General features: G+C 65.6%; 204 protein-coding genes and 4 pseudogenes (1 of these 208 only partly in view). 94 read left to right on the top strand and 114 right to left on the bottom strand.

All coding sequences use genetic code 11. The features are described 5' to 3' along the window. Positions 1–173: the beginning of a helix-turn-helix domain-containing protein gene (locus OG716_RS04610; RefSeq protein WP_405136442.1), read on the bottom strand. Its footprint begins 1,444 nt before the window's first position; only the first 173 of its 1,617 coding nucleotides appear in the window; the start codon lies at positions 171–173; its stop codon lies off the left edge, out of view. A gap of 276 nt (positions 174–449) precedes the next feature. Here OG716_RS04610 and OG716_RS04605 point away from each other — a divergent pair, with 276 nt between their 5' ends. Both OG716_RS04605 and OG716_RS04600 read left to right on the top strand, forming a co-directional pair. Next, positions 450–878, top strand: coding sequence for a tautomerase family protein (locus tag OG716_RS04605; RefSeq protein WP_405136441.1), 429 nt, complete (start codon positions 450–452; stop codon positions 876–878). Between the two features lie 285 nt (positions 879–1,163). Further along, positions 1,164–1,340, top strand: a complete 177-nt coding sequence (locus tag OG716_RS04600; RefSeq protein WP_405136440.1) for an acyl-CoA carboxylase subunit epsilon — start codon at positions 1,164–1,166, stop codon at positions 1,338–1,340. Here the strand turns inward: OG716_RS04600 and OG716_RS04595 are convergent. From OG716_RS04595 to OG716_RS04585, 3 genes are all read right to left on the bottom strand, one after another. Beyond that, entirely contained in the window at positions 1,332–2,333 is a 1,002-nt protein-coding gene (locus tag OG716_RS04595) for an NADP-dependent oxidoreductase (protein WP_405136439.1), read from the bottom strand. The genes OG716_RS04600 and OG716_RS04595 overlap by 9 nt on opposite strands. Before the next feature lie 103 nt (positions 2,334–2,436). After that, a complete protein-coding gene (locus tag OG716_RS04590; RefSeq protein ID WP_405139527.1) occupies positions 2,437–2,724 on the bottom strand; it encodes a hypothetical protein in 288 nt (95 codons plus the stop codon). Between the two features lie 169 nt (positions 2,725–2,893). Continuing rightward, a complete protein-coding gene (locus OG716_RS04585; RefSeq protein WP_405136438.1) occupies positions 2,894–3,106 on the bottom strand; it encodes a hypothetical protein in 213 nt (70 codons plus the stop codon). 41 nt (positions 3,107–3,147) lie between these two features. Between OG716_RS04585 and OG716_RS04580 the strand changes: the two genes are divergently transcribed. Both OG716_RS04580 and OG716_RS04575 read left to right on the top strand, forming a co-directional pair. Then, on the top strand, positions 3,148–4,065 hold the full coding sequence (locus OG716_RS04580; protein WP_405136437.1) for an SDR family oxidoreductase: 918 nt from the start codon (positions 3,148–3,150) through the stop codon (positions 4,063–4,065). 243 nt (positions 4,066–4,308) lie between these two features. Then, complete coding sequence (locus OG716_RS04575; protein WP_405136436.1) at positions 4,309–4,770, top strand: MHYT domain-containing protein; 462 nt, start codon at positions 4,309–4,311, stop codon at positions 4,768–4,770. An 18-nt stretch (positions 4,771–4,788) separates the two neighbouring features. Here the strand turns inward: OG716_RS04575 and OG716_RS04570 are convergent, their stop codons facing one another. Continuing rightward, positions 4,789–5,469 carry a TetR/AcrR family transcriptional regulator gene (locus OG716_RS04570; protein WP_405136435.1) on the bottom strand — a complete coding sequence of 227 codons (681 nt, stop codon included), beginning with the start codon at positions 5,467–5,469 and terminating at the stop codon, positions 4,789–4,791. Positions 5,470–5,644: 175 nt separating this feature from the next. Between OG716_RS04570 and OG716_RS04565 the strand changes: the two genes are divergently transcribed. The 3 genes from OG716_RS04565 to OG716_RS04555 are packed head-to-tail and all read left to right on the top strand — an operon-like array spanning position 5,645 to position 9,113. Beyond that, positions 5,645–6,610 carry an enoyl-CoA hydratase/isomerase family protein gene (locus OG716_RS04565; RefSeq protein ID WP_405136434.1) on the top strand — a complete coding sequence of 322 codons (966 nt, stop codon included), beginning with the start codon at positions 5,645–5,647 and terminating at the stop codon, positions 6,608–6,610. Between the two features lie 8 nt (positions 6,611–6,618). Further along, positions 6,619–7,566, top strand: coding sequence for an alpha/beta hydrolase (locus OG716_RS04560; protein ID WP_405136433.1), 948 nt, complete (start codon positions 6,619–6,621; stop codon positions 7,564–7,566). An 11-nt stretch (positions 7,567–7,577) separates the two neighbouring features. After that, positions 7,578–9,113: a class I adenylate-forming enzyme family protein gene (locus OG716_RS04555; protein WP_405136432.1), complete on the top strand. Its 1,536-nt coding sequence runs from the start codon at positions 7,578–7,580 to the stop codon at positions 9,111–9,113. Between the two features lie 354 nt (positions 9,114–9,467). Here the strand turns inward: OG716_RS04555 and OG716_RS04550 are convergent, their stop codons facing one another. Together OG716_RS04550 and OG716_RS04545 are read right to left on the bottom strand one after the other, a co-directional pair. Further along, positions 9,468–10,001 carry a glutathione peroxidase gene (locus OG716_RS04550; RefSeq protein ID WP_405136431.1) on the bottom strand — a complete coding sequence of 178 codons (534 nt, stop codon included), beginning with the start codon at positions 9,999–10,001 and terminating at the stop codon, positions 9,468–9,470. Positions 10,002–10,057: 56 nt separating this feature from the next. After that, a complete protein-coding gene (locus OG716_RS04545) occupies positions 10,058–11,548 on the bottom strand; it encodes an MFS transporter (protein ID WP_405136430.1) in 1,491 nt (496 codons plus the stop codon). 105 nt (positions 11,549–11,653) lie between these two features. Between OG716_RS04545 and OG716_RS04540 the strand changes: the two genes are divergently transcribed. From OG716_RS04540 to OG716_RS04520, 5 genes are all read left to right on the top strand, one after another. Further along, positions 11,654–12,127, top strand: coding sequence for a MarR family winged helix-turn-helix transcriptional regulator (locus tag OG716_RS04540; RefSeq protein ID WP_405136429.1), 474 nt, complete (start codon positions 11,654–11,656; stop codon positions 12,125–12,127). Continuing rightward, entirely contained in the window at positions 12,120–12,944 is an 825-nt protein-coding gene (locus OG716_RS04535; protein WP_405136428.1) for a hypothetical protein, read from the top strand. Before OG716_RS04540 ends, OG716_RS04535 begins: the two co-directional genes overlap by 8 nt. Before the next feature lie 234 nt (positions 12,945–13,178). After that, positions 13,179–13,892, top strand: coding sequence for a hypothetical protein (locus OG716_RS04530; protein WP_405136427.1), 714 nt, complete (start codon positions 13,179–13,181; stop codon positions 13,890–13,892). 83 nt (positions 13,893–13,975) lie between these two features. Next, a complete protein-coding gene (locus OG716_RS04525; RefSeq protein WP_405136426.1) occupies positions 13,976–14,134 on the top strand; it encodes a hypothetical protein in 159 nt (52 codons plus the stop codon). Then, a complete protein-coding gene (locus OG716_RS04520) occupies positions 14,131–14,853 on the top strand; it encodes a hypothetical protein (RefSeq protein ID WP_405136425.1) in 723 nt (240 codons plus the stop codon). The genes OG716_RS04525 and OG716_RS04520 overlap by 4 nt, the downstream gene beginning before the upstream one ends. Before the next feature lie 140 nt (positions 14,854–14,993). Here the strand turns inward: OG716_RS04520 and OG716_RS04515 are convergent, their stop codons facing one another. Further along, on the bottom strand, positions 14,994–15,221 hold the full coding sequence (locus OG716_RS04515; RefSeq protein ID WP_405139525.1) for an AMP-binding enzyme: 228 nt from the start codon (positions 15,219–15,221) through the stop codon (positions 14,994–14,996). 220 nt (positions 15,222–15,441) lie between these two features. On the opposite strand from OG716_RS04515, the gene OG716_RS04510 reads away from it, so the two are divergent. Next, a complete protein-coding gene (locus tag OG716_RS04510; RefSeq protein WP_405136424.1) occupies positions 15,442–16,464 on the top strand; it encodes an IS630 family transposase in 1,023 nt (340 codons plus the stop codon). A 220-nt stretch (positions 16,465–16,684) separates the two neighbouring features. Here the strand turns inward: OG716_RS04510 and OG716_RS04505 are convergent, their stop codons facing one another. Next, positions 16,685–17,521 (bottom strand): SDR family NAD(P)-dependent oxidoreductase, encoded by an 837-nt coding sequence (locus OG716_RS04505; protein WP_405136423.1) that lies wholly within the window; start codon positions 17,519–17,521, stop codon positions 16,685–16,687. A 129-nt stretch (positions 17,522–17,650) separates the two neighbouring features. On the opposite strand from OG716_RS04505, the gene OG716_RS04500 reads away from it, so the two are divergent. The 4 genes from OG716_RS04500 (at position 17,651) to OG716_RS04485 (ending at position 22,939) form a co-directional block, all read left to right on the top strand. Then, positions 17,651–19,081, top strand: a complete 1,431-nt coding sequence (locus OG716_RS04500) for an SbcC/MukB-like Walker B domain-containing protein (protein WP_405136422.1) — start codon at positions 17,651–17,653, stop codon at positions 19,079–19,081. Further along, complete coding sequence (locus OG716_RS04495; protein WP_405136421.1) at positions 19,078–20,301, top strand: TIGR02679 family protein; 1,224 nt, start codon at positions 19,078–19,080, stop codon at positions 20,299–20,301. The genes OG716_RS04500 and OG716_RS04495 overlap by 4 nt, the downstream gene beginning before the upstream one ends. 90 nt (positions 20,302–20,391) lie before the next feature. Beyond that, on the top strand, positions 20,392–21,510 hold the full coding sequence (locus OG716_RS04490; RefSeq protein WP_405136420.1) for a Fic family protein: 1,119 nt from the start codon (positions 20,392–20,394) through the stop codon (positions 21,508–21,510). 649 nt (positions 21,511–22,159) lie between these two features. Beyond that, positions 22,160–22,939 (top strand): hypothetical protein, encoded by a 780-nt coding sequence (locus OG716_RS04485; RefSeq protein ID WP_405136419.1) that lies wholly within the window; start codon positions 22,160–22,162, stop codon positions 22,937–22,939. Positions 22,940–23,086: 147 nt separating this feature from the next. On the opposite strand, the gene OG716_RS04480 is transcribed toward OG716_RS04485, so the two are convergent. From OG716_RS04480 to OG716_RS04465, 4 genes are all read right to left on the bottom strand, one after another. Continuing rightward, positions 23,087–23,701, bottom strand: a complete 615-nt coding sequence (locus OG716_RS04480; protein WP_405139523.1) for a methyltransferase domain-containing protein — start codon at positions 23,699–23,701, stop codon at positions 23,087–23,089. Positions 23,702–23,864: 163 nt separating this feature from the next. Then, positions 23,865–24,386: a hypothetical protein gene (locus OG716_RS04475; RefSeq protein ID WP_405136418.1), complete on the bottom strand. Its 522-nt coding sequence runs from the start codon at positions 24,384–24,386 to the stop codon at positions 23,865–23,867. Between the two features lies 1 nt (position 24,387). Further along, positions 24,388–25,770 carry a molybdopterin-dependent oxidoreductase gene (locus OG716_RS04470; RefSeq protein WP_405136417.1) on the bottom strand — a complete coding sequence of 461 codons (1,383 nt, stop codon included), beginning with the start codon at positions 25,768–25,770 and terminating at the stop codon, positions 24,388–24,390. 114 nt (positions 25,771–25,884) lie between these two features. Further along, positions 25,885–26,553, bottom strand: a complete 669-nt coding sequence (locus OG716_RS04465; RefSeq protein WP_405136416.1) for a hypothetical protein — start codon at positions 26,551–26,553, stop codon at positions 25,885–25,887. 904 nt (positions 26,554–27,457) lie between these two features. Here OG716_RS04465 and OG716_RS04460 point away from each other — a divergent pair. Next, complete coding sequence (locus tag OG716_RS04460) at positions 27,458–30,691, top strand: hypothetical protein (protein ID WP_405136415.1); 3,234 nt, start codon at positions 27,458–27,460, stop codon at positions 30,689–30,691. After that, the gene (locus OG716_RS04455; protein WP_405136414.1) at positions 30,675–31,712 is read left to right on the top strand and encodes an SDR family NAD(P)-dependent oxidoreductase; all 1,038 of its coding nucleotides are present in this window, start codon (positions 30,675–30,677) and stop codon (positions 31,710–31,712) included. Before OG716_RS04460 ends, OG716_RS04455 begins: the two co-directional genes overlap by 17 nt. A gap of 44 nt (positions 31,713–31,756) precedes the next feature. Here the strand turns inward: OG716_RS04455 and OG716_RS04450 are convergent, their stop codons facing one another. The 4 genes from OG716_RS04450 to OG716_RS04435 all read right to left on the bottom strand — a co-directional run bounded on the left by OG716_RS04450 (position 31,757) and on the right by OG716_RS04435 (position 36,730). Continuing rightward, on the bottom strand, positions 31,757–32,776 hold the full coding sequence (locus OG716_RS04450; RefSeq protein ID WP_405136413.1) for a terpene synthase family protein: 1,020 nt from the start codon (positions 32,774–32,776) through the stop codon (positions 31,757–31,759). A 15-nt stretch (positions 32,777–32,791) separates the two neighbouring features. After that, complete coding sequence (locus OG716_RS04445; RefSeq protein WP_405136412.1) at positions 32,792–34,099, bottom strand: cytochrome P450; 1,308 nt, start codon at positions 34,097–34,099, stop codon at positions 32,792–32,794. Positions 34,100–34,236: 137 nt separating this feature from the next. Further along, a complete protein-coding gene (locus tag OG716_RS04440; RefSeq protein WP_405139521.1) occupies positions 34,237–35,268 on the bottom strand; it encodes a polyprenyl synthetase family protein in 1,032 nt (343 codons plus the stop codon). 853 nt (positions 35,269–36,121) lie between these two features. Then, entirely contained in the window at positions 36,122–36,730 is a 609-nt protein-coding gene (locus tag OG716_RS04435) for a TetR/AcrR family transcriptional regulator (protein WP_405136411.1), read from the bottom strand. A gap of 82 nt (positions 36,731–36,812) precedes the next feature. Here OG716_RS04435 and OG716_RS04430 point away from each other — a divergent pair, with 82 nt between their 5' ends. From OG716_RS04430 to OG716_RS04410, 5 genes are all read left to right on the top strand, one after another. Beyond that, positions 36,813–37,127, top strand: coding sequence for a hypothetical protein (locus tag OG716_RS04430; protein ID WP_405136410.1), 315 nt, complete (start codon positions 36,813–36,815; stop codon positions 37,125–37,127). A gap of 603 nt (positions 37,128–37,730) precedes the next feature. Then, positions 37,731–38,708 carry an L-histidine N(alpha)-methyltransferase gene (gene egtD, locus OG716_RS04425; RefSeq protein ID WP_405136409.1) on the top strand — a complete coding sequence of 326 codons (978 nt, stop codon included), beginning with the start codon at positions 37,731–37,733 and terminating at the stop codon, positions 38,706–38,708. A 101-nt stretch (positions 38,709–38,809) separates the two neighbouring features. Continuing rightward, positions 38,810–40,216 (top strand): MFS transporter, encoded by a 1,407-nt coding sequence (locus tag OG716_RS04420; protein WP_405139519.1) that lies wholly within the window; start codon positions 38,810–38,812, stop codon positions 40,214–40,216. Positions 40,217–40,394: 178 nt separating this feature from the next. Then, complete coding sequence (locus OG716_RS04415) at positions 40,395–40,694, top strand: antibiotic biosynthesis monooxygenase family protein (protein WP_405136408.1); 300 nt, start codon at positions 40,395–40,397, stop codon at positions 40,692–40,694. 985 nt (positions 40,695–41,679) lie between these two features. After that, positions 41,680–41,847, top strand: a complete 168-nt coding sequence (locus OG716_RS04410) for a GAP family protein (protein WP_405136407.1) — start codon at positions 41,680–41,682, stop codon at positions 41,845–41,847. Positions 41,848–41,953: 106 nt separating this feature from the next. Here OG716_RS04410 and OG716_RS04405 read toward each other — a convergent pair whose 3' ends face one another. The 3 genes from OG716_RS04405 to OG716_RS04395 form a co-directional block, all read right to left on the bottom strand. Continuing rightward, complete coding sequence (locus OG716_RS04405) at positions 41,954–42,571, bottom strand: class F sortase (protein WP_405136406.1); 618 nt, start codon at positions 42,569–42,571, stop codon at positions 41,954–41,956. 20 nt (positions 42,572–42,591) lie between these two features. Beyond that, positions 42,592–43,629, bottom strand: a complete 1,038-nt coding sequence (locus OG716_RS04400) for a hypothetical protein (RefSeq protein ID WP_405136405.1) — start codon at positions 43,627–43,629, stop codon at positions 42,592–42,594. A gap of 486 nt (positions 43,630–44,115) precedes the next feature. Continuing rightward, a complete protein-coding gene (locus tag OG716_RS04395; RefSeq protein ID WP_405136404.1) occupies positions 44,116–44,754 on the bottom strand; it encodes a carbonic anhydrase in 639 nt (212 codons plus the stop codon). Between the two features lie 365 nt (positions 44,755–45,119). Between OG716_RS04395 and OG716_RS04390 the strand changes: the two genes are divergently transcribed. Both OG716_RS04390 and OG716_RS04385 read left to right on the top strand, forming a co-directional pair. After that, on the top strand, positions 45,120–45,449 hold the full coding sequence (locus tag OG716_RS04390; RefSeq protein ID WP_405136403.1) for a plasmid stabilization protein: 330 nt from the start codon (positions 45,120–45,122) through the stop codon (positions 45,447–45,449). Between the two features lie 4 nt (positions 45,450–45,453). Continuing rightward, a complete protein-coding gene (locus OG716_RS04385; RefSeq protein ID WP_405136402.1) occupies positions 45,454–45,600 on the top strand; it encodes a hypothetical protein in 147 nt (48 codons plus the stop codon). A 176-nt stretch (positions 45,601–45,776) separates the two neighbouring features. Here the strand turns inward: OG716_RS04385 and OG716_RS04380 are convergent, their stop codons facing one another. The 3 genes from OG716_RS04380 to OG716_RS04370 all read right to left on the bottom strand — a co-directional run bounded on the left by OG716_RS04380 (position 45,777) and on the right by OG716_RS04370 (position 53,110). Further along, a complete protein-coding gene (locus OG716_RS04380; RefSeq protein ID WP_405136401.1) occupies positions 45,777–48,152 on the bottom strand; it encodes a SpoIIE family protein phosphatase in 2,376 nt (791 codons plus the stop codon). Next, the gene (locus OG716_RS04375; protein ID WP_405136400.1) at positions 48,152–52,678 is read right to left on the bottom strand and encodes a HAMP domain-containing protein; all 4,527 of its coding nucleotides are present in this window, start codon (positions 52,676–52,678) and stop codon (positions 48,152–48,154) included. Before OG716_RS04375 ends, OG716_RS04380 begins: the two co-directional genes overlap by 1 nt. A 69-nt stretch (positions 52,679–52,747) precedes the next feature. Beyond that, complete coding sequence (locus OG716_RS04370; RefSeq protein WP_405136399.1) at positions 52,748–53,110, bottom strand: ArsR/SmtB family transcription factor; 363 nt, start codon at positions 53,108–53,110, stop codon at positions 52,748–52,750. 93 nt (positions 53,111–53,203) lie between these two features. On the opposite strand from OG716_RS04370, the gene OG716_RS04365 reads away from it, so the two are divergent. From OG716_RS04365 to OG716_RS04355, 3 genes are all read left to right on the top strand, one after another. Then, a complete protein-coding gene (locus OG716_RS04365) occupies positions 53,204–55,192 on the top strand; it encodes a heavy metal translocating P-type ATPase (protein ID WP_405136398.1) in 1,989 nt (662 codons plus the stop codon). 42 nt (positions 55,193–55,234) lie between these two features. After that, positions 55,235–55,645: a DUF6153 family protein gene (locus OG716_RS04360; RefSeq protein WP_405136397.1), complete on the top strand. Its 411-nt coding sequence runs from the start codon at positions 55,235–55,237 to the stop codon at positions 55,643–55,645. 103 nt (positions 55,646–55,748) lie between these two features. After that, positions 55,749–56,042, top strand: coding sequence for a multicopper oxidase domain-containing protein (locus OG716_RS04355; protein WP_405136396.1), 294 nt, complete (start codon positions 55,749–55,751; stop codon positions 56,040–56,042). Positions 56,043–56,170: 128 nt separating this feature from the next. Here the strand turns inward: OG716_RS04355 and OG716_RS04350 are convergent, their stop codons facing one another. Then, the gene (locus OG716_RS04350) at positions 56,171–56,749 is read right to left on the bottom strand and encodes a TetR/AcrR family transcriptional regulator (protein ID WP_405136395.1); all 579 of its coding nucleotides are present in this window, start codon (positions 56,747–56,749) and stop codon (positions 56,171–56,173) included. Between the two features lie 119 nt (positions 56,750–56,868). Here OG716_RS04350 and OG716_RS04345 point away from each other — a divergent pair, with 119 nt between their 5' ends. From OG716_RS04345 to OG716_RS04335, 3 genes are all read left to right on the top strand, one after another. After that, a complete protein-coding gene (locus tag OG716_RS04345; RefSeq protein WP_405136394.1) occupies positions 56,869–57,489 on the top strand; it encodes a class I SAM-dependent methyltransferase in 621 nt (206 codons plus the stop codon). A gap of 5 nt (positions 57,490–57,494) precedes the next feature. After that, the gene (locus OG716_RS04340) at positions 57,495–57,881 is read left to right on the top strand and encodes a DUF2218 domain-containing protein (protein WP_405136393.1); all 387 of its coding nucleotides are present in this window, start codon (positions 57,495–57,497) and stop codon (positions 57,879–57,881) included. Positions 57,882–58,150: 269 nt separating this feature from the next. Beyond that, entirely contained in the window at positions 58,151–59,452 is a 1,302-nt protein-coding gene (locus OG716_RS04335; RefSeq protein WP_405139517.1) for a permease, read from the top strand. A gap of 40 nt (positions 59,453–59,492) precedes the next feature. On the opposite strand, the gene OG716_RS04330 is transcribed toward OG716_RS04335, so the two are convergent. From OG716_RS04330 to OG716_RS04305, 6 genes are all read right to left on the bottom strand, one after another. Further along, on the bottom strand, positions 59,493–60,038 hold the full coding sequence (locus OG716_RS04330) for a sigma factor (protein WP_405139515.1): 546 nt from the start codon (positions 60,036–60,038) through the stop codon (positions 59,493–59,495). Positions 60,039–60,318: 280 nt separating this feature from the next. After that, the gene (locus OG716_RS04325; protein WP_405136392.1) at positions 60,319–60,555 is read right to left on the bottom strand and encodes a ferredoxin; all 237 of its coding nucleotides are present in this window, start codon (positions 60,553–60,555) and stop codon (positions 60,319–60,321) included. After that, complete coding sequence (locus OG716_RS04320; protein ID WP_405136391.1) at positions 60,552–61,826, bottom strand: NADH-ubiquinone oxidoreductase-F iron-sulfur binding region domain-containing protein; 1,275 nt, start codon at positions 61,824–61,826, stop codon at positions 60,552–60,554. The genes OG716_RS04325 and OG716_RS04320 overlap by 4 nt, the downstream gene beginning before the upstream one ends. Beyond that, positions 61,823–62,377: a ferric reductase-like transmembrane domain-containing protein gene (locus OG716_RS04315; RefSeq protein ID WP_405136390.1), complete on the bottom strand. Its 555-nt coding sequence runs from the start codon at positions 62,375–62,377 to the stop codon at positions 61,823–61,825. The genes OG716_RS04320 and OG716_RS04315 overlap by 4 nt, the downstream gene beginning before the upstream one ends. Positions 62,378–62,392: 15 nt before the next feature. Continuing rightward, a complete protein-coding gene (locus OG716_RS04310; RefSeq protein WP_405136389.1) occupies positions 62,393–63,355 on the bottom strand; it encodes an FAD:protein FMN transferase in 963 nt (320 codons plus the stop codon). Continuing rightward, positions 63,355–63,618 carry a hypothetical protein gene (locus OG716_RS04305; protein ID WP_405136388.1) on the bottom strand — a complete coding sequence of 88 codons (264 nt, stop codon included), beginning with the start codon at positions 63,616–63,618 and terminating at the stop codon, positions 63,355–63,357. The genes OG716_RS04310 and OG716_RS04305 overlap by 1 nt, the downstream gene beginning before the upstream one ends. Before the next feature lie 125 nt (positions 63,619–63,743). Here OG716_RS04305 and OG716_RS04300 point away from each other — a divergent pair, with 125 nt between their 5' ends. From OG716_RS04300 to OG716_RS04290, 3 genes are all read left to right on the top strand, one after another. Further along, on the top strand, positions 63,744–64,421 hold the full coding sequence (locus tag OG716_RS04300) for a response regulator transcription factor (RefSeq protein WP_405136387.1): 678 nt from the start codon (positions 63,744–63,746) through the stop codon (positions 64,419–64,421). A gap of 41 nt (positions 64,422–64,462) precedes the next feature. Beyond that, the gene (locus tag OG716_RS04295; protein ID WP_405136386.1) at positions 64,463–65,644 is read left to right on the top strand and encodes a sensor histidine kinase; all 1,182 of its coding nucleotides are present in this window, start codon (positions 64,463–64,465) and stop codon (positions 65,642–65,644) included. A gap of 96 nt (positions 65,645–65,740) precedes the next feature. After that, positions 65,741–66,271: a DUF2231 domain-containing protein gene (locus OG716_RS04290; protein ID WP_405136385.1), complete on the top strand. Its 531-nt coding sequence runs from the start codon at positions 65,741–65,743 to the stop codon at positions 66,269–66,271. A 395-nt stretch (positions 66,272–66,666) separates the two neighbouring features. Here the strand turns inward: OG716_RS04290 and OG716_RS04285 are convergent, their stop codons facing one another. Both OG716_RS04285 and OG716_RS04280 read right to left on the bottom strand, forming a co-directional pair. Further along, positions 66,667–67,287, bottom strand: a complete 621-nt coding sequence (locus OG716_RS04285) for a disulfide bond formation protein DsbA (protein ID WP_405136384.1) — start codon at positions 67,285–67,287, stop codon at positions 66,667–66,669. 88 nt (positions 67,288–67,375) lie between these two features. Further along, positions 67,376–67,603, bottom strand: a complete 228-nt coding sequence (locus OG716_RS04280; protein ID WP_405136383.1) for a DUF2892 domain-containing protein — start codon at positions 67,601–67,603, stop codon at positions 67,376–67,378. A gap of 111 nt (positions 67,604–67,714) precedes the next feature. On the opposite strand from OG716_RS04280, the gene OG716_RS04275 reads away from it, so the two are divergent. The 4 genes from OG716_RS04275 (at position 67,715) to OG716_RS04260 (ending at position 70,941) form a co-directional block, all read left to right on the top strand. Next, positions 67,715–69,871 (top strand): MMPL family transporter, encoded by a 2,157-nt coding sequence (locus OG716_RS04275; RefSeq protein ID WP_405136382.1) that lies wholly within the window; start codon positions 67,715–67,717, stop codon positions 69,869–69,871. An 86-nt stretch (positions 69,872–69,957) separates the two neighbouring features. After that, positions 69,958–70,227 carry a metal-sensitive transcriptional regulator gene (locus OG716_RS04270; RefSeq protein ID WP_405136381.1) on the top strand — a complete coding sequence of 90 codons (270 nt, stop codon included), beginning with the start codon at positions 69,958–69,960 and terminating at the stop codon, positions 70,225–70,227. Positions 70,228–70,272: 45 nt separating this feature from the next. After that, positions 70,273–70,512: a DUF2892 domain-containing protein gene (locus OG716_RS04265; RefSeq protein WP_405136380.1), complete on the top strand. Its 240-nt coding sequence runs from the start codon at positions 70,273–70,275 to the stop codon at positions 70,510–70,512. 21 nt (positions 70,513–70,533) lie between these two features. After that, positions 70,534–70,941, top strand: a complete 408-nt coding sequence (locus tag OG716_RS04260; RefSeq protein ID WP_405136379.1) for a DUF302 domain-containing protein — start codon at positions 70,534–70,536, stop codon at positions 70,939–70,941. A 69-nt stretch (positions 70,942–71,010) separates the two neighbouring features. Here the strand turns inward: OG716_RS04260 and OG716_RS04255 are convergent, their stop codons facing one another. Together OG716_RS04255 and OG716_RS04250 are read right to left on the bottom strand one after the other, a co-directional pair. After that, positions 71,011–71,844, bottom strand: a complete 834-nt coding sequence (locus tag OG716_RS04255) for a hypothetical protein (protein WP_405136378.1) — start codon at positions 71,842–71,844, stop codon at positions 71,011–71,013. A gap of 248 nt (positions 71,845–72,092) precedes the next feature. After that, positions 72,093–73,484 (bottom strand): sensor histidine kinase, encoded by a 1,392-nt coding sequence (locus OG716_RS04250; protein ID WP_405136377.1) that lies wholly within the window; start codon positions 73,482–73,484, stop codon positions 72,093–72,095. 191 nt (positions 73,485–73,675) lie between these two features. Here OG716_RS04250 and OG716_RS04245 point away from each other — a divergent pair, with 191 nt between their 5' ends. Continuing rightward, positions 73,676–74,287 carry a DedA family protein gene (locus tag OG716_RS04245; protein WP_405136376.1) on the top strand — a complete coding sequence of 204 codons (612 nt, stop codon included), beginning with the start codon at positions 73,676–73,678 and terminating at the stop codon, positions 74,285–74,287. Positions 74,288–74,479: 192 nt separating this feature from the next. Here OG716_RS04245 and OG716_RS04240 read toward each other — a convergent pair whose 3' ends face one another. Together OG716_RS04240 and OG716_RS04235 are read right to left on the bottom strand one after the other, a co-directional pair. After that, the gene (locus OG716_RS04240) at positions 74,480–75,430 is read right to left on the bottom strand and encodes an undecaprenyl-diphosphate phosphatase (RefSeq protein WP_405136375.1); all 951 of its coding nucleotides are present in this window, start codon (positions 75,428–75,430) and stop codon (positions 74,480–74,482) included. Positions 75,431–75,585: 155 nt separating this feature from the next. Further along, positions 75,586–76,827, bottom strand: coding sequence for a hypothetical protein (locus OG716_RS04235; protein WP_405139513.1), 1,242 nt, complete (start codon positions 76,825–76,827; stop codon positions 75,586–75,588). A gap of 1,254 nt (positions 76,828–78,081) precedes the next feature. Between OG716_RS04235 and OG716_RS04230 the strand changes: the two genes are divergently transcribed. After that, positions 78,082–80,334 (top strand): hypothetical protein, encoded by a 2,253-nt coding sequence (locus tag OG716_RS04230; RefSeq protein WP_405136374.1) that lies wholly within the window; start codon positions 78,082–78,084, stop codon positions 80,332–80,334. 566 nt (positions 80,335–80,900) lie between these two features. On the opposite strand, the gene pstS is transcribed toward OG716_RS04230, so the two are convergent. From pstS to OG716_RS04215, 3 genes are all read right to left on the bottom strand, one after another. Next, a complete protein-coding gene (pstS, locus tag OG716_RS04225; RefSeq protein ID WP_405136373.1) occupies positions 80,901–82,019 on the bottom strand; it encodes a phosphate ABC transporter substrate-binding protein PstS in 1,119 nt (372 codons plus the stop codon). 219 nt (positions 82,020–82,238) lie between these two features. Next, complete coding sequence (locus tag OG716_RS04220; protein WP_405136372.1) at positions 82,239–83,561, bottom strand: sensor histidine kinase; 1,323 nt, start codon at positions 83,559–83,561, stop codon at positions 82,239–82,241. 49 nt (positions 83,562–83,610) lie between these two features. Then, on the bottom strand, positions 83,611–84,348 hold the full coding sequence (locus tag OG716_RS04215; RefSeq protein ID WP_405136371.1) for a response regulator: 738 nt from the start codon (positions 84,346–84,348) through the stop codon (positions 83,611–83,613). Positions 84,349–84,822: 474 nt separating this feature from the next. On the opposite strand from OG716_RS04215, the gene OG716_RS04210 reads away from it, so the two are divergent. After that, positions 84,823–85,512, top strand: a complete 690-nt coding sequence (locus OG716_RS04210; RefSeq protein ID WP_405136370.1) for a hypothetical protein — start codon at positions 84,823–84,825, stop codon at positions 85,510–85,512. 229 nt (positions 85,513–85,741) lie between these two features. Here the strand turns inward: OG716_RS04210 and OG716_RS04205 are convergent, their stop codons facing one another. Beyond that, positions 85,742–86,197, bottom strand: coding sequence for a VOC family protein (locus tag OG716_RS04205; protein ID WP_405136369.1), 456 nt, complete (start codon positions 86,195–86,197; stop codon positions 85,742–85,744). Between the two features lie 63 nt (positions 86,198–86,260). Next, on the bottom strand, positions 86,261–87,373 hold the full coding sequence (locus tag OG716_RS04200; protein WP_405136368.1) for a hypothetical protein: 1,113 nt from the start codon (positions 87,371–87,373) through the stop codon (positions 86,261–86,263). 184 nt (positions 87,374–87,557) lie between these two features. Between OG716_RS04200 and OG716_RS04195 the strand changes: the two genes are divergently transcribed. The 4 genes from OG716_RS04195 (at position 87,558) to OG716_RS04180 (ending at position 90,970) form a co-directional block, all read left to right on the top strand. Next, positions 87,558–88,193, top strand: a complete 636-nt coding sequence (locus tag OG716_RS04195) for a TetR/AcrR family transcriptional regulator (RefSeq protein ID WP_405136367.1) — start codon at positions 87,558–87,560, stop codon at positions 88,191–88,193. Between the two features lie 639 nt (positions 88,194–88,832). Further along, complete coding sequence (locus tag OG716_RS04190) at positions 88,833–89,711, top strand: class I SAM-dependent methyltransferase (RefSeq protein WP_405136366.1); 879 nt, start codon at positions 88,833–88,835, stop codon at positions 89,709–89,711. 84 nt (positions 89,712–89,795) lie between these two features. Then, complete coding sequence (locus tag OG716_RS04185) at positions 89,796–90,179, top strand: BlaI/MecI/CopY family transcriptional regulator (RefSeq protein ID WP_405136365.1); 384 nt, start codon at positions 89,796–89,798, stop codon at positions 90,177–90,179. Then, positions 90,179–90,970: a M56 family metallopeptidase gene (locus OG716_RS04180; RefSeq protein WP_405136364.1), complete on the top strand. Its 792-nt coding sequence runs from the start codon at positions 90,179–90,181 to the stop codon at positions 90,968–90,970. Before OG716_RS04185 ends, OG716_RS04180 begins: the two co-directional genes overlap by 1 nt. Positions 90,971–91,194: 224 nt before the next feature. On the opposite strand, the gene OG716_RS04175 is transcribed toward OG716_RS04180, so the two are convergent. Beyond that, the gene (locus OG716_RS04175) at positions 91,195–92,076 is read right to left on the bottom strand and encodes an oxaloacetate decarboxylase (RefSeq protein WP_405136363.1); all 882 of its coding nucleotides are present in this window, start codon (positions 92,074–92,076) and stop codon (positions 91,195–91,197) included. Positions 92,077–92,278: 202 nt separating this feature from the next. On the opposite strand from OG716_RS04175, the gene OG716_RS04170 reads away from it, so the two are divergent. Further along, positions 92,279–92,881 carry a phosphatase PAP2 family protein gene (locus OG716_RS04170; protein WP_405136362.1) on the top strand — a complete coding sequence of 201 codons (603 nt, stop codon included), beginning with the start codon at positions 92,279–92,281 and terminating at the stop codon, positions 92,879–92,881. Positions 92,882–92,937: 56 nt separating this feature from the next. Here the strand turns inward: OG716_RS04170 and OG716_RS04165 are convergent, their stop codons facing one another. The 7 genes from OG716_RS04165 to OG716_RS04135 all read right to left on the bottom strand — a co-directional run bounded on the left by OG716_RS04165 (position 92,938) and on the right by OG716_RS04135 (position 100,315). Beyond that, a complete protein-coding gene (locus tag OG716_RS04165; protein WP_405136361.1) occupies positions 92,938–94,857 on the bottom strand; it encodes an MFS transporter in 1,920 nt (639 codons plus the stop codon). 380 nt (positions 94,858–95,237) lie between these two features. Further along, entirely contained in the window at positions 95,238–96,101 is an 864-nt protein-coding gene (lgt, locus tag OG716_RS04160; RefSeq protein WP_405139511.1) for a prolipoprotein diacylglyceryl transferase, read from the bottom strand. A 147-nt stretch (positions 96,102–96,248) separates the two neighbouring features. After that, positions 96,249–97,427, bottom strand: a complete 1,179-nt coding sequence (locus OG716_RS04155; RefSeq protein ID WP_405136360.1) for an MFS transporter — start codon at positions 97,425–97,427, stop codon at positions 96,249–96,251. Beyond that, positions 97,424–98,035, bottom strand: a complete 612-nt coding sequence (locus OG716_RS04150; RefSeq protein ID WP_405136359.1) for a phosphatase PAP2 family protein — start codon at positions 98,033–98,035, stop codon at positions 97,424–97,426. Before OG716_RS04150 ends, OG716_RS04155 begins: the two co-directional genes overlap by 4 nt. A 12-nt stretch (positions 98,036–98,047) precedes the next feature. Continuing rightward, positions 98,048–98,599, bottom strand: a complete 552-nt coding sequence (locus tag OG716_RS04145; protein WP_405136358.1) for a Chromate resistance protein ChrB — start codon at positions 98,597–98,599, stop codon at positions 98,048–98,050. Positions 98,600–98,936: 337 nt separating this feature from the next. Beyond that, positions 98,937–99,920 carry a DMT family transporter gene (locus OG716_RS04140; RefSeq protein ID WP_405136357.1) on the bottom strand — a complete coding sequence of 328 codons (984 nt, stop codon included), beginning with the start codon at positions 99,918–99,920 and terminating at the stop codon, positions 98,937–98,939. A 257-nt stretch (positions 99,921–100,177) separates the two neighbouring features. Further along, positions 100,178–100,315 carry a hypothetical protein gene (locus tag OG716_RS04135; protein WP_405136356.1) on the bottom strand — a complete coding sequence of 46 codons (138 nt, stop codon included), beginning with the start codon at positions 100,313–100,315 and terminating at the stop codon, positions 100,178–100,180. 513 nt (positions 100,316–100,828) lie between these two features. Here OG716_RS04135 and OG716_RS04130 point away from each other — a divergent pair. Further along, on the top strand, positions 100,829–102,388 hold the full coding sequence (locus tag OG716_RS04130; protein WP_405136355.1) for a sensor histidine kinase: 1,560 nt from the start codon (positions 100,829–100,831) through the stop codon (positions 102,386–102,388). Between the two features lie 63 nt (positions 102,389–102,451). Here OG716_RS04130 and OG716_RS04125 read toward each other — a convergent pair whose 3' ends face one another. Continuing rightward, positions 102,452–103,285, bottom strand: coding sequence for a hypothetical protein (locus OG716_RS04125; protein ID WP_405136354.1), 834 nt, complete (start codon positions 103,283–103,285; stop codon positions 102,452–102,454). Positions 103,286–103,968: 683 nt separating this feature from the next. On the opposite strand from OG716_RS04125, the gene OG716_RS04120 reads away from it, so the two are divergent. After that, entirely contained in the window at positions 103,969–104,511 is a 543-nt protein-coding gene (locus OG716_RS04120; protein ID WP_405136353.1) for a DinB family protein, read from the top strand. 201 nt (positions 104,512–104,712) lie between these two features. On the opposite strand, the gene OG716_RS04115 is transcribed toward OG716_RS04120, so the two are convergent. Genes OG716_RS04115 through OG716_RS04105 form a run of 3 tightly spaced genes read right to left on the bottom strand, consistent with a single transcriptional unit; the run spans position 104,713 to position 107,585 of the window. Then, the gene (locus OG716_RS04115; RefSeq protein ID WP_405136352.1) at positions 104,713–105,975 is read right to left on the bottom strand and encodes an MFS transporter; all 1,263 of its coding nucleotides are present in this window, start codon (positions 105,973–105,975) and stop codon (positions 104,713–104,715) included. Between the two features lie 58 nt (positions 105,976–106,033). Next, entirely contained in the window at positions 106,034–107,209 is a 1,176-nt protein-coding gene (locus OG716_RS04110) for an NAD(P)/FAD-dependent oxidoreductase (protein WP_405136351.1), read from the bottom strand. Positions 107,210–107,237: 28 nt separating this feature from the next. After that, the gene (locus OG716_RS04105; protein ID WP_405136350.1) at positions 107,238–107,585 is read right to left on the bottom strand and encodes a DsrE/DsrF/TusD sulfur relay family protein; all 348 of its coding nucleotides are present in this window, start codon (positions 107,583–107,585) and stop codon (positions 107,238–107,240) included. Between the two features lie 128 nt (positions 107,586–107,713). Here OG716_RS04105 and OG716_RS04100 point away from each other — a divergent pair, with 128 nt between their 5' ends. Beyond that, positions 107,714–108,376: an ArsR/SmtB family transcription factor gene (locus tag OG716_RS04100; RefSeq protein WP_405136349.1), complete on the top strand. Its 663-nt coding sequence runs from the start codon at positions 107,714–107,716 to the stop codon at positions 108,374–108,376. Positions 108,377–108,442: 66 nt separating this feature from the next. Here the strand turns inward: OG716_RS04100 and OG716_RS04095 are convergent, their stop codons facing one another. Continuing rightward, positions 108,443–108,757: an ArsR/SmtB family transcription factor gene (locus OG716_RS04095; protein WP_405139509.1), complete on the bottom strand. Its 315-nt coding sequence runs from the start codon at positions 108,755–108,757 to the stop codon at positions 108,443–108,445. Between the two features lie 68 nt (positions 108,758–108,825). Further along, entirely contained in the window at positions 108,826–110,070 is a 1,245-nt protein-coding gene (locus tag OG716_RS04090; protein ID WP_405136348.1) for an MFS transporter, read from the bottom strand. A gap of 369 nt (positions 110,071–110,439) precedes the next feature. Here OG716_RS04090 and OG716_RS04085 point away from each other — a divergent pair, with 369 nt between their 5' ends. After that, positions 110,440–111,075: a class I SAM-dependent methyltransferase gene (locus tag OG716_RS04085; protein ID WP_405136347.1), complete on the top strand. Its 636-nt coding sequence runs from the start codon at positions 110,440–110,442 to the stop codon at positions 111,073–111,075. 30 nt (positions 111,076–111,105) lie between these two features. On the opposite strand, the gene OG716_RS04080 is transcribed toward OG716_RS04085, so the two are convergent. From OG716_RS04080 to OG716_RS04070, 3 genes are all read right to left on the bottom strand, one after another. Then, the gene (locus tag OG716_RS04080) at positions 111,106–111,804 is read right to left on the bottom strand and encodes a cation transporter (protein WP_405136346.1); all 699 of its coding nucleotides are present in this window, start codon (positions 111,802–111,804) and stop codon (positions 111,106–111,108) included. Continuing rightward, on the bottom strand, positions 111,804–112,133 hold the full coding sequence (locus OG716_RS04075; RefSeq protein WP_405136345.1) for an ArsR/SmtB family transcription factor: 330 nt from the start codon (positions 112,131–112,133) through the stop codon (positions 111,804–111,806). Before OG716_RS04075 ends, OG716_RS04080 begins: the two co-directional genes overlap by 1 nt. Positions 112,134–112,256: 123 nt before the next feature. Next, positions 112,257–112,439 (bottom strand): hypothetical protein, encoded by a 183-nt coding sequence (locus OG716_RS04070; protein WP_405136344.1) that lies wholly within the window; start codon positions 112,437–112,439, stop codon positions 112,257–112,259. Positions 112,440–112,537: 98 nt separating this feature from the next. Here OG716_RS04070 and OG716_RS04065 point away from each other — a divergent pair, with 98 nt between their 5' ends. Together OG716_RS04065 and OG716_RS04060 are read left to right on the top strand one after the other, a co-directional pair. Then, a complete protein-coding gene (locus OG716_RS04065) occupies positions 112,538–112,864 on the top strand; it encodes a hypothetical protein (RefSeq protein ID WP_405136343.1) in 327 nt (108 codons plus the stop codon). Further along, complete coding sequence (locus OG716_RS04060; protein ID WP_405136342.1) at positions 112,864–113,445, top strand: carboxymuconolactone decarboxylase family protein; 582 nt, start codon at positions 112,864–112,866, stop codon at positions 113,443–113,445. Before OG716_RS04065 ends, OG716_RS04060 begins: the two co-directional genes overlap by 1 nt. Positions 113,446–113,622: 177 nt before the next feature. On the opposite strand, the gene OG716_RS04055 is transcribed toward OG716_RS04060, so the two are convergent. Continuing rightward, positions 113,623–114,225: a TetR/AcrR family transcriptional regulator gene (locus OG716_RS04055; RefSeq protein WP_405136341.1), complete on the bottom strand. Its 603-nt coding sequence runs from the start codon at positions 114,223–114,225 to the stop codon at positions 113,623–113,625. A 69-nt stretch (positions 114,226–114,294) separates the two neighbouring features. Here OG716_RS04055 and OG716_RS04050 point away from each other — a divergent pair, with 69 nt between their 5' ends. The 4 genes from OG716_RS04050 (at position 114,295) to OG716_RS04035 (ending at position 117,478) form a co-directional block, all read left to right on the top strand. After that, a complete protein-coding gene (locus OG716_RS04050; RefSeq protein ID WP_405136340.1) occupies positions 114,295–114,717 on the top strand; it encodes a nuclear transport factor 2 family protein in 423 nt (140 codons plus the stop codon). A gap of 597 nt (positions 114,718–115,314) precedes the next feature. Beyond that, positions 115,315–115,806: a hypothetical protein gene (locus OG716_RS04045; protein WP_405136339.1), complete on the top strand. Its 492-nt coding sequence runs from the start codon at positions 115,315–115,317 to the stop codon at positions 115,804–115,806. Positions 115,807–115,811: 5 nt separating this feature from the next. After that, positions 115,812–116,036: a helix-turn-helix transcriptional regulator gene (locus OG716_RS04040; RefSeq protein ID WP_405136338.1), complete on the top strand. Its 225-nt coding sequence runs from the start codon at positions 115,812–115,814 to the stop codon at positions 116,034–116,036. Between the two features lie 1,088 nt (positions 116,037–117,124). After that, positions 117,125–117,478, top strand: a complete 354-nt coding sequence (locus OG716_RS04035; RefSeq protein ID WP_405136337.1) for a MerR family transcriptional regulator — start codon at positions 117,125–117,127, stop codon at positions 117,476–117,478. Between the two features lie 598 nt (positions 117,479–118,076). Here OG716_RS04035 and OG716_RS04030 read toward each other — a convergent pair. From OG716_RS04030 to OG716_RS04015, 4 genes are all read right to left on the bottom strand, one after another. After that, positions 118,077–118,445 carry a cold-shock protein gene (locus OG716_RS04030; protein WP_405136336.1) on the bottom strand — a complete coding sequence of 123 codons (369 nt, stop codon included), beginning with the start codon at positions 118,443–118,445 and terminating at the stop codon, positions 118,077–118,079. After that, a complete protein-coding gene (locus OG716_RS04025) occupies positions 118,417–118,560 on the bottom strand; it encodes a hypothetical protein (RefSeq protein ID WP_405136335.1) in 144 nt (47 codons plus the stop codon). The genes OG716_RS04030 and OG716_RS04025 overlap by 29 nt, the downstream gene beginning before the upstream one ends. A 263-nt stretch (positions 118,561–118,823) precedes the next feature. Continuing rightward, positions 118,824–119,141 carry a hypothetical protein gene (locus tag OG716_RS04020; RefSeq protein WP_405136334.1) on the bottom strand — a complete coding sequence of 106 codons (318 nt, stop codon included), beginning with the start codon at positions 119,139–119,141 and terminating at the stop codon, positions 118,824–118,826. A 37-nt stretch (positions 119,142–119,178) separates the two neighbouring features. Continuing rightward, entirely contained in the window at positions 119,179–119,622 is a 444-nt protein-coding gene (locus OG716_RS04015) for an Hsp20/alpha crystallin family protein (protein WP_405136333.1), read from the bottom strand. A 142-nt stretch (positions 119,623–119,764) separates the two neighbouring features. Between OG716_RS04015 and OG716_RS04010 the strand changes: the two are divergent. Next, positions 119,765–120,095, top strand: a pseudogene (locus OG716_RS04010) (MerR family transcriptional regulator). A 653-nt stretch (positions 120,096–120,748) separates the two neighbouring features. Here the strand turns inward: OG716_RS04010 and OG716_RS04005 are convergent. The 5 genes from OG716_RS04005 to OG716_RS03985 form a co-directional block, all read right to left on the bottom strand. Continuing rightward, a complete protein-coding gene (locus tag OG716_RS04005; RefSeq protein WP_405136332.1) occupies positions 120,749–121,282 on the bottom strand; it encodes a hypothetical protein in 534 nt (177 codons plus the stop codon). 299 nt (positions 121,283–121,581) lie between these two features. Then, the gene (locus tag OG716_RS04000) at positions 121,582–122,058 is read right to left on the bottom strand and encodes an SRPBCC domain-containing protein (protein ID WP_405136331.1); all 477 of its coding nucleotides are present in this window, start codon (positions 122,056–122,058) and stop codon (positions 121,582–121,584) included. 116 nt (positions 122,059–122,174) lie between these two features. Next, positions 122,175–122,948 carry a hypothetical protein gene (locus tag OG716_RS03995; RefSeq protein ID WP_405136330.1) on the bottom strand — a complete coding sequence of 258 codons (774 nt, stop codon included), beginning with the start codon at positions 122,946–122,948 and terminating at the stop codon, positions 122,175–122,177. Further along, complete coding sequence (locus tag OG716_RS03990; RefSeq protein WP_405136329.1) at positions 122,945–124,234, bottom strand: hypothetical protein; 1,290 nt, start codon at positions 124,232–124,234, stop codon at positions 122,945–122,947. Before OG716_RS03990 ends, OG716_RS03995 begins: the two co-directional genes overlap by 4 nt. A 42-nt stretch (positions 124,235–124,276) precedes the next feature. After that, positions 124,277–126,160 (bottom strand): hypothetical protein, encoded by a 1,884-nt coding sequence (locus tag OG716_RS03985; protein WP_405136328.1) that lies wholly within the window; start codon positions 126,158–126,160, stop codon positions 124,277–124,279. A 75-nt stretch (positions 126,161–126,235) separates the two neighbouring features. On the opposite strand from OG716_RS03985, the gene OG716_RS03980 reads away from it, so the two are divergent. Next, positions 126,236–126,850, top strand: a complete 615-nt coding sequence (locus OG716_RS03980) for a TetR/AcrR family transcriptional regulator (protein ID WP_405136327.1) — start codon at positions 126,236–126,238, stop codon at positions 126,848–126,850. 186 nt (positions 126,851–127,036) lie between these two features. Here the strand turns inward: OG716_RS03980 and OG716_RS03975 are convergent, their stop codons facing one another. Continuing rightward, the gene (locus tag OG716_RS03975; protein ID WP_405136326.1) at positions 127,037–127,738 is read right to left on the bottom strand and encodes an alpha/beta fold hydrolase; all 702 of its coding nucleotides are present in this window, start codon (positions 127,736–127,738) and stop codon (positions 127,037–127,039) included. 242 nt (positions 127,739–127,980) lie between these two features. On the opposite strand from OG716_RS03975, the gene OG716_RS03970 reads away from it, so the two are divergent. Further along, complete coding sequence (locus OG716_RS03970) at positions 127,981–128,202, top strand: hypothetical protein (protein ID WP_405136325.1); 222 nt, start codon at positions 127,981–127,983, stop codon at positions 128,200–128,202. Positions 128,203–128,532: 330 nt separating this feature from the next. Here the strand turns inward: OG716_RS03970 and OG716_RS03965 are convergent, their stop codons facing one another. Continuing rightward, the gene (locus OG716_RS03965) at positions 128,533–129,159 is read right to left on the bottom strand and encodes a helix-turn-helix domain-containing protein (RefSeq protein ID WP_405136324.1); all 627 of its coding nucleotides are present in this window, start codon (positions 129,157–129,159) and stop codon (positions 128,533–128,535) included. A 110-nt stretch (positions 129,160–129,269) separates the two neighbouring features. On the opposite strand from OG716_RS03965, the gene OG716_RS03960 reads away from it, so the two are divergent. The 8 genes from OG716_RS03960 to OG716_RS03925 all read left to right on the top strand — a co-directional run bounded on the left by OG716_RS03960 (position 129,270) and on the right by OG716_RS03925 (position 136,811). Beyond that, entirely contained in the window at positions 129,270–130,637 is a 1,368-nt protein-coding gene (locus tag OG716_RS03960) for an ABC1 kinase family protein (protein WP_405136323.1), read from the top strand. Between the two features lie 167 nt (positions 130,638–130,804). Beyond that, a complete protein-coding gene (locus OG716_RS03955; RefSeq protein WP_405136322.1) occupies positions 130,805–131,587 on the top strand; it encodes a nuclear transport factor 2 family protein in 783 nt (260 codons plus the stop codon). Beyond that, positions 131,584–133,062, top strand: coding sequence for a cytochrome P450 (locus OG716_RS03950; RefSeq protein ID WP_405136321.1), 1,479 nt, complete (start codon positions 131,584–131,586; stop codon positions 133,060–133,062). Before OG716_RS03955 ends, OG716_RS03950 begins: the two co-directional genes overlap by 4 nt. Further along, a complete protein-coding gene (locus OG716_RS03945) occupies positions 133,059–133,283 on the top strand; it encodes a ferredoxin (protein WP_405136320.1) in 225 nt (74 codons plus the stop codon). The genes OG716_RS03950 and OG716_RS03945 overlap by 4 nt, the downstream gene beginning before the upstream one ends. 150 nt (positions 133,284–133,433) lie before the next feature. Next, positions 133,434–134,126: a hypothetical protein gene (locus tag OG716_RS03940; protein WP_405136319.1), complete on the top strand. Its 693-nt coding sequence runs from the start codon at positions 133,434–133,436 to the stop codon at positions 134,124–134,126. 101 nt (positions 134,127–134,227) lie between these two features. Then, positions 134,228–134,458 carry a ferredoxin gene (locus tag OG716_RS03935; protein WP_405136318.1) on the top strand — a complete coding sequence of 77 codons (231 nt, stop codon included), beginning with the start codon at positions 134,228–134,230 and terminating at the stop codon, positions 134,456–134,458. 59 nt (positions 134,459–134,517) lie between these two features. Next, the gene (locus tag OG716_RS03930; protein WP_405136317.1) at positions 134,518–135,375 is read left to right on the top strand and encodes a hypothetical protein; all 858 of its coding nucleotides are present in this window, start codon (positions 134,518–134,520) and stop codon (positions 135,373–135,375) included. Next, positions 135,372–136,811, top strand: a complete 1,440-nt coding sequence (locus OG716_RS03925) for a cytochrome P450 (RefSeq protein WP_405136316.1) — start codon at positions 135,372–135,374, stop codon at positions 136,809–136,811. Before OG716_RS03930 ends, OG716_RS03925 begins: the two co-directional genes overlap by 4 nt. Positions 136,812–136,868: 57 nt before the next feature. Here the strand turns inward: OG716_RS03925 and OG716_RS03920 are convergent, their stop codons facing one another. From OG716_RS03920 to OG716_RS03875, 10 genes are read right to left on the bottom strand one after another with little or no spacing between them, the layout of a single operon-like run. Next, entirely contained in the window at positions 136,869–137,591 is a 723-nt protein-coding gene (locus OG716_RS03920) for a TetR/AcrR family transcriptional regulator (protein WP_405136315.1), read from the bottom strand. 15 nt (positions 137,592–137,606) lie between these two features. Continuing rightward, positions 137,607–138,563 (bottom strand): MlaD family protein, encoded by a 957-nt coding sequence (locus tag OG716_RS03915; RefSeq protein ID WP_405136314.1) that lies wholly within the window; start codon positions 138,561–138,563, stop codon positions 137,607–137,609. Continuing rightward, positions 138,560–139,558, bottom strand: a complete 999-nt coding sequence (locus OG716_RS03910) for an MlaD family protein (protein ID WP_405136313.1) — start codon at positions 139,556–139,558, stop codon at positions 138,560–138,562. The genes OG716_RS03915 and OG716_RS03910 overlap by 4 nt, the downstream gene beginning before the upstream one ends. Continuing rightward, entirely contained in the window at positions 139,555–140,589 is a 1,035-nt protein-coding gene (locus tag OG716_RS03905) for an MlaD family protein (RefSeq protein WP_405136312.1), read from the bottom strand. Before OG716_RS03905 ends, OG716_RS03910 begins: the two co-directional genes overlap by 4 nt. After that, positions 140,589–141,599 carry an MlaD family protein gene (locus OG716_RS03900; RefSeq protein WP_405136311.1) on the bottom strand — a complete coding sequence of 337 codons (1,011 nt, stop codon included), beginning with the start codon at positions 141,597–141,599 and terminating at the stop codon, positions 140,589–140,591. Before OG716_RS03900 ends, OG716_RS03905 begins: the two co-directional genes overlap by 1 nt. Then, a complete protein-coding gene (locus OG716_RS03895; RefSeq protein WP_405136310.1) occupies positions 141,596–142,603 on the bottom strand; it encodes an MlaD family protein in 1,008 nt (335 codons plus the stop codon). The genes OG716_RS03900 and OG716_RS03895 overlap by 4 nt, the downstream gene beginning before the upstream one ends. Position 142,604: 1 nt before the next feature. Continuing rightward, positions 142,605–143,615: an MlaD family protein gene (locus tag OG716_RS03890; protein WP_405136309.1), complete on the bottom strand. Its 1,011-nt coding sequence runs from the start codon at positions 143,613–143,615 to the stop codon at positions 142,605–142,607. A gap of 19 nt (positions 143,616–143,634) precedes the next feature. Next, a complete protein-coding gene (locus tag OG716_RS03885) occupies positions 143,635–144,507 on the bottom strand; it encodes an MlaE family ABC transporter permease (RefSeq protein WP_405136308.1) in 873 nt (290 codons plus the stop codon). Continuing rightward, entirely contained in the window at positions 144,504–145,358 is an 855-nt protein-coding gene (locus tag OG716_RS03880) for an MlaE family ABC transporter permease (protein ID WP_405136307.1), read from the bottom strand. The genes OG716_RS03885 and OG716_RS03880 overlap by 4 nt, the downstream gene beginning before the upstream one ends. A 29-nt stretch (positions 145,359–145,387) precedes the next feature. Next, positions 145,388–146,020 carry a hypothetical protein gene (locus OG716_RS03875; RefSeq protein WP_405136306.1) on the bottom strand — a complete coding sequence of 211 codons (633 nt, stop codon included), beginning with the start codon at positions 146,018–146,020 and terminating at the stop codon, positions 145,388–145,390. Positions 146,021–146,260: 240 nt separating this feature from the next. Between OG716_RS03875 and OG716_RS03870 the strand changes: the two genes are divergently transcribed. The 4 genes from OG716_RS03870 (at position 146,261) to OG716_RS03855 (ending at position 149,138) form a co-directional block, all read left to right on the top strand. Next, on the top strand, positions 146,261–146,473 hold the full coding sequence (locus OG716_RS03870; protein ID WP_405136305.1) for a hypothetical protein: 213 nt from the start codon (positions 146,261–146,263) through the stop codon (positions 146,471–146,473). A gap of 11 nt (positions 146,474–146,484) precedes the next feature. Continuing rightward, positions 146,485–147,351 (top strand): hypothetical protein, encoded by an 867-nt coding sequence (locus OG716_RS03865; RefSeq protein WP_405136304.1) that lies wholly within the window; start codon positions 146,485–146,487, stop codon positions 147,349–147,351. Then, entirely contained in the window at positions 147,348–148,142 is a 795-nt protein-coding gene (locus OG716_RS03860; RefSeq protein ID WP_405136303.1) for an acetoacetate decarboxylase family protein, read from the top strand. The genes OG716_RS03865 and OG716_RS03860 overlap by 4 nt, the downstream gene beginning before the upstream one ends. 564 nt (positions 148,143–148,706) lie before the next feature. Beyond that, on the top strand, positions 148,707–149,138 hold the full coding sequence (locus OG716_RS03855) for a hypothetical protein (protein WP_405136302.1): 432 nt from the start codon (positions 148,707–148,709) through the stop codon (positions 149,136–149,138). A 148-nt stretch (positions 149,139–149,286) separates the two neighbouring features. Here OG716_RS03855 and merB read toward each other — a convergent pair whose 3' ends face one another. From merB to OG716_RS03835, 4 genes are all read right to left on the bottom strand, one after another. Next, positions 149,287–150,285, bottom strand: coding sequence for an organomercurial lyase (gene merB / locus OG716_RS03850; protein WP_405136301.1), 999 nt, complete (start codon positions 150,283–150,285; stop codon positions 149,287–149,289). After that, positions 150,282–150,683 carry a MerR family DNA-binding protein gene (locus OG716_RS03845; RefSeq protein WP_405136300.1) on the bottom strand — a complete coding sequence of 134 codons (402 nt, stop codon included), beginning with the start codon at positions 150,681–150,683 and terminating at the stop codon, positions 150,282–150,284. Before OG716_RS03845 ends, merB begins: the two co-directional genes overlap by 4 nt. Positions 150,684–151,774: 1,091 nt before the next feature. After that, complete coding sequence (locus OG716_RS03840) at positions 151,775–152,389, bottom strand: TetR/AcrR family transcriptional regulator (protein WP_405136299.1); 615 nt, start codon at positions 152,387–152,389, stop codon at positions 151,775–151,777. Between the two features lie 29 nt (positions 152,390–152,418). Beyond that, positions 152,419–153,054, bottom strand: coding sequence for a TetR/AcrR family transcriptional regulator (locus OG716_RS03835; RefSeq protein WP_405136298.1), 636 nt, complete (start codon positions 153,052–153,054; stop codon positions 152,419–152,421). A 190-nt stretch (positions 153,055–153,244) separates the two neighbouring features. Between OG716_RS03835 and OG716_RS03830 the strand changes: the two genes are divergently transcribed. Both OG716_RS03830 and OG716_RS03825 read left to right on the top strand, forming a co-directional pair. Continuing rightward, entirely contained in the window at positions 153,245–154,045 is an 801-nt protein-coding gene (locus tag OG716_RS03830) for an SDR family NAD(P)-dependent oxidoreductase (RefSeq protein WP_405136297.1), read from the top strand. Between the two features lie 2 nt (positions 154,046–154,047). After that, the gene (locus tag OG716_RS03825) at positions 154,048–155,529 is read left to right on the top strand and encodes a flavin-containing monooxygenase (protein ID WP_405136296.1); all 1,482 of its coding nucleotides are present in this window, start codon (positions 154,048–154,050) and stop codon (positions 155,527–155,529) included. Between the two features lie 86 nt (positions 155,530–155,615). Here the strand turns inward: OG716_RS03825 and OG716_RS03820 are convergent, their stop codons facing one another. Continuing rightward, complete coding sequence (locus OG716_RS03820; protein ID WP_405136295.1) at positions 155,616–155,924, bottom strand: hypothetical protein; 309 nt, start codon at positions 155,922–155,924, stop codon at positions 155,616–155,618. Between the two features lie 327 nt (positions 155,925–156,251). On the opposite strand from OG716_RS03820, the gene OG716_RS03815 reads away from it, so the two are divergent. Further along, positions 156,252–156,395 (top strand): hypothetical protein, encoded by a 144-nt coding sequence (locus OG716_RS03815; RefSeq protein ID WP_405136294.1) that lies wholly within the window; start codon positions 156,252–156,254, stop codon positions 156,393–156,395. Positions 156,396–156,495: 100 nt separating this feature from the next. On the opposite strand, the gene OG716_RS03810 is transcribed toward OG716_RS03815, so the two are convergent. After that, positions 156,496–157,098, bottom strand: coding sequence for a TetR/AcrR family transcriptional regulator (locus tag OG716_RS03810; protein ID WP_405136293.1), 603 nt, complete (start codon positions 157,096–157,098; stop codon positions 156,496–156,498). 236 nt (positions 157,099–157,334) lie between these two features. On the opposite strand from OG716_RS03810, the gene OG716_RS03805 reads away from it, so the two are divergent. From OG716_RS03805 to OG716_RS03790, 4 genes are all read left to right on the top strand, one after another. Beyond that, positions 157,335–158,711: an ABC1 kinase family protein gene (locus OG716_RS03805; protein ID WP_405136292.1), complete on the top strand. Its 1,377-nt coding sequence runs from the start codon at positions 157,335–157,337 to the stop codon at positions 158,709–158,711. 16 nt (positions 158,712–158,727) lie between these two features. Beyond that, positions 158,728–159,213 (top strand): SRPBCC family protein, encoded by a 486-nt coding sequence (locus tag OG716_RS03800; protein ID WP_405136291.1) that lies wholly within the window; start codon positions 158,728–158,730, stop codon positions 159,211–159,213. A gap of 16 nt (positions 159,214–159,229) precedes the next feature. Next, positions 159,230–159,481 (top strand): hypothetical protein, encoded by a 252-nt coding sequence (locus tag OG716_RS03795; protein WP_405136290.1) that lies wholly within the window; start codon positions 159,230–159,232, stop codon positions 159,479–159,481. A gap of 66 nt (positions 159,482–159,547) precedes the next feature. Then, entirely contained in the window at positions 159,548–160,438 is an 891-nt protein-coding gene (locus OG716_RS03790) for a hypothetical protein (RefSeq protein WP_405136289.1), read from the top strand. Positions 160,439–160,699: 261 nt separating this feature from the next. Here the strand turns inward: OG716_RS03790 and OG716_RS03785 are convergent. After that, a pseudogene (locus OG716_RS03785) lies at positions 160,700–160,957 on the bottom strand (long-chain fatty acid--CoA ligase); the annotation flags it as partial. A 31-nt stretch (positions 160,958–160,988) separates the two neighbouring features. Between OG716_RS03785 and OG716_RS03780 the strand changes: the two are divergent. Next, the gene (locus OG716_RS03780) at positions 160,989–161,690 is read left to right on the top strand and encodes a nuclear transport factor 2 family protein (protein ID WP_405136288.1); all 702 of its coding nucleotides are present in this window, start codon (positions 160,989–160,991) and stop codon (positions 161,688–161,690) included. Between the two features lie 96 nt (positions 161,691–161,786). Here OG716_RS03780 and OG716_RS03775 read toward each other — a convergent pair whose 3' ends face one another. Continuing rightward, on the bottom strand, positions 161,787–162,818 hold the full coding sequence (locus OG716_RS03775) for an acyl-CoA dehydrogenase family protein (RefSeq protein WP_405136287.1): 1,032 nt from the start codon (positions 162,816–162,818) through the stop codon (positions 161,787–161,789). 10 nt (positions 162,819–162,828) lie between these two features. Then, positions 162,829–163,965 carry an acyl-CoA dehydrogenase family protein gene (locus OG716_RS03770; RefSeq protein WP_405136286.1) on the bottom strand — a complete coding sequence of 379 codons (1,137 nt, stop codon included), beginning with the start codon at positions 163,963–163,965 and terminating at the stop codon, positions 162,829–162,831. A 102-nt stretch (positions 163,966–164,067) separates the two neighbouring features. Between OG716_RS03770 and OG716_RS03765 the strand changes: the two genes are divergently transcribed. Both OG716_RS03765 and OG716_RS03760 read left to right on the top strand, forming a co-directional pair. After that, on the top strand, positions 164,068–164,946 hold the full coding sequence (locus tag OG716_RS03765) for an SDR family NAD(P)-dependent oxidoreductase (RefSeq protein ID WP_405136285.1): 879 nt from the start codon (positions 164,068–164,070) through the stop codon (positions 164,944–164,946). Positions 164,947–164,974: 28 nt separating this feature from the next. Next, on the top strand, positions 164,975–165,112 hold the full coding sequence (locus tag OG716_RS03760) for a hypothetical protein (RefSeq protein WP_405136284.1): 138 nt from the start codon (positions 164,975–164,977) through the stop codon (positions 165,110–165,112). Between the two features lie 69 nt (positions 165,113–165,181). On the opposite strand, the gene OG716_RS03755 is transcribed toward OG716_RS03760, so the two are convergent. From OG716_RS03755 to OG716_RS03710, 10 genes are all read right to left on the bottom strand, one after another. After that, on the bottom strand, positions 165,182–165,799 hold the full coding sequence (locus OG716_RS03755; RefSeq protein ID WP_405136283.1) for a hypothetical protein: 618 nt from the start codon (positions 165,797–165,799) through the stop codon (positions 165,182–165,184). A 46-nt stretch (positions 165,800–165,845) separates the two neighbouring features. Continuing rightward, on the bottom strand, positions 165,846–166,802 hold the full coding sequence (locus OG716_RS03750) for an MlaD family protein (RefSeq protein WP_405136282.1): 957 nt from the start codon (positions 166,800–166,802) through the stop codon (positions 165,846–165,848). Continuing rightward, a complete protein-coding gene (locus OG716_RS03745; protein WP_405136281.1) occupies positions 166,799–167,872 on the bottom strand; it encodes an MlaD family protein in 1,074 nt (357 codons plus the stop codon). Before OG716_RS03745 ends, OG716_RS03750 begins: the two co-directional genes overlap by 4 nt. Then, the gene (locus OG716_RS03740) at positions 167,869–168,969 is read right to left on the bottom strand and encodes an MlaD family protein (protein ID WP_405136280.1); all 1,101 of its coding nucleotides are present in this window, start codon (positions 168,967–168,969) and stop codon (positions 167,869–167,871) included. Before OG716_RS03740 ends, OG716_RS03745 begins: the two co-directional genes overlap by 4 nt. Next, positions 168,969–169,961, bottom strand: a complete 993-nt coding sequence (locus tag OG716_RS03735) for an MlaD family protein (protein ID WP_405136279.1) — start codon at positions 169,959–169,961, stop codon at positions 168,969–168,971. The genes OG716_RS03740 and OG716_RS03735 overlap by 1 nt, the downstream gene beginning before the upstream one ends. 8 nt (positions 169,962–169,969) lie before the next feature. Beyond that, positions 169,970–170,971 carry an MlaD family protein gene (locus tag OG716_RS03730; RefSeq protein WP_405136278.1) on the bottom strand — a complete coding sequence of 334 codons (1,002 nt, stop codon included), beginning with the start codon at positions 170,969–170,971 and terminating at the stop codon, positions 169,970–169,972. Continuing rightward, the gene (locus tag OG716_RS03725; RefSeq protein WP_405136277.1) at positions 170,968–171,990 is read right to left on the bottom strand and encodes an MlaD family protein; all 1,023 of its coding nucleotides are present in this window, start codon (positions 171,988–171,990) and stop codon (positions 170,968–170,970) included. Before OG716_RS03725 ends, OG716_RS03730 begins: the two co-directional genes overlap by 4 nt. A gap of 4 nt (positions 171,991–171,994) precedes the next feature. After that, on the bottom strand, positions 171,995–172,852 hold the full coding sequence (locus OG716_RS03720) for an ABC transporter permease (RefSeq protein ID WP_405136276.1): 858 nt from the start codon (positions 172,850–172,852) through the stop codon (positions 171,995–171,997). Continuing rightward, positions 172,852–173,688 carry an ABC transporter permease gene (locus tag OG716_RS03715; protein WP_405136275.1) on the bottom strand — a complete coding sequence of 279 codons (837 nt, stop codon included), beginning with the start codon at positions 173,686–173,688 and terminating at the stop codon, positions 172,852–172,854. The genes OG716_RS03720 and OG716_RS03715 overlap by 1 nt, the downstream gene beginning before the upstream one ends. A gap of 97 nt (positions 173,689–173,785) precedes the next feature. Then, entirely contained in the window at positions 173,786–175,402 is a 1,617-nt protein-coding gene (locus OG716_RS03710; RefSeq protein ID WP_405136274.1) for an AMP-binding protein, read from the bottom strand. Between the two features lie 233 nt (positions 175,403–175,635). Here OG716_RS03710 and OG716_RS03705 point away from each other — a divergent pair, with 233 nt between their 5' ends. Together OG716_RS03705 and OG716_RS03700 are read left to right on the top strand one after the other, a co-directional pair. Continuing rightward, positions 175,636–176,694, top strand: coding sequence for an SMP-30/gluconolactonase/LRE family protein (locus OG716_RS03705; RefSeq protein WP_405136273.1), 1,059 nt, complete (start codon positions 175,636–175,638; stop codon positions 176,692–176,694). Positions 176,695–176,708: 14 nt separating this feature from the next. Continuing rightward, positions 176,709–177,983, top strand: coding sequence for a hypothetical protein (locus OG716_RS03700; RefSeq protein ID WP_405136272.1), 1,275 nt, complete (start codon positions 176,709–176,711; stop codon positions 177,981–177,983). Positions 177,984–178,042: 59 nt separating this feature from the next. On the opposite strand, the gene OG716_RS03695 is transcribed toward OG716_RS03700, so the two are convergent. Continuing rightward, complete coding sequence (locus OG716_RS03695) at positions 178,043–179,506, bottom strand: flavin-containing monooxygenase (RefSeq protein WP_405139507.1); 1,464 nt, start codon at positions 179,504–179,506, stop codon at positions 178,043–178,045. Positions 179,507–179,593: 87 nt separating this feature from the next. Continuing rightward, positions 179,594–180,469 (bottom strand): annotated as a pseudogene (locus OG716_RS03690) (alpha/beta hydrolase); the annotation flags it as partial. 191 nt (positions 180,470–180,660) lie between these two features. Between OG716_RS03690 and OG716_RS03685 the strand changes: the two are divergent. Further along, positions 180,661–181,314 (top strand): TetR/AcrR family transcriptional regulator, encoded by a 654-nt coding sequence (locus OG716_RS03685; RefSeq protein ID WP_405136271.1) that lies wholly within the window; start codon positions 180,661–180,663, stop codon positions 181,312–181,314. 8 nt (positions 181,315–181,322) lie between these two features. Here the strand turns inward: OG716_RS03685 and OG716_RS03680 are convergent, their stop codons facing one another. The 3 genes from OG716_RS03680 to OG716_RS03670 are packed head-to-tail and all read right to left on the bottom strand — an operon-like array spanning position 181,323 to position 185,315. Next, positions 181,323–182,876 carry an acyl-CoA synthetase gene (locus OG716_RS03680; RefSeq protein WP_405136270.1) on the bottom strand — a complete coding sequence of 518 codons (1,554 nt, stop codon included), beginning with the start codon at positions 182,874–182,876 and terminating at the stop codon, positions 181,323–181,325. Positions 182,877–182,907: 31 nt separating this feature from the next. Then, a complete protein-coding gene (locus tag OG716_RS03675; protein ID WP_405136269.1) occupies positions 182,908–184,341 on the bottom strand; it encodes an aldehyde dehydrogenase in 1,434 nt (477 codons plus the stop codon). A gap of 23 nt (positions 184,342–184,364) precedes the next feature. Next, a complete protein-coding gene (locus OG716_RS03670) occupies positions 184,365–185,315 on the bottom strand; it encodes an oxygenase MpaB family protein (RefSeq protein ID WP_405136268.1) in 951 nt (316 codons plus the stop codon). A gap of 201 nt (positions 185,316–185,516) precedes the next feature. Between OG716_RS03670 and OG716_RS03665 the strand changes: the two genes are divergently transcribed. Next, positions 185,517–186,170 carry a TetR/AcrR family transcriptional regulator gene (locus OG716_RS03665; RefSeq protein WP_405136267.1) on the top strand — a complete coding sequence of 218 codons (654 nt, stop codon included), beginning with the start codon at positions 185,517–185,519 and terminating at the stop codon, positions 186,168–186,170. A gap of 15 nt (positions 186,171–186,185) precedes the next feature. Here the strand turns inward: OG716_RS03665 and OG716_RS03660 are convergent, their stop codons facing one another. After that, entirely contained in the window at positions 186,186–186,542 is a 357-nt protein-coding gene (locus OG716_RS03660; RefSeq protein ID WP_405136266.1) for a hypothetical protein, read from the bottom strand. A 114-nt stretch (positions 186,543–186,656) separates the two neighbouring features. On the opposite strand from OG716_RS03660, the gene OG716_RS03655 reads away from it, so the two are divergent. The 3 genes from OG716_RS03655 to OG716_RS03645 all read left to right on the top strand — a co-directional run bounded on the left by OG716_RS03655 (position 186,657) and on the right by OG716_RS03645 (position 190,288). Further along, positions 186,657–188,135, top strand: a complete 1,479-nt coding sequence (locus tag OG716_RS03655; protein WP_405136265.1) for a flavin-containing monooxygenase — start codon at positions 186,657–186,659, stop codon at positions 188,133–188,135. Between the two features lie 10 nt (positions 188,136–188,145). Further along, positions 188,146–188,919 (top strand): alpha/beta fold hydrolase, encoded by a 774-nt coding sequence (locus tag OG716_RS03650; RefSeq protein ID WP_405136264.1) that lies wholly within the window; start codon positions 188,146–188,148, stop codon positions 188,917–188,919. Between the two features lie 940 nt (positions 188,920–189,859). Beyond that, on the top strand, positions 189,860–190,288 hold the full coding sequence (locus tag OG716_RS03645; protein WP_405136263.1) for a DUF4189 domain-containing protein: 429 nt from the start codon (positions 189,860–189,862) through the stop codon (positions 190,286–190,288). 510 nt (positions 190,289–190,798) lie between these two features. Here the strand turns inward: OG716_RS03645 and OG716_RS03640 are convergent. The 6 genes and pseudogenes from OG716_RS03640 to OG716_RS03615 form a co-directional block, all read right to left on the bottom strand. Further along, positions 190,799–191,449 (bottom strand): YdcF family protein, encoded by a 651-nt coding sequence (locus OG716_RS03640; RefSeq protein WP_405136262.1) that lies wholly within the window; start codon positions 191,447–191,449, stop codon positions 190,799–190,801. Positions 191,450–191,714: 265 nt separating this feature from the next. Beyond that, the gene (locus OG716_RS03635; RefSeq protein WP_405139505.1) at positions 191,715–192,182 is read right to left on the bottom strand and encodes a nicotinamide riboside transporter PnuC; all 468 of its coding nucleotides are present in this window, start codon (positions 192,180–192,182) and stop codon (positions 191,715–191,717) included. Positions 192,183–192,416: 234 nt separating this feature from the next. Then, positions 192,417–194,768: a glycoside hydrolase family 65 protein gene (locus tag OG716_RS03630; protein WP_405136261.1), complete on the bottom strand. Its 2,352-nt coding sequence runs from the start codon at positions 194,766–194,768 to the stop codon at positions 192,417–192,419. After that, positions 194,765–195,538 carry a beta-phosphoglucomutase family hydrolase gene (locus tag OG716_RS03625; RefSeq protein WP_405136260.1) on the bottom strand — a complete coding sequence of 258 codons (774 nt, stop codon included), beginning with the start codon at positions 195,536–195,538 and terminating at the stop codon, positions 194,765–194,767. Before OG716_RS03625 ends, OG716_RS03630 begins: the two co-directional genes overlap by 4 nt. Before the next feature lie 52 nt (positions 195,539–195,590). Beyond that, positions 195,591–196,007 (bottom strand): hypothetical protein, encoded by a 417-nt coding sequence (locus OG716_RS03620; RefSeq protein ID WP_405139503.1) that lies wholly within the window; start codon positions 196,005–196,007, stop codon positions 195,591–195,593. Positions 196,008–196,017: 10 nt separating this feature from the next. Continuing rightward, positions 196,018–196,188 (bottom strand): annotated as a pseudogene (locus tag OG716_RS03615) (glucose-6-phosphate dehydrogenase); the annotation flags it as partial. Positions 196,189–196,974: 786 nt separating this feature from the next. Here OG716_RS03615 and OG716_RS03610 point away from each other — a divergent pair. From OG716_RS03610 to OG716_RS03600, 3 genes are read left to right on the top strand one after another with little or no spacing between them, the layout of a single operon-like run. Beyond that, positions 196,975–198,669 carry a fatty acyl-AMP ligase gene (locus OG716_RS03610; protein ID WP_405136259.1) on the top strand — a complete coding sequence of 565 codons (1,695 nt, stop codon included), beginning with the start codon at positions 196,975–196,977 and terminating at the stop codon, positions 198,667–198,669. After that, complete coding sequence (locus OG716_RS03605; RefSeq protein WP_405136258.1) at positions 198,666–200,012, top strand: MupA/Atu3671 family FMN-dependent luciferase-like monooxygenase; 1,347 nt, start codon at positions 198,666–198,668, stop codon at positions 200,010–200,012. The genes OG716_RS03610 and OG716_RS03605 overlap by 4 nt, the downstream gene beginning before the upstream one ends. Positions 200,013–200,035: 23 nt before the next feature. Further along, positions 200,036–225,901, top strand: a complete 25,866-nt coding sequence (locus OG716_RS03600) for a non-ribosomal peptide synthase/polyketide synthase (protein ID WP_405136257.1) — start codon at positions 200,036–200,038, stop codon at positions 225,899–225,901. Positions 225,902–226,203: 302 nt separating this feature from the next. Here the strand turns inward: OG716_RS03600 and OG716_RS03595 are convergent, their stop codons facing one another. Next, a complete protein-coding gene (locus OG716_RS03595) occupies positions 226,204–227,040 on the bottom strand; it encodes an SAM-dependent methyltransferase (protein WP_405136256.1) in 837 nt (278 codons plus the stop codon). A 948-nt stretch (positions 227,041–227,988) separates the two neighbouring features. Between OG716_RS03595 and OG716_RS03590 the strand changes: the two genes are divergently transcribed. Both OG716_RS03590 and OG716_RS03585 read left to right on the top strand, forming a co-directional pair. Beyond that, positions 227,989–228,954 (top strand): helix-turn-helix domain-containing protein, encoded by a 966-nt coding sequence (locus tag OG716_RS03590; RefSeq protein WP_405136255.1) that lies wholly within the window; start codon positions 227,989–227,991, stop codon positions 228,952–228,954. Continuing rightward, a complete protein-coding gene (locus tag OG716_RS03585) occupies positions 228,951–229,142 on the top strand; it encodes a DUF397 domain-containing protein (protein ID WP_405136254.1) in 192 nt (63 codons plus the stop codon). The genes OG716_RS03590 and OG716_RS03585 overlap by 4 nt, the downstream gene beginning before the upstream one ends. Before the next feature lie 181 nt (positions 229,143–229,323). On the opposite strand, the gene OG716_RS03580 is transcribed toward OG716_RS03585, so the two are convergent. Continuing rightward, positions 229,324–229,728, bottom strand: a complete 405-nt coding sequence (locus OG716_RS03580) for a hypothetical protein (RefSeq protein ID WP_405136253.1) — start codon at positions 229,726–229,728, stop codon at positions 229,324–229,326. Positions 229,729–229,770: 42 nt separating this feature from the next. Further along, positions 229,771–230,577 (bottom strand): HEAT repeat domain-containing protein, encoded by an 807-nt coding sequence (locus OG716_RS03575; protein ID WP_405136252.1) that lies wholly within the window; start codon positions 230,575–230,577, stop codon positions 229,771–229,773. Positions 230,578–230,686: the final 109 nt, after the last annotated feature.

The raw sequence follows: 230,686 nt of genomic DNA, 5'->3' as shown, positions 1-230,686 counted from the left end.
CGCGACGACGAGCGGGCGGGGGCGTGCCACACGAATACCACCTTGGCGCCGCAATCACGAAGATAATAGGCCACCTCGCGTTCCTTGAGTAGCGGGTTCATCGGCACCACGACCGCGCCCGCGCGCAGAATGCCGAAGTAGAGGGCGGCGAAATGTGGCACGTTCGGCAGCATTATCGCGACCCGGCCACCCGCTTCCACCTCGTACCGGCCAACAGTCCGGCGACCCGCCGACTGAGGGCCTCCAGTTGCGCATAGGAAATATGTCCACCTCGCCCAGCCGGATCGCGACATTGTCGGAATGGCCGTTTGCGGTGGCCACGAGGTTTTCGGCGCGATTCATAGCCTCTTGCTTTCGTCGGTTGTCGAGGTGCGGCGCAAGACCCTTGCCTCGCAACTATAACGAGGTTATCTTCTATTCGTACTCCACGTAGGCCGAAAGGGAAACCGATGCCGCTCTACCAGTGCTTGACCCCAGCCGGATCGCTCGATGCCGATCGCCGCGCCGACCTCGCGGAAGCAATCACGGCCATCCACTCCTCGGCCACGGGCACACCCCGAGGATTCGTCAACGTCGTCTTCACCGAATACGAGCCCTCGGCCTTCTTCACCGCCGGCCGGCCCAACACCGTGTCGGTGATCGGTGGAACCATCCGGGCCGGTAGGGATCGCGCGACTCGCGCCGAACTACTGACCCGGCTGTCCGAAGCGTGGACCGCGATCACCGGTAAGGACGCCCGCAGCCTGTTGGTCGGACTCGACGAGGTCGATCCGACATCCATCATGGAAGCCGGGTTGATCATGCCCGCCCCGGGTGAGGAAGCAGCGTGGCTCGAGCGTCATAGGCACGAACTCGGGGATTTGCAGTCGAGTACGTAAGACCCGCAACGCAATTCATCCAGGTCGGCGTGCGCGCTTCTCGTACTCGCCGCGGGCATTACATCGGCCGGCGGCGTCGACGCCTTCCAGAATCGCGACCATTTCCGGCAATCGGCACAACGCCCGGCGGTTGCGACCTGCGCCGTGATCGGAGTCCCCGACGATCGTTGGGGAACTGCGAGCCACCCCAGACCTGGAGATGCCGGAGGCGATACATCGCCTTCGAGGGACCGATACCACCGCAGCGCAAGGGCGCCGGTGTTCGGCTACCGAAGTTCGTTGAACATGGTAGCTGTCATCAGGATCATCAAGGGCGCTCCCTCGGACCAGGAGATCGCCGCTTTAGCGGGCACGCTAGCCGTTCTGGCCGAAACGTCCACGGCAACAACGCAACTCGACGTATTGGACACGTGGGCTGCTCGACACTCATGTACGCTCCGGCATTTCGGCACGTCAGTCTAGCGTGACGACGACCTTCCCCGCCTTGACTTTGCCGCTCTCGACGTAGGCGAGCGCTTCGAGAGTCTGATCGAACGCGAAGGTCGAGTCGAGGACCGGGCGGAGGTGACCCGCATCGTAAAGGGCGCCGAGCTCGCGCAGCTGCGCACCACTGGCCCGCATGAAGAAGAACGAGTAACGCACACCGAGCTTCTTCGCGGCCCCGCGGACCTTACGACTCAGGAACGACATCACAAGCTCGAAGGGTTTGGGGGCACCGAGCTGTTTGGGGAATCCGGCGTCGGGCGGGCCGGCGACGCCGATCGCCAGGCCTCCGGGCTTGAGCACGGTGAGCGACTTCATGAGATTCTCACCGCCCAGCGAGTCGAGCACGAGGTCGTACCCGGAGAGGACCTCGGAGAAGTCCTGCTTGGTGAAGTCAATGACCGCGTCGGCGCCGAGATCGCGGACGAGTCCCTCGCTGGCGCCGGTGGCGGTGGTCGCCACATACGCCCCCAGATACTTGGCGAGCTGGATCACGGTGGACCCGAGCCCTCCGGCGCCCGCGTGGACGAGAACCTTCTGCCCGGGCTTGACTTGGGCCTTCTCGACCAGGATCTGCCAGGCGGCCAGCGCGACCAAGGGGACGGCGGCGGCCTCGTGCAGAGTGAGCGAGGCGGGCTTGGGTGCGACGTCGTTCTGGTCGATCGCTATGTACTCCGCGAAGGTCCCGATGCGCAGGTCGCGGGGGCGCGCGTACACCTCGTCGCCGACCTTGAAGCCGCGGACGCCCGCACCGACCTGGGTCACCACACCGGCGACGTCGTGGCCGAGCACGAAGGGGGTCTTGTACTTCAGGAGCTGCTTGAACTCACCGTTGCGGACCATCTTGTCCAATGGATTGATGCTGGCCGCACTCACCCGGACCAGGACGTCACCGTTGCCGATCTTCGGCTCGGCCACCTCGGCGGCACGGAGGCCGTCCTTGCCGTACTTCGCGACGACGAATGCCTTCATGTCTGTCCACTTCCTCGGAGCTCGGCTGGAGGCACCGGAGGTGACCCGGCCATGAAGCGCCGTCCCGGGTGCCGACTCGATAGATAATAACTTCGTTATTAGGCTAGCACAACACGGCCCCCGGCCCACGGCACCACGCCGAGGCCGCCGGCCCCTTCACTGCGGCGCCGCGGCGGAGAAGGGCTTGCCTTCCAAGATCGCTACCAACGCCCGGTGCGAACCGACGAGCCGAGGCAGGCGCTGCGTGCCACCACCGCCAGGGGGCAAAGCCGAGCAGCACCTCCGGATGCCCGATGAAGTAGTCACCCTCGGCCAGCAATCGCAGGTCACAGGCCCACGAGATCTCAGCGCCCATACCGAGTACCGACCCGTTTAGGGCCGCCACGAACATCGTGGAGCTGGTGGTCATCCGGAGCAATGTCTGGTGCGTACGGTCGAGCCGGACAGCACCCCGCCAACGGCGTCCTGCCTACCAGCCACCATCGCGGTCGGCGCGCTCGACGAGTTCGATTCGTCGAATCCGCGTGCGGAGCTGCGTCCACGGATTCATCACGCTGGAATCAGGTGAGCATTTCGCGCAAATGTCCGATCCCGTCCATCAGATCCTGCAACCGATGACGGTGAACCTGCTCGTCGGCATGGGCGACATCACAGAGTTGGCCGATGCCTCCGAAACCGCTGCGGCGCAACGGAAAATCGCTGACCCACTGTAGGTAGTCAGCCACAAGAATCGTGGCGTCCCCGGACAACGACGGGGTATCGCCGTAAATCACACCCGCTTGCCAGCAAGCTATAACGAAGTTATTCTCGACACATGCAACGAAGCTTGGCGGGTCGACGACTGGTAGTTACCGGAGCAGCACGTGGTATCGGGGAGCAAGTGGCACGACTCGCCGTCGCCCGAGGGGCACGCGTGGCCCTCATCGGACTCGAGCCCGACCGGTTGCGCGCCATCGCCGCCGACCTGGGCCCGACCACATCCTGGCGGGAAGCCGATGTGCGCGACGGCGCCGCATTGCGGTCGGCGATGGATGACTGCGCAGAGATTATGGGTGGCATCGACCTCGTCGTCGCCAATGCCGGAGTCGCAGCCTACGGAACGGTGCGGCAAATGGACGAGGCATCGTTCGATCGGGTCGTGGCCATCAACCTGAACGGCGTTTTCCGCACCCTCAAGTACGCGACACCTCATCTGGAGCGCACTCGCGGCCACGTGATGGTGGTCGCGTCGGCGCTGTCGTTCCTGCCGTTGGCCGGCATGGCCTCCTACGGCGCGAGCAAAGCCGGTGTCGAAATGCTCACCCTCGCTTACCGTCAGGAGGTGGCCCACCTCGGCGTCACCGTCGGCGTCGTCCATCCCTCATGGATCGACACCGACCTGGTCCGGGGTGCCGACGCCGATCTCCCTTCGTTCATGGAGATGCGCAGCCGCCTGCCCTATCCCGGCAACGTCACCACCAGCGTCGACCAGGCCGCCGCCGCGATCGTCGACGCACTCGCGCGCCGCAGCAGCCGCGTATACGTCCCGCAAGCCGTCGTCATAACCAACTTCGCGAAGGGCCTCCTGAATTCGCCCCTGACGTGGCGGTGGGCCAAACGCTTCGCGGCAAGAACGGTTCCCACCCTGGAGCGGGAAATCGATGCGCTGGGGCGGCAGGACCAGCTCACCCCCGGAGCGGAAGGCCCGTCGAACGCCACCTCGGAAATCAAGATCAGGGAGGGGAAACGATGAAAGCATTTGTTCTCACTCGGTACGTCGTGCAGGTCCGATGAACAGCCGGCGAAAATTGCAATGGACACTGGCCGTGCTGGCAGCGATACCAATGGCCAGCGCCGCGGGCGAGATCGTTCGCGGTCCGCAGGGAGTGCCGGGTGGTTCGCCGGATGTATCACCGACGGTGGACAGTTCTCTCCGATATGCCAACGTATTCAAGTTCGCGGTAGGTCCGGTCATCTGGTCTACGACCCCACGGCGGTGGCACTGTCAATCGTGATCGCGGTGGTCGCCGCCACTGCGGCGCTCTGGTTCATCCTGCATGTGCGCGGCTTACCCGCGACCTTCGGTGCGGCCCTGATCATGGGCGTCGCGGTCTGCGGAATGCATTACACCGGAATGGCTTCCATGCACGCTCACGATGTGCCCGCAGCCGATCTCACCGGTGTTCAGCCCCTGGAACTGCTCATGCCGCTCATCGTCACCGTCACCTTGGTCACCACGACGCTCATATTGCTCGTCGGCCTCGCCGAGATAGACCCACCGAAGCCACACGAATCCGACTATCCGGCAACCCCTTCCATTCCCCGTTGGCCGACGCTCCCACCGAACCGCGACGCCGAGCAAGGTCCACACACCGCACCTGCCGGGTTTCTCTCAGCGAGCACCCAAAGGGGTGCTGCACGCGTGCGACAGGTTGATGAACTGCGGAGATCTCATTGAGGAGGCACCCGCTGCGGATCAAATCGAGCCGTAAGAGCGCAGTACCGCTTCATGCGAGGTGCGGGCACGTGCCCGCTCGTCACCCAGACCGACCGTGAAATTCACGCCCATCGGCAGCATCACCTGCGTCACCGCATCGTCGAAGTCGGCGAAGTGGTCGGCCAGCTCGAGAGTGATGTAGCCGTGCACGAAACTCCACAATTGAGCAGCGACAACCTCCGGTTCCTGGGGCTGGATCCGACCCGACCCCACCAGCCGTCCACATGCCTCGGTTATGTAGGCGTGGACATCCCGAAACGCTGCCGAACGACCACTGAAACGCAGGCCGGAATCCCCCACCGGCCGGTACGTCGCGCGGGTGGACAGCCCGAACATCAGGTCGTAAAGATGGGGGTTCCGGCGGGCGACCTCACGACATACCAACGCCATCGTGAAGAGATCCGCGACCGGGTCCTCCGTCGCCACAACCCGCGAAAACGCGCCGCCCAGTTCGATGAACCCCTGATCCACGACCGCACGAACAAGCTCCGGAACCCCACCGAAGTGGCTGTAGACGACCATCGTCGACAGCCCGGTCGCCGACGCCACCGTCCGAGCCTTGATCGCGGCGGGTCCCTGCTCGGCCAGCAGCCCGATGGTCGCTTTGACCAGCCGCTCCGGCACGGTTTCCGTCGTCGTATCCGCTGATATCTGCTTCATATTTCCACCCATTCCACAACCACCCCGGCCCAGCGGCCGAGGCCCGTCCGCGTGGCCCTTGCCACGCATCGAGTAACTTCGTTATATTAGTCTGTAACTTCGTTATTGGCAGCGTGGCCAGGCACCCGCTCGGCTCGCCGATCCCCTATCAACATTCACCACGGAGGCAGAGTCGATGAGACAACACACCAAGGGGCACCTCGATATCGAGGACCGTGGCTCCGTTTTGGTCGCGCGCGTCGACGGCGGCCCGCACGGGTTGTTCGGCCTCGAGATCGCCAACCAGCTCGAGGCGCTGGTAGACCGCGTCGACCGCGACCCGAATGTGCACGCCGTGGTATTCACCGGGGCGCATCCCGAACGGTTCGTCAGCCATGCCGATGTCCGCTGGCTACAAGAGGGCGGCGCGGCAGTGCCCTCCGTCAACCGACTCGGTGCCGCCGTCCTCGCGCATACCGCCAAGAATGTGGACCGGGCCCGCCTGGGCCCCTTGGTGAACCGCACCCCGATGGGCCCCGCGGTCGAGCTCGAGCGCCTGCACACGACGTTCCTGCGGATGAACCGCAGCGGTGTCATCTTCATCGCCGCTCTCAACGGTTCGGCCCTCGGTCTCGGGGCGGAGTTCGCCTGGGCGAACGACCTTCGGGTGATGGCCGACGGCGACTATTTCATCGGCCAACCAGAGGTACTCCTGGGCATTATGCCGGGCGGCGGCGGCAGCCAGCGCCTCACTCGTCTGATCGGCACCCACAAGTCCTTGGTCGCGATCCTCGAAGGCAAGCCGTTCACGCCCGCGCAGGCGCTCGCCAACGGGGCCGTCGACGACGTGGTTCCCCAAGACCAGGTTGTCTCGAGAGCAGTCGAACTCGCGGCACACTTCGGGTCACGGACCAAGGGATCGGTCGAGGCGATCAAGAGGGCGGTGTATTTCGGCGGCTCGATGTCGCTGACGGACGGCCTGCACGTCGAGCGCACAGAGTTCCTCGGCACCGCGCTGTCGAAAGACGGTCAGGAACTGATGCTCGACTACATGGAGAGCACTGAAGCCAACGGTGAACTCCCCCTCTACAACCCGGACACCTACAAGCAAGCGCTCGAATTGGGCATCGTGCCCGGACGACGCTCGAAGAACGGGCGGTGAATCCAACCATGGCCACGAAAGAGCCCTTCTCCCGCCGCGATGTCTACTTCACCTCCGGCGACACCAACTGCGCCGGATGGCTATATCTCCCGACCGGCGTGGTCTCGCCACCGGTCGTCGTGCTCGGACACGGTCTCGGCGCGACCCGCGAAATGCGCCTGGACGCCTTCGCCGAGCGTTTCGCCAAGGCCGGCATCGCCTGTCTGGCCTTCACCTACCGGCACTTCGGCGACAGTGGCGGCGAACCCCGCCAGCTTCTCTCGATCAAGAAACAGCTTGCCGACTGGGATGCTGCGATCGACTATGTGCGAGCCCGTCGCGATGTCGACGGTGACCGAGTCGCGGTGTGGGGCAGCTCATTCGGCGGTGGCCATGCCATCACGGTCGCATCGCGCCATCCCGAACTGCGGGCGGCCGTAGCCCAATGCCCGTTCACCGACGGTCTGGCCTCCGCCGTCGCACTCGGCCCAGTCGCCTCACTCAAGCTGGCCCCGGTACTCACCCGGGACCTGGCGGCCATGCTGCTCGGCCGCGCGCCGGTGACGATTCCTCTTGCCGCCGCCCCCGGCTCGCTGGCCTTGATGCACGCGCCGGACGCCCTTCCCGGCTATCAGGCGCTTATTCCCGCAGGCATGACGTTCGTGAACGAGGCTGCGGCACGGGTCATTCCGACCATCGCCGCCTATCGACCCGGACGCGCGGCGAAGAAGATCACCATCCCCATCCTCTTCTGTATCAGTAACACCGATTCCGTTACGCCCCCCGCCCAGACCCTTCGATACACGAGTACCGCACCCCGGGGCGAGATCAAGACTTACGACGCCGGCCACTTCGACTTCTACCTCGGCGATCCCTTCGAGGCATTGGTCGAGGATCAGGTCGACTTCCTGACACGCCACCTCAGCCCGACGCTGACCAGTTCGACTCGTAATCCGAATCGCGCCACATCAAGGTAGGTAAGCTCGCGATGAATTTTGCTTCGCTACCCGACCGCCGCGCCGAACTGGACCCCCAGGGTCCCGCAGTCGCCGACAGGTCGCAGTCGCTCACCAATATCCAGCTGCTGGACCGCGTCCGAGCGGCCGCACAGCACCTGGCACAGCTCGGGATCGGCCCCGGCGATGTCGTGGCCCTCCGGTTGCAGAATCGCGCCGAGTTCGTGGTGCTGCTGTTCGCCGCCTGGCGGCTCGGCGCCACCATCACACCGGTGAATCCGAGCCTGACCGACATCGAGGTCGTTCGCCAGCTCGACGACTCCGGCGCCCGCCTACTGGTGGTCGAGAATGACGTGCCCGCCGTGGGCAATGCCGTGACTCTCACCGTGGGCGACGTTTCCACCGATGTGGTGAGGTGGGCGTTCGCAGAACGACCGCCGTCGTCATCCGCATTGGACCGGCTCTACGACGCACTCGTCGAGTGGGAACAAACGCCGCAGGTGGATTCGTCCGCGCTGGCCCTGCTCATCTACACCAGCGGCACGACCGGCGTACCGAAGGGCGTGATGCTCGACCACGCCAACATCGACGCCATGACAGCAATGGGGATTCAGGGACTGCAGATCGGGCCGGACGATCGGGGCCTGCTGATACTGCCGCTCTTCCACGTGAATGGCATCGTCGTCAGCATCCTCACGCCGCTACTCGCCGGCGCGAGTGTCGTCATCGCCGGCCGGTTCGATCCGCGGTCCTTTTTCGCCCTCGTCGAGCGTGAGCGCCCCACTTTCTTCAGCGGGGTCCCGACGATCTACAGCATGCTCGCCGCGCTCCCAGCGGATGTCCGGCCCGACACCTCGTCGTTGCGGTTCGCAATCTGCGGTGCCGCACCGGCCTCGGCGGAGTTGCTGACCCGCTTCGAGGATCGGTTCTCATTCCCCCTCATCGAAGGCTACGGTCTGTCCGAAGGGACCTGCGGCACGACCATCAACCCCGTCGCGGGCCTTCGACGCGCCGGCACCGTAGGGCTCCCCTTCCCCGGCCAGGAGATTCGGATCGTCGATGACTCCGGCGCCGAAGTAGAGACGGGAGTCGACGGTGAGCTCGTCGTGCGGGGTCCCAATGTCATGCGCGGGTATCTCGGCCGCCCCGAAGAGACTGCCCGCGTCATCGTCGACGGGTGGCTGCACACAGGGGACGTCGGCCATGTCGACACAGACGGCTACCTGACACTGGTCGGACGATCGAAAGACATGATCATCCGCGGCGGTGAGAACATCTACCCCAAAGAAATCGAGGACGTACTCGTCGGCGACTCATCCGTCCTCGAGGCCGCGGTGATCGGCGTACCCGACGAGAAGTGGGGCGAGATCGTCGTCGCCTACGTACAACCGCGACCCGGCTCGAGAATCGATCCCACCGAGCTGAAGGCCACGTGCGCCCGGCAGCTCACCCCGTACAAGCGCCCGACCTCGATCGTCGTCGTGGACGCTATTCCCAAGAATGCGGTCGGCAAGATCGACAAGGTCTCACTGCGGGCATCCCACGTCCGGACTCCTGCCCGATCCTGACAACGCGACCGCTACTACCAGCGGTTCCGGAGATTTTACGATGAACGACGTTGCGTTCCACACTCGCCGACTTCCGCGTTGCCGTGTGAAGTGGGGATCCAGACTGCCCGATCGACAGCGATGTTTCGGCTGCCGTCGACGATGCCCTGGCAGTACTGAAGGCAGCACCATCGAGTTCGCGGCCCTACTGGGCCGGGAACTCGATGGGTACGTCCGAGTGGTTGGCTCGCGCCGATATCGAGGTGACGGAGCTCGGCACAGCTGACCTATGTGGCCCTGTCCCGGCCAGAGCCTTGCGCAGGGTTGAGCAGCTGCGGCGCGGGGTCCCGATCCCCGGAGACCTTGGCGCCGAAATCAGCCGAGGAGGGTGTCCACGTCTGCGCGGATCTGGTCTGGAGTCGCGGTGGGTTCATAGCGCCGGATGACGGTGCCGTTGCGGTCGACCAGGAATTTTGTGAAATTCCATTTCACTTCGTCGGTACCGAGAGCTTCCGGGCGGGTGGCTTCGACGTGCTTGTACAACGGAGACGACGAGTCGAAGTCACCCGGCGCTTCGGACCGCAGGTAGACGTACAGCGGGGCCGCGTCGGGGCCGTTGACATCGATCTTGCCGAATATGGGAAAAGTGACATCGAAGTTCACCGAACAAAAGTCCTGGATTTCCGCTTCGGTGCCAGGCTCCTGCCCGCCGAACTGGTTGCAGGGAAATCCGAGGATTTGCAAGCCGCGCTCGTTATGTTCGCGGTACAGCTTTTCCAATCCTTCGTACTGGGGCGTCAAGCCGCACTTGCTGGCGACGTTCACAATGAGGAGAAGCTGGCCGGAGTAGTCACCCAACGACTGTTCGGAGCCTTCGGACGTGCGGACTGTGAATTGGTGAACTGTCATTTTACGGTCCTTTTCAACGGTCGTGGTTGTTGTCGGTCAAGTTATGCGCGGGCGAGTCACTGCCGAGTCAACACTGGGGTATCAGCCGTGTTTTCAGCGTCGGCGGATGAATCCGCGAGAATGCTGCCAGGGCGAAATCCCGGGATCGCAGCCGCGACCAGAAACGCGACAATGCAGGCGCCACAGCAGATCAGGAATGTTGTGCGGAATCCGGCCAGACTCGGTACGGCGACCGCGCCGAACTGAGTTGTCATGTGTGCCAGCACCATCCCGATCACAGCGCTCGACGATGAGGTGCCGACCGACCGCATCAGGGTGTTGAGGCCATTGGCCGCCGCGGTCTCGGAGGTGGGCACAGCCTGAATGATCAGGGTGGGCATCGCGGCATAGGCCAACCCGGTGCCGCAACCGACCATTGCGCAGAGCAGGGCGAGCTGCCACGGCCCGTGTAAAAGACCCAGGCCGAACACATAGGCAAGGCCGAGCACGACGATGCCGGTCATCAGCGCTGTCTTCGGTCCTCGCTTCCGGATGAGGCGTGCACCGAATGGGGATACCGCCATCATCATCACGCCGGCGGGGGCGACGCACAGGCCGGCCACGACCATCGATTGTCCGAGGCCGTATCCGGTGGACTTGGGCAGTTGCAGCAACTGGATTGGTACGAGTTGGTTTGCGTACAGGGCGAAGCCGACCAGGATCGACGCCAGATTAGTGAGCAGGACCGGAAGACGGGCGCTGGTGCGGAGGTCGACCAATGGCTCGGCAGTGCGCAGTTCCATCACCCCCCACAACACCAGGATCACCAAGGCGCCGATAAAACAACCGAGGGTACGGCCGGTGCCCCAGCCCCAGTCGCCGCCTTTGGAGATCCCGAGTAGCAAGGCGATCAGGCCGGCGGACAGTCCGATCGCGCCGGGGAAGTCGAACCTGCCCGGCGTGCGGACGGCGGACTCCGGCACGAAGACGACGACGAGTGCAATGGCCAGCGCGCCGAGGGCGGCTGCGCCGAAGAACAGGATATGCCAATTGAAGTGCTCGGCCACCAATGCGGAGGCCGGGAGCCCGAGGGCTCCGCCGATGCCGAGTGATGAGCTCATGAGACCCATTGCGGAGCCGAGCTTTTCGGGTGGGAGTTCATCGCGCATGATGCTGATGCCCAGTGGGATCGCGCCAATGGCGAAGCCCTGCAGCGCTCGTCCGATCAACATGGGCACCAAGGCCGACTCCGCGCCGCAGATCAGCGATCCAACGACCAGGAATGACAGCGCGATCAGCAGCATCCGCCGTTTACCGACCATATCGCCCAGCCGACCCAACACCGGAGTCGCCACCGCGCCGGCCAGCAGCGTCACGGTGATCACCCAGGCCGCGTTGGAGCTCGACGTGTTCAACAGCGTCGGCAAGTGCGCGAGTAATGGAACCATCAGGGTCTGAGTCACCGAAACGGCAATACCTGCAAATGCGAGTGTCGGGGTCACCGCAGTGCCGCCCCGTGTGCGGGCACCTGACTTGGGCGCGGTGAGTGCGCACCTCGATGAGGACATGGTCAGCTACCTCTCCAGTTAAGTTGTGTGGGAAGCGTAACTGGTTGTGTTGGTAGCATACATATGATGTGCATCATACAACTCTCAAGGTAGAGAGGTAGGACAGTGCTCGAGCGGTTGGAACTGGAACTGATGTTGATGGCCCGATACCAGGTGCTGACACAGCGACGGCCCGGGCAACAGCTGGAACGGTCGGCCTACGTGCTGTTGAGCCGTCTCGAGCTGGAAGGGCCGCTGTCGGTCCGGCAACTGACCGAGGCGTTCGGCTTGGACACTTCGACAGTGAACCGCCAGACGGGTGCGCTGCTGCGCGCGGGTCTGGTGGAACGGATCCCGGATGTCGGCGGCGGGCTTGCCCGCAAGCTGAGGATCACCTCTGCGGCGAAGACGAGCCTGGCTGCCGACCGGGAACTCTATCAAAGCCGAATCGGTCTCACTGTGGCTGATTGGAGCCAGGATGAGATCGAGGAGCTGGTCCGGTCGCTGGCCCACTTCAATCGTTCGGTTGAAATGCGTGAGGGCCTCAGCTGGCCGCCTTCGCCCGTGGAGGTGACCGAGCAGCCGGTCCGCGATGAGTAACAGTGTGCCTTCGGCCGCACCCCGCGACCGTAGGCTGGACCTCTACCTTCGCGGCCGGGGTCTACGACTGCGAACCCGCCCCGCGTCGCGCCCACGATGTGATCAGCCTCCGAACGCAAGCTCCCGGACGCACCCGCCGTCCGGGCCCGACGGCGGAACGCACCTGGCTCACCGCCTCGGTCACGGAACCGCCAGGACGGTCATCGCCGCCGCGTTCGACCACGCCCACGCGCGTGACCCGTTCGCCGAGCGCACCTGGGTCGTGCTCGTCGACGGCGATCTGAACGAGATCCAGGCCATCAGCGACGAGCCTCGCCGCCGGAGCCGCACGATCCACATCGTTATCGACAAGATCCACGTCCTGGAATACCTCTGGGCCGCCGCCTGGACTCTGCATGCGGCAAACGACCCCGCAGCCGAGGACTGGGTCGCGGCCCGCGGCCTCGAGATCCTCACCGGCAGAGCCGAACTCACCGCTGCCACCATCGCCACCGCCACACAGGGCCTACCAGCGGGAAAACGTGAGGGCGCCGAGACCGCGGTCCGCTACCTGCGCAACCACCTCGACCACCTGCACTACGACGAAGCCCTCGCGCGAGGCTGGCCCATCGCTACCGGCGTGATCGAGGGAGCCGCCCGCCACCTTATCGGTGACCGCCTCGAAATCAGCGGCGCCCGCTGGGGACTGACCGGCGCCGAAGCGATCCTCACCCTGCGCACCGTGATCAAGAACGGCGACTTCGAACCCTACTGGAAGTTCCACATCGCCCAGGAACACGCACGCCTCCACCCCGAAAACTACGGACTCGCAGCCTGATCAACAGTCCCTACGAAAGAGCTACACCCATCTGAGATTGTCGCGCTGGCAACGGTTCTGGCGCCTGGATGTGCCCAGCGGCATGTTCCCGCTGGTGTGGAACGCGATGGCCGGCATTGTGCTGATGGCGCGAATCCTGTGGTAGCGCACGCTGATTCTGCCCGCGATCTTCCCCAGTTATGTCACCGGCGCGATCACCGCCGCCGGCGGTGCCTGGAACGCCGTCATTGTGCCGTGGTCGTGAAGTTCGGTGACACCACTTCGACCGCGACCGGCCTGGGCGCCTATATCGCCGAGGCCACCACCGTCGGTGACGGCCCGCGCATTCCGGTGGGCGTGCTCATTATGAGCGCCTACGTGACCGGCCTCAATCGGCTATACCACGGCACGCATGCTGAATCGCTCTGGCCCCGCCGCGACAAGCTCGTCGTAAGCCGCCTCGAGTACAACGGCATCGACGCGGTCGTTCCGTGGCCGCCCGGGCCGGGGTCGTTGCCGGCTCATCGAACCAGCATGAGGGGCTTGACATGTCGCGTGTGCAAGGTCACGATAATAATATTCCAGGCCGGTATGGTATTTGAAAGTGAGCCAATGGCGTCTAGCACTCCACCGCCCGCCGATACGATCGACGAGCCATCGGCGAAGCGGGCACGGACCCGGCTTCGGGCTGCCAAAACATTGTTCGCGATGTCCATCTCATTCATCGCGTCGCAGATAGTCATCCAGCTGATCGAATGCTCGCTCAACGGCCGCGGTCTAGGCATCAGCGATGCGGCCACCGACGGCCGCTCCCAAGAGTTGGTTCCGGTGGCCGCCGGGTTCTTTCACACTGCAAGCAATCTGCACACCGTCACGGGGAATGTCGTGGCCTTCTTCGCATGGGTCGGCGTCTGTTCGGCAGTCAGTTACGGGTACTACGCGCTACTGGACCGGCTCGGCTCGTTCTAGAAAGGAATTTGAAGATCGTGTCAGCTGCACATCAGGAACAGCCTGTGCTTTCCGAAACCGTAACGCACTCAACAGGATCAGGCATGGCCATCCTCCATGACGAGCGGCTCACCTCGGATCCGTCATCGGTCCGCTTCCTGCGGTTTCTCACCGCACTGGCAATCGTTGCGATGTTTGGCGTCGTCTCCGGCGGCACGCTTTACCTCATCATCGCCATTGTGAAATACGGCATCCAGCGGTGAGTGCACTACAGCCAAGCCCCGGAGTGGTGACGGTCCCGGACGAGCTATCGAAGAAGATCAAACGTGCCGAAAGACTGCTGCTCGTTGGGGCGCTACTTGTCGGCTCCCAGGTCTCGGGGCCCATCGGCGTCGCGGTCTTGGCTTACGGATTCATCCTTACTCGGAAGGTGGAAAAGCTCGGTTTCCCGATACGGCCGTGGCCCGTCACCATCATGGGCGTTTTCTGTCTCGTCGATGCCGGCATCAACATGTTCGGTTGGGCACTCGCCACACTCCCCCATGACGCGATCTTCAGCAGGACCTGGTGGTACTTCTACGGACGCGATGTCGATGCCGCGTACTTCTACGGATTCAACTCGCACGCCGTGACCGGCGGAGTGGCAGTCACCAGTGAGGCCGTGCTGATGTATGCCTCGGTGTTCCTCCTTTTTCCGATGCGAATCGCCGGCGCGTGGGCCTTCCTGAAGCTCAAGCGATGGGGATTCCAGGTCATGATCGTCACCGGTTGGATGTATGCGTTTCTGTGGGTGGCATACACCCTTCAATTCACTTTCCAGCCGGGGCGTTATCAGACGACGTACGGGGTGTTCGCTTGGTGGTTCATAAACTGCTGGTACATCACGCCGTTCATCATGCTGCCCTGGCTCTACATCGTTAATCGCAAACTGTGGCGTGACGACGATGTCAACCAGGGCCAGGCCGTGGCCAGCACCGTTTGACGGAGATCCGATGCTGGTCGTCCGGTAACGGCACGGCCAGCATCGGTCCTGACATGCACGCCGACATGATCAAATCCAATGTAATTCAGTGTGATTCGCCTCAACGATCAATTGCCGCACTCCAGGCCCAACGTCCCCTTCTAGTGCCACTCACGGACCAGGTGCTTGCGCACCTTCCCTGTGCTCGTCCGTGGCAACTGGTCGACCACGACCCATTCAGTCGGCCGCTTGTAGAAACTGAGCCGCTGCTCGGCAAGGGCCGACAGCTCGCTCACATCCAACACGACGTCGGCCACGGGTATCACTGCGGCGATCACACGCTCACCGAGCCTGACGTCCGAAACACCGACGACTGCGACCTCCGAGATCGACGGGGAGCTCTAGTGCGGTGACCGGCAATGTTCGCCGGGGTGGGTGATCAAGTGTTGATTTCGCTGCGGGGTCGCTGCCGCAGGTGCAGGCTCGCAGGTGGATATCGATTCGCGATCGAGGTGAACCACCATGTCAGAGCCGGTTCGAGCGCGTCGGCTGACCGACGCCGAAGGCCAACGGCTGCAACAAATCGTACGACGCGGCAAAGGAAACACGGTGCGATGGCGTCGAGCATTGATCATCATGGCCTCGGCGTCGGGGAACACGGTGCCGGCCATCGCGCGCCTGGTGGCCGCGGACGAGGACACCGTGCGCGCGGTGATCCACACCTTCAACCAGAAGGGGCTGGCGGCGCTGGACCCTCGGTGGGCGGGCGGCCGTCCCCGCCGGATCACCGATGACGACATCGACTACCTCATCGAGACGGCCACTACCCGCCCGGAAACCCTCGGGCGGCCCTTCACCCACTGGAGCCTGCGCAAGCTCGCCGCCTACCTGGCCGAGAACACTGTTCGGGTGGTGCGGATCGGCCGCGAACGACTGCGAGTGTTGTTGCACGAGAACGGAATTACCTTTCAGCGCACCCGTACCTGGAAGGAATCGAGGGACCCGGACAAGGACGCGAAACTCGACCGTATCGACGAGGTCCTGACCCGTCACCTGGACCGATGTTTCGCGTTCGACCAGTTCGGGCCGCTCTCGATCCGGCCCGCCCACGGGGTGTCGTGGGCACGGAAAGGGAAACCTGATCGGCTGCCGGGCACCTACCACCGCATCCGCTACTTCCACGGCTGCTACAGCCTGAGCGAGGACCGGTTGTGGGGCATCACCCGCCGCCGCAAGGGTGGCGACCACTCGCTCGCGGCCTACCGATCGATCCGGGCGACCCGTCCCGACGGTGACCCGATCTACCTGATCTGCGACAACCTTTCGGCCAACAAGACACCCCGAATCCGTTCCTGGGCAACACAAAACAATGTCGAGTTGTGTCTTACCCCGACCAACGCGTCGTGGGCCAATCCGATCGAGGCCCAGTTCGGGCCGCTACGCACCTTCGTGCTCGGCGACTCGAACCACCCCAACCACACCATTCTGGCCGAGAAGCTGCAGGCCTACCTGCGCTGGCGCAACGCCAACGCCCGCCATCCCGACGTCCTGACCGCTCAACGCCGCGAACGCGCCCGCGTCCGCAGCGAACGCCAGCAACGCTGGGGCAGAGGACGAACCCACGCCGCTTGACCCGTATGAGTTCGTGGTCACCGCACTAGACTGCTTGTTCCACCTCGACAGGATAAACATTCAGACCTCCCCGGATGACAACCTCACGAATACGACCCCTGAACGTGACGTCCCCACCAGGGTCCATCGCGCAGAGATCGCCGGTGCCACGCCATCCTTCGTCGTCGACCGCAGAATCGAGTTCCCTGCGGCTTCCTCCCGGGAAGTTCGGCAACGACGACTAACGGTTCTCGAGTTGCGCGAGGGCTTGCCGCACGGCGGCATCGCGCGCGAGTTTCGCGTCGACGATCGGCCCGGCTATTCCGCGAAGGGCGGCGATAGGCCGCCAGCGCCCGGGGACGGCGATGGAGCGGCGCCGACGTTCCAGCCCGTCGGCGATCGCGGTGGCTGCGGTTTTCGGCTGAATGCGTTTGAGGACGAACTTGGGCATCGCGGCAAGCAGGGCGGTCACATGGGGATCCGCGTCCACGCCCTGACGGATCATGTCGGTCTCGATGAGTGAGAAGTAGGCCGTCATGGCGGACGCGCCGTGGCTCGCCAGCTCGACGCCGAGGCCCCGGCCGAGTTGTTCGACAGCGGCTTTACTCATCGCGTAAGGGATGGCGCCGGATCCATTGAGGTAGGCGAATACTGAACTCACCACCACGATCTGTCCGCGGCTGCGGATCACCGAATCCAGGGTGGCCGACACCGTGTTGACGGCTCCGTTCACGTTGACCGCCAGCACACCGGCCACCTGATCGGGGTGCAGCACGCGCATGGTACCGCCACGCCCGAGCACACCGGCGTTGGCGATCACGACATCGATACGCCCGAACTCCTCGTGCGCTCGGCGCACAACTTCCTGGACTGAATCCAGTTGTGTGACATCACATTTCAGCGCCAAGGCTCGACCGATCGGCAATGTGGCCACAACTTGCTCTGCCGCGGGCAGATCGATATCCGCCAGCACCACCCGCGCACCGCGCTGAGCCAGGACGGCGGCGGTGGCCGCACCCAACCCGCGACCGGAACCGGTGATCAGGACGACCTTGTCGGAAAGTGAATAGCGCGTCATACCACCACTCCTCCGCGGATTGCGGGCAAGGGGAGGGCCCGAACGCCCGGCGATGGGTGATGGCACGTCAAAGTCTGATACATGTGATGCACGCTACAGCTAACTATACGAACTGTATAGTGCTCATCGGTGGTCGAGCACCGCGATGCCGTACAGCGTCAACAGGCCGCGCGCCCTACCACGCTCCACCACACCTCACTGATTCCGGCGGTGGCCGACGAGTCGTCGAGGCCCGTTGTGCCACGCACGGCTCGCCTCGTCGAGTCGTCCGGCGCCGTCGAGGAACTCAACAGGGAACTCGAGGAAAGCACCGCAGCCCTCAAACGAGAGCGGACGCGTCTCGAAGAGATTCGCAAAGACCTGCGCACGCTGGATATCGACGTCACGAAGGCCGAAGGCAATCGCGACACCGCGGGCGCCGATGTCGATAAGCGAACTGCTGATTTGCGTACGGCGAGCGCTGTCTTCAATGCAAGATTGCGGCTGCCCGGGCCGGTGGCAGCGGCTACCGAGACCGAGCTCGCCACCATCGCACACGATGCGGACCCAGACCACGCGCGGCAGCTCGCTCGGGCCGCGCTGACAACGCTCGGCTCGCACAAGCCGTTCACCGTCAACCAGTTGTTCAATGCACTCACCCGTTTCGGCGCGGACACCACCGGGCAACTCGATGTAACCCAGCGGGTCGACCACGACGTACACCTGGTGCATATCGAGGGCGCGGAGAACCACCACGATTGCGCGGGGGTGCTGTCCTATCTGGAACGCCAGGTCGAACAGGGTCGTCAGGCCCTCACCCATCGGGAGCGAGAGGTATTCACGGAGTTCATCCTCGGCACTGTCACCGATGAGTTGCGTCGCCGTATCCAGCAGGCAGAGGTGTTGGTGCAAGCCATGAACGACAGCTTGGCGGGAGCCCGGACCAGCTATGGCATCGGGGTCAGCATCGCTTGGGTCCTGGACCGGCAGGACCTCGATTTGCAGCGGCTACTGGAACTGGTGCGGATCGCCGACCCGGTGCGATCCGAGCAGGACAACGACGAACTGATCACCCTGGTGCGTGATCGGGTCGAGCTGCTGCACGCCGCCGACGCATCGGCCGGCTACGCCGCACACCTGCGCACCGCACTGGACTATCGGTCCTGGCACGGCATCGAGGTGACCATCCTCGGACCCGAGCCGAACCAGCGCCGGCAAATCTCTCGGCGCGCCAAGATATCCCAGGGCGAGACGCGGTTCGTCTCATATGTGACGCTGTTCGCCGCGGCCGATGGCTACCTGTCGGGACTGCCCGAGGCAGACATAGCTCTGCGCCTGGTGTTGCTCGACGATGCGTTCGCGAAGGTCGACGAACGCGCGGTTGGCGAACTGATGGGTCAGCTGGTACGCCTCGACATAGATTTCGTCATGACCGGACATGCGTTGTGGGGCACCGTGCCAGAGGTTCCCGCACTCGATATCTACGAGATCCGCCGTATCGGTGGCAGTGCTGTGATCCCGACCTGGATCCATTGGGACGGCCGGAACCGCACCTACATGCATGCGGTCGGATCGACATGACCCTCCCCCGCGAGCTGCGCGCCTACCTTGGCGATCCGAACCTGACCGAGCTCTGGAGCAGACTGCGAAATCGCCTCGAAGGCAATGGTCATACGATCGAGGGATCGATCCGAATCGAGCTGAGCGATATTGCGGCGCAATATCTCTCGGGACTGCTGGGGGATCGCATACGACCGGGTCGCCGATCCGTCTCGCTTCCGGAGATCGACGCGGCCCTGTTACGCAGCGCCGCCGGGCGCGGACTTGTGACCGTGGTTGCCGAACTCACCGGTTCCCCGCTACGAGACCTCCCCTCCGAACGTCTCGCCCGGCAGTCGACTGTCACCGAGTTATGGTCGAACGTAGAACGCTCCCTGGAGAACGGATTCGCCGACGCGGCTTGGGCCCGAGCGCTGGTGCGTTGGCTGCACACTTCCGGGCTGCTGGTTCGAGCGGGCGAACGAGCGAACAATGAGTTCGACACTGCCATGCGAGCTTTGGCTGCCGTGCTGGGTCCGGACTCGCGGCCCTGCATGCTCGCAGAGCTCGCGGCCACTCTCACAGGGGACGCCCATGCGCTCGACAATGACCGCCTCGCGGGCCGACTTGCCCTGCGCGGCCTCGGATCAGCCCTCGAGCTTCCTGAACCACTCACTCCACGCGACCGGATAGCAGCGTGGGAACACGTATACGTCTCTGCAGATACAGTTTCGGGCACCGTCCTGACTTGGAACCTACGCCCGCCCGACAGCGATCCCCGGTCGACGATGATGAGGGCCCGCGCCGACCTCGGCTTGGTCACCCACCTCACTCTGGCGGAATTGAACGATACCGCAGCACCTTTGGCACAATCAGGAACCACAATCTCTGCCTGCGAAAACCCCCAGGTACTGCAACGTGCCGCCGAAACGGGTGTGCGGCAACCGCTAGCGTGTTTCAGCGGCAATCCGTCATCCGCGGGAATGCTGCTCGCGGAGCGCATTTCCATCCGATATCACGGCGATTTCGACTGGCCCGGCATCGCCATCGCGGCCCGACTATTCGCCGCCGGAGCCCAACCCTGGCGAATGGACGCATCGCATTACGTAGCAGCCGTAGGTTCCGGCATACCCCGCATTCCTCTCACGGGACGCCCGATCGAGACACCATGGGATACCCGGCTCCAGTCCGAGATGATGCATTACGAGCTGGCCGTACACGAGGAATCAATACTCGACTACCTGCTCGCCGATCTGGATTGAACGTCCGCGAGACAGTCCGTCCCACGATCGCCATCGCTTGACGCGATGACTATGTCACCATATTGTTATGTCATGCTATTTCCCACGCCTGTGCTGACCGCTGCCGATGGCCGCGTCCTGGCCGAGGTGGACCGGATGCGCGACGAACTACGCCATGAGCTTCAGGCCAAGCGTGGCAAATGGGCAGGCGGCCTGCGTAAGTTCCTCACCGCGGACGCTGTAGCCGCGTCGAACTCCATCGAGGGGTTCAAGGTCTCCACCGTCGATGTGGAGGATCTGATCGCAGGCGAGCGCGATGTCGAGGTCTCCGAGGAGAACAGGGCCGAGACGCTCGCCTACGAGCGGATGATGACGTATATCCAGACGCTGCACGATGTCGACGATTTCACGTACAGCAAAGGCTTCCTCAATGCACTGCATTGGATGCTGCAGGGGCACCGGCACACCGAACGGCGCCCGGCCGGGCAATGGCGACCCGGCCCCGTCTACGTGACCGACGCCCGCGACCCGAGCATCGCCGCTTACACCGCCCCCGACGCCGACCACGTGCCGGCATTGACAGAAGAACTAATCGACTGGCTCAACACCGACGACGGCACACATCCGCTCGTGCGCGCGGCCATGGCACACCTGCACCTTGTATCCATCCACCCCTGGGCCGACGGCAACGGACGCCTGTCCCGATCACTGCAAACATTGATGATCGCGCGGGAAGGTGTTCTCGCACCTGAGTTTTCGTCGATCGAGGCCTGGCTCGGCAGGCCCGGTAACACATGGGAGTACTACCAGGTCCTAGGCCGCCGCGGCCACACCTACCGACCGGATCAGGATGTGTCCGAATGGATTCGGTTCAACCTGACCGCCTACCACCAGCAAGCCCAAACGGTGCACGCCCGCTGGGTTCGGTCCGGCACGGTCTGGGCAGAGCTCGAAGAGTACGTCGCGGGCATCCGCCTCGACGAACGCGTCATCAGCGCACTGCACGATGTCGCGATGTCCGGCAGGGTCCGGCGAACCCGTTACGAACAATCCGAAGGGCTCAGCCTGCAACAAGCGCAACGCGATCTACGCGACCTCGTCGCACTCCGCGTCCTCGAACCGGTCGGCAAGACCCGAGCCCGCTTTTACACCGCCGGACCGGCATACCCGCCGGCAGCATTGGAAATCGCCGGTACCCCAACCACTCTCGAAAGCCCTTACGAGCGGTAACGACGATGGTAGACCCACCATTCTGCGGCCATCCAGCGATATCGAGCCACACCGGGAATCCGAGAATCTATGGACCAATCGTGGACCAACCGTTCCGCGAGAAGCCTTGTTGTGGACCGATTGTGGACCACCCGATCTGCGCGCAGCACCCGTGAGCAGCCGGTATGCTCGATATGCGCGCGGGAACAACGAGCTTTCCGTGCGTGAAATGTCCTTATCGGGTACGTACATTTGACTGGGGGGGTCAAGTGGTCGCAGGTTCAAATCCTGTCAGCCCGACAGGTTCGCAGGTCGGAGCGGGTTTCCCGCTCCGACCTGCTGCTGTTTGCGGGGCCAGATCCTGGGCATTTGACCGCTAGCCGAACCAACACAAATCGCGCTGACCAGGCATTTCTTCCCACGTAGCGCACTTGACCCGCTGTCAAGTGCGCTGACGACGAAACGCTTTCTGCTACTTCAGCTTTCGCGTCTTATGGGTTGTCGTGGTGCCGTTCGAGTTCACGGCGATATGGCGTCAAATCGAGCATTCCACCAGGTGGGGTCGCTATTCTCCACCGAGCGGTCACCACTGTTTTGTGGACCGATCGTGGACCAGCGCTGGTCCACGATCGGTCCATAGGCGTTTTGAGCGGACGCGGGCGTCAATCCGATGGGGCGAGCCACCGGGCTCATCCGGGTGCGTTATCGGGCAAATAAACGTGCTTTAAAGACACAATGTTCACCATTTATCGGTATCCCTGATGTGATGTTCCAACCGAAATTCACGATCAGCCCTGCCGCCGCGATCTCGCTCATGGCTATCGAGGCCGACCGCCAGGCGATCATGGAACTACCGATCAACGTCGACGTACTCGCCGGCCTCCGAGAGACCGCACGGCTGGCGGCGACGCATTACTCCACCCAGATCGAGGGAAACCGGCTCACCCAGGCACAGGTCGCGGAAGCCCTTGCCGGAGCCCATTTCCCAGGTAGAGAGCGCGACGAGGCCGAGGTCCGCAACTACTACCGCGCCCTCGAACACATCGAATTCCTGGCCGTCGAAGGCGGCTCGATCAACGAGCTCGAACTCCGGCGGGTCCTCGGATTCGTCGGCTTCCTGAACTTCTTCTGCGACAGCATGGCCCAGACACTCGGCTCGGTACGCGCCCGAGCCACCGACGTCGCTCAAACACCGGGTAACCGCCATGCCGACGACGCCGCGGCGCTACGACAGCTCGACCCTCGCCAACGACGGGCCCTGGAACTGTTCCGCGACAGCGCAGTAGTCACCAGCTCCGACATCGCCGCCCACCTCGGCATCAGTCCACGCACCGCAAACACCTTGATACGCAGCTGGATAGATGACGATTTCCTCGAAGTCGACGACCCATCCAAAAAGAAGCGCACCTACCGCCTGCGCCCGCAATACGAGCGACTGGTCAGCCCCTAGCTGGCCACACCACAGCCTTGGAACGCGGGAAGCACGATGGTGCAGAACATCTTGAAGAGCAAAGATGCAGCCGTGTCCGGACGCCTAGTCAAATGACCGCACCGGCGCGGGCAGTCGGCCTGCGATGAGGGGGCATCACGCCCAGACTCAGACCGCACACATCGCAACTACGAAACGCCCGCTCACTGTTATAGATTCGATCAAACGAAGGCCCGCGACCTCGGCGAGCCCGCCGATCATGTTGGCGCCCACGCGGGCCCATAGATGCCACGCGCTCACCATGCGATCGCTCTCCCACCGCACGGACTCCGCACCGATCTCCCTCTGCGGGGAATCAACTTCCGCGATAACGAGTCCGCCGGGAGCGAGCAGTTCTCTGGCTCGGCGCAGCATACGCACCGGGTCACCGCCGATGCCTATGTTTCCGTCAGCTAGCAGCACTCGTCCCCATCCGCCCTCGGCCGGCAACGGTGCGAATACGTCACCGCGAAGCGCGATTCCGCCGCGGCGAGTAGTCATCTCGACTGCGGCCGCGGACAGATCGACACCGAGAGCGGGAACCCGGCGCGTAGCCAGTTCTGCCGTGAACCGGCCTGGACCGCATCCCAGATCCAAGGTCGGCTCGGTGCAGCCTCGCAGTATTGTCGCGTCGGCAATACGGTCGGCCGGCGTCGATACCTCGCCGCCGAGCCATCGCCCAGCGGGAATCAGTCGACGGTGGCCGCGGGAATCGACGATCCAGCAGCGCCGTCCCGACGACATGTGCCCGTAGAGTTCGTCGATGGCAACCTCACGTTTCGTGTGAGTTCCCGCGGCGGCCAAGCATCCGTGTCCTATGCCGAGTGACGATTCTGGATGCGTGTCACGCAAGGGCACCGATCTCACTCGAACCCCTCCGCCCGTGCCGTATGAGACGGCTGAATCGTCATTCATGCTGCTCCTGATGATGGTTGGCGAAAATGCTCAGACGTACTGCGTACGACACCGCGCTGAGGCCGAACATCACGGCGGTCAGCAGCAGCCATCGGTCGAGAAAGGGCTGCTGGTTCTGACCGGTCGCGGCGAGATAGGTCACATGACCCTGCTCGATGATTCCGGGAAAGAAGAGCAGCAACAGCAGCCCGCAACCCAGGACGGGCACGCGAATGTAGTTGAGGGGTGACACTTTTGGCCGCCCGACGGGCATACGACCGCCCACTGCGCGGAGTCCGGCACTCAACGATCGGTCGGCGAGCGCGTAAAGCGGGAACAGCAGCAGGTCGTGGGCGATGATCGCGCCGAGGAACCACACGAGGATCGATTGCCACCATATGTCCGGATTCCACAAGGACTTCGGCCCGATAACGGAGAGGATGTAGCCGACGAGCGCGAAACAGGCCAGCAGCGCGAGCAAGTGCAGCGGATGCGCACCGTAGAAGCGCTTCACACCGGTCACGATGGCGGACATATCAACTCCGGAACTCGATCGAGCGGACCCATTTCGTGTTGTGCACGCCGGGCAGAGCCGGAACGATGATGCGGGCCGGGTACCCGTGATCAGGCGACAGATCCACGCCGCCGACTCGCAGGGCAAGCAGCGAGTCGGGGTGCAGGACCTGACTGCGCTGCAGTGTCGCGGCGCCGAAGGGGCCGTTCCTCTCGAGCGAGATCACGTGTGCCGAGCCAGGATTGGGCACAGCTGCCAGTGCGGCCAGATCGCGTAGTCGCACGCCGCTCCACGTCTGCGTTGTCGACCACCCCTCGACGCACGCGATCGGCAGCCACGCGCTGTGCTGGTCCATGCCCGCCAGGGTGGCGCGATCGAGAGAGACGGGCCGCGGTCCGCCGGTGAGCATCAGCCGCCAGGCCTCGCCGGTCGCCGCCGGGTCGATGCCCGCGGCCCTCGCGGTCCGGTTCACTTGAAAACCATTGGGGCCTGGCGCTATCGAACGACCGCGCGGTATCAGCAGCGCCGCCTGGCGGGTGATCCCGCCGACCGTTTGACCGGCGGTGAGCACCGCGATCAGCAATGACCCGCCGCCGACCAGCGAGAGGGCGCCCCGGCGGCTCATCGTTGCCGGCGCGGGATGCTCGGCGGCCAGACCATCCACGACGAACGGTTCCGGACAGGTGTCGGCGCGGGAGGTCCGCAATTCACGACGCAGCGAACGAGACCGCAGATTGCGGACCATGCGGGGCAGTTTGACGGCGACATGCATGAGGAATCCGGCGATGAACACCCACGCCCCGTAGTAGTGGGCGGTATAGAAGCTGAACCCGAAAATGTAGTCGTACTGGATATTCAGGACCCCGGTGGCGATCTCGAACACGATCCCGCCAACCAGAAGCAGCAGCGAAAGTCGTTCCAGCACCTGCGCGGCCGAGCGTGCGGGCGGCCAGGTGAACAGGCGCGGCATCACCGACCACAGCTTCGCCAACACCACCGGAACGATGATCAGCCCGACCCCGACGTGCAGGCCCTCGGTGAGCCGGAACAGCCAGGCCGGTCGGGTCGGCCAGTCGAAGTACGGCAGATGCAGCCACCCCACGTCGCCGGGGATCGCCTGACCGAATTGTGGCCCGTAGGCGATGTAGTCGAGCAGTCCGGTGACGATGACGACCGGAAGGGCCAGCAGCAGCACCGCACCGAAAACCGATGTCAACCATGGTCCCCGCAGGGGGCTTCGCCAGGTCCGTGGCCCGGGGAGCCCGCGCGGCCGGTGGCGCTCGACCGCCTTCCACAGCCCTGCCGGGAAACCATAGGGCGGCACCACCTTCGAGGCGTCCGAATCCCGATCGGGAGGGTCCCGATCAGGGCTGGACACTTCCGTGTTCGAACGGTTCACAGTCATGAATATCCTGTTTGATCTGGACTACATCACCAGTGAATTGCCTTGCGCCTCAACGTGCTCCGGGATACTCGGCTCGATCGAAGCCAACCGATGCCCGTCGGACCGGCAGGGTCTCTACTTGGTGTTGAGCGTGATCGTGGCGATGCCGACGAGCAGGCCTGCCTTGACGGCGTCGGTGTTGAACGTCTTGTCCAGCAGCGCGGCCGCATCCTTGGACACCAGTACCCGGGTGCCCTGCAGGATGGCGGTGTTGTCCGCGCCGTTCTGCAGCGGCTTCAACGTGCTGCCGTCGAGGTTGAACAGCAGTGCGTGCGTCGCGGCCGACGCGCCGTTGACGCTCACGTCGCCATAGAGCACCGAGGTGCCCGGGTCGATATCGAAGTTGGTCAGTTGCACGGTTGTCGGTCCCGCAGCTAGCGATAAACCGCTGTTCGCGTGGTTGATATCGCCTTGCACATACGGATTGACGGTGCCGGGGGTGTAGTACCGCACGTGACCGCCGGTGATGGGGAAGCTGACAGATCCGTTCTCGAGAGTGGCTGTGCCGAGCACGCCGGGGGTTAGGCCGAGGGTGGTGAGTGCGTCGGTGAAGCCCTTGTCGAGTGCTACCGCTGTGCTCTTGCCGGTCAGAGCATCGATTTGCGCGACAGGCTGAGGCGCTGCCGTCGTGGCGGAGGACGCGCTGCTGGACGTGCCCGAATTATCGCTGGAGCACGCAGCCACTGGAACGATCGCCAATGCGGCGATCGCGGCTATCACGGTGGTTTTACGGAAGTTGACCATGTGGTCTCAACCCCTTGATGGTTGTCGGAGTGATGCACAGAGTGGTTCGCCACGAACAACTTCACGGACTGGACATAAAAGCAGAAACCGTACAAATTTCCCGCCGCCGAAGGAACGGATTCGATATTTCGAAACTCATAGGATGCGGCCTGTTTGAGTCCTCGACCACCGGGTAAGTCCCCATGCGCCGAGTGTCATCGATGGCTGCAGCAAGATTGGCTCGACGCGAATAACCGAAGCCTGACCAATACCGACCGAGAGGCCGGAAGATGCTCCACAGTGCCGAGGCAGGCCGGGCAACCGCACCACTGTTCAGGTGCCGACACAATTCCCCGAGATCGGTGATCTCTAGATGCACATCCGGATACGCCCCGTGTGCACCCATGTTGTCAGGAATCTGAACGAGCACGAACTGGACGGTATCGGCGCGCAGTACGACCCACCCGTCTGCAGCTACGCGTACTTCACAGCCGAGGGCTAGATAGAAATCAAGGGCCGAGCTGACATCCCGCGCCGGTACACACAGCAATCCGGAAGGCCAGGGACCAGCGGCGGTCGATCCGATCCTGCTGCCCGCCCACTTATGGTGAGTTGCTCGACATCAGCCAGACGATGCAACGGACCACGCCGAAACGGCGAATCATCGCGGACCGCCTCGGTCTCATAGAGCCCGATCGTGTTCTCGGCCAACGCATTATCGGCAGTCACCCTGGGCACCCCCAGCGCCATGAGCCCAATCAGAGTTGGGAAGGCGGGCGGAGTGGCGCACTGCATAATATGACGACGAAACACGACCAGGGAGTCGACGGGAAGTCTGGAGGTGGTAGCTGCCGTGACCGACGATCTGCGAATCGGCCGCACAGACGCCACAACGGTTGCGGCACTGGATCATGTGGGCTGAGCTGTGCCGGGGCCGGTCGGGGACCTGAACGAGACCGTCTTCGCACTGGCCGATGAACTCGTCCGATCGATGGCTGCGGTTGGGGGCCGGCGCAGCGTCGAAATCGATTCGGTAGCAGGGCAATTGCGGTCCGAGGTGCCGCGATGGCACGAGGTCGACGGCGCCCTATGGCATCTCGAGGTGCCGGTCCGGTCGCTCGGCCGCATGGCAGACGACCACGCCTGGGGGACGTTGCGAGAACTCGGCATCCCGACCTGGACCCGGCCGGCCGAGGTCGCGGAGCACGACGCCACAGGATTACTCGGCGCGAGATCCGCAGAGCCGGAACCTGTGCTCGCATCGCCGCCCGCGACGGCGGGGAATATCCCCGAGTCGGATATGGGCTCGGTCGCGTTGGCGGAGTCTGTGCTCGATCCGCTGCCGGCGGGTGCGGGGAGCATTCCCGAGTCGGATATCGGCTCGGTCGCGTTGGCGGAGTCTGTGCTCGATCCACTGCCGGCGGGTGCGGGGAGCATTCCCGAGTCGGATATCGGCTCGGTCGCGTTGGCGGAGTCTGTGCTCGATCCACTGCCGGCGGGTGCCGGGAGCATTCCCGAGTCGGATATCGGCTGGGTCCGATCGGCGGGACCCGAATCTTTCGGTACGGAACCGACCGCCGAACTGCCGCCGAGCACGGGTATCGACGCACCGGTTCGGGCGGGTACCGGTGGTGCGGCAGTCCACGATGCTCCTGCAACACCGGGGACGAGCAGTGCGGCGCGCGTAGGCGGTATCGCTCTCGCATCGGCCGCCGACGGTGCGGCGATATCGGGTGCGATCGGCCGGGCCGGCGCCGGGGTGCCGCCCCCGGATTTCGTGCCGCCGCCGCCCGCCACGATCCAGCCGCCCGCTCCCGCGCAGGTAGTTCGAGTAACCGCGCCGGACGTCCGGTGGCCGCGAGACGGAGCGCAGGTCGTTGTGCCCGGCGGAGACCGAATCGTGCAACCCGGTCCGGCGGGCGAGCCAGGGCCGACCACACCGGGCCGGCCCGTGATCGAACGCCTGCCGGCGACGAAGCCACCGGCCCCGGATCTGCCGCAATACCAGCGCCCGTCCGTGCCGTCCCCCGGCTCTCCCTGGGTGGCACCCGGGTCCGGGCCCGAGCCCCGCCCCGGCCCGGACCCGCAGACCACGGACCTGCCGGTCACCACCCGGTACCCGGCAGCTCCGCCAACACACCTGACGGCCGATCCGATCCGGGAGGCGGACTATCGGTTCCCTCCGCACCAGGACCCGGTGCCGGTCGGCTCGCCGCCCGCTCCGAGTGTGCCGCCCGAGTTCGCCGCGGACATGCCGCCCGCGGACAGTCGGACGGCGGATATCGGCGCGTCACCAGCTCCGGACCGGCTACCGGTCACGGATTGGGCGCCGAAGCCGAGTGCGATCGATTCGCCCGGCGGCATGGTGTGGCCCGAGGCCGGCGGTGTGCCGGGCCGGTGGCGCCGCCGGGCGGAGAAACCGCCTGCCGGGCTGCAGATAGGTGCGTCGGGTGCGGCCGCCACACCGGCGCCCGGCACCCCGGCGGAGCCAGGCCCGGCGGCCGGGGTCAGCCCATGGAGCGGCCCGGTGCCGGGACACATACCCCTACCACCTCGAATCTCGTTGGTGCCGAAGGGTGACGCCGCTGCGGGCTGGGCGATCGTCCCGGCACCGAAATCGGCCGCACCAGAGGTACTTCCGGCACGCGCGCCACGTAAACCCTGGTGGACCCCCCGCTCTCGTGCCGGAACGGAAGCCCCCGCGCCGGTCGCGAAACCACGGCCGGCCGGATCACGATCACCGGAATCGGCCGCGCCAGAGGTACTTCCGGCACGCGCGCCACGTAAACCGTGGTGGACCCCCCGCTCTCGTGCCGGAACGAAGGCCCCCGCGCCGGTCGCGAAACCACGGCCGACCGGATCACGATCACCGGAATCCGCACTGGTACATCGAATTGCGGCGTCGATGGCCATTTCCACCGGGTTCGGCCAGATGCAGTCGACCTGGGATCCGCTTCTTTTGTTCCACGACACCGGATCTCCGCAGATGATGGCCTGGGCGATCGCCGGCGGGAAGGTGATGGAACTCGCCACCATCCCTGCGGCCGGGTGGCTGACCGACCGGTTCGATCCGTATCAGGTGATGCTTGCCGGTTCCGCGGGCGGGGTGTTCCTGTCCGGGACGGTCGGCGGACTGATTGCCGCGAACGCGCCGGGTACGGTCGGCTACCTCATCGGGGCTCAACTGGGACAGGCGGTAGTAGACCGAATCCTGGCGTCGAGCGGGGGACAATACCTGAGGTCGTCAGCAGCGCCCGGCGAAGAGAAGCAGGCCTCAGGTCTGTTCGCCGGTGCGACTCTGATCCCCGGCCTGGCGGGCGGATCGTTGGCACCGATGCTAGGCAATCTGCTCGATGCGGCTCCATACCTGCTGAACGGGGCCAGCTACCTGGCCTATTGGGGTTTGCGGGGCCGACCGCACTCGGTGGTGGCAACGCGCAGCGGGCAGTCCGCCCCGTACGGCGAGGCGCTGGCCGCGCTGAGAGCCGACCCCTACGTGTTCCGGGCCGCGCTCAGTATGCTGCCGTGGACGATCGGGAGCGCATTGGCCCGTCTCGGGCTGATCGATCTCCTCACACACTCCGAGCTGTCGTTGATCGAACAGGGACTGTTGCTCAGCGCCAGCGGGATCGGTTCAGCGGCCGCGTGGACGACGCAGCAGCGATGGATGGATCGGATCGATCTGCGCAGGGTGTATCCGGTGTCGATGAGTCTGTGGGCGGTGCTGGCCGCCGAGCTGCTCATCACCTCCGACCCGCTGGTTCTCGGATCGACCTACGTGATCCAGGGAGCCGCAAACTTTGCCTTGAATGTCCGCCAGAATTACGAGATCACCCAGGGGGTACCCATCGGCGTCCGGGGGCGAGTGGCGGCGATCACCTCGCTGCTGGCCGCGGGCGGCGCTATGGCCGGGAACACCGCCGGTGGGCTGTTGCTCGGTATGGGACGCGGCGAGGTCGCCGGAACGGCTGCGGGGGTCCTGGCAGCCAACGCTCTGCTGACCTACCTGTACGGGCGCCGCTATCCCGGTGCGGGCAAACCGGAAGCGGGCGGTGGTTCGGCCGCCGAACCACCGCCCGTGAGTCCGCCGCCGGGGTTCGTCCCGCCGACTTTCCTGCCTGCGGTTCCGCCGGCTCCTGACGATGATGCCGAGCGGTGAACGTCGCCGGCAGGCGGCGCGACGATCGACCGAAACTCGGCGTGGCCGTGGTTCTCCCGGGCTGCGGCGGCAGATTTGGCGCGAATTCGCCGGTCGTCACGTGGTGATAGCCGAGAGCGGCGACGGCCGGGGCGGACAGCTGCTGGACACGCTGCCGCACGGCGGAGGTGCGGGCTGGAACATTGTTGGGGTCGCCGTCACTGAGGAAGTAGGTTCGGCAAGGATGGACTCGATGCAGGAGCACAACACGAAAAGGGACCCGGATCGGGCGTCGAGGATCGGCCAGGTCGCTGTTGTGACCGGAGGATCGGCCGGCCTGGGCTACGCGATAGCCGCCGGACTGGCGAAGGCAGGCTCGACTGTTGTCGTGGCAAGTCGGTCTGCGGAGCGGTGTCAAAAGGCGGCTGGGCAGCTTCGAGCCGATGCTGGTGGCGAGGTGCGCGGAATGGGATGCGACGTCACCGCCGAGGATTCGGTAGACGGTCTCTTCGACAGAGTCCGCGACGAGTACGGCCGGCTGGACGTAGTCGTCACCAGTGCGGGTGTCCAAGCCCGCGGCACCCTTGACCAGTTGGACGTGTCCACGCTGCGGACCTGCTTGGAGGTCAACGTGGTAGGTACCTGGTTGACGTGCCGAGCAGCGGCGCGTCACATGCGCGGCACCGGCCAGGGCCGAATCCTCACACTGGCGAGTGCGCTCGGCCTGGTCGGCGCTGCGGGCCGGTCGGGCTATGCGGCCAGCAAGGGCGCGGTCGTCCAGCTCACCCGGAGCCTCGCCGTCGAACTCGCGGAGACCGGAATCACCGTCAACGCGCTGGCCCCCGGCCCGTTTCGCACTCCCCTCAACGCGGGTATCGAGGACGACTTCCAGGTGCGGCAATTCCTCGCCGCGGAAGTTCCCTTGCATCGTTGGGCTGAGCCGTCCGAGATTGTCGCGGCAGCGATGATGCTGACGAGTCGCGATGCCGGCTACATCACCGGCACGGTTCTGCCGGTGGATGGGGGCTGGACCGCGCACTGAGCAGCTGTTGAGCACCGGACACCACGTCAACCGGACCCATATGCCTAACCCGCGAGGATCTCGGTGATCTCCGGGTGCATGATGACGATCCCTGAGGTGAGCCCGTTCCACTGGTAGCCCGCACCGTGGTAGCGGGAGGACAGGTACGACCAGTCGAGGCTGCCGGACACCAGATGCTCGATCGCGAGCAGGTAGGCGCAAACGACCGGGTCGGAGCCCAGTTCGCCGGTGCGGATTCGGTCGCGTGCGGCCAGGAAGTCTTGTTCGGCCACGGCGATCAGCTCACAGGTCCGGTCGACCGCGTCCTGCCGACCGACGCCTTCCTGACGCAGGACGGCGACAATGTTCATGTGGTGGTCGCCGTAGTACTCCTGCCGGTACGAGAGAAGATCGTTCACCAAGTAGAGGTGGCGGATCGCGGGGTCCTCCGCCGCGGTCACTTCGGGATGCGTGACGAACAGCCGGCCGAGCTCGATGTCGAGTGTGTACTCGTACAGCAGCAACCAGAACTTGATCATCACGTCGATCGGACGCATCCGCAGGTACGTGGCCATGTCGTAGGCACGCTCGTTCGACAGGGCGCCGATCTTCTCAGCCCACACGTCGAAGATGCGGCGGAGCGCCCCGCCGAGGCGGTCGCGCAGGTCGGGCGATGCCTGGGCCGAGACGCGCCGCCAGATGTCGGCGAACGCGACCGCGTAGGGCGCTGCCGGGTCGGGCTCGGGGTCGTCGAACACGGCACTGATCCCGGCGAAAACCGCTCTGGCCCTTTGCTGGTCGGTCTGCAGCGGACCGACGCCGTCGCAGTCGTCATCGAGGGCGGCGAACAGGTAGGTGATGTCGCAGACATCGCGCACCCGCTCGGCGGCGCCGGCGGTGTACACCATGCCCGTCCACAGCGGGAGCTGCTGTTCGAGCAGCCGGGCCACCTCGCCACCGCCGAGGAACGCCAGGTTCTTCCGCGCCCAGGCGTCGGATTCCTCGATGAGAAGTGCGGTCAGCGGGTGACGGGCCGCGGTCAGCGCGCCGCGCAGTTCGGGCAGTCGGAAGGTCGGGGTGGTCATGCTGGTCCTCCTGGGTCACGCGGCCAGGCGCGGGGTGGGGATCATCGGCAGTCTGTTCGGGACGACCACACCGGTCACCACCGGGCGCACAGTGTGGTCGGGGGCGGGGCGCAGGCTCCAGCGGGCGACGACCGTAGCGACGACGATCACCATCTCCATCAGGGCGAACTCGTTGCCGATGCACTGCCGAGCGCCGCCACCGAACGGGATGAACGCCCGGCGGTCAGTCGGCGACTCGCGGTCCGGGTCGAACCGGTCGGGCTCTGGGTACGTCACCGGGTCGTGGTGCAGTGCGTACGGGCTGAAGAGCAGTTCGGCACCGGCTGGGAGCCATCGGCCGCCGAGGTTCACCGGCACAGTCGGCCGACGCATCAGAGCCGGCAGCCCGTAGTGGCGCAGGGCCTCGTCGACGACCCTGCGGGTGTAGGTCAGCGCGGGCAGGTCAGCCACGGCGGGCCGGGACCGGCAGTCGAGGACGGCATCGACCTCCTCGCGCAGGCGGGCCTCGATCTCGGGGTTGTGAGCGATCTCGTGGAAGATCCATGCGAGGGCGGAGCTCGCCGTCTCGGTACCGGCGACCAGCAGGGTCACCAGCTCGTCGTTGATCTGCTTGTCGGTCATCCCCGACCCGTCGTTGCGCGCTGCGAGCAGCATGGCCAGCACGTCGTGGTTCTCGCCCCCAGTCGCACGGGCGGTCTCGACGGTCCGGATCAACGCGCCGCGCATGCCGGCGACGGCGGCGTCGAACCGCCGGTTCGCCGGGATGGGGATCTTCGCCAGGAATGGCGCCGGCGAGTACGTTCGCCAGGCGACCCCGGCCAGGAAAACCGGTAGGGACTCCAGGAGTTCACTTTCCAGCCGCCGGTCACTGTCGGTGGAAACCATTGTGCGTACGACGATTCCCAGGGTCAGATTGCGCATTACCTCGGCCACCTCGATCGCCTGCCCGGGCTTCCAAGAGTCGGCCATGGCGCTGGCGGCGGCGCTCATCACCTCGGCATACTCGGCGACCACTGTGCGGTGGAAGGCGGGCTGGATCATCCTCCGGTGCCTGCGGTGCACTGCGCCTGCCGAGGTGATGATGCCGTTGCCGATGACTCCGCGGGCGTTGTCGAAGAGTCGGCCTTTGTCGTACTTGCCGGCTTCGCCGACGAGCACGCGATGCACGAGGCCGGGCGTGGTCAACACGTAGACCGGCAGCGGTCCGAGGTGGATCCGGACGACGTCGCCGTGGGAGCGGAGCGACCGCAAGAAGCCGAGCGGATCACGGCGGAACTCGAGGGCGTGACCCAACACTGCCTTGCGGCCCGGCGCGGTGGGCATGGTGTCCAATGGATGCTGCTTTCTAGTGTGCGATATGTGCGCGAAGGGGGGCGAGCCGATCCAGATCCGCGCGCATTCGCGTCCTTGTATTTCGAGGCTCGGTGGGGCGCGTTATTACGATCGCCGGTGCACGGATATCAGACGCGCCTGTTGATCGCGGCGTCGGTCAACGCCAAGAGGTCCGCGGTGTCCAACCGGTCCGGCAGGGCTGCCAGTGCAGCCGAGACCCGTTCGCCGACAAGCCATTCGGTTCGAAGTCGGCCGCCCATGTCTTCTACCAGCACCGTCGCCCGGGCAATATCTGCCGCAGTCATTCGGCTTTTCGCTCGATAGAGTTCGGCCAGTTCACCCGCACGGTCGTCCTCGGATTCCAAAGCGGCGACCACCGGCAGCGAGCGTTTGCGGCGAGCCAGGTCTCGGCCCGCAGGCTTGCCGGTCACTCGTGGATCCCCCCAGATGCCGAGGAGGTCATCGACGAACTGGAATGCCGATCCGAGCTCGCGCCCGAACCGGTCCATCGCCTCGACCTCGACCGATCCCATTCCTGCGCACAGCGTTCCGAGCGCGCACGCCAGGCCCATCAACGTTCCGGTCTTGGCCATCGCCATCTCGAGGTATTCCTGCATATCAACTCGTGAGCGTTCCTCGAAAGCGCAATCCAGTTGCTGGCCCCTGCACAGTTCGATCGATGTGGATACCAATCTGTTGATGGCCCCCACCGCCATCGGACCCGGCAGGCGCGCCGCCAACAGTCCAGTAGCCATTGATTGCATCGTATCGCCGAGTAGGATGGCGTCGGCTGTGCCCCATACATGCCAGATCGTCGCCCGGCCGAATCGAAACCGGTCACGATCCATAACATCGTCATGTATTAGCGTGAAATTGTGGAGCAATTCAACGGCTGCCGCCGCAGGCGCTGCCGCGGCAAGCGATCCACCATACGCTTCGACCGCTGACAACAATAGCGCTGGGCGTAACCTTTTTCCGGATCGAGCCGCCGCCTCCCCACTATCGATATCCCACCATCCGAAGTGATATCCCGCCATTCGGCGCAATGGCTCCGGAAGCGATTCAACGGCCTCCCGAAGGAGTGGATCGCAAATCTGCCGAGCGCGTGCCAGTAAATCGGCAACCCTGAGGTTGTCCACCTCTGCTATATGCGTCGGGATAGGTGCATAATTCACTCACCACTCCTGCCATCACCTGCTGTATCGCAACGACGATATGGCACTGCCGCGCATTGCTCTTCCCATTTCTGGGAATCTTCTGGTGCTGCACGGGCAATCTCCTGCCATGGGTTGGCGGGAAGCCGGTGCGGCAGCGTCACAGCCAGTGTCGAGCCGATTGCCCCCTACTCCGAAGACCGATCGGAGGGCGAACCGGGCGATCGTGATCGGGCCCTACTTGCGTCAGCAGGGTCAACCTCGAATATCCGTACGCACTTTCACCCCGACCGGGTCCTGATGACTCAACGCCGTCGAATGCTGGGTTCGGGTTCCGCACCGACCAACACGCCGTTAACTCATACAACAACATCGTCCGTGCATGCGGATGACCGGTGTGAGCCCGCGCGGGGACCAGGTGCGGGTGGTCGGCGGCATCATCGAGAATCCGGAGTCGTCTTGGCAAGACGAGCCAGGCACCGAGCGCCGCCGCGGTTGTTTTACCTGCGGCCACGCGTCTTTCACCCAGACCGCGACGGCGGTGTCGTCGCGTCCGATCGCGCGCCGGGCCCGGGCCGGGCCGGGAACGACTCGACGCTCTGTCACAGGCCGACCGATCCACGTTCGAGAATCTGCTGGCGAACGCCGAGTCTCCGCAAGAAACGGCGTATCCATGGAAAGCCCTGGCGGCCGGCGAAGCGCCGTCCGATGTCACAAAGTTCGACCAGGGGATCCATCCGCACGGCAACGACTTGCGCTGGCTACATATCCCCGCCCCGCAGCGGCCGGAGTCGCTCCCCCACTCGGAGTGGACGGCTGCGCCCCGCCCCGGGCGCTCCACCGAGAGGGACGGTGTGTCTCACTCCGGCGGGTCGCTCGACCGAAACGAGGCCTCCGGACTCGGGACGGGCGGCTCGTGCACGACGTCGTGAAAGGCGGGGCGCAGTAGCGCGCAGATGCGTTCGGGATCGGCGTCGCGCAAACCCTCGAGTTGCAGGAGGTGCCGTCCGATGACTGCGCCGAGGGTGATCGCACCGATCAGGCCGGCCCGCAACTCGGCATCGGGATCACCCATATGGCCTGCGGTCTGGCGCTGCTGGGCGAGCATGGCCGACCTGACGTCCGTGGCCGCCTCCGGGTGCACGAACATGGCGCGGATCGCGACCAGCGCGTCGATCGGCTGCTCGGCGAGCTTGTGCTGCAGAGCGGCGAGCAATTGCTCAGCGGCCTCCTCCGGCAATCCCGTCACCTCCCGATCGGGGTCGATCCCCGCGACCTGAGCGAAAAGTTCACTCTTGGAACCGAAGTAGCGCATGACCAGTCCCGGGTCGGCGCCGGCTTCGGCAGCGATCGCCCGAATGGTGGCGGCCTCGTAGCCCAGCTCGGCGAACTGCCTGCGGGCCGCGCGCAGGATGCGCGTTTGCGTTTGCCGGCGCTGCTCGGCGCGGCTCACCGACGGTGAATTCACCCAGTCAGTCTACAACGTTGACCTAATAGGCCCGTCCTGCTACCTTCAGTCAACACCGTTGACCCAAAAGGAGCATTCCCTCATGTGGCTCACAATTCTGCTGTCCATCACCACCGGCCTGATGGCCGTGAACGCGGCCCCTCACTTTATCAAAGGCATTGCAGGGGAACAGTTTCCCAACATCTGGGGCAATTCATCATTACGCAATGCGATTGCCGGAACTCTCGGTCTGGCCCTGGCGGTCCTGCTCGGCCTCTGGGCCGACATGCCGGCCCATCTCGCTCCGGCCCTCGCCGCAGCGACCGCCGGGGCCCTGCTCATGGCGGTCTTCCACGGACTCCGCGGGGCCTATCGACTCAATACCGCACTGGGACTGCCGAATCCACCACAGGAATGACAACCGATCGATCCCAACCCGGAAAGCGCGGAACTCGAACATCTGCGCAAAGGTGCAGAGACTGGGGCACATACCAAACCCCGAGCTACTTCTGGGGCCTCGTCCAGAAGGGTCGCGGATCAACCTAGCGGGACGAGGCATTGGCCGTGTCGTAATCCTGTTCTCCCGCAACCATTCTGGTGCATCAGAACTCCCGAAACCGCCGGACCTGCACAGAAGGCCCCGGTCAGTCGAATGAAATAGTTGCGTGCGATTCCAGAACTTGGCGCGATGGTAGGCGAGTGGATATTCACAGGTAGCTCTTGGGCTACGGTGTAGTACGCGTCGCAACCAACTAATCAGCAATGAGATGTTCCTGACGCGTTCACTCCACCATGTAATGAGCTGCGTAGTCGAATCCGCCGCACACCATTCAAACTGGTGGCAGCCCAGTCGTTCGCCGGCGTGTCGAATTCTCGTTGCTTCCCACGGCTGGAGGGTCCTGCCCGCTCGGCGACATGTGAAAATGTGCTGGCCCGAGGCGATTCCGATAGTTTCGGCTCGGGTGTCGAGCATTACCCCCAGAGCCCATCTCCGCTCCGGGGACTGCAGGAAGGGCACAGCGTGACGACAGCGCCGACAATAGATGTCCAGATTTCCGAGGACGACATCCAGGGATCGTTGCGATCCGATGTCATCCGGGGCTTGACCGCAACGCGAAAGTGGTTGCCATCCAAATGGTTCTATGACGCTCGGGGCAGCAAGCTGTTCGATTCGATAACTGAGCTGCCCGAGTACTACCCGACGCGCACCGAGCGAGCCCTGCTGCGCTGCCACGCCGGAGATATCGCCGATTCGGTCTCCGAGACCGAGGAGCTGGTGGAACTCGGTTCGGGGTCCTCGGAGAAGACTCGCTTGTTGTTGCGGGCCTTGGACAACCGTGGATCGCTGCGCGGCTATTTACCGCAGGACATCTCCGGATCCGCGCTCCGCGAGGCGATGTCGTTGATCGCCCATGAATTCCCGACTCTCGAAACCCATGGTGTCGTCAGCGATTTCACATCGATGCTGCACGCACTACCACAGGCCGGACATCGGACCGTCGCAATGCTGGGTGGCACTCTGGGCAATTTGGCGCCGGAGCAGCGCGCCGAATTCTACCGCCGTGTTCACGACGTGCTGAATCCCGGGGAATATCTGTTGCTCGGGGTGGGGTTGATGACCGATCCAGAGATCATGGTCCCCGCGTACGACGATACAGCCGGCGTGACCGCAGAGTTCAACCGGAATGTCCTGCATGTGTTGAACTCTCGATTGGGAGCTGATTTCGAGCCTGATTGTTTCGATCACGTCGCGGTCTGGGACGCCGAGAACGAATGGATCGAGATGCGGCTCGAAGCGAGCGCGAACATGACCGTCACCTTTGCCGACCTGGGCCTCGTCGTACACTTCGCGGTCGGCGAACAGATACGGACCGAGATATCGGCGAAGTTCCGATTACCGGCATTTCACGCAGAGTTGAGGGTCGCCGGATTCCCGGTGCAGCAGTCGTGGACCGACCCCGATGACCGGTTCGCCCTGGTGCTCGGCCGCCGTCGGTGACGAATGTCCTTGCCGGAGGCGGTGAATCGCTTCACACGCCACCGCGGTTGCGCTCGGCAACCGGGAGGTGGGTGATCGCCGCAGCGTCGCTGGGTTGGGCGATGGTGTCCCTGGACAGCACCCTGGTGAACATCGCCCTGCCGAGTATCGGCCGAGCGCTCGGCGCCGATGTGTTCGCTGCACAGTGGGTCGTGAGTGGTTACACACTGGCCCTGGCCGCACTGATACTACCTGCGGGCGAGCTCGGCGACCGGTTCGGGCGCCGGCGTGTATTCATCTGCGGCAGCGTCGGATTCGCTCTGGCCTGTGGACTATGCAGCATTGCGTCGAACCTCGAGATGCTGGTTGCGGCCAGGGTCGTGGAAGGCATCGCGGCGGCCGTGGTGCTGCCCTCGGGGCTCGCGCTCATCTCGACCTCGATCGATCGCCGAGACCACGGCGCGGCCATAGGCGCATGGGCGGGGCTGGGCGGGCTGGCAGGGATCGCCGGACCGATCGCGGGCGGCGGGCTGGTCGAGGTTGCAGGCTGGCGCGCGGCGTTTCTGATCAATGCTCCTCTAGCCCTCATCGCAGCGGTGATTCTGCTGAAATATGTTCCGGAGTACCGGGATTCGGACCGAAACGTGCCGATGGACCTCCCTGGCGTGCTCGCCGCGGTGGCGGGCCTGTGCGGACTGGCCTTCGGACTCATCAGCGGGCTTGTCTGGGTGGACCTCTGCGGGGTGGCGATCTTGGTTCTGTTCGTCGCGATACAGGTTCGATCGGATCACCCTTTGGTCCCGCCGGTGTTGTTCACTTCGCGTGTCTTTCCCACGGCGAATCTGGTGACGTTGCTGGTGGACGCCGCAGTGAGTTGTGGGCTGTTCCTGCTGGTGCTCCAGTTGCAGGTGGTCGCGCGGTATACACCACTGGAAGCGGGAGCGGCAACGGTTCCGGTGACTTTCATTCTGCTGGTGGCCTCCAAAAGGATGGGCCACTGGGCACAGCGACATGGCGCACGGGTCCCCATGATTGCCGGTCCGGCGCTCGCCGCCCTCGGACTGATCTTGTTGACCCGTATCGGTGTGGCGGCGCCATTCTGTAGTGCGGTGCTGCCGGGGACGATACTGCTCGGTGCGGGGTGGGCCGTGTACGCCGCTCCACTCACGAGCGCCATGCTCGACTCGGTACACCCGAGCGAGATCGGGATCGCTTCGGGCGTGAACTACACGGTTTCGCGGACAGGTCAGCTCCTGGCGGTCGCGGCGCTGCCGGGTCTCGCAGGTATGTCGGGTCACTCCCTCACGGATGCAGTGGCATTCGGCGTCTGCTTCCGGGCCGTCCTATTGATCTGTGCGGGACTGATGGTGGCGGGCGCCATCTGTTCCGCAGTCCTTATGCCGAGTCACCGGAAATACTGTCACCAGATCTCCGATAGCCGTGCATGGAGATGCGGATCGGCTTCGGGTTCAAACAGAACCGAAAGTCCTTGCGTCAGATCACGGATCGATTCCCAGGAATGGGAATAAGAGGGGGAACCGGCAGGTGGTTACATGACTACAGCGCCCATTGAAGTTTCTATCCGGGCACCACGTCCTCCCGGTGGTTCCAATAGGGGAATTGGCCTGTCGCACTGCAGTCAAAACGGTCGCGCCACCCTCGTTGAACTGGCGTGACCCGCTACCCCCACCCGAAAGGAGCCCAGAAATGATCATCCTCATCAACCGCTTCACCGTCACCGGGCCAGCCGACCAATTCGAGCAGGTCTTTGTCGGCACATCTGAGTTTTTCCGGCGCGCGCCTGGTCATCTCCGTAACCGCCTACTCAAGGTCTCCGACGCGCCCACCGCCTACGTCAATATCGCGGAATGGTCCGACATGGAATCCTTGCAGAAAGCGATACGCCAGCCCGAGTTCGACCCTCATGCGCAGCAACTGCGCGCTCTCGCCACCGCCGAGCCGACCGTGTGCGAAGTCGTTGGTGAATGGTTCGGGGAGCAAGCTTAAACGGAAGGCTAGCGAGGCCGGCGGGCAGCCGCCGACTTACCTCTTCGGCCACGGTGCCCCCGACGGCCAGGTCGTCATTCGTACTCGATCCGACGACGGGACAACGGCAGACGTGCTCGTAGATGGCCAAGCTTTCGGCCTCGTACTCTCCGCCGACAACCATTATCGGCAGGCCATCGAGAAGAACAGCCGGACAACCGTATCCGCACTCTGTTACGGCGACGCCTCGGCAGAGGGAATGACGGAGAGGCTGTGGAACGCCGGAATCGACACTGACGTCTATTCATTCAAGATAGGTACGATCGATTGGTCTCCCGCGCCGTCACCAACCGAAGAAACGGTGTCGACGCTGACAGCATCTGCGGATACGCCCGCCGAAGAGAAACACCTTGCGAATCCGATAACCCACCGTGTGCCTCCTGGCCGGCAAACCAGCGACAGCCCATGAGCGGCACCGGGCACCGCTGGGACTGCTCGCACAGCTGGTTGGCCGAGGTCCCAGCCTTGTAGGTGGCAACCAGAGCGGCGATTGTGACAGCGGAGAGCCGTCGATCCAGCCGACGTACCTGCACTGAGCTGCGTGTCTTCGCCGGCCGTCGCGGTGCGGTTCCAGCCGCCAGCTTGATGACCTTCTGCAACTGCTCAGCCTGTCGATGTTTCGAGTACCGTCCCGGTAGGCCGACAGGTCCGAGCGGGTTTCCCGCTCCGACCTGCTTCTTCACGAGGCCGGATTCTGCGCATTTCCGGAGCGCCTGAGCCAAACGGAGACGGCCTGACCATGCATTTCGCAGTCGGTTTGAGCACTTGACCCGCTGTCAAGTGCGCTGACAACGAAACGCATTCTGCTACTTAAGCTTTCGTGCCTGATGGGTTGTCGTGGCGGCGTTCGGGTTCACGGCGACGCGGCATCGACTGGGCGCGCACAAACGGTCCCAACCGAAGCGCCCACCCCCGGAACTGTCCGCCGACCGCGGTGCTCGCAGCGGTGACAGTGCTGGTTCCGGCCATCGGTTACCGAGTCGCCGCCGATCGGGTGCGCGGCAGCCTGGAATCGCTGAAGAACTGGTTGCAGGCCAACAATCACATGGTGATGGCCATAGTGCTGCTCGTCATGGGCTCGGCAGTTCTCGGTAAGGGCATCGGCGGCCTCTGAGAAATGGGAGCGACCGAATAGGACCTCTCCGCTCGGAGAGATGCGGGTGCAGGCCGAGCGATCGGGTCGGCCCGCACACACTTTCCGCGGGGCGCCGCCACTGCGGCTAGGTAACCGAGTCGAGGGAGGAGAAGACGACCACGTTGGAGAGGTAGCTCTTGGCGGATTGGTCGAAATCGCCGCCACAGGTGACCACCTGCAAGGTCGCGCCGCCGCGCGGGCCGAAGACGAGTTGGTCGGGGAATTGGGATTTGAGGTACATCCGAACGTCGGTGACCTTGAAATGCGCGGTCTTTCCATCCGCGCGGGCTACATCGATCATGTCGCCCGGCTTGACCTTCTTGAGCGAGAAGAAGATACCGGTGCCCTTGTAGGAGTCGACGTGCCCCAGGATGACCGCCGAGCCCTGCTCGCCGGGGGCGGGCCCCTGCTGATACCAGCCCGCCTGCTGGTAGTCCGCGGGAACCTGAACCGAGCCATCGGTGTTGCGGCCCAACGAGATCAGCGAACCGGACGCCTTGATCGAGGCGATGTCGAACGACACCGGGGTGGATCGGCTGATCGATGCCGCCGTCTGCACACCGGTGGCCGGTACCGCCGCAGTCGTGGTCGATGGCGAGGAGGTGTCGGCCGAGGATCCGCAGCCCGCGACGAGGGCCGCGATGACCGCGACCGCGGCGACGAGGGCAGCGCCCGGTGTCCGGCGAATTCCCCACGTGCTCATGGTGTTTGCGCGCGCGGTGATCACTGTGCGCTCACGGCACGGGCCATACCACCCGCACCGGTTTCCGGCGCACCCTTGGGAACGACGTATCCGCCCGCCGGAACCTGGTCGGTGACCGCAACACCGCCGGTGATGCCGGTGGTCGCGGCCGGCGGGATTTCCATGCCGTACACCGTGTCCGCTCCGGCCGCGCCGGCTCCCGCGGCCACCAGGTCGATGCCACCCAGACCGCCCGCCTGGACACCGCCCCCGGTCTGCACGCCACCACCAGCGTTCCCGCCGACCTGCACACCACCGCCGGTCTGCACCCCACCACCAGCGTTCCCGCCGACCTGAACGCCACCGCCGGTCTGCACCCCACCACCAGCGTTCCCGCCGACCTGAACGCCACCGCCGGTCTGCACCCCACCACCAGCGTCCCCACCAACCTGAACGCCACCGCCGGTCTGCACCCCACCACCAGCGTCCCCACCAACCTGCACACCACCGCCGGTCTGCACCCCACCACCAGCGTCCCCACCAACCTGCACACCACCGCCGGTCTGCACCCCACCACCAGCGTCCCCACCAACCTGCACACCACCGCCGGTCTGCACCCCACCACCAGCGTCCCCACCGACCTGCACGCCACCGCCGGCGTCGCCACCGGTTTGCCCGCCTGCCCCCAGATCCCCGTTGCCACCGGCCTGGACACCGCCGCCGGCGTTCCCGCCGACCTGAACACCGCCACCGGTGTTACCACCAGCAGTCACGCCGGGGTTCACGCTGATACTCGGCTGCACGGACACGCCGGCGTTGCCGCCGCCCTGCACGCCGATACCCAACCCGGCCCCCGCACCTCCGGGAGACCCGTTACCCCCGCCGGGTGCCGCGGTCACGGCGCCGCCGCCCGCCGCGTTCGCCCCGCCGTTGCCACCGATACCGACGTCGACACCGAGCCCGAGACCTGCGCCCGGGGCGGGTGTCGTGGTCGTCGCAGGGTCCGCGACGGCAGATGATGCGCTGAGCGCAACCGCGGCCACAGCGACCACCACGGCTGTGAATGTTCTTGCCGACATCGTAAATCACTCCCAGACTTTGTTATTCGATACCTCTCATTCGAATGTGTCAGGCCGTGTGTTACCCGAATTCGAAAAGCTATGGTTATCTGGGAGCAATTCAGACTGGACGCACGCTCAATTCCCCCCGGGCGGTCTATAGAACTCGGCGCTCGGTAGTTGGCGTTCCGGAAACGTTGCCTGGCCGACTGTCTTGTCCATCAACACTGCCCGGAACCACCGCGCCTGTCGGTGAGCAGCAGGCGGTGACCCGACAACCGGGCCCCGCCCGAATCGACACACCGACCGTACTGTCGGGTCTTCCGGCGCGATATCAAACCGGAGCCGCGAAGCATTCCCGAACATCCGCGAATATGCGAAACACCCTGCCGGAGGCCATTTCCCAGCCTGGGAACAGCACCTACTACTGCGATCTACGCCGTGTGGTCGAGTTGGGTGGCTGAAGCTGCGGTCACCGCGAAATGGAGAGAAGCAAACCGGATATGGTCATTCTTGGAGGTCGGCGGTTACCTCGCCGATATCGCCGATGACCCCGCGCAAATGCGCGCGGCCGTCCGTCAGGGTATAGGTGACTCCGGCTATGGCCAGCTCTCCGGCCGCTACCCGCCCCGCGATGATCGTCGAGCGTTGCATCAGCAGACGACTGGTCTCCACGACGTGCCGGGCTTCAAGTTCGTCGACGCTGGTCAGGCCTTCGCTGCGGCCGATCAGGATGGAGGGGGTCACTCGTTCGACGAGACTACGGATGAACCCTCCGGGCACGCGGCCGCCGTCGAGCGCATCGATGGTGGCCCGGACCGCGCCGCAGCTGTCGTGGCCCAGCACCACGATAAGTGGCACACCGAGAACCTGTACGCCGTATTCGATCGAGCCCAATACCGACGCGTCCAGGACGTGGCCGGCGATACGAACGACGAACATGTCGCCCAACCCCTGATCGAATACGATCTCTGCGGCCACTCGGGAATCTCCGCAGCCGAACAGGATCGCCGATGGTTGCTGCCCGCCGACGAGCTCGGCCCGAGCCGAGGCTCCCTGCCCAGGGTGCTGCAGGGCACCGGCAACGAAACGGTCGTTGCCCTCCCGCAACGACTTCCAGGCACTGATCGGTGAGGTACGAGGCATATGTCTGATTTACCACAAGCCGTCCGGTGCTCGCGAACCGGACTGGTGGAAGGATTCTCGAGACAGTAGTCGAACAGCTGACCATCCTGCTGCCCCACCATCTCTGCGCGCACACCGCCGAAGAGCGAACAGGGATCCCACCACCCAATGGCTGGTAGTACCACCCGTAGGCGACCGGGGCTCGCGTACACGTCCTGGATTGAATTACCAGCGGTACCAACGGCTACCGGGATCTTCCCGCTGCGTGGCGGCGATACCCAGCCGGATCAAGATCAAACCGGATGCTCGTAGGATCCCGAGCCACGGAATGCGAAGCCCATGGTCCGAGTCGGCCCCTGCAGACCACCACACCCGAGGAGGTTGCCATGCCGAAGGAATGGACAGATAAGCAGGAACGCCAGTACGAGCACATCAAAGACTCCGCCGAGGACCGCGGTGCGGGCCCCAGGCGCGCCGAAGAGATCGGGGCTCGCATCGTGAACAAGAATCGCGCGCGAGCAGGGCAGACGAAAACCGCCAGCCGCACCTCCCTGACAGGGAAATCACCTCAACAGCGGGGCGGGCAGCGCTCCGGGCGAGGCGGCCCCAAAGGACTGACCCGCGATCAGCTCTACAACGAGGCCAAACAGCGAAATATCAAGGGCCGCTCCAAGATGACCAAGTCCCAACTGGCCGCAGCACTCGGAAAGGACTGAGATCATGACCTCCCAGCCTGCTGAGGATCGTCTCGAAGACAACGACACCCGCCCCGATGACGACAAGCACACGGACGCGGAACAGGACGCGCCGGCGACGACCGAGGATCAAGCCGCGAACATGGACTACGAGGGCGATATCCCGAAATGAACGCGGGCGGATGATGCCCATAGCAGCGAGAACTCACCGCGCCAGACGGTCATCAAGCCCGTCGATATCGGACGGCCCGAACTGCGCACACGAACCGGGGTGCGCCGATGAGACTTCGTATTCGCCTCTGATGCAACGCGTTTCGAATGTCAACACAAGGATTTCGGTGTGATAGATCAGGAAGAGACGGTGGTCGGTCCGACGTGGATACCGACCACGCAGGTGTCGTCGTCGGTGTCGGCATCGCTGGTGGCGAGCAGATGGTCCAGCCGGTCGTCCAGACTCCCGGTGAATTGGGCAGAGATCGTGAGCAACCGCTCCACACAGTCATCCAGCTGCCGGTCACGGCGTTCGATCAGGCCGTCGGTGTAGAGCAGGAGGGTATCGTCCTGCTCCAGCTGAAGTTCGCCCTCTTGATAGGTCGACTCCGCCGATGCGCCGAGAATCATGCCCTTGAGCGCGGGCAGGCTGGATGCTCGACCCGCGCGGATCAGCACCGGCGGCGGATGACCCGCACGGGCCCAGCGCAGTACTCGCGTCTGCGGGTTGTACAGGCCGCAGACCGTCGTGGCGAAGATTCTGTCGGTGAGGAAATAGGCCACCAGGTTCAGCCATGTCAGCATCTGACCCGGCCCCGCGCCGGTGGCGGCGAGGCCGCGTAAGGCGTTGCGTAGCACGACCATTCCGGTCGCCGCCGTGATGCCGTGGCCGGCGATGTCGCCGACAGACACCAGGATCTCCTTGGTGGGCAGCACGATGGTGTCGTACCAGTCGCCGCCGACCAGGTGATCCTGCGAGGTCGGCTGATAGCGCACCGCGATGCGCAATCCGAACGCGTCGGTGGCCGGCTGTGCGTCGGGCATGATCGCCTGTTGCAGCTGGCGGGCCAGGCGACTTTGCTCAGCGGCGTGCTCTTCGGAATGTGTGAGCCGGTCCCGGGTGGCCGACAGCGCGATCTCGGTCCAGTGCTGCGCCGAAACATCTTGGTACGCACCACGAATGGCGAGCAGGTGCCCTGCCGTGTCGAGCACCGGTTCGGCGATGATTCGGGTATGCCGCGTAACACCGCCGGGACGGATCAAGCGGAATGCGGTGGAGGCTGGACGGCGGTAGCGCAACAGGGTTCGCAGAAACTGCCGCACCGTGTCCGAGTCGGCGTCGTGCACGTGGCTCGGGAGCTGCGCGAGCGGGATGGGGTCTGCGGCCGGCGCCAGCCCGTAGAGGGTGAAAAGCTGTTCGCTCCAGGTGATCTCGCTGTTGGCCGCATTCTCCTCGAACGCCCCGACCCGGCCCAGACGCTGGGCGTGCTGCAACAGCGTCGCGAGCCGCGCCGCATCGTGCTCTACCCGCCACACCACGAGCACGGTGTCACCGTGGCGGCTGATGCTCAGCGCGACCGAGACGGTCAGCGGTACCTGGTCGACCAGTTCTGTCAGCGTCATCCGGTCGGTGCGATAGGTCTCGCCGGTGGCGAAGACGTGCTCGATCCGCTCGAACAGCCGGCCCTCGGACGCGGCCATCGGGTACGCCTCGAGCAGCAACGCCCCGCTGATCAGACCACGCGATCGACCGGCCGGATCAACGAAGCAGGCATTGACATGGTGGATACGGAAATCAGCGAGGGCGCCGTCGCGATCGAGATGGGGCAGCAGCACCAGTGCCGGATCGAACAGCCCCTCGGCAAGTCGGACGAGGTCGGCAACGTCGGATCGGTGTGGCGTGGACGCGACGGCGAGGTCCGACTCCAAGGTGTGCGCGCACAGCTCTGCCAGCGCCTCGAACTGCCGGAGCACCTGCGGCGGTTGCGGTTCGATCGCGTGTGGCCAGCACACCTCCAGCACGCCGAGTAGTTTGCCGCCCGTGCCCACCGGGATCGCCGCCCTGCCACCACGGTCGCCGATCGAGGGCAGCCCGGACGCGCCGAGGCTCTCGATCCACAAGGCGTTGCGCTCCGCCAGCGCCTGGCGCGCCGGGGTAGCCACCCCCGGCGGCACGTAGCGCCACCGCTCGGCTTCGTGCGGCGCTATCCCGGCAAAACCGATCAGGGTCAGCGACCCATCGGTGCCGGCGGACCAAACCGCGACGGCCGTGGCGCCCAGCGGCGCAACGGCATGTTCGAGCACCGACTCCGCCACGCGCTGCGTGTCACTGGCCGCGAGCATCCCGCTCTCGGCGGTCCGCAACCAGACGGCCGCCCTCGCTTCGCCCGCCGTGGCGGTCCGCCGCAGGAACTGGCCTGCTGCCACGCTGACCCTGTCCTGCGCGGCCTGGTTGACCAGATCGGCGGCCAGCTCGAGCTGCGTGATGCCCGCTTGCGCGGACAGGATGTCCAGCTGCCGTGCCGCCTGCGCTGGTCCACACCGAAGTCGTTCTACCAGTACACCTTTGGCCATCTCGATCAGCGCACGCCCATCGGCCGTGGCCTGCGCCCGCAGGACCTCTCTGCGCAGGCGCTCCACCGTCGCCGCGAGGCGTGTGTGGACAGGCTGTGCGACCTGTCCACCGTGGGTGATCATTCCGTCCCCGGGGTCGCGGGTGTTGGAATCGACCATCAAGCGCCCAGCCAGTGCTGGATACACGCCAGCAGCGCATCCGCGTCGACCGGCTTGGTGACATAGTCGTTGGCGCCCGAGGCGAGGCTCTTGTCCCGATCCCCCAGCATGGCCTTGGCGGTCACGGCGATGATCGGCAGCTCCGCGTACCGCGGCATCTCACGAATCGTCGCAGTCGCGGTATATCCGTCCATCTCGGGCATCATCACGTCCATCAGAACCAGGTCGGTCTCCTGGTGGGCGAGAAGCTTGTCGATGCCCTCGCGCCCGTTCTCCGCGTGCAGCACGCTGATGCCGTGCAATTCGAGAATACTGCTGAGCGCGAACAGGTTACGGGCATCGTCATCCACAATGAGTACTGTGCGCCCGGCGAGCTCGCCGACCGGCTGCTGCGGTGCCACGGCCGCTGCTTCCTCACGCCGCACCAGGGGCAGCACGTCGCCCGGCGCCTCGGCAGTGATGTGCAATGCGATTCGCTCCCGCAGCTCGTCGAGACTGGACAGCAGCTCCAACGGCTGGCGAACGATGCGCTCTCGTAGCCGGCGCTCCTGCTCGGCGTCGAGGCGGCGGTTGTGCGCGAGCACCGGAACGGTACGCAATGCGGCGTTCCCGTCCATCCGCTCCAAAAACTGCAACGCGGCATTGTCCGGCATATCCAGTTCCAGCACCACGCAGTGGAATGTCTGGGCGGCCATCGCGGCCGCCGTCTCCTCGATTCCCGTCGCGCTGACGACCTGGACCGGACCTCGCGGGTCGTTGCTGTCGGCAAGGTCGGCCACCGCGCTCTGCGCGACCAGCGACAACAGGCCCTCCGGGCGTTCCTCCACCACGAGCAATCGGCGTTGCCGCGGCGGTGTCGCCGGGCCGGGCAGGGCCGGGCGGCTGTCGGGTTGCGCAACCTCGCGCTCCGGGTAAGGCACCTCCTGGAAGTCCGGTCGCGCGATCGGAAGGAAGAGCGTGAACGTACTGCCTTGGCCCGGAGCACTTTCCGCGGTGATGACCCCGCCGAGCAGATACGCGATCTCCCGGCTGATCGACAGGCCCAGCCCGGTGCCGCCGTACTTGCGGCTGGTCGTGCCGTCTGCCTGCTGGAACGCGCCGAAGATCGACTCGAGCTGATGCTCGGCAATGCCGATGCCGGTGTCGACCACACGGAAGGCGATGGCCGGGCCGTGCCGGCGCACAGCGGTGGGCAGCTCACTCGCCACGGGGGGCTCGATGCGCAGTTCGACCGATCCGGTCTCGGTGAATTTCACCGCATTGGACAGCAGGTTGCCCAGCACCTGCCGTAGCCGGGAATCATCGGTGAGCAGCTCGACGGGCAGATCGGGACCGCTGGTGATCTGGAATCCGAGGCTCTTCTGCGTGGTCATCGGCCGGAAGGTGGCCTCGACGTAGTCCAGCAGCTTGCGCAGCGGCACCTGTTCGGGCGTGATATCCATTTTGCCCGCCTCGACCTTGGACAAATCGAGGATGTCGTTGATCAGCTGCAGCAGATCCGACCCGGCCGAGTGGATGATGCCCGCATATTCGACCTGCTTCGGCGTGAGGTTACGGGTCGGGTTCTGGGCCAGCAGCTGGGCGAGAATCAGCAGACTGTTGAGCGGTGTGCGCAGCTCATGGCTCATATTGGCCAGGAATTCGGACTTGTACTTCGAGGCGAGCGCGAGCTCCCGGGCACGGGTCTCGAGCTCCTGTCTAGCCTGCTCGATCTCCAGGTTCTTGGCTTCGATGTCGCGGTTCTGCATGGCCAGCAGTGCCGCCTTCTCCTCCATCTCGGCGTTGGACTGCTGCAATTCTTCCTGCCGCACCTGCAATTCCTTCGACCGGGCCTGCAGCTCGGTGGTCAGCCGCTGCGATTCGACCAGCAGTTCGTCGGTGCGGGCGTTGGCGATAATGGTGTTGACGTTGACGCCCACCGTCTCCATCAGCTGGTCGAGGAAATCTCGATGTGTATGGGTGAAGCGGTGCAGTGAGGCCAGCTCGATCACACCGAGCACCTGATCCTCGACCCCGATCGGCAGCACCAGCAGATTGACCGGCGCGGTCTGCCCCAGCCCGGAGGAAATCGTGACGTAGTCGCCGGGCACATCGTCGACGGCGATGGTGCGACGACTGCGCGCGGCCTGACCGACAAGGGACTGGCCGAACGCGAATCGTGTTGCGGCGCCGGGTTCTTCGGAGCTACCGTACGAGCTGATCAATCCCAGTTCCGGCTGTTCGGCCGTATCGTCGGCCAGGTAGAACGCGCCGAATTGCGCGGACACCAGCGGCGCCAGTTCGTCCATGATCAGCTCGGCCACCACGTTCAAGTCACGCTGGCCCTGCATGAGACCGGAGATCCGGGCCAGGTTCGTCTTCAACCAGTCCTGGTCCTGATTGGCCTTGGTGGTCTCGCGCAGTGATCCCACCATCGAGTTGATGTTGTCCTTCAACTCTGCGACTTCACCGGACGCCTCGACGGTGATGGACCGCGTCAGGTCACCCTCGGCAACGGCGCTGGTGACCTCGGCGATGGCGCGCACCTGCCGAGTCAGGTTGCCCGCGAGCTCATTCACGTTCTCGGTCAATCGTTTCCACGTTCCCGAAACGCCCTCGACCTCCGCCTGCCCGCCGAGCCGGCCTTGCGATCCGACCTCACGGGCAACACGGGTCACCTCGGCGGCGAACGCGGAAAGCTGATCGACCATCGTATTGATCGTGGTCTTGAGCTCGAGGATCTCCCCGCGCGCGTCCACGTCGATCTTTCGAGTCAGATCACCCTGGGCGACCGCGGTGGTCACCTGGGCGATATTGCGCACCTGATTGGTCAGGTTGTTGGCCATGGAATTGACGTTGTCGGTCAAGTCTTTCCAGGTGCCCGCCACATTCGACACACGGGCCTGGCCGCCGAGCATGCCCTCGGTGCCGACCTCCCGGGCGACACGGGTGACCTCGTCCGCGAAGGCCGACAGCGTGTCGACCATCGTATTGATGACCCCGGCCAGCGCCGCGACCTCGCCCTTCGCCTCCACGGTGATCTTCTGGCTCAGATCCCCGCGTGCCACCGCGGTGGCGACCTGCGCGATGGAACGCACCTGACTGGTCAGGTTCGAGGCCATGACATTGACGTTGTCGGTCAAATCCTTCCAGGTGCCCGAGGCGCCGCGCACGGTCGCCTGGCCGCCGAGATTGCCCTCGGTGCCGACCTCCCGGGCGACGCGGGTGACCTCGTCGGCGAAGGAGGACAGCTGATCGACCATCGTATTGATGGTCTCCTTGAGCTCCAGAATCTCACCGCGCGCATCCACCCGGATCTTCTGCGTCAGATCGCCACCGGCCACCGCGGTCGTGACCTGCGCGATCGAGCGCACCTGCGCGGTGATGTTGTCCGCCATGCCATTAACCGATTCGGTGAGGTCTTTCCAGGTTCCCGACACGCCCTTGACGTCGGCCTGCCCACCCAGCCTGCCCTCGGTGCCCACTTCCCGGGCGACCCGGGTGACCTCATCGGCGAAGGCCGAGAGCTGATCGACCATCGTATTGATGGTGTTCTTCAGCTCCAGAATCTCACCGCGCGCATCCACCCGGATCTTCTGCGTCAGATCGCCACCGGCCACCGCGGTGGCCACCTGGGCGATCGAGCGCACCTGCGCAGTCAGATTGCCGGCCATGAAGTTCACCGAGTCGGTCAAGTCACGCCAGGTGCCGGAGACACCCTTGACGTCCGCCTGACCGCCGAGGATCCCTTCCGTACCCACCTCGCGGGATACGCGGGTGACCTCGTCCGCGAACGAGGACAGCTGATCGACCATCGTATTGATGGTGTTCTTCAGCTCCAGAATCTCCCCGCGGGCGCTGACGGTGATCTTCTGGCTCAGGTCCCCGCCCGCGACCGCGGTGGTCACCTGGGCGATATTGCGCACCTGGGCAGTCAGGTTGCCGGCCATGAAATTCACCGAGTCGGTCAGGTCGCGCCACACACCGCCGACACCGGGTACCTCGGCCTGCCCGCCCAGCTGACCTTCCGAGCCGACCTCGCGGGCCACTCGGGTGACCTCGTCGGCGAAGGACGACAGCTGATCGACCATCGTATTGACCGTGTTCTTCAGCTCCAGGATCTCCCCGCGAGCGTCCACATCGATCTTCTGCGACAGATCGCCCTGGGCGACCGCGGTGGCGACCTGAGCGATGTCACGCACCTGGCTGGTCAGGTTGCCCGCCATCGCGTTCACCGAGTCGGTGAGGTCCTTCCAGGTACCGGACACGCCCGGCACCTCGGCCTGACCACCCAGCCGCCCGTCCGTGCCGACCTCGCGCGCGACACGAGTGACCTCGGAAGTGAACAGCGAAAGCTGATCCACCATGCCGTTGAAGACAGTCGCGATCTCACCGAGTAGCCCGTCGGCGTCGGTGGGCAGCCGGGTACCGAAATCTCCGTCACGCACCGCCGTCAAACCTGCCAGGAGCCGGCGTAACTCAACCTGGTCCGTGGCCGCGGCGGCCTGCTTCGGCTCAGTGCGGGGCCGCCCTGCCGTATCCGTCATGTCCATCCTCGCTGTGGTCGACCGATCCCGGCCAGGCGCGCCCGATCAGGCCGAGTGGGAGCCTGCCTGTCAGCTTGCGGTATCGGGTCGATCCGCAAGCCCGAGGCGGAGATGTTCGCTGTGGTAGACGGCTTCGTCGAGCAACTGGGCGACGTGGTTGTCGTAGAGGCTGTACACGATGCTGCGGCCGGCGCGGGTGCCGGTGACCAGGCCGAGGTTGCGCAGAAGCCGCAGTTGATGGGACACCGCCGACTGTTCCATGCCGACGGCCTCGGCGAGCTCGGTGACCGCTCGCGGACTCTGGCGCAGTTCGGCAAGGATGAGCAGCCGACTCGGGGTGGCCAGAGCCTGCAGCGTGGTCGCGACGTGCGCGGCGGAATCGGCGTCCAGCCGGGTGACCGGCCGGTCGCGGCCCTCTACACCGTGTCCCATATCGCGCAGTGTAGCTCACAGGCATTGGTGAAGACTTGTTCATATGTTCTGTTATTCTCGGGTGGTTCATTACCCCATCACCGGAGGTGACCCGTGGCCTCGTCCACCGCCACGCCCACACGCCCCACCTCTGCGCCCGCGGTCATCCCGGTTCACCGAACCAGGTTGTTCGCGCTACCCGAGATGCGCTGGGCAGCAGCGGCATTGGCGCTGTTCCTGGTGGGCCTGACAGCTCAGGCATCGGGGGCGCCATCGTTGTTGTGGTGGGGGTTGTATCTGGCCTGCTACGTCACCGGCGGCTGGGAACCAGGGTTGGCGGGACTGCAGGCGCTGCGGGAGAAGACCCTCGATGTCGATCTGCTGATGGTCGTCGCGGCGATCGGAGCGGCGTCGATCGGGCAGGTGATGGACGGCGGGCTACTCATCGTCATCTTCGCCACCTCCGGTGCGCTGGAAGCCTTGGCCACCGCGCGCACCGAGGACTCGGTCCGCGGGCTGCTGGATCTGACCCCCGACACCGCCACCCGACTCGCCCCAGACGGTGGCGAAGACACCGTCGCGGCAACAGAATTAGAGGTCGGCGACGTGATCCTGGTTCGCCCGGGGGATCGGATCGCCGCTGATGGATCGGTCGTCGGTGGTGCGAGTGAGGTAGATCAGGCCACGATCACCGGTGAACCCCTGCCTGTCGACAAGGCTCTCGGGGACGAGGTATACGCCGGAACCCTCAACGGCACCGGTTCGCTGCGAGTGCGAGTCGACCGGCGTGCCGAAGATTCCGTGGTCGCCCGGATTGCCGGTCTGGTCGAGGAAGCAAGCCGAACCAAGGCCAGGACGCAGCTGTTCATCGAGAAGGTCGAGCAGCGTTATTCGCTCGGCATGGTCGCGGCCACACTCGCGGTGTTCATCGTTCCCCTGCTGTTCGGCGACGCTTTGCGCGACTCGTTGCTGCGGGCGATGACGTTCATGATCGTCGCCTCCCCCTGTGCCGTTGTTCTCGCCACGATGCCGCCGCTGCTGGCAGCCATCGCCAACGCCGGGCGCCACGGTGTGCTCGTGAAATCGGCTGTGGTGATGGAACAACTGGGGAGCACCACCCGGGTCGCGTTCGACAAGACCGGCACCTTGACCCGCGGCACCCCCGAACTCGCGGACATCAGTCCGCTCCCGGGCGCACCGTTCACCGAAGAGCAGATCCTGCGACTGGCCGCGGCTGTCGAACACCCCAGCGAGCACCCCCTGGCTGCCGCGATCGTGCGCGCCGCCCGCCAGCGTGGTTTCGAACTGCCTGCCGCCGACAAATTCACTTCTCAACCCGGCCGAGGTGTCTCAGCCCTGGTCGACGGCCACTTCATTCAGGTCGGCTCCCCCACCAGATTGCTGGAATCGGTCACCACGACCGCACACCACGCGGCGGCCGCAGCCGCAGTCGAAGCGATGCAGGCACGGGGGCGAACGGCTGTTGTCGTGCTGTGTGAACGCGATCCGATCGCGGTTCTGGGCATCACCGACCAAATCCGCGCCGAAGCCGCTGCCACCATCGCCGCGGTCACCGAATTGACCGGCGCCGCACCGGTTCTGCTTACCGGCGACAACCTCGCGACCGCCACCCAGCTCGCGCGGCAGGTCGGGATCACCGATGTACGCGCCGGGCTGCTGCCCGAGGACAAGGTGACCGCCGTGCGTGATCTCGAGTCCGGTGGCGGGCGGGTGACCGTGGTCGGCGACGGCATCAACGACGCTCCCGCCCTGGCCGCCGCACATGTCGGGATCGCAATGGGCGGTGCGGGATCCGACCTCGCCCTGCAGACCGCCGACGCTGTGGTCATACGTGATGATCTGACGACGATCCCCGCGGTGATCGCGCTATCGCGGCGTGCTCGGCGCGTCGTGGTCGCGAACCTGGTCATTGCCGCCACGTTCATCACCGTCCTGGTTATCTGGGATCTCGTCGGGCACCTCCCGTTGCCGTTGGGTGTGGCGGGCCACGAGGGCTCCACCGTGATCGTCGGCCTCAACGGTCTACGCCTGCTGCGTGTGGCCGCCTGGAACCGTGCACGCGGCGCATCAGCGCAGAGGTAATACCCCTACGGGGTTAGGGCTCCATCCCGCTATGATGGCGGTGTGATCGAACAGCGATTGCCGCGCCGATTTTCCGGTCTGTCCCGGATACTCGGGGTGTTCGTGTTGCTTTTTGCCATCGCGGCCATGCATGCGGGCGTGTTTGCCATCGGGCCCGGTACTCAGCCTTCAGTGCATGAACACGGCAGCGTCGCGGCAATGCACACCCATAGTCACTCGAATACGGCTGCGGCGGGCCACAAACACCCGCCGGGGCACGGGGCTATGCACGAGTGTGTATTCATCCTGTCGGCAGTGACCTTCGCGCTCGCCCTCGTGCTGCTGTACAAGCTGGGGTACATCGCCCCGCCTGACGGTCGTCGACTCCAGTCCCTGAGCTGGCAGGCCCGACTCGAGCGACCACCACCCTGGACCATGCCGTGCCTAGCCGAATTGTCGATTCTGCGGATCTGACTGTCTCACCGCTTCCGCGGCCCTTCGCCGACCGGATGCGGTCCTGACCGCCACCGATTCCTTCGCAATTCACTGGTACGACCATGACCTTCAGGGAGAACACATGTCCCCCGAGCAATCCCCGCTCGCGGCACCAATTGCCCGGCGCGGCTTCCTGGCCCTCGGCGGTAGCCTCGCAGCGGCCGCCGCGCCGGCCGCGTGTTCGAGCGGTTCTCAGAATTCGCGCACCCTCATCGGGCCGGACTCCGGCGCGGTCCGCGCCGCCGAGGCTCAGCGCCGAACGGCGAACGCGGCGGCCCGTGAGGTAGCACTGCGCCCCGAACAGTGGATGATGCACTGCCACAATACTTATCACGCTGACGCCGGGATGATGAGCGTCCTGTCGTACGTCCGCTGATTCCTGCGGGCACCGAGCCTGACAGACACCGCCGGGCACCGATGTGCCCGGCGGGCCATGGTTGTCCGCCGCGGCGTCGCGCCGGGCCCAGGGGGACACGCAGCGAATTCCGTAGCGCCCCTGCATATTCAGGACTGCGGCGGACGCAATCCCGCCGCGGTGAGGGCGACGAGGCGCGCTATCGCTTCCGCGGTGGTGAGCTCGGCGGCGCCGGACAGGGCGTGCAGGCAGTAGTTGGCCAGTTCGGCAGGATCGACATCGTCGCGGAGTTCGCCCGCGGTCGCGCCCTCTTCGATCAGCTGGCGGACTATTTCCCGAAGCTGGTTCTGCGCGTTGACGATCCGCTCGTCGGGATGCAGGAACTTCACCAGTTCCCGGTCATGACTGCCGGTTTGGTGCGCGATGTGGGCATAGCTGGCCAGGACGGCGTCGAGCCGTTCACCTGGACTGCCCGCGCCGGCGCGTACCTGCGTGAGTTCGCTGATGTGGCTGTCGATCTGGCGGGCGTGCCAGGTGCGCAGGATCGTTTCGACGTCCGGGAAATACTTGTACAGGGTCGCCCGGCCGATCCCGGCATGCTCGGCGATCTGCGACATCGTGACCGCTCGCAGACCCTGCTCGAATACCAGGGTCGACGTGACATTCACGATCGCCTCACGCACTTGTTCACGGTGCGCGTCGATCGTCTCGTTCCACAGCTTCGGCACCCTGTGACTATACGTGACGACTTCAGTAAATACATCAAGCATTGACTCGAGACACTATGTATCGATAAAGTCGGATCAGCCCCACTCGGGGTACGAACCAGCGTCCACAGGAGACGGCAATGTCCACTCCCCAGCACGAACTCCATCCCGATTTCCGTCGTCCGACCGGCCCCGACGACCTCTACACCACCAGACCGCCATGGGATATCGACCGGCCCCAGACCGCTTTCACAGCTCTCGCGCAGGCCGGCGAGTTCCACGGGCGGGTACTCGATATCGGCTGCGGCACAGGTGAACACGCTCTACTCGCCGCCGGTCTCGGCCACGACACGGTCGGCATCGACCAATCGGCGCAGGCGATCGAACGCGCCCAGCGCAAGGCCCGAGATCGCGGACTCGACGCGACGTTCCTCCGCCACGACGCTCTGGAACCGGCCGGACTCACGCAAACATTCGATACCGTGCTCGATTGCGGGCTGTTCCACATCTTCTCCCCCGACGCGCGCAGCACCTACGTCGAAAGCCTCGCCGCCGTACTACGTCCGGGCGGGCGCTACTTCATGCTCGGCTTCAGCGACCGCCAACCCGGCATCTGGGGCCCACATCGACTCAGCCGCAACGACATCGAATCCGCCTTCACCGACGGCTGGCGCATCGACTCCCTCCGGGAGTCGTTCATCGAGATTCTTCCCGACCCGACCCGCAGCCACGCGTGGCTGGCCACAGTCACAAGGTCGTGACAACCATGCCAACCATCGAAGCCCGCATCGCCACCGATCAATCGGGCAGGTATCTGCGCCGATTCGGCAAGCACGCCAGCGCGATGGCCTCACCGCGCGCACACCGGATGCGCATGCACGGCAGCAATCCGATCGCCCGCGGCGAGGTCCGGCTGCGCATCGAGTCGACCGGCGCACTCACCACCATCCACTTCGACCCGTGGGGTCGATGCGCTCTACGCGCCGAAACAGACGCGCTCGTCGCGCGCATCGATGCCTCCGATGATCGAGCAATGCAACAGATCCGGGACACCATCACCCGCGATCTCGAGCGCTTCGGTCCTGGAGAACTTGCCGTGGACTGGCACGAAGTCGACGGCTCCGCCGCGACCGACGCCGAGGTCTCGCCATGATCTCGGAGCACTTGCAGGTATTTGGCCGGCGGGGGCACGTGTCCCTATCGGTCGCGGTGGTCGTGACGATGACGGTCGTGATCCACCTCGGTGTGGCCGGATATGCAGTAACGAACTGGCACTGGTCTTTTGCGGTCGTCGCCGCTGTGACCGCCCTGCTGACCGGGAAGGTCCTGCTGATCGTGAGATCGCGAACTGTGTGGAGTCGCAGGCATCGGCCAGCGGCTCGCAGTGGGACCGACAGCGCTTGACCTATACCCTTACCGGGTATAGCTTCTCGCAGTGAAGAGGCCGCGACGGCGGTACCGGCACGCAGCGAGACGGGGGCAATTGTGAACGCGATCGGACACGCGCTGGCGTTGACGGGGTCGATGACCTGGGAGATCCTGTGGGCGTTGATCCTCGGATTCGCACTATCGGCCGTCGTACAGGCGATCGTACGTAAATCGACGATCCTGCGCCTCCTGGGCGATGACCGTCCGCGCACCCTCGCAGTCGCCGCCGTACTGGGCGCCGCGTCGTCGTCATGCTCGTATGCCGCTGTCGCACTGGCACGTTCACTGTTCCGCAAGGGCGCGAACTTCACCGCGGCGATGGCCTTCGAGATCGGCTCCACCAACCTCGTCGTCGAACTCGGCGTCATCCTGGCCCTGTTGATGGGGTGGCAGTTCACCGCCGCCGAGTTCGTCGGCGGGCCGATCATGATCGTACTGCTGGCGGTGCTGTTCCGCCTTTTCGTGCGGTCCAAGCTCGTCGACGAAGCCCGCCGCCAAGCCGATCGGGGCATGGCCGGATCCATGGAAGGCCATGCGGCCATGGACATGTCGGTACCCACCGAGGGTTCGTTCCTGCATCGGCTCGTATCCGGAAAGGGCCTGACGGCCGTCTCACATGTGTTCGTCATGGAGTGGGCCGCGATCCTGCGCGACCTCGTGATCGGGCTGCTCATCGCCGGTGCGATCGGCGCGTGGGTGCCGGGAACTTTCTGGCAGACGTTCTTCCTCACCGATCACCCACTGCTGGCGGCGATTTGGGGACCGATCATCGGACCGCTGGTCGCGATCCTTTCCTTCGTCTGCTCGATCGGCAATGTGCCCTTGGCGGCGGTGCTGTGGAACGGCGGCATCAGTTTCGGTGGCGTGATCGCGTTCATCTACGCCGACCTGCTGATCCTGCCGATCCTCAATATCTACCGCAAGTACTACGGCGCCCGCATGATGCTCACCCTGCTGGGCACCTTCTACGCCGCCATGGTCGTCGCCGGCTACCTCGTCGAACTCCTCTTCGGCGCAACAAGTCTGATCCCCGCCGACCGCAACACCATGGTGATGAAGGAAGGCATCAGCTGGAACTACACCACCTGGCTCAACATCGCGTTTCTCCTCCTCGCGGCACTGCTGGTCACGTTGTTCGTGCGCACCGGCGGCATCCCGATGCTGCGCATGATGGGCGGCGCACCCGACGCCGAACACGATCATTCCGGGCATGAGCACGCCGGACACCACGGCATGATCGATGAGCACCCGGCTCATGATCACACTGCGCATGATCTGGACGGGCACCAACACTGAGTGTCGGCATCGCCCGCAGGCCCGTCGAGCACGGGCCGGTTCAGGCGTCGATTGTCACGCCCTGTGCGGTGCATTCGGCTCGGAGTGCGCGCATCGCGTAGTGCAGACGCGATTTGACCGTGCCCGGTGGGACAGCGAGTTCGTCGGCGATGAATTGTGTACTGGCGCCTCCGTAATACGCGTACAGGACAACAACTCGATGATCGTGGCTGAGCGTTGCCAAAGCACTCTGTACGACCAAGGAGACGGCCACGCCCGCGCACGGATCAGCTATGCCAGGGTCGGGCAGCCCGTCCGCGCCGGCGACGAATTCGTGTCGCCGCCGGCCGCACCGCAGTTCGTCATAGGCGAGGTTGCGTGTCACAGTAAAAAGCCACGAACGCAGCGTCCCCGTCGGCGCGCCGAGCAACTGCGGATGCTCCCACAGCCTGACCAAAGCTTCCTGCGCTATGTCCTCGGCGCGACTCGAATCTCCGACGAGGCGATCAGCGAAGCGCGACAACACCTGACGGTAGCGGCGGTCGGCCTCGCCCAGACGATCGGATCGATAGCGATGCTCAGTGCCGCCGATTTTCGCCTGATTCATCACACCGTTCACTCCTCATCCATCAGGTCCCCGGGCGGTCCCGGCAAGGCCACGAATGACCGGCGCGGCATCGGCCGAAACATTCGACCGCACAACACTTTCGAGATTGTCGAGGATGTGCGCGAGAACTGGGCCGACGGGTCGAGGAATGAGGTACCCCCTTCATTCCTGAGCCCCGGCAACGGAGGTCATGGACCGGCAAACAGTTACCGGCCGCTCGAAGGCTGAATTTGCGAATCAACTGAAGCGATACCCAACCGAACACCTCGACTTCGCCGAGTCAGCCGTTGTCGAGAGGAATCAGGGCGAGAGCCAGACGCGGGCAGAGCGCGACCGCATCGCGGGCGGCCGCACCATATCGGGGGCCGATAAGCAGGGTATCGACGGCAAGGGGATAACCCCAGTCGTCGCGGTCGAGGATTTCCGGGAGCAGTTCGTGGCACAATCCGCGACCATCACATCGGGTCCAGTCGATGTGGAGTCGCTGTGCTGGTTCGCCGGATCCGGTGTGGGTCATCGCGGGCTCCGGTATCCGGCTGCGGCGAGGGTTGCCTGACAGGTGCCTCGCCGGTGGAGCCGTACATCGTCGGCGAACGCGATGAGCGCGGAGCGGACCATACGGGCGGTGCCGTCCGGGTGATGGCAGGACCCGCGACCGTCGACGAGGTGGGCCAGTCGCGCGATCTCCGCGGGATCGCCACCACCGCGACCGTAGGCCAGTTCGGTGAGATCGGCGGCGAGTTGCGGTAGTCCGTTCCGGCACGGCCCACACTGGCCGGCGCTCTGTTCGGCGAGGTAGGTGGCGATGTCGGCGCTCGCGCGCAGACCACATTCGGACAGCGGGAGCACGCGGACCAGTCCGGCGCCGGGCGTGGCGCGCAGTGGGCGCAGCGCGGCTGCCGACAGGGCGGCTTGCCGCAAGGTTGTGCCTGCAATCCAGGTGCCGTGATATCCCCCGATCAGCACGGCCCGCACAGTGGCGGGATCGGTGCGTCCGCTGCGTCCGATCAGGTCGAGCACAGAGGAGCCGATGGGCACCTCGACCACCCCGGTCACCGTGGTGCGACTGAGGGTGACGAGCATGGTGCCGGGTTCGTCGGCGGTACCGAGGGCACGAAACCAGTGTGGCCCGTAGCGGGCGATCAAGGCTACGTGCGCCAGGGTCTCCACATTGTGCACCAGCGTCGGCCGGCCACGTAATCCCTTGCGTGACAGACTCATCCGCTGATCACCTGGCAATGCCGGCCGTCCGGCGATGCCGTTGACGACGGCGGACTTCTCACCGGAGAGGAATGTCTCCGGGGCAGCGGTGAGCTCGACGCGCGGACCGCGGTATCCGGCGGCGAGACGTTCGGACAGCGCCCGGCGGACCGGCTGGAGCGCCGATTCGGTGGCATAGAGATGGCACTCGTGCGCACCGATGGCCGCTGCGGCAGCGGTGAGGCCGTCGAGCACCAGGTGCGGAGCACGCGCGAGCAGCACCGCGTCCTTACGGCTCTCCGGTTCCCCCTCGGCGCCGTTGGCGATGACGATCGGCCTGCGTTCCGCACCCGCGGCCGCCATCTTGCGCGCCGTGGGGAAACCGGCGCCGCCGCGTCCGCGCAATCCGGCAGCGGCAATGCTGTCGATGAGGAACTGCGGATTCGTCGCCGCGGCGAGCGGACCGTGACATACGATGTGCGCGGCCAACTCCGGTCCGGTAGCTGCCAGCAGGCGGCGAGCGCCGACAGGCGGGGCAGACCGGAGGATGGTCGGCTCGGCGAGGATCAGGTCGTGGTGGTCGTTCATCGGATGCTCCGCTCGCGCGTTTTCCCGAATTCTGCGAAATCGCCGCTGATCCGCCAGGCCAGAGCGGCGGCCACGGCGAGCGTGCACGCCGCCGCGAGGGCGAGCATCCACGGACGCCCGGCATCTGTCCCCGCCCCGAGCGCATGGATCAGTGCAATCGGCCAGAAAGCATAAGCGGCCCAATGGATCACGCGAAACGCATTCGGACCGATACGATGGCGCAGCAGCGCGGAGACCACAATCGCGGCGAGCAGATCGACGGCGACGGTCCCCAGCCCGACCCAGAGCGGACGGTAGTTCCCCGCGAAGGGCACGAGGGCATCGAGCAGCCGCAGCTGGGAATACGGATCCGCAAGCAGACTGAGCACATGGATGCCGATCAACGCGGTCGCGATCAACGCTGCGCCACGGTGCAATTCGGCAAGACCCAAGCGCGGCAGCAGCAGCGTGCGCCCGGAACGGGAGCCGATCCCGGTGATCACGGCGACCGTCAGCATGGCGAGGGCGGTGATTCCACTTCCCCGGCCGAACGCCCAGAGCGCCTGATCCAAACTTGTCTGCATCGCCTACGCCTCGTCCCGCTCGACAGGCCAATTGCCCAGCGTGCTGATTCGGCCGTCACGATCGACAAGCCGGGCGGGTAACCCGGATCGGCGCAGACCACCGAAAGCGTCTTTGCCGCGAACGATGCTTGCGGTGCTTGCCGCATTGGCCGCCAAACACGATCCGGCGGCCACGGAAACGGTGCGCCACACCGGCTCTGCCGCTACCCCGGTCCGCGGATCGACGATGTGGTGCACAAGCCGACCGCCGCGGAACCACTGTCGGCGCAGCGTGCTGGAGGTCGCTACAGCCGCGCCGCCGGGCAGCCGGATCTGGCAGCGCGGTTCGGCAAGACCGTCCCGCACCTCGATCTGCCACCCTTCCGCAGGTGCGGGCCCGGCAGTGGCGATATCGCCGCCGAGACCGACCAGGACTCCGCAACCGAGTTCGTGCGCGACCAGATGCGCGCACCGGTCGGCGGCGAAAGCCTTTGCCGTAGCGCCGAGGTCGAGCAGCACACCATCGGGCACCGTCACACTGCGATCCACGAGGGTGACGGCCGACCAGTCGGCGCGCCGGGTAACCGTAACGTGCATGGGCACAGTTGATTCCGTGATATCGATGCCGGCGATCAGCATGTAGTCGCGGTTATAGCCCAGCCCGACCAGCTGGGCCCCGACGGTCGGGTCGACGTCACCGCCGGTCGCCTTCGCCACCTCGAGTGCGGCGCGCAGATAGTCTGCGAACAGTGAACTGATCTCAACGGGTCGGCCGCCACTGACGGCGAGCCGGCTGATCTCGGAGTCGCTGCGAAACCGGCTGCACGCCTGATCGACTGCGTCCAAATGGGTACAAACCAGGTCGAAGGCCGAGTCCAGGGCATCTGGATCGGTGACAACGAGGCGGGCCGTGGTGCTCCACAGTGGCCAGTCCACGGCTGCGACCGGTCGCTGCCAGCCGGTGTGAACCGCGAGGCGGCCGGGCATCACGATCCGCTCGACCGCGCGTGTGACCCGCCCGTCCCCGATTGGATCTGTGGAACGGTGCCGCCGGAGGTTCCGCTGTCGGCGCCAGGTGAATCCGATTGCCCTGCCCGCGAACCGGTGCCGACGGCGGGCGTCGAGGCGTGCGAGGCGTCGGTATCGGAGTACGCGGTCGCCGAGGCGCCGATCGTGCCCGCCACCCCCAGCGCCAGCAGTGCCCGGGTGGCGGTGCGCCCGGCCCGGCGCCCGGGTTGCGATACCGCCATGACTTACCTCGTATTCGTCGATGTTGAACACCATCGTGCGCACCTACTCTGGGAACGCTCTGAGAATTCGCCGCGCGAACGCTCCGAGCGAACCGTTGCAGGAAATTCGGTGGCAGGCTGACACCATGCTCGCTACCTCCGGACCTCGGGTGTTGCTCATCGAAGACGACCGCCAACTCGCCGAGATGCTGTCGATGCTGCTGATCGAAGAGGGTTATCGGGTGGAGACGGCCCGGGATGGCCAAAGTGGGTTGCATCAGGGTTTGACCGGGGAGTTCGAGGTGATGATCATCGACCGGGGCCTGCCGGTGCTGGAGGGTCTGGACCTGCTGCGTGTCCTGCGCGAGCGAGCGGTCATCACCCCCGCGCTGGTTCTCACAGCTCGCGGGGCGCTGGTGGATCGGGTCGAGGGTCTCGATGCCGGTGCCGAGGACTACCTGGTCAAACCGTTCGAGATCCCGGAGTTGCTCGCGCGGATACGGGCCCTGCACCGCCGGCACCTCGCTGCTTCGACGTCCCTCCCGCTCGGCGTGCGGCTACTGGTTCTGGAAAACCGCACAGTTGTCGACCCGCGCAGCACCGACGACGCGGTGGCATTGTCCGAACGCGAGTGCGGGTTGCTCGCGGTGCTGGCCCGATCTCCCCGGCAGGTGTTCACCCGGCCGCAGCTGCTGGAACTGGTCTTCGATCGGGCCGACACCATCGGAACCGTCGATACCTATGTGCATTATCTGCGCCGCAAACTCGGCCGCGAGGTCATCGCCACCGTGCGCGGGCTGGGCTATCAGCTCGGCCGCCCGTGAAGCGCCGCCGCTTCAGTGGTCAGGCCGCGATACCGACCGAAATGACCGTGCTGCGGCGCACTGCGCGTGCTACGGCTGCGCAGGCCGCGCTCACGCTCGCCGCGGCGTTGGTCTTGGTCGGTGTAGTGCTCTACATCGCCGATGCGAGCATCCAAAGCCGTCAGATCGACGATCAACTCTCGCAGGTGGCCGCGACTGTCGACGATGCCAACGATCCGCCGCCGGGAATGGCGATCGCCATCAGTGCGAACAACGGCCGGATCTCTCTCAGCCCCAACGCACCCGCGCCGACCGCCACCGCGGTGACCGGACCGACGGGCTACCGCACTATGCACGCCGGCGACGTGGATTACCGGGCTCTGGTCGTCGACCAATCCGGTTTGAAGGTCGCGGTGCTACTGGACCTGACGCCCTGGCAGCAGGGCCGCCAGCGGCTGCTGGTTGCCTTGCTGGCGGCCGAGCTCGCCGGTCTGGCCGCCGCCGCCGGTGTGGCCGTGGCGCTTTCACGCCGCGCGATCCGTCCCCTGGCCGACGCTCTCGCGCTGCAACGGCGCTTCGTCGCCGACGCCTCGCATGAACTGCGCGCACCGCTGACGGTACTGCACACGCGTACCCAGTTACTGGCTCGCCGCACCGGCCTCGACGAGGGATTGAGCATGCAGTTGCACGGGCTGGTCGCGGACACACGTGCCCTCGGCGATGTTGTAGACGACCTGCTGCTGGCTGCGTCCGCGCGGCACGAACCCGGCCGCAGCGAGCGCGTCGATTTGGCCCAGCTGTGCCACGAGGTCCGCGAAAGCGTTGCCGCAGAGGCGAATTCTCGCGGGATCTCAATCGATGTCAGTACGGGTCCGGCCGCCGGGAAGCCGATCGTCGACGGCGTCCGCCCGGCGCTGCGGCGCGCGGTCTTCGCGCTCGTCGACAACGCGGTCAACCACGAAACAACCGGGGGCACCATCACTTTGAGCGTCGACCGGGCTGGCGCCGAGGTGAGCGTTACCGTCTCCGACACCGGCGCGGGACTCGAACCCCGCAACGCCGAACAGCTGTTCCGCCGATTCGCGCACGGTGACGGGCACAGTGCGGGCGTCAGAGCCCACGGGATCGGGCTGGCGCTGGTCCGCGAAGTCGTCGAGGCGCACGACGGCTACATCACCGTCGGCGGCGCGCTCGGCCACGGCGCGACCTTCACCATGCACCTGCCGGCCGCAGCGACCCATTGAACCCCGGTTGCCGTGCTTCCCAGAATCTTCGAAGAACCGGCCAATACGCTGCGCCCGACCGACTGCCACATATCGTGACCGAGGAGTTGAGCCGTCTTGGGGCCCACCATGATCAACGGGCTGCCCGCCCACGTCCTGTTCGTTCACATTGTCGTGGTGATGGTGCCGCTGACCGCGCTACTGCTGATCCTGTCGGTCCTGTGGCCCGCCGCGCGGCGGCGACTCGGTGTCATCACTCCCATTGCGGCATTCGCCACGCTCGTCGCGGTGCCTTTGACCTCGCACTCCGGAGAGTGGCTCGAACACAACAGTGGTCGCACCACGCTCATCCGCACCCACGCCCACCTCGGTGACCAGATGCTGCTCTGGTCGGCGGGGGTGGTCCTGCTGTCGGCCGTGTGGTGGGCGATACACGACGAGCGGATCCGCGCCCGACTGAAATGGCCTGCCGAACAGTCGAAAACAACCATCGCGAACAGAACCGTCGTCATCGCGGTGGCGGTCGTGGCGCTCGCGGTATCGATCGGCTCGGCGATCACCGTCTACCGCATCGGCGACAGCGGCGCCAAAGCCGTCTGGCAGGACCGAGCCGATTCCGCAGGATCGGCGGACGGCGACGGCGAGTGAAGAAGCGCGGGCCGCACCCTCGCCCCTGTGACATTTGCTTCGCCCAGCAATTTGCACGCTTCGGGTCACTACAGGTCCGTAGCCGCCACGGCAACCGGCACCACAATTGATTCCTGACTCGGGTTACCAAACTCGCAATCGACTGAACCGCAGGTTATTACGCTCCACCCACCGGCCACTGCGGGTACCCGACGCACCGTAAAGGCCCGCCAGGGGCCGAGGGGCTGGAACCGTTTATCTCCTTCGGGAACGCCACCATGGTGTGGTCTGGCCAGGCGCCTCATGACCTGGGCACCATTGGTCGGGCGCGACGGTGGCGCGGACCCGGTCGATGTGAGCGCCGCAGCCGGACCAGGTGGTCTTGCCACAGGTGCGGCATCGGATCGGTGAACACATCAGTGGGCCGCCTCCGTCCTGTGATCGATCCTCGGGGGGCCTTGGTAGGGGCGTTGCAGGGCGGCGAATCCGGGCGTGGTCGCGGCGGTGACGATCGCGGCCAGCAGCGCCGGACCTTGCTGTGCGGCAGGGGTTTCGGTCAGAACGGGGCCGGTGAAACCCTGCCCGTCGATGACGATGATCGGGCTTCCGCCGCGACCCCCGAGAGCGTCCTGACTGACGCGGTGCGCTGCCGTGACCGTGATATCGAGGCCGGCATCGTTCAGGCTGCGTAACAGTGCCGGATCCAGGCCGGCTTCGGCGAGCGCTTCGGCGAGCGCGGGGGTGCCGATGTCGCCGCCATTGACGTGCAGTCGCGTCCCGACACTGTTGTACAGGCGTGTGAAGGCGTCGGATCCGGCGGTCTCGGTGGCCGCGGCGAAAACCCTGCCGAGCCGCCGTGACCGGTCGATCATCGGCCGGTGGTCGGCGTCGACGTCGTGACCCTCGTTGAGGACGGCCAGGCTCATCTGCCATAGCCGCACTGTGTGCGGACTGTCGTCGGCAGCGGCCAGCAGCCATCGGGAGGTCACCCACGCGAATGGGCACACCGGATCGAGATACAGGTCTATTTCGGCCATCATCGACTTCCTCGAGAAGTGGCGCGGCGATGCGGGTGCAACAGCGAACCGCCGCGTGAGAGTGGTTCTTTCGCGATCGATCGCGGGGTCAGTGGCTGCCGTGTGGGCGAGGCTGCCCGTGCAGATCAACACCGAAGACCGGCCCGAGCGGGCAGAAGTTGAACACGCCCGCGGCGACAGGAACCAGTCCGATGACGGCGACGATGACCCCCGCCGGTCCGCCGAGGGCGGCCAGTCCGATCACAATCAACGCGATTCCGGCGACGATGCGGATCAGTCGCCCGGCGGTGCTGCGCATGAACTCGACGATGCCCATGAAGCTGAACTCCTTTACCTCGATGAATCGGGGGGTGTCCTCGACAATACCCCCTGGGGTATTGTCGGCCCGACATTCAACATACCCCTAGGGGTATCCAAGGAGGGCCGAATGGCGGAGACGACGCTCATTCACTCCGGGCCGGGTTCGCAGAATCCGGGCCGGCGATCAGGTGCGCTGGGCAGATGGGGTGCGTTCATGGCCGGGCACGCCCGGGCGGTGATCGGGGTATGGCTGCTGGTGCTGATCGCGCTCGGGGCCGCCGCCCCGAGTGTGTTCACCTCGCTGGCCGGGGCGGGGTGGCAGGCCAACGGCTCGGAATCGGTCCGGGTCCGTGAGCTGGCTCAGCAGCACTTCGGCGGCAATTCCTCCGCCGCGGTGCAGGTGGTCATCCACTCCGACACCGCCGCGATCGAGGATCCCGTGATGCAACATCTCATCGGGCAGGTCGGCGCGGTGTTCGCCGGTGACGATCGGTTCGCGGCGGTGATCGCCCCGCAGCCCGGGTTCACGATCAGTCCCGACAAGCACACCGGCATCGTGATCGCCGGCGCGAACGCCTCGACCGATGCCATGGTCAAAGCCGTCGACGCGCACAAAGCGGCGTTGACCGCGTTGTCCGGTGACGGGATCGAGGTGTATCCGACCGGGGCTTCGGCATTGTGGAGCGATTTCAACAAGGCCAATCACGACGCCATGATCAAGGCCGAATTGTTTTCTTGGCCAGTGACTTTGGCGATCATGGTGCTGGCTTTCGGGTCCCTGGTCGCCGCGGGGCTGCCGCTACTGCTGACCATCGCCGGTCTGGTTGCGTCGGCCGGAGGTTTGGTGTTGTTGAACCAGGTCACGCCGATCTCGGTGTGGGCGATGAACTTCGCGATGATGTTCGCCCTCGCGCTCGGCATCGACTACGCACTGTTCCTGGTGGCACGGTTCCGTGACGCGCTCACCCGCGCCGATTCCCGCGCCGCCGTTGCCGAAACCATGGACACCGCCGGCAAGGCGGTCCTGCTGTCGGGGTTGACAGTGCTGGTGAGCCTGTCGGCGGTGCTGATCGTGCCCGCGCCCGCGGTCCGCACCATGGCGGTGGGGATCATGCTCGCGGTGGTGTTCGTGCTGGCCGCGACCCTGACGCTGCTGCCGGCCGCGCTCGGTGCGCTCGGTGGCAAGGTCAACGCAGCCTCACTGCCGTTCGCGCGGCGCCAGCAGCACCGTTCACCGTGGTTCGCGCGGTGGGGGCAGCTGCTGCACAGCCATCCGTGGCCATTCGCCGTCGCGGCGCTGGCCATCCTGATCGGGCTGGCCGCACCGGTGTTCGGACTCAAGACCGCCATGCCCTCGATCCAGGTCGTGCCCGCTGACGCGCCGGTCCGCCAAGGCTACGAGCTGATCCAAAAACAGATGGGGCCCGGTGCGCCCGGGATGCTGTCGATCATCACCCCCGCCGCCGACGCGCAGGCCACCGCTGACGCTGCCCGCTCCAGCACGGGGGTCGTCATGCTCACCCCGCCCCAACCGGCCGCCGACAACAGCGGATTGGTGATGATGCGGGCGCTGCCGGCGGTGGATCCGTCCTCGCCGGAGATGGCGGGGATCCTGGACCGGCTACGCAGCGATCTTCCCGCCGACGCCCTCGTGGGCGGTGCGGCCGCGGAGAACCTCGATCTGCAACAGACCCTGGATGACTACCTGCCGATCGTGGTGTCGATCATCCTGGCATTGGGATTCTTGCTGCTGCTGATCGCGTTGCAGGCACCGGTGATCGCGGCCCTGGGCACGGTGGTGAGCCTGTTGTCGACCGCTGCGGCGTTCGGCGTGGCGAAACTCGTGTTCCAGGACGGGCACGGCTCCGGATTGCTCGGGTTCACCCCGCAAGGGTTTCTCGACGGGTGGGGGCCGGTGTTCTTCTTCGCGATGATCTTCGCGATCGCGATGGACTACACGGTGTTCCTGCTGGCCACCGCCAAGGAACACCACGAACGCACCGGCGACCCGCGCGTCGCCCTCGTCGACGGCCTGGCGCATTCGGGGCGGGTCATCTTCGCGGCCGCGGCGGTGATGGTGGCGGTGTTCTTCACTTTCGCCCTCGCCGACCCGCTGCCGCCCAAGGAGATGGGCATCATCCTCGGCGTCGCGGTCCTGCTGGACGCGATCCTGGTGCGCCTGGTGCTGCTGCCGGTCATCTTGCGCCTGACCGGCCGGGCCGCGTGGTGGGCACCGGCGTGGTTGCGCCGGGTGCTGCCGGCCATCAGTTTCGCCCACCACTGACCAGTGGCCCGACTCTCGAAACGAACACCCGCCTCGAATACCCCTCCGGGTATATTGGGGCGGGGATTCGAGAAAGGGAAATATCGATGATCGGCAACGACGACGCTATCGCTCAGGTACTCAACAGGCTGCGCCGCGCGCAAGGCCAACTCGCCGGAGTCATCTCCATGATCGAGGACGGCCGCGACTGCAAGGACGTCGTCACCCAACTCGCGGCGGTCTCCAAAGCCCTCGACCGCGCCGGATTCAAAATCGTCGCCACCGGACTGCGCGAATGCCTCACCGCCACACCGGAAGGCGGTAGCGCACCCATGACCATCGACGAACTGGAAAAGCTCTTCCTCGCCCTGGCCTGACCCCAACAACACCGGGACCGGGCGGACCCGGAAAGGACTCCCCCGATGGCACTGCCACCCCGTCCGTACGGATGGACCATCACCCGGCTGGTTCCGGCCCTGGCCGGCGCACTCATCCTGCTCAGCGCCTTGCTGGCAGCGACCCTGTCACCGTGGTGGCTGGTGCTCACCGCCCTCGTCGGTGCGAATCTGATGCTCTACGGCGCCGTGGGCTGGTGCCCAGCCACCCTGGCGATGCGCCGACTCGGCATCACCGACCAGCCCTGCCCCACGCCCACCGCCTGAACTCCCGAATCGGAGCACATCATGGATCTGGCCCTCTCGACCACGCTGCGCACCACCTTCGACGACGCGATCGAGCGCACCCGCGCCGCGTTGGCCGACCAAGGATTCGGCATCCTCACCGATATCGACATGCGCGCCACCCTCAAAGCCAAACTCGGCCACGATATGGAGGACTACCGCATTCTCGGCGCCTGCAATCCGCCCCTGGCCCATCGCGCCGTCGACATCGATCGTCAGATCGGCCTGCTGCTGCCCTGTAACGTCGTGGTTCGTCGCGACTCCACCGATCCCGACACCATCATCGTCGAAGCCATGAACCCCGAACTCATGGTCCAGGTGACCGGCGAACCTGCCCTGGAACCGGTCGCCGCCGACGCCACCATCCGCTTGCGTGCCGCGCTGGCCAGTCTGGACTCGACCCGAAACTGACAGCCCGCATGCCGGCATCAGTCGATAGCTGAACCCGCCGGCTCCGCCGGTTCGGCATTCGGCGGCTGATCACCGACGCAGCGCTGGGTCCTCGGGGCGTGCGGCCGCGGTTCGGAGGGGCTGCTGCACATCGGTTTTGGTGACGGCGAGGTAGGTGACCAGGCCGAGAATGAGCAGGCCGATCGCGGCGACGACCGGTCCGTCGCCGAGCCCGAGACCGCTGACGTCCCGCGCCTTACCGAGCCAGTCGGCGATCGAGGCGCCCAGCGGGCGGGTGATGACGTAGGCGGTCCAGAAGCTGAAGATGGGGTTCCAGCCCAGCCATCGGTAGCCGGCAGCGGGAATCACGATCAGAACAGCGAAGACCGCTGCCGAGGCCGCATAGCCCAGATGCAGTGTGTACGCGGTGAAGTCGCCGAGTGCGGTGCCCATGGCGAAGGTCGCCGCGACCGCGGCCCAATAGAACAGTTCTCGGCGGGTGGTGTCGATGCTGTGAATCGACAGGGTGCGCTCGGTGCGGTGCCAGAGGACGAACACCGCGGCCAGGGCGACGGCGTAGAACGCGGTCGAGACGGGATACGGGACACCTAGCGCGACGTGCATCACGTCGGCGGCCATGGTGCCGAACACCCCGACCGCGACGACCGCGAGCCAGTAGGTCCAGGCGATGTAACGGCCGACCCGCAGCTGTAGGACCAGGGCTGCCACGAAAGCCAGAAAGCCGAGGGCGACGGCGATCACCGGGTCGATGGTGGTGACGAGATAGTCGGAACTGGATTCGCCCATGGCAGTGGACAATCCCTTCACGACCCAGAATGCGGCGGTGATCTCGGGGACTCGCAGCGCACCGATGCGAGTCAGCGCGGACGATGACGAACTCTGTCTACCGGATGTGGAACTCAACGAGACACCTTTGGGAGTGGGGAGCAGGACACAGAGTTCGACACCGTCCGGATTCCGGGACGGTGTCGAGAGCTTGCGACAGACAGGCCTTTTCGGGCCCGATACCAGTGGCGGGCGGTCAAAGTTTCGAGGTCGGCGGCCGCATCGCCGTCGCCCCGGAAGCCTGCCCGATCGGCGCTGAGAGCACGCTGAGAAATCGAACACGCGGTTCGTCCGAGGGCTCGACGGGGCGATCTGGTCGCGGGTTGTCAGATGGCCGTGGGTGATTCGCTCTGCGGAGGGCGCAGTGGCACGACCACCTCCAGGCTCGCTCCCCCCGATGGCGACCGGCCGATATGGACCGTGCCGTGGTGGGCTGCGGCGATTTCGGCGACGATGGCCAGTCCTAGTCCGGTACCACCACTGGTGCGGGCGCGGTCGTCCTGTAGTCGGACGAACCGATCGAACACCCGGACATGATCGGCGTCCGGGATTCCGGGCCCGTCATCGTCGATGACCACCTGAGCCGTGGTGTCGGTGCGCGCCACTGTGACGGTGACAGCCGAGCGGGCATGCGTGACAGCGTTGTCGACGAGATTGCGCACGACACGCGTCAGCGCCTGCGGGTCGCCGATCATCCGGACCGGTTGCAGCCGAACGGTGATCTGCGCCGAGCACGTGCTGCGCACCAGGGCCACGACGGTCGCGGCGATATCGTCGAGATCGACGTCGGTGGGGTGCAGTACGAGGCCGTGTTCGTCGGCCGCGGCGAGGGTGAGCAGGTCTTCGATGAGTTTCTGCATGCGGACGGCTTCGGGCAGCAGCGTCGATCCGAGCAAAGCGTCGTCGGCGGCGTCGGGGTGTTCATGTGCCAGTTCGAGCCCGGCCACCAGTGTCGCGAGGGGACTGCGCAACTCGTGGGACGCGTCGGCGAGGAAGCGGCGCTGGGCGGAGTGGCCGGCTTCGACGCGGGCCAGCATATCGTTCATCGTGGTGGCCAGCCGGGCGATCTCGTCGCGGGCGGCCGGAACCGGAACCCGTTGTGAGAGTGCGAGTGTGCCGATGTCGGCCACTCGGGCCCGAATCGCTTCCACCGAGGACAGCGACCGTCCCACCAACGCGTAGGTCGCCGCGGCGGCGGCCAGGACGACGATCGGTCCGCTCAGGGCCAGTCCGAGAGAAACATCTTTGAGCGCATCCTCGACCGGTTCGGCGCTGACCGACGCCAACACGGTGAACGTCCCGGACCGACCGCGGACCGTACGCGCCGAAACGCGCAGATCCGAATTGCCCTGGACGGACAACCCGGTCACACCACCGGACACCGGCACAGCGACGAGCGGGCGCGAGGGCGCGCCGGCCGAGCCTCGCACCAGAACGCCGTCGGAATCGAAGACCTGCACTGTCTCGATATGAGAAGTGGCCGTCAGCAGCACCGGATCCAGCTCGTCGGGTGCGAAAGTGCCCAACTGCCCGGTGATCTCGGTGATGCGCGCCAGTGCGGGAGAATCGACCGAGCCGTACAGGGATCGGTACAGCAGCGACAGCATCACCACCGCGCCGAGCAGCACCACCACCGCTACGACCGCCGCCGAGGTCAGCGCCGACCGGACCCGCACACCCCACAGGGATGGGCTCCAGACGATCTCGAGGTCGCGCATGCCACTCATCCTCGATCACCCCGGGCAATCCACGTACTCGGTCTCAGCGCGTTCTCAGCGCCACCTTGACAGAGTGGCCGAGTGATACCGGGATTCTCTGTGGCCGGCGAACGACTATGCGGCACGGGCCGCGAAATGATTCCGGGCCGCGGCGCGCGCCACGGTATCGCGGCGCCGAAGGAGACAACGCTGTGCAACATCTGATCCTCACCTACGGTCTGACCGCGATCCTGCTGCTCATGGCCGCGGAATCGGCGTGCATACCCATTCCGTCGGAAGTGACGATGCTGCTGGGCGGTGCGCTGGCGGCTGGAGCGGTGAGTGGGCCGCACCCGAATCTGGTCGCAGTCATCGCGGCCGGGACCATCGGCAATGTGCTCGGCAGCTATCTGGCGTGGCTGGCTGGACGTTACGGGGGCCGCCCGGCGCTGCACCGTTGGGGCCGTTATATTTTCCTGCGCGAGGACGATATCGATCGCGCCCAGAATTGGTTCGCCCGCCGCGGCGCGGCCTCGGTGTTCTGGGCGCGCCTGCTGCCCGGCATTCGCACGTTCATTTCGCTGCCCGCAGGCATCGCCGGCATGCCGCCGGTCCGGTTCGGTGTGTACACGGTGGCGGGGTGCCTGCCCTGGACTGCGGCTTTGGCCGTCGCAGGCTACGGCGTCGGTGCGAACTGGAGCCATCTGGAAGACACGCTCCGCGGCCCCACCTATCTCATCGCCGCGGTAGCGGTCGTAGCGATCGCCGTCGCGGTGATCGTCGTATGGAGGCGCCGACGCCGTGCCGCCTCCGATTTCGACTGATCGACGAGACGGCGCGGGCCGCCGGCGCGGCCGAGTTCAACCCGTCGTCCGCACTGAAACATGAAGCGGGACAACACGCGGACTGTCCCGCGCACGCGTGGCTGATGGGTTTCCGGGATCAACCGCGCACGGTCATGAAGCGGGACAACACGCGGACTGTCCCGCGCACGCGTGGCTGATGGGTTTCCGGGATCAACCGCGCACGGTGAGGAACGCGAGGCTGCCGAGTCCCGCCACGAGGCAGTAGATGGCGAAGGGCGTCAGGGTCCTGGTCTCGAAGTATCTGACAAGGAACTTGACCGAGATATAGGCGAGCACCCCGGCCGCAACGCTGCCCGCCAGCGCTGGCCCGAGGACGGCGTGGTTCTGCGGCTTCAACAGCTCCGGGGTCTTGAGCGCCCCCGCGGCCAAGATGACCGGGGTGGCCAGGAGGAAGGCGAACCGGGCGGCGTCTTCGTGGCGCATGCCCTTGAACAGGCCCGCGACCATGGTGCTGCCGGAGCGGCTGACACCCGGGAAAAGTGCTGCGATCTGAGCGGATCCGATGATCAGCGCATCCTTGATACCGATCCGCGAGAGCCTGAGATCCGAGGCTCGAGCCGGATCGGCGACGGGCAGCACCGCTGTGTCCTGCGCAGCGGGGTCGACAGCGCGGCCGGTCGGAGTGAGGACGGGTTCGCGATTTCCGGCGCGGCTGCGGAGCAGTTCTGACCCCAGCAGCACGAACCCGTTGAGCGCCAAGAAGATCGAGGTGGGGATCGGCGTGCCGAGGTAGTTGCGGACCACCTTCTCCAGCGCCAGTCCTGCCAAGCCGACGGGAATAGTGGCCAGCACCAGCAGCACGCCCAGTTGTGCCTCGGGTGTGCGGATCCGCCTGGTACGCGCCACATCCCACAGTCCGCCGAGGATGCGCATCCAGTCGCGCCGGAAGAAGACCACCAGGGCGAGCGCGGTGGCGACGTGCATGGCCACCAGGATCGCCAGGTAGGGCGAATCCTTGGCGGACATATCGAGATCAGTGGCCCATTGGCCGCCGATCAAAGCCGGCAGCAGGATGCTGTGGCCGAGGCTGGAAACGGGAAAGAGCTCGCTCACCCCCTGCAGTGCCCCGACGACGATCGATTCCAGATAGGTGATTGCCATGCGTCTTCCTGTCGAAGGCCGGAACTGCTTGGCTCAGCAGACTTTCCGGGATGGATACGGGCTCAACAGTGATTCGGTGGCCGAGCACGGCACGGTCAACCGACGACCTGTACCGCACCGGCGCATAGGGGGGAGAAACGTCGCGACAGGCCGGATTACTCCAGCGCGGCAAGCAGATTCGTGAGCGCTCCAGTTTCGGTCGCCGCGTCCGGTGTACCGGCCCGCACCGCCTTCAACACGCTGTCGATCTTTCCGTCGAGCACACCCCACCCGGCTTTGTCCATGGGCTGCAAAGTGTCCTGGTCCCTGTCCCATGCCGTTTCCAGGTCCTTGATCCGCGCCTTGGCCTCGTTCTGCTGACCGGCCTGCACCTTGGACAGGGTGTCCTGCGTGATGGTGCGGAATGTGGCGACCTCGCTCGCCGGGAAGTGCGCCGCCGCCTCCCCGGGCGCCATGGCCGTGCTGACAGGTCCAGCTTCCTCGTCGCTCGCGGCGACAGCGTGCGGCTGCGCGGACGCCCATACCAGCAGCGCACCGGCCAGCGCTGCGACAACCACGTAGTAGCCGAGCATGATTCGCTCACGCGCAGGGTTGGCGGTCGTCACCGTCGGTACCCGGCTCTGCTGGGCATCGTCGATGACGTCGCGGCGAGAACGCGTGAGGTACACGACCACGGCCAGGATCGCGGCCAAGAAGATCACGCTGGTCAGCGCGGTTCCCACACCGAGCCCGTGATCAGCGGCCGGGGAGGCGAACCAATCGCCCAGATTCGCCCCCAGCGGGCGGGTCAGGATATAGGCGAGCCAGAACGACAACACGGCATTCGCGCCCAGCCGCCAGCCCACGACGACCGCGAGGATCAGACCCACCGGCAACAGCACCGACGTTCCCGGACCCCATCCGGTCAAAGTCAATGTCCAGTCGCCCGCCGCGGTACCCAGCGCGAAGGTGACCAGAACGGCGAGCCAGTAGAACAACTCGCGCGGCAACGTGAAAATCGAGTGGATCGACAGGGTCCGCTCACGGGCAAACCAGATTCCGAACACGACCGCCAGGGCCACGGCGAACACGCTGGTGCTCACGGCAAGCGGAACCGAAAGTTTGTCGGTCAGGATGTCGGTGTAGAGCGTGCCGGTCACGCTGACCACCACGACGGTCAGCCAATAGACGAACGGCACATAGCGTTTCGAGCGCAGTTGCCATATCAGCACCGCGGCCAACACCACCGTGAACAGCAGCGCGGTGACGAACAGCCCGAAACCCAGCGAATTGTTGATCCAGTCGGCGAAGGTCTCGCCCACGGTGGTGCACAGGATCTTGATGATCCAGAACCACACCGTGACCTCGGGAACCTTGCTCAGCAGGCTCCGGGTCGCACCGACCTCGGCCTTCGTCATCTCAGTCACAAGGCGCGACGGTAGTGATCACTCGCTGTGGTCACGCTGAGAACCCGTTGACCGCCTGTGAACGACCGCTGGCGCTGGGTTGAGGACTATTCGAACGAGGCCGGTGCAGTGCGCGCAATCGCCGCAGGTTGTGCACCGAGGTGCCGGACCCTGATCGCAGAGCCCGGCACTTCCGGCCCGTGCTGCTGCGGGACCGGCGGATGACTCAATCAGATCCAGCGGACGCGCCGCGCGGGCCACTCACTCTGTGCCAGAGCATCGCCGTTGCGGCGGACAGTCCGTAATAATCACCCGTCGCCGTGGTCGCGGTCGGCCCCGGACATGTGAGTGTGTTCGGCCCGGTCGCCACGATCGGCACCGTTCGATTCATCGCGGCCCTGACGATGGTCGCCCTGATGCGGGCCGGGCGCGTGATGACTCCCGCCCACCGCGCAATATTCGCAATGCCCTTCCAGCCTGACCGAGGAACCCGGTGCCGCCGCACCCGCGGTGCTCACCACACTCATCGAGATCGCGGTGGCCCCAACGACAACCGCAAACAATCGGCCGATTCGCGTCATGACAGATGATCTCCATTCCGTTCTCGAACCAAGCACCGCGTGGACGCGGCCGACGCCACCGTGCGCCTGCTTCGTTGAGAAAACGCTGTGACGATCCGCGCATGATCTCGCTGCACCCGACACTCCCGTCGCCGATGCCGTATTTTGCCGGAACCATTGTTCTCCTTCCTTCCGAGCACGAACGCGTTCCGCGCGAACGAACTCCGGATTTCCGAAGCAGTCAGAGGCTGCTGCGCAGCAGATTTCGTCGTCCCGTCGTCCACTGAGATGAGGCTGAGAATCCGGCACACCTATTTCCCCCGATGCCCGTGTCGTGGTTTGGTATCTCGCGGTGGTCGGTCGGCAACCGACCGGTTCGCACGAACTGGCGTCCTGCGCGGTCGATGAGGAGGAATTGCCTATGGTGCTGGAGTAATTGCCCGGCCCAAGGGGTCTGGCATATCGGACCATCCCCCGCTGCGCGCGTTCGCCTTTTGCCCCTCGGCCGGGATCATGGTCGCGATCGGGGTGACCCGGCGGTGCTGGGCCGCACGCGGGCACAACACCGAGGATGCCGGTATAGGGGATCCGAATTGATGGATGTAAATCGTTGCGCTCCTGGAGATTAGGGTCGTTCACCGGCAGTTCATGTCGTGCGGCCACGATCCTCCGCCGAGGGCTGTCGCGGTCGGCGACTGTGGGATAGATGCTGGAGCTCGTGGTGAGTACGACAATCGAATCTTGGAAACGCGTGCGCACCTGGGCGGTGCTCACCATCGCCGGTGTCGTTGCCGGGTATGGGGCTGTCCTGCTTGCCAATCCACGGCATTTCTATACCGACGACACCGAGGCCCAGTACGGCGCGCTGTGGGTGATGTTGGGCCGTCACCTGCGCGAGGGCCGCTTCCCGGCATTGGTTCCGTGGGAGTGGATGTCCGGCAACTATTCGATGGAAGAGGCCGGACTCTACAATCCGCCGCAGTTGCTGGTCGATTGGTTCGCGCCGTCGGTGGACAATCTCGCGCTGTATGTGACGGTGGTGAAGCTGGTGTTCTCCGCTGTCGCCGCGCTCGGAGTTTTCCGGGTCTGCCTGGCCTACGGTGCTCGCCCCTGGTGGGCGACGGTCGCGGGGGTGGCCTTTCCGCTCAGTGGCTGGTTCCTGTTCTTCGACGAGGCCAGTTGGGCGACCTCACTCACCGGCACCGCGTGGATGATCCACGCCTGGGCGTCGGGGGTGCGCTATACCCGCGGGCGCAGTGGACCGCTGTCGACATTCGTCTTCCTGTATCTGGCGATCTCGGTCCAATATGTTTTCCCCGCAGTCGAATCCGCGTTGATGATCGCCGCGGTAGCAGCCGGTGAGGTGATCTACCAACGCCGGTGGAAACCATCCCTGCGACTGCTGGCCGTCGCCGCGTGCGCGGGACTGGCGGGATTGGAGACGTATCTGCCGGGAATGCTCTCGTCGGCGGTGACCTGGCGCGGCAACGAGCGAATCATCAACAACCAGTTCCTGACCGTGCCGTGGTCGGAATCGCTCAATGCCAGCCTGCCCACCACCCTGCCGGCCTTCAAAGCGTGGTGGGGGTACGTCCAGCCGCTTCCGATGGTCTACATCGCGTGGTTCCTGATCCCGGCGCTGGCGTTCATCGACTGGCGGGCGGCGCGGCGGTCATGGCGGGAGCTCAGCGGCGTGGCGATATTCGCGGCGGGCATGCTGATGTGGTGCGCCGGACCCGGTTCCGTGGGCCCGCTGCGCTGGCCCGCCCGGGTGTTGCCGATGGTCGCACTCGGTTTGCTGGTGCTGGTGTGCGTATTGCTCAGCCGCTACGGCACTTTCGCACGGTGGCGGAAACGCGGCATCGCCGCCGGCGTCTTGATCGGCGTATTGTTCGTGCGGTCGTTCTGCGCGGACCCGCACGACGTGCTGCTGCACGCACTGGCCGCGGTGGGCGTCTGCGCGCTCGGCGCGGTGGTCGTACGGCTCGCGCGGACCCGGGGGGTGGCCGTCGCGTGTGTGCTGACGATCGTCGCCATGGTCCCGATCGCCTACTTTCAGGTGGCCGGGGCACGGTCCACACCGATGTCCTACGGTTTCCCGGAACGCCGCTCGGAGATGAAGGACGCGTTCCCGCACTTCACCGGTGTCACACTGCAATTGGCCGACCGCGCGCTGGTGCCGCCGGCCGAGCAGAGCGTTACCGGCGCGTGGGGGTCACTGTCCTTCGGCAACTACGCCAAGAACCTGCACCTGGATTACGTCAACGCCTACACCCCGATCGGATACGCGGCCTTCAGCAAGCTGCTGTGCATGGGCTGGGACGGCAGCACCTGCCCCGCCGCCTTCGGCGCGGCCTTCTCGATCGAGCCCTCCACCGGCAGAACGATCATCGACCTGATGAAGGTCGACCGTGTCGTACTGCAGCGCGCCCAATATCCGGACGCCGGTGACCATCCCGCACCGGCGGGCTGGAAGTGGGTCGACTACCCGGGCCACGAACGCTACATCTGGGTGCTCGAGCGCATCGACGGCCCGATCTCCACGCGCCACGGGTTGATCTCCGACGCACGGGGAGTAACCCTTACCTCGGCTACGCGGGACAGCGTCACCAGCCACTTGCATGTCAGCTCGATCGACGGCGGCCGCATCGTGTTCGCTCGCCTGGCCTGGCCCGGCTACCGCGTCACTCTGAACGGTCGCGATATCTCGTTCACCACCGTGGCGAACAGCTTTGTCGCCGTGAACATCCCACCCGATACCCACGACGCCGACCTCATCGTCACCTGGCGTCCGCCCGGCTGGAAGATCGGCATCGCCACCGCACTCGCGGGACTACTCGGCCTCGCACTCCTGCAATGGGCCTACACCCGAAATCGACTGCCCGAAATCGCCTCAGCCGAGGCCGAAATCCCGGACGAACCGACTGCCGTTGAACGAGAGCCTCAGGCCGTCGGCTAAAGCGGTCGTCGAGACTGCTCTGTTGCGCAACGCGCGGCGGGGTTGTCGCCCGCTGCTGTGAATCGGAGCTGTCGACGGTGACGACAGTGCGCACGGCCGGCGCCCGTGACGGCGACTTCGGCAAGGGAATCCGCGACGTATCGACCGCTGAAGGAGTTCGCTGATCGGTTTGCGAGGCAACAGGATACGGCGGGCATGAGGGAGGGATCGGATTGAACCGGAACACGGCGAGTACGGCACTGTCGGCCCGTGCGTTCATGGCGGTGACCGCCGACTGCTCCGCGAATGGACGCGGAACACTGACGGTGACACCGAGTCCGGTGGCAATGAACCTCACCGGCTGGCGCTGTCCCTGAGCCAGCATGACCATAAGCATCACCGGTCACCAGCCGACGATCAACCCACAACCCCGGTTACCGCCCAACCGTCCTGCACGCGGCGTTGGCAACCGAATCGAATGCCGATGCTGAACACGAACATTCCCCTGATCGACATCGAGAGCGACCGCCGCCCTGCATGATTCAGCAGGACCACGATCGCTCTCGATGTCGATCAGCAGGCGCGGATCAGGAGATGGCGTTGATGGCGGTAGTCAGCTTGGCTTTGAAGGCATCCGGGATCGGGATGTAGCCGGACTGGTCGAGACCGTTCTGGCCGTTGGTGATCGCCGAGGTCAGGAACGCCTTGACGGCCTTGGCGGTGTTGGCGTCGCTGTACTTCGAGCAGACCAGTTCGTAGGTGGCCAGCATGATCGGGTAGGCGCCCTGGGCGGTGGGCTTGTAGAACGAGCTGGTGTCCAGCACCAGGTCGTTGCCCTGACCCTTGACCTGCACGCCGGCGACGGCCTTCTGCGCCGAATCGACGGTCAGCGCGACCGGGGCCGGGCCGGCCGAGGTGACGATCTTGGCCATGTTCAGGTTCTGCGCCTTGGCGAAGGACCACTCGTTGTAGGTGATCGAACCCTTGGTCTTGTCGATCGCCGCGGAGGTGCCCTCGTTGCCCTTGGCGCCCTCACCGACACCGCCGGCGAACGACTTGCCCGCACCCTTGCCCCACGCGCCGTTCGAGGCGGCGTCGAGGTAGAGCTGGAAGTTGTCGGAGGTGCCCGACTCGTCACTGCGGTAGATCACGTGCACGGCATCCGAGGGCAGGTTCACGCCCGGGTTGAGCGCCTTGATCGCCGGGTCGTCCCAGTGGGTGATGCCACCGTTGAAGATCTTCGCCGCCGTCGGGCCGTCGAGCACCAGATCCTTGATGTCACCGAGGTTGAAGGTGATCGCGATCGGTCCGAACACGGTCGGCAGGTCCCACGCGGGCGCACCGCAGTGTGCAGCCGCCTTGTCGGGTTCGCCCTTCTTCGCGTCCAGCGGCGAGTCGGAGCCACCGAAATTGGTTTGGCCGCCGATGAATTCGTTCACACCGGCGCCGGAGCCGCTCGAGGTGTAGTCGAGGCTGTAACCGTCGCAGTTCTGTTCGTAGGCGGCGATGAATCGGTCCATGGCGTTTTTCTGCGCCGAGGATCCACTGGCCTTCAACGCCTTCTGCCCGCCACAGCCCACATCTGCCTTCGCGGCACTGCCGCCCGCCGGAGTAGTGGTGTTGTTGTCGCTGCCACACGCGGTCAGGGTCAGCACGCTCGCGGTGACGACGGCACCGAGCAGCATGCTGCTGCGCTTGAAATTCATCGATCCTCCAGAAATTGTTCTCGCCGAGCAAAACTAGAGCAACTCGGTTGCCATAATCACTCACTCGAATGACGCGATGGTGAACAATTCGGTCGCAACACGCCTGGCGAAATTATTACAATTATGACGATTCTTGCAATTATGTGAAGAGACTTCGAACGGCATGCCTCCTCTGAACCGGTCCACGAGGCAATTCATCCGAATGCTCGTACACATGTATCACGCCACAGGCTCTGCGAGGCACGGCAGGCGAATCGCAAAACGCGCTCCACCACCCGGTCGTTCCTGACATTCGACTCCGCCGCCATGTGCGGCAACCGTTTCGGCGACCAATGCCAGCCCGATGCCGCTGCCGGTGCCCGAACCACGACCCGCCGGCGCTGTCGCGAACCGTTCGAAGATGCGGCCCCTTTCCATGACCTGCACGCCGGGACCGGCGTCATCAACCGTGATCAGCACTTCCGATCCGGCACGCGCAACGTGTACCGCAGTCACCCCGCCGCCGTGCCGATCCGCGTTGTCGAGCAGATTTCCCACCGCCCGTTGCAGCTCGAGCTTGCGTCCGCTGATGTTCGCGTCGGCCGATATCGCCAGCAGTCCCGGCGCATATTTGCGCTCGGCCAGGGTGTGCGTCATCAGTTCGCCCACCGAGAGCGGCTCGGTGTCGCCTCGATGCACGCCGGCTTCCAGCCTCGCCAGCTCCAGCATGTCATCGAGCAACCGGCGCAGATGCTCGAGTTCGGCGCTGAGGTAGCCGAGCGCCCGGCGCGGGCGCGGCGGCAGCTCCTCCGGATGCTGGTTCATCACCTCGACACTGGTGATCAATGTGGTCATAGGCGTCCGCAATTCATGGCTGATATCGCCGACGAAGCGCCGCTCGCGTTCGATGCGCGTCTGCAGGGAGTCGACCATGATGTTGAACGCGTCGACAGTGGTGTCGAGGTCGGGATCGTGTGTGCGCGTCAACCGCAGCCCGAGGTCGCCCGCCGCGATCCGTGCGGCGGTTCCCGAGACATGTTGCAGCGGGCTCAGAACGCGGCGACTGGCCCACACACCCAATCCCGCGCCGAACATCGTCGCTGTCAGCGCACTGACGATCAGGAGATTGCGCAGCATCCGCAGCCTGGAGTCGAGTTCCACGATCGGGCTGAACTCGTACATCATGTCGCCGTCCCGGCCCATGTGCAGGCCGACCCGGAAGTAGGGCCGGCCATCGACAGACACTCGCTGGGTCCCCGGTGTGGGCTCGCCGATCAGGCCCGGAGGCAGCAATCGGCCGATGTCAGGCGCCGAATCGGTGACATACCAATCGGTTCCGTGTCGCACCAGCAGAATGGTGCCGTCAGGCGGTTCTATCGATGCCAGCGCACCCTCGGCGCCGGAACGCGCAACCAGCGGACGAAGCATGTCGCTGTAGGCGCTTGCCACACGATCGGCCGAGCGCATTCGCTGGTTCTCCATGTAACGGTGTCCGATGGAATAGACCGAGACCACCAGCAGCAGCGCTACCAGGCCCGAGCTCAGTGCGAACGCGACAATCACTCTGGCCCGCAGGCTTCGCGGCCACCGGCGTGGAACAGCGTCGGGCATCTCAGCGCTGCGCATCGAGCCGGTATCCGAGGCTGCGCACCGTCACGACGATGCGCGGGTTGGCCGGATCCCGCTCGATCTTGGTGCGCAGACGGCGCACATGAACGTCGACGATGCGCTCATCACCGAAAAAGCCTCGGTCCCAAACCCGTTCGAGCAGCATCCCTCGACTCAGCACTCGTCCCGGATCCGCGGCGAGTTCGCACAGCAGACGGAATTCGGTGATCGTGAGATGCACCCGTTCCCGACCGCGCCGCACCGCACCGCGCTCCGGAGACAGAATCAACGGTGCGCGCGGATCGGCGTCCAGCAGCACCTCATCAGCGGCAACAGGAGCATCGTCGCGGCTGGTGTCCTCACGCATCGCGGCCAAACCAGCGCGACGCCGCAGCGCCCGCATGCGGGCGGTGATCTCCTTGACCTGGAACGGTTTGGTCACGTAGTCGTCAGCGCCCACCTCCAGAGCCGCCACTACATCGTGTGTGTCGTCGCGCGCGCTCACCACGATGATCGGCACATCGTGATCACGGCGAACCTCACGGATACAGGTGAATCCGTCCATGCCGCCGAGCATCAAGTCGACGATCATGACATCGGGCGCACCGTGGTCTCGGAGGTACTCGAGTGCTTGTTCGGCCCCGCCGGCCTCGATCACTTCGTAACCCTCGCCCTCCATGGCGAGCCGTAATACGCCACGGACGCGGTCGTCGTCCTCGACGATCATCAGGCTCGCGCCCATAGCCATCCTTCGTCTACTCGGATACGTGGTCACCCATCCGCCGCGGTCCGACGGCCGCGCTCGGTCTGTGCAAGCTCGTCACAGTATCGGCACTCACCGCGGAGCCCGCCCGGCAAGCACAAGGATATGGTCCACCACCTCGCAGCTATCACGGTCCTGGCTTTCCCCACAATTGGTTCCGGACAAACACGGCCCGCTGCGTAGTCAAAACAGCGTGCGTCACCTTCCCTCTGCCGGACTCCCTTCTACTCGCCGGACCCGCGAGAAACCACCGGTTAACCAACTGACGCAACATATTTCGACCTATTCGTAACACGATCTCAAAGAATGCCATGTTGGCGCAAAGAACTGGACTGTTGCGCACTGTCAGTCATTCATCCGGCGGTTTGTCCGCAAAAACTCTACGTTTGCCGGACTCGGTTTCGATCTATTCGATCCACTCTGCGGAAATATCTGATGAGGAAACCGAGCCAAATGCAGACCAAGAAGTTCACCGTGACCGCGGCGATGCTGATCGCCGCCCTCGGCATGACCGCGGGCAACGCCAACGCAGCGCCCGCCGCCGACACGAATGCGATCGACTACACCTTCACCAACTCCGCGAAGGACGTGGTCATCAACACCGATGCCGGTTCGCTGGTGGTGGAAGACGGCGCTTTCAAGATCAAAGCTGCCAACGGCGCCGTCGTCGCGGGCACCCCGCTCAACTTCCGTGTCGACGACTTCGTCTTCCCGATCACCGCGGAGATCAAGGACCGCACCGCCACGCTGACTCCGCAGTTCGACGAGGCCCACGCCGTCTACCAGCCGGTCGCGCTCCCCTACGAGGACCAGGCTCCGTTCAAGAGCGACTACGACCGTGAGCAGGCCGCCTGGAATCGCATGACCAGCACCATCTCCACCGGCGCCACCATCGGGACCCTGGTCGGCGGCCTCGGCGGCGCGGCCGTCGGCTGTGTCGTCGGTATGGCCGTCGGAGCGACCCTGACCGCACCGCTCGCGCTCATGTTCGGGGCGGGCCCCATCGGCGGGTGCATCGCCGGAGCAGCAGCGGTCGGCTTCCTGGGCACCGTCGCCGGGCAACTTTTCGTGACGGCCCCGGTCGCCATTCTGGCTGCGGCACAGTACTTCACGACGGTCAATTCCCCCCTCCCGGGGAAATGATCCGACCTGCGGAAATTCGGTCAAACTAGCCGCTGAACCGTCGGTTCGCAGGTGATGTGATTGCGATCGGATCCAGCCCCGGCGTTGGTGCTCCACCGCACTCCGGGGCTGGATTCATGACTGTCGCACCGGTTCTGGAAATTGAGGGGCCGCTGACGGGCAACCGGCAGTCTCCGGTGATGCGACTTCGGTTGCGGCCGGCCCCCGGCGAGGTACCGCACCCATTGGCTCAGTGCGCTCCTCCGCCGAGGTAGTAGGTCAAAGCCGGTGCACCGCGGTATATTTCGACGAGTTCGAGCAATAGTCCGTCTGAGGTCCGGTGGTAGCAGACCCCGGGTTCGGCGTCCCCGGCGAGCACCACCGCAGCCGCTTGCAGCGGATACCCGGCGTCAGCGAGGCGTGCGGATTCACCCTTGACGTCAGCGGCCCAGAAGCCGACGTGGTGCAAGCCGGGTACGTCCCAGATAGTTCCCGGAGTCTGTTCGAGTAATTCGAAGTATGGGGGACCCTGTTTGGAGAAGGTGATCATCGGACCCACCTGCTGAGCCTCGGCATCGGTGACCTGATGCCCGCTGCGGACGGGCTCCAGCCATTCCACGCCGAGGAGTCGATTCAATTCGGTCATTGCTCTGTCGAGATCGGCTACCACTACACCGAAGTGATATCCGGGAACGAGAACTGGCATACCGGACTCCTGATCTTCGAGGGGATTCGTGATCCGGGCTGTTGATTTCGCGGGCGCCGCCCGTCAGGGCAGCGGCGGCGTCAGCGCCGCACCTGCCGCGGCTCCGAGCGCGGCGCCGGCCGCGGCTCCCAGTACGCCACCACCGATGGCGCCCGCCGCGATGCCCAGCGGTTCGCCGGCGACCGCACCGGCGACGATTCCGCCCGGCCCGCCCAACGCGACCGATATGCCGCCGGTCGCCAAACCGACTTCGACGCCAAGGGTTTCACCGACGACAGCACCGGCGACCGCACCGATAACAGGTCCGGCGACCGCCCCGGCCACCGCCCCGGCCGGCACGCCGATCGCTGCGCCGACACCGGCGCCGATTGCGGCACCGGCGATCTCGGCGGGTGAGAACGCCGAGGGATCCGGCACCGGCACATTCAGCGGCGGCACATCAATCGCGGGCACCTCGTCCGGCACAGCCAACTCGGTCGCGGGCAGGTCGATGGCGGGAGTGTCGAACTCGGGCAGCGTGATCGCCGGGACCTCGATCGCTGGAAGCAATCGGCTCAACGGCTGACCATCCGCTGCCGGCCCGAGACGATTCGGCGCGATCACAAATGGCTCATCGCCCAACGGGTGCAGCGATTGCGGTCGGTCGCCTCCGGCAAACGGAACGGGTGCCGACTCACCGCTGTCCGCTCGATCACCGCCGGACTGGCTGCCGGGTGCTTGTGCTGCCGGAGGCGCCAGGAGTCCGGACTCACGGCCGGATTGCTCGGCCGGGGGCGCCACGGGGCCGGGCTGCCCGCCCGTAGCGTGATCCTCGGACGGCGCGGGAATCACAGCCTGCTGGCCCGCGGAAAGCGCGGGGTCCGACCGGGTCCGGCCCCCTTGCTGATTCGACGGAGCCGCAGGCAGGTAGGGCGACGCCGGTACATCGATCGGAGGCAACTCGAGACCGGGCAGCGTCAGCGCGGGCAGTAGCTCCACGGGCGGAACGCACAGCGGCGGAATCTCGAGGGGAGCGATGGGCGGCAGTTCGAACGGTGGTGTCAGACCGATTGCGGGCAAAGAGATTTCGAGCGCCTGCGCCTGCGGTGTATTGAGCACCGTGGCAACGGGGATCGCGAACGTCAGTAAGGCGACGCGCAGCAGCGCTAGTCGTCCTCGTCCATGTCGACTCTTCATTGTTTCTCCTGGCAGCGAGCAATAACTCCTTGATCGCGGCACGTCGCGCCCCTTCGGGCGCAGACAATGCCACAGGCCGGTTCCGGGACCGAGGGCCTCGGACGAATGCGGTGGTGTCACTCTCTGAGCCGATGACTCTAACAATAAGTCCGACCGGTCGGATAGTTGGTGTTAGATTGTTCACGTGACCACAGCCGACGGCAGGAGACTGCGCGGGAACCGCACCAGGGAATCCGTGCTCGACGCAGCGCTCGACACGGCCTCGATCGACGGATTGAACGGCTTGACACTGGGCCGCCTCGCCACCGGCCTGGGCATCAGCAAATCGGCGCTGTTCACCCATTGGCCCGACAAACAGTCACTCCAACTCGCCGTCATCGAGCACGCGGCACAGCAATGGGAGCACCGGGTGGTGCGCCCCGCGCTGGTGGACCGCACCGGCCTGGCCGCACTCTGGGCTCTCCAGGAATCCCGGCTGCGGTTCTACATCGACGCGGTACTGCCGGGCCGGTGCTTCTTCGTCACCGTCCACGCCGAGTTCGACGACCACCCAGGCTCGGTCCAGGACCGGCTTCGCACCCTCCTGGTCGAATGGGAAGCCTTGCAGATCAACCTGATTCACGCCGCGATCGCCGCAGGTGAACTCCAACCCGACACCCCCGCCGCCGAACTGGCCTTCGAACTCGACGCCCTCGGCCAGGCCGTCGTCACCCGCGCACGCCTTCTCGACGGTGAAGCGACCTTTGCCCACGCCCGCCACGCCCTACTCGCCCACCTCCGTCATAACGCCCTCGAACCGGACATCCTGCCCGCGATTTAGACCCACGAGCGGGGTTTCGCCGCCTACTTGCCAGCGATGCACTCGGCACGGCGTGCGGCTCATACGGTCACGCGGCCCGAACTCATCGTGACCGAGACGCTGAACGAGCGAACGCTGCTACCCGGACATCCGGTTCAGCTCGCCGCGCCGCAGAGGTTTCTCGACTCGACGCCGAGCACGGTCGGGGCCTCCATCGTGCGGTCCTTCGCGGGGGAGGTCGTCGCACTACCTCGAACACGAAGACACGGCCATGATGTCGAGCGTGATCACCGTCCGCTAGGCCCCACTGCGGATCCCCCGCAGCACCTTCAGCTCAACAGCGGATCCATGTGGGCCGGAATCGAGGTCACCCTCCTGGGGAACCTGTCCGAGATCGAAACCGCACCGGCGGCGGATCCACCGCATACACAGACCCGCGCTCACTGGCGCGGCTCCGACTTCCGCACTCGCCGTGTTCACCCAATTACCCTCTCCTGATTGGCTTTCCGGCGTCGAGCATCCGCAAAGTGACCTATGAGTTGGAGAGCGGGGTGGTGGATAGCCCCCGTTCACGCGGTCCTTGTCGATCATGTCACGGTGACCTACCATCGCCTTGTAGTAACTACTACTGTCAGATAGTAGTTCACGAAAGGATCAGGGATGGAAGCGAATCCGATATCTTCTCCGACCTCGCCGAGCGTGGCCAACCGGTTTTCCCCGGAAGGCTGGGCTGGTACGGAGGGCTTGCACTGGCTCGATCAACGTGAGCGCTACACCCGCATGCATCAGGGGCTTACCGCCCGTATCGTAGAGGCGGCGGCGATTGAGACGGGTGCGGCGGTCCTGGATATCGGTTGCGGTGCAGGGGACACGACCTACGCCGCGGTCGCGGCCGGAGCCGGACAGGTGGTCGGCATCGATGTTTCCGCCCCGCTGCTGTCCGAAGCCGAACGGCGATGGACGAGGCGGGAGACGGGTGAGGTGGCGTTCATCCAAGCCGACGCGCAGACGCATGAATTCACCGCCGGTACTTTCGACGTGGCGATCAGTCGTTTCGGGTTGATGTTCTTCACCGATCCACGGATTGCCTTCGCGAATATTGCCGCAGCCCTGCGCCCCGGCGGCCGACTGGTCTTCACCAGCTGGCAGGCTCCACAGCACAACGAGTACTTCACGCTGCCGTTGAGCGTGTTGGCGGCCCGGATGCCGCTACCGGATCAGAACACCGATGGGCCGGGCGGATTCTCCCTCGCCGATCCCGATCGCATTCGAAACCTGCTGACCGACGCAGGATTCAATCAGATCACCATCACCTCGGTGGAGGACAACCCGTGGATCGCCCGTGACGTCGACGACGCCGTGGGCTACCTGCGCTCGACGACGCTCGCACGTTCGCTGCTGGCCACGCTCGACTCCGAGACCGATCGTGCGATCGACAACGAACTGCGGACGGCTCTGGCACCCAAACAAACCGACGACGGATTACGGCTGGGTACCGCGACCTGGCTGGTAACGGCCCGCTACCGCGCCGTCCAGTAGAACGGCGGTCGATCCGGTCCGAGCCCGGTGGTCCCGGACCACCAGGCTCTACTATCGACCAGGCAGTAACGGGAATGAGGTGGAATGACCGACGCACTCGATCGAGCGATCGCAGCACTGGGACCGCTCGAGGGGCGAATCATGCGGCTGGTCTGGACCAGCTGTGTCGCAAACGAATTCGTGGTGCGCGATATCGCCGCATTGGTCCCGGAGCTGGCCTATACGACGGTTATGACCACACTGCGACGGCTCGCCGACAAGGGCCTGCTGCACGCGGAAGCACGAATCGGCCGGCGAGCACACAGCTACCGCGCGGCGGGCAAGCCCGCCGATTATCTGGCAGCCGCCAGCCGACGCGAAGCCTCCGAAGTAGTGGCACGCTACGGGGACGCCGCATTGGCGGCCTTCGCGACCCAGCTCGGCGAACTGACCGAGGAACAGCGACGCCGCTTGGGCGAGTTGGGCTGATGATCCGTCAGCGCCTCAACTGGCCGATCCAGCTCACGGTCCTTGCCGTGTTCGGCGGGATTCGGTTCACGTGGCAGCGCCCGATGTCGGTATGCATGGGAATGACGCTGTCCGAATGCCTCGGTCTCGCCGCCGCGATCGTCGTACTCGCGGGGCTGACTTTGGCCCTCGCCCGAGGGATCTGGCTGGTTGGAGGAAGCCGCCGCGCGGTTCGTTCCCTTGTACTCGTCCCGATCCCGCCGGCGTTGCGAGCGGCCATCGATCGCACCGGCGTGGACTCGGCGCTGTGCCTGTCGGATCCCGAAGCGTCGGCCTTTTGCGCCGGCCTCCTGTGGCCCCGAATACGGGTCACCACCGGGCTGGTCGATCGATTGTCACCCACCGAGCTCGATGCGGTCCTCCTACACGAGGCCGAACACGCGCGTCGCCGCGACCCGCTGCGCCGCATCGTGTTCCGATCGCTCGCCGACGCTGGATTCCTGATTCCGCTGTTCGCGTGGTGGGCTGCACGTGAACATGAACTGTCCGAACTCCGGGCCGACCGGGCCGCTATCGATGCGGTCGGAGCCCGACCCGTCGCCGCCGCGCTACTCGCGCTGGACTCCCCGTCATCCACCGTCGGTAGAGCCGGTTTCGGAGGCGTGGCCACCGCACGGGTGGCGCAACTACTGGGCGACGGCCACATCGCGCGACCGCCATCGCTGCCGATATGCGTGCTGTCCCTGACCAATATCACGATCCTGGTGAGCCTGGCCATGTGCATCGGACAGGGAGCCATCACACTGCTTTGATATGCCGCTGATCATGTTGACCGAACGGGACGCGGAGTCGCACATACAGACCGGCAGAGGTGAACCGCCTAGCCGGTCCCCACATCGACGCCTGCTTCGCAGCCGCCCCATTCGATTTGCCAGTCGCCCGCGCGGGTCGCGATCCGCGTGCCCCTTGCCAGGGGAAGTACCCGGCAAGGGAACGACGATGACAATGCCCAGCATCAAAAACGGTCCGCTGAGAGTCAGGCGTAGCTGTCGACCGAGGCGATCGAGGCCAATTGCGGCTCCTGATGGTGTCGGGAGATATTGCGCTGCAACAATTCTGTCGAGGCCGCCACTCCTATTCCGCCCGCTGTGACTGTGGCGAGCAGACCGTCGTTTGCACGGAGTTCCGCCAGAGTTGTCGAGATCGCGGCATGTGCGGCGAACAAGCACGGCGTCGAGTAGATGACCATGTCCACGCCCAGCGCCTCGAGCTCGGACAACGACAAACGGGGCGAGAGACCGCCCGCGATCTGATTGAATACCAACGGTTTATCGCCCGCCGCAGCGCGCACCTTACGGATCTGCTCCACACTGCGCACGCCGTCCACCAGGATGACATCGGCTTCGGTGGCGGCCAGCGCGGCCGCGCGGCGCAGCATCTCCGGCTCGTCCACGGCATCGGTGCGTGCCACCACCACGAGGTCGGATCGGGTGTCCAGCACCAGGTTCAGCTTCTCCAGGTACTCCTCGAGAGGCAGGATCTGTTTGCCGGCGGCGTGACCGCACCGGCGTGGGCGCTTCTGGTCTTCCAGGATCACCCCCGAAGCCCCGATCCGTTCCAGCTGCTCGATCACATGACCGACCACCTCGAGATCGACGTAACCGTCGTCGATATCCACCAGCAGATGCTGCCGCGGGAACGCCATCCGCAATCGCTGGACGAACCCGACCATGTCCGGCCAGGCGATGAATCCGATATCGGGCAATCCGTAATAGGAGGCCGCGAAACCGAAGCCCGATACGAACAGTCCATCGAACTGCTGCGCCGCCAGGGACGCGGAGTACATGTCGTACACCCCGACCAGGGGCGTGATATCCGAGGCGAGAACCGTTGCGCGCAAAGCCGTTCCATACTTCATGTGCCACCCCTTTGTTCGGCGGGCGATCACGCCCGACTTCCGACAAGCATGGTGTTCGAGGCAAGTGTGCCGAACGGTCGCTGTGAATTCGCTGAAAGTCCCGGCCGGACATCGGTTCCAGCCTGCCGCGGAGCCTCGATCGTGCCATCCTGGTCGACATGCTCGTCAGTACACCGCTCGCCGTCGCCGGAGCCATTCGGCCATGACACTCGACACGCGAATCTTTCTCCGTATCAACGAGTTCGCCCGCGAAACCCCGTGGCTGCACCCGATCGTTTCGGACTACATCGGTATCGCTGCTGCCGTATCCGCCGGATTGATCGTGGCCGGATGGTGGATCGCACGCGGTCGCCGAGACGCGACAGCCATGGCCGCCGCCGTGTGGACGCCCATTGCGGTGATAGTCGCGTTCCGGATCAATCAACCACTCGCCGCGATGGCGGGCAAAGCCCGCCCGTACGTGACACATTCGAGCATCCTGGTGCTCTCCCATCACAGCGGACCGAGCTTCCCGAGCCACCGCGCGGTGGAGGCGGGAGCGGTCACCGCCGGACTGCTGCTGGTGCACCGCTCTCTCGCCATCGTCGCCGCCTGCGCGGCGCTTGCCCTCGCTTTCGCCGATGTTTATATCGGCGCGCACTACCCGCAAGATGAGGTGGCCGGGCTGGTTTTCGGTATCGCGGCCTGTCTGATCGGCTTCGATCTGACTCGCCATCCGCTGCGGTGGGCTGCGACGCGGCTCCGCCGAACCCGCCTCTGGCCGCTGGTCAGCGATGCACCTACGACCGCTGCAGCGGACCGATGAGCCCAGTCTTCAATGACACCAATGCATTTGACATCGCGCCGTTGAGTCGAGCGAACTCAGGACAGCCCGGGAGCGCTGGTCTGCAGGGCTGGGTCGGTACGGGTGTCGATGGCCCGGGTGAGCTCATCGAGCGCGGGCATCGCGGCACTGAGCAGGTGCTGCCAGCCGGGATGCAAATCGGCCAGGGCGGCGCGCAGAATATCGGTGTTCGTGGCCTGCCAGGATCCGACCGCTTCCTGCCCGCTGCCGGTGAGGGTCAAGGTGACCGCGCGACGATCGTCGCCGGGGGCGCGAGTGATCATGTGCTGCGCCGCCAAACCGTTGACCAGCGTGGTGACCGAGTTCGGCGCCAGCCGCAGCAATCGGGCCAGCTGCCCGGGGCGTATCCCGGGATGCTCCGAAACGCATGACAGCAGCTCCAATTGGGCGACCGAGAGCGCATTGGCCGGATCAGCAGCACGAGCGGCCCGGCGCATAGCGCGGCGCAGGCAGGCGATCACCTCGGCCAGCGCGGTCTCGTCGGGTCGGGCACCCAGCGCGGGTACCGGCTCGGCGGCGGATACGGTCATCGACGACTCCTCCTGCTCGGATGGTCCCTCGAATACTGCCCTACTACTGCGCATGGTGGTCGCCGCGGCGAGCACGGCGAAGGCCAGCAGCCCGATCACCGCGATTCTCGGTGCGGTGGAGACGCTTTCGGCGCGGCCGGCGTAGTGCAAGGCCAGGGTGACCACAGCGACACCACCGGCGGTGCCCAGCCCACGGCTCATATTCACCAGGCCGCCGCTGGTCCCGGACTTCCCTCGCGGCAGGGCGCTCATAATGCCGGCGTTATTGCTCGGAATGAATATCCCCAGACCGAGGCCGAGCGCTCCGAGACAGCCGAAGGACCACGAGGGCGTCATCGGCGAGAGAGCAAGCGCGGCAAGCGCGATCGCGGCGACGGCCGACCCGACACGTTCGCGCCGACGCCCGTCCCAGTGTTCCGGCAGCAGTCGCGCACCGCCGATCGCGGCAACCGCGAAGCCCACCGGGAGCGCGGTGAGCACCAGGCCGGTCGCCGCCAGCGTCGCACCGTGCATTTGCGGGAACAGGGCCAGTGGACCGAACAGCACCAAATAGGCCGCGAAGGCTCCGACCAGACCAGCCGATACCGCCGGTGGTCGTAGCGAGCTCAGATCGATCAGGGGATCTCGGACGCGCGGCGACCACCACAGCACGCCCGCGACGCACAGCATCGACAGGATCGCCGACGCGATGGCGAACCACGCCGGCACCGGCAGGCCCGATACCGCGGAGATGGCCACCAGCGCACCGGTGGTGGCGCCGACGAGCAAAAGCAGCCCGCGCCAATCGAATCCGTTCAGCACGCTGCGCTGGCGGGTCCGTGGCAGGAGATAACGCCCCGCGATCAACGCGATACACCCGACCGGGACGTTCACCCCGTACACCCAGCGCCAGCCGATCGACGCGACGAGCACACCACCGATAGCCGGTCCCAGCGCCAGCCCCAGCGCCTGCGCTCCGGCCTGAACGCCGAGCGCGGCCCGCATGCGCCGCGGCGGCACGCTGGTGACCACCAGCGCAACACTGTTGGCCTGCAGCATCGCCGCACCGACCGCCTGCACGACCCGGAACCCGATCAGCCAGCCGAGCCCGGGTGCGAGCGCGCACGCTACGGAGGCCACGGTGAACACCACGAAGCCCTGCAGATAGACGAACTTGCGCCCGATCGCGTCGGCCACGCGACCGGCCGCCACGACCAGCCCGACCAGTGTCAGCAGATACGCCAGCGACACCCACTGCACGGCGGCCAGCGGCGCGCCGAACTCCCGTTGCAGGGAGGGGAAAGTCAAAGTCACGATGCTGGCGTCGAGCTGACCCATGAACGCGCCCAGGCACACCGCCCCCACCGCGAGCCATCCAGCGTTGGGGTGCTCGCGAACGAGCCGAGGACGAGCCGACTCTGCGAACACCTCATACCTCCGAACGTCTTCTCTCAAGTTATTCTAGAACAGAACATTCGGAAGGTGAAGTCCGGGGCAACGGCGCAGTCCAGCAGTGGACATTCTCGCTAGATCGCCCACGTATACCAACAATTACGAGCCAAGTGACTCCTCGCGTAAGAGTTGCGATCGCGTCTCAGCTTGCAATCTGTTCTCTAACAGAAGTTCTTTTGCAGTTTCCCCGGGGGACATCAGAGGCAGGCAAGGCGCGGTGACGGCACATACCTTCTCGATCCGCACAGCACCCGAGCCGACCTGACTGTCATGTCCAGCGCAGGCGTCGACACAGCTGTGCCGTGTCGATCACAGAATCCGGCGCGAGCCGACGAGCGGTGCGGCGCGCGCGGTCCTCAGCTCTTCTCCCCCGGACCGGACGCCGCCTCGGTCACCGAGGTGTCCTCGGCGGTACGGGTTCCGGAGGGCCGCAGCAGAAAAGCCAGGGCGACGAGGAACACGATCAGCGAGGTCCAGTCGTTGAGCCGCAGTCCCAGAAAATGATTGGCGTGGTCGACCCGCAACGCTTCGACACCGGCACGGCCGACGGTGTAGACGGCGACATAGATCGCACACAACCGCCCACGAGAGAGGTTGCGGCGCTTATCGATCCACAGCAGCAGCACCGCTAGGCCGATGTCCCACAGTGATTCGTACAGGAACGTCGGGTGATACAGCGCCACCGATGCGGTGTCGGCCGGTCGGTGCGCCTCATCGATCCGCAGCGCCCACGGCAACCCGGTAGGACCTCCGAACAACTCCTGGTTGAAGTAATTGCCCCACCGGCCGATCGCTTGCGCCACCGCGAGCCCCGGCGCGATGGCGTCGCCCAGATCCCACACATTGATGCCCCGCCGCCGGCAGCAGAGCCAGGCGCCGATGCCACCGAGAATCACCGCACCCCAGATCCCCAGGCCTCCGTCCCAGATATAGAGCGCGCGAACAGGATCGCGGCCGGGCCCGAAATACAGTTCGGGGTCGGTGATCACGTGATACAGCCGCCCTCCCACCACACCGAACGGAACGACCCACAGGGCGATGTCGAGAATGTCTTCCGGATCGCCACCGCGCGCGGCCCAGCGACGGCGCGTCAGCCAGATCGCCGCGACGATCCCGGCAATGATGCACAACGCGTATGCGCGGATCGGGAAGGGACCGAGCCACCACACCCCTTGCGAGGGACTCGGAAGATACGCCAGAACCACCAGATCATTCCCCACGGTCAACTGTCTCCTACACGCTCATCGGCCGAAGGCTGGGCCGCGCCGTCCGCCACAGTACTGCGACAGCGCTGCTGGCCGGCCGTCACAGCGACGTGAATTCCGCCCACCGCGGGGCGTGACGCCCTGCGACAGAACCGATGGTCTTTACCGGGCAATCGTGGATGTGGTCGCGATCAGAACTCCGAGGGCTGCCAGCAGGACAGCGAGGCCGGTCATGCCGAGGGCGAGGGTTCCGGCCACGGCGATGGCACCGACGAGCAGCGGACCGCCGGCGTCGCCGAGTTCGCGCCCGACCTCCGCGGCCCCCATCGTTTGCCCGAGACGCTCGGGCGGAGTGGTCGCGGCCAAGTGCGCGAACGCGATCGGAGTCACCAGCCCGGCACCGGCGCCGATTGCGACCGCGGCCACCGCGATGCCGATGACACCGGGCAGTGCGGCAGCCGACATCCCGACGGCCGCCGAGACCAGTCCTGCGGCCATCGCGCCCTCGTCACGGATGCGCCCGGCATCGCGGGCGCGACCGGCCCACGGCTGCACGAGAGCGGTCGTCGCGGCGAGTAATGACACGAACGCTCCGGTGGCCAATGGCCCGAGCCCGTGGTGCGCTCCGGCGACGGGCAGGAATCCGACACCGACCGCAAGGGCGGCGGTGGCGCCGGCCAGTGCGAGGGTCGGGCGCAGGAAGCTGCCGCCGGTCAATCGCCGGGCCAGGTCGAGCACGGTCTGCCGCCGGCGCGGTAGTGCCGCGACGGTCGGGACGGCGACCGCGGCCCAGATCGCGACAACCAGTGCGAGGACGGCGAGTGCGGCGAAGAGCAGGTTGTAGCCGCCGAGCGTGATCAGAATGCCGCCGAGTAGCGGGCCCGAGGTGTATCCCAATCCCTTCCACGCCCCATAACTGCCGAACGCGCGGCCGTGCCGGGTGCCCGGGGTCAAGCGGGCCACCAGCGCGCCGGCCGCGGGCGAAAAGGCCGCAGCCGCAGCGCCTTGCCCCAAACGGGCAATGCCGACGAGGGCAGGATTTCCCGCGAGCACGAATGCGGCCGAGGCGAGCGCGAAGGCAACGAGTCCGGCGAGCAGGACCGGACGCGGCCCGATCCGATCGGCCAGCGACCCGAAAACCGGTTTGAGCAACACCTCTGCCCCGTCGTACACCGCCAGCAGCAATCCCAAAGTCAGCAAGCTCGCGTGGCCGGATGCGGTGTAGCCGCCGAGACTGGCGGCGATGCTGTGCGCGCCGAACGCGGTCACGAATCCGGCCGCGTACAACGGCGGCAGTTGCGCTCGCGTCGCCGTGCTGTGGGTCGCTGGTTCGGTGTTCATCGTGTGACAGGCCCGGACGGGATTGCCGAGTCGGCGGTGAGCAGTGGTCGTAGGCGCGTGCTCTCGAGAAGGCTCACCAGCCGGACCAAAGCGTGACGGGCCAAGAAGAATCCGCCCACGCTGACTGCCGCACCGAGTAGTAGGCCCGCCAGCACATCTTGCGGAAAGTGGGCTGCGATGTACACACGTGCGAACGCCATTACCAGTGCCGCCGCTGCGGCAGCCAGACCGAGGCCGCGGTGAACGAGGAAGAGCGCGGCGGCGACCGCGCCGGAGGCGACCGCGTGATCGCTGGGAAACGAGGGATCCGTGCTGCGGTGCGCGAGCACCAGAATGCCGGAAAGTGCTGTGTAGGGCCGTGATTCACCGACCATCGCGGCGATCGGCTGGTTGATCGCGAGGGCGATCAGCATCCCGATCGGCGCCCACAGTGCGGCGGCCATGATCGCCGAGTCCGCCCGCTGCCGTGCGACCCACCAACCGGCGAGCATCAGTACGGCGAACAGCGCGATTCCGTATCCGGCATAGGCCGACATGATCGGTTGCAGCCACGGGGTGTCGCGCGCGAAGTGGTTGATATCCAGGAAGATTCGGGTGTCGAAGTTCATTGAGCAGCTCCTCTACATCTGGTGCAGGGCCTGGAAGACCCGCTCGGTGTAGTCGGCCAGCCGGTCGGCGCAGTGCCCGAGTTGCCGGTCGGCATCGGCGGCGGCCGGTGCGCCGAACACGTCGCGCGCCTTGATATCTCGGTGCCAGCGGCGCAACCGTTCCAGACTCTGCTCTTCCTCCTCGAGCTCGGCGAGCGTGAACTTGCCCTTGCCGATCTCCTTGTCGATCTCCGCATCGAACTTGCCGCATTCGGCGAGGAACTCGGTCCACTCCTCGATCCGCTCGGCGGTGAACAACGCCTCGAGCCGAGCCGCGTCCTTCTCCGCCCGGCCGGCGGCGTCGAGCACGAGCACCTCCCCCGCACCGCGCTCGGCCAACTCGATGACCCGGCTCACCCCATCGGTGAACACAGGCACGTCGGGCACCACCCACGCACCCTGGCCCAGCGGCAACCCACCGACTCGCCGCAGTTCCCGCCACACCGCCACCCGATGCCGCGACGGCTCGGACGGTACGCGCACCACCAACACCAGCCACCGGACCTGCTCACTTTGCTGAGTCACACACGACAATGTAACAGCAGTTACATCAGCCCGTGTGCGCACACTCCTTGTATTCTCGGCGTACCAGTTCAGGTTCTCGAGCGCTTCGTGAGCGAAGCCGCCGAGGTAGGCGTCATCGACAGCCCGGAGCGCTGACACTTCGCCGACGCAACTCCCACACGGCTCGAGGTGGAGACATGCAAGGGCGACTACGGCACTTACGACGACGTTCGGACATAGTCGCGCACAGCGGTGTCCGCACCGCTCACGAAGCGATCGGTGCGCAGGTCATCATGCGCTGGGCGGCAGGCAAAGGCGGAACGGAGCATCCATTCGAGTCCACCAACATTCGACTCGGCTAGGTGGTTGCCCGAAATACGTGTGGCTCACCATTATTCGTGCGTGACATCGCGGAATCCGTTGGCAGCTTCGGTTCCGTGGAGCTTTGCACGCGGACGGGTGATGCGCGCTTATTGCGGCGTTGCATTGCGAGCCCGACAGAACCGAGGATGATCGCCGCTCCGACCAACAGCCGCGCGGTCAAGGGCTCGCCGAGGACCGCGATGCCTGCGGCCACGCCGACAATCGGGATCAAGTAGGCGGTGAGCGCAGCGGTCGTGGGACCCAGACGAGCGATATTGCGGTAGTTCATCAATTCGGCGCCCGCTGTGCTGATCAGGCCCAGCGCAAGCAGGCTCGCGATGCGCGTCGGCGTCAGTTCCACGCGGCTCGTGTCCGTGGTGACCACCGCCAGCGGCAACAGGACCAGGATCGCACCACTTTGGATGGCGGCCGCGATAAACAGCGGCTTCCGATGAGATAGGTTGCGGCGCATATAAGTCCACCCGAACCCGTAGCATCCGGACGCCGCGAGGACTGCCAGGCACCCGCATCTCGAGGAGGCGGTGAGATCCTGTGAACCAAGTCCCGCCAGCACCGCGACGCCGAGCAGCCCGACCGCGACCGCTCCGATCTGTCTCTTACCTGGCCGGTGTCCGAGCATGATCACTGCGAATCCGGTGGTCCACAGTGGAACCGTCGCATGCAGTACTGCCGATAGAGAAGCGTCGACGTGCTGCTGCGCCCACGCGGTCAGGCAGAACGGCAGCGCTACGGTCGTGACGGCCAGCACCGCAAGATGCATCCGCTCGCGCCCACCTGGCGCCGCCACATCAACGGATCCCGGTCCACGCGAGCGAACCCACGCGGCCGGCATCAGGACCAGCCCGGACAGCAGCACACGGATGAACGCGATTCCGAATGGCGGAACACCCGGAAGCGCCACCTTCATCAAAACCGAGGACAAACCCCACATAGTCGACGCGAGCACCACACCGAGCACAGTTCCTCCGGAGTCATCGACGAAGCGGCTCTACCGGTCGGATTGATACTTGAGATGGAAGATTCGACGGCGCCGGAGATTCGAGCAGTCACAGCGGGAATCCCCTGCGCCGTCTGGGTAAATCGAATCGGTCGTGAACTGGTGCATGCCGATGGCTTTCGGCATGCACCAGAACCAGCGCGCGCATCATGCGAACGGGCGGCTTTGTGCCCCCATAACATTGGAGCTTTCAGGTCACAACCGCCGCACGCAATCGATCAGCCGAACGGGTACCCACTGGCACCGGTGCCGGCGCCGGCCATGCCGGTGATGTCGCTGAGCATCGACACCACCCCTTGCCCGATCGACAGCGCGTCGTATCCGATCGTTCCGAGGTTGACCGCGAAGTTCTGCATTTCACACCTCTTCTGTCGGGCCGTTCCGATGTCGCACGGCTGTGCACGGACCGTGCCGATCGCTGTGATGCAGCGATCGCTGTGAAATCAAACAAAGAAGGCGCCTTGTAATAACTAGAGAGTTGCACTTGACAAGGTAGCCCCCATTCACACGCAGCAACAAGCTCGGCGTGGCGCGGGATCACACTTCGGTTTCGATCGAAATAGGCAGTCTTCCAATAACTTTGGCACGGTAACGCATCGTTCGGTGAGAAGAATGCACTGATCTCGGCCACTACCCGCAGCATATCCACAGCTATCTTCACAGGAAGTTCGAAGAATTCCGCCGGAGCGTCGGCGGCCGATTGAAGGCCACCGTGCTCACAGGAAATACCCAGCGTATTCGGAGGATACGTACGGGCGCCCAGGGCAGCATGTCCGGATGAGCAACCGAGCTCCCGGAGCGCGACTGCCCGTCATCGATGAGGAGCCCACGATCGTCACAGCATCACACGAACTGCCGCCGAGCCGCTGGTGAACGTGCGTAAGGTGCTGACCCAGCGGGCATCAGCCGTACCACTGCGCGTCGGGCTCGTCATCGCTCTGGTGGCATTGGCCGGGCTGGTTTTGCTGGCCTGCGGCGTCGCGGTGACCTCAGTGCTCAGCCATTCCCTGGCACAACGGACCGACGAACAGCTCTACGATGCTGCCCGCACCTGGGCCCAGCCGCGGCCGATGAAACAGGCAATCACCAATGACGGCCGGACGCAATGGATCCCGGCCAATATGGCCGCTCCGCCCGCCCAGCCCAATCCCTCGCGAGAACAGCCCCGAAAGTTCTTCGAGCAGCGCAAGGGTCCCGACGGAACGCTCTACCTCGAGTTCACCGGCGGCGACAATTCCTCGGGCACACCGGATCTCGGCGCGCAGAGCAACGCCGGCCCGACCACCGTCGATTCGACGACCGGCGCTGACGTGCACTGGCGAGTACTGACCACCGCCAACGAGTTCGGTTCGACCACGATCGGGCTGCCGCTGACCGATAACGAACATATCGTGTCGCGATTGATCTACTTCGAAATCCTCACCGCCGCATGCGCATTGCTGGCGCTCGCCAGCGGCGGGTATGTTGTCGTGCGGCGCAGCCTGCGACCCTTGCGCAAAGTCGAGGAGACCGCTGCGGCGATCGCGGACGGCGACTTGCATCGGCGAGTGCCGGTGCGGGGAGTCAATACCGAGGTCGACCGGCTCGCGCAATCGTTGAACGTCATGCTCACCCAGATCCAGCAGGGTGTCGCTGCGACCGAGGCATCCGAAGAGGACGCGCGCCGCTCGGAAACACGGATGCGGCAGTTCATCGCCGACGCCAGCCACGAGTTGCGCACTCCACTGACCACGATCCGCGGATTCGCGGAACTGTATCGGCAGGGAGCCAGCACCGACGCCACGGCGATACTCGCCCGCATCGAGACCGAGGCCGGGCGTATGGGCCTGCTCGTCGAGGACCTGCTGATGCTCGCGCGCGTCGATGCCAAACGCCCGTTCGAACGCCATCCCGTCGACCTACTCGGGCTGGCAGGCGATGCGATTCACAATGCTCGAGCCGCAGCCGCCCGGCAGCAAAAGGACCCAGCCGCACCACGCCGCCGAATCGACCTGGAGGTAATTGCGGGTGAAGGCACGATGGAGGTCACCGGCGATGCGACCCGGCTGCGTCAGGTGCTGACCAACTTGCTCGGCAACGCGCTCAACCACACGCCGGTCGACGCGCCGATCACTGTGCGGCTCACACCCTCTGCCGACGATGTCCGCATCGACGTGATCGATACCGGGCCCGGCCTCTCCCCCGAGGCCGCCACCCGAGTATTCGAACGGTTCTATCGCACCGACAGCTCCCGCACTCGTGCCAGCGGAGGGTCCGGGCTCGGCCTGTCTATCGTTCAAGCACTCGTCACCGCGCACGGCGGTCGAGTCAGCGTGCAGAGCGAACCCGGTCACGGCGCAACCTTCACGGTCACCCTCCCCCGCGAGAACCTCATCGCTCCACAACAGAATTCGAGCACAGGCGCGGCCGAACTGACAAAATACCGGTAACGATGTCCACGGTGACCAAGCAGCCGAATCCAGGGCCGTTGCAGTTCGCCGGTCAGTTGATCGTCACGTCGGCGGCAACCACCCCGGCGAGGGAGGCCGCGTAACCGGTGGAGTAATCGGCGTCCGCGCGTAGGCGCTGGTGACGATCGGCGGAGCGGCGTGGGGATTCGATCGGGTCCATTGGGTGCAACTGTCGACGTCCGCAGTATCGCCGTCGCGGCGCGGCGACGGACCCCACGCGCCGGTAACGGTCCAGCCGTCGAACACATCGAAGCGCGGCGCGCGATGCGCCGGTCCACTTGCGTCGGTCGCCGGAAACCTTGTTCGTGCATCGCCGTCGGGTGTGACGTTCAGCCAGATGACCCAGCCCCCTGCCGATTCACCGTCCTCGCTGGTGCTCCGCCAGTGATACGTCGTACCCCCGTCGTCGGACTCGGCGACGTTACCGAAGTCGACGCAGTACGCGGCGGTAAATCCGTGATCTCCCGATTCGATCCGCAGGATTCGAGCAAGAAACGTTCCGCCCCAGCGCAACTGCCAGTCGCCTTCTCGCGCGTCGGCGGGATAGGAACCTCCGTCAGGTATACGCAGCCAGTCCACCTGGGACACCGCCTGCGAGTAGCCGGGGTAGGCGAGCCGATCTCCCACCGAAACCGACAGGCGCCTACTTTCAGCCAAGGCGCGCACGACCGTCGATTCCGGGCTCGTCAGGTCGATGTCGTCAGCGGCGCTCCACTGGAATGTGTAGTCACCGGCCCACGCGAACGGGAAGGTATATTCCGCCGCGGGTACCGCGGCGAGACGGACCAGGTCCGATGATGATGTCGCGGAATGAACGTCGGCCGAGCATGAAGTCGCCAGCAATAGCGCAGCCGCTGCGCTGCCGAGCTTGATCAACCGGCCGAGCGAATCCATCACCCAATCCTTTCAGCGCGGCAAGGCTCAGACGACTACCCGACGTGCTGGTCCAACCGCATCAGACTACAGATCGGCAATAAGAACCGCAGCTCGAGCCTTCGCCACGCACACGGTTCCCGAGATGCCCTCGCTCCCGGTCCCGCTCGGCGCCCGACCTGGGTACCAAAGCGTTCGACGCGGAACCGGCCCCGGCTCACGATGATTCGGCGCCACGCCCAAGCGACCTCCGGCGCGGTGCGTCGCAACCCCAAAGATCACCGAGTCCAACGACTTTCCCACTCAACTCGGCAAGCGGCACCGAGGGTGGCGTGTGCCTGCGTCAGGGCACCTGTGCCACGTCGGTGCGGGAACACGGCCCGCTGCTCGATGCGTACGATGCGCTTCGAGCGCCACCCACACCGGATGCGTGCGCATACTCGAGAAAACCGCGAATTGCCATGTCCCCACCCTCGTTTCAGTGCTCGGGAACCTCCGTCCCGCATCTGAGGGCAAATACTGACACGGGATACCGACAGAATCCCGCATCCAACCACGAAACGCTGGTTCAGGCGCGTCGGTGACCACACCGAGTGCCTCTTGACTATCGACCTGGTCGAGCGATGATCGATACAGGCGGACCAGGTCACGATCCGGGGTCCTGCACGCCGAATCGAGGTGCGGTGATGTCACAGCCACAGATGGGTCGGGCGGCATTGGATGCGGACCTGGAACGGGTTCGGCGAGATTTTCACCGACTGCTGGCGACCACTCGTGAGGATGAGTGGGCCGCGCCGTCGGACGGTACGCGGTGGACGAACGAGGAACTGTTGTTCCACATGGTGTTCGGGTACATGATCGCCCAGAAACTGCTCGTTCTCGTGCGCCTGTTCGGGCGACTGCCCGCTGGGCCGAGTCGCGCGTACGCCGGGCTGCTGAACGCCACCACGCGGCCGTTCGACGTCATCAACTTCTACGGCTCGCGGGTTGCCGCGAAGGTCTACAACCGGCGCAGGATGGGACCCGAACTCGATCGGATGATCGCGTCGATGCAGCGATCCTTGCGGCGGGCAACCGATGCGGACTTCGCCCGCGGTATGCACTACCCGAATCGATGGGACCCGTACTTCAGTGAGTACATGACCCTCGCGGACATCTACCGGTATCCGGGGCAGCATTACGACCATCACCGAAACCAGCTGACAGTCAACGGAATTCGCCAGTCGTAACAACGGTGATAGCGACGGCCAATCGATTCGGGTCCGGATTCAGCGGCTGCCGGTGCGCCGCGCGCTATGCGGGCAGTATCTGGGTGACACGCCACGACCGGCGCGGCAGATCACCTGGATCGCCATGCGCGTAATGCCTCCCTACGTCTGTGGCCCGCGCCAAGACAATACGGAGGTTGGATCTGCTTTCAGGGAACCTGGTCAGGGGTTTCGTGGTCGCGAGGTGAGTGCGGCGATCGGCACGATCGCCAGTGCCAGCACACCACCGGCGAGGGCGAGAGTCGGGTAGCTGGTGGCGGCGACCATCAGCCCCGAACCCATCCCTCCGGTCGCTCCGGCAATGGCGATGGAAACATCCACCGTGCCTTGGGTTTTCGCCCGGGTCATCAGCGGCACGGTATCGGTGATGATCGCTGTGCCCGCGACCAGTCCGAGGTTCCAGCCCACCCCGAGCAATGCCAGCGCGAGCGCGAGCACCACAACCGAGTCGCCGGGCGCGGCGGCGGCGAGCACCCCGGCGGCCGACAGGGTGACCCCGGAAGCGACGGCAACGGGAAGGCGACCGCAGCGGTCGACGAGCCACCCGGTCAGTGGCGAAGGCAGATACATGGCACCGACATGCACGGCGATCACCAATCCAGCGGCGGCGGTGCCGTGACCATGGTCGTGCAGGTGGACCGGCGTCATTGTCATGACCGCCACCATGACCAACTGCGTCAGAGCCATCACCAGCCCACCGACCATGACTCCTTTGCCCGGGTCGTCGGTGGATGCGATCTCTGCGGCAGGGGTGGCGGCGGGTTCGGTGCCGCGTTCGAGTGTTCGGGCCAGCAGCAGCGGGTCGGGGCGTAGCCACACCGCCAGCACGAGGGCCGCCAGGGCGTAGGCGAGCGCGGCGAGCAGGAACGGCCCGGCCAGGTACGGGATTCCGAGAGTGTGGGCGAGCGCGCCGGTCGGGGCGGCGAGGTTGGGGCCGACGATGCCACCGAGGGTGGTGGCGACCAGCACCGTGGACACCGCGCGTCCACGGTGCGACGCGGTGGCGAGATCGGCTCCGGCATAACGGGCTTGCAGGTTGGTGGCCGTGCCCGCGCCGTAGACGAACAGTGCGATGAACAGCAGGATCGGATTGTCCAGCACCGCGGCGGCGATGACACCGAGACTGCCGATCGCGCCGGTGAGGTACCCGGCGGCGAGACCGGGGCGACGACCACTCGCCTGGGAAATGCGGCCGACCGCGACAGCGGCGAGCGCGGAGCCTGCGGTGAACAATCCGCTGGGCAGCCCCGCCAGACTGGTCGAGCCGAGCATCTCCTGTGCCAGGAGTGCGCCGACAGTGATACCGGCGGCGAGCCCTGCGCCGCTGAGGATCTGGGCGGTGACCAGCACGGTCAGGATGCGGTGTTGCGCCTGCGCGATGTCGGTTTGGTCGGAATCGGCGGTCGTGGCGGCGGTACGGGGCACGAGAGATTTCCTTCGCGGGGCGGCGGGGCGATTCGGTGATCCCCCCCGGGCTGGTGGTTCAGGAACGAATGTTCCAGCGGGCCAGCCAGTCTCGTTCCTGCTGTGCCTTCTCCTCGTGATATGCCGAGGAGGGTTCGCGCAGTGTCACCCGCGGTGCCGGTAGCGCCAGGAAGTCGCCTTCTCCCTTGGCTGCGAGTCCGCCGCCGATTTCCACGAAGCACGCACCCTGGCCGGTGAAGCGGGTATCGGGGGCGTCGTAGGCCAGGTAGCGGGCCACCTGGTGCGCGGCGACCTCACCCTCGGCTTCGGCGAAAATCGCAGCTTTCGGCAACGGTTTGCCGTTGGGCAAGAGCAACGCGGTACTGTCGCCGACCGCGAACACCCCCGGTGCTCTGGTAGCCATCGTGGCGGGATCGACCGGGATCCAGCCATTCGGGCCGAGTCCGCTCGAGCGCACTGCCGCGACCGGAGCATGTGGTGGCACGACGGCGAGTAGATCGAAGGATTCGGTTGTGCCGTCGGCGAATTCGACCGTGCACGCGTGCGGATCAATGGCCGTTGCGGATCGTCCGCCGTGGAAACCGATGCCCTTCGTGTCCATCATGCCCACCAATGCATTGCCCACCGCGGGTCCGGCGACCGGCATCGGTAAGGCGTCCGGCGCGAAGGCATCCACCCGCACCGCGCCGCCGGCGAATTTCTCGCCGAGTTGGTCGGCGATGAGGAATGCGGCTTCGAACGGTGCGGCCGGGCATTTGAACGGTACCGCCGCCACCAGCACCATGACCCGCCCCGCTGCCATCGCCTCGATCTTGGTGTGCAGATCAGCGGCCCCCTCGAGGGTGTAGAACTGGCCCGCCACCCCGGTCTCGAGAGCCTGTGGCAGCCCCGGCAATGCCGCCGTGTCCAGCCCTGCTCCGAGCGCGATCACCAGCGCGTCGTACCCGATCGATCCGGCCGGGCCACAGTGCACGGTCCGCGCGTCGATGTCGATGCGCTCGATCTCGGCGGTCACCATCTCCACCCCGGGCAGCGCTGCGGCGGTCGGGCGGGCGGTGACCTGCTCGGCAGTGCGCCAGCCGCGTAGCACCCACAGCAACGACAGCCCCGGACCACCGCCGAAAGCGCGGTCCACCAACACAATCCGATCTTCGGCAGGCAGGACTTTCCGCAGATCAGCGGCGGCAGTCAACCCACCTGCGCCAGCGCCGAGAACGACGACGGTCTTGTTCATGAGTTTGTTTCCTTTGTGCTGTTCGGGATCAGACGTTGATGACTTGGTCGGCCCAGGCGGTCCAGTCGGCCAGCTCCGCCATCGATGAGCGGTGCGCGCCGTCGACCAACTGGTCCTCGCTCATGCCACGCGCGTCCATGCACGCCCCGCAGTTGCCGATCAGGCCGCCGTTCTTGGTGAGGGCGCTCGTCATCTTGGCCAAGTTGTAGAAGCCGCTGGGGACTTTCTGCCCAGCGGTCACAGAGATGACCGCGTCGGCGAAATTGAACACCCGCACCTCGTTTCCTGCGTCGAGCATCTGGCGTGCCCAGCGGATTCCGTTGTAGGTGCGCTCGGTCCCGTAGGGCGGGTCGTGCAGGACGAAGAGGTAGTTCACGATGTTCTCCCTGGTAGAAGCTGGCGTCGCGCACACGGGCAAGTCGGGTGCGAATACAATCGCTATGTTCGACGTTGTTCCAAAGAACTATGGAATACGTTATTCCAAAGAGTATTGGAGAAGCAAGCGTGAGTGAGTTGTCCGACCGCAAGGCCGCCCTCTACGACGAGATCGCCCGCGTCGGCAAGGCCCTCGGCAACGGTCGCCGACTGCAGATCCTCGACCTGCTCGCACAAGGCGAACGCACCGTCGAATCGATCGCCACCGCGACCGGAATGAACCTGACCACCGCATCGGCGAACCTGCAGGCCCTCAAGGCCGGCGGACTGGTCGAAGCACGGCGCGAGCGCACCAGCCAGCACTACAGCCTCGCCGGAAACGACGTCGCCCGCTTGTTCGCGCTCGTGCAAACCGTCGCTGAGGCGCATCTGGCCGATGTCGCCCTCGCCGCGGCCGCAGTGCTCGGCGACCCCGAGGACGCCGTCACCCGTGACGAGCTCATCCGCCGTCGCGACGCCGGGGAGATCACCCTGCTCGACGTGCGCCCGCACGACGAATACGAGGCCGGGCACATCCCGGGTGCGATCAATATCCCGCTCGCCGAACTGGCCGAGCGACTCGCGGAACTGCCCGGCGACCACGACATCGTCGCCTACTGCCGAGGCGCGTACTGCGTCATGGCACCCGAGGCGATCCGAGTCGCGAATCAGGCGGGCCGCGCGGTCAAACGCCTCGACGAAGGCATGCTCGAATGGCGACTGGCCGGGTTGCCAGTCGATACCGAGATCTGATCACACTCTCCATGCAGGGCCCGTTCAGTCCTATCCAGGGCCCGTTCAGTCCTATCCAGGGCCGGTTCAGTCGTGGGCAGGTTCGCCCGTGACGGCGTGGTCGGCGTGGTTCATGCCTTCGCGGACGAGTCGGGCGAGGTGTCCGTCACGGATGCGGTAGATGACCCGCCGACCGTCTTTACGGGTGTCGACGAGTCCGGTGAAGCGGAGTTTGGCCAGGTGCTGGCTGACGGCGGTGCGTGAGGTGCCGCAGGCTTCGGTGAGGGCGCCGACGTCGGCCTCGGTGTCGGCGAGGACCCACAGGATGTGCAGCCGGGTCGGGTCGGACAGCATGCGGAACGTGTTGGTCGCGGCATCCAGGCGCGCCCGGTCCGGGACCATGTGGTGGCTCAGGCTTGCCGCGGGAACTGCTTTCGCGGCGTTCGAGCCCGCCTCGTCCACCACTGCGCCTACCGCCCTCCCGCCATCGCCATGTCGATACCTGCCCGGGCGGATGCGGGCCAGACCCGGGAGGCCGCTGCTGCTGCGAGTGTAGCGACCGCGGTCAGCACCGCTGCGGCGGTGAACTGGCTGGTGGCGGCGCCAACCCAGCCTGCGATGGGGTAGGTCAGCAGGAAGCAGGCGTGTGAGAGGGAGAACTGTGCGGTGAACAACGATGCGCGGGTCTGTTCGCTGGATTCGGCGCGTAGCAGACGCGCCGAGGGGGTGTTGATCATCGAAGTTCCGGCGCCCAGCACGATCCAGATCACCGCGAGCAGCGCCCAGCCCAGGCCTGCCGGTGGAGCGATCGCGAGCATCGAGGTGACGGCCGCCAGTCCGATCGGGATGATCAGGCAGCCGGTCAGCATGAGCGTCCGGTCCGGGACGGTCGTGAGCAGTCGTGGCACGAGCAGCGCCACCGCCATCGATCCCCCGCCATAGCAGCCCAGGGCGAGCGCGACGCCGGTGTTGGACCCGCTCAACAGGTCTCGTACATAGACGACCGTGTTGACCACGACGAGCCCTGTCGCCGCGGCGACCACCAGGTTCATCGCCAGCAGACCGCGCAGCACCGGCCGCGCCATCATGATTCGCGCGCCGGCGGTGATCCGCTGAAGCAGCGGGACCGACCGATCTGCCGCGACCAGCCGCGGTAGCCGGGTCCCGACGACCATCGTGGCCGACACCACGAAACCGGCCACCGTACCGAGGAACAGCAGGTTGTAGCTGATCAGTGTCAGCAGCGCTGCCGCGAGGATCGGGCTCAGCAACGATTCGAGGTCGTAGGCCAGCCGCGACAGCGACAGACCGTGGGTGTAATCGTCCTCGTTCTCCAGCACCGACGGGATCACCGACTGAAAGGCCGGAGTGAACGTGGCAGAGGCCGCCTGCAGCACGAAGATCAGCACATAGATCTGCCATGTCTGGTCGATGAACGGCAGCAGCACAGCGATCACCGCGCGCACGGCGTCCGCGAAGACGAGCAGCACCTTGCGCGGGACCCGGTCGGTCACAGCCGAAATCACCGGTGCGACAGCAACATACGCGACCATCTTGATCGCCAAGGCTGTTCCCAGCACCGCGCCGGCGTCACGCCCCGCGATGTCGTAGGCCAAAAGGCCCAACGCGACGGTGAGCAGACCGGTACCGACCAGCGCCACGACTTGAGCGGTGAACAGCCGACGGAACTGCGCATGACGCAATACAGCCAACAACGCGAGACCTCCGGGATTGCGCAGATACTTTCCAACACGCCCACCATATCTCATATAGGTGCGCACCTGCGCACCTATATGAGATATGTCAGACGACGAGCCACATCGGCCGGCCGGCGTCTGCCTACTGACGCAATCCCGCTCTGCGGGTGGCTGCTCGACAACCGATGCGCTGTAATCAGCCGTACCACTTCAGAAGTCGGTGCGCACGTGGGTTTTCGACGGCCGGTCGATGTGTGAACGGGGTGTCTCGGTCGACCGCCGCGGACTACCATCGGCTGTGAACCACGTCGCCGTCGCCTACCACGCCCGGATAGGGCGGCGACCTGACCGAGCAGCGTTCACGGCTGCCGAAGAGGTGAGCGGCCGATGACTTCGACCAGCGACCGAGTGATCCGGTGGCAACGCTACTGGGACAAGAAATCCCGTAATCATGACAAAGAGATGCAGTTCTGGGATAGACGGCTGTTCGGCAATTCCCGCACGTGGGCTTGCTCGCGAGCTCGGGGAAACACATTGGAGGTTGCCGTCGGAACAGCCCTGAACCTCCCGTTCTATCCGGACGACGTCGCTGTGACCGGCATCGATATCAGCGAGCACATGCTCGCCATCGGCCGCGATCGCGCCGCCCGCCTCGGACACCCCGCGACGCTGCAACTGGGCGATGCCCACGCATTGAAGTTCGAGGACGATTCGTTCGACACGGTCGTGTGCACGTTCGGGCTGTGCGCGATCCCCGACAGCGACACCGCTATCGCCGAAATGCGGCGAGTCCTGCGCCCGGCAGGGCAATTGATTCTCGTCGACCACGTCGCCAGTACCTCTCGGCTCGCACGAGGGGTCCAGCGCGCCTTGGAAATCTTCACCGTGCCGACAGCGGGGGAACACTTTCTGCGTCGCCCGTTCGACACCGTGATAGCCAGCGGATTCGAGATCGAAACGGTGGAACGATTCAAGGTCGGACTCGTCGAACGACTGGTCGCCAAGAAGACCACCCCAACCTGACGAGGCACTCGGCCCCGACCGGGGGTCGTGTCAGTCGCAGCACTCGCAATCGTGGGCTTCCGCCTGCGGGGCAGATCCGACAGCCGTTGTCGCGCAGCAGGTATCGCCCTTCCAGGCATTGATGCCCTCCTTGACCGCGATGACCGCGATGACGAACGCCGCGACGGGATCGGCCCACGACCACCCCAACAGACTGTTGAGCAGCAGTCCTACCAGCAACACCGCCGACAGGTAGGTGCACAGCAGGGTCTGCTTGGAATCGGCGACCGCCGACAACGATCCGAGTTCACGCCCGGCCCGGCGTTGCGCCCACGACAGTACCGGCATCACAGCCAAACTGACTGCGGCCAAACCGATTCCGATCGGTGAGTGCCGGGCCTCGCCCACCCCGAGCAGCGACCGGATCGCATCGGCGGTGACAAAGGCGGCGAGGCCGAAGAAAGAGAACGCGATGATCCGCAGCGCGACCTTCTCCCGTGCTTCGGGATCGCGGCCGGCGAACTGCCACGCCACCGCTGCCGCCGAGGACACTTCGATCACCGAGTCCAACCCGAACCCCAACAACGCGGCCGAGGACGCCCGAGCCCCCTCGGACAGCGCGATGATCGCCTCGATCACGTTGTAGCTGATGGTCGCCGCCACGAACCAGCGGATTCGCCGCGACAGCACCGCTCGCCGGTCCGGGCTCGGACCCAGCCGCACCGACGGGGTTCCCAGGTTCGCCGACATCAGCAGCACTGCTCGGTCGCCGAGGCCGGGCAGCACGCCGGATCGACTGCCAGCACCAACCCGACCAGGTCGTCGAGGGCTCTACCGATCCTCGGGTCGGCCAGTTCGTATCTGCTGCGCCGGCCTTCCGGCACCGCGACAACCAGGCCGCAACCACGCAGGCAGGCCAGGTGATTGGACAGGATCTGGCGCGAAACCCCGATCTTGTCCGCCAGTTCCGACGGGTACCCGGGTGCGGTGCGCAAACTCAGCAGAATCTGGGTACGGGTCGAGTCCGACAACGCGTACCCGAATCGGGAGAGCGCGTCACTGTGCGTCACGATGTCCACACCCGGACTGTACAGATATTTCTGTATTAAGAGCAAGATGTATCAATGGCCGACCCGCAGGCGGGCAGTGAACGGCAGGCCGCCGGACTGCGAGGCTTCGATGCCACCGGCGAGCGGACGGAGTCAGCCGCAGCCGAGTCCATTCATCATCGGACCGCCATAGGCGACCACCGAGACGAACAGCGCGATGAGACCGGAGACGAGCGCCGTCGTCAGCACCGGAGTCCGTGTCATGCTGTGCCAGAACGGTTCTCGATCCGGCGCCGGTGGCGACAGCGCGGGCAGGCCGGTGAGGAGCGCGGCCACGACAGCACCCGAAACGGGACGGCCGCGCACTCCCGAATCAACCTATAGTTGTGCAGGTAGGGGCAAACCACAGACCCGCAGGCGAGGTGGAGGCTGCTGTGCCATCCGAGGACAAGAAGAAGTCAGCGCACCGTGCCCTGGTGGAGCGTGTCCTGAGCGGAAAGGGCAGCGCCTCTCCGGAAGAGCGTGCCCGCGCCTTCCATAACGCCGGTGTCCCACTGTCTTTGCATGCGCTGATCAACAAGGTCGCCGCGAATCCGACACAGGTCACCGACGCAGATTTCGCCGCTGCCACGGCAGCGGGCTTCAGCGAGGACCAGTTGTTCGAGTTGGTGATATCGGCTGCGGTCGGCCGATCCGCCCGGCTGTACGACACGGGACTGGCGGCTCTGACCGAGGCAATCGGCCTCGAGGAGACCGAATAATGCGACTCGACATCCTCAACCACGGTTACAAGCCCGGTACCAAGGCGCTGTTCGCACTCATTCGGCTGTTTTCCGGGCAGTCGTTACCGGACGCGGCGAAGCTGGTCTTCTATCGGCCCGACTTCTACGGCGCCTTCTCGAAGAAGTTCACCCACGAGGCGATGCGCGGACCATCGGCCTGGTCGGTCGCCGACCGAGAGCTGATGGCGGCGTTCGTATCCAAGGCCAACGACTGCGCATTCTGCATCAGCGCGCACACCGCGACCGCGACCCAGGCCTACGCGGACGAGGCGAAGGTTCGCGCCGTGCTCGCCGACGTGGACTCGGCCCCGATCGAGGACGGGCTGCGCGCAACATTGCGGATGCTCGGCACGCTGACCCGGACAGGAACTGTGGGCGTCGAGGACATGCGGGAAGTGCTCGCCGCGGGCGTGACACCCGAGCAGATCGAGGACGCGCTGGCGGTCTGCGCCGCTTTCGATACGACCAACCGGCTCGCCGACGCCTTCGGCTTCCAGCAGCTCAGCCCCGCGGGCTTCGCCGCGGGAGCCGAATACCTGCTCAAACGAGGTTACCGATAGCGGATGGCCGCCCGGGCCCGACCGTTGATCGCGCTGCTCGGCCTGGCCACACGCCACACCCGAAGATGAACGGGCAGAGCATATCTCGGCCTCGTCACCGCACTGAGATATCGAGTTCAGGGTGGTGACCAGGTGAGGGGTCGCACCCCGCGAGCGAATACCGATCGTGCGCCCGTGTCATCGGTCGGGCTGTCGGACCGAGTGCACCGTGATCAGCTTTCGGGCGCTGTATTGAAACGAGGCGATTGCTACCTCTGCTGTCATGCGGCCCGATGACACCTCGGAACCAGCCGCGTGGCCGAGCACCATGACCGCCGTCAACAACCATTCCGGTGCGCAGTGGCGATCGAATTCACCGGTGGCCTGACCACGGCGGATCAACTGATCGAGCGGCCCCAGTATCGGTGCGTGGGCATCGTGGTCCTCGGCCGGATCGGCCGGGGGCAGGTGCAGCAGCATCGGATACCGCTGCATGATGTGCCAGCACAGGTCGAGGAACCGTTGCAGGGCTGCCGTTGCCGAGTCTTCGTCGAGGCGGGCCGCGTCGATGGCGGCGGCGACTTCGGTTGTGATGCGGGCGACCGCGGCCTGGATCAGCACATCGCGGGTCGGGAAGTGGGCGTAGAGGGTTTGCCGGCTGACACCCGCGGCGGCGGCCACGTACTCGAGGCTGGCATCGGGTCGCTCCCCGAGTGTCTGGATGGCGGCCTCGAGCACCGACTCGGCACTGCGGAGGGCGTCACTTCTACGGCGCCGGGGCGCACCAGTTTTCTCTGACATCCTTGTCAACCTTAGCGGATGCGAATAAACTTGACAGTGTTGTACGAGTTATCTGAAAGGTGTACGGACATGGCTACTTCCATCGCCCTCCCCGGAGACGACCTCACGGCATATCTCACCGCATACGTGGCGGAAATGGCCTTCGGCACCGAAGAACCCGAAGTCGTCGTGGACCGCTATCACACCCCCGACATCCTCTGGCTCAGCGACGGACACCCGATGGACCGGAACCGGCTGGTGGCGCACGCGAAACCGAGCCGCAAGAACGTGACCCAGTGCACGGTCGACGTGATGAGCACCCTCGCCTCGGGTGAGCGTGTCGCCGCCCGCTACACGGTCACCGCCACCATGCGCACCGGCCGGACGATCGCCACCGAGATATACATGTTCGGCAACCTCGCCCCGGACGGACGACTGCACCGGGTCGATGCCATCACCCGCGACCTACCTCAGCCGAAAGAAGCAGCACCGGAAGATGTTTCCGGCCACTGAAGACAACGCATCGAGATCTGCCACCGCCAAATGTGGTCATCGGCCAAACCGTCACCTATATCAGGGCTAGCCTCCAGGAAGTTGCCGACGCACTCGTGGCCATGACCGGGGACCCCCACCTACCGGCTGCCTGACGTTGGCATCGACCAGCGCGTGTGCCCGCGGCAGCGTCCGAGAGCATGCCGCCCTCCAACTGGTCGGCACCCGCGCGGCGAGCGGGGTGCGATAGCGGAAGCTGTCGCGCGGCAGACCGCTGCCGTCCGAGCGACTGTGGATCGCCCGCTCGGCGGCACTACCGCTCACTGAAGTTGGCTGATGCCAGACTGTCTGGACTCACTGGGGTGTGTCACCGACGCCCAGTGACGAGATACACCGCCGAGCATCCATAATGCGCCCCCCTTTCCCGCTGGTCTCCGGACCCGGTCCTTCTCGCGGTCGTACACGCCTGGGAACTCGAAAAGTCGCGTGCGCCCAGCATGTCAGCCCTTTATCGGTTGTTGGACGTGAGCGACGATGACAAAGCGACTTGACATCGCGAGACAAGTCAGCTTGACTTCAACTAGTGCGCCGCAGGGTGCCGAGTCGGAGGAGGACGACATGACCACACCAACACAGCGCTGGAGCTTCAGCTCTGCCGTGCTCGGCACGGGCGACCCGAGGTGGGGCGATGAGCGTGAACGCAATGTCCAGCTGGAGGCCTACGCCTTCGCGCAGAGTCTCACCGTCTACGCGGCGCTGTTGTTCGGGGCGGTTGTTGCCTGGCTCGGGTCGTTTTGGGTCACCCTGGGGCTCTTGCTGCTGGTGGTGGTGTTCCCCTCGATCGCTTTTCGTCGATACTGCCGCGCCCGCAACGTTGACGTGCGGGCGCTGATCTACGGCCGGGCCGGCCGGATGCGCATCGCGGTGACATTCGCGATCACCATCGGCGCGCTGGTGTGCATGATGTTCGGTGTGGCACATCGGGAAGGGCTCGCCACCGGGCTCGGCGGCATCCTCGGCGCGCTGGCCGGCGGCACCGCCAGCATTATCGGCGGTGTTGTGTACGCACGAAAGGTGCAGGCCGCCACCGAGACTCACGACGACGAGTAACTGGGATGCCCGCCACCGAAATACCCGCCACCGATGCACCGCACCCGGTCCGCGCCGCCCGATCGGCCTGTGGCATGCGCCAGATCGACCTGGCCAACGCCGTGGGGGTCAGCCGTCAGACGATCGTGTCCCTCGAGAAAGGCGACTACGCACCGTCAGTCGTCCTCGCGCTCCGAATCGCTCGAGTGCTGGGACGCACCGTGGAAGAGCTCTTCGCGCTTCCGGATTGAGGGTACGGTCTCGCCGAGAGCGGCAACCGCCGGGCTCGCGTACATGGACGCACTCAAACGGATGTCCCCGGCCGCGCAGATCCAATACCCGATATTCGGCAATAGCGCGGGCTTTAGTCCGGTAGAGCCAGGACAGGACGATCGAGCAGCTACCGATCGACTAGCGGGAATCGGATGGCTGCCAATGGTTCTCACCTTGCTTCTTCGCCCCCTCCGGCGGCGGTCCGGGGAGCACCGGCTTCTCGTCTGCACCGGAGGGGACGGTCGAACCTCATGTTCCGGGCAGTTCCTCTGCCCGGCCACTGGATCTCTCCATCGCAACGGCAGCGAATATATGCCAAAACCAGAGGCATGTCTACAACCGCCACAACAGTTTTTCGCTACCCGCGAAATGGGATTCAATCCTTTCGGATGGCGACACAGGCTGCGCTGTCGGAGCTGCTCACGTGCCAGTCCCGTACGTCACCGACCGACACCTGACGCCGAAGAACCGCGTGGCCGTTGCAAACCGCGCGCGCCGTCTCGTCACGGGACATCCAGTGCCAGTGGACAAGTAACGATCCCGCGAAATTCACCACCGGCATGCTCACCACCATGACCGAAGGCAGAGCGCGCGAACAGCACGTTTCCGTGCGACGAAAAAATCTGCATTCATGGGTGTAGACAACCGATGCGGCCAGTTGTACTGTCTCTCTTGTTCGACAAGCAGTAAGTCAAGGGCCCGGGAAAATGAACTGCCCCGGAGAAGTCCATTTTGGCCGTCCCCTGCCGGCGGGTGAGGTATTCGATCTTGGTTGGGCCGCAGGAGGGGACGAAGAACGCCGCGAAAGCGCCGGGAGTCCTGCGAGGACTTCCGCAGCGGGACCGTGCCAGCAGCATTCGGGTGCGGGGGTGCGCAACCTACGAGTCGGGAGGTGGTCCACGAGCACATACGTACGCATTACGCGTCCCTGTCGACACGTTCGGACGCGGTGTCAGACACCGGCCTCACCGGCCGGTAATCGAAATTGAGTCAACCCCTACGTAACGACCCCAGGCCCCGGCGCACTGCGCCGGGGCCTGAAGGCATGAAATTCCCGAGAGGTGTAGTGGAAGATCCACACGCGAGCCCGACCGACAACACTCCCGCCGACCGACTCGACGATGACGACTATCCCGCCTACAGCATGGGCCGGGCCGCGGAAATCGTCGGAGTCACCCAAGCATTCCTGCGCGCCCTGGATGCCGCGAAACTTCTTACCCCGCAACGCTCCGAGGGCGGGCACCGCCGCTACTCCCGCTACCAATTGCGTATCGCCGCGCGAGTCCGCCAACTTGTCGACGATGGTAACCCGCTCGAGGCCGCCTGCCGGATCGTCATCCTCGAAGACCAGCTCACCGAAGCGCAACGCATCAACAGCGAATTACAACAACACCTCAGAGACGGTCACGGCGGTGACTGACCGCAGGCGGTCATCGCAACACTTCATCGAGTGGCTGAGCAGGGGAACTGCCTGGTATGAGGTACATCCGCTCCCTCCGGCGTAGGCGAGAATCCGGCAGCAGCACCCCCCGGAGCCGGACCGCCGCCGGAGGGAGGCCGGGGCGTAAACCGGCCCCTGGGCCGGTGAATGATCTCTTTCCGGCATTCCATGCCCCGGCGCACCTCACGCCGGGGTCTGCGCATTGTTCCACTCTTCGTGAGGTGTTGTGCGGCAACCGGATACGACGTTCGGGTCGTACCGCGGCGCCGAGCTGCGCGAACGCCTCCTACGACCGAGGTAGGGGTCAGCGGGGTCTGCTCACACCGACGGGTCTGCGCCGGCGCACGTGCGGGTTCCGCGCACGAGGATGACACGGGGCAGGGGACCGCTGGGCGGCGAGCGGGGCGGGCATCGCCGGGCCCATGACGGTGTCCCACCACGGGCGTAGCGGGCTGGGATCAGGCCAGCGCACCACCAGCGGATCCCGGTCCGGGTCGGGGCGAGTGGGCGTGCGGTCGGTATCGGGAGAGGTCCTCGTGCTCACGAATCTGTCCGATCAGGCAGGGTGTTCGGGTGTTCAGGCCACACGGGCGCGGCAGCGGTGTCGGGCGCTGCGGTGACCGCGGACCCGAGGCACCGGCGCCGAGACGGCTACGGTGCCGGTATCGGTGTGCAAGAAGGGCACGACGCGGATAGCCTCGGGCCCGCGAGGGGTGTCGGTGGCGGTGTAGATGACCTGCTGACCGGCGGTGAGAGTTCTGTAGCCGGGGACATCGATCACCCGGTAATCCAGGAACACCGCGGGCCCGGTACCGGGGGTCAGGAACCCGAACCCCTTCTCGGCGTCGAACCAGGCCACCCGTGCGTGCTGCCAACGAGCAAGGGCGCGGTCACGGGTATGCGGGTCGGGGGTGCGGTCAGTAAGCGAGGCAGTAGAAGTCGTCATCGGCATGGGGGTGATCGATACGGTCGGCCAGGTCGTCGGTGTCGGTGGTTTCCGGCGGGACGGGGTGGTGCGTGTGGGTCAGGTCGAGCTCGCCGGCGGTCGCGATGGTGGTCATCTGCGATTGCTCCTCTCACGTACCAAGGGGGACGAGGGGTGGGCCCGGCCGGAACCGGCCGGCCGGGCCCACCGCGTGGAACGAGTGGATCGACATGATGCTGCGTTGAACCAGTGAGGGCTGGAACGGTCACCGGACTCGTTGTGCCACCTGGTGGCCGTGCGCGCGGACCGCGAGGGTGTCCGTTTGTGCGCGATGGGTGGGTGATCAAAACCGGTGGCGTCGCACCCTCGGTGGTGTGCGTGTGATGTTCGGGACGGGCATCACCTTGCTTTCGCGACTCGGGCGCAATCGATGATGTGCGGTCGGGTTGTGCTGCCGGGCGGGCCGCGCCCGGTGCCGGGCATCGCCGGGGGCCGCCGTCCGCGAGCTCTCGGCGGATCGAACTCGCGGACGGTGCTTTCGTGCCGGTGCCCGGACCCCGGAATCGGAGTGTGCGGCAACTGGTTACGGGGTGCGCGGGCCTGGCACAGGATGTCCTCGACTTCGGCGAACAGTTCGGCCACGTCAGGGTCCAGGCCCAGCAAGCACTCATCCGAATACCAGAGCTCGAACTCTCGGGTGGTGCTGATGTTCCTCACCGGACCTCCTGCGAGGTGAAGAGCCGGCAGGCCCGGCTCAGGCGTTGATGACCTGGCGTTCGGGTTCGCGTTCGGGGCGAGCGATGTCGATCTTTCTGGGTTTGGCCTTCTCCGCCACCGGAATTGACAGCCGTAGCACGCCGTCGCGGTAATCGGCGCGGATCTGCTCGGTGTCCAGACTCTCCCCCAGCACCAGCTGGCGGCTGAACACCCCGCGCGGGCGCTCGGCGGCGAGCATCGAGCGGCCGGGGTCGATTTCCGGACGCGAAGCGCGCACGGTCACCACATTGCGTTCCACATCCAGGTCCAGGGAATCGGGATCGATGCCCGGCAGGTCGAACTCGACCAGGAACTGATCGTTCTCACGCCAGGCATCCATCGGCATCGCCGCGGGTCGGGCCGCGGTGCCGAACACCTGCTGCGTCAAACGATCCAGATCACGGAAGGGATCACTGCGCATCAGCATGGTCGCCACCTCCAACTCACTCCATTCTCGGTAGTAGATTCACCAGATAACCTCTGCCATCTGGCATAGATATTATTTAGCACTCCGGCAAGGAGAGTGCAAGCCTCGACAAGAGGTAATCTTCTGACAAGCAGTAGAACCTAAAGGGAGCGCGTCCATGCGTTCAGAGCCCGAGGGCACCCACCTGCCTCGCTCCGGACAGGGCGTGTACGCGATCTCCGTCACCGCGGAACTGACCGGGATCGGGGTGCGGACCATGCGCCTGTACGGGCAGCACGGCTTGATCACCCCCCCACCGCAGCGCGGGCGGTACCCGCCGCTACAGCGGCGACGATCTCGCGCGCCTGCGGCGTATCACCGCCGTGGCCGAGCAGGGAGTCAACCTCGCCGGCATCGGGCGCATCCTGGACCTGGAAGACGCCGACACCGCGCTGACCGATGAACGCGACCAGCTGCGCGCCGGCCCCGGCAGCACACTCACTCTCTGACGGCCGATTCACCCGCACAAAAAATCTCTATTGATGGGTATAGACAATCCTCGCGTGCCGTTGTACTGTCTCTCTCGTTCGGAAGTTAAGAAATGGCAAGGCCCCGTAGCAGGAAGCCGAACACGCTGCGGTGGGAAGTCAGTTGTCAGCCCGGTTCCCTCCGGCAAAGAAAAGAACATGGCAATAGGTAGTACTGCTGGAGGGAACCGGAAACACCGCACCACGCGCCGGAAGTCGCCCACAGTGACCCGCCGGCGAAACCACCCCGAAAGTTGGGGGCGGGCAGCGAACCTACGTGCCGGGAGGTGTTCCACGAGTACCCACCCACGCATGACGCGTCCGTGTCGACACGAGCGGACACCGGCCTCACCGGCTGGAAATCGACAACAACATTGAATCCGATACCTTTCGCAATCGACGTCAGGCCCCAGCGCACACCGCGCCGGGGCCTGACGTCGTGACATCACACCGAGGTGCCGGGCCCGCCTCACCGGCAAAATATGCCGCCCCAGTGCGATCTTTGACCGCTCAGGCCGATTCTCCAGCCAACCCCATGTGGCCCACAGCCATTCGACCAGTTGCCGAAGGTGATCTCGGTCGTAGCCTTCCCGAGAAGCCAAGTGGCCGAACTCAACAGCGCGGGTCGCGGCAGATCAGTGCGTTCGGGCGTTGCCGAGATCTGCCAGAGTCAGGGCCGCAATGGGAGTGACCCCGGCCGGGCGCAGTGTGTCGGAAAGGGTTGGATTCCAGCTCAATCCCACTGCCGCGTGAGTAACCAGTGCATTGTTGCTGCGCAGGGTGGAGGTGGCAGGAATGAGGGTGCTGCCGCCACGAACGGCATCTTTGATCAGGACGCAGTTCCGTCCGTCTACCGAGGTTCCGGCAATGGTCGAGGTGATACCGGCTCGCGGCGAACGCCGCAACAGCGCCCAAGGCAGGCCGGTGTGCAGTGAGACCGCGGTGGCCAGCGGAACGCCGCCGAGTTCCATGCCGACGAGAACTTCGGTGTCGGAAGGTAGCGCGTCGGCGACGAGGGTTGCCAGATCGCGCAGCAATCGCGGATCGGCCTGCAACCGGAACTTATCGACGTTCGACTCGCTGCCGTTCATCCCGGCAGGCAGGTTGAGATCGCGGACCACTCGAGATGCCAGGTCTTGACGCAGGTTGCTGATCTTGTCGGCACTCACATCGCGACGGTAGCGCACAACGGCCGACGTGGCCGTGAGATGTTTTGCAGCACAACACACCAAACTCGGCAATATGGTGTATGCGGCCGACGCCAGATCAGCTCGGCCCGTTGACCTTCGCCCCGCCCGAGGTGGCCGGTTCGGTCAGCGCGCCACACGGCAGAATAGTAGGTTCGTCAGGACGAATACCTGGTAGGCGGCCGGGACCACTCGAGTGCTCGCCGAAAGTGCAGCTGTCGCAGGCCAGCGGCCGCGGCTGATGAACTCGCGGCTCACCGGCCCGGCGGGCCGACCGCCGGTCACCACGGATCGGGCAGGCCCTCGCCCGTGGTGATCAGGCTGTGCAGGCTGCCGTTGATGTAGTGCAGCCATGCCGCGGAGCACGCACCGTAGCATTCGACGTCCGGTACCAAGCCGACGTGGGTGAATCGCAGCTCAGCGCCGTCGGCCGCGGGCGCGATGTCGAACACGATTTCGCTGCCGGTCCACTCACCCGGCTCCGAAACGAACTCCAGATGGCTGTCGGTGACCCGCCAAACCACCCTGCGACCCGGCTCGAGCTCGACGACGCACTGGCGGCTGTAGTGCTGAGGGGGATGCCGGTAGGTGAACTCGGCGTCCAGCGCGTCGGCACGCCCCTCGACCTGGCCGGTCCACCAGGCGCCGACATCCAGAATGGCGGCGAAGACCTCCCCCGGCGCTTGCTCGACCGTGTATGACGTCGAGTAGCCACGCCCGGTGTGCACCGTGCTTGTCGCGCCCGATTCCTGCTTCATATCAATGTCCAATCTCGCAACCTTAGGTTGCACAAGAGTAGGTCACCGCCAGCAATCGCGCAACCATAGGTTGCGTTATGGGCGGACTCAGCACGCCTCGTCTCGGATGCACTGGCCTATCGCCGCAGCCGCTCGTCCGGTGCCAGGTGAGTGATGGCCAGATCGCGCAACGCGATACCGGGCTCGCTCGCACAGGTCGGGCGCAGTGCCTTCAGCAGTTCCACGGCGGTCAGATGTTCTGCCGGGTGGATGCCCGCGGTCGGATGGAAATCGACTGTGGCCGTGCTGGTTCCGGCGGCGGCCGTGGTGACCAGACGGTAGCGCAAGGGGACCGTGCCGACACCTGGGTTGCGGATCGACCGATAGCTGATCCGGTCGCCCCGGGTATATACCGCACCGGACTCTTCGCTGACGGCGCCCGTGGCTTCGGCCCGCATGCCCGTGCGGGCAGCCTCCTCCAGAACACGAAGGCCGGCGAAATAGTAACCGGGTAGCGCGGCGGCGGGCACGGTGTTCCACGGGTATATGCCGTCGTCGGGCAGGTCGATTTCCTCGATCAGTTCGATACGGGTGATGTCGGGTGTCACCACGGCGAGCGATCGGGTGATCCGGGCCGCCACCGCCGACTGAAAGCCGCCGGTGGCGCGCAGGGTGGATGATCCGGTGTAGCAGGCGGTCCGAATCTCATCCAGCGGCAGAGCCTCGAGCGGGAGCGCGGTGACTACGTTGCGGCCGGCAGCGAGCTGGTCGGTGATCATACCGATGTCGGCGGTCAGGTGGACCACCACGGCAGCCGAGGAGGGTTGCGCGACAACGATATCCGGATGTGTGGCGATGCGGGTGGCCAGCGGGCCGGTGCCGAGCACCGCGATCGGGAGGAAAGAGCTCATCGCGTCTCCAGCGTGAATCGGGTGCCCAGATCGGGTGTGGCGACCCCGGGGGGCGCCGCGCACAGCGCCGGGATGACATCGAGTATGGCCTTGACCGAGATATCGGTGACCGCCGACCAGTCGCCGTCGTACGACTCGTCGTCCAATTCGTTGCGCATCTCGATCCGGGACGGGCTGCCGTCCAGCGTGATCACGTGCCCGCCGGCCGTGCTGCGCGGATGGTCCGGGCCCAGATGCGCGTTACCCGCGCCGACGTGCCAGCACTCGGAGTTGGTCATGAACAGCCGCTCGCCGATATAGCCGCGATAGCTCATATGTATCGCGCCGACCGATCCCGGCTCGATCACTGTGCCACCCGCCTGCACCCGGGTCCGCGCCGGCACCGGATACACCTGCCGCTCCACCCGGACCTGCGCGGCGTCGGCGCCGAACAGGACGTGTGCGACGTTGGCGAGCACGGCGTCGAAATAGAAATGCTGCATGAGCGCGATGACGTGGTCGGAGTCGACCGCGCCGAGCGGCATGCCGAAACCGAGGTTGGCCAACCCACCCCACATTCCGTCCGGCGCCGCCGACAGGTCACCGACCTCCAGGAACTTCACCTCACGCACCTCGTCCAGCAGCCCGGCCACGCGTAACAGCAGTTGCTCCACCATGATCCCCGGATGCAGGCCCGTGCCGTGCAGCGATACCCCACCGTGCAGGCACGCCGCCTGCAATCGTGCGCCCGACGCGCGGCGTGGGATCGCCCGATCCACCACCGGTCCTGCCAGCCGCTCCAGTACCCGGCGCGCCGGGCGTGCCGGGGTCGAATCGACCACGCGCATCAGTGTTTTCAGTGCCGGCAGCGCCCCGGGCAGTTGCGGCCCGAAAGCACTGCCGGTCACCCGCATCCGCGCCACCGTGCGCAGCACCTCCAGCGGCGACCGCGATTCCGACAGCCAGGTCGGCATCGCGGGGTTGTGGTACGCCGCCGCGGACACCACGTTCTTACCGGACTCCAGCAGATCCAAGACATCGGCGTCCGCGCCCTGTACCAGCGCGGGCGTGGTAGGCGTGTGCACCACGCAATCCGCTTTCAGCGCAAGGATTTCCGCCTTCGACGTGGTCGCCGTGACCCCGCACGGCGGCAGTCCCACCAGCTCACCGACATCTCTGCCGTGCTTGTGCGGACTGAACACCTTCACCCCGACCACCTCGAAGTCCGGTGACCGCAGCGCCGTGCGTAACGCCCGCCCACCCATGTCGCCGGGTCCCCAGATGATGAGCCGATACGGATCGGTCACAACTGACTCCTTATTGTCATGGTGGCTCGGTGGCCACGAAACCTAATGTCCATTGCCGCCGACGTCGCCGAGTCGATCGTCGAGCCGGTAGGCGGGCGCCGGATCGTCGATGAGAATGCCCGGCGCTGCTGCTCGCACCGCGGATGCCGCGTCGCGCAACAGTTTTGATGGATCGATCGGTCCGTCGATCTCCCACCGGGCCACGAGATCGCAGGGGGCGCCGGTTACTCGCAGCGCGTAGTCGATCGGCCCGGTCCCGTCGCGATGAGTGATCGTGACGAAGCGGTGATCGCCGCGGTAGCCGTGGTGAACACCGGGTTCGCGCTCGATCCGCACGTCACGATCGCCGAAACGGGTTCGGGCGATGTTGGCGATGGTCCAGGCGTGCGACGGATCGCTGCCGGGTCCGGTGATGGTGAGATCGATGTGCTCGACCTCGAGCATGCCTTGGATCATGGTCATGACGATGCGTTCGATCATGAAGGCGTCCGTGCTTCCCGTGTATACCGTCGCGCCGGCGGTCCGGCATGCCTCAGCAACGGCCGACTCGGGTAGTTCAGCGGTGGTGAGGACGTTGTTCCCCGCCTCGAGCAGGGCGATGACATCCTCGGCCGGACCGGCGATCACGGCGTCGGTGGTAACGAATGCCGAGCTCAGCGAAATAGGTTCGGCCACAAGGTATTTCGGGGTGGAGTCGTCGATGATGATCCCGGGCTCGCCGGTGCAGACCCCGGGGATCGCATCGAGCAGCATCCGTGCCGAGGCGGCGGTGATCGGGTTGGCCGAGGACTCGGGGTCCCCGTCATAGGACAGTTGACCGCGGATCGTCGCCGGTGCGCCGGTGATCTCGAAGCTGTAGCCACCCGGGTCGGGCAGCTCGTCGAACGGAATATCGGCGCCGTGGAATCTGTGCTCGAGGCCGAGAAACCAGCACTCCTCATTGGTGAAGAAGTGGTGTCCGTCGCTGCGATATCCACGATGGGACATGTGCATGACCGCCGCGGTGCCCTTGCGGATCGTGGTCGAGCCCACCCGGAAGTCGTGCTTGGCGGGAATCGCACGCAGGGTCCGCTCGATACGGACCGCGTCCGAACCCGTGCCGAAGAGCGCGTGCCCGACATTGCCGGTGAGGTCGCCGTAGTAGAAATCGCCGGCCTTGGCGAGCAGGAATTCATTGTCGATTTCGGTGATCTCGCGGCCGAAGCCCAGGACGTCGAGCCCACCCCACATGCCGTCGGGTGCGTAGCTGAAGTCGAGTGCTTCGACGAAGCGCACATGTGAGACCGAGTCGAGCGCGGCACACATTCGCATCATCAGGCGCTCGACCATGAATGTCGGATGCACACCGGCGCCGTGCAGGGAGGTGTTGCCGCGCCGACACGCTCGCAGTAGCCGTTCGGGTGTGGCGCGGGCGGGAACCCGCTTGTCGGCCACCGAGGCAAAGAGTGGGTTGGTCAACCAATCCAGCGCCGGTACAGCGGTCAGGGCCCTCACCAGCGCGAATTGCCGTTGCTCGGAGGCGTTTCGCGCTGCGCCGAGCCGGGAGATCACGCGCATCCGTTCGGTCGGAGTGCGTGCGCTGTTGTACCAGTTCGGCAGTGAGACATTGTGATACGCGGCGGTGGTGACAACGCTCTTGCCGGACTCCAGTAGGTCGATCACGTCGTCGTCGAGGCCCTCGAGGGCTGCGGTGAATTGCGGGGTGACGATCACGCAGTCGGCATCGAGGGCGAGAATCTCCTGCTTGGAGGTGGTGGCGGTGACGCCGATCGGGCCGATCCCGACGAGTTCACCGGCGTCGCGCCCGTGCTTGTGCGGGCTGTACACCTTCACCCCGACGACCTCGAAATCCGGGCTCGCGTGTGCGGCGCGCAGTGTCGCCCCGCCCACCTCGCCGGGCCCCCAGACGACTACTCGAAAGACCATTGTGACGCTCCTTAACTTACGTTGCGTAAGTTAAGCTACACACAGTAAGTTTCTCGGACAAGGAGGTGTTTTCCGGTGGTGCAGACGCGAATGTCCGGGCCGCAACGGCGGGACCACATACTCGATGTGTGTCGATCCGTCGTCGATGCCGAGGGCTTCCATGCCGTCAATGTCGACCGCATCGCAAAGCAGTGCGGTATCACCCGGCCGGTCGTCTATCAGCAGTTCGGCGGACTGGGGGGCATGCTCATCGCGCTCGTCGATCGTGAAATCCTGCGCGCGGGAATGGGTTTCCTGCAGGCGACGGACGAAGCTCGAACCGACGACGCTGTCACCCCGCGTGACCTCGTCGCCCGTCTGCTGATCGCGGTCGATGAGAATCCCGCGACGTGGCGAATGTTCATGCTGCCGTCCGAGGGCGGCCCACCCGAACTCTACGAGCGGCTTGCCCAAGCCCAAGCGGCCGTCCGCTGGTATGTGTCGTCGACGCTCCTGGGTCGCGCGGCACTCCCGGATCGGGATGTCACGGTGCGGATCCTGCACGCGGCCTGCGATGAGATCGTCCGGCTGCGACTGCGCGATCCGGCGGTCTTCACCATTGATCGCCTACTCGCGCAGGTGGATTGGATAGCAGCACTCGTGGCGGCCGCAGCCACCGGCGAACTAGCGCACCGGAGCGCCGACACGTGAAGAGTCGGCAAGCCACTACTCGCACTTGGCATTTCAGCCAGTGGCGGGCCCATCAGCAAAGGTGTTACGTGGCTGACGCAGTCCGGCTTGACCGAGTCGACGAGCTCTCGGCCTTCTGGGGCCAGATCATGGTCGAGCTGCCCGCGAACTCCGGAGACGACTGTTTCGTGTCGTTGGCATGATCGGTCAGGACAGGACATCATCGAGCATGCGGACGACACCCACGGGGTCCTGCATGTGCAGGTCGTGCACCGCTCCGGGCTTGACCCGCACATCCCAGCCACCGCCGCGGAGCCGTTCGGCCAGTTCGGCGCTCACGAACCGGCTGGGGTCGGCCAGCACGATGGTCGCTGGTACCGGCGGGGACAGCGGCACGATCCCACGGGTCAGGGCCAGCTGGGGCAGCATCCGGTGATCCCACAGCACCCAGTTCGCGCGGACCCGGCGCGGCATGTCGGGAGCCACGCCTGCGGGCAGAATTCTGCGAATCACCCACACCGGCAGCAGTTTCTGTACTTGCGCGACATAGCCGAGCGCCAGCCGCTGCCATTGCTTCGCCTCCAAGGGTGGATCGAGCATGATCAGATGCCCGGGCCGTAGCGCGTCCGCCGCGAATCCGGCGCTGATCGCACCGAGCGATTGCCCGATCAGCAGATCCAGCTCGACCGGCAAGGTCTCGACGAGATCGTCGACGAAGTCCTGCAGGGCGTAACTGTCCGCACGGGGGCTGGCGCCGTGGCCGCGCAGATCGACCAGCAGCACCGTGAGGTCGTATTCGTCGACGAGGATGCGGGCGAACTCTCGCCAGATGTCCCTCGAGGCCGACGCGCCGTGCACGAGAGCCGCGGTCCGGGAACCGGATCCCATCGCCTCGATCGCCAGTTTCATGGTCTACCTCCAAAAGGCCTGCGCGACTACAATACATGCAGATGTGCATGCAACATGGCATCAATCTGCCGGAACATGCCAGCATAATCCTTGTTCAGCTCTAGTTTCCAAGAGATACAGACAGAACGGTAACTGAAGGATCTACAGATGATAGGGGCGGTATTTTGCCCATGTAGGAGTTCGAGGGCAAGTGAGTCACAGGTCGACCCCCAACCGCCCTTACCGAGGCAGGCACCGCCGTTTTGGCTCAGGCCCATACGCTCCTCGACGATCTGGACCGCGAGAACCTGGCCGACCTCACCGAAACTCAGGCCGCCACGGTCCTGACCGGCGGCAGATACAGCACCGACAAACCCGGCTACGACGAAATGCTCACCACCGCAAAGCGATTCACCGACCGGGTATGGGCGATCGAAGGATGCAACGGTATCGGTTTCCCCGTCGTGGATCAGCCGGTGCGCTAGGTGCCGGGGCGCTGCCGCCGGTTGTGCGCGAGATCTTCGATATCCCGTGGACCCGAACGAATCAGCTCGCTTTCGACGCGTTCCGCACCACCGTAGCCCGCACCTGGCCCGCGGTGCCTATCCCCTGCGTGTCATGCCCCGCGCCCGCGCCGCCTATCGCCGTGATGGGCGCATGGGCCTTGCCGAGGCCCCCGCCGCCGCCTGAACCCGCCGATTGCGTGCCGGCACAACGTCATACCGCGCCTCGGCGGGCGCGGTCTCGAACCATGGTGAGCAACTTCTCTCAGGAGTAACCAACCCTGACAGCAGCACGCCCCGAACGGTTTTCGCCTACTCCGGCCCTGGACCGGCCGAGGCCTCGATGATCGCCGGGAAGTAGGTTCGGGCGAACCACCGGGCGTGGTCGTCGGTGTCGATGGGGAGGGCATCGGTGGGAACCATCAGCAGGGATGCGGTGACTCGCACGAGCATTTCCGCGGCGCGCAGCGCGCCGTCGAGGGGCAGAGAATCGCCGGCGATGGTCATGGCGATGGCGGCTCGTATCGGCTCCATCGGGGCGGCGCTGTCGGTGAAAAACGAGGTGAGCGTGTCGGGTTCGAACTGTTGCAGGGCGATCACCAGCGGGTGGCGGCGGGATTCGCGTACCCCCAGGACAAAGGCTTCGGCGGCGCGGTCCGCCGGGGCCGTCTTGGTGAGGACCCCGCCGCTGATGGCGACGAAGAACGACACCACCTCGCGCACCACGACCTGGCGCACGATTTCGTCCTTATCGCCCAGTCGCCGGTAGACGGTCGGGCGGGACACCGCGGCGCGGCGGGCTATATCGCCGACGGAGGTGCGCCGGAAGCCGTGTTCGATGAATTCGGCGCGGGCGGCGTCGAGCAGTCGGCCGTGTTCGGCATCGGTGGCGAGCCCCGCCCCGAACAGCTGCTCGATATCGATGCCCGCATGCGTCATGCAGCGAGAATAACGTCTGATAGGCCCCCGGCGGTTGCCGATATCGGCGGACACTTAGAGATTTTTGTCTCAACGCCTGCACCGGAAGGGTCGCCGGGTACCCTCGGGCCATGGCGAGGATGGCTCGGTCGCGCGCGGGGCGCGCCGCACAGTTGGGCGGGCTGGCGGGCACGCAGGCCGCCCGGTTCGCCGCGCAGAAGACCGGCGATCTCGTTCGCTCCGATGCCCGCGCCGAGGCCGCCGCACGGGCTCGCCGCACGCTCTTGACGCAACAGCTGGTGGCCACGCTGGGCACCATGCGCGGGGTGGCGATGAAGCTCGGCCAAATCCTCTCGCTGGTGGATATCGGCATTGTCGGCCCCGAGAATCGTGCGGTGTTCCAGACCGCGCTGGCGACCCTGCAGGACAACGCGCCCCGGGTGCCGTGGACCGAGATGCGCGGCCATCTCGAAGGCGAATTGGGCGGCCCCCTCGATGAGGTCTTCGCCGAATTCGAACCGGAGCCGGTGGCCGCCGCCTCGATCGGCCAGGTGTATCGGGCGCGGCTCGGCGACGGCCGGCAGGTGGCGGTCAAGATCCAGTACCCGGGCATCGAAGCTGCCGTGCTGGCCGATCTGAAGAATCTGCGCACCCTGCTGACCGTGTATCGGTTCGTCCATCCGGCTCTGGACACCTCGGCGCTGGCCGACGAGTTCGAGGAGCGGATGCACGAGGAACTGGACTACCGGATCGAGGCGCGCCACACCGGACTGCTGGCGGGAGCCCACTGCGGCCACCCCTTCATCCGAATCCCGGACGTCGTCGAATCACTTTCGGGCAGAAGGGTTCTGGTCACCGAGTGGATCGACGGCCGTCCGCTGCGCGATATCTACACCGGGCCACAGAAGGAACGTAATCGGGTGGCGGAGATCGTGTTCCGCTTCTATGCGGGCACCCCATATCGACTGCACCATTACAGCGGCGATCCACATCCGGGCAATCTGCTGCTGCTCGACGACGGCGCCGTCGGCTTCCTGGATTTCGGCCTGTGTAAGACGATCGACGCCCGCACAGCGGAAACCGAACTGGCGGTCCTGCGCGCCGGAATCGACGGCGATGCCGCGCTCGTGCTGGAGCTGATGGAATCGCGCGGCTTCGCCCGCGGTTCGAAGATGTCCGAGCAGGCGGCGTACGACACCTTCCTGCGCGTGTTCGGCTGGTATCTCCGCGACCGCGAGGCGGATATCAGCCCGGAGAACGTGAAGGATCTGGTGGCCCTGCTGAGCCGCTCCGGCGACTCGGCCGGGGTTTCGGTGCGCCCCTTCAACCTTCCGGCCGATCACGTCCTGCGCGGCCGTGCCGAAGTGCAGCTGCTGGCCATTCTCGCCCAGCTGGAACCGCGGATGAACCTGCACACGATCGCCCGCGAGTGGATCTTCGATGCCCCGCCGGTGACCGAACTCGGCCGCGCACAGCGCGAATGGGAGCTCCGCCGCTGACGCTCCGGTCACCGGCGCGGGCGAAACCTGATCACTGAAATGTCCGCATCATTTTTGAACCCAAACCCCCACGTCCTGGACCGAACGAGCGGGTCACTCAGTTTTGCCATCTTGACCACAGTGTTACAGAGCCATAGTTTTGTATCACTGTTACAGGAAGGTTCATCATGAAGACACTGCACAACCTCGGCCCCTCGCCCGAGCACGAGCAATACCGGGCGCTGCTGCCGCAGTTCTGGGAGCGGGTCGACGAGCAGGAACGGCAGCTGGTCGCACTGGGGTTGCCGATGACCGGACTGGCCCGGTTCGGCCGGGACTGGTTCAACGGGTGGGCCACCCAGAGCGTGTCCGCGCTGGCCGACTGCATGGCCGAGGAGTGCGATTTCATCGACAGCACCACCTTCCAGAACATTCGCATCGGCAAGCAGGAGACCCTAGCCAACTGCGCCGCCTGCTTCGAGGCGTTCCCGGATATGGCGTTCTATCCCCAGGATGACAGCCTGCGTTCGCTGCCCTACACCGATTTCTCACACGGCCGGTTGCGCATGGTGATTCCGTGGCGCGGCATCGCCCGCTGGACCGGCCCACAGCGGCTGCCCGGCACCGATATCGTGCTGCCGCCGACGGGCCGCTGCCTCAACTTCATCGGCGTGGACCGGTACGTGCTGACCGACGACTTCAAGATCAGTCATATCGATACCGACTGGGACATGATGTTCATGGGAATCCAGCTCTCCCCCATCAATATTCGCTCCCCGCGCCTCGGCACGATGAAGGCCGCCTCGCTCGCCGCCCGCGCGGTGATGCCACTGCTGCGGCTCATCGGAAGCGGCGGCACCGAGGAGCATCGCCGGTTCGATCTCCCCATCCCGGGCATCGCGCTGCTCGAGCAGGGCTCAGCGGGCGCTCCCCGCACCGGCGCCGTTACCCGGAACGGGGTGTCGGCATGACCTCGGCACCGGGCGACTCCGGCGATAAGCGTCGCGGCGAAGTCCTGCAATTTCCGGGAGTGCATGTCAGCTCGGCCGCCAGGCCCAGAACCAAGCGCAATCTGAGCACCCTGGGTCGTTCCCTGGATCCGGCGCTGCCGGGTCCGACCGGACTGCCGGGCCTCGGGGTGCTGCGTGAATTCCGCAGGGACCCTTTCGAATCCGTGCGCGGCTGGGCACGCGAATACGGCGATGTCTTCCATGTGCCGCTTCCGCTCTGGAATCTGGTCATGGTCAACCATCCGGATCTGGTCAACCAGGTCATGAACGACCGCGACGGTCACTTCAGCATGGTCGGCCCGCTGGAGAAGCCGCTCGCCTCGACCATCGGATCGATGCTGCCGATCATGGAGGGTGAGCGATTCCGCAAGCGCCGCCGCATGCTGACGCCGATGTTCGGCCGCAAGCATCTGGCGCGCATCGCCGACACCATCGTCGACGAGTTCACCTGCCGCATCGAACGCTGGGATCACTACGCCGACACCGGGCAGGTGGTGGATCTGCAGCACGAGATCGCCCAGGTGACATTGCCCGCCTTTCTGCGCGCGATGTATTCCACGCACCTGTCCGATGCCGAACTCGCGCAGATCGATGTGGATATGCGACTGCTCATGCGCACGGTCGCCGCGGGTGTGCTGCTCGCGAATCCGCCCAGCCCACTGCCGATTCCGGGCACGGAGAACCTTCCGATGGCCGTCTATCGGCTGGTCCGGCTGGTGAACAGGCTGGTCGCGGAGCGGTCCTCGACACCGACCGACGACGTCGACCTGCTCGGCCTGCTACAGGCCAGTCGCTACGACGACGGCACCGGTTTGAACAGTCGTGATCTGCGGGTCGAACTGATCGGGCTCATGGGCGGCGGCTACGAGACCGTGGTGGCCTCGCTCTCCCACACCCTGGCGCACCTGTGCACGAATCCCGAACCGGCACAACGCCTCTACGCGGAGGTCGACGCACTCGGCAATGCTGTCCCGACGCTCGACGATCTGAGCCGGCTCACCTGGGCCAAGGCCTGCTTCGACGAGGGCCAGCGCCTGCAGGGCCATCCGATGAATCCGCGACTTGCCATGCGCGACAGCGAAATTGCCGGATTCCACATCCCGCGCGGCACTCTCGTCGGCGTCCCCGTCTACACCCTGCAGCGCGATGAACGCTGGTGGGTCGATCCGGACCGCTACGACCCCACCCGCTTCACCGATCCCTCGCACCCGCCCCGCCCGAATTCGGCCTTCATCCCGTTCGGCGCGGGCCCGCACCACTGCATCGGATCGGGCATGGCCTACATGAACGCACAATTCCTGTTGGCCTTGATCTTCCAGCGTTACCGCCTGAACACCCCGGCTGACTGGAAGCCGAAGCACGCCTCCACCTTTTCCATCACCCTCGAGGGCGGCCTGCCGGTCACCATCAGACGAATTGACAAGGGGCGCAAGTGACAACGACCCGGGTCGAGATCGATCAATCCGTCTGCCAGTCGGCGCGATACTGCCTCAGAACCGCACCGGGGATCTTCGCCCTCGGCCCCGACGACATCGCCGGGGTCAAGGATGCCGACGGCGGGATCACCGCCGGACCGGTCGATGTGCTCCCGGATCAGGCGAGCCTGGTGGATACCGCGGCCTGGGAATGCCCCGCCGCCGCAATCCTCACCCATTGAACAAAGCGAGAAGCTATGCCTCACCCTGCTCTCACCAGCATATTTCTGCCGCCACCGGTGGAAGCCGTCGCCCAATACCCGCATCTACCACTGATTCTCGCGCTTGCCTTCGCTGTGGTGGGCCTCATCGCCGGGGGTGTCTACACTTGGATGACCAAGAGCCCCTTGTTCATTGCGACCGCAGTGGCCGGCTTCACGCTGTATCCCTTCCTGGTCGAACCCAGCGGTGATCACTTCGTCGCAGTCTGGTATCCGGCCAACTTCGACATCGCCACAACGGTTTTCGACAGACCCATCCCCTGGTTCGTGGCCCTGTTCTACGGTGCCGGAATACCGCTTGCCAGCGTCGCGGCCTACGAGGTGGCCAAACGCGGTCTCCCCGCCCGCTATCTGCTCTGGTTCGTCGCCGCAGTCACGGTACTCGAGATTCCGGTCGAAATGCTCGCCTCCCACCTGCACTGGATGAACTACTACGGCAATCACGCCACCGTCCTGGGTGAGCCGATCTACTGTTTCGCGCAGAACGGCGGCATGTTCGCCGTCGTCGCCTTGGTGCTCGCATGGCTCATCCCCCGTATTCACGGTTGGCGCTGGGTCCTGGTGCCCTTCGCGACGGCCGCCGTCCTTCCGGTCTACGCGCTCGTCGCCACCTTCCCCTCCTATATCGCCATTGCGTCCGGGGCCGGCCCCGCCGTCAGCTGGTCGATGGCAGCCCTGTCCACCGTTCTCAATGCGGCCGTGGTCGTCGCGTGCGTCTACTCACCGACCCTGCAACGACTGCGCACGCCAGCTTCCAGTGACATCCCGAGCACCGCACCGATGACGCCTGTTCGAAACGGCTGATCAGCACACCGGAACTCCATGGTTGACCTTTCGCTCCAAAATTGACAACATCTGATGTCATTATCGCGTTTCGGCGATGGTGACATGTGGAGGAGCGCGAGATGGCCGAGGACATCGTTGTCGAGGTCGACCAGGAGCTGTGTCTGGGGTCCGGGTTCTGCGCGAGGATGGCGCCGGAGGTTTTCGAGCTTCCTGATGACGTTGTTGAACTGCGTAATCACGCTCGCGGTACGACCGGTCCGGTGGGAGTTCCGGATCGGTTCGCCGCGGCCGTGCGCTCTGCCGAGCTGGGTTGCCCGGCGGCGGCGATCGCGGTGCATGCACCTCAGTAGGTCGCGGTAATAGACAACTTTCGTTGTAAATATTCAGAAGTACCCGGAAGGACATTGCAATGGTGCAAGTGCTGGCAAGCAGCTGGGGGTCGCCACCGATCACTGAGGCGGGGACGGTGGCGGCCTGGCTGCTGCTCGGGGTGGCGATTGCCTCGGTGGCGGGTGCGCTGATCTTCGCGGCCGGACTGGTCATCGCCAAGGACCGGGAGACCTCGGTGCTGTTCTGGCTCGTCACGGCGGGCGCGCTGGTGGTGTTTTCGTTCTATGTGGAACCGTGGCTCGATTTCATCGGTGCGACAACGTATCTCACGAACGTCTTCGATCCGGTCGTGACGATCGTGGACCGGCCGATCCCGTGGCATGTGGTGCTGACCTACTCCGGTGGCATCGCACCCGCGACGATCGTCGCGTATCTGATCATCAAGCAGGGGCGTAGCGCCACGGTGCTGTTCGCCTGGGCCGCTTTCATTTCCGTCGCCGAGTGCATCGGCGAGATGATCAGCTGCCACTACGGGGTGATGCTGTACTACAGCAATAACGCGCTGGTGCTGGGCATTCCGATGCCGAGCCTGGTGCAGAACGGCGGCATGTTCGTGCTCATCGGCTGGGCGATGGCGGCCATGCTGCCGCATCTGCACGGCTGGCGGCGAATTGTGGTGGTGCCGTTCATCGCTCCCGCGGTGTACCTCGCCTACACACTGCTGTGCACCCTGCCGAGCTACTACGCCATTCACAACAATGCCTCCTCGGCCGTGTCGTGGACGCTGGCGATCGTGTCGACGGCGTTGAATCTGGGCGCCGTCATCTTCGCCGGATACGCACCGACCGTCACCCGGCTGCGCGAGGCCGCACAGTCCGGAAATACCGCGAAACACACTGTCGCGAAATCAGTTCAGAAGACCGAGGCACCAGCATGAGCACTCCACAACGTGACAAGTACGCCCTCACGCGCAATCCCGCACGCGCGGTACGCAAGTCGATCGTCGCCAAGCGCCGCGATCTCCTGTTGCCGCCGGGACCGGTCGGCCGTCCGGTGACCGGCGTGCTGCGCGAGTTCAAACACGATCCGTTCGAGTATCTGCGCGGTTGCGCCGCCGAATACGGCGATATCTTCCGGCTGCCGGCACCGGTGCTGGATATGGTCGTCGTCAATACTCCCGACCTCGTCCGCTACATCATGAGCGATGTCGAGAAGTACACGATGATCGGGCATTACGCGCCGGTCGCGCACAAGGTCCTCGGCCGGACAATTCCGCTGCTCGAGGGCGATCCGCTGCGGCAGCGGCGCAAACTCATCACTCCCATGTTCAAGCACAGCTCCCTCAACGAGCTGGCCGACGAGATCGTGGACGAGTTCGCCACCCGCATCGACAAGTGGGGCGAGTGGGCCGACTCCGGCGAAACAATCGACCTGCAACACGAGATCGCCTGGCTCACCATGCCCGCGTTCATGCGCGCCATGTTCGGGATCACGCCCTCGGACGCGGAGATCGAGCAACTCGACCACGACCTGCGCCTGGTGCTGAGCTCCTTCGCCGCCGCCGTATTCCTCAGTCCCATACCGAAAATGGTGCCCTTCCCCGGCCGCGACACTCTGCCCGCCGCGTGGTGGCGCATCTCCCGCTGGATCGAGGACCAGATCGAACGCCGCCTGAACGTTCCGATCGACGGCGTCGACATGCTGCAGGTGCTCCTGGACGCCCGCAATGAGGACGGCACGCCGATCAGCCGCAAGGATCTGGTGGCCGAGCTCGCCATTCTGATCGCGGGCGGCTACGAGACCGTGGTGGCGTCGGTGTCGTGGACGCTGGCGCTGCTCGCCGACGATGCCGAAGCCCGGGAGCAGCTCATCGCGGAAGTCGATGAGCTGCACGGTGAGCGGCCCGAGTACGCGGATCTGAAGCGGCTGGAATGGGTCAAGGCCTGCTTCGACGAGGGGCAGCGCATGCAGGGGCATCCGTTCCATCCGCGCATCGCCCTGCACGACGATGTCATCGACGGGCATTTCATCGCGCGCGGCACCATTATCGGCGTCTCGGTGTACACCCTGCACCGTGATGAGCGCTGGTGGCCCGAGCCGGACCGGTTCGATCCGTCACGGTTCACCGATCGCGCGGTGGTGGCCGCACGCCCGGTCAATGCCTTCATCCCGTTCGGGACCGGACCGCATCGCTGCATCGGCTCCCAGCTCGGCTATATGAACGCGCAATTCATTCTCACCCTGTTCTTCCAGCGCTACCGGATGAAGACCGCCCCCGGGTGGAAGCCCAAGCACGCCTCGACCTTCTCCACCACTATCGAGGGTGGTCTGCCGGTCACGCTGGAGCGGGTGTCGGTGCCGCACCCTGCCTGATCCGAAACCAGTGGGGCCGATCGCTTTTCGCGATCGGCCCCACGGTATTTCCCGCGCTCAGGACGGATCCGAACCGGTGACCTTCCGCCGCCAGACAACGGCTTCGTCGATGAAGCTCATCAGATAGTCGACCAATTCCTCAGCGCTCATATCGAGCCGATCGTCGACCCACGCCATGAGCACCTCGGCGGCGGCGCCGGCCATGGCAATGGTGGTGATATCGCCCATGACCGGGTCCACGGCCTCGGAGCCGCCGTTCATGAACTGCGTCATCATGGGCATGGCCGCCACGACCATATTGTTGGATTCGGGGTTCTCCAGCCACATGGTCATCAACCAGGTGGTCCCGTAGAGCATCTGCTGCCGCACCTTGGCCAGCGCGCCGCCGGCTCGTTCGGGCTCGATGAACAGGATGCGCCCCACCCGGGGGTCCTCATCCATGATCGTCACGAGTTCCTTTGCCACCGCCCGCAATCGGGCCTGGCCCTCGTCGATGCCGACCGCCTTCAGGAACAGCCGCCCCGCGACCTGCATGGCGACCGATTCGACGACGGCCTTGGCGAAGGTGTCGAGGTTTTCGAAACTCTCGTAGAAGTACCTCTCGGTCAGCTCCGCCTTGCGGCAGACGTCCCGGACCTTGGTCTCCGCGATCCCGGATTCGCCGATGACCGAGATCCCCGCCTGCAGGAACGCCTCGCGGCGGGCCTGCACGCGATCCTCTTTGCTCATACCCGCGAACCGATGGGGCCGCCGGGCGGCGCGGGTCGGTTGCGATGTCATGGGGTCGATTATCTCCTATCGCGGCGTGGTGACGTGGAGGGTGACCGCTCCGGGGACCGCGACGGCGGCCAGCGCGGTATCGAGCAGGCGGCTGATATCGATCGATCCGGACGAATTCACGGCCGCACTGATCCCCGGCAGCGCCGAGCCCGCGAGCTTGCGCACATCGGGGCCGACCTTATCCTCGAAGCCCTGGAGTTTGCCGAACAACACCAGCGGTCCGACCTGCACGACCCGTGGATAGTCATTGGTCTGCATCATGTCGACCGCGGTCTGGGCCAGGGTCGCGAAATTGACCCCCAGCATGCGCGCGGGATCGCTGACCTCGGCGATGGTGGGTCCGACCGCGCCGCTGCGCCCCAGCACGTCCTGCCCGTCGGTGAGCAGATCGCGGATCGATCCGGTGCTCATCAGCAGTGTCGAGGCCAGCAGCGCGCTGGCCCGGGACAGATTGTGTACTACCTCGATATCGGCGGGCAAGGCCGAATTCAGTTCGCCGACAAGGGAGTTGGCTGCCTCCGGCGCGATGCCGTTCATCATCCGGGTGAGCGCGGCCGACAGATCGCCGAAGTTCGCCGGCACCGTCGATTGCGCGGCGCGAATGTGCTCGCCATCGGAGAAGTACGGTCCCGCTGCGGATTTCGGCAGTACCGCGACATAGCTCTCCCCCAGCGAGGACAGGCTTTCGATGCGGAAGTCACTGTCTGCGGGAATCCGATAGCTGTCGCTGTAGCCGAAATCGATCTCCACACCGTCGGCGGCGGCCCTGACCGCACTCACCTGCCCGATGGGGACGCCGCGCATCAGCAGCTTCGAACCGGCGACCACGCCATCGGCATCGCTCACGGCCAGTACGGCATGCCGTTGATCGGAGGGCGGCAGCCAGTGCACACCCTGACCGCCGATGGCCACCACCGAAAAGGCCAGCAGCGCAACCAGTGCCGAGACCGACAGCACGTTCTTGATCCTCACCGGACGGCTCCCAGCATTCTCAGCAGATTCGCGACGTCATCGAGATGTTCGGAGCCGTCGGCGGTGACGAGGGAGGTGACATCGACGCTGGGCTTGCTCAGCAGCGGCATCAGGGTGGTCTGCAGGAAATGCTGCAGACTCGCACCGGTGTCGGCGAATCCCACACCGGTGCTCGACGCGCTGTCCAGGGTGTCCGCGAGCGAATTGATCATCGGCACCAGCCAATTGCCGCCGGTGTAGACGCTGCCCACCGACGGCAGCAGAATGCCGATATTGGCGATCAGCAGCCGCAGATTGGCCCACAGTTTCATGGCATGCGGGGACAGGATGTTCTCCAGATCGGGTGCGTGCCGAATCACCACCTGCGTGAAATCGTCTGCGCTGGTAAGCATGCGGTCCAGGTCGGTGGTATCGGCGGCGAGGCTGCGCACATCGGCGGCCAGGGTGCCTGCCACCTTGCGCACCCCGTCGGTGGTCGGCGGCAGGGCCGCGTTCACCTTGCCGATGGTCTGCTCGAGGCGCTGTACCGAACCCGTGCCGAGGAAGTTCGCCAGCACCGCGAGGGTGTCCTCCAGCGGCGCGGGCGACACCGTGTGATCGCGGCCGATCCGCGAATTCGGGTTCAGCGCGGCATTGTTCGCGTCCGCACCCGGCCGGTCGATCTTGATGTAGGCATCACCGAGCACCGTGTCCTGGGTGACGGTCGCGGTGCTGTCGGCCGGAATCGCGATACCGTCGTCAACCTCCACCCCGACCGCCACCGCGCCGTCGCGCAGATCGATGCTGCGGACCGTTCCGACGGCCGCGCCGTCGAACGACACCTTCGCCCCCGCGGGCAGATTCAGCGCATTGGTGAATTCGACGGTGAGCGGATAGCCGTGCCGGGTGAGATCACTGGGCATCGGCAGATTCGCCGGATCAGCCGAGCAACCGGCCAGCGCTGCGGTAGTCACCGTCGCGACGACTACAGCGAGGGTGTGGCGCACGTTTCTCACTGGGGTACACCACCTTTCAGCACCAATTGCAGCAGATCGGTGACGGACAGCTCCGGCTGCCCGGGCATTGTGGTCATCCGGAATTTCGGCGCCAGTACTGAAATCGGCTGTCCGGCCTGGCCATTGGTCAGCGCGCCGATCGAACCGGCCAGCGCCGGAAGCGAATCGGCGAGTTTGCCGATACTGTCCTCCCCCGTGGCCGCGAGATGCAGTGCCGCGGCGACGGTGTCGAGTCCCGGCCACAGCAGATTGCCGTAGCGCTCGGCCAGATCCAAGCACAGATCCATGGCGCCGGGCAGGCCGTCGAAGATCTTGGTGATGGCCGGAAAGACCTGCATGGCCACGGCATCGATACCGGGCGGCGCGGTGGCCAGCGCGGATTCCACATCGTCCCAGTGCGCGCGGGTGGCGGCCAGCAGTGGCGCGGTATCCGCCAGCATCTGACCCAGGGTCGCCGTGGCATGGTCCGGGTCCGCGACGGCGCGGGCCAGGCTCGCCATCGCATCACCCGCGGCCGTTCCATTGCCCGCCAGCTGGCTCGCGAGATTGTCCACGGCCCGGTTCGCGGTATTGCCCGCACCGGCTCGGGTGACGCCGTCGATGAGACCGGCGGCGGACGCGGTGATCTCGGAGATGCTCTTCGGAGTTGCGCTGTCGGACAGTGGAATACAATGTCCGGGGGCCAATTTCGGCCCGGCTCCGGTGCTTCCGACCAGCTCGAGGCTGCGGTCGGCCAGAATCGACGTCGAGCGGGTCACCGCCTTGACCGGACCGGCGATCGACTGGTCACCGTCGAGGGAGAAGGTGACCTTGACTCCGGCGCCCTCCGGATCGGCCCGCCGCACCGTCCCGATCCGCACACCCATCCTGGTCACGAAATTGCCGGGGTACAGCCCGATCGTGTCGGGCATGATCGCGCAGAACCCCTGGGTGCTGCGCGAACCGGTATCGGTGGAGACGGTCAGGCCGACCGCGAGTGCCACGGCGGCGATGGCCGTCAGCACGAACAGTCCTCGGTAGCGGCGGAGCATCAGCAGCTCCTTCCGGGAATCGGTACGCACAGGTCGGTGGCCAGCACCTGATCACCGCCGGCGAGGCGGACTCCCTCGGGGCCGAGCAGCGATTGCAGGTAGTTGATGAAGGTCTGCAACTGGCCGATGAGCCCGGGCAGGTCGGTATTCACACTGTGCGCCGCCGTATCGAGCTGCTGCATCGCGTTGTACACCTCGTCGCGATGGTTCGAGTAGAAGTTCGTGAGCACCTTCACCCTGGTGAAGACGTGCGCCAAACCCTCGTAGGCATAGGCGAATTCGACATGGGTGTCTTCGAGGACCCGCAGCACGATCGCGGCCTTGCGCAGCATATTGAACAGCACGTCGCGCTGATCGCTGAACTTGCTCAGGTATTCCTGCGTCACCGAAAGGCTGGTTCCCACCTGGTCGCGCTGGTGTTCCAGCACTCCGGCCAGGGCCTGCACACTGTCGATCATGGATTTCACCGAACCCGGATTCGCCTCCAATGCGGTGGCGGCCTTGTCGAGGTCGTCACCGATGGCGGGTGCGTCGAGGCCCGCGATCTGCTGCGGTGCATCGTCGAGCAGTTCGGGCAGGCGGTAGGGCAGCTGCACCCGGGCGGCGGGAATCGTCCGATTGCCCAGGGGCGCAGCACCTGCGGACACCAGCGCGACGTAGTAGCCACCCACCGCGGTCAACATGCGAATGTCGACGGCGGTGTCGGAGCCCAGGAATACCGAGCTATCCACAGAGAGCGCAACTTCGACGTGATCGGGCCGCAACCGCACCTCACCGACCTTGCCCGCCGGGATTCCGGCCACGCGTACCTCCTCGCCGGAGCGAAGCGCCGCCGCGTCGGTGGTTTCGAAGACAACCTGCTGCTGATGCAGCGGATGCAGGTAGAGCGCGCCCGCGGCGACAGCGACGACCACCACCGTCCCCACCGCGATCACGCCGATGAGCACATGCCGCTGATCGGAGCTCCGGCTGCTCAGGTAGGCGCGCACACGCCGCACGAGTCTGGTCACCGGTTGCACAGCACCACCTGCTGACCGGCCAGCAGCACCTGCACGCCCTGCGGCAGCGCCGCCGGACCATTGCCGCATCGAGTGTCGATCTTCGCCGCGGTGAGCTGCTGCAACCCCGACAGCACGGGCGGGAGCAGGCGCAGCGTCTGCGGGGCGTCCTGCAATTGCGCGAGTGCGGTTTTCAGCAGCGAATCCAGATCGGTACCCTCGTGCAACCCCAGTCCGTCCAGCAGTCGATTCACCGAATCGACGAAGGCCGGACCATAGGTCGCGGTCGCATAGAACTGATCGAGCACGGTCATCGTCTTGTCGAGGGCGAGATCGAAATTCTCGATGAACTCCAGCACGCGATCCGACTTTCCCTTCATGGTGTCCGATATCGAGGCGATGTTCTTGACGAGGGTGGACACGACCTGCTGGCGGTCGACGGTGTAATCGGCGATCTTCTTGACGCTCGCCGCCAGATCCGCCGCTCCGGCGCCGTCGCCCTCCAGGAAGGCCGACACATTCGTGGCCAGCTTGTCGACCTCGCCGGGATCGAGGGTGCGCAGCACCGGTTCCAGACCGTGGAACAGCGTGGTGATATCGAACGACGACGTGGTCATCTGGGTCGTCGCGTGCCGCACCGGCCCCCCGGAGCCTGCGGCGGGGGTGGTCTCGCTGTAGTCCAGATAGCGGGAGCCGCTGAGGTTCTGGTACTTCACCGCCAGATGCGAGGCCGTGGTCAGCCGATAGCGCTGCTGCAGTGCGAATCCGACGACCGCGATATTCGCCCCACCCTGACGGCGAATGTCGATCGAGGTCACCTTGCCGATCTGCACACCCTGCATGCGCACGTCCGAGCCGACCCGCAGACCGGAGACATCGATGAAATCCGCTGTGTAGGAAGACGTGTCACCGTGCACGGGATTGCGGAGCGCATTGACGACACCGACGAAAAGCGCGACCGTGACAGCCGCGGCGATCAGCAGTCGCCAGAGCGCTTGGCGTGGTGTGGTGCCCATATCAGTTCCCCCCGGGCAGTGGCAGCGCCGCGGCGAGTGCCGGGAGCTGGTCCAGCACAATGCGCAGCTTCAGCGACTTGTCCGGATCCGGGCCGGTGTAAGCCGATTCGAAGCCGGACAGCACCTGATCGAGCCGGGCACCCAGCTGGGCTTTCCACAGGGTCGAGGACACCAGATCCGATACCGTGCGGACCAGCTCGGTCAGTGGTGCGAAATCGGCTGTGTGCGAACCGAGTAACGCGCCCAGCGGACCGAAGAATCCGGTGGCGATCAATTGCATGGTCTCGTTCATCGGCCCGAACTTATTGATGACCAGTTCGGCGCTGGGTACCTCGCGCACCGCCTTGACCGCGGAGATCGCATCGTCGGTGAACAAAGGCAGCGGTTCGAGCAACGAATTCAATTGGCGCAGCTGCACATCCGGCATCCGCTGCTGGGTTTCGGCAATGGCGTTGGCCACCGTGAACCCGGCCTCGATCAGCGGTGCGAGCGCATCGGTGTAGTCGGCGATCCGCCGCACCACCTCGACCATGCGATCGGTGACCACACCATTGACCACCGTCGAAGTACGGCTCAGCAGCGAGGCCATGGTGAAGTCGCCCTCGGGTGCGCGGTCGAGCCGCAGACCGTCGGTCAGCGCTTTCCCGCCAGCACCGGGCAGCAGGTTGAGCGCGGAGACACCAAAATAGTTCATCGGCCGGTAGTCGAACCGAACCGCATCGGTGAGACCCCCGATCAGATTGCGCTGCAACCGAATACCGATCTCAACCCCGCTCGCCTGACCACCGTGCACCGATTCCACCCGACCCACCTCGACACCGTGCAGCACCACGGTGGAACCCGCGGCAATGCCATGCCCGAGGTACGCCGTCCGGACGGTGACGTGCAGGACGCCGCCGGGCTCGCGGCCACTGACGCGCACCGCGGTGAATACCGCGATCAACAGCACCACCACCGTGACCGCACCGGTCAACAGCAGAATCCGCCGTTGCCGCCGTTCTGATCCAGCCAATAATTCCGACATAGTCAATTCACCCCGTGAACACGAATTCCGGTGTGACCCCCCACAACAGGACAGTCAATATCAGGTCGAGCATGATGATCGCCACCAGGCTGGCGCGGATCGCGCGCCCACTGGCGATACCGACGCCGGCCGGGCCGCCCGAGGCGAAAAACCCGAAGTAGCAATGGATGAACGTGACCACCGCACAGAAGAGCACCGCCTTGATCGTCGAATAGATCACGTCCACCGGATCGAGAAATTGCTCGAAATAGTGGTTGTAGGTGCCCGCGGATTGGGAATGCGCCACCGTCACCACCAACCGGCAGGTGACAAAGCTGACCAGCAGCGTCACCAGATAAGCCGGTGCGACGCAGAGCATTCCGCCGATCAGCCGGGTTCCGACCACAAACGGGACCGTGCGCACGCCGAGCGCCTCGATGGCGTCGATCTCCTCCGAGATCCGCATGGAGCCGATTTCGGCGGTCATCCGGCATCCGGCCTGTGCGGCGAAGCCGACTCCGGCGACGATCGGTGCCATTTCCCGAATATTTGCCATACCGCCGACAACACCGGACAGTGCGCCGAATCCGATGAGATCGAGCCCGGCGAAGGCCTCGATCGACACCATCGCGCCGATGGCCACCCCGAGAATCAGCATGGTGGTGACCACGCCGCCGTCGACGATGAGCGAGCCACGACCCCAGGCCAAATTGTTCAGCACCCGGAAGGTCTGTGCCCGGTACTGGCGCACCGTGATCGGCAGCAGCCACAGCGTGCGGCCGACAAACACTGCGACCCTGCCGATTTCGGCGAGCATGTCCGCACCGGGACGAGTGATCCGCCGGGTGATCCGGGCGGCTCGCGGCATCGCATGATAGCGGGAAGGGACGGTGATGCTCATGCGACCTGACTCGGCAGGAACATGGTCTGCAGCTGCGTGATCAGCAGTGTGGCCAGAATGATCGCCGTAACACTCAGCACCACCGACGAATTCACCGCATCGGCGACACCGCGCGGACCGCCGCGCGTCTCGAGGCCGCGCAATCCGGCCACGATCGCCACCAGCACGGCCGCGACCAATGTCTTGATCACCGCCACCGCCAGATCCGCGGTGGTGGCGAAGGCACCGAACGAGGCCCAGAAACTACCTCGGCTGACACCGTTGAGTTCGACCGCGACGACATACGAGGAGCCGACGCCCACCATGACGATGGCGATCAGCAGCATGGGTGAAATGGCGAGCAGGGCAAGGAAACGCGGTACCAGCAGCCGCTGCACCGGATCGACCCCCATGACTCGCATGGCATCGAGTTCCTCGCGAATGGCCCGCGCGCCCAGATCGGCCGCGATCGCCGAGGCGGCGGCCCCGCCCAGCAGCAGACCGGCCGCCAGTGGCGCGCCCTCGCGGATGATGCCCAGTCCGCTGGCCGCGCCGGTGAGCGAATCGGCGCCGACCTGGTGGACCAATCCGCCGACCTGCACCGAGACGACCGCGCCGAACGGGATCGCCATCAGGACCGCCGGCACGGCCGTCACCTTCAGCAGATGCCAAGCCTGCTGCAGGAATTCGCCGAATGGAAAGCGGCGGCCGATGACGTCCCGGACCAGATATCGAAGAATCGATACGCCCAGCAGGACCGATCGGCCCAGCGTCGCCGCACTCGTGCGGCCGATACCCCCCACATGATCGACCGGAACATTGAGTATGTCTGCGACTCTGCCCAGCGTCGATGCGCTGTCAAGCTGTGCCATGAGGTCTTCGGTGTCCCCTCGTACGAAATCTATTTACCGCTCATAGCCGAATCGATGCCGCCCACATCGGTGATCTTCCAGCCCGCGTTCTTATCGATGGTGACGGTGTAGGTCGCGGTCGACTGGACGCCGTCCGGCGCCTGGGTGTTCTTGGTCATGACACTGACAAAGCAGGTCACGACGTATATGCCGTTCTGTTCCGAACGGACCGACGCGGTGATCGGAGTCGGCGTGGACACCCACTGCAGCGGCACGATGATCTGTTCCATCGAGGACGCCGCCTGCTTGAGCTTGTTCGCCAGCTGCGGTGAGGTGTTCGTGGTCAGCCGCTGCGACCAGGACGGGAGATCCTTGAAGTCCATCTGGGCAGCCCCGACCGAATAGTCGCTCGCCACCTGTTCGGCGTGCTTGCCGTCATCGGCCGCCGAGTGCAGCGCCGTGACCTGGGCGCGCGCCGCATCGCGATCGCTCCCGCGCTGATGCGCCATCCAGCCCAGCGCGGCGGTGGCGAGCAGCAGCATGACCACCACACCGAGCAGCACCACGGTGCTGAGCGGGAGCGATACCGTTCCACCGGTCTTCAGCTTCGGAATTCGCCGCTCGGCGGCCTCGTCCTCGATCTCCGGGCGCTCGATATCCACCGTCGCCGACTGTTTCGACATCGTCCCAACCCTCCATCCGTCCCCAGCCGACAGAACGTCGCAGACTGACAACACTCCATGTCATTTGGTGTGCTCAAGCTAACAGCCCAGATGCAGGTTGACTAGAGCTATTCCTAATTTCTCAGGTTTTCGCAGGCACTGCAGGTCTCGATAGCTGCACAGGTAGTTGACGACAGACCGTCAGCCCCATTAAATGACAACGGTCGATGTCATATTATGAGAGAAAGAGGGTAAGAACAGATGCGTGAACCCGTCGGCGAGTTGACTCGCCTCCTTGCGGACGACACCGGCGTGGTCGCCGAACTCACCGCCGAACAGGCCGAGCTGATGCTCACACTGCTTCGGCGGCAACGCGATTCCCAGCACCGCGAAACCATGGCGGCCATCGACGAGGCGATGGGAATCCTCCCCCGCCTCATCCGTATCCCGGCGAAGAAGATTCTGTTCGGTTAGGACGCAACACAATGCACAATCTGATCACCGAGGTACAGCTGCAACTGCTCGCCAAAACCCTGGGCGTCGCACCGGAAGAGGTCGGCGACTTCGAGGAATTGGGAGCCGAGAAGATCCAGGCCCTGAGAGAACTCGCGTCCGGATACCTGTTCGACGAACTCGCGCCGATCTTCGGCCGCGTCAGCAACCTCGCCCCACTGGTTCCGGACGCACTGGTCACGAAGGTCGCGGAAATGGCCGTACCGCCCCTGGTGGCCGGGCGGGCCTCAGGAGCGCTGGGCGTCGCCCACCCGCATCGAATCAATGCGATCCTGCGCAGACTGAGCCCGGAGTACATGGCCGACTCCGCCCCCTCCATCGATCCACGGGTCATTCCGCTGGTCTCCGCAGGCCTCGATATTCCACTCCTGATTCCGTCCGCACGAATTCTGCTGGCCCGCAAGGACTTCGCGACGGTGACCCTGCTCATCAGCAGCGTCGACAATGACCGGCTCTTCACCGAACTGGTCGAGGCGATCAGCGCGGACGGCCAGCACCTCGGCGCCATCCTGCAGGCCCTGAGCTACGCACCCTCCGACACCTGGCTCACCGATAATCTCCGCCGACTCCGCCCGCCACTGCTGCGAAAACTCTTCAGCCCGAAGGCCGATACCGAAACCATCGCGGCATTGTCGGTGATCGCACGCCTGTGCTCCGACCTGCGACCCGAGCTCGCCGGCCACCTCTTCGACAGCCTCGACACCGCGGGCGTGCGAGCACTGGCCGATACCGCGAACACCCACGGCGCCCACTCCGAGCTGCGATCGTTCGCCGAGGCACTCGGCGACGGCCGCCGCGAGCAGTTCGACCGCCTCGTCGTCACCGAGGTCGCCGAATGAATCGCCCGGAACTGTTCGTGCACGGGGTACCCGAAACCGCACTCACCGCAGCGCTTGTCGAGCACCTGCCCGTGAATGCCGCTGCGGCGCCGTGGAATTGCTCGGCCGAAGCGGTCTTCTGGCTGGGCCGCGGCGGCACACCGGCCACCGCGGCACTACCGCCCCTGCTGCGCGGAAAAGCCCACGCGCTCGCCGTGATCGGCGGTTTCGTCCGATACACCGAAACACCCGTCGGCAGCTACGACGAAGTCCTCGGCGCCGTCGCCTTCCGACAGGGACTACGCCCCCGCGGCCACGTCGCCTTCATGGCCGTCGATTCGGAAACCAGCCTGGTCGGCGGTCGCACCAACTGGGCCATGCCGAAAACCCTCGCCTCGTTCTCCGGTGACCTCGCTTGCGGCACCATGACCGCCACCGAGGTCGTCGGCGGCGCACCGAAGTGGACGGTCGGAGTCACCGCCCACGCCTTCGGATTCGCCCTCCCCCTGCGAGCAACCGGCACCGTCCTACAGCAATTGCACACCGACGACATAGTCGCCGCCCAACTACGCACCCGAGGCCGCGTAAAATTCGCACTCATCGACACCTCCGTTGACGGCGACGGCGACCTTCCGGCCTGGCTACGGCCTGGACGCCACCTCGGCGTACTGATCCCCCACCTACAATTCACCCTTTCCTCGCCCGCCCGGGTACGGGTAGGCGGTAGCGCATGGCGCGGCATCACCACCGCTTGCGTCGGAACCGAACGGCTAGACGATCCTCGAATCGCCGGTAGCCAGAACCTTCGATAGGCTCGTCGCCGTACCCCAGGTCGTCGGGCCAATCGGCGGGGTCGTAGTCCGTGGGGTACTTGGCGGGGTCGTACTCGGTTTACTGGGCGCTGAAATCACTCATGGGAATTCCTTCGCATATACGTGGTAGGACCAGGTGATCGTAGCTGGGAAAGGTTGGAGTCCAAGATCTTTCACGAGCAACAGAACCCACTCCAGCATGCGGACATCGGTATACGCGGGCGTTCGGTCGACCTCGGATCGCCACAGCCAGTTGATCTTGCTCAATACCGCACCAGTCGGTTCGGTCAGCGCAGTCGGCGGCATGAGCGGATGTGCCCGAAGGCTGCGAGGTGTTGGGGTCCAAGATCTTTCGCGAGCAAAAGACCCCGCACTCCAGCAAGCGGCCAACGTGTCGAGTTCCATGCCGGGTGTGTACTGGTGCGCCGGAACGTGTTTCGGTGTATCTCAACACTGTGTTCACCTGGCATCGACTCATGACCTTCATGACCGACATCTCATCGAACAACCACTCATCATCCACACTGGCTGTCAGCACGACGGAAACCGTTGAGGTGAAGAAAGTTGTGCCCAGCGATTGAGGTGAACCCGGCGACGCAGATCACCAACACCGGAGGGGAGAGGATCGGCGCTCAGACGGTGGTGGTGAGGATCGCGCAGTGCATGGCGTTTCGTTCCACAACCCTGATTCTCGCCGACGCCGACGACGAGGTGGAGATCGAGGGAGTGGTGTCCGCGGACGGACGTGTTGTGACCGTGCTCGATGTCCCACTGAACCTGAACGCAAACGAGTCAGCTGTTGTCGCTGCCGAGCTGCGTGTCGACGACGACGCCGGAAATGCCGTCAGCCCGGTCGTAACGTTCGAGGTGGGTGTCCCCTCCTTCGCGACAGCCGAGTTCGAGTACATCCTCCATATACGCGGAGTAGCCGAGATAGGTCCGAGCGGCGTAGCTCTGGGCATCGCATGGTGTGGGTCTTCTTGTCGACTCAGTTAGTCGATGCCCAGTTCGGGAACGAGCTCCACTTGACGGTAGCGTGCGTCCGGCCGACCCCGGATGGGTTCTGCCGGTTGATCTTCCGAGGTGCCGCGCTGACCGTTCCGAACAGCGCGGTATGCGGCATTATCGGGCGTTTCTCAGCGGGTCATGGGTGGAGCAGGTTTCCGAAGATGGCGTTCCCGAGTTGGTGGGCGGCGGGGAGGTCGACTGTGCTGCCGCTGATGGTGGGGTGGGCATCGGCCCAGGCTTGGCTACTGGCACGGTCGGGGAAGAAGTTGAGGTAGTTGCAGCACGTATCGACCGATGGCCCTGGTTTCGATCGGCCGCCGACGAATACGACCGTGGTCGGTGGCCGTGCGGCGAGTTGCTGATCGTGGATAGCGATCGTGATCGGTTCGCCGGTGCCGGGGGCTGTTGCTTCGATCGTGATGTCGGTGCCGAGCATGGCGGCCATGCCGAGCGCGTCGACCGCGCACATGGCATTGACAGTCGCACCGCCGCGGATGCGGACACGATGTGTGGTCGGTGCGGTCGAGAACGGATAGGCGGTGACGATCGAGCCGCTGGAATCGAGCCGAATGACGTCGGCATCGTGCAGGTTTCGCAGCACTGCGGCGACCGGTGTCGCAGGATCGGCCAGGCTGTCCGTCAGTTCCTCGCGGGTCGGGGCGGTTCCTCGGGTGGCGAAGCTGCGCAGGATGGCGTGATGGACGGCCTTCTCGATCGGATCTGCCGGTTGGGCGCGGGCGCGCCAGGTGCTCAACGTCTCGGCCGCCGATTGCGAGGCTGGAGCCTGGCAGCACTCCACCGCCGTGCTCTCGTGTGCCGGACTCGATACCGGGGTCAAGCCCAGGGCTGCGCGGATCGCGGCGACCGAGGGCGCACCATCGAGCCCACCGGCGTCGGTGCGGTAGAGCCGGCAGGACACGCTGGGGACCTGTCCGGGTACCGCGAACAGGTCATGGCCATCGACCAGCAGGGTGGGTGATCCAGTCATGCCCGCGCCGGCGGCCTGGGCGTCGTCGTCGATGACGCGGTGCTCGATCTCGATCTCGACCGGGCTGTCGGCGAGGGCTTGGCGCACTCGTTGTTCGATGACTGCCACGTTCGGGCAGTCGGTGACCTGCAAGATTTCCAGCTTCACGGGGTGTCCTCTTCGTGGAGCGTCGCCAAGATCGAGCACGAGCGTTGCGCCGGGGGCAACCCGCAGGTAGCGACGAGCTCGGTCAGCGAGTGCGCCATCCGCTGCAACTCCGAAATCCGCTGTGTCAGTTGCGTGATTCGCGCTTGGGCCAGGGCGCGGGCGGTGTCGCAGTCGGCGGGTCCGCCGTCGGCCAGGTGCAGTAGTTCCCCGATTTCCTCGAGGCTGAATCCCAGCTCCTGAGCGCGTTTGACGAATCGCACCACCGCGACCGCGTCGTCGGGGTAACTGCGGTACCCCGACGCTGATCGTGGTGGGTGCGCGAGCAGGCCGCGCTGTTCGTAGTAGCGCAGCGTCTGCGCGTTCACGCCCGCCTGCACGGCGAGCTCACCGGTACGCATGCACACATTCTCGACCCTGTACCCAACTACAAGGTCAAGCCCTCGCACTCGTCCCCCTCCCAAGTAGCCCGATCGCACGATAATCGGCTAGTAGCGCGCACTCGAGTCCGGTAGAGCCGAGACCATCGAGCAACTGCTCACCGAACTGGGCCACATCCTCTGAAAACGACACGGTCGCCGCAACCTCTCATACGAGAGTGTTGCGACGACCGCGTGAACCCGCCTCGGGCGTAAGACCTGGGGCATTGTCTTGGGCAATCGGCAAGCAGTCGCCTACTTACCGACGGCGGCAACTGCACCGGGGGACCATCGCGTTCCCTGCTGTGACCGACAAATCTGCCGCCGCACCGCCAATCCGGCGTGGTGTTGCGGTGGTCGATCGGCTCCATGACGGCTTCTTTCGGACGGCAAACCGGGATGGAGGACCGTTCGATTCCCAACCCGAGTGGCGACAGCGGCTAACCAGCCGATCGCGGCCGCAGGTGTGTCGGAGGGACTTGACCCCGCGACACGCTTACGACACGGAACAGATGGGAAACGGTGGGGTTCGATGAGCCGTGACGAGTCGATCGATCTCGGAATCTTCGCTGGTCACAAAGGATTTCGATGATCTTTGAGAACCAACAGGAATCGGGCATTCCATTCGAACCACCGACGAGTGGCAGGTTCAAATCCTGTCAGCCCGACAGGTTTGCAGGTCGGAGCGGGCTTCCCGCTCCGACCCGCTGCTGTCTGCGGGGACGGATTCTGGGCATTTCACCGCTAGCCGAACCAACCCGAATCACGCTGACCAGGCATCTCTTTCCACACAGCACATTTGACCCGCTATCAAGTGCGTTGATAGCGAAACACATTCTGCTACTTCAGCTTTCGCGCCTTATGGGTTGTCGTGGCGCCGTTCGAGTTCACGGCGATGCGGCGTCAAGTGGAGCATCCCCCAGGCGCGGCCGCCATTCCCGAATCAAGTGGTCACCCCAGCGCTACAGAGGTGGCAGAGCGGGCACGGAACTTCTCGGGCCAGGCCGACGCCATGTCAGCTCTCGAATGGCCGCGTTGGATCGCGTTGACGCGGGCAGCCGTAGTTCTTGGGCTCATCTGGTGAGGTTCATGGTGGCCAGCACCGGCTCGAGCGAGGCCCTGAATCGTTGTGTGGTGTAGTTCTCGGGGTCCGAGATCATTCGCTGGGCAAAGGTGTGGGCGATGTCCTGGATCAGATGCGACGCTACCTCGGTGTCGAGTTTCGGGTCGGGCTGCTCACGTACGGCGAGTTCCAGTGCGTGCTCGAAGCTCTCGCGGAGTGTTTCGCGAATGTCGTTCACACGTGCTCGGACGGTTTCGGTGGCGCCTTCGGTCGGCACGCTGAGCAGCAGCCAGGTTCTAGGTTGCGCGCGGATCGATTCGAGCCGGGCGATGATGATGCGTACGAGTTCTTCGGTGGACAGCGCGCCCGACGCATCGAGAGATCCAGCGACACTGTCGATCTCGTGGTCGACGGTCTCGGACTCGCGATCGAGTACTGCGAGGATGACGGCCTCGGGGCTCGGATAGCAGTCGTAGACCACCGGCCGGGGATAGCCGGCCACCTTCGCGACCGACTGCATGGTAATGGCATCGAACCCGTCCGCGATCGCGATATCGACCGCGACATCCAGAATCCTTTGCTGCCGTTCGGGAGTCATCCGCCGCCCGGCCGACCGCTTGCGCACCCGAGGTGCATCAGGGGAGGATCCGCCGCTCATTGTCGCCGCCCCAGATCGAACTGACTGATGAACCAGGACACGACCGCGGAAATCCGTTCGGGAGGAAACTGTTCCGGATCCTTCAGCACAAGACGGGCCGCTGATTCGCTGCCCGCGAGGAACGTCAACGCCAGGAGTTCCGTATCGGATTCGGCGGATCCCGGCAACGTCGTCAGCGGCTCCAGGTACGACTGCACAGCGGCGAATACCACAGCGCGCGTTGCCTCGACGCCCGCACGCACTTCGGCGGGCGCACCGGACGGTGACAGCAGTAGCAGTCGCGACGTCTGCGGTTCCGAGACGACGAGGCTCAGGAATCGGGCCAGCGTCGACCGCAGGATCGCGCCGAGGTCTTCGTCGCGGTCCGGATCGGGCGCCATCCCCAGCACGAGGGCGAACGCCTTCTGCGTCTCACGCTCGAGCAGATCGCGGAGCAATTCGGCGCGATCGCTGTAGAACTCGTAGACGACCGGGCGGGTCACGCCCGCTTCGCGCGCGACCGCCTGCATCGTGGCATTCGCGTACCCCGAGCGGATGACCAGCGCCTGCGCCGAATCCAGGAGCTGCTGTTTGCGTCGTTCGGGCGGCATCCGCACCGCCGAGCCGCTCCGCCGGGCTGCCGACTGCGCCACCGTGGCCCTCCTTTGCTGGAACCAGTATCGCGTGAGCTGTGCCGGGCCGATGACAACCCACCCCTATAACGGTCGACGCTTCGGTCTTCGCCCGCGTACTGAACCGAACGGTGTGATACACATCAGTAGGTACATAAGTGTAAAGTTACGGCGGACGTGAGGCATGCGCCTCGGACAGGGAGAAACTCGTATGACCTCACGGGTCATCATCACCGGCGCGGCCAGCGGAATCGGGTTGGCCACCGCGACCCGGCTACGCCGGCTGGGTCACCGGGTCATCGGGCTGGACCTGCACCCGGACGGCGCGCAGACCCTGGCCTGCGACGTCACCGATCAGCACTCGGTCGATACCGCCGTCGCCGCCGCGATCAGCACGCTCGGGGGCTTGGATGTACTGGTCAACTGCGCCGGAGTCGGGTTCAGTCAGAGCGCCGGCGAAGCCCCCGGGCCCGACGCCGAATTGGTGATCGCGGTGAATCTGCTGGGTCCGTGGCGAGTGACTTCGGCTGCGCTGCAGGCGCTTCGGACAGCACGCGGCCGGGTGGTCAACGTCTCGTCCGGAATGGCGTTCATGGGAGCACCGTTCGCGCCCGCGTACTGCATGAGCAAACACGGCGTCGTCGGATACTCCGACTCCCTGCGCTACGAGCACCGCGACGCGATCGAGGTCAGCACCTTCTACCCCGGCTACGTCAAAACACCCATCCACCAGGACTCGCAGGACAAGGGCTTCAGCTTCGACGGCCTGGTGCGCGCGGAACCGGTCGAGGCTGTCGCAAAACGCCTCGCCGACACCGCGGTCGGGCGCTACCACCGCGACGTGGCGAGCTCGATCGCCCTGACTGTGTCGTTCGCTTTCCTGCGCCGTCTGCCGCGCGGCCTGATCGATCTGGCCATCAACACCCGCGTCCGATCCGCGTTGCGAACACCACCCCCGGGTGGTTGGCCTGCCGCCGTGGAACGCTACGTCCGCGCCACCAGGACCTCGTGACCATGGCGCCACAGCATGAAGTAGTCATCATCGGTGCGGGTTTCGGCGGTATGGGCGCCGCGATCGGACTCAAAGAACTCGGCATCGAGGACCTGCTGATCCTCGACCGTGAAAGCGACCTCGGCGGAACCTGGCATGTCAACCACTACCCCGGTCTGGCCGTGGACATCGCCTCGGTCACCTACTCCTATTCCTTCGAACCGAACCCGTTCTGGTCCAGAGTCTTTGCGCCCGGAGCCGAGCTGAAGAAGTACGCCGAGCACGTCGCCGACAAGTACGACCTGCGCCGGCACATGCGCTTCGACGCCACCGTGCACGGCGCGCGCTGGGACGAGGACGCGCGGAACTGGGTGATCGAGGTCGGCGACACCGAGTTGATCACGGCCCGCTACCTGCTGACCGCAACCGGTTTCCTGTCGCAGCCGAACCTGCCCGATATCCCGGGCATCGATTCCTTCGCGGGCGCCATTCTGCATTCGGCCGAATGGGACAGCACCGCAGATCTGAGCGGCCACACGGTCGCGATCATCGGCACCGGCGCGACGGGCGTACAACTCATCCCGCAATTGGCACGAAAAGTCGCGGCGCTCACGGTCTTTCAGCGCACCCCGATCTGGGTGGTCCCCAAAATCGACTTCGCCATCCCCGCCGCCGTGCAAACCCTGTTCGCGAAAGTCCCGGCGGTCCAGCGTGCGGCCCGCTGGGCCAACACCGCCTTCCTGGAAGCGATGATGGTGACCGCTGTCCTGCACTACCGGCAGGCCGGGTTCCTCAACAAGATCGCGACCGCAGCCGCACGCACCCATCTGTTCGCGCAGATCCGCGACCGGTCCTTGCGGGCGAAGCTGGTGCCGCAGTACAGCTTCGGATGCAAACGCCCCACCTTCTCCAACACCTACTACCCGACGTTCAACAAGCCCCACGTCCGGCTCGAAACCACTCCGATCGAGCGCATCGAGCCCGGCGGCATCGTGACCGCCGACGGCGCCAGAACCCAGGTCGACACCTTGGTCCTGGCAACCGGATTCGATATCTGGGACACCAATTTCCCGGCCTTGGACGTCATCGGCCGCGACGGCCGCAATCTCGGACAATGGTGGCGCGACAACCGATTCCAGGCCTATCAGGGAATGTCGATACCGTACTTCCCGAACTACCTCACCCTCGCGGGCCCGTATGCGTACAGCGGAATGTCCTACTTCGACACCATCGAATCCCAAATGAAGCACCTGCGCCGGCTCTTCGGTGAACTCCGACGCCGCGACGCGCACACCTTCGAGGTCACCGAAATGGCCAATACCGAGTTCCTGGACAAGGTCACGGGACTGCTCGGGGATTCGGTGTTCTATCGCGGCAGCTGCGCAGGCTCGCGCAGCTACTACTTCAACCAGCACGGCGAAGCGGCCCTGCTACGCCCGACTCCCACCCGGAGCGCCTACCGCGAACAGAACAGTTTCCCGATCGACTCCTACTCGTATCGGTAGTACGCAGCAGCGGTACCCGGCCAGCACCGGCCGGGTGCCGTTCACTCAGCGCAGCCGGCATGAGCGCCCAGCTCACACCTGGGGCTCTAGCTGCTGCCGGACTGCACGCCGCGAGGCGTCACATAGGGCGGGGAGTTGTTTCCCTGGCGGTTCGGGCCCAGGTTGTAGGAGTTCGGGCCGTCGGGCCCGCGGCCTCCGGGAGAACTCTGCCGGCCGGAATCCGGGTACTGGTCGTACGGACTCGGGCCCGGCTGGCCGATCACCTGCGCCGACGAGGGTTCAGTGGCAGCAGCCTCCGCCGCGATAACGGTTAGCGGGACAGTGACCAACGCCCCCGCCACCGCGATTCGGGCGGCGAGGCACCACGAAAGACTCTTCTTCGATGTTGTGATCACGCTCTGACCTCCTTGGCCGCTGCTAGGCCAGGGAACGGGACATACTTCCCGGTCCCCCTGCATGGCAACGACTTTCGTTGGAAATACCGACATCGTTCGGCGCCGATGACTCCATCAAACCCGCCGGAGCTATCAGCAGTTCAGCATGATGCTATGAGTTCGCCACAAGGGCCTCGGGGCTTGATCAGTTCGGTCTGGTCGAGACCGTTGATCGTCTCGGCGAGCGCGCGACCGCAGGGAAGCGCGTAGATCCCCTGCCGCGGCCAGTAGCATCGCCCCGAGAATCGGACCGAAGCCGGGCATCGATTCGATGCTGGCGGCGTCGGGATGACGGCGAAACAGCTCGCTGATTTGCGCATCGAGGGCGATGACCCGCTGGTCGAGAGCCAGGACAGCGGCGGCCAATTCGGTGATGATCTCAGCGGCACGCAACTCCGCAGAGCGCCATTCGGCGTGGGCGATGCACCATAGTGCCGAATGCCGCGCTCTGGAATTTCGCACGCGTCGTCATAGCCGATGAACACGTGGGTTTGCCGGACAGTTCGACCATGCTGCCGAAGACTCCCGGGGGCTATTTCGAGGGGGATGCGAGCGTGAGCACGAGTTGGGTGCAGGCGTTCGCGACCTCGTCGTGGGTCGCGGTCACTCGGCCGTCGAGCCAGTCGATGAACAATGTGGTGATACCGCCGTAGAGCAGGCTGACCGTCGCGGCGGGGTTGTCGCCATCGATCATGAGTGGCGCGAAGTGCCCGGCTGCGGCGAGGATGAACGGCGGTGCCGCCACGGCGAGGTTCTCGCGCAGGGTGTGGTCGGCGAAGGATTCTCGGCAGACGATGCGGACGCGCCGGGGGTCTTCCTCGAAATAGACTGCGGCAGTGACGAACAGCGCGTGCAGCTGCTGCTCGATATCGCCCTGCATGGGGTTCGATTCGACGATTGTCCGCATGTCGTCGAACAGGCGGTTCTGTACGGCGACGAGTAGTTCCTCGCGACCGGCGAAGTTCTCGTAGAAGTATCGCCGGCTCAGTCCCGCGTCGCGGCACACCGCGGTCACCGTCGTACCGGCGGCGCCTGCTGTGCCGAGCAGGTTGAAGCCGGCATCGATCAGCATCTCACGCCGATCGTTGGAGCGGTCCTCCATCGTGCTGCCCCGCCAGACGGTCGTGTATTCCATGGTCCGCATCATCCCAAACCGTCCTCCGCTGGCGCTTCTTGCGTCCTCGCCCGTCGAGGACGACTCCCTTGACAATTCGGCGTCTACGAGAACTATAGTGTTCCTATGCACAAGAACACATCTGTTCTTGTGAATTGAGAGGGCGACGATGCCCGCCGTGGATCCTTCGCCGACGTGTCGGCGCTCCGGTCGGGCGAGTGTCGAGCCTCCCAGGAATCGACCGACGAAGGATGGGCATGGACGAGAAACGGATGGCGACATCGCAGTTCGGCCGCGCGGCCCGGTTGGGCGGGCTTGCCGCGTGGTCGGCGGCCCGCTCGGCCGGAACGAAGACGGCCAATGTGGCGCGCTCGGCGGAGAACTCCGAGATCGCCGACCGCAAAGCGATGGTCGCCACCGCTGAGCGGATGGTGACCGTGCTCGGCTCGATGCGTGGCGCGGCGATGAAGATGGGCCAAACGCTCTCGATGTTCGAGTTCGGCATATTGGACGACGAAACCCGCATCGCATTTCAGTCCAAACTCGCTGCGCTGCAGGACCAAGCGCCACGGGTGGCGTTCGTGAAGATGCGCCGGGTGATCGAGACCGACCTCGGCGGACCCTTGGACACGTTCTTCGCCGAGTTCGACGAGAGCGCGATCGCCGCCGCATCGATCGGTCAGGTGTACCGGGCTCGGCTGCACGACGGCCGAGAGGTCGCGGTGAAGGTGCAGTACCCGGGCATCGAGCAGGCGGTCCGCGGTGACATGAAGAGCGTCGGTCTACTGCTGAAAGCGTTCTCGCGGATCGCACCGGGCATCGACAGCAAGGAACTGGGCGACGAGCTGATCGATCGGATCGGCGACGAATTGGACTACGAGCTGGAAGCCTCGAACCAGCACGCACTCGCCCGGGCATACAGGGACCATCCGTTGATCGTGGTGCCCGACGTGGTCGCCGACCTGTGCGGCCGCCGGGTGCTGGTGTCGGAATTCGTCCACGCCCGGTCGTTCAAGGAGGTCCTCGGCGAATCGAAAGAGTTCCGGGACCGCGCCGGTGAGATCATTGCCAGGTTCTACCTCGTCGATCCGCATCGGCACGGCCTGCTCAATGGCGATCCGCATCCGGGTAATTGCCTTTTCCTCGACGACGGCCGAATTGCGTTCCTGGACTTCGGATTCTTCAAACGCGTGTCCCGCGAGGAGTCCGACGGTCAACAGGAACTGATCCGCGCGATCCTGGCCGGCGACCGGCGCTCGCTGTTCGACATCTCGCTCGCCGCGAATGCGATCAGTAACGAACCCGGCCAGATCGACGCGTTCTGGAGTAAAGCCGAACAGGCGCTCGGCTGGCTGATGCGCGATGAGCAGGTCACGCTCGACATCGCGCAGCTCAACTCGACCATGACCGCCTACACCTCGCTCTCTGCGGTGTTCGAGACGTTCAATGTCCCACCGCGGGAAGCGGTTCGGGTCCGCGTGCTCGGCCTCGTGCTCGCTGTCCTGGGCCAGCTCGAAGCGACCGCGAACTGGCATCGCATCGCTGCCGAACTGGTCCACGACGCCGCACCGGAGTCCGAGATCGGCCACGTGGACGCCACTTACTGGGGCGATCTGCGCGTGACAGCGCACTGACGACGGACACACGCTGATGCGAACACTCGAAGGCTATGCGACAACCACACTGAACCATCCACGCGAACGGGTATGGCAGTTCATCGCCGACCCGGTCCGGGCGGTCGAATTCATGGCCGGCATCGAAGAACTCACGCCCGTCGAGCTCGACGCCGAGGGGCGCGTCACCGTCGCCGATGTCGTGGGGCGCCTGTTGATGGTGCCGGTGACCTTCCGGGTCGGCTTCGACTACTCGATGCCCAGCAAGGTCAGTTTCGGCACCGTCGGCCGGGCGATCTCGGTGCGAAAGATCGCGGGATCGTTCAGCCTCACCGATCTGCCGAACGGGCGAACTCTCTTGCGCTACGACATCTTCGGTGACCTCGGTCCGGCGGGCAGCCTGCTGCTGCGTGGACCGGTCCGCGAGCAGATGCTGCGTTTCGTGCTCCATGACCGGATTCGTGAACTGGCGCGTATCGCCCACGACGAACTCGGCCCCGATCCGAATCGAACTATTGCCTGAGAAAGGAGGAATACGCATGAATACCATGCACCTGGTCGACGAAATTATCGACCGGCCCGAAACGAAACAATTGCTCAGTCGTGCCAACGACGTCAAAGATCTCGCTTTCCGTCTCCAGGAAAGCGCTCTGGCCGTGCTCAACGTTCCGTCGGCCGCTGAATTGGACCGGCTGTTTCGGCGGGTCAAATCGATGTCGCAGCGACTCGAGCAAATCGAGGACACACTCGCCCGTATCGAGGTTGCGGTTACCGCCGCTGGGAAGAAGTAGCGACGCTACTCTCCGCCCGCAATTCACTACAGCCAATATCGACGAATAACCCAGAAGGGTAGACGCATGTCCGAAAACGACCGGATTTTCGAGTCCGTAATTCACGAAATCGGCGACGTGACCGTCAATAACACGTCACAATTCATCCTATCGGCCGTTCTGTGCACGATTATCGCGGCATTCGCGATCTACGGTTGCTACGAGTGGCGGAAAACGGGCCGACCGATCGCGCTCGTCCTGATTATCGCCGGCGCGGTCACCTCGAGCCTGGAAGCGATCACCGACGTCATCGGTCACCTCTTCATCTTCGGCGACGGCGCCCACGTGGTATTCACCCTCGCCGGACGGCCGATCCCGTTGTGGGCGTTCGCGGCCCACATAGTCGCATGGTCTGTCGTCGGGTACATGGGCTACTGGGTCGTTTCCCGCGGTGGCACGGCCAGAGAGGTCTCGATTGTCGGTCTGATCGGCACCGCCGGCAATCTCCTTCTCGAACTGCCCGCCACGAATATGGGGGTCTACGAATACTGGGGTGACCAGGGACTCAAAGCCTTCGGCACCTTCCCCATCGTGTGGGCTTTCATCAACATGGGTGGTGGCGTCATGGCCGGGGCATTGCTCGGCGCACTACCGAAAAAGGCGCTGCACGGATGGCGCGTCCTCTCGATCATCCCGCTTGTACCCAGCGCTGTCATCGGCTTCATCTGGTTCTCCGGCTGGCCGTTCTTCGTCGCAATCAACTACCAGGGCGAGACCATCACCCCGAACTACTGGATCTCCACCTTCGGCACCGTAGTCAGCATCGTGATGGCTCTGGTCTACACCAACATGATCGCGCGATTGCTGTGCAGCGCACCCGAACCCGTCGCCGCTAGAGCCCAACGCACCCCCGGTTGGCGAAGCCTCTTCACCGACTCGGCGGCCTTGCCCCGGCGCCGGAGCGCAACAACGACGTAAGGCCAGGACCGAAAGGTGGCCCCACGAGACCACCATGGCCTAGATCCAGGCCGCCGCCGCTGCACAAGACGCTGCGGTCGAGAACAGCAACAAGAAGTACGGAAAGCCGCCCCGCACGACGACCGCCCCGATTCCCACGTCGTCGGCACCTGACGCTCAGTTCCCAGCGCACGAGCTAGCGGCGCTGGGAAACCGCGCAATAAGCCGCTAGCCGTGCGGACGGGAACGCATGCTTCTGCCGATGATCGAGCGCCTGGTCGGCACAGTGCGTCGGCGCTCGTCGACCACGCGGAGGTCGCCATCGGTGTCGATGGTGACGATGTCGCCGGTGGACAGCCAGCCGTCGGCATCGATGGCCTCGGCGGTCGTTTCCGGCTCTTTGCGGTAGCCGCACATGACGATCGGTCCCCGGATCAGGAGTTCGCCGTCGTCGGCGATCCTCGCCTCGACACCGGCGAGCAGTCTGCCGACGAGAAGAACGCGCACTGTGGCAATCGATCGCGAATGCGATCGCCCTGCGCATTCCGTGCGATGCTCGCTTGTTATCGCAATGCTAACATCAGGAGTAGACGCAACCCTCCAGACCGCAAGGAGCAGCGCAATGGCGCGCATTCAAAAGTCAACGCAGCATTCGAAGTCGCCCGACCACGATCCGTCACGCATTACAGACTTTCTGGTCGAGTGCGAGAAGCAGGAAGCATTCCACGTAGAGCACGGTTTGCCTGCCCAGGGCACCGCCGGTTTCATGCGCAAGTGGTTCACGGCCTGGGAAAACCAGGACGCTGCAGGAATTGTCGACTGCTGCACCGATGACGTGTTGTTCGTCGATCCTGGTACCGGCGGTCTGCAGGCGGGTAAGCAGACGCTGTTCGCGTACACCGAGAAGTTCCTCGAGGCCATCCCCGACCTCGTTTTCTACCCACAGCCCAACGTGCTTCCGTACTGGGACTTCTACGGGGGTCAGCGCCGGGTGACGATGCCCTGGAATGCCATCGGGTGCTTCACCAACACCCTCGCCCTCCCGGACTGGCCCGCGCTGTCGGCGACCGACCGCAACCTGAACTTCGTCGGCATCGACCGTTACCTCATCAACGACGATCTGAAGATGACCCGGTGCGACACCGACTACGACCTGGTAGGGATCCTCCAGCAGTGTGGCCTGATGCCGAATCTGCTGCACCCCTCGATTCGTGGTGCGGTGGCATTCCAGCGCGCGGTGTCGCCGCTACTGCGCGCATTCGCGCCGAAGTAGGGTCCGCGCGGCAAAAGCTGTCGAGACCGAGCGGTGCGGAACCAATCGGTTCCGCACCGCTCAGACGCACCAGGACAAGAATGCCCGAGGCAGTTCTCAGCCAACCCGGGCCGCGACACGTTGGCGCGCAACCAATTCCGCGATCCGAGCGCGGTGGAAGGCGGTGCCGCCGAGCGCACGCGCGTCGAGGACGGCCCGGGAGAAGTACCAGTGCGGTTCCGATTCCCAGCTGAAGCCGAACGCGCCGTGCATCTGCACCGCGGCGGCGGTGACCGCCCGGCCCGCTTCGGAGGCAGCGGCCTTCGCCATGGACGCCGCCAGAGCGAGCTCCTCGGGGGAACCGTGATCGGCGGTCCACGCCGCGTAATAGGTTGCGGAGCGAGCGGATTCGGTGTGGCGAAGCATATCGGCCGCGGTGTGAGCGATGGCCTGGAACGATCCGATGGCGGAACCGAATTGCTTGCGCTGCTTGGCATAACCGACGGTCAGGTCGAGCGCTGCCTGGCAGACGCCCACCAACTCGGCCGCCACCACGATGGTCGCGCGATCGACCGCTCCGGCGACATCTCCCGTCAGCGCCGCACCCTCGCGCACGTCGGCATAGGCGTATCCGCGCGTTGTGTCGACCACGTCGAGCGGGGTGATCTGGGCCTGCGCGCGCTCCGCGACGAGGCCCGCCCGCCGGGCCGGGTCGATGATCACCAGGACATCGGCGGTGACGGCGTCGGCGATGGCCTCGCGATTGCGGCCGGCTCCACCGAGACCCATTGCGCCCGAGACTTTTCCGGTGGCGAGGCCGCTCAACCAGCGCTCGGACTGCGCACCGGAACCAGCGTGGGTCAGGGCCAGGGCCGCGGTCACGGTGCCGAGCAGCGGCGCGCCTACGCAGGCGTAGCCGAGTTCCTCGGTGAGGATGGCGAGTTCCACCAGCCCCAGTCCCTGGCCGCCGAAGTCCTCGGCGACGGCGATACCGGCCCAGCCCAATTCGGCGAGTTCGGACCAGAGCGCGTGGTCGAAACCGCCTCCCTCGGCCGCGCGCCGCCGGTGCTGTGGATTCGCGCGGGCGGTGAGCACCGCGCGGGCGGTCTGCTGGATGTCGCGCTGATCGTCGGTGAAATCGAATCGCATGCCCGGCTCCTCAGTGCGCCTTGGGAAGTCCGAGCACACGCTCGGCGATAATGTTCTTCTGCACCTGGGTGGTGCCGCCCTCGATGGAGTAACCGAGCGCGCGCATGAGCTCGAAGGACCAGGGCGAATTCGCCCGCAGTGCTTCGGTTCCCAGAATGTCGACGGCGAGATCGGCGATCTGCTGCGCGGTTTCCGACCACAGCCATTTGCCGATCGATCCTTCGGGCCCCGGCGCTTTGTTGCTCTCGACCGCGGACAACGCCCGCCAGGCGACAAATCGCAGCGTCTCCACACGCAGATACAGCTCGCCCAGACGGTCTGCGATGCGCGGATCGCGGATCGCGTCGTTGTCGATCGCCGCGTCGAAGAGGTCGTCGATCTCATTGCGCAACGTGGCCTGCAGCGCGAATCCGAGCCCCGCGCGCTCGTTCATCAGGGTTGTCAGAGCCACGACCCAGCCGTTGTTCACCTCACCGACGCGGTTCGCGTCGGGAATGCGGACCCCGTCGAGGAACAGCTCATTGAACTCGCACTCGCCGGTGATCTGCCGAATCGGCCGGATATCGATGCCCGGCTGTTCCATATCCATCAAGAAGAAGGTGATCCCCCGATGCTTCTTGACATCCGGATCGGTGCGCGCCAGCAGCATGCACCACTTGGAGTAGTGCGCGAACGACGTCCACACCTTCTGCCCGGTGATCACCCAGTCCTCGCCGTCGCGCACCGCCCGGGTGGTCAGCGAGGCCAGATCCGATCCCGCCTCCGGTTCCGAGAACCCCTGGCACCAAATCTCTTCCGCGGACATGATCGGCGGCAGGAAGCGCGCCTGCTGCTCGGGGGTTCCCCACGCCATGATCGTCGGTCCGGCCAACATGAGCCCGACGCCGTTGGCAAGCAGGGGCGTGCGCGCCTTCGCGAGTTCCTCGTAGAAGATCGCCGTTTCGGTGTACGTCGCGCCGCGACCGCCGAATTGCGCGGGCCAGTGCACCGCCGCCCAGCCGGCGTCGTTCAGGCGGCGCTGCCAGTCCACCCGCTGCGCGAATCGCGCGGTCTCGTCGCCGGGCACCGGGCCTGCCGAATTCTCGGTCAGCCAGGTGCGTACCTCCGCCCGAAATGCTTGCTGCTCGGGCGTGAATGTGAGATCCATACCGCCAGGCTAGCTAATTAGCTCTATGCTAACAAGGTGTTAGGCTGGTTCGGGAGCACGCCCCGAACAGGGCGCATCCCGACGACGATCAAGGACGAAACAATGCGGTTTCCTGCCATTCCCGGCGCCAACCTGGTCGGCTTGGGCGGTCCCGGCCCCACCGAGTTCAACGGCAAGATCGCGGTGATCACCGGTGGCGGATCCGGAATCGGACGCTCGACGGCGCTGCTGCTTGCGCGTCTGGGCGCGACCGTGCACGTGGTCGATATCGCGCGCGCCAATGCCGAGGCGGTAGCGGCCGAAATCGTGGCCGCAGGCGGTAAAGCAAGTGCGCACCGGGTCGATGTCGGCAGCGCCAAAGGGGTCGAAACCCTGGCCGAGACGGTTTACGAGGCCGACGGCCGGGTGGACATCCTGTTCAACAATGCCGGTGTCGGACTTCAGGGTCCGGTCGAGTTGACCACTCTCGACGAGTGGAAGAAGATCATCAATGTCAATCTCATGGGCGTGGTGCACGGCGTGCATTTCTTCGTGCCCCGCATGCTCGCCCAGGGCGGTGGCGGCCACATCGTGAACACGGCCTCCATGCTCGGCCTCTACGTCTGGCCCGAGTTCGTGCCCTACGCCACCTCCAAGCACGCGGTCATCGGTCTCTCCGAGGGACTGGCCGCAGAGCTGGGCCCCAAGGGCATTCATGTCTCGGCCATCTGCCCGGGTGTGGTCAATACCCCGATCCACGAAAGCTCCCCCATCCACGGCGATTTCGCCGATCGCCGCGACGAGGTCGCCAAGTGGATGAACCGGGTGGGCATCGGCCCGGAATCGGTGGCCGACGCCGTCGTGGAGGCGATCATCCACCGCCAGCTGATTCGCCCGGTACCCCGCATCCAGGTGCAGCCCGCCTGGGCGCTGCGCCGCATCTCGCCCCGAGCCAGCGGCGCGGTGGGCCGCATGGTGTTCGGTCTCGTCAAGCCCAAGTAGACGCCGAATCCTGTCCAGGAGAAGAACCATGGCAATCACCGAAGAATCCGCTGCCCGGCAACGATTCCCGATTCCCGGCATCCGGCTGCTCAGCTTCTCGCGCAGCGATATGAGCATGAAGATCGTTCGGCGCGCCATCGCGCTGCTGCACGGTCACAACCGCTGAGAGTGATCAGAAGTACGGGCCCGCACCGGTTTCGGTGCGGGCCCGCCTTTCGTCGCAGTCATGCGCATATCACTTGATGGGGAATGCGCCGTCCGCGCCGCCGACATCGGTGATCTGCCAATTGTTGTTCTTGTCCACGGTGATCGAGTAGGTGACCGTGGTCTGGCCGCCCTGCGGGTTCTGCGCGCTGGTGGAGGTGACCTGGAGGAACGCATTGATCTTGTAGACGCCGTTCGAGGACGAGGTCACCGCCGCGGTGATGGGTGTGGCCTTCGAGGTCCACTGCAAGGGCAGCAGGATCTGGTCCAGCTGAGCGGATGTCGCATCGAACTTGCCTGCCAGGTTCGGTGCGGTGCCCTGCTTGAGATTGCCGTACCAGGTTTTGGTGTCGTGGTAGTCGACGGTGGCCGCGCGCACGGAGTAATCCAGCGCGACCTGCTGGGCGTGCGCGGTGTCCGCCGCCGCCGCGTCGCGATCGGCGAGATCGCCGTGGGCGCCGAAGTACAGCACGGCGAAAGTGCAGGCGACAGCGGCAAGTACGGCCATCGCCGTCGCGGTCAGCAACTTCGGCAGCGATACCGACAGCTGCCGGGCGGGGGCGCGGCGCGGGGCCGGGTCAACGGTCGGATCAACGTCGCCGGAGCCGCCGTCGATCTCTGACTCTTGTTCTTTTGCAAGCGTTTTCATGATTTTCCATTCCCGGCCGCCGACGGCGCCGTTATGTGCTGCGGATCTACTTGACCGTCAACTGCAGGTGCACGGTCCCGTCCTCGCCGACCGCGCTCAGCGCCTGCGCGATGAGCGCACTGATATCGATCCCGCTCAGCGCCCCCTTTGCCTCGGCCGCCATCGGTTGCAGGATCGGCACCAGCGGTTGCATGCTCGGGCCGATCCGATCCAGGAAGCCGTTGAGCTGGCTCAGGAACGGCACCAGGCCGTCGCCGGACAGATAGTCGGAGGGATCACGGCGCACCGCGACCTTCGAGGCCGCCGAGATCGCCTGATCCAGGCGGGTGCCGAGGGTTCCCCATTCGGGGCCGGAGGTTTGCAGGGCCGGACCCAGCCAGGAACTGTCGCCGCCGACGGCCTGCAGATCGGTCAGCAGCTGCCGGAGGGTATCGGTGCGGCTGAGAATCGCGGCGGCCAGCAGCTTGGTCGATTGTTCCAGTCGGGGAATATCGGATTCCGTGCCGCTCACCGATTTGCCGACGGTATCGACCAGTGTCGCAATGGCTTTGGGGTCGAGCTGGCTGACCAGCTCCACAATGCGCGCGGACATCTGCGGAATCGACACCGGCGCCGGAACGACGCGGGTGTCGAGCAGCTGGTTATTGCGCAGGTACGGTCCGCGATCATCGGCGGGCGCGAATTCCACATAGGGTTCGCCCAGCGCGGACAATGCCTCGACGCGGACCATGCTGGACACCGGCACCCGGTACCGATCGGCGAACCGCAATTCCACGTCGACTCCGCCGGCAACCTTGCTCACCCCGGTCACCGACCCCACCGCGACACCGGTCAGCAGCACCGGCGTCCCGACGGCGAGGCCACCCGAATTCGGCAGCACCATCCGCACATTCGTGTATTTCGCCAGCGGATCGAGCTGCAGCACCCCGACGGCCAGATACGTACTGCCCGCGACGAGCAGCACCACGATCGCACCCAGCGAGCACACCGACCGGAGCTTCATCGGACCGCTCCGATCATGCGCAGGGTCTGCACGATGCGATCGGTCTGCACGCCGACCGGCATGTCCGGCGCGGCTCCTGCGACCTGTATTCCGGTGACGTCGACCTTGGGTCCGAGCCGGCCGAACGGAATCAGCTTGTTCTGAATGAGATCCACCAACTTCCGCAGATTCGACGGCGCGTTCACATCCAGCGGATTGCCCGCGAAGAGCACCGGGACGACTGCGCGCGCGGTGCCGTCGAGCGATTGCACCAGCGGCGCCAGCCACAACGCCTGATGCGCCAGCGGACCCGTGCCGGTCAGAATGAAGATCACCTGAACCACCGAGTTGATGACCGCGGTGACCCGCTGCACCCCCGCCTCGGTGAGCAGTGCCTGCAACTTCTCCCGGTCCTGCAGGACCATGTCGGTATTCGCCTGTAGCCCGTCGATGACGCTGTCCACGGAGGTCAGGTTCGAGGACACATCGGTCAGGTCCTGGCCCAGCACCCCGAACATGCGGGCGGTCTCCTGCGGGTCCGCGGGCAGTACCTGGTTCAGCTGCCGCACGATGTCCTGGAAGCTGGAGATGGTGCCGCCGTTCACCGCCGCCGCCAGGCCCGACATGGTGTCTTCGACCTGGGTGGCCGGTGTGGTCTGCGAACGCGGCACCGTGTCACCGGATTTCAGGAAGGGCCCGGCGCTGCCCGGTTTTGCGGTGAGCGAGATGTACACATCACCGAGCGGGGTGGCCTGCCGCAATTCCGCGGCGGTGTCGACCGGCAGTCGCAGGTCGTCGCGAATGGCCAGGTCCGCCACCACGAATCCGGGACTGCCACCCCGCGGATCGGCGATCCGCACGCCGGTCAGATTCCCGACTTCGACGCCATTGGCGATCACCTTGGCGCCGGGCGGCAGATTCAGCGCATTCGCGAACTGGATATGCAGGTTCATCTTCGCACCGGAGACGGTCGCACCCGGTACCGGCACGGCGGCCGGATCGAACCCGCAGGCCCCGGCCGCGCACAGCGTCGACAGGGTGAGCGCGAGCGCGATGACGCTGCGGCCCATCAGCTTTCGACGCCGCATCATCGCGCCACCACCGAGGCGAGTACCAAACTGCTGAGATCCATACCGGCCAGTCCGCCGGCCGGATCGGGGCAGGCCCCCGGGCTCAGCGCATTCAGCGCCGAACACACCTGCCCCGCAACCGGTTCCGAGAGTTGTGTGTGTGGTGCGGTATAGCTGAGGCCGAGCCGCCCGCTGACCGGATCGGTCGCCTGGGTGAAGGCTCCAGCGAATACCGGCAGCATGCCCAGCAGTTCGCGCAGCGAGCTCAGGCCCGCGCCGATCAGCTGTGGCAGATTCTCGACCGAATCCAATGATCGCAAGCCGGGACCTGCCAGTTTCGTAATGTCATTGAGCGCGGGCAGCAGGTCCGCGGCCTTGTCGAGCACCTCGATGATCGGCGGCAGGGCGACATCATTGATGTCATACAGCGTGTCGGTCAGCCTGGTCATCAGAGAGCGGATGTCCGACCAGCCATTGTTGGCACTGCGGCTGATCGAGGCCAGCGCGTCGATCAGATCGCCGAGATGGCCGATGGCAGCATCGGGCGAATTCAGTGCGGTGCCCAGACCGCGCACGATCTGATTGATCTGATCCCCACTCGATGCCGTGGCCGCGCTCAATGCCCGCAGGCCGCCGTTTATCGCGCCCGACTGATCCGGGTCGTTCGCGCCATTGAGTTGATCGGCCAGCCGCGAGAGGGCGGTGAAGGTTTCGGTGAGGCTCTTGGGCGTCACCGTCTTGGTGATGCAGTCCGACGAATCACGCCGCACCGCACCGTCATCCGCGCCGACGACGGCCAGCCGCCGGTCTGCGATCAAGGTGTCCGAGAGCGTGGTCGCGCCCGCGTCGGGCGGCACTATGTGCTCGGCGGACAGCTCGAATTCGACCCGCGCCTGCGCCCCGGCCGGGGTCACCCGGGTGACCTGCCCGATCGGAACGCCGCGCACGGTCACCGCACTGCCCTTGTACAACCCGATGGCGTCGGGCATGAGCGCGCAGTAGCCGCGCATCTCAGGCTTGTCCTGGACTATCCGGAAGCCGACAGTCAAGGCGACTACCACCAGCACAATCATCGAAAAGGAAAGGAGCCCGCGCGAACCCAGCACCTTGTTCAGCATCAGCACTGCCTTCCCGCCATCGGAATGCACGGCGCCACGGCGAGCGGCGCCTGATCGGACCCGGCGACCAGCGGTGTGAGCGTGTGGCCCAGATCGGTGAGGGCACGCAGGAATTGGTTGAAATCGGCGCTGATCTGCTGCAGTTGCGGGATGCTGTCGCGCAGCTGCTGCACCAGCGGAGCCAGCGAGGTATCCCATTCTCGGCCGAGCGGAGCCAGCCGGTCCAGCACCGCGGCCAGATTGCGCAGTGATGCGCCGACTTGGGCGATATTGGTCAGGACGAGGTTCTCGACCACGTTCAGGGAGTTGATCGCCTGCGCCAGCACGGGTTTCGCCCCATCGATCGCGGTCACGTACTCGTCGGCGACCTTCAGCGTCCGTGAGACGTCCGCGTTCTGCCGGTTCATGATCGACACCATGCTGTCGACCGCGGTGACGGCCGTGCTCACCGATTTCGGGCTGCTCGCGACTGCGCTCTGCAGAGCCGCGAGGTTCTGGCGGAAGACATCTCCGTCGATGTTCTCGATCGGTTTGACGGCATCTTGGAAGACCTCGGTCAGGCTGTAGGGCAGCACGACTCGATCGGCGGCAATGATCGCCTTGCCCAGCGGCTCGTCCCCCGCCGGGATGAGCGCGACATAGTGTCCGCCGACAATGGTCAGCATGCGCACGGCGAGCGTCGACTGCGTACCCACGAAAACCCCGTCGTCCACCGTGAAGGTCATCCGGACGCTGCCCGGATGCAGCAGCAGCGATTTCACCTTTCCGACGGTCACCCCGGCCACCCGGATCTCGTCCCCGGAGCGGACGGCTCCGGCATCGGTCATATCGGCGGCGTACGTGTGCACACCGGTTTGCACCACGAAGGCGACGCCGACGCCTGCCAGCATGATCAGCACCGCCGACAATCCGGCGATCCCCCACCGCAGGTCGGACCAGCGCGGCTGCCCCGCCGGGCGCGGCGCCGCGAGAGCCCGCACCCGCTCTCGCAATGTTCCCCTTATGGGTTGCACAGTGAAACCCCCTGTCCCGCAATGAGTATCTGGAATGGTGCGGGTGTCGGCAGGCTCCCGTGCGAACACGAGAGGTCGGCGCCGGCGTGCGGCACCGCCGCGGCCAGTGACTGCAGCAGCGCGGGCAGGCTCTTCAGCACGTCACTCGCCTGCGCCCGGTCCGGGAACGCGGCGTTCAGCGTCGCGGTCAGATTCGGATTGGGGTCGCCGTCCAGACCGATCTGATTCAGCAGGTCCAGCGCCGGAACCAGCACCGGCGGAATGGTCAGGCCGAAATCGACCAGCCCGCCCAATTTTTCGGCGAGCGTGGTGAACAGCGCGGTCAACTGGGTGACCAGGGCGGTGGCCGCCCCCGACCGCCCGCCGATCTGCTCGGACACCGCGGAAATATTGTTCACCAGCGCGGAAATGACCTGCTGCCGGTCGACGGTGTAGGCGCTCAACTTCTGGATGGCGTCGAAGGCCGGGCCGATCCCGGTGCCGTCGCCCTGCACCACCGCGAGCAGGCTCTCGCCGAAATGGTTCAGATCGGCGGGCGAGAGTTCGGCGAGCACCGGCTGCAGGCCGTTGAACAAGGTGGTGATGTCGAAGGAGGGCACCGTGTGCTCGGGGCCGATGACCTCGCCCGAATGCCGTTGCGTGCCAGGGCCGTCCGGCTGTTGCACATCGATGTAGCGCTGCCCGGCGAGGTTCTGGTAACGCACCGCGAACTTGGTGTTGTCGTAGATCGGATGATCGCGGAGCACGGTGAGACTCACCTCGGCGCGCGCGTCCTTCAACACCAACTTCGATACGGTGCCGATCCGCACCCCGAACATCCGGATGTCGTCACCGGACTTCAGACCATTGGCATCGGTGAAGACCGCGGTGTAATGGGAGGTACCGCCGCTCAACGGCCGTTCGATCGTGCGCGACACTCCGAAGAGCAGCAAAGCCATTGCTGCGGCGAAGACTCCGACCCGCAGCAGCAAACCTGAGATCGACTTCATCGCACACCCCCCGCCGCAAGCACGGGAACCAGGCGCAGGTCGACGGCGAGTGTGGGACCACCGGGCGTGGGACGGAAGGACCGATCGAGACGATCCAGCAGTTCACCGAGATCAGCCCCGGTGCGGGTGGGAGCGGGCACGGTCTGGGTGATGGCGTCCAGGATCGGCACCAGCGCCGCGGCGTGCTGCGTGAAATTCGCCCCACCGGTGCCGAGCACGGTCGTGATCCCCGGCACCAGATTGTCTTTGACCATCGCGATGGTGGCGTCGAACTCTTTGTGAGCGGCATCGGACCGCAAGTCCGTATTCGTGTACGCGCCGTACAGCAGCTCCACCAATCCATTGACCGTGCTCGGCAATCCGGCAAGCGAGTCGCCCAGCTGCGTCAGCAGATACGACGTCGGCAATTTCTGGGTGTCGGCGACAGCGCGCACCGAGACGACGATGGCCTGAATCAGCGGCGTGAAGGCGTGCGACTCCCGGGCGACCATGGCCAGCACGCTCGCCAGCTGTGGTGTCAGCACATCCTGGGTCAGCTGCCCGATGGATCGCAGCAGGCTCGAGATGGTCGCATCGACTACCCGATTCGCCTGATCACCGGTCAGATCCACCACGGTGTGATCGGCAAGCGCCGCCCCGCCCTGACCAGGTAGCAGCTCGATCTCGCTGATACCGAACAGGTTTCCCGGCGCGTAGTCCACATGCAGTGCGTCGGTGAGCCCGAACAACTCGTTCCCGCGCAGATTCAGGGCGACCCGCTGATAGCCCGCGGGCTCGGCATTGATGGATTCGACCGCGCCGACCTTGATCCCGTCCAGGCGCACATCGGTACCGGTCTCTATGCCGGGACCGACCTGCTCGGTGCGCAGTACGACCCGCAGCGTGCCTGGGTCCGCGCCCGTCGCGACCAGCCGCGATGCGGTGACCGCGAGCACGGTCACCACGACCGCGATCACACCGGTCAGCCGCGCCCCGCGCTGCCGCACCTGCACACCGGGCATTGCGTAATTGAGTGGCATCCCCTCACCCCGTGAACGTAATCGGGGTGCTGAAGCCCCAGAGCAGGATTGTCATGACCATGTCCAATGCGATGATCGCCACCAGGCTCGCGCGGATCGCCCGGCCCGAGGCCGCGCCGACCCCCTCCGGACCGCCGGTCGCGAAAAACCCCTGATAGCAATGAATGAGAATGACCGCGACAGCGAAGACCAGCACCTTGATCACCGCGGCAAGCACATCCCAGGAGACGACGAACTGCGTGAAGTAGTGCTGGTATACGCCCGCCGGTTCGCCGTGCAGTGTGATGACCACCAGTCCCGTGGCGGCATAGCTGAGGATCAGGGCGATCAGGAAGGTCGGCACGATGGAGACCGCACCGGCGATGACGCGGGTGGTCACCACGAACGGAATCGACCGGATGCCTAGCGATTCCACCGCATCGATCTCCTCGGAGATCCGCATGGAACCGATCTCGGCGGTCATCCGGCAACCTGCCTGTGCCGCGAATCCCACGCCGGCGGCGATCGGCGCGAGCTCCCGGGTATTGGCGAAGGCGGAGATGAGCCCGGTGAGCTGTCCGAGAGCGACCAGGTCCAGCGCGCTGTAGGCCTCGATGCCGATGGATGCCCCGACCGCCGCGCCCATCACCATCATGACCGCCGCGGTGCCGCCGCCCACGATGACCGAGCCGCGACCCCAGGTCATATCGGTGATGGTCACCATGGTCTGCGACCGATAGTGCTTGAGCGTCAACGGAATTGAAGAGAGAACCTGCCAGACGAAGGCGAGTACGAAGCCGATCTGATCGAACAGGGCCCAGATCCGGACCCGGCGGTGCAGCTCGTAGAGCGGACGCAGCAGCGGCGGAACGTAGGTGGCCATTACGCCAGCCTGGTGGGCAGGAACATGGCGACCACCTGCGTGATCAGCACATTGATGACGGCGATGGAGACGACCGAGAGAATGACGGCGGCATTGACGCCGTCCGCGACGCCGCGCGGACCACCGCGCGCTTCCAGCCCGCGCTGACACGAGATCACCGCGACCAGCAGGCCGAACAAGACCGACTTGATCAGTGACACCCAGACATCGGTCATGGTGGCGAAGGATCCGAAGGAATTCCAATAGCTGCCCGGGGTCACACCCAGCGCCACGATCGCGACCACGTAACCCGCCACCACGCCGACGGCGATGATCAGGATATTCAGCAGCGGCGCGATCATCACCATAGCGAACACCCTTGGTACGACCAGTCTTTCGATCGGATCGATACCCATGACGCGTAGCGCGTCGACCTCTTCCCGGATGGTGCGCGCGCCCAGATCGGCCGCTATGGCCGCCGCGCCCGCACCGCCCAGCAGCAGACCGGTGGCCAGCGGCGCGCCCTGCTTGATGACACCCAGTCCACCGGCCGCCCCGATCAGCGAATTCGCGCCCAGTTGATGGACGATATTGCCCACCTGCGCCGAGACGATAACGCCGAACGGCACCGCCATCAGGATTCCCGGGATCGCCGTCACCGTGATCAGGAACCACGCCTGCCCCAGCAGCTCCTTGATCGGCAATCTCCCCCGAACCAGGTCCACCGCACCGACTCTCGCGGCTTCGGCGCCGACCCGCATGGCGCGGCCGTAGGTTTCCAGACCCGATAGCACGGTGCCGGTGAAGTTGCCCCGCAGCACCGCCACGGCGGTCGGTCTCGCATTCAGTTCCGGCATTGTTCCCTGCCCTCCGGATTGCCGGCGCGGTCGCCCTGATTCCCCGAATACCGCGCCGACGAGCCGAATGTCGAAATACTATGAACGAAAATTCTTGTCAGGCACGATGTTCGGCATCGCCGGTCAGAGTGGTCAGCTCTCGCTTGAGCACCTTGCCCATGGGATTTCGGGGCAGTTCGGTCACGAAAATGACGTCACGCGGCGATTTGTACCGTGCGAGTTGGTTTTTCACGAAATCCCGCACCGTATCGGCATCGATTTCCTGCCCGGGAATGCCGACGACGAAGGCGCGCAGTCGCTGCCCGAATTCTTCATCCGCGACGCCGATGACCGCTGCCTCCGCGATCCCGGGATGGGTGACGAGTAGTTCCTCCACCTCACCGGGAAAGATGTTCTCGCCGCCGGAGATGACCATTTCATCGTCCCGGCCGTCGATGAACAACCGGTTCGCCGCATCGAAATGCCCGAGGTCACCGGTGGCCAGCATGCCGTCGATAATCTCTTTACCGCCGCCGCCGGTATAGCCCTCGAACGGTGCGGTCGAGGCCACGAAGATCCTGCCGGTGACTCCGGTCGGCGCCACCCGGCCCTGCTCGTCGAGGATTCGTACGCGGGCGCCCAGGGCAGGTTTGCCGACCGTGGTCGGCGCGGCACGCAGATCACTCGGTGTCGCGAGCGTGCTGATGGAAACCTCGGTCGAGCCGTAGAGGTTGTAGACCACATCGCCGAGCAGCCGGGTCGCCGTACCGGAAACCTGTGCGGGCAAACGGGATCCGGCGCAGAACACGATGCGCAGCGCGGACAGATCATGGGCGCCGACCGCCTCGTCGCCCTGAGCCACAATGCGCGAGAGCATGATCGGCACCAGGCAGACCGTGGTGGCGCGGTAGCGCTCGATATCGGCGAGCACACCGGCGGCGTCGAAGCGCCGACGCAGAATGAGGGTGGAGCCCAGGCTGATCGACAGCAGGGCAATGACCAGGCCGGTGCCGTGAAACAGCGGCGGGGCGACGACCGTCGCCTCCCGCGAGCGCATGGGCAACCGCTCGAGCAGGCCGCCGGGAATGGTCAGTGAACGCGGATCGGGGCGCGGGGCGCCCTTGGGCAGACCGGTGGTTCCACTGGTGAGCTGCACCAGTCGTCCGGGCCGGGTCGGGGGCGGCGGCATCAGCGGACTCGCGGTGGCACTGAGCCCGGCGATCTCATTCGCGGCGGGATCATCGACCGCGCAGGCGAAGCGGCCGCGCGGTGCGGCGATGGCGGCCGCGATATCGGCCAGATCGGCATCGAAAACCAGCAGATCCACGCCTTCGCGGGCGGCCACATCCGCGGCCTGGCGCACCGAGAATCCGGTATTCAGCCAGACCGCTGTCATACCGGCGCGGGATGCGGCGAAGGCCGCGATCAATGGCCACCGATGATTGCGGCACAGAATTCCGAGCACGTCGCCGGGGCCGAATCCTCTGTCCCGCAAGGTATTGGCGAGACGATTGACGGCCTCGTTCAATTGATCGAAGCTCAGTTCACCGCCGTCGTCGACAATCGCCGTTCGCGGTCCGTGCCGCAGCGCGGCAATGCGCGGCGCGGCGCCCACCGGGCCGTATTCCGACATGGTCTGCGCGACCACCTGGAGCCGGGCCGGACTTTCGATCGCCAGCACGCCGGCCCGAAGCAGGGCCCGGGCAGCGCGCAATTCCAGCCATCCGCTGTACACCCCTCGCCGTATCCGGGCGACGGATGTACCGCCTCCAAGGAATTCCAGCATTAAGACTCCACCGCCTCGACTGTTATTATCATAGCGATAACAACCGTAGCGCCGTGACCCGCGTTACACAAGCATGATCACACTACTAGCAGTTCGAGCCCTATGTGGACTAGTTATCGCAAGGGGAGCAGACTCCCCCAAAATCCACTGATTACCCGCTCGAACGAGAAGTTTGGAGAGCGATGTCGAATCTGGTGGGCACTGCGCTAGGACGGATCTCCGGCCGACCGGCCATAGCTCCGCAGCGCTGGCAACCGCCGCCCGCACCCAGCCGGGCCGGGCGCACGACGGGAACCCATCGCCTCGGCCCGATCCATCGAATACCGCTGCCCGGCGCGGGCCCCGAAGATGTGCTGGTGGATCGCAATACCGGTCTGCTCTACACCGGACTCGACGACGGTCGCATCATCCGCGTCGATCCGGCCGACGGCGCCACCGCTCTGGTGGCCGCGACCGGCGGCAGGCCACTGGGACTCGAATGGGCAAGGGACGGCAGGCTACTGGTCTGCGAACCCTTCCGCGGACTGCTCGCGGTCGATATCGACACCGCGGCGATCGAGGTGCTCGCCGACAGCATCGACGGTGTGCCACTGCGCTTTTGCAGCAATGCCGCGGTCACCGACGACGGCACCGTCTATTTCACCGACTCATCGCAGCGGCACGGTTTCGAACACAATATGGCCGAGGTGCTCGAGCACTCCCGCACCGGCCGGCTCCTCCGGCTGCGACCCGGCGGCGACCCGGAAGTGGTTCTGGACGGTCTGGCCTTCGCCAATGGCCTCACCCTCGCCCGCGATCAGTCGTACGCGGTCATAGTCGAAACGTTCGAATACCGGCTCACCCGATTCCATCTGGCCGGACCGCGCGCAGGCACGAGCGAGGTCCTGCTCGACAACCTGCCCGGCCTGCCGGACAACCTGTCCACCGGCGATGACGGCCTGTTCTGGGTGGCGCTGTCCACACCGCGCAATGCCGCCCTCGATCGACTGCTCCCCCGCAACGGCATATTGCGGCAGCTGGCCTGGACCCTGCCCGAGCGACTTCAGCCCCGGCCCGAGCGGACACTGTGGGTCATCGGCGTCGACGGCACCGGCGAGATCCGCTTCGACCTGCAGGACAGCAATCCGCCCTACGCGCTCGTCACCGGCGTCGCGGAATTCGGCGGCCGGGTCTACCTCAGCAGCCTGGACGAATCCGCACTGGCCTGGTTCGACCTGACCTATCTCGAATCACCGCGCTAACCAAAGGAATTCACGTGGATCGGCACCTGGTGATCGAATTGATCACCGTCCCACTGTTCACCGGCGCCATCGGTTACATCACCAACTGGACCGGTGTTCTGATGCTGTTCACTCCCTTGGAGTTTCGCGGCTTCCGGATGCCGGGGCTCCGCATCCTCTATCCGATGCTGCCCCGGCGCGTCCAGGTGCTGCCCCTGTTCACCGAGGACGGTCGTCTCGGCTATCAGGGCATGGTGCCCAGCCGCTGCGAGAAGATGGCCAGCCTGGCGATCGACAAGAGTTTGTCCAAGATCGGGCGCATGTCGGATTTCTATCACGAGCTCGATCCGGACACGATCATCGCGCATCTCACCACGGTCGCAGGGCCCGAGATTCCACGCTTCGTCGACGAGATCGCGCAGCGCGGCAGCCCGGCCATCTGGAACTCGCTGCCCGACTTCGCCAAGGATTACGTCTACGACGCTGTGCGCGAACAGCTTCCACAGCGCGCGGGAAAGGTCGCCGACGAGTTCGCCGCGCACCTGGACGAGCTCATCGACGCCAAGTCCATGGCCATCCGGTTTCTCACCAAGCATCCGGCGCTGCTCAACGACATCTTCCGCACCTTCGGGGCGAAAGAACTGCGATTCATGCAGAACTTCGGCTTCTACTTCGGCTACCCCATGGGCTTCGCCCTGGTCGGGATGCTGCAGCTGTGGCCGTACTGGTGGCTGCTGCCGGTCGGCGGCACGGCCATCGGGTGGATCGTGAACTACACCGGTCTGATGATCATCTTCGAACCCGCGGACCGGAAGCTGTGGGTGCCGTGGCGACAGGGCCTACTGCTCAAGCGCCGCGACGAAGTGATCGAGGGGTTCGCCCAGATCATCTCCCGCCAGGTGCTGACCATCGACAATATCGTCGACGAACTACTGCACGGTCCACGCTCGGACCGCACCACCCAGCTGCTCAATGCGGTCCTGCACGACACCGTGGAGCAGGCGATCGGCCGCGCCCGCATCGCGGTCAAAGTCGCTGTGGGAACCAAAGAGTACGACCGCATGCTCGATGCCGTGCTGCCCGGCGCCATCGGCTTCCTCCCGGTACTCACCGCGGATGAGCAGTTCATTGCCGAGCAGACCGATCGCATCGGAGGATTCGTCGCCGTCCAGATGGGCAAGCTGTCCAATACAGAGTTCCAGCAGGTACTGCGGTCAGCGGTGAAGCAGGACGAGTGGCTGCTGTTCGTGCACGGCGGCATGCTCGGCGCCCTGGCCGGGTTCTTGCACCTGGCGCTCTTCGGAGTCTGAGCCACCCAGTGCAAAGGCGGGTGCGGACCTCCGCACCCGCCTTTCACTTCGCCTGGGTATCAGGCGCTTTCGGAATCCACATCGAAATCCTCGGTATCGACCGTGCGCAGCATTTCCCGGTGCCGCTCCGGCGACCACGGCCAGATCTCGGGCACACCGTCCGCCCCGAGGTACCAGCTGACGCAGCCGCTGGCGGCGATGGTGTGCGGCATCTCGGCCCGCATGGTCTCGTTGAACCGTTGCGTGGCTTCCGGTTTCGGTGCCACGGTCCGCACCGCGCCGGATCCGATCCGCTCGATCCACTGCATGATGTAGCGCGTCTGCGTCTCGGCTACACCGATGATCGACTGATTGCCGACCGGTGAGTGCGGGCCGACCACCATGAAGAAGTTCGGGAAGCCCGGCATGGCCACGGTCTCGTAGGCGCGCGGCCCCTTGGCCCACGCCTCGTCCAGGGTCAGCTCGCCCGCGCCGGTGATCCGCATGGGCCGCATGTAGGCGTGCGCGTCGAATCCGGTCGCGAGCGCGATTACGTCGACCTCGTGCAGGGTGCCGTCGGTGGTGACGATGCCGCGTTCCTCGATGTGATCGATGCCCACGGTGACCACCTCCACATTGTCCTGCTGCAGAGCCGGATACAGGCCCGAGGAGATGACGATCCGCTTGCACAGCGGCTTGTAGTCGGGAGTCACCCTGGCCCGCAGCTCCGGATCCTTGATGCCGTACTTCAGGTTCGCCCGGCACAGCGCCGACATGACATTGCGCTGCCAGCCCTCGTGCACCACCGCTTCGCCGAGTGTGGCCTCCATGAACGAGCGGTAGCCGACCTGCGCTACGCGGTTGAGCACCGGAATATGTTCGAACGCCAAGCGATTCAGCGCCGAGTTCTTCATATTCGGGACCGGCAGCACCCACTGCGGCGTGCGCTGGAACACCAGCAGCTTGCTCGCCACCTTCGACGAGGCGGTGGTGAGCTGCGCACCGGTCGACCCGGTGCCGATCACCGCAATGCGCTTGCCCTCCAGTGGCACCGAGGTATCCCATTGCGCGGAGTGCATGGCGGCGCCGCCGAAGGTGTCCAGCCCGGGAATGCCGGGTAGCAGGGGATGGTGCAGGAATCCGGTCGCGGAGACGAGCACATCGACCGCATCGGTGTACCCGTCGGCGGTCTCGAGGTGCCACTTGCCGCCGTCCCAGCGCGCATCGGTGACATCGGACCCGAAGCGGATGTGGCGGCGCAGATCCAGCTGCTGCGCAGTCGATTTCAGGTACTCCAGGATCTCCGGGCCCGAGGCCATGAGCTGACTCCAACTCGGGTTCGGGGCGAAGCTGTAGGAGTAGAAGCGCGAGGGCACATCACAGGTCAGGCCCGGGTATTTGTTCTCCCGCCAGGTGCCGCCCACCTCCTGGCCCTTTTCCAGGATCACCAGATTGTCGTATCCCGCGTCCCGCAGCCGCGCCGCCATGCACAGACCCGACACGCCCGAACCGATAATGCCGATCCGCAGCCGGGAACGGCTCATCCCCAGTCGGTTTCGCAGGGTGTCACCGAGGGCTGAAACGGCGTCGTCGGCCGCGGCCAGCACACCGGCATTGATGTGGAAGCCGTGCCACATCTCGTCGAAATGCCTATGGTCCACCGGCACCCCGGCGGCGGACGCCCGCGCGACCAACTGATGGGCGTCGGCCCGCAGCGGGTCCAGTTCGGCGGAGTGCACCACCATGGGCGGCAGGCCCGCGAGTTCACCGAGCAGCGGCGAAATGGCCGGATCGGCCGGATTCCGGACGCCCGCATAGGAAATCGCCCAGCGGGTCAGGGCGGCGGTCGCGAGGACCGGATCGCCTGGGACATCGCGACGACGGCCGTCGATGTCCGCGGTGAGGTCCAGCCACGGGGTCAGTAGTGCCAGCATTCCGGGCAACGGCTCACCGGCGTCGCGCAATTCCATAGCCAGTGCCAGCGCGATGCTCGCGCCGCCCGAATCTCCGCCCACGATGATCGCGCTCGGATCGATGCCGTCGGCCAGCAGGCCGCGATACGCGGCGAGCGCGTCCTGCAGGGCCGCGGGCGCGGGATGCTCCGGCGCGAGCCGATAGCCGGGCACGAAGGCCTGCCCGCCGATCCGGCCGGCCAGGCGGGACACCATATTGCGGTGCGAGAGAGGTGATCCGAGCTGGAAACCGCCGCCATGGAAGAACAGCACCACCACACCGGACTGCTCGGCGCCCTGCGGCACGATCCACTCCCCCGCGATCCCGCCGACAACACGATCGCCGCGGGTGACCGGGCCGGTGGAGCCCAGTACCGAGACCGCGGTGTCGATCAGCCTGCGCTGGGCCCGCAAGGGGAAATCGGCGGACAGCCCGAGGGGTTTGACCGCCCTGGTCAGGCTTTTGACCACCGAGGTGGGCAGCCGCGCGCTCTCGGCGAGCCGGGCCCGCACGGTGATGGATACGGATGCGGGCAACGCCGTTGTTATCGCCATGCTAATAAGCGTACCGCCGAGACCCTGATAGTTTCAAGAGAGGGACTCGACGTCCCCTCAATTATCAAGAACCAGCCGGTAGCGCCAGTTTGACTATTCGAGGATTCTTTCTTAGCGGTATTACAACAAGTGTCAGACAGTCGAGTCGAAAACAAGCGCCCGCCCGCTGTGGGCCAAGAGAGGTGGCATCGGTGGCAACCGTCACTCCCCGCTTCAGAAGATCCAATCCGGCCGATCGGAAGGCCGAGATTCTCGATGCTGCCCGCCGGCATTTCTCGACCCTGCATTTCGACGCGGTGTCGACCACGCAGATCGCTGAGGAGCTCGGGGTGAACCGCGGGCTCATCTACCACTACTTCGGCACCAAAAGAGAGCTGTACCTGGAGGTTATCCGCCACACCCTGCAGATTCCGACCCTGCCGCCGATACCCGAACTGGTCGCCACCGGGCGACTCGGGGAGGTCCTCGAGGAGCGCATCGAGGCGTGGCTGATCGAGGTCGAGCGCGACCGCGACGCCTACCTGGCCGCCACCCGGCTCGCCTCTTCGTACGGGCCGGATATGGAGGCAGGCCGGATGGTGCACGAATCCAAGGAGGAAGCCCTCGATCAGGCGCTGTCCTCGCTGTTCCAGGATCCCCGCCAGGCGCCGGCCGCGGTGCGCGCCTGCGCGCGGGCGGTGGGCAGCCTGGCAGAGACCGCCATCGTGGAATGGCTGGCGGAGGGCCATCTTTCGCGCGATCAGGTGCGGGTGCTGCTGGTCCAGATGGCCGGCACGCTCTGGGAGAACGTGGACGCCGTCCTGGCTCCGCCGCCGATCCGGGTGCAGCGCAGTCAACCGTCCTGACCCGGCCGCTACGCCCCGCCGCGCTGGGGATCGGTCGCCGCGAACCGGTCCCGCAGCTCACGCTTGAGCAGCTTGCCACTCTGATTACGGGGCAGTTCCGCGACGAAGTGAATCACCTTGGGCACCTTGAACGGTGCGAGCCGCTGTTTGACGTGGTCGATCAGCTCCCCTGCCGGCGGCCGGCGCATTTCGGCTTTCAGCACCACGACCGCCGTGACCGCCTCGATCCATCGATCATCGGGCGTACCGATCACCGCGACCTCCGCGACCGCCGGATGGGTGTAGACGGCATCCTCCACCTCGCGCGAAGCCACCAGTACCCCACCGGTATTGATGACATCCTTGATGCGATCGACCACTGTCAGATACCCCTCGGAATCGGCGACCACGAGATCACCCGAGTGGAACCAACCGCCGTCGAACGCCTCCGCCGTGGCGGCCGGATTCTCCCAGTAGCCCAGGCACAATTGCGGTGAGCGATAAAGGATTTCGCCCGCAACTCCCGCCGCCACATCCGCGCCCGAGCCATCGACGACCCGGGTTTCCACGAACAGCACCGAGCGGCCGCACGACGCCTCTCGACCCTCGTGCTCCCCGGGCCCCAGAACTGTTGCCAGCGGCCCGATTTCGGACTGGCCGAACAGGTTGTAGAAACCAAGTTCCGGGAAGCGGGCGCGCAGGCGGTTCAGCACCGTCACCGGCATGATCGACGCGCCGTACTGCGCCTTGCGCAGCGAGGACAGGTCACGCGTTTCCAGATCCGGATGATTCGACAGCGGCACCCACACCGTCGGCGCGAGGAACAGCGAGCCGATCCGGTCCGACTCCACGCGTCGCAGGATTTCCGGTATGTCGGGTGTCTCCATGAGCCGGATGGTCGCGCCGACTTGGAGATAAGGCACCAGAAAGCAGTGCATGCCCGCCGAATGGTAGAGCGGCATACAGATCAGCGGATCGTCGTGCTCGGTGTAATCGAGCGCCACAATGCAGGACAGGTACTCGTGCACCAGCGCCCGATGAGTCATCATGGCGCCCTTGGGCTTCGAGGTGGTGCCCGAGGTGTAGAGCAGTTGCGCCAGGTCGGTGTCGGCCACCTCGAACTCGGTGGCGGGCGGCTCGCCGATGCGGCTCTGGTCCAGTACCGAGCCGAGCGCATCACGCAGCGGCACTACATGTTCGGCGGGAACCTCGGCCAGCACGTCCGCGAGTGCGGGCAGCTGAGCGTTATCCACCAGCACCACCCTGCTGCCGGATTGGGTCAGCAGATACGACAGTTCAGCGCCGGACAGTGCGTAGTTGATCGGCACGTGCACCAAACCCGCACGGGCACAGGCCAGAAACCCGATCGCGTACGCATCGGAGTTCGTACCGAAGGCCGCGACCCGGTCGCCGCGCCGCACACCCAGTGACAGCAGATACCCGGCCGCGCGGCTGACGGCGAGATCGAGTTCACGGTATGTCCAGCTGCGATCCGCGAATATCAGCGCCGTGCGGTCCGGCGTCCGCCGGGCGGACCGGCGCAGCACCGCATCGATGGTGGATACCCGAGGATCTGTGGACATACCGCTCTCCCTGTACTACTTGGTATTTCGGCTACAGATAGATCGACTGCAGCTCGACGTAACTCTCCAGAGCCTCCGGGCCCCATTCGCGGCCGAGGCCCGAATCCTTGACGCCACCGAAGGGCGCGCCCGGGTCGAGGTTGTAGCCATTGATCCCGATGGTGCCGGTCTCGATGCGCTCGGCGAAGGCTCGGGCGCGCTCGGGATCGGTGGACCACACCGAGCCGCCCAGACCGTAGGCCGAGTCATTGGCGATAGCGACCGCGTCATCGTCGCTGTCGTAGGCAATGACGGTCAGGACCGGGCCGAAGATCTCCTCGCGCGCGATCACCGCGTCATTGGTGACATCGGAGAAGATCGTCGGAGTGATGAACCAGCCCGGACGATCCGGACGGGCGCCGCCGGTGACCACAGTGCCGCCCTCGGACTTGCCGCGTGCGATGTAGCCCTCCACGCGGTCCCGCTGGCGCGGGTTGACCATCGGGCCGATCATGGTCGCCTCGTCCACGGCATCGCCGATGGTCGCTGCCGCGGCCAAACCCGCAAGGGTGCCGACGATTTCGCTGTAGCGGTTGCGCGGAGCGAGTACCCGGGTGCCGAGGAAACAGGTCTGGCCATTGTTCAGCAGCGTTGCCTTGAACAGATCTTCCATCGATCCCGCGATATCGCCGTCGTCGAGCACAATGGTCGCCGACTTGCCGCCGAGTTCCAGCGACACCGGGCGCAGCAGTCGCCCGCACTGTTCGGCGATGGTCCGGCCGGTGGCGGTGGAGCCGGTGAACGCGATGCGATCGACTCCCGGATGGGTGACCAGGTGGGAACCGACCTCGGCCCCGCCGGGCACGATATTGATCACGCCTGCGGGCAGGCCCGCCTCGATAATGGCCTCCGCCAACAGGATCGAGTCGAGCACCGTCTCCGGCGAGGGCTTCACCACGACGGTATTGCCGGTGGCCAGCGCGGGCGCGATCTTCATCATCGACAGCGTCTGCGGGAAGTTCCACGGGACAATGACGCCGACCACGCCGATCGGCTTGCGGACCACATCGATCTGCCCGCCCAGCAGGCCGGTGCGGCGGGTCGAGCGCGGCTGATCGGCGACCAGGTCGGCGTAGTAGCGCAACAGCAGCGGCGGGAATCCGGCCTCGAGTCCGGCGGAGACGGCGATCGGCATGCCGTTCTGCTGCGAGACGGTGCGCGCCATATCCGCGCCGCGCTGCTCGAGCGCCTCGGCCAGGCGATGCAGAGCCTTGGCACGTTCGGCATTGTCGAGGGCCGACCAGGCCGGAAGGGCGCGCCGCGCCGCGGTTACCGCGGCGTCGACATCGGCGGTCGTCGCTGCCGGGACGCTGCCCAGCCGCTGCTCAGTGCTCGGATCGATGACCTCGATCCGGTCCCGGCCGGTGCTGGGCGTCCAGGCGCCGTCGATGAACAGGTTCTCGTGTTCTGTTGTGGGAGTAGACATTCAGTTCCTCGCAAAGGGTCGGGTCACCGCGTCGCCAGACGCCATGCCATTTGAATCGGTCGCTGCACGCTCTCCCCGGCCAGGTACTGGAACCGGTCCCGCAGGGCATGCGAGCGCCCGTAGCGGGCGGCGCGGGCCTCCGGGGTGATCCAGATGCCCTCGGGGGTCATCCGCGCGGCGCGCGCCACACCACGCCCGATGCGGCGCAGCCAGCGCTCGTCTTCCGCGGTCCAGGTAAGGCCGAGCATGTCGCGTGCCCGTGGTGGCAGCACCCCGACGCTGATGCGGACGTAGACCTCGAAGGCAGGCCGCATCGTGGTGTGCCACATGGCCTTCGGCAGAAAATGAATCGGCGGCTCCGGCGCGCTGGCCAGGAATTCGAGCATCTGAAACGCGCCGCTGGTGGCCTCGAGGTGTTCTTCGATGAACCTGTCGTAGTACTCGAGGAAGCTGGGCCAGTCGGGCGGAGCCACATCCATGCGCATGCCGAACTGTGCCCACACCCGCCGGGTGGCCTGGTAGTACGCCTCGTTCTCGGCGTCGGTCAGCGTCCGGCCGTCGTAGAGCTGGATGAAGCGCCAGATCGAGTAGTACTGGGTGGCGTGCGCGTAATGGAAGACATGCGGGTTCAGCGCGTGCCAGTGCCGGCCCTTGTCATCCACGCCCTTCAAATTGGTGTGGATATCGCGGATGGTGTGCGCGACTTCGTCGGGCTGGTCGTCGAAGACGGCGCGCTGCAGCATGGGCTGCGTCCGCTCGAACCAGCGACGCCACACATCGTCGAAGAATTGTGAATTGCCGGCCACCACGGCCGTGAACGCGGGATGCATCATCTGCAGGATCGCGACCTGGCCGACGACCAGGAAGAAGCGCATATCGCCGCCGTACTTCCACAGCAGCTCGTTGCCGACCGCACTGTCGGCGTGGGTTTCCGGCAGACCGATCAGGCTCTCCGCAACAGCGCTGGATGCCATGACTACCTCCGTAGCTTCAGCGAACCGCCGTTGGTCCGCTGGTTCCTTTTTAGCGCAGTGATAACAAGATGTCTACCGCAGGCCTGCACCAACAGTGAACCGGCACTGCGTAGAATTTCCCGAGGGCGCCTGATCGGCCCTCTCCGCCGCGACCTTGCGGGCGCGGTGATAACGACGGACCAGCCGAGAGGTAGATGCCAGGTGGCAACAGCCACACCGCGTTTCAAGCGATCGACCCCGGCCGCCCGGAAGGTCGAAATTCTCGCCGCCGCGCGCCAGCGCTTCTCCACCCAGCACTACGATGCCGTGTCGACCGCCGAGATCGCCGACGAACTCGGCATCAATCGGGGGCTGCTCTACCACTACTTCGGCACCAAAAGGCAGCTGTACCTGGAGGTCATCCGCAGCACCGTGCGCATTCCGGTACTGCCGCCCATCCCGGAACTCGCCGCCAGCGGCCGGCTGGAGGATGCGCTCACCGAGAGCGTCGAAGGCTGGCTGATCGAGGTCGAGCGCGAACGTGAGGCCTATCTGGCCGCCATCCGGCTGGCCTCGTCCTTCGGTCCGGACGAAGAGGCGGCCGCTATGGTGCAGGCCTCGAAAGAAGATGCGGTCGACGTGGCATTGCGCGCAATGTTCGACGATCCCGACGCCGCGCCCGCCGCTGTCCGATCGTGTGCCCGGGCACTGGGCGCGCTCGCCGAGACCGCGGTGGTCGAATGGCTTGCCGAGGGCCATCTCTCCCGCGATCAGGTGCGAGTTCTGCTGGTCCAGACCTCGACCGCGCTGTGGACGAATATCGGGGCGATCATGGCGCCGCCGTCGATCCGGCCCAAGCGCGGTCCGCGAACCTGACCGATTCGCGCCACCTCAGGGCACGGTCCCTACCTCGCGGCGCAGGCCGAGAACCGCTGCCGCGATCAAGCGGTCGATGAGCGGCCGGGCCAGCCGCTCGGCCAGTCCAGCCACCGCGGAAGCCGGTCGCCGGTAGGCGATCCGGCATTCGGCGAGCGTGCACGCGGGTCCGCCGGGCGCGAGCGTCCACGACACGCCCACAGCGCCGCCCGGCGTCAGCAGCCGTACCGATTCGGGCTCGCGAATGTCGACCACCTCGAGCGGCGACGCCAGGCCCAGGCACCACCGCGGTAGCGCTCGGCGCGCATTGAGGTACGAAAACGTCTCCGCCGGTGCGGCATTCATTTCCGTCAGAAACCAGAGCTCACGCATACCGGAGCCTCTCCACACATCGGGCCATTGACGATCCCGTGCCCACTATTGTTATCCTGAGGCTAACAAGGTGCGGAGAACCTCACCAGCACCGGATCGAACGGGAGACATCGCATGACACCAGGCGTGTCGGTCGCCATCATCGGTTGCGGCTTCGGCGGACTAGCGGCGGCCATCGAATTGCGGCGATCCGGGATCACCGATTTCACGGTTTTCGAACGCGCCTCGTCAGTCGGTGGGGTGTGGCGCGAGAACACCTACCCCGGTGCGGCATGCGATGTGCCGTCACCGATCTATTCCTTCTCCTACGCACTCAAACCCGATTGGTCCGCGCTCTTCGGGCGCTGCGATGAGATCAAGTCCTATTTGCAGTCCGTGGCAGCAGATTTCGGCCTGGTCCCGCATATCCGGTTCGATACCGAGGTCATCGCGGCGACCTACGACGAGGCGGGAGGCGCGTGGACACTGGAGTTCGCCCACGGCCCCGCACAGACCTTCGACGTTGTGATCATGGCGACCGGGCAGCTCAGCCGCCCGAAAATGCCGCAGGTGGAGGGGATCGACAGCTTCGAGGGCCCATCGTTCCACTCCGCACAATTCGACCACGACGTCGACCTGACCGGGAAGAAGGTCGCCGTCATCGGCAGCGGGGCGTCGGCCGTGCAACTGGTGCCAGCCATCGCCGATCGCGTCGCCGAGCTGACCGTCCTGCAGCGCTCGCCCAATTGGGTGATCGGCAAATCCCGCCGGGTGCACGGCCGATTCCAGGTCGCACTGCTGCGGCACAGTTCGTGGCTGCGCGCCCAGCACCACAATCTGCTGTTCCTGGCCTACGAAACCCGCTGGCCCCTGGTGACCCGCAAGGTGCGGCCCGTGCGCTGGGCCTACGAGCACATTGTGAAATTCAAGATCCGCCAACACATTTCGGATCCGGCCGAGCGGCGCGCCGCCCTCCCGGGCTACCAGATGCTGTGCAACCGGCTGCTGCTGTCCAACGACTGGTACCCGACACTCGGGCGCGACCATGTCCACCTGGTGGGGTCGGCGGTCGACAAGGTCACGCCCACCGGCATACTCACCGCTGACGGCACCAAAGTCGATGCGGACGTGCTGATCTGGTGCACCGGATTCAAGGCGAGCGAGTTCCTGGCCCCGATCCGGATCACCGGACGCGACAACCGCGATCTGCGTGAGCAGTGGAAGCACGGCGCCGAGGCGTACCTGGGCATGACCACCGTGGGATTCCCGAATATGTTCATGCTCTTCGGCCCGAACACCAACAGCATCACCAATTCCATTGTGTTCCTGCTGGAGCGGCAAGCCAACTACATCCGGCAGGCGATCGAGCACAAGACCTCCGGCCGGATCGCGTCCCTCGAGGTTCGCGAGAGCGTGCACAGCGACTTCCAGGTGTGGCTGCAGCGCAGCCTGGACAAGACCGTCTTCACCGACAACTGCCCCGGCTGGTACACCAACGCGGAGGGCAGGGTGACCGCCATGTGGCCCAAGTCCCACCTCGAATACGCCTGGGCCACAAGGCGATTCCGCCCCGACGAGTTCGACCGCATCCCCGCGGCCGTCACCACCGCGTAAGGGGTCACCGATGACCGATATCGACTACTTCCGCACCGGCCAGGGCGAACCACTGGTGCTACTGCACGGCGTCGGCAGCCGCCGCCAGGTCTGGGACCCGATCATCACGGACCTGGCGCGACACTTCGACGTGATCGCCGTCGACATGCCGGGCTACGGAAACTCACCCGGCACCGATTCCAGCGTCGAGGCACTCACCGAGCAAGTGTCCGACCTCATCCTCGCCCTCGGCATCCATCCGCACGTGGCGGGCAACTCCCTCGGCGGCACCATCGCACTGCAACTGGCCGCCCGAGGCCAAGCCCGATCAGTGACGGCGTTCTCCCCCACCGGCTTCTGGTCCACCCCCGGCAGCCTGTGGTTCCAGCTGGCCGTACGCGGAATACGCCTGCTGGGCCGCGCCATCCGCCCGGCACTGCCCGCACTCCTGCGCAATACCGTCACGCGCACCATGCTGTTCGGATTGTTCGTGGGCAAGGCGTGGGCGCTGGACCCCAGCGTCGCGCTGGACGATGCCCTGGGCGTCCTCAACTCCCCCGGACTCGATACCTCCATGAGTTCGCTGCACAGGTTCCGACACCGCGGCCCCGGCCCCGGAGTCCCGATCACGATCGCCTGGGGCAGCCGCGACGGCCTCCTGACCCGCCCCACCCAAAGCCGCAAAGCACGCCGAACCCTGCCCCGCGCACAACATTTGATATTGGCCGGCTGCGGCCACATCCCGTTCTACGACGACCCCTCCACCTGCGCGGCGGTCATCATCAGCCGTCGTTTTCCCTCGTAAGCGCCGATCCACGCCGCAACCCGATGACATCGGCGGCCGGTCGCGGACACTGCTGGTTTGCCGTCGCCGATTCATCGCGTTCGATCTGCGCTCACGACCCGCAGTACGCCTCCTCACCACAAGGAAGTCTCCCCACCGATCAGCGTCAACGGACCCCGCGATTTCATACCGCCCGGCAGGCAGAGAATCTGTGGACCAATCGCGGACCAATCGCCCTCGTCGAAGCTCTTCGCCGGACCAATCGTGGACCACCCGATCTGCCCGCACCACCCGTCCTGCACCGCGCCGGCGCATACCCTTACCGGCTTCCTGAACTTCTTCTGCGACAGCATGGTTCAAGCGTCTGGCTCGGTACGATCAAGGCGTTTGCTGCACCCCGGCACACCGATTCGCACGCCTGGTCGTTCCTGCCGCCGTTCGAATTCTTGACCGTCCCCTTCACATTTCGAACCCTTTTGCGCCACCGATTGATAAGTGACACAGTCGGCCACGTGCTCAGCGGTACAGCCGTGGCACAGATGCCGAATTGAGCTCCCGCCGACCCGACACTCCTCAGAGCTGCGGCAACCGTTTTCGAGGTGGTCGCGACGAACTGCTGCGCAGCGGAGGTAGCGGACGAGCTGGCCATCGCCCTCGCCGATGGCGGGGTCAGCACCCGAATCATCGGAAACGACGAACCCGGGTCGGCACCGGATAGCGCGTGGACCGCGCCGCTGAATCCGGCGGGAATGACCACCGTGGCGGAGATTCTCGGTCCGGCACCGGCGTTGGCGCCACCGGGAATCGAGACGTGCAGCAACCGGTGCCGCCGACACAAGGTCTCGGCGGGGTCCGGTGACGAAATGACCGATACGGCAACCGATTCAGGTGGTCGGAGTGTCTGTTCAGCTATGTCAGAATCACGACGATTCGATTTATCTACCAGGGGGAGAAATTCTCTATGACCTTGTCTCGTAAAACCGCGCTGGGTGTGCTGGCGGCAGCCGCCGTGGCACTGTCCACCGGCGGAATGGGTGTTGCCAACGCGGCCGGCGACATGTTCGGCACCTATGCGGTGACCGTCATCGGCGACAACTGGCACATCGCCTACTCGGTGAACGCGGGGGAACAGTCCACCGCGGACGCGGACGCCATGAACCTGTGCGGCCAGGAGTGCTCCATCGCCGTGCGCTGGGTGAACGGCTGTGCCGCACTCGTCGATCGCGACGGCGAGCTGTACACCGGTGTGGGCAACTCCCTCGTCGAGGCCTCGCGCAACGCGTTGATCGCCAGTGGCCCGGATCCGAGTCCGCTGATGGTCAACCTGGGTAGCTCGGCTCCGAGCCAGGCGACCGTGCTCGACTCGCGCTGCACCGCCAACGCAGGCTGATCGACCGCTGGGGACGGGGTGCGTGTCCAGTGCATCCCGTCGCCCGACGAATCCCCGGCGTTCGCAGGCAGACGGCGACGTCGTGTGTTTGGGTGCGCCCACGGCCGATATCGTGCCGTCGTCGCCGGATCGTCCTGCGGCGCTTCGACGCCGATCGGGTCGAATTCCGGACTGGAATACCTTCAGGTTCTGGGAACTGAGATCGGTGCTGTGAGAATGTCTTTCGAGATCCAGGGCTGAATAGTAGAGCCCCGCTCGAGTGTATCGAGCGAAAACTCCAGGCCGCCCCAAGATCCAACCAACAAATTGATTTCCGGCAGCCCCTGAGCCAATCTCCTTAGCAGGTAAAAGAACTAGATCGATAACGACTCGCTCGCGCTGGATGCGCTTTGTCAGCCCCTGAACAACCGGGTACAGCTTGAAAGCGGGATTAGCTAAGGCATCGAATGATCGCAGATTCCCCCACTGTTGAGCCGCCGGAATTTGAGCCGCTCACATCGGCCGGCGGGGCTATCGGTGGGTCATCGACTGGTAGAGCCAGTCGAACCGGGGTACCTGCTCGGGCGTCACCGTGCCCACCACGTTTACCCCCGCCTCGATGAATGTCCTGACAGCACGGGCGATGTGGTCGGCCGAGGTCACTACGACGGCGTCTCGTGCGCCGATTTCGCGGATGATCGCTGCCGAATTGTCGGCGTTGTCCGCGGTTGATTGGGCGTCCTGCTCCAGATGGATTCGGTCTGCCGAAATGCCATGCGAGACAAACCAATCCCCCATCGCCTGCGCTTCGGTGACACCGTTGCGCGCATTGCCGCCCGTGAGGATGACGGGCGAGGCGGGCGCCAGCAATGCTTGGATGCATCCGGCTTGTAGCCGTTCGACGAGTTCCGGCCGCATCGCGCCGTCGGGGAGCAGACCGTAGCCCAGTACGACGATCGCGGTGGCCGGCCCGCGCGGAGCGGGTAGCGGTCCGGACGGGAATTCGTCGATCCAATCGGACGACCCGGATGCCGAGCCCGACGACGATCCGGCCGATCCTGATGACGATCCGGCCGACCCCGAGTCCGCGCTCGCGATCCCGGCGGGCAGAGCGATCAGAGTGACGGCTGTCGCGATCACTCCCAGCCACACGGGAATCCGCGCACCGGCGGAATGCCTCATTCGCTCCCCTTGCGCTTACGGTCGGGCGGCTGGAGCCGAGCATTATCGCTACACCGCCGATATCGTATGCGCTTCGAAACAAAGCACGAAGGGGACACGCAGAACGACTATTGAAGTTCCGCCGTCACCTCCGTGCCAATCACTGTGTGCACAATGTCACTCAGGAGAATACGAAACCGTCTCGGCGAGCGCGGTATTCGCGGCGCCAGCGAATGAACCCGAGCAACACCAGCACAAAGAAGACTCCGTACACGGCGCCCGAGGACTACAGCCCTGGCTTCAGCGCCAGCGGCACACCGACCAGGTCGACCAGCATCCAGATGATCCAGAAGTCCACCAGCGCCCGGCTCTGCGCGAATGTCGCAATGGCGCTGCCGACGAATACGTACGCATTGGCCCACGGCGACCACGCGATATGCAGCCACGAAAGGTGCTCGAACAGTTCCGCCACGAGCACTGTTCCGATCACGAGCAGTCCCAGCAGGGTCAGCCGCTCCCTGCGAGAACCCGGCCGCACCAGCAGTTCCCGATGGTCCCGGGTGCCGCGGGTCCACGTCAGCCAGCCGTAACAGGCCAGCACGAGGAACAGCAGCTGCTTGAGCACATTGCCGGGCACGTGCGCGTGCAGGGATGCGGACAGCAGCAACAGCGCACCCGCCATTTGCACGGGCCAGGTCCACACCGTCTTGCGGATGGCCGGCCACAACACCGCCAGCGAGAGCACGTTCCCGATAATGACGACCGGCTACACCGGACTCGGTGGCTCGTCCTCACTGTGGAAGCCGAAGAGCTCCAATGCGGACGGCACCTGCTCGACCCGATGCCGGACAACGCCGGCAACAGCGCGCATCGTGCGCCGAGGGCCGACAGTTGTGGTCACAACTGGGAGTTCACCCCATCGAGCAACTCCGGGCAAGACCGCCGCATCCGGTTTGACGGAACTTTGACGAGCCCGCGCACCTACAGGTCACGAACGCCTCTGGGTGGGAGCCCGCCCGGGCGGTTGCGTCGGTACCGGGGACGGCGCCGGAGTATCGGCGATCGGCTGGGTGATCGGGTGCTCGGTGGTCACCGTAAGCGCGTGACCGTGATGGGTGATGTGCAGTGGATCGCCTTCGCGCAGGGTGTAGGTCACGGCCTGCGCGGTGACGTCGACGGCGAGGCGCCGCCCCTGCCAGTGGAGCGTGAAGGCGAGGCGGGTCACGGTCTCGGGCAGTCGGGGCGCGAAGGTCAAGGCGCGGTTCTGATCTCGCATACCGGCCAGCCCGGCGATCACCGCGATCCAGGAGCCGGCCAGAGCGGCGATATGCAAACCGTCGCGGGTGTTGTGTTCGAGGTCGTCGAGGTCCATGAGCGCGGCCTCGGCGAGGTAGTCGTAGGCGAGACTGAGATGTCCGACCTCGGCGGCGATCACCGCCTGAGTGCATGCCGACAGCGAGGAATCGCGGACGGTGAGCCGCTCGTAGTAGTCGAAGTCGCGCGCTTTCTGATCCGGAGTGAAGGCGTCGGTGCGGCGATACAGGGCAAGCACGAGGTCGGCCTGTTTGACGACCTGTTTGCGATACAGGTCGAAGTACGGATAGTTGAGCAGCAGCGGATAGCCGTCGGCGGGCGTACCGGCGAAATCCCACTCCTGATGGTCGGTGAAGCCCTCGGCCTGCGGGTGTATGCCCAGCGCCTTGTCATAAGGGATGTACATGGCTTCGGCGGCGTCGCGCCAGTAGGCGGTTTCCTCCTCGTGGAGCCCGAGCTCGCGGGCCCTGTCGGGGTGCCGGGCGGCGGCGTCGGCGGCGGCGCGCAGGTTCTGCTGCGCCATCAGATTGGTGTAGACGTTGTTGTCGGCGACGGCACTGTACTCATCGGGACCGGTCACGCCGTCGATGCGGAACCGGCCGTCGGCGTCGTGGTGGCCGAGACTGGCCCACAGCCTTGCGGTTTCGACCAGCAGCTCCACTCCGATATCCCGCTCGAATGCTTGATCGCCGGTGGTGTCGATGTAGCGCAGGACAGCGTCGGCAATGTCGGCATTGATGTGGAAAGCGGCCGTCCCGGCGGGCCAGTAGCTCGAGCATTCCTCGCCGTGGATCGTGCGCCACGGGAATGCGGCGCCCGCGAGACCGAGCTGAACGGACCGCGCTGTGGCCATGGGCAGGGTGGCGTGCCGCCAGCGCAGCGCGTGCGCCGCCGCATCGGGAACCACCTGGGTCAGCACCGGCAGCACGTACGACTCGGTATCCCAGAAGCAGTGCCCGTTGTAGCCGGGACCGGTGAGGCCTTTGGCGGGAATCGCCCGGCCCTCCGCGCGGGCGCCGGCCTGCAGCAGGTGGAACAGCGAAAACCGCAGCGCCTGTTGGATTTCGGGATCGCCCTCGAGCAGAATGTCGGCGCGAGACCAGAATTCGTCGAGGTAGTCACGCTGTTCGGCGCACAGCGCGTCCCACCCGGTACGGTGCGCACCGGCGAGAGCGGCGTCGACCTGATCACGCACGGCGGGCAGGGAGCGGGTTGCCGACCACCCGTAGGCGACGAACTTGTCGATCCGAAGCCGTTGTCCCGGTTGCAGTTCCGTGGTCACGGTCACCCGCCCCAGATCCGGGAAGCTCTCCGACTCGACCTGCGTGGAGTCGGGCCCGTCGACGATATGGTCCATCACCGCGGCGAGATACAGCCTGCTGCGCTGGGTCGAATGCACCAGCCCGGCGCGGGTGCCCTTCGCCGCGTGCTCCTCCCCCACCAGCGGCGCGGTATCGGTCGGCCCGGCCCTCGGATCGGCGTCCGGCGCCGGCAGTTCTTCATTGGCGACGAGTTCGGACTGCACCACCACCCGCACCGGCCGATCGAGCGCCTGCACCTCGTACCGGATCGCGGCGATGGAGCGCTGCACCAGCGATACCAATCGGGTCGAGGACACCCGTACACCGCGATCTGCCGGGGATACCCAGTCGGTACTGCGGTGCAGCACCCCGTCCCGGAAGTCCAAGCACCGTTCGTGAGCATCCACTCGACCGTAGGTGAGATCGAAGGGCTCATCGTCGACGAGCAGCCGAATGAGCTTGCCATTGGTCACATTGATGACCGTCTGACCGGACTCCGGATAGCCGTAGCCGGTCTCCGCATACGGCAGCGTGCGCAATTCGTACACCCCGTTGAGATACGACCCGGGCAGCCCGTGCGGTTCGCCCTCGTCGAGATTTCCGCGCCAGCCGATATGCCCGTTCGACAGCGCGAACACCGACTCCACCTGCGCGATTATGTCGAGATCCAGCCCGGTCGCGCGCAGGCACCAGGGCTCGATCTTGAACGAAGGGTGGTGGATCATTCGGTGCCCAGCAGCTCGGCCAGGTCGGTCACGACCACGTCGGCGCCGTGCGCCAGGAGCTGCTCGGCCTGCCCGACCCGATCGACCCCGATCACATAACCGAATCCACCGGCGCGACCCGCGGCGACGCCGGCCAGCGCGTCCTCGAACACGACCGCCTCCGCCGGCTCGACTCCCAGCGCCCGTGCCCCGGCGAGGAACATATCCGGGGCAGGCTTACCGGCCAGATGCCGCTGCTGTGCGGTGATGCCGTCGATGCGTTCCTCGAACAGATCCTCGATGTGGGCGGCGACTAGCACGTCGCGGCAATTCGTACTCGAGGACACCACCGCACGCCGCAATCCGGCCGCGCGGACCGCATCCAGATAGGCGACCGAGCCCGGATACGCCTGCACCCCGTCGTCGTGAATGCGGCGCAGCACGATCTCGTTCTTGCGGTTGCCCAGGCCCTGCACCGTCTCGGCGTCGGGCGGGTCATCGGAATTGCCTTCGGGCACAGTGATTCCCCGGGATTTCAGAAATGCCCGGGTGCCGTCGGCGCGCGGCATGCCATCGACATAGGTGTCATAATCCGCGACCGGGTCGAACGCGACGAACGGTTCATCGCCGCGCTCGGCCCGGGTCTTCAGATAGGCGTCGAACATTTCCTGCCACGCGGCGGCGTGCACCTTCGCGGTTTCGGTGATCACCCCGTCGAGGTCGAACAGGCAGGCGCGGATCCCGCGCGGGAGTCCGAGAACGCCGAGTTCTCGCGGATCGGTAGAGGTCATCGTCGGATCTCCGCTCGTAGGGTCGGCCGCCGTGGATTCGTGCAGGGTTCGGTCATGTGCCGGTGTCGGGCAGCCAGGGCAGTTGCCGGCCGGGATGACCACGCAGCAGCTCGTCGGCGCCGATCGGCCCCCACGACCCCCGCGGGTAGGACACCGGTTTCGGCGGATGATCGATCATGGGCCGCAGTATTCGCCAGGTTTCCTCCACGACATCTTCGCGAGTGAAGAGGGAGTGCTCGCCGGTCAGCGCATCGCGCAGCAGGCGCTCGTACGGTTCGGGAGGCCGGCCGAGTTCGGCGGCGAAAGGCAGATCCATGTGCACGGCCTGCGCGGTCGTGCCGGCCGCTCCCTGCGAGGCGAGGATCAGCCGGAGAGCGGGGTCCGGATCGATCCGCAAGACCAGCTGGTTGGGGTCGACCTGCTGCGATCGTGGCAGAAAAGCCGGCGGTGGCGGGCGGCGGAAGACAATCCTGCGCCGCCCTCACAAGGCGGTAATGGGACCAATCCGCATGTCCCAGCCCTATGATCGGGCACTTCGGCCGCCCGGCCGCTTCGAGGCGATACAGCGCGCGAAAGGTCATCTTCGCCGCCAGGTCCCCGGTGATTCCGAAGACGACAAAGGCGTCGGCACGAGTCGATGTCGCATTCATATCAGGCTCCTCGCGCAGGATGACCAAGGCCTAGCCGCCGACGCTACTCCGCCGTCACCGGCCGCAACACCGGAGGCCGCCGAGATTCACGTGACCATCACCGACTCCTGTCCGCACCGTGATCGTCGGGCGCGGTCGCGCTGTAGCAGCGTGAGGTCGGGCGGAGCCCCCGCACATAATCAGGCCCGACGACTGACCTACTTCTCTCGACGGAATCGACGCCGACCTCTCGGCAACAATCGGATAACACCGGCGTGGGCAGCGGTCCGATATCCCTGCAATGTGCATAACAACCCTCCGAGGGCGCCTTGCGGATTCGGCATAAAACTTGACCCATCCACAACACTCGCGGCGACGAACTAGGAGGAACACTGGACCACTGCCGTTGTGCCGCACCATGAAAGGAGCAAAGCGAAATACATTGGTTCAATACGTTCCACCGCAGCACCGAGCCGCTGAAGAATCGTTTTTCGAGACTCTCCAGCGAGGCGCGATACGCGTGTAATCCGCAATGGTGTAATACCTTTCGACGTCAGAGATGGCGGCAGCCGAATGCCGGCCGTTTTGGCGCAGTGTTCGGGTCCGACATAAATGGTCATCAGACCAATTTCCGGATCTGCCACTGCCCACTCGGCCGATGGAATCTTGTCCAAAAGAATGCCCTGCGCGCGGAGCGTATCCGCACCGCTGCCGGGTGACTTTCTGCAGGCCACGCGTAACGCGTATCGCCTGAATTTCGTTAATCCAGTGTAGCGACAAGCTGCTGACTCGGGAGGTCGAAGGTCGATGAGTTATGAAAAAATATCGGAGCGTCCGTCGACGCTGGCGGACATTCTGGTCAGTCGCGCTGCCGAACAACCCGGACGAGTCGGCTACACATTTATCGACGGTCGCGGTGAGCGCGAAGCCGAGGATTATGCACTTCTGCTGGACCGCGTGGTCGGCCTGGCCGCCGGGTTGCAGGAAGTCAGTGCGCCGGGCGATCGAATCCTGCTGCTCTGCCCACCGAGCCTGGACATGATTCACGCATTCCTCGCCTGCCTGCTGACCCGGCGCATTGCCGTGCCGCTGTATGTGCCTACCTCGCAACGGCATTCCGAGACCGTCGCGGCAATCACGCGGGACAGTGGCGCTGTTGCCGTCGTCGCGCCACAGTCGGTCGCGTCCGTGGCTCGCGACCTGCTCGGCTGGCCCGATGAGAAGATCATCGACAGCACGGCGGCCGAACGCGGAAATTCGCTCCAGCTGCTGGACACACCTGTTCCCGCAGCCGACGACGTCGCATACCTGCAGTACACCTCGGGTTCCACCGGAAGCCCGAAGGGCGTGGTGGTGCGCCACCGCAATCTCATCCACAACCTCGAGTGCCAGCGGCGCGCCCTCGGGCACAACGAGAGCACCTCGGCTGTGCATTGGCTGCCACCGTCTCATGACATGGGCATGATTCTGGGAATTCTTTCGCCGCTCTTCGTCGGATATCCGGTGACGCTCATGTCGCCGCTGACGTTCCTGCGCCATCCTCTCATCTGGCTGCGTGAGATATCGGAAAACACGAATACCACTGCGGGCGGTCCGAATCTGGCATACGGCATTTGCGCCGAGCGAGTGTCGCGCGCGGAAGCCGAGCAGCTGGATCTGTCGCAGTGGGACATCGCCTTCGTCGGTGCCGAGCCTGTCAATCCGATCATCTTGAGAACATTTGCCGATAAATTCGCCGGCAGCGGTTTCCGCCCGGAGAGCTTCTCTCCCGGCTACGGCCTCGCCGAAGCCACTTTGTATGTCAGCGGCGGACCTTCCGGCTCGGGCCTGCGCACGTGTTCGTTCGCGAGCGAGGAACTGGAAAAGGGCTTCGTCGTGGAAAAGCCGAACGGCCGAGAACTGGTCGACTATGGACCGGTCCGGGCGGGCACCGCGGCGATGATCGATCCCCGGACACTGCGACGATCCGGTCCCGGGCGGGTCGGTGAAATCTGGCTGTCCGGAGAGAGCGTCACCGCGGGCTACTGGAACAAACCCGAGGAGAGTGAGCGCACATTCTCGGCACAGATCGAAAATGAAAGCGGCACACCCTATCTGCGTACCGGCGATCTCGGATTCATGGTCGACGGGCATCTTTTCATCTGCGGGCGTCTCAAAGAAGTCATGATCATCAACGGGCGCAACCTTTTCCCGCAGGACATCGAGTGGACTATCGAGTCCACGCATGCGGAACTTCGCCGCGGCGGCTGTGCCGCGCTGTCGATCGAGATAGACGGAGAAGAACGCCTGGTCGTCCTGCAGGAGGTCGAGGAGGAACTCGCGGACGATATGGCCGCCCTCGAAGAGTCGATCAAATCCGCCGTCAGTCGTGAGCACGGCGTATCGCTGTATCGAGTGATATTCGTGGGCAAAGGCAAAGTGCTGAAGACAACCAGTGGCAAGATCCGCCGATCGCACCTACGCCATTTGTACGCCAACGAATTCGAATCGAGGGCCCTGTGAGCGAGCCGCGGGACACCGCAGACACCACGGCATTTCTCCTGGGATGGGCGTCGCACCGCCTGGGCCTCGATTCCGTCGACCCTCGCACGCCGCTCACCGCGCTCGGCCTCGATTCGATCAAAGCCGCCGAACTACTGACGATCCTCGAGGACCGATTCGGCGTCGAGATCTCCGCCGAGGACATCTACGGCGGCATCTGTGTCGCCGATCTCGCCGAGCAGGTAGCCAAACACCGTGACCCCGGCGCCGGTGTCCAGGTCGCCGGCGTGGCGGCCGCCCCCGGCGCGCAGTCTCACCCAGCCGGCGCGGGTATCGACTTCAGTCTGTTCTTCTTCGCCAGCGACGCACAGCAATCCGGTTCGCAGCGCTACCAGCTGCTGTTCGACAGCGCCCGCTTCGCCGACGCGCACGGGTTCCGCTCGATCTGGTTGCCGGAACGCCATTTCCACAAGTTCGGCGGGCTGTACCCGAATCCCGCCGTCCTGGCGGCGGCGCTGGCGGCGATCACGCAGCGGGTACGACTGCGGGCGGGCAGTGTGGTGCTGCCACTGCACAACCCGGTGCGGGTCGCCGAGGACTGGTCGGTGGTCGACAATCTGTCGGACGGCCGGGTCGATATCGCGTTCGCCACGGGCTGGAACCCCGACGATTTCGTGCTGGCGCAGGACAATTACCGCGAGCGGGTCGACGTCACGCGATCCGGTATGCAGAGTATTCAGCAGCTGTGGCGCGGTGAGTCGATCTCGCTGCCGAACGGCGTGGGCGAATCCCGATCGGTGCGCATCTTCCCCACCCCGATCCAGCCGGACCTCGCCACCTGGGTCACCTGCAGCGGCGGTGTGGAGCGCTTCGAGATGGCGGGTGAGCTCGGCACGAATGTGCTGACCGCCCTGCTCTTTCAGACCGTGGACGAACTGGCGGAGAAGATCACCGCCTATCGCAAGGCGCGCGCCCACCACGGCCACGATGCCGACGCCGGAAAAGTCACGGTCATGCTGCACACCTTCGTCGGAGACGACGACGCCGCGGTGCGGCAGACGGTGCAGGGACCGTTCAAGAGCTACCTCGCCGATTCCGTCGATCTGTGGCGCCGGGGCGCGGAGGCCCTCGAGGATCTGGACGACAGGTCGCGAAACAAGGTGCTGGACTTCGCCTTCGAACGGTACTACCGCACCAGCGGACTGTTCGGCACCCCCGATTCGGCGCTGCCGATGGTCGAAAGCCTGCATCGCGCGGGCGCCGATGAGATCGCCTGCCTCATCGACTTCGGAGTGGCCGTGCCGACCGTGCTCGACGGTCTCGAATCGCTGGCCACCCTCGCAAACAAAGCACGTTCTCTTTGAGCGTCGGATCTTCAGGAGGCGGGATGCACGACCACCGATCACCCCTGCATGCCCTCGAGGGTCACCCGCCTACCTATCCGCTGACCGCGGCACAGCATGCGATTCGGCTGCTCCAGCAGTTGGCGGGCGCCACACCGGTATCGAACGCGCTGTACCTCGAGCTCGCCGGTGAACTCGACACCACGCTGCTGATCGCCTCGTTCGGGCAGGCGCTCGACGAATTCGAAGTCAGCCGCGTGCGCGTTGTCGAGGTGGACGGACAGCCGAGGCAGGTGGTGGACGAGACCGCCAATGGCGCGGTGCAGTACCTGGATTACACGTCGGCGCCCGATCCTGTTGCCGCAGCACTGGAGTGGATGCGCAGCGACTACCGCGCACCCATCGATCTGCCGCACGGCCCGGTCGTGATGGGCGCGCTGGTGCGGGTCGCCGAGCGGCGGTGGTTCTGGTACCTGCGTGCCCATCACATTGTGATGGACGGCATTGCCGCACTGAACATCCTCACCCGGAGCGCACAGCTGCACACCGCCGCACTGGAGGGCAAAGAGCCCGGGCGACAGGCGATTCGATCGCTGGGCGACATCGTCGCCGCGGACGAGCAGTACCGCGCCTCGCACCGCTTCCACGACGATCACGTGTTCTGGTCGAAGTATGTGGCAGAGCTCCCCCAGCCGGTGACGCTGACCGATCAGGTCGCGCTCGCCGAAGACCACCCGCTCTCGGTGAGTGCGCTGCTGTCCGCCGAGACCGACAATGCGCTGCGTACCGCGGTCGCGACGGGATCGGCCGGACCGGCGGTGTTCGTCCTCGCCGCGTTCGGTCTGTACCTGGCACGCATGACCGGCTCCGACGATGTGGTGCTGAGTCTGCCGGTGGCCGCGCGCGTCACGGCGGCGATGAGCCGCTCCGGCGGCATGACCGCCAATATCGTGCCGTTCCGGATCACCGTCAGCCCCGGCCTCACCGTCGGGGCACTGCTCGAGCAGACCCAGCGCACGCTGATGGATGTCCTTCGCGGACAGCGATATCGGCACGAGGATATGCTCGCGGACTCGGAATCGGTTGCCGCCCGCCGTCTTCCGCAGGCCGCCGGGCCGATGGTCGACCTGATGATTCTCGATACGAAGATCGTCCTCGGCGATATCACCGCCCGGTTGCAGGTACTGACCCCGGGATTGGTCCCCGACCTTTCGGTGAACGTCTATCCGGCCGTCGGTGGCGAGAGCACCCGGCTCGACTTCTTCGCCAACCCGAGCGTTTACACCTCCGACCAGATCGCCTATCACCACCGGCGTTTCGCGCAGTTCCTCGACAGCTTCCTGCATTGTGTGCTCACCGATGCCGGGATCCGGGTGCGCTCGGTGGAATTGCTCGAATCCGACGAGCGCCAGGAGTTGCGGGAGTCGGGCGCCGGCGGTTCGGGGCCCACGCGGGTCACACTGCCCGACCTGCTGTCTCGGGCGGCGGCGGCGCACCCGGACCGGCTCGCGGTCCACGACGCCACGCACACCTGGACCTACCGCGAGCTGGACGAATGGTCGAATCAGTGCGCGCGGACGTTGATCGACTGCGGCGCCGGTCCGGAAACCACGGTGGCGGTGGCGATTCCGCGCTCCGCGGCCTGGGTGCGTGCGGTCTGGGCGGTCGCCAAGACGGGCGCCGCGTTCGTGACTGTGGATCTCACCCAGCCGGTCGAACGGAATCGGTTCATCCTCGCCGACTGCCCGGCCACCGTCCTGCTGATCAGCAGTGAAACCACCACGGACGCAACCGGGTTGGACGGGCCCGGGGTTCGGGTGGTCGATATCGACCAGCAGTACCAGGGCAGCGCTGCCCCGGTCACCGACGCGGATCGCCGCGGTGCGGTGCGGATCGGCAATACCGCGTACATCGTGTACACCTCGGGCTCGACGGGCACACCGAAAGGTGTTGCCGTCACCCACGCCGGGCTGTCCGGCGTCTCCGATACCCTCGCGCGGCAGTATCAGCTCGATAGCAACTCTCGCGTATTGGCCGTCGCCGCACGCACTTTCGATGCGGCCGTTTTCGAACTCCTGTCGGCGGTACCGGTCGGGGCGGCATTGATCGCCGCTCCCGCTGATGTGTTCGCCGGTGCGGCGCTCGCGGAGTTGATGTGTGCCGAGAGAGTGACGCATGCCTGTTTGACTCCAGCCGTCGCCGCCACGCTCGACGCGCGGCAACTCGATGCCCTGCACGTGCTCATGGTCGCCGGCGAAGCATGTCCGCCCGCACTGGTGTGGCAGTGGTCGGGTAGCGACGCCGCCGGTATTCGCCTGCTGTACAACCTGTACGGGCCGAGCGAGGCCACGATCTGGGTCACCAGCGCGGCCTTGCGTCCAGGTGACGAGGTGTCGCTGGGTACTCCGATCCCGGGAGTCCGGCTGTCGGTGCTGGATGCCTGGTTGCGCCCGTCCTCATTCGGTGTGGCGGGCGAGTTGTATGTGTCCGGCCCCGGTGTGGCACGCGGCTACCTCGGCCGTTCCGGGTTGAGCGCGGTATCGTTCGTGGCCGACCCGAACGGTCCGGACGGTGCGCGGATGTACCGCACCGGAGATGTGGTGCGCTGGGAGCGCCGTGGCGCCGACGGCGCGCGGCTGGTCTTCGTCGGCCGCGCCGATTCCCAGATCAAGATTCGCGGCCAGCGCCTCGAACTCGGCGAGATCGAAGCCGCGCTGACCGGCCTGGACGAGGTGCGGCAGGCCATTGTCACCACCGCGGGCGAGAATGCCGAAACGGCATGGGTGGCGGCCTATCTCACCGCGACACCGGGCCACGCCATCGATGCGGGCACGGTCCGCCAGGCGGTGGCGCGACGACTGCCGTCGTACATGGTCCCCGAGACCATCACGGTGCTCGGCGAACTCCCGATGACCGCGACGGGGAAGGTGGATCGCCGCGTCTTACCGGCGCCGCGGCGCCCGGTGGCGACCTACCGTGCCGCCTCATCCCCGTTCGAGGAGATTGTCGCCGCCACGTTCGCCGAAGTACTCCATATCGAGCGCGTCGGTGCCGACGATGATTTCTTCACCCGTGGCGGGCATTCGATTTCGGCGACGCGAGTGGCCGCGCGATTGGCCGAGGCGACCGGCCGCGCGGTCGGCGTCCGTGACATATTCGACGCCCCCACTGCCGCCGGACTGGCCCGGGTGCTCACCGAACGCGAGATCGGCCCGGGCCGGGTGCGGTCGAAGCTGGTCGTTCGAGAGCGGCCCGCGCAAATCCCATTGTCATTCGCGCAGTTGCGAATGTGGTTCATCAACCGGTTCGAGCCCGAATCGCCGACCTACAACATTCCGCTGGTATTCCGTCTGGCCGGAGCGCTCGATCCCGACGCGCTGAGCGCAGCGCTCGGTGCGGTCGTCGCGCGCCATGAAGTGCTGCGGACACGCTATCCCGAGCTGGACGGGGTGCCGCACCAGGAGGTCGTGCCGAGCGCGGCGGCGGCCCCGGTGCTCGAGGTGACCGGCGTCGATCCGGCACGGGTGAACGACGCGGTGGCCGAGCGCGTCCGCCGCGGATTCGACCTGCGGGCAGATATGCCGTTGCGGGCCACGGTATTGCGGAGCGGCCCGTTCGAGCACGTCGTGGTGCTGGTGCTGCATCACATCGCGGCGGACGGCCTGTCGATGGCGCCACTACTGCGGGACCTGTCGACGGCGTACGCGGCATATTCGGCGGGGCAGCAGCCCGTATGGAGCCCGCTGCCGGTGCAATACCCGGATTACGCACTCTGGCAGCGCGAACTGCTGGGTTCGGAGTCCGACTCCGAAAGCGCCTTCATGGCTCAATGCCGTTACTGGGAAAGGGAATTGGCCGATGCTCCGCAACCCGTATCGCTGCCTGCCGATCGGCCGCGCCCGCCGATACTGAGCAATCGCGGTGACGTCGTCGAATTCACCATCGACGCACCGCTGCTCGAGGCGATCCACCGGCTCGCCCGCGAACGCCGGGTCAGCGCGTCGATGGTGCTGCAGGCGGCCCTGATGGTGCTGCTGTCGCGGCTGGGAGCCGGACCGGACGTCTCGATCGGCGGTCCGGTCGCGGGGCGCACCGATGAGGCACTGCGGGAGTTGGTCGGCTTCTTCGTCAATACCTGGGTGCTGCGGGTGGATCTGTCCGGGAACCCGCGTTTCGAGCAGGTGCTCGACCAGGTCCGCAGTAAGGCCCTGACCGCCTACGAGAATCAGGACGCGCCGTTCGAGCGGCTGGTGGAACTGCTCAATCCGGCCCGGTCGACGGCCTATCACCCGCTGTTCCAGGTATCGCTCGAGGTACAGAGCGGTGGCCTGCCCGCACTCGAACTGCCCGGCCTGGTCGCCGAATTCCTCCCCTTCTCCACCGGCAGCGCCAAGAACGATCTGCATTTCGATCTGATCGAACTCCCCGGCACCACAGCAACTCCCGCGGTGCTGACCGGCCGGATCGAATACGCCACCGATCTGTTCGACCGCTCCACGGTGACCGGCATCGCCGACCGCTTCCTCCGGGTGCTGCGCGCGGTGAGCGCCGACCCGTCGGAAGCGATCACCGATATCGGCCTCCTGGACGAGGCGGAGCGCAAACAACTTCTGACGCAGTGGAACCCGCCGCTCGCGACCGCGATGCCGGAGACCACGATCGCGGCGGCATTCCGCGCACGCGTCGATTCGGCGCCGGCCGCCGTCGCACTGCGGTTCGGTGACGAGCAGCTGACCTATGCGGAATTGGCTGCGCGGGTGGATGTTCTGGCGCGGGCGCTGGTGGGCCGGGGCGTCGGCCGGGGTGCGGTGGTAGCGGTGGCGCTGCCACGATCGACAGATCTGGTGACCGCCCTCCTGGCGGTGGTGCTGGCCGGTGGCGCGTATCTGCCGATCGATCCCGAATACCCCAGCAGCCGTATCGAATTCATCCTCGCCGATGCCGATCCGCTGCTCGTATTGACGACGGCCGCTACCGCGGCGGTATTGCCGCTGGGTGAGCGCGCGGCGCTGTGCCTGGATACTGCCGACCTCGCAGGCGAGTCGTCCGGTCAGAGATTGCCGATGCTGTCGCCCGCCGATGCGGCGTATGTCATCTACACCTCGGGTTCGACCGGCCGCCCGAAAGGTGTTGTCGTCGAACACCGCGGCGTGGTCAATATGGCGAGGTACGGATGGCCCGGTGGACCGGGTGAGCGAGTACTGCTGCATTCGTCGATGGCCTTCGACGCGTCGGCATACGAATTGTGGCCCGCATTGCTCGCGGGATCCACCATCGCCATCGCCCCGTCCGGCCGATCGGATATCGCGGAGCTGAGCCGGGCCATCTCCCGGCACGATGTGACGGCACTGTATGTGACAACCCCGCTGTTCGAGATACTGGCGAGCTCCGGGCCGGAACTGACACTCGATTCGGTACGCCGAGTGGTCACCGCCGGTGATGCGCTGCGGCCGGTCGCGGTCGCCCGCTTCCACGACAGGTGGCCGGGAATCGGCGTGGTCAATGCCTATGGGCCGACCGAGAATACGGTGTGCGTCTCGGCGTATGAGATCCCTGATTCGGCGGAATGGACGAGCGCGAGCAGTGTGCCGATCGGTATCCCCGTCGGGAATATGCGCCTGTTCGTGCTGGATTCGCGGTTGCGGCCGGTACCGGCCGGGGTGGCGGGCGAATTGTATGCGGCCGGAGTGCAATTGGCGCGCGGGTATCGGAACCGGCCGGGTTTGACCGCGGAGCGGTTCTCGGCCTGCCCATTCGAGGCCGGTGCGCGCATGTACCGCACCGGCGACGTGGTGCGGTGGCTGAAGCGTCCGAACGACAGCACCGGCGTGCTGGAATTCGTCACTCGCGCCGATGAACAGGTCAAGGTGCGCGGCTACCGGATCGAACCCGGTGAGGTCGAGACCGTCTTGGCCGCACACCCGCTGGTCTCGCAGTCGGTGGTGATCGCCCGTGAGATCGGTTCCGCGACTGCGAATTCAGTGACTGCGGCGGACAAGCGGCTGATCGGCTACGTCGTGCTCGAACACACCGATGAGGTGCGGGACGAGGCCGTTCTCACCGTCGAGATGCGGCGCTTCATCGCGGATCGGCTGCCGGAGTACATGGTGCCGTCGGCGATCGTCGTACTCGCCACCCTGCCGTTGACACCCAATGGAAAGGTCGATCGGCGCGCACTGCCCGCGCCGACCTTCGCCGCCTCGGACTGTCGCACCGCGCTGACACCGGCCGAGGAAATCGTCGTCACCGTCTTCGCCGACGTGCTCGGCATGGATCGAGTCGGCGTCGACGACGATTTCTTCGCACTCGGCGGACATTCACTCTCGGCCATGCGCGTGGCCTCGCGAATGACCGCGGTGCTTGGCACCGAAGTGGGGGTGCGGGATGTGTTCGAGGCCCCCACTCCCGCTCGCCTGGCGCACGCGCTTGCCGAACGACGCGCGGACCTCGATCCGGCACGACCGGGGCTGACGGTTCGAGAGCGCCCGGATCGAATGCCATTGTCGTTCGCCCAGTCCCGGCTGTGGTTCATCAACCGATTCGAAATGGATTCTCCGGCCTACAACATTCCGATGGTGCTGCGCTTGCGCGGGCCATTGGATCAGGAGGCATTGACCGCGGCATTGAACGATGTGGTGGCGCGGCACGAGAGCCTGCGCACCATTTTTCCGGATGAGGACGGGGTGCCGTTTCAGCGCATCCTGCCGGTCGGCCTGGCCACCACCACGATCGAGACGGGTACGGTCGATCCCGCGGAGCTCGAGCAGACCCTGGCGGTTCTCGTGCGCCGCGGGTTCGACGTCTCGTCGGAGCTGCCTTTGCGAGTGACGTTGTTGCGCAACGGTTTCAACGACCACACCGTGGTGCTGGTCTTGCACCATATCGCCGCGGACGGTTGGTCGATAGCGCCGTTCGTGCGAGACCTCACGGCGGCGTACGCCGCGCGCCTCGAGAGCCGGTCACCGCAGTGGACACCATTGCCGGTGCAGTACGCGGACTTCACGCTGTGGCAGCGTGAGACATTGGGCGCGGAGTCCGATCCGGGCAGCGTGCTGGCAACCCAATTCCACTATTGGGAAAACGAACTCGCGGATGCCCCGCAGCCGATCACGCTGCCGCTGGACCGCCCGCGCCCGGCGATTGCCAGCAATCGCGGCGATGTCATCGAGTTCGCCTTCGAACACGCGCTGTGCGAGCGGCTGTATCGACTCGCCCATGACCGCCAGGTGACGGTGTCGATGCTTTTGCAGTCGACGCTCGCCGTATTGCTGTCACAGGTCGGCGCCGGCGAGGACATCTCCATCGGCGGTCCGGTCGCCGGGCGTACCCAAGAGGCGACGCACGATTTGATCGGTTTCTTCGTCAATACCTGGGTGCTGCGGGTGAATCTGTCCGGCAACCCCCGCTTCGAGCAGGTTCTCGACCAGGTCCGCCGTAAAGCCTTGACCGCCTACGAGAATCAGGACGCGCCCTTCGAGCGGCTGGTCGAATTGCTGCAACCGGCGCGTTCTCCGGCGTACCACTCGCTGTTCCAGGTGTCGTTCGCACTGCAGAACAACCTGCTGCCCGATCTGCGGCTGCCGGAGCTGGAGGCGGAGATCGTCCCGGCGATCACCGGAACCGCCAAATTCGATTTGCACATCGATGTGGCCGAACGGGTGAATCCGGCGGACAGTGCCGCTGCCCCCGTATTGGCGGGCCGGATCGAATACGCCACCGATCTGTTCGATCGCGCCACCGTGACCGATCTCGCCGCTCGTTTCCTGCGGCTGCTCGACACCGTGGCCACGGACCCGGAAATGCCCATCGGCCGCATGGATATTCTCGCGCCCGAGGAGCGCGACCGGTTGCTGCGGGTCTGGAACGACACGGCGGCGCCGGTGCCGGAGGAAACCTCCCTTGCATGCCTGTTCGCTCGACATGTAGCAGCCACACCGGATGCGGTCGCTGTCGCGCACGCGGACGGCGATATCACCTATCGCGAATTGGCCGCGCGGGTGGGTGTTCTGGCCCGGGTGCTGCGGGATCGGGGTGTCGGCCGCGGTTCCGTGGTCGCGGTGGCAATGCCACGGTCCGTGGATCTGGTGACCGCGGTGCTGGCCGTGGTGGTGGCCGGCGGCGCGTACCTGCCGATCGATCCCGAATATCCCACCAGCCGTATCGAATTCATCCTCGCCGACGCCGATCCGCTGCTCGTATTGACGACAGTCGCCACCGCAGCGGAATTGCCCCTGGGTGAGCGCGCGGCGCTGTGCCTGGACACCGCGGACCTCGACGGTGGGTCCGGCGGTGATTTGCCGGCGTTGTCGCCGGGCGATGCCGCGTATGTGATTTACACATCGGGTTCGACGGGCCGCCCGAAAGGCGTTGTGGTCGAACACCGCGGCGTGATCAATATGGCGGTGCACGGCTGGCCCGGTGGACCGGGCGAACGGGTGCTGCTGCATTCGTCGATGGCGTTCGACGCGTCGGCATACGAGTTGTGGCCCGCATTGCTGGCGGGATCCACCCTGGTCATCGCACCGCCCGCTCGGCTCGACCTGCCCGCGCTGATGCGCACCATCTCCAGCCATGGCGTCACCACGATATTCGTGGCAACCGCTCTCTTCGAACTGCTCGCGACCGCCGGACCCGAACTCGATACCGCTCCGGTGCGTCAGGTCGTCACCGGTGGCGACGCCTTGAGTTCGGCTGCGGTAGCCCGATTCCGGGATCGCTGGCCGGGTGTCGATATCGCCAATGCCTATGGGCCGACCGAGAATACGGTCTGCGTATCGACCCAGGAGATCCTCGGATCGAAGCCCTGGGCCGCCGCTGCGCGGATACCGATCGGTGCTCCGGTGGCGAATGTGCGAGTGTTCGTTCTGGATTCGCGGTTGCGTCCGGTGCCGGTGGGCGTGGCCGGCGAATTGTATGTAGCCGGAGCACAATTGGCGCGCGGGTACGCGGGTCGGCTCGGGTTGACCGCGCAGCGATTCGTGGCCTGCCCGTTCGGCGCCGGCGAGCGGATGTACCGCACCGGAGATGTGGTGCGGTGGCTGAAACCTTCGAACGAAGGCGCCGGGGTGCTCGAATTCGCCGGTCGGGCCGACAATCAGGTCAAGGTGCGCGGGTATCGGATCGAGCCCGGCGAGGTCGAAGCGGCATTGCTGGCGCATCCGGCCGTATCGAGCGCGGTGGTCGTGGCCCGCGCCCTCTCCGACGCCCCCACCGACGCCGTGGCCGACAAGCAGTTGGTCGCCTACATTGTTCGCGATCGTGAATCCACTGTCGGCGATGACAGCGACCGCGCGGCCGAACTGGTCGGCCATTGGCGAGACGTGTACGACAACCTGTACGCGGGCAAGGAGAGCTACCTCGGCAACGGACGGGAATTCGCGGAGCCGATGGCATTGGATGCCGATTTCGGCGGCTGGAACAGTAGTTACACCGGAGAGCCGATTCCCGTGGGGCAGATGCGGGAGTGGCGGGACGCGGTCGTGGACCGGGTTCTCGGTCTGCGGCCCGCACGGGTACTGGAAATCGGTGTCGGATCGGGTTTGCTGATGTCGCGGCTGGCACCGCAGTGCGAGGAGTACTGGTGCACCGACTTCTCGGCGGCGACCATCGAGAATCTCCGATCGCGGCTGTCCGCATCCGCGGTGGACTGGGCGGACCGAGTGCGGTTGCGCGTGCAGTCCGCCGACGATGTCTCGGATTTGCCGCAGGACCGATTCGATGTGGTGGTGCTGAATTCGGTCGCACAGTACTTCCCGAACGGCTCCTATCTGATCGACGTGATCGACAAGGTCATGGGGCTGCTCGCCCCCGGTGGCGCGTTCTTCGTCGGCGATATCCGCAACCTGACGCTGCTGCGCGAATTCGCCACCGGCACCCAGCTGTCCGGCGGCAGGGACCAGGACACGGTGGCGGCGGTGCGCGAGCGTGCACGGCGCGCCCTGATGGCCGAACAGGAATTGCTGGTCGCCCCCGAGTTCTTCCTCGCACTGCGGGACAGGGTCTCCGCCGTGGCGGCGGTGGATATCGAGTTGAAGTACGCGCCGGTCGACAACGAATTGACGCGATACCGCTACGACATCGTCCTGCGCAAGTCCCCGGCACAGGTTCGGTCCCTGGCCGATGTGCCGCACCGTCCCTGGGCGGAATTCGGTGACCTGCGCGGACTGCGCGCCGAGCTCCTCGCCGAACAGCCCGAAAGCCTGCGCATCATCGGAATACCGCAGGCCGGAACGGTTCTGGACGTGGCAGCCACTCGAATTGTGGACACCGCCGCCGAGCACGAACACGTGGCCGATCTCGACCTGGGCACCACCACCGCAGCGGTGCTGCCGCACGAGATACGGACGCTCGGCGCGGAATTGGGCTTCACGGCGATTGTCACCTGGTCACCGGTCGCCGGTCGGATGGACGCCGTCCTCGTCCGCGGCGCGGACGAGACCACGGTATTCGATGACGTCTATCTGAGCGCGGGACCACTGGATTCGCTGGGCGCCTATGTGAACGACCCCGGAATCGGCGATCTGGTGGCCGAGATCCGGGAATTCACGGCAGAGCGGTTGCCGGAGTTCATGATTCCGGCGGCCATCGTCATCCTCGACGAGCTGCCGCTGATGCCCAATGGCAAGGTGGACCGCCGCGCCCTACCTGCCCCGCAGCTGTTCACCCTGGCATATCGGGCTCCGTCGACACCGATGGAAGAGATCGTCGTCTCGGTATTCGCTGAAGTACTCGGCGCGGACCGGGTCGGCGCCGATGACGATTTCTTCGCCTTGGGCGGGCATTCGCTGTCGGCGACGCGGGTGGCCGCACGCGTGGCGAGTGCCACCGGCATCACGGTCGAAGTGCGCGATGTGTTCGACGCACCGACCGCTACCCGATTGGCCGCGGTATTGGCCGAGCGGTCCACCGCGGCACAGCCGAGTTCGATAGTGGCGCCGCAGGACCGGCCGGCACGAATTCCGCTGTCGTTCGCGCAGTCTCGAATGTGGTTCATCAACCGATTCGAGCCGGACTCCCCCGCGTACAACATCGCCCTGGTGCTGCGTTTGCGCGGGCAATTGGATTCGGCCGCGCTGTCCGCCGCCTTCGGTGATGTCGTGGCTCGGCACGAGAGTCTGCGCACGGTATTTCCCGATGAGAAGGGAATTCCGTGCCAGCGGATTCTGCCTGCCGCCGGCGTGGAGATCGCGACGGAGACAGTCGATTCGATTGATTTCACGCATCGGGTGACAAGCATCGTGCGGCGGGAATTCGATGTGTCCGCACAACCGCCGTGGCGAGTCGCGTTGCTGCGCTGTGGATCCGATGACCATTCGCTGGTCGTGGTACTCCACCATATTGTCGCGGACGGGTGGTCGATAGCACCGCTGGTGCGTGATCTGGCGCTGGCGTACACCGCGCGCCGGGCGGGGCGGGAACCGCAGTGGGCGCCGCTGCCGGTGCAGTACGCCGACTACACCCTGTGGCAGCACCAGGCGCTCGGTGCGGAGTCCGATCGGCAGAGCGTGGTCGCGCGTCAGATCGCTTATTGGACAGGTCATTTGGCGGGTCTGCCGGATCGGCTGGAGTTGCCCGCCGACCGGCCGCGGCCGGTGGTGGCCTCGCAGCGCGGTGGTACCCATTCGTTCACGCTGGATGCCGCGACGGTGGCCGGATTGGGCACGCTGGCGCGAGCTCATCGGGTGACAGTGTTCATGGTGGTGCATGCCGCGCTGGCGGTGGTGCTCTCGCGGCTGTCGGGCAGCGCCGACGTCGCGGTGGGCACTCCCATCGCGGGTCGCGGCGCGGCGGCGTTGGACGGGCTGATCGGCATGTTCGTCAATACGCTCGTATTGCGCACCCGGGTCGACGGGGCCGGTTCGTTCACCGATCTGCTCGACCAGTGCCGCCAGGTGGACCTGGCCGCGTTCGCGCACGCCGATATTCCGTTCGAACGAGTCGTCGAGGCCGTCGACCCGCCCCGCAGCCAGGCCCATCATCCGCTGTTCCAGGTGATGCTGGCATTCCAGAACCTCGACTTGGACCCGGCCATGGCGCAGCTGCCCGGGCTCGAGGTCGAGCCGCTGCGGAGTCTCGATATCGGGGTCGAACGATTCGATCTCACCATTACCGTCGCCGATATTGCGGACCGCACGGACGCCGATGTCGATGGCGGCGTACCGATCACCATCAGCTTCGCGCTCGACCTGTTCGACAGGTCGACGATCGTCGCGCTCGCGGACCGCCTGCAGCGCACCGTGCGTGCCGTGGTGGCCGATCCGGCGATCAGCCTGCGCGGGCTGGATCTTCTCGCCCCGGACGAGCGCATGCTGGTGCGCCGGTGGGGCGATGGCGGTCCCGGTCCGGAGCCGGAAATGCTGGGCGAGATGTTCGCTCGCGCCGCGGTGGAATTCCCGGAGCGGCCCGCTGTCGTGGACGCCGGGCAGGAGTGGACGTACCGGGATCTCGACACGTGGTCGAACCGGTTCGCGCGGGCGCTGATCGAGCAGCAGGTCGGCCCGGAAACCGTGGTGGCGATCGGTATTCCCCGCTCGGCGGCCTGGATGCGAGCGGTGTGGGCAGTCGCGAAGACCGGGGCCGCATTCGTCTCCCTCGATCCGGCCCAGCCACGGGAGCGCAATCGCAGCATCCTCGCCGATTGTGCGGCAGCAGTACTGCTCACCGCCGGCGACGGCGCGCGCGCAGCAACCGGGAAATGGGAAGCACCCGGGATCGCCGTCTTCGAGCTGGACGGGTTCGACCTGCTCGCGAGGAATGCCGCCCCGATCGTGGACGGTGACCGACTCGGCCCGATGCGGCCGGACAATAGCGCGTACATCGTCTACACCTCGGGGTCGACCGGTACGCCGAAGGGGGTGGCGGTCACCCATGCCGGGCTGTCCGCCGTCACCACGGCTCAACACCGAGACCTTCGGACGAGTACCGATTCACGGGTATTGGCCGTCGCCGCACGCACTTTCGATGCGGCGGTCTTCGAGCTGCTACTCGCGGTATCGGTCGGCGCGGCGCTGATCATCGCTCCCGGCGAGGTTTTCGCTGGGCCGCCGCTGGCGGAGCTGATGCGTGGCGAGGGTGTGACGCATGCGTGTTTGACTCCAGCCGTCGCGGCCTCGCTCGACGTAGGTCGACTCGATGACTTGCGTGTGCTTGTGGTGGCCGGCGAAGCGTGTCCGCCTGCGCTGGTGCGGCAATGGTCGGGTAGCGACGCCGCCGGTGTCCGTAGCGTGCACAACCTCTACGGACCGAGCGAGGCCACAATCTGGGTGACCGGTGCGGAATCGGTTGCCGGCGTGCCGGTATCGATCGGCAACTCGATTCCCGGCATCCGTTCGGTGGTATTGGACGCCTGGCTGAATGTGGTGCCACCGGGCGTGGTCGGCGAGCTCTACGTGGCTGGTCCCGGCGTGGCACGCGGGTACCTCAACCGCGTCGGCACGACATCGGCGGCGTTCGTGGCCGATCCGTTCGGGCCCAGCGGATCCCGCATGTACCGCACCGGCGATCTGGTGCGCTGGCGGCCGGATGGCGCTGAGGGCGGGACATTGATAGTCGTCGGCCGCGCCGATTTCCAGATCAAGATTCGCGGCCAACGCCTGGAACTCGGCGAAATCGAAGCCGTACTGACCGAACTCGACGAAGTACGGCGTGCCATCGTCACTCAGGTCTCCCACGGTGCGATCAGCGAAACCGCGCGACTGGCCGCGTACCTCACCCCGGCACCGGGTCATCTTCCCGATCCGGTCGCCATCCGGCAGGCCGCGGCGCGGAGACTGCCGTCATACATGGTCCCCGACACCATCACAGTCCTGGACGAGTTGCCGCTGACCACGAACGGGAAGGTGGACCGGCGGGCACTGCCGGTACCGGAGTGGACGACCACGATGTACCGGGCCCCCGCCACCGCCGCCGAAGACATTGTGGCGGCGGTATTCGCACAGGTCCTCGGACTCGATCAGGTGGGAGCCGACGACGACTTCTTCGCCCTGGGCGGAGACAGCATCGTGTCGATTCAGTTGGTGGCCCGAGCCAAGGACCGCGGTGTGGTGTTCACACCCCGGCAGGTGTTCGAGGCACGGACGGTCGCCGCGCTGGCATGCCTGGCCGAATCGGTCGATCCGGCAACGGTTCTGGCGGAGTTGCCCGGCGGTGGCATCGGTGAGCTGCCGCTGACGCCGATCGTCCGGTGGATGGTGCGGCAGGGCGACTTCCAGCGCTTGAATCAGACCCTGGTGCTCACGGCGCCGGTCGGATTGGATCGTGCCGGATTGGTCGCGATCGTGACGGCGGTGGTCGAACGGCACGACATGCTGCGGGCCCGGTTGTGGCACACCGGCCGGGACTGGCAGCTCGAGACGCGGCCGAGCACGCTGGTAGACGTCGAGTCGCTGGTGCGTCCGATCGTCCTCGCCCCGGATATCGACCCGGAGCGCCGCCATCAGCTCGTGACAGCGGAGGTCGCTGCCGCGCTGGATCGGCTGGATCCGGCCAACGGTGTTGTCCTGCAGGTGCTCTGGTTCGTTCCCGCCGACGCGGCACAGTCCGGGCAGCTGATCATCGTCGCGCATCACCTTGTGATGGACGGTGTTTCGTGGCGCATCGTGCTCCCCGACCTGATGTCGGCGTGGCAGCGCTACCGCACCGGTGCGGTGGTTTCGATGCCGCCGGTGGGAACGTCGATGCGACGCTGGGCCCACGGCCTGGCCGAGGAGGCGCGGTCGCCGCGACGGGTGGCGGAACTGCCGCTGTGGCAACGGATTGTCGACGGGCCGGACCCGCTGCTCGGCTCGCGCGTGGTGGACCCTGTCCGCGATGCCGGTGGGATCCGGCTCCGGCGCGTGCAGGTGTCGCCGGAGATCACCGAGGCACTGCTGACTCGGGTGCCCGCCGCATTCCACGGTGAGGTCCAAGACGCGCTGGTGGCCGCGCTGGCCCTGGCAGTGATGCGGTGGCGAGCCGGTCGAGGTGTGCTGGAGTCGTCGACGCTGTTGCGGCTGGAGGGACACGGGCGCGAAGAACAGGTACTCGAGGGCGCGGACCTGACCGCGACGGTCGGCTGGTTCACGACGGTGTACCCGGTTCGCATCGATATGACGGGAATCGATCTCGATGATTCCTACGCCGGTGGATCATCGATCGAGACCGCGATCAAGAGCACGAAGGAACACCTGCGGGCGATCCCGGACCACGGGATCGGCTATGGACTGCTACGCGACCTCAACCCGGACACGGCGCAGGCATTGCCCGCCGGGCAGCCCGCGCAGGTCGCCTTCAACTATCTCGGCCAACTGTCGCCGAACCGATCCTCCAGCGGGAGCGCCGAGTTCGCCGTCACCGACGAACTCGGCGCTCCGATAGCCGACGAGGACATGCACGTCCTGGCGACGGCCGTCGTCGATATCACGGCGGTGGTCACCGAGGGCCGCTTGTCGGCCACCTTCGGATACCCCGAAGCCGTGCTCGACGAGGCGGAGGTCGATGAGTTGGCCCGGTTGTGGGTCGACGCACTGCACGCAGTCGTCGCCCGGCAGCGCGATCCGCACTCCGGTGGGCATACGCCCTCCGACTTTCCGCTGGTGCGGACAACACAGTCCGATATCACCAACTGGGAGGCGCGCTACCCGAGCCTGGTCGACGTATGGCCGTTGTCGCCGTTGCAGACCGGACTCCTCTTCCACGCCCGGCTGGCCGAGTCGCGGGTGGACGTGTACGCGGTGCAGCTCGCGATCACGCTCGCCGGCGTCGTGGACGCCGAACGACTGCACCACGCGGCCGGGGCCCTGTTGCAGCGGTATCCGAATCTGCGGGTGGCGTTCGGCACCAACGCCGACGGCGACGGCGTACAGATCATCGCCGATGGTGTGGTGGTGCCGTGGCGCGAGATCGACCTGCGCGCGGTGCCGAGTGCGGAATCCGAATCGGCGCTGGCGGAGGTGCTCGACAGGGACGAGGCCGAATCATTCGATATCGAAACGGCCCCACTGATGCGGTTCACCCTGATCGCGATGGCCGAGAATCGGTTCACCCTGCTGCTCTCGCACCACCATGTGCTCTTCGACGGTTGGTCGATGCCGACGCTGCTGCGGACTCTGCTGGCGGAGTACGCGGCGCCGAACAGCGGCGCGGTCACGGAGTCCGCGGGTTCCTACCGGTCCTACCTCGACTGGCTCGGCCGACAGGATTCTGACGCCTCGCTGCGGGTATGGCGAGACGCGCTCGACGGCGCCGAGGCGACGCTGTTGGCTCCGCACGCCGCGGCTGCCGAATCGACAGTGCGAATGAGCACTGTCGCAGTGGATTTCGGCATCGGGTTCACCGACCGGTTGCTCGCTTCGGCAGCGTCCGCCGGGGTCACGGCGAACACCGTGTTCCAGGTGGCGTGGGCAATTGTCCTGGGGTATCTGTCCGGGCGCGATGATGTCGTGTTCGGTGCGACGGTGTCCGGGCGGCCTGCGGAGCTGCCCGGCATCGAGTCCGCCGTCGGCCTGTTCATCAACACCATCCCGGTGCGGGTGCGCCACGCCCCCGGCGAGCCGATCGCAGCGGCGCTGAACCGGGTGCAGGCAGAACAGTCGGGGTTGCTGGGACACCATCACATCGGCCTGACCGATATCCATGCCGCACTGGATGTTTCGACCATGTTCGACACAATGCTGGTGTTCGAGTCCTATCCCGTCGACAAGGCCGCGCTGGCGGCGCAGGCCGCGGCGCTCGACGGCATGGCCGTAGAGGATCTGCGGTCGAACGATTCCGCGCACTATCCGCTCGCGTTGATCGTCGTCAAGGGCGAGCCGTATCGGGCCCAGTTGCAGTATCAGCCCGGGGTATTCGCTCCTGAGTGGGTTCAGGAATGCGCCGACCGCCTCGCACGTGTACTGGATGCGATGACCACGGATCAGTCGGTTACGGCGGAGTCGATCGACATGCTGTCCGCCGCCGAGCGGGCTCGGCTGGTGCCGGTGCGCGGCCTCCCGGCGCGGCCGCCCCGACCGCTGGCGGACCTGCTCGTCACGGGCGCCGCACTCGATCCGGCCGCGCCCGCGATGGTATCGGGCACGGTGACAATGACTTTCGGTGAGTTGGACAGTTATTCCAACCGATTGGCGCGGTGGCTGATCGGACGGGGTATCGGGCCGGGCGATGCGGTCGCGCTGGCGCTGCCGCGGGGTATCGAGTTCCTCGTCGGATTGTGGGCGGTGACCAAGGCCGGTGCGGCCTTCGTTCCGATCGACCCCCGTCATCCGCTGGATCGGGTCGCGGTGATGGTCGCCGATTCCGCTGTGTGCCTCGCCCTGTCGGTGGAGGCCACACTGAATACCGTGCCGGGCACGGTCGATCGGTTGCTGCTCGACGGACCGGATCTGCCTGTGCGCCTCGCGGAGTTCTCCGCGGCCGAGGTGACCGACGCGGTCCGGGTTCGCCCGCTCCGGCCGGGACACACCGCCTACGTGATCTATACATCCGGGTCGACGGGCACCCCGAAGGGTGTGGTGGTCACCCATGAAGGCTTGGCGAACTTCACCGCCGAGCAGCGTGAGCGCTACAACCTGGACGAGAACGCCCGAGTCCTGGCGGTATCGGCGACGGGTTTCGATGCGGTGATGATGGAGCTGCTGATGGCGCACCCGAACGGGGCTGCGCTGGTGGTATCGCCGCCGGACATATTCGGCGGTCCTGCCCTGGCGGAAATCATTCGGCAGCATCAGGTTTCGCATGCCTTTGTGACAACGAGCGTTCTGGCGACCATGTCGCCCGCCGGACTGGATTCACTGCGGATGCTCGTCACCGGTGGCGAACGGGTGCCCACGGAGCTGGTCGAAGCCTGGGCGCCGGATCGGCGACTGTACATCGCGTACGGACCGACCGAGACGGTCATCGTCACCCTCCTCAGCGATCCGATGGATGCCGATGCGCCGGTGACCCTCGGCGGGCCGATCCGCGGCATCGAGGCGGTGGTCCTGGACGCACTGCTGCGACCGGTACCGGTCGGCGTGCGCGGTGAGCTGTATCTCGGCGGTATCCAGCAGGCGCTGGGGTACTCGAACCGGCCGGCGCTGACGGCCACGTCGTTCATCGCGAATCCGTTCGGTCGCAGCGGTTCTCGCCTGTACCGCACCGGGGACGAGGTGCGCTGGAACGCGCAGGGCACCTTGGAGTTCCTGGGACGCAACGACTTCCAGGTCAAGGTTCGCGGACAGCGCGTCGAGCTCGGCGAGATCGAGGCGGTGCTCGCCGACCAGGCGGGGGTGAGCCGCGCCATCGTGGTGCAGCACGCGACATCCCATCGACTCATCGGTTATCTCGTCGGCGCCGATATCGACCCCGCGCAGGTGCTGGCCGCTGCCCGGCAGCGGCTGCCCGCGCATATGGTGCCCGACGTGTGCTCGGTCCTGGCCGAGCTGCCGCTCACGGTGAGCGGCAAATTGGATCGCGCGGCACTGCCGGAACCGGACGCGCTCACGCGAGACTACCGAGAGCCGTCGACACCGGCCGAGCAGCTGGTGGCGGACGTGTTCGCCGAGCTGCTCGGGATCGAACGGGTCGGCGCGGACGACGATTTCTTCGCGCTGGGCGGGCATTCGCTGTCGGCGATGCGAGTCACGTCGCGAGTGTCCGCGCTCACGGGCGTTCGTATCGGGGTGCGTGAGGTGTTCGAGGCGCCGACGCCCGCCCGGTTGGCGCGGGTGCTGGGCGCGGGCACCGGTGGTGCGGCGGAGTCGGCGCTGGTGGTCCGGGAGCGACCCGAGCGGGTGCCGTTGTCGTTCGCGCAGCTGCGCATGTGGTTCATCAACCGATTCCACGGTGCGTCAGCGGCGTACACCATTCCGCTGGTACTGCGGTTGACCGGTGAGCTGGACACCGCCGCCTTGATCGCGGCGATCGGCGATGTGGTGGCGCGGCACGAGAGTCTGCGCACGCTGTTCCCCGACGAGGAGGGGACGCCGTTCCAGCAGGTGCTCCCACCCGACCGGGCCGCGGTCGCCGTCGAGGTGCGGTCGGTGGATCCGGCACAGCTCGACGCTGCGGTCGCCGAGTCGATTCGTCACGGATTCGATCTCTCGACCGAGCTTCCGCTCTGGGTTACGTTGCTGAACAGCGGTTCCGGTGAGCATATCCTGGCGATGGTGCTTCATCACATCGCCGCCGACGGGTGGTCGATCGCACCGCTGGCGCGGGACCTGTCGGCCGCGTACGCGGCGCGGCGGTCGGGGCGGTCCCCGCAATGGGTTCCCTTGCCGGTCCAGTATGCGGACTACACGCTGTGGCAGCGTGCGACGCTGGGTGCCCATACCGATCCGGAGTCGGCATCGGCGCGTCAGCTCGCCTATTGGACAGCGCATTTGGCGGGATTGCCGGATCGGCTGGAGTTGCCCGCCGATCGGCCGCGGCCGATGGTCGCCGCGCACGAGGGCGATAGCTACTCGTTCGTGCTGGACGCCGAATTGTTCTCCGGGATAGGCGAACTGGCGAGCGCCAACGGGATCACCGTCTTCATGGTCTTCCACGCGGCGGTGGCGCTGCTGCTGTCACGGTTGTCCGGCGCCGCGGACATCGCGGTCGGAACGCCGATAGCGGGGCGCGGGGCGGCGGCACTGGATGAATTGATCGGCATGTTCGTCAATACGCTGGTCTTGCGGACATCGATCGACGAGGCCTGTTCGTTCACGGATCTGCTCGGCGAGGTGCGGCGGGTGGATCTGGACGCCTTCGCTCATGCCGACATCCCGTTCGAACAGGTGGTGGAGGCCATCGACCTGCCGCGGACCCAGGCGCACCATCCGCTTTTCCAGGTGATGCTGGCATTCCAGAATCTCGACCTGGATCCGGCCGCCGCGCAATTGCCGGGGATCGCGGTCACGCCCGTCAACCTCGCCGTCGGCGTCGAACGATTCGACCTGTCGATCACCGTCGCCGACATACCGAACTCGAATGGCGATATTCCGATCGCCATCGGTTATGCCACCGCACTGTTCGATCGGTCGACGGTCGCGGCGATGGCGCATCGGCTGGTCCGAATCCTGCGCGCGGTGGTGGCCGATTCGGCGGTGGGATTGCGGGATCTGGATGTGCTCGAGCCCGGCGAGCGGGAATCGTTGCGGGAGTGGGGCGATGGCGGCGCCGGACCGGCCGCGAGCACGCTGAACGAGATGCTCGCCCAGGCGGCCGCGCAGTTCCCGGATCAGCTCGCGGTCGTCGATGCCACCGATCGCCTGACCTATCGGGAACTGGATCGCTGGTCGAATCGGTGCGCGCGCATGCTGATCGACCAGGGCGCCGGTCCGGAAAAGGTGGTGGCGATCGCGCTCCCGCGCTCGGCGGCCTGGGTGCGGGCGGCGTGGGCGGTCGCGAAAACCGGTGCCGCCTTCGTCTCCATCGATCCGGCACACCTGCGGGAACGGAACCGATTCGTCCTCGCCGACGTCGCCGCGACGGTCGTGCTGGCCGAAGCCGGAGAGCTGCGCGATGCCGGGACTCCGGTGATCGATCCGGACCTGACCGATCTCCTCGAGTACAGCGACACACAGGTGACCGACGCCGATCGACGCGGTGCCGTGCGGTCGGGCAATACCGCTTACATCGTGTACACCTCGGGCACGACCGGTACGCCGAAGGGGGTCGCCGTCACCCACGCCGGGCTGACGGCTGTCACGACCGCGCAGTGCCGGCAGTTCGGCCTGAATGCCGACTCCCGCGTATTGGCTGTTGCCGCACGCACTTTCGATGCGGCTGTGTTCGAGTTGCTGTCGGTGGTTTCGGTCGGTGCGGCGCTGGTTGTCGCAGCCGGTGACGATTTCGCCGGGGAACCGCTGACGGAGTTGATCCGTATCGAGGGTGTCACTCACGCCTGTTTGACGCCGGCGGTGGCTGCCACGCTGGATGCCGGACGGTTACACGATTTGCGCGTATTGATGGTCGCCGGTGAAGCATGTCCATCGTCACTGGTGCGGCAATGGTCCGGTACCGACGCCGCGGGAGTTCGTGAGCTGTACAACCTGTACGGGCCGAGCGAGTCCACGATCTGGGTCACTGCGGCCGAATTGCGTGTGGGCGAACCGGTCTCGCTGGGCGGCCCGATTCCTGGAGTCGGGGTGGCGGTGCTGGACGCGTGGCTGCGTCCGGTACCGGCGGGCGTGGTCGGAGAGTTGTACGCCGCCGGTCCCGGTGTGGCGCGCGGATATCTCGATCGGGCGGCAATGACGGCCGGATCGTTTGTCGCCGATCCCTTCGGGCCTGCCGGATCGAGGATGTATCGCACGGGAGATCTGGTGCGGTGGATGCCGATCGGCGAACGTCGTGCGCTGATGTTCGCCGGCCGCGCCGATCGTCAGGTCAAGATCCGGGCCCAGCGCCTCGAACTCGGCGAGATCGAAACCGCATTGGCGCAGCTGGACGAGGTACGGCACGCGGTGGTCATCACTCACACCTCGGGAGGTGACGAGGCAAGCGCGACAGTGCGTTTGGCCGCCTACATCACCGCGGCGCCGGGTCATCTGCCCGACCCCGTCACGGTTCGGCAGGCAGTCGCACAACAACTGCCCTCGTTCATGGTCCCCGACACCATCACGGTGCTGGAGGAATTGCCGCTGACCGCGAGCGGCAAGGTGGATCTGCGCGCACTGCCCTCCCCCGAGTGGGTGGCTGTGGCGTATCGGGCCGCCTCGACGCCGTTCGAGGAGATCGTGGTCGCGGTGTTCTCGGAGGTGCTGGGAGTGGAGCGGGTAGGGGCCGACGACGACTTCTTCGCGCTCGGCGGGCATTCGCTGTCGGCGACCCGGGTGGCGGCACAGGTGGCCGCGGGGGCCGGCGCCGATCTGGGCGTGCGGGATGTGTTCGACGCGCCGACTGCGGCCCAGCTGGCGCGAGTGCTCACCGAGCGCGCGACCGGCGGCGCCGACCCGGTGTGGTCGAGGCTGGTGGTTCGGGAGCGGCCCGAGTACCCGCCGCTGTCGTTCGCGCAGTGGCGAATGTGGTTCATCAACCGGCTCGAACCGGACTCGCCGGCCTACAACATTCCACTCGTGCTGCGCTTGACCGGCGAGTTGGATATAGCGGCCATGACCGCGGCCATCGGTGATGTGGTGGCGCGCCACGAGACCTTGCGCACGGTGTTCCCGGATCAGGACGGGAATCCGTACCAGCGCATCGTGCCGATTGCCGAGGCCACCACGACCGTCGAGGTGCAGACTGTCGATGCGGGCGATGTCGAGCAGGCGGTGCTGCCGCTGGTGCGGCGCGGCTTCGATCTGCCGAGCGCGCCGCCGCTGCGGGTCACCCTGCTGGACAGCGGATCCGACGGGTACGTACTCGTGCTGGTCATGCATCACATCGCGGCGGACGGCTGGTCCCTGGCGCCGCTGGCGCAGGATTTGTCGCTGGCGTATGCGGCGCGGCTGGCCGGGCGGGATCCGGAGTGGGCCGAGCCGTTACCGGTGCAGTACGCGGATTACACGCTGTGGCAGCGCGAGCTGTTGGGGACGGAGTCCGACCCGGTCAGCGTGTCGGCGCGTCAGGTCGGGTATTGGACCGGGCAGTTGGCGGGACTGCCGGATCGGCTGGAGTTGCCTGCCGACCGGGCGCGGCCCGCGGTGGCCTCACATCGCGGTGACACGTATTCCTTTGCGGTGGACGCGGAAACGGCGGCCGGACTGCACCGGGTCGCGCGTGCGCATCACGCCACCATGTTCATGGTGATGCACGCGGCGTTGGCGGTTGTGCTGTCGCGGGCGTCGGGCACTGGCGATATCGCCGTGGGCACTCCGATCGCCGGGCGCGGCGCCGCGGCATTGGACGGCCTGATCGGCATGTTCGTCAATACACTGGTGCTGCGTACCCGGGTCGATGAGGCCACCTCGTTCGGCGAACTGCTGGATGAGTGCCGTCGTATCGATCTCGAAGCGTTCGCCCACGCCGATATTCCGTTCGAGCGGGTGGTGGAGGTGGTCGATCCGCCACGCACCCAGTCGTATCACCCGCTGTTCCAGGTGATGCTCGCGTTCCAGAATCTCGACCTCGATCCGACGGACGACCTGCTGCCGGGGATTCGTTGCACACCAATGGATCTCGGCTCCGGGGTCGAGCGATTCGATCTCACCGTCACCGTATCCGATACACCCGGCGCCGACGGCGGGCTGATGGTCGGGGCGAGCTTCGCCCTCGATCTTTTCGATCGGTCGACGATTGCCGCGATGACAGTCCGGTTGCGGCGAATCATCGGTGCCGTGGCCGCCGATCCCGCAGTGGGATTGCGTGATATCGATGTGCTCGATTCAGCGGAGCGACTGTCGCTGTCGCAGTGGGGTGATGGCGGTCCCGGACCGGAGCCGGTCACGCTGACCGAGATGCTGGGGCGGGCCGCCGCCGAGCACGCGGATCGGCTCGCGGTCGCCGACTCCAGGTACGAGTGGACGTATCGGGAGCTGGATGAGTGGTCGAATCAGTGCGCACGGGTTTTGATCGAGTCCGGTGCCGGTCCGGAATCTGTTGTCGCGGTGGCAATTCCGCGATCAGCGGAGTGGGTGCGCGCGCTGTGGGCCGTCGCCAAGACCGGCGCCGCATTCCTGTCCGTCGATCCCGGTCAGCCGGCCGAGCGCAATCGGTTCATCCTCGCTGATTGCGGGGCCGCCGTCGTGCTCACCAACAGTGAAATCACCTCGCGGGCAACCGGATCGAATACCGACGGTGCGGATCTTCTGGGTGGGATTCGGGAGATCGACCTGCACGGGCTCGACCTTTCCCCGTACAGCGCCGCTCCGGTCGGCGATATCGACAGGGGCGGGGCGGTACGGCCGGTCAATACCGCCTATGTCGTCTACACCTCGGGATCGACCGGTATGCCCAAGGGCGTGGCAGTCACCCATACGGGATTGGCCGCGGTCGCCGCGGTCCAGTATTCGCACTGTCTTCTGACCCCGGACTCCCGCGTATTGGCCGGTGCCGCACGCACTTTCGATGCGGCGATGCTGGAGCTGCTGTTGGCCGTACCGGCCGGTGCGGCATTGGTCGCCGCCCCCGGCGATGTCTTCGCCGGGGAACCGCTGGCGGAATTGATGCGCGGCGAGCGCATTACGCACGCGTTCATGGCGCCGGCGGTCGCTCTCTCGGTCGATCCCGCCGGGCTCGATGACCTGCGGGTGGTACTGAGCGGTGGCGAGGCATGCACGCCGGAGTTGGTGCGGCGCTGGTCGGGCACGGACGCCGCCGGTATGCGCCGGCTGCACAATGTGTACGGGCCGAGCGAGTGCACGATGTGGATTGCCGGTTCGTTCCTGGACAACGGTGACACGGTGTCCGTGGGCGGTCCGATTCCGGAAGTTCGCCTGGTGGTGCTGGATTCGTCCTTGCGGCGGGTGCCGCCGGGTGCGGTCGGCGAGCTGTACGTGGCCGGTCCGAGCGTGGCGCGCGGATATATCGACCGGCCGGGGTTCTCCGCGGCGCGGTTCGTGGCCGATCCCTTCTGGTCGCCGGGCTCACGGATGTATCGCACCGGCGACCTGGTGCGGTGGATGTCCGGTGGCGACGATGCGGTGCTGATGTTCGTGGGCCGCGCCGATTTCCAGGTCAAAATTCGAGGTCAACGGCTCGAGCTCGGCGAAGTCGAAGCGGCGCTGGCGGGTTTGGCCGAGGTACAGCATGCGGTTGTCATCGTCCACACCTCCGAGTCCGATGCCGGCGGTGCGCGCTTGGCCGCCTACGTCACGGTCGCGCCAGGGCGCAGCCTCGATGCGGCGGCGATCCGGCTGGCGGTGGCGCAGCGGTTGCCGTCGTTCATGGTCCCCGACACCGTCACCGTGCTGGATACCTTGCCGCTGACCGTGAATGGGAAGGTCGATCGGCGGGCGCTGCCTGCCCCCGAGTGGGTGGTCGCGACATATCGGGCGCCCTCGACGCCGCTCGAGGAAACCGTGGTCGCGGTGTTCTCGGAGGTACTGGGAGTCGCGCGGGTAGGAGTCGACGACGACTTCTTCACCTTGGGCGGAACCTCGGTCGTCGCCATGCAACTGGTGTCCCAGCTCCGCGCACGCACCGGGGCAGCCGTCCCCTACCGGCTGCTCTTCGCCGATTCGACACCGGCGTCACTCGCGCGGTACCTGGCAAAACCGCAGTCCGAGATGGGTGTATCCCTCGGTGTGCTGTCGCCGCTGCGTTCAACGGGTCACAAAGCACCGCTGTTCTGCGTCCATCCCGGTGGTGGCCTGGCATGGGTATACGGCGCACTCGCGGGCCACCTGGACCCCGATCGCCCCGTCTACGGCCTCCAGGATCCCTACATCGTCGAGGACGGCCCCCGGCTCGAATCGGTGGACGAGTACGCCGAGCGCTACGTCGAGGAAATCCTGAAGTCGTTCCCCGACACCACATATCACCTGCTCGGCTGGTCCCTGGGCGGAAAGATCGCCCACGCCATGGCAGCCCGACTGCAACAACTCGGTCACCCCGTCGGACTGCTCGCCCTCGTCGACGCGGGCATCGCCGAGAACCTCTCCCAGACCCCCGAACCCGATGAGGATCAGTCCGACCGCGCACTGACCGAATTCCTCCGCGGATGGCGTGATTTCCTCGGCATGACCGACGACCAGCAGATCGACAACCCAGCCGAGCTCCTCCCGCTTCTCGCCGACCGCCTCAGCAGCGAAGGCATCCTCACCGCACAACAGGTCGAACGAGTAACCGAATGCTTCACAACACCGGTCTCGCACACACCCGCATATTTCCACGGCGACGCCGTCCTGTTCATCGCCGCCCGCGAGTCGTACCGAGACCAGATAGCCGAAACCTGGCACGGGCACATCACCGGAGCCATTCACGAGATCCCGATCGACGAATGGCATACCGGAATGCTGAATCCCAAGGGTGCCGGCGCAATCGGCCCGATCCTGAACACCCTGCTCCGAGACAGCGACAAGGAGATCTGACAGCAGAGCAGCGGCAGACTTCCTCACCCAGCTCGCAGCACCACAGTGAGCGGACTCCGGGTATTCCGAGTTCACGCACATCGGCGGTAATGTGCGTTCGGCCGGAGTCGGATGAATGCTGCCCATTGATCTTCGGACGTGCCGCGCCGGCCGTTCCGAACAGCGCGACACGCGTCACTCGATTCGTCGATCGCATGTCGTGACGATGGGCGCGACGATATACGACGAGTCGTAGTATTCGCTGCCGCACGAGGAGCGACGATTAACCACAACTCGGGAAGCTGACGAAACCCCCGTCAGCGCTACGGTTTGCGGCCGACGCCGCCGACTATGCAGTGGCGCACCGCGCTGAGCATGCGCAGCCGCGGGCCGTCCTGCCACCAGTCGTCGCACAACACCAATCCGGGTTCGATCATCTCCAGATCGCCGAACATGGCCTGGATTTCGGGGCGGGTGCGGAAGCGGCCGCTGCCCATCGGGCTATGGATGAACTTGTCCTCCATCTTCGCGGCCAGTTCGCTGAGCTCGGGCTCCTCCGGATCGTGTGGGTCGAAGAAATGCGAGATCGCCACGAACGATCCGGACGGGAGTGCGTCGATGTAGGTCTGCATCAGCGCGGCCGAGTCCTCGCCGAGGTAGTGGTGCAGCGTCCCTATCTGCAGCAGGGCGATCGGCCGGGTGAAATCCAAGCTCTCGAGAACTGAGGCGTCTTTGAGTACTTCCAGCGGCTGGAAGATGTCGCAGGTGGAGATCGTGGCCCTGTTGTTCTCGGCCAGCAAAGCCCGGCCGTGCGCGAGAACCATCGGATCGTTGTCCACGTACACCACACGAGCGTCGGGGTTGACGCGTTGCACCACCTGATGGGTGTTCTCGGCCGTCGGCAGCCCGGACCCGAGGTCGAGGAACTGATCGATTCCCGCGTTGCGAACCAGGAAGCGGCACACCCGGATCAGAAAGTCACGGTTGGCCCAGGCCAAGTCGGTGGCCTGCGGTGCGACGGTCTGCACACGGGCGAGCACTTCACGGTCGACCTCGAAGTTGTCCTTCCCGTTGAGGAACGCATCGTAAACCCGCGCGATGCTGGCACGGGTGGTGTCCACCCCCACCGGCGCCGAGCTCGGGTAGTCGGACTCGGTCATCACAGACTCCTGAGTGTGTTGTGTCCAGATCGCCACAAGTATGCGACACGGAGGCGGCAAATATCGCGCGAATGCGTTGATCACCAATAACTTTGAATACGCGCCGGGGTACGGAGAGCGTGTCCTCTCTGGCGGAAGCCCGATCTCAGGAGGCAGATTGCGGGCGGGCATACAGCCCGGCGCGCATCAACGCTTCGGCGAGAACCAGCCCGCGTCGATCAACTGCTGTGCCAAGACCTCTGCCTGGCGAATGCCCGCCCGGAACGCCAGCGGCCAGCTCGCGAGTACGTCCGGATTGGACATAAATGCGTTGCAGATGTCGATCGTGTCGCAGTCGGGGCCGAACAGATCCGAAGAGCGCCTAGCGCGGTAGTTCCGGACCATCAGTGAGGTGAAATATCGCCGACCAGGAACCAGCGGCGGAGCCTTCTCGCTGTTTGCCGCCGTCAGTTCCTGGTGGAGGAGTCGTCGAGTGGGGTCTGGTTGTGGGCCTTGTCGGGTCGCCACCATCAGAGGCCACTCGTGAGTTGGGTGACTTGGCGTTGATCGCGCGGGAGTTTCAGCTATGCCGCTCGGTGTTGGCCTCGGTGCCATCGTCCCGCTCCCCCGCCGGCGCGGACGGCGAGGTGTTCACCGGTTCCGAGGAGCGGGAGCAGAAGAGAGCGGGCATCACCACCGGGGTGGGCGTCGCGGTAGAAACCCCATGCGGCCCAGGCGATGACGGCGAGGCAGAGTCCGAGTATCGATAACAGCGCCCATGTGTCCCAAGGCATTACGGCATCCCTTCAATGCTCATAGCTGATTCTTGGTTCCGATGACCTTGCGGCGGCTGCGCGCTGTCGTCGCCTGGCTTCATTTCTCAGTAGACACCGGAAATGAGTCCCGAAACGAGTACACGGTGGACTGACCACGAAATAAGATGAGGTGTCCACGGTGCACACTTCTGCCATGGACACGGCGATCGTCGACATAGCCGCAGTGGACATTTCCCCAGATAGCGAGGCTGAAGAAATGGCTGGATTGGCCGCCTCTCGCATAGCTTTCGGGTCCTACATCCGCGAGATTCGCGTGCAGGGCAAGAAGACGCCACTCGCCGCCGGGCTACGCATCGAGACCTCCCGGCAGACGATCATGCGCCTGGAGAACGGCCTGCCGACCAAGGTGAGCACGGTCGAGCTGGAGCGGCTGCTAGATTTCTACACGGCAACCTCAGAGAGCCGCGAGGAGGCGCTGCGGCTCTGGCGCGAAGTCCGCAGCGAGGAGAAAGTCGCTCAGCAGCAAGGGGATTCACGCGGCTTCTGGCAGCCCTACACCGATCAGGTGTTTTCACATTTCCCGCGCTACCTGCGGCTGGAAAGCGCCGCGAATCAGGTCACCACACACCAACTCGTACTCGTGCACGGTCTGCTCCAAACTCCGGACTACCGTCGCGCGGTCGTTCGCATCGATGGCGGTCCAGGGTTGTCCGCGGTCGATGTCGAACGTCGTGTCGAACTCGCTGTGCGACGGCAGGGCAGGCTCGACGACCCCGACTTCCGATTGAACTTCCTGATGTCGGAGGCGGTGCTGCGGCACCAGCCGGGCGAACCGGAGGTCATGGCCGCACAGATGCGGTGGTTGGTCGAGATGGGCCGGAAGGACAATGTCAGCATCAGGGTCATTCCCTTCGGCTCGAAAGGGCATCGGGGGCTGACCATTCAATCGTTCACGCTGCTCCAGTTCCCGCGCCTGAGCACCAATGTGACGGAGTCGCCGGTGGTTTACATCGAAGGCGCCATCGGCGGGCTGTATCACGGGAGGGCCGACGTAGTGCAGGGTTATCGCGAAGGAGTCACAGCGTTGGAAGCGGTAGCGTTGGATGAAGCCGACACGACAGACGTCTTGCTGAAGATTGCGAAGGAGTACGCGGCGTGAGCAGACCGCCAATCCACAAGTGGTTCAAGTCAAGTCGTTCCGAGACCGGACAGCAATGCGTAGAGGTCTACCTCGGCGACGGGGTGGTGGGAGTTCGCGACACCAAGGACCATGGCCGCGGCCCGGAACTGTGGTTCCCCGGGGAACTCTGGGACGAATTCATCGCCAGCGGTATCTGGAAGCGCTGAACTGATCTCCCGCCGTTGTCCGGTCGCAAAGGTTGGCGTTATCGGCTGGGCCGTCCCGCGACGGCGTTGTAGAGACTATTGCGCAGCCGGTCGAACCAGCGCACTTCCCTTTCGCGCCGCTCCGCTCTGGGCCCGTTCGCGATACCCGGCCGGGTATCGCGAACGGGCCCAGGGTGATTGGTCAGGCGGGAAGGTCGGCGAGGATCCTGTGGAGGGTGTCGGCGAAGGGGCCGGGCTGATCCAGCATTACGAAATGCTTGGACGGTTGTATCGGCACGACGGTGACGTGGGGTGCGGCACCGAGCAGTTTCCTGTAGTAGGAAACCTTGTCCTCGGCGGTGCTGCCCGGGCGGTCGGACGGGGCGTAGTACGGGGCGATTTCCCAGATCGGGATCGTTGCCGCAGCCAGTTCGGCTCGGTTGTCGCTGAGCAGGTCCTCGCGCAGATATGCGGCGGCCGTGGTGAAGTCGCTGCGGGCCATCGGCGGAGCGTATCGATCGGCGAGTGCCGGATCGATGACTCCGGTGCTGCGCATGTAGTTCCGCGCGTACGCGAGCTTCGCTTCGGGGGTTTGTACCGTTCGCATGGTCGCGGCGATGGCGTCGGCGCTCTGAGTTCGCTGCTGTGCCTAACTGGCCGCGCGGGCTGCGATTGCGGCTTGGATTCGGCGTAGGGTGCGGAGGCCTTTTTTCGCGGCGACGCTGACCATGCCGTCGAAGACTGTTGAGCCTCGGTCGTGGGCCATGAGCCGTTCCAGGGTCGGCACCGCACGGTCGTCGCCGGTTGAACCGAGGGCGACTGCCGCCCAGTAGCGCTGGTCCGGGTCGTCACCGGCGGCCGCTTGGCACAGCCTCGGGATGACGGCGGGGGTGAAAGTGGCCAGTGCACTGGAGATATAGCCGATGCGGTAGTAGCGGCGGTTGTCGAATTCGTCCCATAGGGCGGCGAGGGCCGCCTCGCCGCCGATCATGCCGAGGGATTCGGCGGTGCGTTCGCGCATGCCTGCGATCGAGTCTCGCAGCCCGGGAATGAGTGCGGGGACGACGGATTCGTCGCCGAGAGTGCCCAGGGCGATCACCGCTTGCTCGCGAGCGATCTCCTGCGGGTGGTCCAGCATCGCGACCAAGCCGGGAACCGCGTCGTGGAAGCCGAGCGCCGCGCAGCCCATCGCCGCCCAGGCCTGGCAGTTGTACCGAGTGTCGGCGAGAGACTCGAGCAGCGGCGCCTTCAGACTGTTGTCGCCGAAGACTTCCGCCCGGTTCAGCGCCAGGCTGTAAAGCGCCAGGTGGTAATCGCGATAGTCGCGCACCAGCGCGCGCAGTACTTCCTTGGCGGATGCGTCGCCCTCAGCAGCCCGCGCGAGCAGGAGCCGCAGATTTTCCTTGCGGGTCTCGAGATCGCCGTCTTTGAGGAGTCGTGCATCAGCTGGGTTCACCGCCCAACGGTACCTGGCGGTGATCAGGTCCCCCCGGCCACGCTTCGGGCCGTCAGTGCCGCCCGAAATGTCGCATACCTGACCCGCGCGGATCCTGCTGCCATCCGCC

This window comes from Nocardia sp. NBC_01388, from assembly GCF_045040085.1.
In the GTDB taxonomy this organism is placed as follows: Bacteria; Actinomycetota; Actinomycetes; order Mycobacteriales; family Mycobacteriaceae; genus Nocardia.
The sequence above is the reverse complement of the archived record's forward strand: the minus strand, read 5'-3'. Positions and strand labels throughout refer to the sequence as shown.

Coding starts and splice junctions, on each gene's coding strand:
- OG716_RS04605 (WP_405136441.1), top strand. CDS start 450: ATGCCGCTCTACCAGTGCTTGACCCCAGCCGGATCGCTCGATGCCGAT.
- OG716_RS04600 (WP_405136440.1), top strand. CDS start 1,164: ATGGTAGCTGTCATCAGGATCATCAAGGGCGCTCCCTCGGACCAGGAG.
- OG716_RS04595 (WP_405136439.1), bottom strand. CDS start 2,333: ATGAAGGCATTCGTCGTCGCGAAGTACGGCAAGGACGGCCTCCGTGCC.
- OG716_RS04590 (WP_405139527.1), bottom strand. CDS start 2,724: ATGTTCGTGGCGGCCCTAAACGGGTCGGTACTCGGTATGGGCGCTGAG.
- OG716_RS04580 (WP_405136437.1), top strand. CDS start 3,148: ATGCAACGAAGCTTGGCGGGTCGACGACTGGTAGTTACCGGAGCAGCA.
- OG716_RS04570 (WP_405136435.1), bottom strand. CDS start 5,469: ATGAAGCAGATATCAGCGGATACGACGACGGAAACCGTGCCGGAGCGG.
- OG716_RS04565 (WP_405136434.1), top strand. CDS start 5,645: ATGAGACAACACACCAAGGGGCACCTCGATATCGAGGACCGTGGCTCC.
- OG716_RS04560 (WP_405136433.1), top strand. CDS start 6,619: ATGGCCACGAAAGAGCCCTTCTCCCGCCGCGATGTCTACTTCACCTCC.
- OG716_RS04555 (WP_405136432.1), top strand. CDS start 7,578: ATGAATTTTGCTTCGCTACCCGACCGCCGCGCCGAACTGGACCCCCAG.
- OG716_RS04550 (WP_405136431.1), bottom strand. CDS start 10,001: ATGACAGTTCACCAATTCACAGTCCGCACGTCCGAAGGCTCCGAACAG.
- OG716_RS04545 (WP_405136430.1), bottom strand. CDS start 11,548: ATGTCCTCATCGAGGTGCGCACTCACCGCGCCCAAGTCAGGTGCCCGC.
- OG716_RS04535 (WP_405136428.1), top strand. CDS start 12,120: ATGAGTAACAGTGTGCCTTCGGCCGCACCCCGCGACCGTAGGCTGGAC.
- OG716_RS04525 (WP_405136426.1), top strand. CDS start 13,976: ATGGCCATCCTCCATGACGAGCGGCTCACCTCGGATCCGTCATCGGTC.
- OG716_RS04505 (WP_405136423.1), bottom strand. CDS start 17,521: ATGACGCGCTATTCACTTTCCGACAAGGTCGTCCTGATCACCGGTTCC.
- OG716_RS04495 (WP_405136421.1), top strand. CDS start 19,078: ATGACCCTCCCCCGCGAGCTGCGCGCCTACCTTGGCGATCCGAACCTG.
- OG716_RS04485 (WP_405136419.1), top strand. CDS start 22,160: ATGGGGCGAGCCACCGGGCTCATCCGGGTGCGTTATCGGGCAAATAAA.
- OG716_RS04480 (WP_405139523.1), bottom strand. CDS start 23,701: ATGTCGTCGGGACGGCGCTGCTGGATCGTCGATTCCCGCGGCCACCGT.
- OG716_RS04475 (WP_405136418.1), bottom strand. CDS start 24,386: ATGTCCGCCATCGTGACCGGTGTGAAGCGCTTCTACGGTGCGCATCCG.
- OG716_RS04470 (WP_405136417.1), bottom strand. CDS start 25,770: ATGACTGTGAACCGTTCGAACACGGAAGTGTCCAGCCCTGATCGGGAC.
- OG716_RS04465 (WP_405136416.1), bottom strand. CDS start 26,553: ATGGTCAACTTCCGTAAAACCACCGTGATAGCCGCGATCGCCGCATTG.
- OG716_RS04455 (WP_405136414.1), top strand. CDS start 30,675: ATGATGCCGAGCGGTGAACGTCGCCGGCAGGCGGCGCGACGATCGACC.
- OG716_RS04450 (WP_405136413.1), bottom strand. CDS start 32,776: ATGACCACCCCGACCTTCCGACTGCCCGAACTGCGCGGCGCGCTGACC.
- OG716_RS04445 (WP_405136412.1), bottom strand. CDS start 34,099: ATGCCCACCGCGCCGGGCCGCAAGGCAGTGTTGGGTCACGCCCTCGAG.
- OG716_RS04430 (WP_405136410.1), top strand. CDS start 36,813: ATGTGGCTCACAATTCTGCTGTCCATCACCACCGGCCTGATGGCCGTG.
- OG716_RS04420 (WP_405139519.1), top strand. CDS start 38,810: ATGGTGTCCCTGGACAGCACCCTGGTGAACATCGCCCTGCCGAGTATC.
- OG716_RS04415 (WP_405136408.1), top strand. CDS start 40,395: ATGATCATCCTCATCAACCGCTTCACCGTCACCGGGCCAGCCGACCAA.
- OG716_RS04405 (WP_405136406.1), bottom strand. CDS start 42,571: ATGAGCACGTGGGGAATTCGCCGGACACCGGGCGCTGCCCTCGTCGCC.
- OG716_RS04400 (WP_405136405.1), bottom strand. CDS start 43,629: ATGTCGGCAAGAACATTCACAGCCGTGGTGGTCGCTGTGGCCGCGGTT.
- OG716_RS04395 (WP_405136404.1), bottom strand. CDS start 44,754: ATGCCTCGTACCTCACCGATCAGTGCCTGGAAGTCGTTGCGGGAGGGC.
- OG716_RS04390 (WP_405136403.1), top strand. CDS start 45,120: ATGCCGAAGGAATGGACAGATAAGCAGGAACGCCAGTACGAGCACATC.
- OG716_RS04385 (WP_405136402.1), top strand. CDS start 45,454: ATGACCTCCCAGCCTGCTGAGGATCGTCTCGAAGACAACGACACCCGC.
- OG716_RS04380 (WP_405136401.1), bottom strand. CDS start 48,152: ATGGTCGATTCCAACACCCGCGACCCCGGGGACGGAATGATCACCCAC.
- OG716_RS04375 (WP_405136400.1), bottom strand. CDS start 52,678: ATGACGGATACGGCAGGGCGGCCCCGCACTGAGCCGAAGCAGGCCGCC.
- OG716_RS04370 (WP_405136399.1), bottom strand. CDS start 53,110: ATGGGACACGGTGTAGAGGGCCGCGACCGGCCGGTCACCCGGCTGGAC.
- OG716_RS04355 (WP_405136396.1), top strand. CDS start 55,749: ATGTCCCCCGAGCAATCCCCGCTCGCGGCACCAATTGCCCGGCGCGGC.
- OG716_RS04345 (WP_405136394.1), top strand. CDS start 56,869: ATGTCCACTCCCCAGCACGAACTCCATCCCGATTTCCGTCGTCCGACC.
- OG716_RS04340 (WP_405136393.1), top strand. CDS start 57,495: ATGCCAACCATCGAAGCCCGCATCGCCACCGATCAATCGGGCAGGTAT.
- OG716_RS04330 (WP_405139515.1), bottom strand. CDS start 60,038: ATGAATCAGGCGAAAATCGGCGGCACTGAGCATCGCTATCGATCCGAT.
- OG716_RS04325 (WP_405136392.1), bottom strand. CDS start 60,555: ATGACCCACACCGGATCCGGCGAACCAGCACAGCGACTCCACATCGAC.
- OG716_RS04320 (WP_405136391.1), bottom strand. CDS start 61,826: ATGAACGACCACCACGACCTGATCCTCGCCGAGCCGACCATCCTCCGG.
- OG716_RS04310 (WP_405136389.1), bottom strand. CDS start 63,355: ATGCCCGGCCGCCTCGCGGTTCACACCGGCTGGCAGCGACCGGTCGCA.
- OG716_RS04305 (WP_405136388.1), bottom strand. CDS start 63,618: ATGGCGGTATCGCAACCCGGGCGCCGGGCCGGGCGCACCGCCACCCGG.
- OG716_RS04300 (WP_405136387.1), top strand. CDS start 63,744: ATGCTCGCTACCTCCGGACCTCGGGTGTTGCTCATCGAAGACGACCGC.
- OG716_RS04295 (WP_405136386.1), top strand. CDS start 64,463: ATGACCGTGCTGCGGCGCACTGCGCGTGCTACGGCTGCGCAGGCCGCG.
- OG716_RS04285 (WP_405136384.1), bottom strand. CDS start 67,287: ATGGCCGAAATAGACCTGTATCTCGATCCGGTGTGCCCATTCGCGTGG.
- OG716_RS04280 (WP_405136383.1), bottom strand. CDS start 67,603: ATGGGCATCGTCGAGTTCATGCGCAGCACCGCCGGGCGACTGATCCGC.
- OG716_RS04275 (WP_405136382.1), top strand. CDS start 67,715: ATGGCGGAGACGACGCTCATTCACTCCGGGCCGGGTTCGCAGAATCCG.
- OG716_RS04270 (WP_405136381.1), top strand. CDS start 69,958: ATGATCGGCAACGACGACGCTATCGCTCAGGTACTCAACAGGCTGCGC.
- OG716_RS04265 (WP_405136380.1), top strand. CDS start 70,273: ATGGCACTGCCACCCCGTCCGTACGGATGGACCATCACCCGGCTGGTT.
- OG716_RS04260 (WP_405136379.1), top strand. CDS start 70,534: ATGGATCTGGCCCTCTCGACCACGCTGCGCACCACCTTCGACGACGCG.
- OG716_RS04250 (WP_405136377.1), bottom strand. CDS start 73,484: ATGCGCGACCTCGAGATCGTCTGGAGCCCATCCCTGTGGGGTGTGCGG.
- OG716_RS04240 (WP_405136375.1), bottom strand. CDS start 75,430: ATGGCAATCACCTATCTGGAATCGATCGTCGTCGGGGCACTGCAGGGG.
- OG716_RS04235 (WP_405139513.1), bottom strand. CDS start 76,827: ATGACGAAGGCCGAGGTCGGTGCGACCCGGAGCCTGCTGAGCAAGGTT.
- OG716_RS04230 (WP_405136374.1), top strand. CDS start 78,082: ATGCTGGAGCTCGTGGTGAGTACGACAATCGAATCTTGGAAACGCGTG.
- pstS (WP_405136373.1), bottom strand. CDS start 82,019: ATGAATTTCAAGCGCAGCAGCATGCTGCTCGGTGCCGTCGTCACCGCG.
- OG716_RS04215 (WP_405136371.1), bottom strand. CDS start 84,348: ATGGGCGCGAGCCTGATGATCGTCGAGGACGACGACCGCGTCCGTGGC.
- OG716_RS04210 (WP_405136370.1), top strand. CDS start 84,823: ATGCAGACCAAGAAGTTCACCGTGACCGCGGCGATGCTGATCGCCGCC.
- OG716_RS04205 (WP_405136369.1), bottom strand. CDS start 86,197: ATGCCAGTTCTCGTTCCCGGATATCACTTCGGTGTAGTGGTAGCCGAT.
- OG716_RS04200 (WP_405136368.1), bottom strand. CDS start 87,373: ATGAAGAGTCGACATGGACGAGGACGACTAGCGCTGCTGCGCGTCGCC.
- OG716_RS04190 (WP_405136366.1), top strand. CDS start 88,833: ATGGAAGCGAATCCGATATCTTCTCCGACCTCGCCGAGCGTGGCCAAC.
- OG716_RS04185 (WP_405136365.1), top strand. CDS start 89,796: ATGACCGACGCACTCGATCGAGCGATCGCAGCACTGGGACCGCTCGAG.
- OG716_RS04180 (WP_405136364.1), top strand. CDS start 90,179: ATGATCCGTCAGCGCCTCAACTGGCCGATCCAGCTCACGGTCCTTGCC.
- OG716_RS04175 (WP_405136363.1), bottom strand. CDS start 92,076: ATGAAGTATGGAACGGCTTTGCGCGCAACGGTTCTCGCCTCGGATATC.
- OG716_RS04170 (WP_405136362.1), top strand. CDS start 92,279: ATGACACTCGACACGCGAATCTTTCTCCGTATCAACGAGTTCGCCCGC.
- OG716_RS04155 (WP_405136360.1), bottom strand. CDS start 97,427: ATGAACACCGAACCAGCGACCCACAGCACGGCGACGCGAGCGCAACTG.
- OG716_RS04150 (WP_405136359.1), bottom strand. CDS start 98,035: ATGAACTTCGACACCCGAATCTTCCTGGATATCAACCACTTCGCGCGC.
- OG716_RS04135 (WP_405136356.1), bottom strand. CDS start 100,315: ATGCAGAACTTCGCGGTCAACCTCGGAACGATCGGATACGACGCGCTG.
- OG716_RS04120 (WP_405136353.1), top strand. CDS start 103,969: ATGTCACAGCCACAGATGGGTCGGGCGGCATTGGATGCGGACCTGGAA.
- OG716_RS04110 (WP_405136351.1), bottom strand. CDS start 107,209: ATGAACAAGACCGTCGTCGTTCTCGGCGCTGGCGCAGGTGGGTTGACT.
- OG716_RS04095 (WP_405139509.1), bottom strand. CDS start 108,757: ATGGTCCCGGACCGGGCGCGCCTGGATGCCGCGACCAACACGTTCCGC.
- OG716_RS04085 (WP_405136347.1), top strand. CDS start 110,440: ATGACTTCGACCAGCGACCGAGTGATCCGGTGGCAACGCTACTGGGAC.
- OG716_RS04080 (WP_405136346.1), bottom strand. CDS start 111,804: ATGTCGGCGAACCTGGGAACCCCGTCGGTGCGGCTGGGTCCGAGCCCG.
- OG716_RS04060 (WP_405136342.1), top strand. CDS start 112,864: ATGCGACTCGACATCCTCAACCACGGTTACAAGCCCGGTACCAAGGCG.
- OG716_RS04055 (WP_405136341.1), bottom strand. CDS start 114,225: ATGTCAGAGAAAACTGGTGCGCCCCGGCGCCGTAGAAGTGACGCCCTC.
- OG716_RS04050 (WP_405136340.1), top strand. CDS start 114,295: ATGGCTACTTCCATCGCCCTCCCCGGAGACGACCTCACGGCATATCTC.
- OG716_RS04045 (WP_405136339.1), top strand. CDS start 115,315: ATGACCACACCAACACAGCGCTGGAGCTTCAGCTCTGCCGTGCTCGGC.
- OG716_RS04040 (WP_405136338.1), top strand. CDS start 115,812: ATGCCCGCCACCGAAATACCCGCCACCGATGCACCGCACCCGGTCCGC.
- OG716_RS04030 (WP_405136336.1), bottom strand. CDS start 118,445: ATGACGACTTCTACTGCCTCGCTTACTGACCGCACCCCCGACCCGCAT.
- OG716_RS04025 (WP_405136335.1), bottom strand. CDS start 118,560: ATGACCACCATCGCGACCGCCGGCGAGCTCGACCTGACCCACACGCAC.
- OG716_RS04000 (WP_405136331.1), bottom strand. CDS start 122,058: ATGAAGCAGGAATCGGGCGCGACAAGCACGGTGCACACCGGGCGTGGC.
- OG716_RS03995 (WP_405136330.1), bottom strand. CDS start 122,948: ATGAGCTCTTTCCTCCCGATCGCGGTGCTCGGCACCGGCCCGCTGGCC.
- OG716_RS03985 (WP_405136328.1), bottom strand. CDS start 126,160: ATGGTCTTTCGAGTAGTCGTCTGGGGGCCCGGCGAGGTGGGCGGGGCG.
- OG716_RS03975 (WP_405136326.1), bottom strand. CDS start 127,738: ATGAAACTGGCGATCGAGGCGATGGGATCCGGTTCCCGGACCGCGGCT.
- OG716_RS03965 (WP_405136324.1), bottom strand. CDS start 129,159: ATGACGCATGCGGGCATCGATATCGAGCAGCTGTTCGGGGCGGGGCTC.
- OG716_RS03960 (WP_405136323.1), top strand. CDS start 129,270: ATGGCGAGGATGGCTCGGTCGCGCGCGGGGCGCGCCGCACAGTTGGGC.
- OG716_RS03955 (WP_405136322.1), top strand. CDS start 130,805: ATGAAGACACTGCACAACCTCGGCCCCTCGCCCGAGCACGAGCAATAC.
- OG716_RS03950 (WP_405136321.1), top strand. CDS start 131,584: ATGACCTCGGCACCGGGCGACTCCGGCGATAAGCGTCGCGGCGAAGTC.
- OG716_RS03940 (WP_405136319.1), top strand. CDS start 133,434: ATGACCAAGAGCCCCTTGTTCATTGCGACCGCAGTGGCCGGCTTCACG.
- OG716_RS03935 (WP_405136318.1), top strand. CDS start 134,228: ATGGCCGAGGACATCGTTGTCGAGGTCGACCAGGAGCTGTGTCTGGGG.
- OG716_RS03930 (WP_405136317.1), top strand. CDS start 134,518: ATGGTGCAAGTGCTGGCAAGCAGCTGGGGGTCGCCACCGATCACTGAG.
- OG716_RS03925 (WP_405136316.1), top strand. CDS start 135,372: ATGAGCACTCCACAACGTGACAAGTACGCCCTCACGCGCAATCCCGCA.
- OG716_RS03920 (WP_405136315.1), bottom strand. CDS start 137,591: ATGACATCGCAACCGACCCGCGCCGCCCGGCGGCCCCATCGGTTCGCG.
- OG716_RS03905 (WP_405136312.1), bottom strand. CDS start 140,589: ATGCTCCGCCGCTACCGAGGACTGTTCGTGCTGACGGCCATCGCCGCC.
- OG716_RS03895 (WP_405136310.1), bottom strand. CDS start 142,603: ATGGGCACCACACCACGCCAAGCGCTCTGGCGACTGCTGATCGCCGCG.
- OG716_RS03885 (WP_405136308.1), bottom strand. CDS start 144,507: ATGAGCATCACCGTCCCTTCCCGCTATCATGCGATGCCGCGAGCCGCC.
- OG716_RS03880 (WP_405136307.1), bottom strand. CDS start 145,358: ATGGCACAGCTTGACAGCGCATCGACGCTGGGCAGAGTCGCAGACATA.
- OG716_RS03875 (WP_405136306.1), bottom strand. CDS start 146,020: ATGTCGAAACAGTCGGCGACGGTGGATATCGAGCGCCCGGAGATCGAG.
- OG716_RS03870 (WP_405136305.1), top strand. CDS start 146,261: ATGCGTGAACCCGTCGGCGAGTTGACTCGCCTCCTTGCGGACGACACC.
- OG716_RS03865 (WP_405136304.1), top strand. CDS start 146,485: ATGCACAATCTGATCACCGAGGTACAGCTGCAACTGCTCGCCAAAACC.
- OG716_RS03860 (WP_405136303.1), top strand. CDS start 147,348: ATGAATCGCCCGGAACTGTTCGTGCACGGGGTACCCGAAACCGCACTC.
- OG716_RS03845 (WP_405136300.1), bottom strand. CDS start 150,683: ATGCGTACCGGTGAGCTCGCCGTGCAGGCGGGCGTGAACGCGCAGACG.
- OG716_RS03830 (WP_405136297.1), top strand. CDS start 153,245: ATGACCTCACGGGTCATCATCACCGGCGCGGCCAGCGGAATCGGGTTG.
- OG716_RS03825 (WP_405136296.1), top strand. CDS start 154,048: ATGGCGCCACAGCATGAAGTAGTCATCATCGGTGCGGGTTTCGGCGGT.
- OG716_RS03815 (WP_405136294.1), top strand. CDS start 156,252: ATGACGGCGAAACAGCTCGCTGATTTGCGCATCGAGGGCGATGACCCG.
- OG716_RS03810 (WP_405136293.1), bottom strand. CDS start 157,098: ATGGAATACACGACCGTCTGGCGGGGCAGCACGATGGAGGACCGCTCC.
- OG716_RS03805 (WP_405136292.1), top strand. CDS start 157,335: ATGGACGAGAAACGGATGGCGACATCGCAGTTCGGCCGCGCGGCCCGG.
- OG716_RS03800 (WP_405136291.1), top strand. CDS start 158,728: ATGCGAACACTCGAAGGCTATGCGACAACCACACTGAACCATCCACGC.
- OG716_RS03795 (WP_405136290.1), top strand. CDS start 159,230: ATGAATACCATGCACCTGGTCGACGAAATTATCGACCGGCCCGAAACG.
- OG716_RS03790 (WP_405136289.1), top strand. CDS start 159,548: ATGTCCGAAAACGACCGGATTTTCGAGTCCGTAATTCACGAAATCGGC.
- OG716_RS03780 (WP_405136288.1), top strand. CDS start 160,989: ATGCTAACATCAGGAGTAGACGCAACCCTCCAGACCGCAAGGAGCAGC.
- OG716_RS03775 (WP_405136287.1), bottom strand. CDS start 162,818: ATGCGATTCGATTTCACCGACGATCAGCGCGACATCCAGCAGACCGCC.
- OG716_RS03770 (WP_405136286.1), bottom strand. CDS start 163,965: ATGGATCTCACATTCACGCCCGAGCAGCAAGCATTTCGGGCGGAGGTA.
- OG716_RS03765 (WP_405136285.1), top strand. CDS start 164,068: ATGCGGTTTCCTGCCATTCCCGGCGCCAACCTGGTCGGCTTGGGCGGT.
- OG716_RS03760 (WP_405136284.1), top strand. CDS start 164,975: ATGGCAATCACCGAAGAATCCGCTGCCCGGCAACGATTCCCGATTCCC.
- OG716_RS03755 (WP_405136283.1), bottom strand. CDS start 165,799: ATGAAAACGCTTGCAAAAGAACAAGAGTCAGAGATCGACGGCGGCTCC.
- OG716_RS03750 (WP_405136282.1), bottom strand. CDS start 166,802: ATGAAGCTCCGGTCGGTGTGCTCGCTGGGTGCGATCGTGGTGCTGCTC.
- OG716_RS03745 (WP_405136281.1), bottom strand. CDS start 167,872: ATGATGCGGCGTCGAAAGCTGATGGGCCGCAGCGTCATCGCGCTCGCG.
- OG716_RS03740 (WP_405136280.1), bottom strand. CDS start 168,969: ATGCTGAACAAGGTGCTGGGTTCGCGCGGGCTCCTTTCCTTTTCGATG.
- OG716_RS03730 (WP_405136278.1), bottom strand. CDS start 170,971: ATGAAGTCGATCTCAGGTTTGCTGCTGCGGGTCGGAGTCTTCGCCGCA.
- OG716_RS03725 (WP_405136277.1), bottom strand. CDS start 171,990: ATGCCACTCAATTACGCAATGCCCGGTGTGCAGGTGCGGCAGCGCGGG.
- OG716_RS03720 (WP_405136276.1), bottom strand. CDS start 172,852: ATGGCCACCTACGTTCCGCCGCTGCTGCGTCCGCTCTACGAGCTGCAC.
- OG716_RS03715 (WP_405136275.1), bottom strand. CDS start 173,688: ATGCCGGAACTGAATGCGAGACCGACCGCCGTGGCGGTGCTGCGGGGC.
- OG716_RS03705 (WP_405136273.1), top strand. CDS start 175,636: ATGTCGAATCTGGTGGGCACTGCGCTAGGACGGATCTCCGGCCGACCG.
- OG716_RS03695 (WP_405139507.1), bottom strand. CDS start 179,506: ATGAGCCGTTCCCGGCTGCGGATCGGCATTATCGGTTCGGGCGTGTCG.
- OG716_RS03680 (WP_405136270.1), bottom strand. CDS start 182,876: ATGTCCACAGATCCTCGGGTATCCACCATCGATGCGGTGCTGCGCCGG.
- OG716_RS03675 (WP_405136269.1), bottom strand. CDS start 184,341: ATGTCTACTCCCACAACAGAACACGAGAACCTGTTCATCGACGGCGCC.
- OG716_RS03670 (WP_405136268.1), bottom strand. CDS start 185,315: ATGGCATCCAGCGCTGTTGCGGAGAGCCTGATCGGTCTGCCGGAAACC.
- OG716_RS03660 (WP_405136266.1), bottom strand. CDS start 186,542: ATGCGTGAGCTCTGGTTTCTGACGGAAATGAATGCCGCACCGGCGGAG.
- OG716_RS03655 (WP_405136265.1), top strand. CDS start 186,657: ATGACACCAGGCGTGTCGGTCGCCATCATCGGTTGCGGCTTCGGCGGA.
- OG716_RS03650 (WP_405136264.1), top strand. CDS start 188,146: ATGACCGATATCGACTACTTCCGCACCGGCCAGGGCGAACCACTGGTG.
- OG716_RS03645 (WP_405136263.1), top strand. CDS start 189,860: ATGACCTTGTCTCGTAAAACCGCGCTGGGTGTGCTGGCGGCAGCCGCC.
- OG716_RS03640 (WP_405136262.1), bottom strand. CDS start 191,449: ATGAGGCATTCCGCCGGTGCGCGGATTCCCGTGTGGCTGGGAGTGATC.
- OG716_RS03630 (WP_405136261.1), bottom strand. CDS start 194,768: ATGATCCACCACCCTTCGTTCAAGATCGAGCCCTGGTGCCTGCGCGCG.
- OG716_RS03625 (WP_405136260.1), bottom strand. CDS start 195,538: ATGACCTCTACCGATCCGCGAGAACTCGGCGTTCTCGGACTCCCGCGC.
- OG716_RS03610 (WP_405136259.1), top strand. CDS start 196,975: ATGAGTTATGAAAAAATATCGGAGCGTCCGTCGACGCTGGCGGACATT.
- OG716_RS03600 (WP_405136257.1), top strand. CDS start 200,036: ATGCACGACCACCGATCACCCCTGCATGCCCTCGAGGGTCACCCGCCT.
- OG716_RS03595 (WP_405136256.1), bottom strand. CDS start 227,040: ATGACCGAGTCCGACTACCCGAGCTCGGCGCCGGTGGGGGTGGACACC.
- OG716_RS03590 (WP_405136255.1), top strand. CDS start 227,989: ATGGACACGGCGATCGTCGACATAGCCGCAGTGGACATTTCCCCAGAT.
- OG716_RS03580 (WP_405136253.1), bottom strand. CDS start 229,728: ATGCGAACGGTACAAACCCCCGAAGCGAAGCTCGCGTACGCGCGGAAC.